The following is a 230686-nucleotide window of genomic DNA, read 5'->3' as shown; positions in this document are numbered from 1 at the left end:
TTAGTACGTGTCCATTATTATCCCCAGTTCCACAGCAAATAGCCCGCAGTTGCTTCCCCCGAAGCAGCTGCGGGCTATTTGTTTGTCTGCCTTCCCCCTACCTATGCTGCTCCATCCAAACCGTTGCCCAATCCACCAATGACCTGAGTTCCATTAATCTTACCTCTGCATTCCCGGCCCGGTGAATCTGCAGATTCACCGCCTGCTCATACTCCTGCCCCAATGGGACAAAATCACTATCATCTACTGCCTGTGTCGGGTAAGTTACCCGCTTGCGGACACCCTCCACCAGAACTGCACTGCTCTCATTAACCATCTGCTTCCCCGGATAGTCAGCACGGGTCTCGGCCAGATGCAGCGATGTATTCTTGTCATAGCCTACGCCAATCAGAAGAATATGCCCGTTCAGCTGATACAATTTGTCCAGGGGTGAACCGGCGCCAAAGATATTGCTCAGATCATGGTCTTTCACCAGATACTCCGCATGTTTGCCGAGCGCGGCAAAAGAACGGGCCGGATGATCCGATCTGACGGCTCCCGGCCATTTCCAGAACATTTCTGCCGCTACTCCCATCCCGATCGCCGGAGTAACTTCCTTGTCGTACGCAGGCCAGTGCTTACGAATGAGCGGCCACCACTCCGCAGGCTCTTCCCAGTGCACCCCGGTCTCAGGATCGAGATTCTTCCAGGTCTGCGAAGGCATCATCAGGGTGCCGTTCACACCGACAAGCTCCAGCAGCGCACGAATTAACGTCTCCGCCCCGCCAATCACGAAACCCAGACGGCTAAGGGATACATGTACTATCAAGCTCTGTCCTTCCTTGATCCCGCAAGCCCTTAATTGTTCCACCAGCTCTTCCTTCGTAAGAATCTGCCTGGGTTCTTTACGTTCGGTCATACGCTCCACTCCCTTTTCTGAACTCAATAAACATACAAAAAAGACAACCCCGCAGTAAGCTGCGGGGTTGTCTCCGGTATACCCTGGAAAGCAGTGCCCTTGAATTCAATTCATTCTATGACAGGCATGGTGACGTTATGATTTCATCTTCCGCCGCTGCGGAACTTCTGGGAATAGGCTTTGACATCCTGGGCATTCTTCACCCGGTTGCGGGCCCATTCCAGCAGAATGCGGTCAATATAGCGGAAATGAACTTTCCCGGCGAAGACTGATTCCTTCAGTGCAAGCAGAATCAGCTCCTCAGGATACCGGTCCTCATCCACCCAGCCGGAAATGGACTCACATTCCATCGGAGACAGCGGACGGCCGAATTCCTTCTCGAAAATACTGAACAGGTTACGACTCTCCTCTGCTTCGGTGCCAACCGGTACGGCCGGCCGGTCATAACCGCCCTCCGGTGCAGGTGACCCGGAATAATGGGCGGCAGCCCGGGAACCCGGCTCACTCTCAGTACGGCTGCGCTTCTCCTGCGAATTCTCCTGCGAGACTTCGGCCAGATAAGCACCGAGCTTGCCGTACAGTCCGGAGAAGTTGTAGCGCTCATAATGGATATCGCGCAGCTCATCGTTGTCTCCGTCGATGCTGATGAATCCTTCCTTCATGAGCTTCTGCAGCTCTCCGGCAATAACCGAGATACTGCGTCCGGTTACGGCCTGCAGCTCCTCAAGCGAAGGGAAATCAATCCCCTCCACTTGCCGGAACGAGAGCAGATGAATCAGCAGCATTGCCTCACTGCCGGTCAGATTCAGCTTCCGGTAATATTTCAAGAGTGCATAAGGAATGACGGCCATTCCGTTCTCCAGGCCGAAGGCTACGCCTTCGCCCCAGGTATTCCATCCTTTTCCGTCCATACTTAAGCCCCCTTTGCCCATCCTTACGGGTAAAGACGGTACAGCGTACGAGGGAAGGCAATCGTTTCACGTACATGGTCCAGACCGCAAATCCAGGCCACTGTACGTTCCAGCCCCAGACCGAAGCCGGAGTGAGGAACGGAACCGTAAGTGCGGAGATCCATGTACCATTTGTAGGTATCCATCGAAAGATTATGTTCCTTGAAACGGGCTTCCAGCAGCGCCGGATCGTCGATACGCTGTGATCCGCCGATAATCTCACCGTAGCCTTCAGGAGCGATCATATCCGCGCACAGCACCACTTCCGGACGCTCTGGATGCGGCTTCATGTAGAAGGCTTTGAACGAAGCCGGATAGTGGGTAATGAAGACCGGCTTGTCGCTCATTTCGGCAATAGCCGTTTCATGAGGTGCACCGAAATCATCGCCCCAGGCGATTTCATAGCCTTTTTCATTCAGGAACTTGATTGCATCGTCGTAGGAAATACGCGGGAACGGCGCTTTGATGTTCTCCAGCTTCGAGACATCGCGGCCAACCGCCTCCAGCTCAGCACGGCAGTTCGTAAGTACGGACTGCACCACAAAGCTGATGAAATCTTCCTGCACACGCAAGCTTTCTTCATGGTCCGTGAACGCCATTTCCGGTTCAATCATCCAGAACTCGATTAAGTGGCGGCGGGTTTTGGATTTTTCCGCACGGAAGGTAGGTCCGAAGGAATATACGCGTCCGAGAGCCATTGCTGCGGCTTCCATGTACAGCTGTCCGCTCTGGGTCAGGTACGCATCCTCTTCGAAATACTTCGTATGGAACAGGTTGGTCGTACCTTCAGCTGACGTTGGAGTCAGAATTGGCGGGTCAACCTTCGTGAATCCACTCTCATTGAAGAACTGCTGAACCGCACGGATAATCTCCGCACGGATCACCATTACTGCCCGCTGCTTGGAAGAACGCAGCCAGAGATGACGGTGATCCATCAGGAAGTCAACACCATGCTCCTTGGGCGTAATCGGATAATTCTCAGTAAGATGCAATACCTCTATACCTGTAACCGTCATTTCATAACCTGACTGGCTGCGGGGCTCTTCACGGATAATTCCGGTAACATACAGTGAGCTTTCCTGGGTAAGGCTCTTGGCATCATCCCAGACCTGCTCAGGCACTTCCGATTTCACCACAACGCCCTGGATATAGCCTGTACCATCCCGAAGCTGCAGGAACTGAATTTTGCCGCTGGAGCGCTTGTTGTTAACCCAACATCCGATAACAACACTCTCTCCAACATGCTCATTCACCTTCTTGATTACACTCTTGTTAGCCATGCCTAAGATCTCTCCTCTAATTTAGCCGTTAATTCCTTGCACAATACTGTAAGTATCACGTGCAATGACAAGCTCTTCGTTTGTCGGAACCACAAGCACCTGAACCTTGGAACCAGCCGTAGAGATGCGGCGCGGATCGCCGGAGCGGACCTTGTTAGCTTCTGCATCCAGTTCGATTCCGAGGAACGTAAGATTGTTCAGTACTTTTTCACGCAGCAGGGAAGCATTCTCGCCCACACCGGCAGTAAACACAATTACATCTACGCCGTTCATGGCAGCTGCGTAAGAACCGATGTATTTACGCAAACGGTACTCGTACATTTCAAAAGCAAGCGTAGAATTAGCCTCGCCTTTCTCCGCACCGTCAATAATATCACGCATGTCACTGCTAACGCCAGAAATAGCCAGCAGTCCGCTGTGCTTGTTCAGCATGGAGTTCACTTCACCGACAGACAGCTCTTCCTTGTTCATCACATAAGGAACAATTGCCGGGTCAAGATCACCGCTGCGTGTACCCATCATCAGGCCTTCCAGCGGAGTCATACCCATGGAAGTATCCACCGATACGCCGCCAGCAACTGCAGTCACGCTGGCACCGTTACCGATGTGGCAAGTGATAATCTTCAGTTCGCCCAGCGGACGGTCCAGATAATCTGCAGCAGCTTTGCTGACGAAATCATGGGAAGTACCATGCGCGCCGTAGCGGCGGACTTTGTATTTGTTGTACAGCACTCTCGGAATGGCATACATATAAGCCTTCTCAGGCATCGTCTGGTGGAAGGCAGTATCGAATACAACTACCTGAGGCACACCAGGCATATTAATTTCAGTCGCTGTAATCCCCATCATAGCAGCCGGGTTATGCAGCGGCGCAAGGTCAAACAACTGGCGGATCTTCGTCTTCGCATCTGCATCTACAAGTGCGGAAGCCTTGAAGAATTCCCCCCCGTGTACTACGCGGTGCCCTACGGCATTGATCTCGTCGGTGGAAGCAATTACGCCATGTTCCTTGTCAGTCAGACAAGCAAGCACTTTGCGGATTGCTGTGTTGTGTTCCAGAATTTCGCTTACTTCTGTTACTTCCTGTTTGCCGGTTGGCTTGTGATTAAGAATGGAGGAATCCATTCCGATACGTTCTACCAGACCTTTGGCCAGTACAGATTCATCTGTCATATTGTACAGCTGGTATTTCAATGAAGAACTGCCGGAGTTAATAACTAAGATATTCATACACGGTCACCATCCTTGTCATACTTGAAGAAGCCTTCGCCCGATTTCGCACCCAGTTGACCTGCACGTACCATCTTCTTAAGAATCGTGGAAGGACGGTACTTGAGTTCGCCGTATTCACGGAACATGTTCTCAAGTGCAGCAAGAACGGAATCCAGACCGAAACGGTCTGCCATTTCAAGCGGTCCGTTCTGGAACTGGTAGCCAATGCGCATAGCATCATCAATATCTTCAGGAGAAGCGACACCTTCCTGCAGCACATGCATAGCCTCGTTAATGAACAGGCAAATGAGGCGTGAGGTTACAAATCCCGGGGATTCATAGATCATTACGCCTTTTTTCTCAACGATCTCATCAACAAAGGTTTTGGTATCTTCAAAAGTGCTTTCGGAAGTTTTCAGTCCGCGCACGATTTCAACCAGATCAACCTTCGCTACAGGATGTATGAAGTGCATGCCGATTACGCGTTCCGGATACATTGTCGAGCTTGCAAGCTCTGTCAAACTTAAAGTTGACGTGTTGCTGGCAAGGATAATGTGGCTCGGACACACCTGATCGAGCTGATTGAATACCTTCTGCTTCGCTTCCAGATCTTCAACGATGGTCTCGATGACCATATCGCAGGAGCTCAGTTCAGCAAAATGTGTCACTTTTTGGATACGGCTAAGAATCAGTTTCTTCTCCGCCTGGGTAATGGCCCATTTCTCCAGCTGTTTGTCGAGACTGGTCTCGATCATTTCGTAGGAGTAGTTCAGTCTGTCTGCAGTTTTCTCCACCAGCATTACATCCAGGCCCTTGGCTGCCAGCATTTCAGCAATCCCTTGTCCCATTGTGCCACCGCCGATGACACCGATCTTTTTAAAATTCATTTAAAAGTCTCCATCCTTTCAGGTATCTATACTTTTGTATTGTACCTTGTCTGTCGAAAAAAATATGTAGCCCGACATATAATGATATCTTAGCATGTCTGAAAAGTAAAAAAAAATAACCGGCATAAAGAATTATGCCGGTAAAAGGACACTGTCACGAAATTGACAACGAAATTGCTCCCCGGAGAGAACTTCTTCCTTCATTAAAATGTCAAGAGAGTAATCAAATACATTTCTTTGCTTATTCAGCAGGTCATTCGTGCGGACCATCAGCTCATCCAGTATTTTACTATTCTCTTTCATCAGCTCTTCAGTCGTTACCATTTGCAGATTCGCAATCCCGAGGGAGGTAAGTCCCGATTTCATCATTGTTTCGACAATATTCAGCGCCTGGTCAAAGTCTCCGCGTGAACCGGTACTGCGTCCGCCGTAATACATCTCTTCGGCAGCTGCTCCGCCCAGGGCAATCATAATCTGATTCTCCAGATAATCCTTCGTGTACAGATACTGCTCGGTCTGCGGATTATGTCTTACATACCCTAGAGCTTGTCCGCGCGGAGTCAGGGTAACCTGGCTAACGCTTCCCGGACGCAGCAGCTCAGCCATAATAGCATGTCCCAGCTCATGAATCGCTACCCGCTGTTTCTCCTCATGATTCGTTTCCCGGTCCGTCTTCTCACCCATCATGACTTTATCAATCGCCATCGAGAGATGACGCTGCTCTACCTGGGTCAGATTCTCACGCATCATGTAAATCGCCGCTTCATTCATCACGCTTTCCAGCTGTGCACCTGAGAAGCCATAAGCTTCCTCGGCGATTTTATCCAAGCTTACCGTTTCATGCAGCGGTTTGTTCTTGGCATGCAGATCGAGAATCGACCTGCGGCCTTTCTTGTCCGGCATGTCCACCTGAATGTGGCGGTCGAAACGTCCCGGACGCAGCAGTGCGGAGTCCAGCATTTCCTTGCGGTTCGTTGCTGCTACCAGCAGAATGCGCGGGGCTTCATTGTTATAGATCCCGTCCATCTCGGTCAGCAGCTGATTAAGCGTCTGGTCGTATTCACGCTGCTGCCCGCCTTCACGCTTGCCGCCGATGACATCAATCTCATCAATAAATATAATGGCGCTTTGCTTATTTTCCTTAAGCGCACGGGTACGGGCATCCTTGAACAAATCACGGACGCGACCGGCACCGACTCCCACATACATTTCCACGAACTCACTGCCTGATGCCGCTACAAAAACAGAGTTGGTATAATGTGCCGCAGCCTTGGCCATCAGCGTCTTACCGGTTCCCGGAGGCCCTGTCAGCAGAATCCCCTTCAGCGGGCGAATCCCGAATTTGCTGATTTCTTCATGCCGGATCAGAAAGTCCAGTGCTTCCCGCAGCTCCTGCTTAGCGTTGTCCTGGCCGCCGATTTCTTCAAAAGTCAGCTTGGACGGCCCATTCTTCTTGCGTTTCTTATCTGCGCCTGCATTTACCGTCAGACCGCCGCGTGCGTGGGCAATAAACAGGAGGGCAGCGACCATGCCGAATGCAATAATGACAGGGAAAATGTTAATCCCGACAAAAACCATAAAAATCAGCATGACCGGAACAAATCCGGCCAGGACCTCTTTCCAATACTTAGGCATTGTTCCACACTCCCATCGTAGCCGCCGCACGCGGCAGAATGATGAACTTACTCTCTGTACCGTTGCTCAGACTCACATACACATTGTTGTCATCAATTTCCGTTGTTGCTATAACCCCGCTGTACTTGCTGTCTTGCGTCTTCAGACCATCCAGCTTGGCAGGGATTAATGTATACTTCCGGCTCTCCATCGCCTCTGCAACCGAGAACATGGCTTTATCCCAATACTCATCCAGCAAAGCGCTGGAGTTCTGTTCGACATCCAATTTGAGCGTCCGGCCGTTGATAGCTGAGCTGCCCTCTTTGGATACATACTGCACGAGCTCACGTAATTTCGTGCCCGGCTGCAAATCAAGTTTCAAAGTAACCTCATTGCGTTTAATACTAATATGGGAATCCTTCACTCCCTCATAGGATGACACAAGTTTTTGCAGCGGCTCCTGCACAGCGAACTCGCGGTACGAATACCAGCCACCGAATAACAATGCAGCGGACAGCAGAGACGTTAGCAGTACAGGCATAAGACGCAGTTTCAAGAAACGTCCTCCTCTCAAAGATGACCGAACATAAATCTATAATAATGACCAATCTAGCGTGTCTAGCGCCCTTCCGAGACTGACATGCTCTTAAGCATGTCCTGATACAAGTAGTAGTATATCACAGGTGTATATACGATTTTACATAAAAGTGTGAATATATTTAAAATTTTTGATACTAATTTCTGGATGTTTCAGTAGATTATCTTTCTTATCGGCAATAAATGTGTACAGAATTAGCTTTGCCTGCAAGGATAACGAAAAAGAGCGCCCTGTAGGCATATAAATGTCTACGGCGCTCTCTTTTATATGAACATGGACATAGGAAGTCGCATTAATTCCTCCAGGTCCAAAGCTGAAGCTGGTTTGCCTCTTTATTAAGGTCGATGCTTCAAAAAAATCCGTCTGCCGCTGGTCTGCCGCTGTCGCGGACTCAGATTCCGTTATTTGTGCAGATTAGGCGGATTTACGGGCCAAGCGGACTCCGGTTCCGTTAATTGACCGATTACATCCCAATTTGGGCTCAAATGAACAAGATAACGGAATCTCAGTCCGCTTCACTGCCAAAATAGGCTTTTTAGAAGAAATAAGGGCTTCTCAGTCCGCTTCAATCATTGTTAGTTTGAATTTACACTTTAGCTTGGTGCTGTCTGATTTCGCCGGCCATGTACTCTGCATAATCAATTAATAACGCCTGATCATATCCGCCGCCGCTTACCCCTCCGCTATATTCATCCAGGCATTGCTTAAGCAATCCGTGATATTTAGCCGGCAAATGCTGCAGCCCCCATATCCCGCCTTCCTTTTTGGAGGATATATATCCTTCCTGCAAATAATACAGCACCCGGCACAGATTCAGTGTGTAGTAGACTGGCAGATTTATAATGTTCTGCGGTGCATCTCCAATATCACCAAGAATGGAATCCAGGTAATACTGCCGGTCTACCGGCAGAAACGCTTCCCGTATAGGCTCACCATACAGGATAATCCCCCGCTGATACACGACCGCGAAATGTGCCGCCAGATCGGCATCCTCAAACCCGCCGCACAGATAATGCTCATCATTTCTATACCGGTCCAGATGAAAGTCCGAGAAATGAAACTCAAAAGGCGTCGGATGTACAAAATTTTTCAAATATTTCTTCAGTACTATAGTTAGCTCAACCCCGCGCCGGTTCGGCAGACTGTCGTGATAAGCAACCACTTTTCCGGCCAATTTCCTGCTGACCTCTACAGGCAGCTTGTCATGTACGACAATCAGCAGATCAATATCACTTCGATCCTGATGAAAGCAGCCCATAGCCAGCGAACCATGCAAATAGATCCCTGACAGATTGGTTCCAAGCTCACCCTTGAACAGTTCCACCGCTTGATCTAAATAAGCAAGAACTTCCATTTTATTCATCCCCCTGTATACAAAATCACGAACGATTCTGCTGCTGATTGTGTGTATTTAAGTATTGCAAATCATATGTATTTCCGTATATACGGAATGATACTGTCAGATCATCAGCCGGCTCTACAGCCGTCAGCTTTACAGTTATAATTAAGCCATAGTTAACCCGGAGCCACAAGCGCAAGAATAATTCTAGCTGTTCTCCACCTGAAACTAACTGTACATTACAACAAAAAAGCAGGAGAACAGTGACTCTGTTTCCCCCGCTTAAATTGTAATATACTGCCTGCTGCCGCTTACCGGTTGGGCAGGCTATACCCTTCACCGATGGCACTGCCGTCTGTGAAGCGATAGAAGTTGTAATAGAACCTGCCGTCCTTTTTGTAGAACAGCTGCCAGGCATATTCTCCGTTGTACACTCCCGGCAGCAGCCGCTTAATCGTAATACCCGGAAGCTGGGCAGCTATAATATCACGGATCTGCGCCTCTGAGGTCCCCTTGCTGAGCTCCTCTGCGTATAAATCGTTGTCGCCTCCGGCTGGCTGGCCGTCCTTGGTAAAGCGGACCCAAACCATCAGCTCGGTTCCTGCATCATTTTTTCCGGTAAGCACCCAGTAAATCGCATTTTCATCCCAGACGGATTTCTGTGCTTTGGATACCTCAGTTAAGCCGGCGCGCGCTCTGGCAATCTCTTTGGCTTCACTCCGCTCGTTCCACTGATCCTTCATAATGTAGGCATAAAACTGGCTTAGTCCGAACAGAAGGAGCAGAACCAGGGAAATCCCCAGCGGAAGCCATTTTCTCCTCTTCTTCAACATGCAGCTTCCTTTCCATATAACCTGTATTACCGTTTAAGCAGCCCCTCGAACGTTTCCTGCGCTTTGCGGCGGATGGCTTCTTCATCTAGTGTCAGACATTGTCTGTGCTTCACAACCAGTTTGCCGTTCACCCAGACATGCTCCACATCCTTGGCACTGGCTGAATATACCGCATGGGACAAAAGATCGGTATGCGGCAGCAAATGCGGCTGATCAATATCAATCGCAATGAAGTCGGCCTTCATCCCTGCTGCAAGCCGGCCTACCTGGTTCAGAAAAATCGACTGTGCACCATATTCGGTCGCCATCAGCAGTGCCTCTGGAGCCGGTACTGCTGTAGGATCACCGCTTACGCCTTTGTGGATCAGCGCGGCCAGCCGCATCTCTTCGAACATATCCAGGTTGTTGTTGCTTGCCGCTCCGTCCGTACCCAGGGAGACCTTAACGCCTGCTCTGAGCAGCTCAGGAACACGGGCTACTCCGCTGGCCAGCTTCAGATTGCTGCCGGGATTGTGGGATACGCCGACATTGTGGCGGGCCAGAATCTCAATCTCTTCATCATTCAGATGAACACCGTGGGCGATCAGAGACGGCCGGGAAAACATTCCCAGCTTCTCCAGATGAGCGACCGGGCGCAGGCCGTAATCGGCCACATTCTGCTCCACCTCATGACGTGTTTCGGACATATGCGTGTGCATCGGCAGATCAAGATCATGAGCCGCCTGGACAAACTTCATGAAGAACTCCGGAGGACAGGTGTAAGGCGCATGCGGCGAGAGCATTGCAGTAATTCTGCCGTCAGCCTTGCCATGCCAGTTCCGGGCAAAAGCAATGGCTTCCGCCAGCTTATGATTCTGCACCTCTTCCGGACACAGGCCAATAACACCGCGCATAAGTACTGCACGGATGCCTGACTGCTCGGTAACCTCAGCAACCCGGTCCATATGATCATACATGTCGAGGAAGGTCGTAGTTCCGCCCTTCAGCATCTCAAGAACGGATAGCGAAGTGCCCCAGTACACATCCTCACCAGTGAATTTCTCTTCCATCGGCCACATTTTTTCCTGGAGCCAAGCCTGCAGTACCATATCATCACCGTACCCGCGCAGCAGGGACATTGCCGCATGGCCGTGGGTGTTGACGAGACCCGGCATGAACAGCAGCCGGCTGCCGTCAATAACCTCGGCATCCTCTTCAATTACAGGCTTCGCTTCACCTATGTAAGTAATCAGATCATTTTCGATGGTCATATAACCGCTCAGCACCGGCTTATCGCTGCCAGGCACCAGAAAACGTCCATCTTTAATAATGGTTTTATTGCTGCTCATCTTCAGCTTCGTCCTTTCCGTCATGCAAATAATAAGCCAGACTCTGCAAATCCGTAGTGAAATCGGCGGCATGAATCCGGATATTGGATGGAGTCTTAAGAATGACAGGGGCAAAATTCAGGATCGCCTCAATGCCGGAATCCACCAGAATGTCAGCAACGTTCTGTGCTTCACTGTCCGGAACGGTAATAATCCCGATGCGGATGCCCTGTGCACGAATGGTATCCCCCAGCTCACTCATCGGCTGAACAGTCAACGAGTTGATCTGCTGGCCTACCTTGGGCTCATAAGCATCAAATATAGCTGTAATCTTCATCGTATCCTTCAAGTAGGCATTGTAATTCGATAAGGCGTGGCCGAGATTACCTGCACCTACCAGAGCTACATTAATCTGCTGGTCCAGCTTGAGAATATGCCGGATCTTCTCAATCAGATAAGAGACATCATAACCAATGCCTTTTCTGCCGAAATCACCAAAATAAGCCAGGTCCTTACGGATCTGGGCGGGGTTGAGATCAAGCTTCTGTCCCAGCTCCTGAGAAGAAACTGTTGAGATTTCACGTTTTTGGAGATCGTTCAGGAAACGCAGGTACACTGGGAGTCTGCGAACGACGGCCTCCGATATTTTATCCGATTTCATGTTTTCTCCTCCTAAAAGTTTTGATAGCATATGCTGCTTGATTCAACTTCGCAAAACTCGCTTCGTAAGCATTCACTTAGGTTTGATAGCATATACTTCTTGATTCAACTTCGCAAAACTCGCTTCGTAAGCATTCACTTAGGTTTGATAGCATATGCTGCTTGATAAGCCGGTTATAGGAACCGTGCTCCGGGACTGCCCGTTTGGGCAGCACCCCTTGAGCGCGGGACTTCAGAACAATAATTACTTATACATAATATCAACCGGAGACGGATTATTAAACCCCGCCATCTTCAAGCCATTCTGCAATCCGCGGAACGATCTGATCCGTCAGCATATGCTCCATCTTGGGACCGGGCAGCGAATACAGGAAATACTTCCCATAATAAGATTCGATTACCCTGGTATCATATACAATAACGATTCCGCGGTCCTGCGCGGTGCGGACCAGCCGCCCGAAGCCTTGCTTGAAGCGGATTACGGCCTGCGGGACGGACAGCTTCATGAACGGATTCTTCTTCTGTGCCTGGAGCAGCTCCGACTTTGCCTCAGCCAGCGGATGATTGGGCGGCTGGAACGGCAGTCTGACAATGGCCAGACAGGTCAAAGCTTCGCCGGGAATGTCTACACCTTCCCAGAAGCTGCTCGTACCCAGCAAGACTGACGCCGAACTGTCCTGGAACCGCCGGATCAGCTTGCTCCGGCTGCCGCCTTCTACACCTTGTCCAAGCACCGCGATATCCTGCGAAGCCAGGGCCTCCTTCAGCGGATCATAGACCTGGCGCAGCATCTTGTAGGAGGTGAAGAGCACCAGCATCCGCCCGCGGGTAGCCACGGCAGTTTCTGCCAGTGAATGGACGAGTGTATCCACAAAGCGGGCATCCCCAATGCTTCCCTTGACACTCGGGAAGTCACGTGGAATGACAAGCAGTGCCTGCTCACGGTATTTGAACGGCGACGGAAGCAGGGCTGTCATCAGACGGCCCTGCTCTGCAGCCTCACCAAGACCGAGATTATCTATCATGAACTGGAATGACTTATCCACAGACAAGGTGGCCGAGGTCAGGATGATACTCTTCTTCTTGTCGAAGAACAGCTCTCTGAGTTGGGTGCTCACATCCACCGGAACGGCATACATCTGCAGCGATTTGCCGCGGTAATTGCCGCTCCCCTCCAGCCAGTACACGATATTCTCGTCATTCAGCCCCATAAAGAAACGGATCTGCTCCCGGATGGAGGCCAAGTCCTTGAACAACCCGCCGATATCCGTCACAAGACTGTCCGAAGAGGACTGGCTGTCCGTATCACGCATCTCACTAAGCATTTTATCACCCTTGCGGATGATATCGCTCAAGCTGAGGTTAAGTGTATTCTCCAGAGCGGCCAGCTCCTCCCACTCTTTGGGCTTCTTGCCCGGCTGCAGGCGTGCGACCAGCTGGCCGGCTTCACCGGCTCCGGCATCGCTGCGTTCAGGCAGCAGGCCGAAGAGCTTGTCGCTAAGTGTATCCCATGACTCCTTGACGGTAAGCAGATCCGGATAGATCCGGTCGATAACGCCGCTCCATTCCGAAGCCTGCTCACTGCCGGACGATTGCAGGGTCTGGCGCAGGGCAGGCAGCTGTCCGCTACGGCTGTCCTTGTACAGACGGGTGAGCGTATGCGCCACGGTGAAATATTTCATCTGCATTCCGAGATGTTTGCCGGCAATGTCCTCCAGATGATGCGCCTCATCAATGATGAGATGCTCGTAAGCCGGAAGCAGCTGATGCCCGGCCTTAACATCTGCGAATAACTTGGAGTGGTTAGTCACCACCACATCAGAAATCCCGGCTTCATGCTTGGCCCGGTGATAATAACATTTCCGGAACCACGGGCATGAGCGTCCCAGACAAGAGTCGGTATCACTGGCTACGGTCTCCCAGAAATCACCGCCGCGCCCGCTTAAGTTCAGCTCTTCATCATCGCCGGTCTCCGTCTGGGTCAGCCAGACCATCATCTGCGCAGCCGTAAGCGCTTCTTCCCTGGGACTTGTGAAGTCCCTTTTATTAATTCTATGTTCAAACTTGCGGAGACACAAATAGTGTCCTCTTCCCTTAAAGATCGCTGCCTTGAACGGAAAGGGCACAACACTCGTCAAAAGAGGGATGTCGCGCTCACGCAGCTGATCCTGGAGGTTGATCGTATGCGTGCTGACCATGACCTTCTGATTACTGCGGACACTGTGATAAATGGCCGGAAGCAGATAGCCCAGCGATTTGCCGGTGCCGGTTCCTGCTTCAATCAGCAGATGCTTATCCTGATCAAGCGCCGTCATGACCTCATGGATCATCAGCTCCTGGGCTTCACGGCTCTCATATTGCGGAAGGGTGTCCTTCAGACGTTTGGTTACCTCTTCCATATACTCCCCGAAGGTAATATTCTGCAGCGGGTTGTCAGATCCTTCCTCCCGAGGCGGAGCCAGCTCTGCCCAGTCGCCTACAGCAAGGGCCAGCTGACGGTAGAAGGTCAGGTCTCCTTCCGGCTGGAAGGTCTCCATTTCGCGCTCACGCTGCAGACCGTCGAAATACCAGGCGAGGTCACTGTCTTCATCGGCGAACAGCTCATTGAGCCGCTGGATGGTCAGGAGAGGCAGGCTGTCCAGCTCCTCCAGACATTTCAGCAGCACAAGCGCCGTCGCGAGGGCATCACTGTCCGCTTGATGGGGACGCTCATGCGTAAGGCCAAAATGGCTGCTCACGGACCCAAGCTGATAGGTAGTCAGCGAGGGAAAGCATATTTTGAGAAAATCGATAGTATCCAGAATCCGGCCCTGAAACGGCAAATAGCCGCAGCGGTCCAGCGCATTCTGCAAGAAATGAAAATCAAACGCCACATTATGTCCAACCAGCACAACATCATCGAGCAGCGGCACCAGTTCCATCATCATCTCATCAAGTTCCGGCGCGTCCTGCACATCACTGTCTGTAATTCCGGTCAAGCCCGTAATAAAAGGAGGAATGGGTGCTCCGGGCTTGACATAGGAACCATACACCCGGGAGATGGACCTGTCTTCTTCTATAATGGCAAGGCCAACCTGGATGATCTCTCCCACAGATTGGGTTCCCGTAGTTTCAAAATCAAGCACGGCAAATTTCATTATAAGTTCTATTCCCTTTCACTTGAGACTCTTTATCAGCATAACAGAAGTTACGAAAAAAGGCGATGCACACCCCTGGTGAAGCAGGGCCACATCGCTTGAACGGATGAAAATTAATTATAAAAGCGAGACCAGCTGTTGTCCGAACTGAAGCTTCCCGCCCCGCTTGCGGCAAACCTCCAGATTAACATTCGGCTCAGGAAGAGCGGGATCATGCAGCAGAGAAAGACTGAACAGCTCACTTGCTTCATTAAAGCGTTCCTGAGAAGCTCTGATGCAGCCAAGCGCATTATAAATCATCGCCTTCAGCTTCGTTTCACGGATGAGGCCGAGCATATGATTCAGATGCCCCCATGCCGTTTCCCCTTCACCCTCCTGCAGATAAGCCATAGCCAGATACAGCCGGGCAGCCAGACTGTCCGGGTGCCGGGCAGTGACTTCCTTGAACTGTTCGATACATTTGCGGTACATAAGCAGCTTATAATAACCCTGTCCCCTGACAAAAGCATCCATAGCAAGCTCTGGCGCTTCCTCCTCAGGGATTTCCTGCTCCGGCTGCGGCTGAAAATCTGCCTGATCGCGGAACTGGCTAAGCTTCTCGGCAAAGGCCAGCCATTCATCCATTACATCATCGCTGATCCTGTGGAGCATATTATATTTGGATAAAAGGTCGTTGCGGCGGGCACCCTCCGCAGTAGGATAGTCAGCACTGATCTCCTGCAGCATCTTGTTCATCTCAGCAAATAAATGTTGAAACACCGGACATCCCACCCTTACTGATAATGAAGTCAGCTTAAGCTTGCCTGACTTCATTTTTCACAAGTCGGGGTGTCTTCATCCCTGCCATTGATTACATGGCTCAAATAACGGGATTTAGGCAATCGTCGCGTGAATCTCATGATCCGCCAGCTTCACCGGCTGATTGCCGGCATCTACAAATACAACGGTCGGCTTATGGGCCGCCAGCTCTTCGGATGACAGCATCGCGTAAGAAATGATGATAACGGTATCCCCCGGCTGCACGAGACGAGCAGCTGCACCGTTCAGACAAATAACGCCGCTGCCGCGCGGGCCAGGGATGACATAGGTTTCCAGCCGGGAACCATTGTTGTTATCCACGATCTGCACTTTCTCGTTCTCCAGCAAATCCGCGGCTTCCATCAGATTCTCATCTATGGTAATGCTGCCGACATAATTCAAATTGGCTTCGGTGACGGTAGCACGGTGAATCTTGGATTTCATCATATGTCTAAACAAGAGCGTGAGCCTCCTTGGGAATAAATACATTATTGTCGATCAGGCGGGTTCTGCCGAATTTCACGGCAAGTGCCATAATGACCTCTCCGCCGGCTGCACTCAGCTTACTGCCGCCTTCCAGGCTCTCCAGATCCGGAAAAGTCAGTATTTCTGCGTAATCGATGACCGCAAGCGGGGATTCAGCAATAACTGTAACCAGCAGCGCCCGGGCCTCATCCACCGTTCTCACCTTGCCGTCCTCCAGTGCCTGGCGGACTTCGCGCAGGGAACGGGACAACACCAGTGCCTGTCTGCGCTCTTCAGCGCTTAGATAGACATTGCGTGAGCTGAGGGCCAGTCCGTCTTCTTCCCGCACGATCGGGCAGGCGATAATTTCAACATTCATGTTCAGGTCCGCTACCATCCGGCGGAGAACAGCTACCTGCTGGGCATCCTTCAGCCCGAAGAAGGCATAATCCGGCTGTACAATATTGAACAGCTTGCTGACCACCGTAGTCACTCCATCGAAGTGACCCGGACGCGAAGCTCCGCAGAGCTGTGTTGTAAGGGAAGACACCGAAACTCCCGTGCGGATCGGCTGGGGATACATTTCCTCAACACTAGGGATAAACACAATATCCGCACCCTCGCGTTCAGCAAGCGCCAGATCACGCTGCTCATCGCGGGGATAGGAAGCATAATCCTCATTAGGGCCAAACTGCAGCGGATTGACAAATATACTCATCACCACTGTGCCGCTCTTCTCACCTGCTGCGCGCAGCAGGCTGGCATGGCCTTCATGCAGATAACCCATAGTAGGTACAAAACCGACCGGCCCATGGCCGCCTTGACGCATATATTCCAGCGCTTCACGCATCTGTGCAATTGTTCTGATTACTCTCATCTTATTTCGCTCCTTTGCCGGCACCGCCGTATAGGGATTCCAGTACCGTTTCATCCGCGTTAAACACATGTTCCTCCGCCGGGAAGGAGCGGTCTTTCACTTCCCGCACATAGCTGCTGATGCCTTCACGGATCAGACTGCCGACATCGGCGTAGGTTTTGACAAACCGTTTCTCCCGGTAAGGGGAGGCATAGCGCAGCACATCATGGAAGACCAGGACCTGACCGTCACAATAGCGGCCCGCGCCAATGCCGATGGTCGGAATACTGATTGCCTTGGAGATGGCTGCAGCCACTTCTTCCGTCACCAGTTCAAGCACGATGCCGAAGGCTCCGGCAGCTTCAAGCCCCTTCGCTTCATCGATCAGCCGCTGTGCATCCTTGGCATCCTTGCCCTGGATCCGGTAGCCGCCGATCATATTCACCGATTGCGGAGTCAAGCCGATATGTCCGAGAACAGGCACTCCGGCGGCAACTACAGCGGATACCGCATTGCAGATTTCAAGGCCGCCTTCCATTTTGACGGCATGGGCCTGACCTTCCTGCATCAGCCTGCGCACTCCGCGCAAGGTCTCATCCACACTTCCGTGATAGGTCATGAAAGGCATATCCGCGATGATAAATGTGTTCTGCGCCCCGCGCTTCACCGAACGGGTGTGGTAGACCATATCGTCTATGGTAACCGGCAGGGTGGTATCGTAACCAAGCACGACATTCCCGAGCGAGTCGCCTACCAGAATCAGGTCGACGCCTGCCTCCTCGGCGAGCAGGGCTGAGGGATAGTCATATGCGGTCAGCATGCTCAGCGGCACACCTTCCGTTTTCATTTTTTTCATTTTGATAATATTCAGCGGATGTTTCTCTGCCATTAGCTCTCATTCCCCTTTTCCATAAAATACGCGTTACCGCGCAAACAAAAAAACCTTTTAGCATGGTCCGCTAAAAAGGTCCGAAGGGCAAAAAAGAGTCACTCGCGATCGTCCCTTCTGTCTCGGTCCTTACGGCTCAGAGCAGAATCCAACGTAACCGTTACATACAGTTATGAAGGTAAATCCGGTAAAACAACTCTATAAAAGTTCAGTTGCTTAAGTACAGCTCGCCATAGCGATGCCGCCTCTGAAGCTATTATAACAAAATCTGCAGACAATTACACCTAAAAATATGACATAAGGCGGCATGTCTTGACGCTCAGATCATTTCGATTTCCCCTGACAGCACGCTGGTAATCTCACCAGCCCTATTGCGCAGCCGCAGTCCTCCGTTGTCATCCAGACCTACTGCCATGGCTTCGGTGCGGCCTTGCGGCGTATTCACACACACCTGGCGGCCCAGTGTTACCGACATCGATTCCCAGAGCTCCCGAATAGGCCGGAAGCCCTGCTCTATGTATTGAAGGTACAGATATTCGAGCTCAGCCAGCACCGCTTCCGCAAGCCTGGTACGGTCAACGGGAATGCCGCCCCCTTCAATCAGCAGGGAGGTTCCCACCTCCTGCAGTTCAGCCGGGTAATCTTCACGGGTCAGATTAACGGCAATGCCGATTCCGGCGATACAGTAATGAAGGCCGCCTTCCCTAAGGGAGGATTCAAGCAGAATGCCGCAAATTTTGCGTCCGCCGGCCAGCAGATCATTGGGCCACTTGATGCCGGCAGGAACACCGGTAACCTCACGGATCGCCGTGCAGACAGCTACACCTGCCAGCAGAGTCAGCTGCGGGGTCAGGGACAGCGGGAGATTCGGACGCAGCACCAGGCTCATCCAGATTCCCTTGCCGCGCGGGGAATGCCACTTGCGGCCCATTCTGCCCCGGCCGCCGGTCTGCTCCTCGGCCATAATCGCGGTGCCCTCAGGGGCACCGTTCTCGGCCAGCTTCTTGGCTTCCTCTTGTGTAGACGCCACCGAATCCATCCGTACGATTTCGCCAGGCCAGCTTGAAACGAAGTCCTCCCGCTTCATACGGCCGGACGGCAGCGTGTCATCACTCTTCATCTCTATCCATCCTTTGTGCTTCCTGCAGCAATAATTGTTTATCATTTGCAATGCCGCCGGCTGCGGCAGCCAGCAGCAGCTTGTTCAGCAGCACGCCAAGCCATGGCCCGGGCCGCTTCTGCAGCAATTCCGCCAGTTCGTTGCCCGTCACCGCCAGCTCCGCAAGACTGCGGAGCGGCATAGCTGCGGTCCAGGAGCGCAGGAGCCGGGCTTGGACCGTGGCGGAAACGGGCTGCTGCCCTGCGGCGGAGCTGAGGGCAGGCGGCACGGTGGCGGCAGGACCGAGGGCAGGCGACGCTGTAGCCGCGCCCGCAGAACCCTGCGCCAGATCCGGCGCAGGGACAGGCCCCGCGGCGGCATCCTCCGCCGCCGCAAGCAGCGTCAGCCACCCTTCGGCGGCTGACTGGCCGTGGGCCAGCACGGCGGCGATCCACCGCCGCCGCAGGCCCTCCGTGGCGCCTGGAGCATCCGGCGCCACCGAAGACAGCGCCGCGTCCCAGGCTTCGCGGACGCGCAGTACGGCGACGACGCTGCTGCGCGTCGCCCCCGGGAACGTCCATGCCCGCAGGAGCTCATCCGCCGCAGCGGCGGACGATCCCAGGGCATGCAGCAGGAGCGCCCACCGCAGGCGGGCGTCCTGCAGGTTCCCCAGACCGGCTGTACGGGCGGCTGCTGCCGCCAGGTCATAGCCGGTCCAGGGGAACGGCGCCTTGCCGCGCGGCAGCAGGCCGCTGCGCAGCAGGAGGGCCAGCCCGCGCTGCGGATGCGGGCCCTCTACGATGCGCTCGACCTCCGCGCGCACCCGCTCCACAGCAATATGCGCCAGCTTATCCCGCTGGCGCATCAGGCCGCGCCACGTATTCTTGGCGATGGCGAAATCCAGCACGGAGGCGAAGCGCACACAGCGCAGCATCCGCAGCGCATCCTCGCCGAAGCGTTCCTCCGCCTGGCCCACACAGCGGATACGGCGGAGCTGAAGATCCCGCTCACCGCCAAAGGGATCAATCAGCGCACCATTAAGCCCGGAGCACATGGCGTTGATCGTGAAATCGCGGCGGCGGAGGTCCTCCTTCACATCGCTCACAAAAAAGACGTGCTCCGGACGGCGGTGATCGGCATAGCCGCTCTCCGTCCGGTACGTCGTAACTTCAAAGCTATAACCATTCTGCAGCACAGTAACCGTGCCATGAGCCAGCCCGGTAGGAACACAGCGCGGAAACAGGGCCATAACCTCCTCCGGCAGTGCAGAGGTGGTAATGTCCATGTCATGCACCGGTCTGCCCAGCAGTTCATCGCGCAGGCAGCCGCCCACGAAATAAGCTTCATGCCCTCCCGCCAGCAGACCGGTAATAACGGTGCCGGCGGCTTCCGCCATGCCGGATGATGCCATTGTCCATTCCATGCCTTACTCCTTACCCCCGGATAGGATCCAGTCCGAGTACCTTGCGTCCAAGCACGCGGTAATATATATCTTCGTATTGATTCGTAATCATATCTCTGCTGAAATCATGACAGGCCCGTTCCAGACAGGCGCGTCTGAAGCTCTCTGCCATCGCGTCGTCCGAGAGCAGCTGAACCGCATAATCAGCCATAGTCTGAGTATCGCCTACCGGCGCGAGGAATCCGGTTTTGCCATGCTGAATCAGCTCTGGAATCCCGCCGGTCTGGGACCCGATGGTCGGAACGCCGCAAGCCATCGCCTCCAGGGCAACGAGCCCGAAGCTCTCCTTCTCCGAAGGGAGCAGCAGCAGATCAGCCAGTGAAATCACCTGGGCAATTTCATCCTGCTTACCCAGAAACCGCACTTTGTCCTCCAGGCCCATCTCGCTGATTTTGGCCTGAATCTTCGGCAGATCAGGCCCTTCCCCCACCAGAAGCAGACGTGAAGGCAGATGTTCATTCACCTTCGCGAATACATCCACCACATCACTTACCCTTTTAACCGGACGGAAGTTGCTGATATGCATCAGGATTTTTTCATCCGGAGCAGCGTAGTCACCGCGCAGGTCCGTTACATCGCGTGGATAATACACCCGTTTGTCCACGAAATTATAGGTCAGATCAATTTCCCGTGTAATATCAAGCGCCTTACGTGTTTCCTTGATGAGATCCTGGGAAACGGCAGTCACCGCATCACTCTCATTAATGCCCAGTCGGATCAGATCCTTCAGGGATTCATCCTGGCCCAGTACAGTAATATCTGTGCCATGCAGGGTCGTAACCACTTTAATGTCGTTGCCAAGGATCTGCTTGGCCAGAAAAGCACAGACCGCATGCGGCACCGCATAATGGACGTGGAACAAGTCCAGCTTCTGCATCTTGGCTACCTGGGCCATCTTGGTCGCCAGTGCCAGATCATAAGGCGGATAACGGAACACATAATAATCGTTAACCTCTACCTCATGATAAAATATATTTTTTTGAAACGTTCCCAGCCGGAACGGGATGCTGTGTGTAATAAAGTGGACCTCGTGGCCCTTCTCGGCCAAAAGCTTGCCCAGTTCAGTCGCCACTACGCCCGAGCCGCCAAGAGACGGATAACAAGTGATGCCTATCTTCAGCCGGTCCATAGCTCCGCCCCTTCATTTTACATAAATCTATTACTTCAAGTAATGACATGAATTTATTATAGTTGTTTTTCGGGCTTTTTCAAATCTGCGCCTTATTTACCGGCAGCACCGAAGTAATCCACCGTATGCGGCACCTTGCCGGCGAACCCTTCTGCATAAGGAATGAGCCTCCGCTGTCCGAGCAGCATATCTCTCGAACGGACGCGCTCGATATACCCTTCTGTTAAAGGAGTCTTCACAGCATCCTCACCAGGGAGTATGCCAAATTGCGACCGGTAGCAGGATAACGCCTGCTCTTTGAGCGGATATTGTTCCGTTACATCGACAATCAGATCGGTACGGCCCAGATCGTTAATGAAATAGAAATATAATTGCGGTTCAGGGATAGAAGGCATGTCCGGCATATACTTACGCAGCTTGGCGTTAAATACGGCCTCTTCCACCAGCTTGCTGCACGCGATATGATCCGGGTGCCTGTCCTCCCAATAAGGGGCGAACACGATGGAAGGGGCATAGCGGCGGATTTCCGCAGTTACTGCCGCCAGATGGTGCTCTGTCATATAGAGCCCCCGGTCAGGAAGTCCCAGATTCGTACGTACCGCAGCCCCCAACATGTCTGCAGCCTGCTGAGCCTCAAGTTTGCGAAGCTCCACCGTTCCGTTCGAAGACATTTCCGCCTGTGTCAGATCACACATCCCCACTTTGAAGCCGGCAGCAGTGTGCTTGGCGATGGTTCCCGCCATGCCGATCTCCGCATCATCGGCATGAGCGCCGAATACCAGAATGTCGAGTTTCATTATTCATCCACACCCGGTTTGTATTTATGTACCAGCTCGCGCCAGCCGAAATCTCCGCGGTCGATTGCCTTTACCAGAATTTCAGCTGTGGCAATATTGGTAGCCACCGGGATTCCATATACATCACACAGACGGAGCAGTGCCGTGATATCCGGTTCATGCGGCTGTGCCATAAGCGGATCGCGCAGGAAAATAATCAAATCAAGCTCATCCGTTGCCACCATGGAGCCAATCTGCTGATCTCCGCCCAGCGGGCCGGACATATAGCGGTGAATGACGAGTTTGGTTGCTTCCATGATCCGTTGTCCTGTCGTTCCGGTGGAATATAATTGATGCCCTTCAAAAACATGCTCATAGGCGGTTACGAAATTCACCATCTCATCTTTTTTGCGGTCATGTGCGATAAATGCGATTTTTAACATGTTGCTCTCCCCCGTCTATTCTATAAAATGCTCAAATCCGTAAATCAAACCGGTATACCCCATCACCTTCTGGATTCCCATCTTGACTCCCGGCATATACCCGGCACGCTCGTATGAATCATGGCGGATCTTAAGCGACTGTCCAAACCCGCCGAACACCACTTCCTCCTGGGCAAAAACGCCGGGAAGACGTACGCTATGAATCCGGAACCCGTTGTAGTAACCGCCGCGCGATCCCTCAATAATCTCTTCTTCCCCCGGATGTCCCTGGCGAAGCTCCTGCCGTGCCTCAGAGATCATCTCTGCCGTCTTAATGGCTGTTCCTGATGGCGCATCCAGCTTCTGGTCCCCATGATACTCGATTATCTCCAGGTGCGGGAAATATTTAGCAGCCTGGGCCGCGAATTTCATTAGAAGAATGGCTCCGATGGAGAAGTTCGGTGCAATGAGTCCGCCGATCTCCTGATCCTGGCATTGCTTGTCCAGCTCGGCGATCTGTTCAGGCGTAAATCCGGTAGTCCCGATCACCGGACGAACGCCATATTTGATGGCCAGGGCAGTATTGCTGTAGGCTGATTGCGGAATGGTAAAGTCCACCAGCACATCTGCAGCAGCTCCTGCAAGAGCTGCCTCCAGGTCCGAAGTAACCCGAACACCACTATCCTCAAGGCCAACCATCCGGCCGGCATCGGTGTCGCCCGCAGAGCGGTCGACAGCGGCTGCCAGCTCCAGTTCATCATCCTGCAGCACCAGCTTCACAACTTCTTTGCCCATTCTTCCTCCGGCTCCGGAGACAATAACCCTGATCTTGTCGCTCAAATTAATTCCTCCCCGCTTCCCTGGCTCTGATATTATTGTATATATTTTTGCAGCGATTTCTGCAGATCCTTCATCAGCTGACGCAGACCGGTATCATCCGGGTGCAGCGACATCACTTCTTTCAGTACAGCTATCGCCTGCAGATGCTCGTTCATCCGGCTGTGTGCAATAGCCAGCCATACATAAGCATCCCCATATAAGGGGTCCAGCGATACCGCTTCTTTCAGCAAAGTAACCGGATGGTATGGATTCACCGGCACCGCCGCCTCATCCTCCAGCAGCCGTTTTGCTTCCTGCACGAGCTGCAGCGCCTGCAAATGCTGGAGATGCAGCTCATACTCTGGTTTGGAACCATCCAGTTTACGTGCGGCTACAGCGTGTTCAAGCGCCTTCTCCAGCATTCCGCTGCGGGCATAAGTGATGGAGCAGCGGTACCTTACCTCAGCATCATCCGGACTTGCCGCAATGGCCGCTTCGAACAGAGTGATGGCCTCAGCGAAGTCACTGCGCAGAATAGAGCGGTATGCCGCTTTTACATAATCGTTATGATTCATATCCTCACCATCCTCACGGCTAAATCCCGTTCGTTTGGTACAGCATATGTAGTAAAGGCCTAATCGGTGTTTTTGAGCGTCCAGCGCCCGGCATCGCGGGTATTGAACTTGTGCATAACCTTGTTATGGGCTTCAGTAAGATCTATGCCCAGTGAATTGGCGAAACAAACGGTAATGAAGAGAATATCGCCCAGCTCCAGCTCGATCGAATTATCGGCTTCTTCCGCTTTTTTCGGTTTCTCGCCAAACTGATGGTTTACCTCCCGGGCCAGCTCTCCGACTTCCTCGGACATCCGGGCCAGCATGGACAGCGGGCTGAAATAGCCTTCTTTAAACTGTGAGATATACTGATCAACCTCACGCTGAATGTCACTAAGACTTTTATCCATAAATTGTTGTTTCACCCCCCGTATGTTCTTGCCTTCTGTTTGCCCCTATGTTATCGTAAAGACGTTTTGAAGACAAATCTTTTTTGAAAGTCTTTGTGGATTTGCGGCTGTATCCGTGAGAATAACTACCTATAAACTGCCCATTAGAGGCATACGCGAGGGATTATATGAAATCGTCAATTAAATTCAGCACCATCAGCAAAACCATTGCCCCCATCATGCTGGGAGCTGCAATCTATGCCTTCGGACTTCTGTACTTCATTGTACCCAATCAGCTGATGGAAGGCGGAGTCACCGGGATTACCATCCTGCTCAACTACGCCTTTAGCATACCGATCTTTTTGACCACACTGCTGCTGAATCTCCCGCTCTTCCTGCTTGGCTGGAAGGTGCTGGGGGCGAATCAGATCGTCTACACAGGCGTTGGTATCGGCGCCCTGTCGTTTTTCCTCTGGCTGTTCGAACGAATGATTAATGCAGGCTGGATTGTAACGTTCAGTACGGAGCATGATTTTATTCTTGCTTCATTATATGCCGGGGTAACACTGGGGCTGGGACTGGGGATTGTCTTCCGTTTCGGCGGCACCACCGGCGGGGTAGATATTGTAGCGCGGATTCTCGGACGCAAGTTCGGCTGGAGTATGGGACAGATTATCCTGGCAGTCGATGTGATCATTATTGGCGCTTCCCTGCTCTATATCCCCCGTGAAAAAATATTGTACACCCTTGTCGCCGTCTTTATTGCTTCACGTGTCATTGATTTCATTCAAGAGGGGGCTTATGCCGCCAAAGCGTTCACCATCATCAGTGATGATGCTCCGCAGATTGCCGAGCTGATTACCGCAGAGATGGAACGCGGCGTCACATTGATCCCGGCGATTGGAGCCTATTCCAAACAAGCCAAACACATGGTGTACTGCGTTGTTTCCAGACAGGAAATCCGCCGGCTCAGCCTGCTGGTCAAGTCTGTTGACCCTAAGGCCTTCGTCATTATCAGCGACGTTCATGATGTGCACGGTGAGGGCTTCCGGGAGACCTGATTAGCTGAGGGGAAGCTGTTAACATGAAATCCTGTACATAGTACAACATTCCCCTTATAATCTTGGTCATAATCCGAAATTGTTGTATAAAAGGCAACAACCCGCCTTCTCCAGGCGGATTAGCAGTGGAATTCTTGTATTCCATACAACAATCTTCCCGAATACACTGGTATATTGATATTCAAGTTGTAATATGTACAACATTTTTGTTTACACTGTGCAAACCTGAGGAATTCAGGTTCCGTCAGCAACATTGTACTTACTTCGTTAGTTACAGTTTCAAATGTACTCAAAAAGCTCCCTTCATCCGCCTCAGCGGGAAGGGAGCTTTTGTGAGTATTGAGGATTCATACACCTGAGGGGAAGAACACCAGCTTCAGCGAATGCTTCCCTCCCGGCTATACAGCCTTCCAATCCCCGTTCTGGCCCCGGTACTTGCGGTAAGCGGCATAGGCCAGGACCGTAAGGATGAACGCGCCTGCCAGCAGCCCCCAGGCCCCGTACTGCTGCGGGGCGAGCGGCAGTGACAATGCCGGCTCATCGCGCTCTTTGCCGAACATCACCCGGACCGCATCCTGCCCGTAAGATACAATCTCAAGCAGCCGGGCCCGTTCCACCGGCTGCGCGGAGGTGGCGATCCCCTGGGCATACGAGATCCAGGAATCGAACGTATTGACAGCCTCGGGCGGCCGGGAGATGATCACCGCAGGCCGGATATTATCGTACCGGCTCTGCAGTCTGGCCAGAGCGGCCTTCCAGCTCTTCAGATCATTAGCGGCAGCGCCTTGCTCCATATTATTCAGATCCTCGCGGACCAGCTTGTAATACTGCAGCCACATGGGCTGTCGGGGGTGATTCAGACTGTTCGCGGCGAGCCGGAGCCTGGCTGCGGCAGCTTCCCGCCGCTGGGGAGAAGCCTCTACAGCAGCCACGGCAGACTTCATGTCCATAATCACTGTAGAGAGCGCATGGATTCCCTCTACCGATGTCAACCCTTCGAAGGAAGAAGAGATAAAAATCTGAGAGATCTCCTCACTCTCCTGCCTCGCCTTGACCACATCGCCTTCAAGCACATAAGCATATAGGGCTTCGGCTGCCTGCTCCAGCCGCTGCGCCCCGCTTCTGCCGGTGAGGGCAGCGGGATCACTGACGGTGAATCCAGTTGCCTCTATGTATGCTTCAGTTCCAGAATTGGCACCAGCCGCCGCTGCTTCCGCTCCGGCCAGAACCCTACCTCCATTGATGCCAGCCAGCAGCCAGCACAACACAATCCCTGACAGTATGAACCTTCTCCTGCGCGGCATGAGACATCCCTCCCACCTTAATGTATGGCGGAAGGACAAGAGTTAGAACAGCCTGTCAGTGCCTCTCAGCAGGTTTGCCCGGAAGTGCAGGACGCCTTGTCCTGCCGCCGAATAACCACGCGGCAGCTGTGCTGAACAAGGTAAGACCCATGGTGAAATACTGTACGGCACTGATATCATCATCCAGCACTGATGGCAGCCACGGAAATACGCCTTCAGAATAATCCACCATATCATTCGCGAAAGTCCATAACAGCGCAACGGGCAGCATTCTGCGGAAGGAGAAGTAGCGGGCATAGATCAGTGCTTCAACCGCCATTCCGGTATGAGAAATCATCAGCATCCAGTCTTTCCAGTTGACCGTATCGCCCTGATAACCGCCGGCCACAATCATGCTGACCGCCCAGATGCCGTATTTCACCGATGTGACTACGGCCAGCGCCTCGATCAGCTGACGAACCAAGGTTCCCGTAAGTCCCTTCGGCGGGTAGAGCAGCAGCAATAATGCAATTGTAAAGAACAGGCTGGCCGTAGGACTGTCCGGAACAAAGGGCAAGAGCCAGACAGGATAATTCTCAGCCGTGAACGCCAGCTGATTGCCATACCACATGTATCCGTAAACCGTACCCAGAAGATTCACGATGAACAACAGCCAGATGATCCTTCTGTCCCTGAATAATCTGTCAAACCAATGAACCGGCATATAGACAACTTCCTCCCGACTGTTGCAGCTTCAATTCAAAAAAAGCAAAAACCTGACCGCATGCACGATCAGGTTTGCGTTAATTTTATTTTACTGTTCGCTTTTTTGTTTGGCAAGCCAGCCGGCCAGATCATCAATATCCTGCTCGGACAGCCCTGCTCCCATAGCGGTCTCGTACATCGGAGGCATTTGTCCTTTGCCTTCTTTAATAATAGTAAGAATCGCTGCCTTATCATGCTTATCCCCGACCCCGCGCAGTGAAGGCGGCCCTCCGGTGCCCTTCATATCTACCGCATGGCAGGATACACAGCTGGCTTGCTTATAGAGTGCCATCGCCGGATCATCCTTGTCCACAATGGCAATGTCCTTCGTTTGGACGACAGTTGTGGTAGGCAAGCCAGCCGCCCTGTTCTCGGCCGCTTTCTCCTCACGCTGCACATCCTCCGGAATCTGTCCCGTCTCCGCCATTTCATGCTTGTATTCCGTCCAGGCGGTATTGGTCAGGTACACAATGGCCGCCAGGGACAGGAACATAAGTGAGGAAGCAATCGGTCTTCGGTAGAACCGGCGCTCACGGCCCGTATCCAGAAAAGGGGCCAGAAGCAGTGATCCAAACGCCACACCGGTCACGCCAAGCGTTCCCAGCACGATATAATCTCCCGATGCATAGGGCAGCTTGAGATACTGATAGAGAAACAGAAAGTACCAGTCCGGGATAGGAATTACCGTCGCTGTGGCATTCGCGGGAAATCCGAGCGGAGCCGGCTCCGATATCGTCAGAACCAGAATACCCACCAGCACCACTACGCCAACCATCCATTCCTTAAGCAGAAAGTTAGGTATAAAAGCTTCAGACTTGCCCGGATAGGCCGAATAGTCAGGCGGAGTAATGAACCCGTTGCCCCTGCGGACTCGGGAATCCCCTACAAATACCACCTTCTCTTTGGAGTCGTCTTTATGCGCCATGACCGTTCCTCCTAAAAGTTTTGTGAGCCTCTGCTTCTCGAACCGCTTCGTACAAAACTCGCTTCGGAAGCATACTCTTAAGTTTTGGTGAGCCTCAATTACAATGGGCCGGAAATTCCTTGTCTGCGGATCATAATAAAGTGTCCGACCAGCAGTATAAGCAGGACCGCCGGGAGGAAGAATACATGGAGGGCGAAGAAGCGGGTCAGCGTCTCGGCGCCAACAATCGTACCGCCCTGCATCAGTTCCTTCAGCACCGGCCCCATAACCGGAACAGAGTTCGCGATCTCCAGGGTAACCTTGGTTGCGAAGTACGCCTTGTTATCCCAAGGGAGCAGGTAGCCGGTTAATCCCAGCCCCAGCATAACGAAGAAGATCAGCATCCCGACGACCCAGTTCATCTCGCGCGGAGCTTTATAGGAGCCGGTGAAGAACACGCGCATCGTATGAAGAAACATCATGACAATGACCAGACTCGCTCCCCAGTGATGCATCCCCCGGACAATTTGGCCGAAGGCAACTTTGGTCTGAAGGTACTCCACACTGGCATAGGCATTTATGATATCGGGTACATAATACATCGTCAGGAACATGCCTGACAGAATCTGAATGACGGTTATGAAAAAAGTAAGTCCGCCGAAGCAATAGACAAAGGCTGAGAAGTGATGGGCCGGATTGACATGCTCGGGAACCTCGTGGTCGGCAACATCTCTCCAGATCGGCGTAATATCCAGACGTTCGTCAATCCAGTTATAGACATTTTTAAACATTGGATTCACGCCTCCTTCTTAGCTTCAGTATTTGGAACGATGTCGCCCAGATACACCCAGCCGCCGTCAATCTTGGTGGTGTACTGGTCAAGCGGCTTCGGGGCTACCGCCAGATTCTTGCCCAGTTTCGTATAACGCGCTCCGTGGCAAGGACAGTGGTATTCATCCGGAAAAGCCTTATCATTGTTCCAGCCTACCGTACAGCCAAGGTGCTTGCAGACCGGTGAAAGCGCATAAATTTCTCCGCTCTCATCTTTACGGATCCACGCCGTCAGCATTGCTGTACTGGCATACCATCCGTCCTGCTGCGGCAGTTCAAAGGTGAACTCCTGGGGCACATCGGTAATCTTGGACGTTTCCGCTACCTTAATAAAGTCTCCTTCGCCTTTTTTATGTAATATCGGGTCTACGGCAAAACGAATCATCGGCAGAATGGCTCCGGCTCCCATAAAAGCGGTGGCACCGCCTAGTGTATAGGCCAAAAACTGTCTACGCGATATATCCTTCCGTTGGGGCTGTTCTTGCGGAAGCGGTTCCTGTTCTTCATTAAGGCTGCTCATACTGTGTGTAACCCCCTTTTCAAAATTTGAGAAGGCACCTGCAGAGTCCGTTCAAAGACAATTCTGGTAATTAATTCGTTTTCAATGAAAAAAATCACATGACATATAAGTTCACCCTAATCATAGCTTAGGCTCCAAAACCCGTCAAGAATATTGTCTAAATTGTGACAGGCATTTGTGGCTGATTTCAGAATAATTGTTGATTTTTCGTCACATTTAACTCATTTTACATTTAACCATAATCTCTGGATTTCATCCCGTATACGGGAGCTCATGGGAGTCTCAGAATCCCTCTTCATTTCAGGCTGGCAAAGGAGTAAATCGCTTTCATAAACCTCTTCTGTTAAAAGCACTTCATTTGCGGATGACACGATGACATACTGGAAACCAATGGATTTGACTTTTTGACAAAGGACATTAAGTAAAGCTATACTTTCTGCTCCTGCATACTGTACCGCCGGATACGTCACTACCCGCCCTTGAAAAGGCTTCTCGACTAAATCGAGGAAATCACGCTGACGCTCCAGCGCTGCAACAGTCTCGGGAGGTGTCTCCGTCCCTTGAAGTCCTGTATACGGAATAACACAGGTATCATAGAACTGTCCGTTGGCTTCCCAAGTCTCACGGTCAAAATCACTGAATTTCATCGGCTGGCCCCCTTCTTGCCGCTCATGCAGCATTTAGAACATCATAATTGTAAAAAAAGAAATGCGCCAGGCGCATTTCCTTATGCCAAACTTTTCAGTTCTTCAGTCAGATTCCGGAAAGCCGCCTCATCTCCGGCAGCCAGCGCCGTGTCAATCTTCCGGTACAAGATGTCGGTACGACGCTTTCTTAACGCTTCATCCCAAACCATTTCTGCAGCAAGCCCCAGCATCACTTCATAAGTAGCCTTCATTTTGTCCATTCGATACACCTCCGCTGTTTAAGAGTTTCCGTATTCCAATGCCTTCTTCACATAGCTTTCACTGGTGCGTGCCATCCTCAGCAGATCCTGTTCGGTCAACTCACGGATCACTTTGGCCGGGGTGCCTAAGGAGAGCGTGTACGGCGGAATGATTTTGTTTTCGGTTACAATGGAGCCGGCTCCTATTAAAGCATATTCACCAATCTCTGCTCCGTTCAATACAATTGCTCCCATTCCGATTAATGTGCCTTTGCCTATCCGGCAGCCGTGGATAATCGCGGAATGGCCAACCGATATATCATCACCCAGAATTAGCGGTACACCCTCAGCCACATGACCCACCGTACCATCTTGGATATTGCAGCGCTCTCCGATTATTACCGGAGCCAAATCTCCTCTAAGCACGGCATTGAACCAGATACTGGATTGTTTCCCCATCCTTACATCGCCAACGAGCTTAGCGCCTTCCGCCACATAGACTGATTCATCAAGCTGCGGTATGTAACTCCCATAAGCAATCCGCATCTCTCCCCCCCTTACTTGAGCAGCAGCTTCGGTACGGCCGCTTCACTTCCCCAGGGCGTCATCATGACCACCGGTCCTTCGGCACCTTCTCCGAGTCTGATCATACCCAGATGCAGCATCATCCGCAGAATACGCTGTTCGAGTATGGCACCGGCATCATCATAATAGAACGGCTTAATCAGCCAGCCCAGCCCTTCGGATAACGAAGCCACTGTAACCCATCTGCCTGCACTAAGACTGATCCAATAGACTAGCGACGGCAGGTTTGGAATTGCGCCTTTATACAGTCTTAACCAAAAGGAGAATAACTGCATCAGCTTTTCCGATTTCCCTTCCTCCAGGAATTGCTCCCCTAAGGCTGTGAGCTTCAGACGGTAGCCCTCCTCCGAGATCCAGCGGCGGTGGCGGGCATAATCATACAGCAGGGCAAATCTCGGCGGATAATGCTCACAGGCCCTGCCGTAGCCGAATCTCCACCCGCCTTTGCCCAGCAGGGGCTCAGCAATTTGCAAAGCATTCATCACTCCCTGCTGATTGCGTTTATACAGCGCCCCCTCCTGGCCAAGTTCAGGCTCGTTCTCCTTCACATAGCGCAGGAAGAGCAGCAGATCGCCCGCCAGCAGATCACCCTCGCCCCGGTACATTGCCGGTTCAGGACTTGGAGTAATCCCTTCCTTCAGGTGCTCCCCCATCCTGTCGCGGAAGCGGTTCTTCAGATCCAGCGGGACCTGAAACAGATACCTGCTCTGCTGCGATGCACCGGTAAAGAGCCAGCCGCCGTTTTTGAACCTGCTGACCATATCGCGGTAGCTGCCGCTTTTACCGGAGGGTGTGTCAAAACATGCCTGCCTTGCGGCGGCAAGAAGATCTTCCAGACTGAAATGGCTGCGCTCATCAAATAGCAAAGTGTTCAGGAACCGCAGTTCCTCCGGGGTACAGCCCCGGATATGAGACTCCATAAACTCACGGCTGCCCAAGGTAATGAGAATACTCTGAATCAAATCATGTTTGGAATTCCGTTTGCACTCACATTCATAGCGTCCCGCAATGGCGGTAAGCTGACCAATGTCTGCGTAAGTGAGCATATCCGCCAGATTCATCTTTTATCGCCTCACCGTTTTACTACCATTATGGGAAATACAGCCCTTTTTATTCCTTATTACGCAAAAAAAATAACCCGAAGGGTCGGGTTAACGCTGATTCTGCAAGATATGACGGGTACAGTTGTACAATAACGGATTCCATTCCTGCTCATTTTTCTCCAAAATCGTCAGGGAGAGGTTGCCGAGCCGTTCCGAATACTTGTCTTTGTATAGCGCGGTATACAGCTGTGCAAGAAACCCTCCATGGGAGATGACCAGTACATTCTGATCCGGATAACGGGCTGAGAGATCCTCAAGAAAAGCAAGCCCGCGGACCTGAAGCGCCTCATCACTCTCCTGCCCCAGTGTTAACTGATTCCAGTCCTTGCCCCATTTAGCTTCGCGGGCTGCAGCTGTCATGCCTTCTACCTGGCCATAAGCACGCTCGCGGATTCGATGATCCGGTTCCAGTAAAGGAATTCCCAGCTTGGCGGCAACGATCTTTCCTGTCTCAGCTGCGCGGGAAAGACTGCTCGTAATGCAATAGTCCCAGTGGTAGGGCTCCTGCAGAAGCCGGTCACCCAGCATCTCAGCCTGCCTGCGGCCTTCGTCGTTAAGCGGAATGTCACTTTGTCCCTGAATCTTACCTTCCGCGTTCCAATCCGTCAGCCCGTGGCGTATTAAGCCGATCAGCATTGCCTATCACCTTTCCCTTCCATTTATGTTTGCTTAATAATGTAACACGAATGAAAACAAATGTCTTCTTTTTTAACAAAATTACAGGTCTATTCCTCACTTGAAGCTCATATCCGGATACGAAAAAGCCCTCTTCACTATATAAGTAAAGGGGCTTTCATTGTCTGCGGTAACGGTTCAGGCGTACCAGCAGGAATATAGACAACCCGACGCCAAGCGTCGACAACACCATCCAGTATTGCGGGTGGGAAGGGCCCATATTGGCTACAAGCGGTTCAATAATACCGCCCTCTGACTCGACCGGATAAGAAGATGACCAATCCAGTGTCAGTCCTGCCACACCTGTTTCTACAATCCCGCTCTGGGCCGCAGTAGTATTCGAGGGTGTTTTGAACATGGTGAAATATAAAAAGCTGGAGATGAACACAGCCAGAAAACAGGCGATCCACAGGCTCAGCCTGCGGCGGAAAACAGCGGAGCTGCCCGCAGATTTACCGTCCCCGGGCATAAGCCAGGGGCTTTCCAGATAGATCCGCTCCATAACCTTGAGGTTAATCGCTTCTGCGCGTTCATCACTGACTTCAAACCTTGAGTCCTGCATAAGCTCACTTGTCTCCTGCCACAACGCCCATTCGGCACTGCAATAGGAACAAGTCGCGATATGCTTCTCCAGTCTAATCCGTCTGGGATCCGTGGGGGGAGCGTCCCACAAGAGCGGAATGGAATCCTGCGCTTCCCTGCAATTCATTGGCCTTACACCCTCTCAGCCTGCTCATCGAATTCAGGCTCATAGAAATAGGATTCGAGCTGGAGCTTCACACTGCTCCTGGCGCGGAACAATAGTGATTTCACGGAGCTGACACTCTGATCCAGAATCACTGCAATTTCCTGATAATCCATCTGATCATATTCACGCAGAATGAGCGCAGAACGCTGCTTCTCCGGGAGATTGTTAATTGCTTCACGGACCAGATTCATCCGTTCCTTACGTAATGCCGCCTGTTCGGGGGCAACGTCAAGCGGTGCCACAGGAGTATAACCGCTCTCTTCAAGCGATACATTTCCGGCACGGTTCTTGCGCAGCTCACTAAGCACCGTATTACGGGCAATAGTGTACAGCCATGTAGAAAAAGAAGCATCCACTTCACGGAACGAATGAAGACTCCGGAAAGCCTTGTAGAAAGTCTCAGAACAGAGGTCTTCGGCAATCAGCTCCATATGGGAATTCTTAAGCATGTGATACACGAACGCCAGTATCTTGCGTTGATAACGTCGCATCAATTCCGAGTATAATTCTGTATCTCCTTGCTTAATAAGCTGGATCAACTGGGAATCCGTCATGGTGAGTTCGGCCCTCCTCGCCCTTGCACGTTTAATCCCGTCCGGTCCGTATCTATTTATACCGGTCAGGTTAGAAAAAGTTGCGGCATTGCTACAAATTTGCACGATTAAATGAAATACTTCCTATGTATATTCAACCAGCCGTTAATTAAGGCATACTGTATGTAAATACAGAAAGAAATTCGCATCTTTACAAATTTCTATTACTGTTCAGATAGGCATATGGCTCCCTATACTTGGAAGAAATCTATAAACATACTTAACCCAGTATAGCATACATTCTAACAGGATGACATTAATAGACTTTTAGATTCAGCGGGAAGTCGAATATTGAAAGCGGTATTATTTAAGTTTGATAAAGGGGTTGACAGAATGTAACCGTATACATATAATAAAAGTACAGTATGGTTTCTCTCCACTCCTATCCAAACACTGCACGGTTCCAATACATTGTGAACTGTAACCGCTTATTATGTAAGCGGTCTTTTTTTTGTCCATTTTTACGAACAATTGGGTATTTTACAGGCTGATGGCTGCCCCTGTATTATTCTCCCTTAACCTAATCATCCGAAGCGCAGTCCGTGACGACACAGATAGGCTCCGCGAAATCTTCCGCTCTGCATCGTTGAACGTTGAGAGTTACCGCAACCTTCATAACCTGCCTGCAGTGAGGAGGACTGAGAATCCGTTATTTGGTAAATTCGGCGAAATTGCCGGTTAATCAGACTCAGAATCGCTTAATTGACCTGGAATGCCCTCTTTCAGGTTCCATAGAACAAGATAACGGAATCTCAGTCGTTTCAGGATAATTGGATCTGGGGAGAGGCGGCTGGCCTGACAGTTTGATAGCAAGTGGAAGCGGCTACGCCGTCCTTTAAAGGACGGTGTGTTTCAGCGAGAAATAGATGGACTAGTAAGCATGCGCAGCAAATAAATTCTTACATTAAGAAAATAGCCGGGGCATCATGCCCCGGCTCTTCGCTATACATATACCGTATAATCATTCTGCTGCAATACAACCTTGGCCCGCTCCATATCATGCTCCTGGCGGAACGACAGGCGCATGATCCCGGGAACATCCTCCCGGCTCTCAATAATCTGCACGTTGCTAAGGTTGATGCCCTGGTCGCCAAGCTCTGTAGTGATGCGTCCGATAATCCCGGGATGATCGGGAACATCAATATGAAGGTCGAACAACGGGACAATCATTCCCTTCCGGCGCTCTGGCAGCTGGCTGCGGAATTCATTCGCCTCATGGAAGGCCGACTCGATCCCTGCACCATCCCCCTGCTCCAGCAGATGAATGAATGAAGAAACCTCGTCATTCCAGTCTTTGAGCAGACGCAGCATAACCGAGCGGTTATTCAGCAGGATATCGCGCCAGATGATCGGATCACTTGAGGCAATCCGCGTAATATCCCGGAAGCCGCCGGCCGCAAGTGTGCTGTACAAAGAGTCTGAATCATGGTAAGCATGAATCTGATTGACCAGCGCCACCGCAATTATATGCGGCAGGTGGCTGATCGCTCCGACAATCTCATCATGGCGCTCCGGGTCAAGCCGGACAATATGCGCTCTGGTATGTAGAAGCAAGGATTCCAGTGCATGATAAGCTTCCTCCGGAACTCCGGGCGGAGGCGTCAGCACGTAATAGGCATTCTCGAACAGCAAGGAGGAGGCTGCCTCTACACCCGAGCGTTCCGAGCCGGCCATCGGATGGCCGCCGATGAAATGCACACCGGGAAGGTCAAGGGAAACTGCGCAGGCGGCTATGCTGGCCTTGGTGCTGCCGACGTCGGTGATAATACAGCCCGGCTTCAGCGGCAGGCGGCTTAGCTGCTGAAGATAATCCTCTATCATGCCAACAGGCACACACAGAAAAATATAATCGGCGCCAAGCGCCGCTTCTTCAAGCGATAGGGTAGCCTCGTCGACTACACCTCTGCTGACATATTTGATTGCTGATTCAGGACGGTGGGCATGCCCTACTACGGTCAGGCCCTCCTTGCCTTTGAAGCAAAGGGCCAGTGAGCCGCCGATCAGACCGACACCGAAAATTGCTATTTTTGTCGTCATGTTCTTAGAACTACCTGCCTTCTGTGATATCGTCAATCCTGCTTCTTCTGATATAGGTTATGCGCGTACTCCCTGTTCTTCAAGCGCCTTCTCCAAAGCAGCGATGAAGGCCGTATTCTGCTCGGCAGAGCCGACAGTAACCCGGATGTAGGTCGGGTAGCGGTGGTGGCCTGCTCTCACGATAATACCTTGCCGCAGCAGGGCATCGAAGACCTCAAAGGCCGGCTTGCGCACATCCACCATGATGAAATTGCCGTGTGCCGGGAAGGACTCAAGGCCTAGGCGCTGGAATTCAGCCTGCAGCTGGACAATACCCGCACTGTTAAGCGACCGGCACTGCTGGACATATTGCTGATCAGCCAATGCAGCCAGCGCCCCTACCTGGGCTAAGCGGGTGGTATTGAACGGTTCCCGCACTTTATTGATCAAGGAGATAATCTGCGGGCTGGCCACGCCGTAACCGATGCGGAGTGCTGCAAGACCGTAGATCTTGGAGAACGTGCGGAGTACAACGAGATTGGGGTAAGTATCCAGCAGCTTAATCCCGTCAGAGTAACTCAGATCGGTCACGTATTCGAAATATGCCTCATCCAGTATAACCATAACTCCGGCCGGTACTGCATCCAGGAAAGTAATCAGGGCATCCTCCGGCACAATGGTTCCGGTCGGATTGTTCGGATTGCAGATCCAGATTGCCTTGGTACGGTCCGTAATCTTCGCCAGCATGGCATCCAGATCATGGGTACCATTCTTCAAGGGCACTTCAATAGATACAGCACCCTCTATATCTGCGTTACTCTTATAGACGGAGAAGGTCTGGTCCGCCATTATGGTCTCGTCGCCGGGCAGGAAAAAAGCACGTGCGATCAGAGCAATAATCTCGTCAGACCCGCAGCCAAAAATAATGTTGTCACTTGCTACTCCCAGATGCTCTGCCAATGCTGCAGTCAGCTCGGCAGCGGAACCGTCCGGGTATAAATACAGATTATCCAGTTCCGCTACAATAGCGGCTTTTGCGCTTGGTGCTGCCCCGTAAGGGTTCTCGTTGGATGCCAGCTTAATAACATCACTTAAGCCCAGCTCCTTCTTGACTTCTTCGATCGGTTTCCCCGGCTTGTAGACAGGGAGGTCGACGATATTAGGTTTCGGGTTCATGGCCCATCCTCGCTCTCTAGAAGTAATTGGCTAGTATCAGGTCAGTATGCAGACCGTTATGGTCTTAATTGTGCCACAAATTCACGAATTTGCAACAGTCCTGCACTTCTTGTCTCCGGCTGGGCCAGCAGAGGAATGACATCCTCTACCTTGCGGACAATGGCACTGCCGACGACTACACCATCGCAAATCTTCGCAAACCGGGACACCTGTTCTCCAGTGGAAATCCCGAATCCTACAGCGATCGGCAGGTCTGTAGAGCGGCGGACGGACTGAATGAAGTCATCCACCCCGGTATGAAAGGTAGAACGTTCTCCGGTTACACCAAGCGAAGATACGCAGTAAACGAACCCGCTGGCGCCGGAAACAATCCGTGCAATCCGCTCACTGGAAGTCGGGGCTACCAGCGGAATCAGATTCACTCCGGCTGCACGGCTGCGCTCACGCATGTCCTCCGACTCTTCAACAGGCAGATCGGGAATAATCAGCCCGCTGATTTCATGGGCATCCAGCTCAGCGAAGAAGGTATCCAGTCCCATCTGCATCACCGGATTATAGTAGGTGAACAAGATGAAGGGCAACTGGCTGCCGGCCTGACGTGCCTTAAGGGCTGTCTCCATGCAGGTGCGGAGATGAATGTTGCTGCGCAGGGCTCTGGAGGAAGCCCGCTGAATGACCGGACCGTCGGCTAACGGGTCGGAATAGGGAACTCCGAGCTCCAGAATGTCCGCACCGGCCGCCTCCAGCTCAGCGATAATATCCAGCGTAGTCTCAAGATCGGGATCGCCTACGGTAAGAAAAGGAATCAGGGCTGCCCGGCCCTCTGCCCGCAGCTTTTTGAAGGTCAAATCCATCCGGTTTGTAGTTTCGGTAGTCATTATTTCCCCGCCCCTTCCGTATAGGCCATGATCGATTCCACGTCTTTGTCGCCGCGTCCGGACAGGCAGATGACTACAATATCATCCTTGGTCAGTGTCTTGCCGAGCTTCACCACATGGGCAATCGCATGGGCAGATTCGAGGGCAGGGATGATGCCTTCTGTCTGACAGAGCAGCTTCAGCGCATCCAGCGCCTCGTCATCCGTAACCGGCACATACTGTGCGCGGTGGATATCCTTGAGATAGGAGTGCTCGGGGCCGACACCTGGATAATCCAGTCCGGCCGATATGGAATGGGCTTCGGTCACCTGTCCGTGCTCATCCTGCAGCAGGTAGCTGAGCGATCCCTGGAAGACGCCATGACTCCCCTTACTCATGGTTGCTGCATGGAACGGAGTATCAATTCCCTTGCCGGCAGCTTCAACACCAATCATACCAACCTGCTCATCCTCCATAAAAGGATAGAACATGCCGATGGCATTACTGCCTCCGCCTACCGCGGCAACCAGCAGATCCGGCAAGCGTCCTTCCGCCTCCAGAATCTGGCGGCGGGTCTCATCCCCGATAATCCGCTGGAAATTACGGACCATCATCGGATAGGGATGCGGGCCTACGGCAGAGCCAAGGATATAGAAGGTATCCTCAACGTTGCTCACCCAGTAGCGCAATGCCTCATTACCGGCATCCTTCAGGGTTCTTGACCCGGAGGTTACGGGAATCACTTCTGCACCAAGCAGCTTCATGCGGAAGACGTTCAGTGCCTGGCGGCGGGTATCCTCTTCGCCCATGAATACCTTGCATTCCATACCGAGCAGGGCTGCAACTGTAGCGGTAGCCACGCCGTGCTGGCCGGCTCCTGTTTCGGCAATCACCTTGGTTTTACCCATCATTTTGGCCAGAATGCCTTGTCCGATAGCGTTGTTGATCTTGTGCGCACCTGTATGGTTCAGGTCTTCACGCTTCAGATAGATCTTCGCCTCACCCAGGTGTTTGCTAAGCCGCTCTGCATAATACAGCGGGGTCTCGCGTCCGGAATACTGCTTAAGCAGGTAATCTATTTCCTCCTGAAATGCCGGGTCTGCCGAGAATTTACGGTAGGCCTCCTCCAGCTCAATCAGTGCATTCATCAAGGTTTCAGGAACGAAGCGGCCTCCAAAAGAACCAAAACGACCGTTCTTGTCCGGTACTTGTATCATGATTGCTTCACCCTTTCCACGAAAGCTGTCATTTTTGCGATATCCTTAAGGCCGTTACTCTCCACTCCGCTGGATACATCCACGCCATATGGCGCGTAGCCGTCCAGCAGCTCATTCACGTTGTCCGGGTGCAGTCCTCCGGCTATAAATAAAGGCAGCGCTACTTCCGCCGCCGCCTGCTGATATAGCGGAATCTGTTCCCAGTCAAACGTACGTCCGGAGCCTCCGCTGCCCTGCGGATCATAGGTATCCAGGAGCAGCGCATCGATTGTACCTGCGTAGCTCTCCAGGAGAGCATGAATGCCGGTTCCGGCATCAGGGGCATGGCCCGCCACAGAAAGTGCCTTCCATACTTGAACCTGCGGAAAAGCCTGCTTGACCCCGCTGCAGAACAGCGGGCTCTCTTGCCCATGCAGTTGCACGACGTCCAGCGGTACTGTTCTGAGCAGCTCAGTCAGCTCCTTAAGCTGCGGATTGACGAAAACTCCCGCAGTGCGGGGTGCCGTCCCAGTCTTCCACTCCTTCAGCTCTGCAACAAGCTCGGCAGCAGCTTCAGCAGTCACTCTGCGGCGGCTCGGGGCAAATACGAATCCGATATAATCCAGTGGCAAACTCTTCATAGATTTTAGCACTTCAACGTCCTGAAGTCCACAGATTTTTACGAGTGTGTCAGCCATGCACAGCACGGTCCTTCCCTGCGGGAAGCGGTCCGAGCAGCTGATTCACTGCCTGCTCTACATCCGGCTGGCGCATCAGATATTCTCCTACCAGCACGCCGGTAGCCCGGGTCTTGCTTAAGAACGCGATGTCCTCCGGACCGGTAATGCCGCTCTCACTGATGACCGGCAGTCCCTCCGGAAGCCGTGCCGCAAGCTCGGCTGTGGCAGAAAGCGCGGTCTCAAAGGTCTTCAGATTCCGGTTATTGATGCCAAGCAGCACGCCGGGATGGACAGCCTTGCCGGTGGCCAGCACCATTTCCAGTTCGGCGCGGTCATGTACTTCAATCAGGATATCCAGGCCAAGCGCTGCAGCGGTATCGGTGAATGCGCTCAGCTGCTCAGATGTCAGAATAGCGGCAATGAGCAGAATAGCATCTGCTCCCAGCAGGCGCGCTTCGTAGATCTGCTTCTCATCAATGATGAAGTCTTTGCGCAGCAGAGGAAGCTCCACCGCTTCCCTTACCTGCTGCAGATACGATCCGCTGCCCTGAAAATATTCCCGGTCCGTAAGCACCGACAGGCAGTCCGCGCCTCCTGCCGCATAGCCTTTAGCAATCGCAACCGGATCAAAATTGGCACGGATCAGGCCTTTGGATGGCGAAGCCTTCTTCACCTCGGCGATCAGCCCCATGTCCCGGTTCCGCCGCCCGGTCAGCGCAGCGCGGAACCCTCTCGTTGCAGGCAGAGCAGCGATAGCCCGTTCAGCCTCTTCCAATGAAAATGTCTCATTTAACGCCTCTACCTCTTTCACTTTGGTGGCAACAATCCGGTCAAGATACATAATCAAGCTCCTTCGTCATGGCTTTTAACTGTTCCAGCTTGCGCAGTGCTGCTCCTGAATCCACTACCTCTCTTGCCCGGTCTACGCCTTCCCGCAGTGTATCTGCAAGACCGGCAACATAGATGCATGCCCCTGCATTCGCTAATACGATATCACGATATGGATTGATTTGTCCTTCCAGCACTGTAGTGATAATTGCCGCATTCTCGGCCGCATCACCTCCGAGCACATCCTCCAGCGGATGCTGGCTCAGCCCGAGCTCCTGCGGTGTAACCTCGTAGGTTGTGACCACACCATTTCTCAGCTCGGAGACCTGGGTCGGCGCCGAGATGCTGATTTCATCCAGACCGTCCAGACTGCTGACAATCATTGCCCGCTTGGAGCCCAGCTCGCCCAGTACTTTGGCCACAGTCTCCGTTTTGTTGCGGTCATAGATGCCCATGAGCTGCCGGTCAGCTCCTGCCGGATTCGTCAGCGGTCCAAGCATATTGAATACAGTACGCACACCCAGCTCACGGCGGGGAGCAGCAGCATGCTTCATTGACGGATGGTAGATTTGTGCGAACAGGAAGCAGATCCCTATGCTGTCCAGACATTGCCGGGCCTGCTCCGCATTCAGATGAATATTGACGCCGAGCGCCTCCAGTACATCGGCGCTGCCCGCTCTGCCGGAAGCCGAACGGTTGCCGTGCTTCGCAACTCTTACAGAGGCGGCTGAGGAGATGATTGCCGAGGCGGTGGAGATATTAAATTTATGGATACCGGAGCCTCCGGTGCCGCAGGTATCGAGCAGCTGGCTACGTTCGGTAAGTACCGGAGTCCCGAAACCGCGCATCGCTTCCGCGAACCCGGTGATTTCCTCTACCGTTTCACCCTTGATACGCAGCGCCGTGAGCAGTGCACCGATCTGCGCGTGTGTTGCCGCCCCCTCCATAATGGTCCCCATTACCTCCCGTGCCTGTGTGCGGGTAAGATCCTTTCCTTCGATTAATCCGGCAATTCCTGATTGTATTAACTGGCTTGCTTCCATATTGATTCCCTCCTAAGAGTTTTGTAGGCGGACTTCCTGAATCAGCTTCTTACAAACCGGCTCCGGAAGCATACGCCAAAAATAGTATGGAGCATTCTCTGCTCGTCTTAGCTCATCTCTGCTTATCCCCGGCTCACGGGGTGTATTCGTACATATAATCCTGGTTGATAACCTGCTTCTCCTTAACCTCGGCGGGGAACATGGCTTCGGCCATCCGGATCGCCTTCAGCATGCCCTTGGCCTTGTTGAGAGTCTCTTCATATTCCTTCTCCGGAACCGAGTCCCAGACAATTCCCGCTCCAGCCTGCACATAAGCCCGGCCTTTGCGGAAAATAATTGTGCGAATGGTTATACAGGAATCCATATTCCCGGAGAAGCCGAGATAACCGATGGCGCCGGCATAAGCGCCGCGTGCTTCCTTTTCCAGTTCGGCAATGACCTCCATCGCCCGCAGCTTCGGTGCCCCCGATACAGTCCCTGCCGGGAGGCAGGAGAGGAAGGCATCGAAGAAATCTTTATCGTCTGCCAGCGTCCCGGACACGTTCGAAACGATATGCATCACATGCGAGTATTTCTCGATCTCCATGAACGAGTCGCATTTCACCGTGCCGAACTTCGACACACGGCCCAGGTCATTACGGCCCAGATCCACGAGCATCAGATGCTCTGCGCGTTCCTTCTCATCCTCCAGCAGTTCAGCGGCGAGCTGGCGGTCCTGCGCCTCGGTCTCTCCGCGCGGCCGGGTTCCGGCAATCGGGCGGGTCTCAACCCGTCCGCTGCTATCCACCTTAACCAGCGCCTCCGGTGAAGTGCCTACGATGATCTCTTCGTCCATTTTCAGATAATACATATAAGGTGAAGGGTTCAGCGTCCGCAGCATCCGGTACACATGCAGTGGAGATACCTCGGTTTCTATGTGCAGCCGCTGGGACAGCACCACCTGGAAGATATCACCGGCGCGGATGTACTCTTTGGCCTGCTCCACGTTGCTGATGTATTGTTCCTTGGTCAGGTTGGAGTGAATCTCACCCAGCTCAATGTCCTGCGGGATGCTGCGGCGGTTGACATTCTCCTTCGGTCCTTCCTTTTGCAGCTCTTCAGCCATGTTCTCCAGGCGGCGGCTTAGTTCCTCGTAACCTGCGCGAATCTCGGAATCGGTATCGCCATCCTTGATGTGCAGATTGCCTACCAGCAGAATCTGCTGCTTCACATGATCGAAGACGATGATGCGGTCACAGAACATGAAGCGGATATCATCCATATTCAGATCATCTACGGCATGCGCGGACAGCTTCTCGTAATACTGCAGCAGATCATAACCGAAGAATCCGATAGCACCGCCCGTAAACGGCGGCATCCCGTCCAGCTTGGGACTGCGGTAGGAGCGGAGCAGCGCCTTAAGCTCCTCGACAGGTTTGCCAGGCAGCTGTTTTTTTTCACCGCCCACTTCAACGTGGATCAGGCCTTTTTTGCCTGAAATCATCAGGAACGGATCACTGCCGATAAATGAATAACGTGCCCATTGACTGCCGCCCTCTACACTCTCCAGCAGGAATGCACGATCCTGCTCGGCAAAACGCTGGAACAAGCGGATGGGTGTTTCCATATCAGCCAGCAGCCTCTTCACTACCGGGATCAGATTATACTTCCGCGACAGCGACACTACTTCTTCAATGCTCGGATTCGTCACTTGGCTAACCTCCTGGGATTCTATAGGTAATGTCCGAAATACAGAAAAACCTCTACCGGAGTAGAGGTTTGTGTTAGCAAGTATGTGAATAAGCGCCTGGGACCGGCAAAAACCAAATCGAGTACAGATCATCCCCTCAGAGGATACACTTATAGCGTATGGGCAGCTGCTGCACAAACTCTATACGGGTATACCAAAAAAAGAATGCTGATAATCAATGGTCTGCTCTTCAAAAAAAGTCCTGCACTCTGCTCAACTATACTCATCTAAACTAAACTATACTCTGCTTCACTCGGCTAACTACACTATACATGATGACGGCAGTTCATGACAACCCCGCATATGTAATTTATTACTTGCCCTGTGAGAGATCCGGACGAAGCCGCTGGGCTTCATTCAGATACACATGGCGGATGTCCCGCTGTGATTTATCCGTATTAACCTGAACCATCAGGCGGATGCACTGCGGCAGGCTGCCTTTGACCGGAATCTCTACCGAACACATCAGCGGCACCATTTCCCAGCCTTCAATCTCACGGATGGCGCGCGCCGGAAAAGTAGCATCCAGATCAGCAGTCATCGTGATCCACACACTGCAGATATCCTCGGCGATCACTTCGTTGCGCTCAACAATTTCCCTCAGCAGCACAACAGTCTCGCGTAAAATTTCGGTTTCCTCATTCTTCGTTACGGTTGTAGCACCGCGTATCCCCCGGTTCACCATGGGCTTTCCTCCTTCTTGAGCTGGGCGATAACCCCGCGCACATCACTTGCCTGCACATCGCCCACAATACTGACAGCACCGATGTCGTCCGGCACGATAAAGGTCATTCTGCCTTCCTTGAACTTCTTGTCATGCATCATGGCTTCCATCAGCTCATCCTCACCGTAGTCCGCCGGCAGTCTGACCGGCAGAGACAACGCGGTGAGCATAGATACCGTATCTTCATAGATCGCTCTGTCCCGGCCCAGTTTCGCGGCCAGCAGGGCTGAGCCGGCCATTCCAATAGCAATAGCCTCACCATGAAGAAATACGCCGTAGCCGCCTACTGCTTCAATAGCATGTCCAATGGTATGTCCCAGGTTCAGAATTGCACGCTGCCCCTGCTCCGTCTCATCATTGCAGACAACGTCAGCCTTGATCGCACAGCCGCGTTCCAGCGCGTAACCCAGAGCCTCCGGGTCCAGGGCAAGCAGCTCTCCGGCATGCTCACGGCACCAGTACGCGAACTCTTTGTCAAGGATCAGACCATGCTTCACAACCTCAGCCAGTCCCGAAGCAACCTGGCGTGGAGGAAGTGTAGCAAGGGTGTCCAGATCGTACAGCACCATGGACGGCTGGTAGAAGGCACCAAGCATATTCTTGGCCAGCGGATGGTTGACCGCAACCTTTCCGCCTACACTGCTGTCGTGGGCGAGAATCGTAGTAGGAATCTGCATGAATCCGATTCCCCGCATATAAGAGGCGGCAACGAATCCGGCCAGATCCCCAACTACTCCCCCGCCAAGCGCCAGCACTGCAGAGCTGCGGTCCAGCCCGCCCTGAATGGCTGTCGTAATGACCTCTTCATAGACGGCCAGAGATTTGGAAGCTTCACCAGCCTGAATTACATGGCTGACCACCGTATATCCGCTGCCGCGCAGGGAAGTCTCTACCTGATTCAGATAACGCGGAGCCACTTCACTGTCCGTGACAACCAGCAGCGGACTGCGCTGCGGGAAACCGGCTTCTATGCAGCGTTCACCAATATTCTGCAGCAGTCCGCTGCCGATATAAATAGGATAAGAGCGTTCGCCCAGAGCTACCGTAATGCTGCGCATCTTAATAGCTCTCCAGCTGCGCCAGGTAATTATTATAGTTGGCTTGGATCTCTTCCATTGAATCGCCGCCGAATTTATCCAGGAAAGCCTTGGCAATCTCCCAAGCCACCACATTCTCCAGGACAACACAGGCTGCCGGAACCGCACAGGCATCCGAACGCTCCACCTGGGCAGTGAATGGTTCTTTCGTATCGATATCCACACTTTGCAGCGGCTTGTACAGGGTCGGAATCGGCTTCATCACTCCACGGACCACCACCGGCATCCCGTTGGTCATACCGCCTTCAAATCCGCCCAGCCGGTTGCTCGCCCGGTAGTATCCCTGTGAGGCTTCATACATAATCTCGTCATGAACCTGAGAACCGCGCAGCTTGCCGGCCTCGAAGCCGATGCCGATCTCCACGCCTTTGAAGGCATTAATAGACATAACCGCTCCGGCAATGGCTCCGTCCAGCTTGCGGTCAGACTGCACATGACTGCCAAGGCCGACCGGCAGACCCTCGACAATACATTCCACAATCCCGCCGATGGAGTCGCCTTCCTCCTTGATCTTGTCTATGTAAGCCTCCATCTTCTGTTCCGTCTCTTTGTCTACGACTCTCACAGAGGACGCTTCTGTCTGCGCAATCAGTTCATCTACCGGGAGCTGGTTGGCAGGTGCTTCGATTTCACCGATGCGGATCACTTGTCCGGCAATCTTCACCCCGAATGCCGCCAGCAGCTGGCGGGCTACTGCGCCTACCGCAACCCGGGCAGCCGTTTCACGGGCGCTGGAGCGCTCCAGTACATTGCGCAGATCCGTAAGGTTATACTTCAAGCCGCCGTTCAGGTCGGCATGTCCGGGACGCGGACGGTTGACCCGGCGCTTCTCCTCATCACTGCCTGGAATCGGCTCGATATTCATGATGTTCTTCCAATGCGTCCAGTCCTTGTTCTCCACCACCAGGGCAACAGGAGCACCCGTTGTGGAACCATGGCGCACGCCGCCTACAATCTCGGCGGTATCCTTCTCAATCTGCATCCGGCGTCCGCGGCCGTAGCCCTTCTGTCTCCGGTGCAGCTGGAAATTAAGCTCTTCGAAATCAAGTGTCAAATTGCTGGGCAATCCCTCAATAATGGCTGTAAGCTGGGGGCCGTGCGTTTCCCCCGCTGTTAAATAGCGTAAACTCATGCTGCGTTCCCCCTTCACACTTTTAGACTGTAAACCGCTAAAATGTTAAATGTCTTTGCTTATTATAGTATAGGCCATCGGCTTTGACAAGAAAGCGATCACCTTCAAGAGCCACTCTATTCCTGAACAAGAACAGCGCCGCTCCTGCTCTTTCGAGCAGAAACGGCGCTGCTGTGCATCCCCGCCCTAAGAGCCTGTCTCCAGCTGCCGGTCACCCGGTGCGGGAGGCAGGCTGCCGGTTCTGCCCTCCTCCGCTGCAAGCAGGCTCTGCAGCTGCAGCTCCTCAATTCCGAGAACCTGTCCGCATTCGCGGACTGTGAGGAAGCCGCGTCGATACGCGGCTATAACCTTGCTTTTGTCCATCTAATATAACGACCTTTCACTTGGCATAAGGTTTCTACTCTTCAGTATCACTGAAAAGAAGTTAAAGTATACCTGTAGTGACAGGCCCTGCGGATAAGCAGCAGCTGCCTACTTCTTGCGGTAGAAGAAGGTTTCTGTAGATTCGAAGCCATACTGCGCAGGCGTGAAAATCTGTTCCGTGCTGCCCACGAACAGATAGCCGCCGGGACGCAGGCTGGCCGAGAATTTGTGATACAGCTTATTCTTGGCTTCTTCTGTGAAATAGATCATTACATTCCGGCAGATGATCAGGTCGAAGCCTTCATCAAACTTATCGAGCAGCAGATTCTGCTTGCGGAAATCGATACTCTTCTTCAGTCCTTCACTGACCTTGAACACGGGTCCCTCCGGAGTAAAATACCGGTCAGCCACATCTTTAGGGACATCTTTCAAGGAGCGCTCCAGATATAACCCCTGCTTCGCTTTGGCCAACGCCCCGTCATCAATATCTGTTGCCAGAATACCGGTCTGGGCCAGAATATTCTTGTCTGACAGGATCATCGCCAGTGTATATGGTTCTTCTCCGGTAGAGCAGGCGGCACTCCACAGCTTCAGTCTGCGGCCGGAACGCTGAAGATCAGGCAGAATAACATCCCTTAATACTTCCCAGCGGTTCGGATTACGCCAGAATTCGGAGACATTAATGGTCATCCGGTCGAGAAATTCATAGAATAAAGCCTTGTCCTTCATCATTGCGGCATAAAAATCACTAAAAGAATTGTAACCGTTCTTCATGCGGAGCGTCGTAAGACGCCGCTTCATCTGCGCTTCCTTATACTGGGCGAGATCAATTCCGGTGCTCTGTTTGACATTATGAATAAATCCGGTGTAATCCGGGTCTGGGGTTAATGCGGGTTCTTCACGTTCTGCCATAAATATTCTCCTGTCTTCCGCCGGACCTTACATCCAGACTGAGATGTCTTTGTTATACTGGGCCAGTTCAGACGGAGCAAAGAAATTGGCAATTTCACGTGCTGCGCTTTCCGGCGAGTCTGATCCGTGGATCAAATTAAGCGGGGTGTGGCTGGCATAGTCACCGCGGATCGTTCCCGGCAATGCCTCGCCCACTTTGGTTTTGCCGATCAGCAGACGCGACAACGTTACCACATCATCGCCTTCCCATACCATGGCAAACACAGGACCGGAGGTGATAAAGCCTACCAGTTCCGGGAAGAAATCTTTACCTTCATGCTCTGCGTAGTGCTTCTTGGCTTGTGCTTCTGTAATGGTAATCAGCTTCGCCGCAACCAGCTTGAATCCCTTATCCTCCAGGCGGGCGACAATACGCCCGATCAATCCGCGTTGTACACCGTCCGGTTTGATCATCAGATACGTTTGTTCCATAGAGTCACTCTCCATTTCCCTAATTCTTAATGAATGCTAGGTTTGTCTATACGGGATTGCATAATCAGGTTGTTCATTTTCTGATATTATCAGAAACCTCGGCATCTGTGAACGCTTAATCTGCGGAAGCTGCCAGATTAATAAGCGCGTCCTGTGACAAAAAAGGCGATGTCCCGAAGATTACGTTTGGTCCGGTTGCCCGGGAGCTGCTCCAGCGCCTCCAGCGCCTTGGCGATGTAACGGGAAGCCAGCTCCTCCGCACGGGCAATTCCGTCCCCGGAAAGGATCAGGTCAATGGCACGGCCAACCCCGCCATTCCCCGCGCGGATCAGTTCCAGCTCTTCCATCAGTCCTTCGCGCAGCCTTGAGTCCTGCAGGCTGTAAATCACCGGCAATGTAATGTTGCCCTGGCGCATATCGCTGCCCGGCGGCTTGCCGATTTGCTTCTCCGTTCCGGAAAGATCGAGCAGATCATCACGGATCTGAAACGCCATCCCCACGTTGTATCCGTAATTATAGAGCAGCCTTGCTGTCTCCGGCTCTGCTTCTGCAGCCAGGGCGCCGAGCTGACAGCTGACGGCTATCAGCAGTGCTGTCTTGCGGCGGATTCTCCGCAGGTAATGACGCACGCTCTGCCCGCTGTTGAAGAAATCACGGATCTGCTCCATCTCTCCGATCGACATCTCCACCATAGCTTTGGAGAGAATCTGATGAATCCGGGGATTCTTCAGCTCCGAAGTCATGACCAGTGCCTTGGCATAGATATAGTCACCGGTATACATGGCGATCTTATCGCCCCACTTCGCCTTGACGGTGGGCTCCCCCCGCCGGAGTTCAGCATCGTCGATGACATCATCGTGGACAAGGGAGGCGCTATGTATCAGCTCCAGCGGAATCGCTACACGCTTCAGCTTGTCGAGGTCATACTGTCCGAATTTGCCGCCCATGAGGACAAATACCGGACGAAGGCGCTTGCCACCCGCCTTAAGCAGATGCAGCGAGGTTTCTGTCAGCAGGTCATCATCACCCTGGACACTGCGGTACAGTTCCTTTTCAATCTGATCCATATCTTTGTTCAGCAAGCCGAATATTTGCATTCGCTTCATTCTTTCACCCGTGTCAGCAGATTGTGGCTCCAAAGCTCCATCTTCACTTCCTGCGGCAGCAGGCCCATTTCATAGGCATAGCGGAAATAGAGGTTCAGACCTTCCTGCTGCCTTTCCCCAAAGTCGTAACATAAATTACGGAAGTAATCGTTCCAATAGGATGCCGTACCTCCGATGGTGCAGCGGGCTTCATGTGTAATTGGCGCCAGCTCGCGCAGGCCGCGCCTTTTGCTGACCGCAAAGGCTTCCGCTATCTCGGCAATCGCTTCCGGATTACGCAAAGCAGCCCTGCGGTTAACTGCCCAGACGGCAAAAGTCATGCTGAGTCCGGTCCATTCCTTCCAGAGCTCGCCCAGATCCGTTACGTAATATCCCTGATCCTGCCAGGATGCCCGGATGGCATGATCCCCGATCAGCAGACAGGCATCTGCCTGATCCATCATTTCGTTCAGATCAGGAGGGACACTGATATATTCAGGGGTGGCACCTATAGCTTTGTCCATCAGAATTTTCAGCAGATTGACAGAAGTGGCCGATGTATTCGTTACGGCGATCCTGCCGCTGCCGATAGACTGCACCGGCATTCTTGAGAAGAGCAGGATCGATTTGACCGGCCCGTCAGCACTGACGGACAGATCCGGAAGCAGCAGAAGCCGGTCGCTGGCCGCTGCGTACGCGAAGGAGGATAATGCGCCTACATGTATGCTCCCGTCGGCCATGCCTTGATTGAGAATGGCGGGTACTTCACTCACCATCTCTGCCGGGAAGCTTAGAGAAGAAGGATGGAAATTATGAAATACCGGCCATGAATTGGTGTAACTGATTTTACCGATAACGGTGTGCTCTGGATGTGTCATCCTTCATTCCCCCCATCTGCGAAATAAAGTATGTTCAATATTAAAGCTGTCCAGCACTTTGCCTACCATGAAATTAATCAGATCATCGATTGTTGCGGGTCCAAAATAAAACGCCGGCATCGCCGGGATAAGCTTGACTCCCATCCGGGACAGCTTCAGCATATTCTCCAGGTGAATCGCGTGCAGCGGTGTCTCCCGGGGAACAAGCACCAAGGGGCGCCCTTCCTTCAGCATGACATCCGCAGCCCGCGTCATCAGATTATCAGAACTGCCCTGCGCTACAGCAGACAGTGTTCCCATCGAGCAAGGCATAATGATCATCCCTTCCGTCCGGAAGGAGCCGCTGGCAATTGAAGCACCAATATCTGCGATAGGGTGATACAGAAGAGAACCGGGATAGCTGCTGAACCGCCCGTCCAGAAACCCTTCCCGGTCTGAGGCCGTGAAGCCTAATTCTTCTTTGAAGACGCGCCAGCCAGCATTGCTAACCACCAGATGTACCGTGTAACCGAGCGAGAGCAGGGTTTCTGTAAGCCGGATGCCGTAGATCCCGCCGCTCGCGCCGGTAATGCCAACCACGAAATTTTTAGGCTTAAGCTCGGTCATTTGTAGAACTGCACCACCAGGTCAATCAGAGTAAAGGAAAAGACTACAATACTAAGCACCCCGTTCATTGTGAAAAACGCCGTCTGCAGTTTACTGAGGTCGCTCGGGGATACGATATAATGCTCATAAAATAAAATAATGTAGGCAATCAGCATACCTGCCACATACCACCAGCTCAAATCGGTAATAAAGAGCAGCGATACAAATCCGATTCCCGTAAGCAGATGAAACACCTTGGCAATAAGAAGCGCACGGGCAACTCCGAAGCGGACAGGAATAGAGTACAGTCCTTCCTTAATATCGAATTCCACATCCTGGCAGGAATAAATAATATCAAAACCCGCTGTCCAGAAGACGATAGTGAAATAGAATACCATGGAGGTCCAGTCTACAGTGCCCGTAACCGCAACCCAGCCTCCGAGCGGCGCAAGCGCGATCGTAAGACCGAGAATCAGGTGGCAAGCCCAGGTGAAGCGTTTCGTGAACGAATAGAACACCAGCAGGAAAACAGCAATCGGCAGCAGCTTCGCTGACAGCGGATTCAGTTTAAAAGCAGCCCAGAACAGCAAAAAGAACGAGAAGGCGATAAATAGCGATACTTCTCCAACCTTCAGCAGTCCTGCAGGAATCGCTCTCCCGGCTGTCCGGGGATTCTTCGCATCGCTGATCCGGTCGATCAGCCGGTTAAGTCCCATAGCCGCGCTGCGTGCACCGAACATGGCAATCACAACCCAGCCGATCTGGCTCCAGGAAGGCAGTTCACCAAACATTACAACCGATCCGAGCAAAGCGCCCATAAAAGCAAAGGGTAGAGCAAAAACCGTATGTTCAAATTTAATCATTTGTAGAAAGATGCCGATTTTCTTAAACATTGCTGTTCTCCTTGAGCCCAATATGTAATGCCGCGATGCCGCCGGTCAAGGGGAAGGATTCCACTTTTTGCAAGCCGGTTTCACGGAAGATCACTGCCAGCTGCTCTCTGTCCGGGAACAGGGCGAGTGACTCGGGAAGCCACTTATATTGCTCATACCGCTTGGCAAAAAGCTTGCCGAGCAACGGAAGCACACGCTGGAAATAGAAAAAATAAATTCCTTTGAACGGCTGCTTCATCGGCTTCGAAAGCTCCAGGCACACCACCATACCGCCCGGCTTCACCACACGCTTCATTTCGTTCAGCACTTGAACGGGATCAGGCACATTGCGGAGTCCGAAGCCAATCGTCGCATAATCGAAGGAATTATCACCGAAGGGCAAATCCATCGCATTGCCCTGAATCAGGGATATCCGGTCCTGGAGTCCGCGCCCCTCTACCTTGCGCTTGCCGACCTCCAGCATGCCTGCACTGAAATCCAGCCCCATGACACAGCCGGTCTCACTGGCCTCAGCCAGGGCGATGCTCCAGTCGCAGGTCCCGCAGCACAGATCCACTGCCGAATCCCCGCGCTTCATGTTCATCTTGCGCATTGTAAACTTGCGCCACGCTTTGTGGCGGCGGAAGCTTAAGATATCATTCATCAAATCGTATTTGCCGGCAATGCTCTCAAATACGGAATGTACGAATTGTTCTTTCGGCTTGATGCCTTGGTCACCCATAACGGAAGTTTTATCTACAGTCATCCTCTAACCCTCCACGGCAGCTTGTCCGGAAATTTTCATTTGCAGAAGAAGGCGGTCCAGCGCAGCACTCAGCTCACTGATCAGTTCCTCGTCCTTGATACCCTGCAGCAAGCCCTGAATGGACTCAAGCGATGCATGCAGCTTGTCTGTCAGCAGGGCATCACATTTGCTTCTTAGCTTAAGCTTCTTCCAGTCCCTGCTATCCAGCTCCTGCTGTCCCAGCAGCTGGCGCTCTTCTTCCGTCGCCGACTCCAGCACCTTCCAGTAGCAGTAGCCTTCCAGAGCACTTACTGGGTCTGCGCCGCGGCGCAGCTCCTGCGTTACGGTTTCGCACTGGCTGAACTCCACCAGCAGCTTCTCCCAGCTATCCCGGAGCGGCTCCTCAATCATCGGTGTAAAAGAAAGAAACAGCCTCATATTGAGCTGTACCGTGTGCTTCAAATATTGTTCGGCTGTGAAAAGCAGCCCTTTCATCTTGCCGTAAAGATTAGCCTTCATCACATTAAAATCAGCGATAGCCGTACTTAGAATACCCACCATCTCAATTTGTTCGTGTTTGGCGAGCAGGTGATAGAACCAGCTGCTGAAGTAATCGCCGGCCAGCACCTTAAGCTGGCGGGAACGCATCATATCACCGCCGGGCTCATCATGATAACGGTCGATGCTCTCATGTGTGTCCAGCCCGAGCTGCACAAGCCCGGTCACCAGAGTGAACAGCTCTCCACTCTGGAATCCGGCACTCCGGCCGTGACCCAGAAAAATATATAACAAATGACCCCGCCCGTCTGAGAACGGCGGCAATTCCGTATGCCGCTGAATCATGTCGTAGTCGGTGTAGGGTTTAGCCAGTTGCGGTATGCGGTACGGTTTCATTTCAGCCTCCGAAGCCATTGACGTTTGACTATATCTTTGTTCACAATCTTGTCTATTATATCACATGTTTTTTGGTCACGCACGGTCGTGCATTCTAGTTTCTTTTACCCACTTCAGGGATAAATGAACTGTTTTTTCCACAGCTCGCTTTCACTAATGCGGAAGCCGTTCTTCAGCGAATCGGGCAGCGGGGAATTGCCGGCATTCTGCAGCTCATCCTGCAGCCGGGGAGACCATTCCGTCCGGCGGATGTCACCAGCCAGCAGCAGGCGGCGGGTATCCAGCCATTTATCCTCGGCCACCACACGGAGCAGCAGCTGATCGGTATTGCCGGTCTCCTGAAAGGCAAACGCAATCGCCAGCGCCATGTTCTGATACAGCTCCTGCGGTTCATGGTCATTGCCGGTCACCTTAAGATCCAGAGTTAACACCTGGTCCTTCCAGCCCGCCTTGTCTATAACCAGGCTAAAGGGAATCTCCCCGAGCCTATCTACCAGATTGTCATCACCCAGAACGGTGCTGTCCCGGCTTATTGTCTCCACTGTACCATAGGCGCCCTGGGGGACTGCCCCGAGACTGGCGAGCTGAGGCAGCAGCATGGTAGATGCCGCGGTCAGCAGCAAGACAGTTCCAATCAGCCAGCTACGGTTCATGACAAGCCCCCTTACTCAGAATTTCCGCTGCGCAGCAGGATTATACTGAACCGCAGACAGCCCTATATCTAGTTATATTTTGAAAAAAAGCAGGCTATGCCTGCTTCTCAGCTTTCACTCTCTAATTGTCCGTGTTTGCTCCAGATTTCAGCTTTGCCACGGATTTTCATTGCTGAGGTATGATCTGTGAATTGGGCAATGAGGACTTCGCCTTTATCAAGCTTCTCCGTATGGTGAAAGCGGGTATCCAGGCCCCTTGTCAGTCCGATGACCTGAACTCCGTTCTCTTTGGCTTTGATTACGATATAATCGCTGCCTGATGGTGCAGGATTCACTTCATTGTGCTTCTCAGTCATTTGTGATCCTCCTTAAAGTATGGTAAGCCTAAGCTTCTAAAAAACAAATGCCGCCTTGGAGGGCGGCATAGTTGTTATTCAAAGACTATGGGATAGATATGTAGAAATCTCTATTTGATTCCGTCTTTCAGCGCTTTACCGGGTTTGAATGCCGGTACCTTGCTCGAAGGAATTTCGATTTCTTCACCAGTCTGCGGGTTACGGCCTTTACGTGCGGAACGTTCGCGCACTTCAAAGTTTCCGAATCCAACCAGCTGTACTTTATCTCCGCTTTGCAGTGCACCTGTGATAGCTTCGAAAACGGCATCTACCGCTTTAGTAGCATCTTTCTTGGGAAGTTCAGTTGCTTCTGTAACTACGTTGATCAAATCTGATTTGTTCATGTTTTCTCACCTCCCTGGGCAAATTTCCGGTATCATACACTGTTTCCGTTTCAACGCAAAATATACGTGATAATCCCGTTTATTACTGGATACTGGCGCCTCTCTTCAAGAAGCGCAACAAACTTATAGTAATACAGCCCACCCATAATTTCAAGGCGTTACTCAAAAAAGGAGCAGAAAGTAGCATGTTTCCACATGTTTTCGGGGTTTCGCGCAGTCTATTACTACCAATTATTCCGTAAAATCGGAGTCTTTCCTGGGAGATTCCCCCTTTTGCCCGCCGCTAAGCTAACCTCAAAATCTTAAATTCAGCAGCAAAAAAGAGCGGAAATTCTTCCGCTCTTATCGCTAGGCCTGCTTACATTTAGAGAATTATAGCAATCAGTCCGCCTGAACCTTCGTTAATAATCCGGCCCAGCGTTTCCTGCAGCTTATAGCGGGCATTATCCGGCATCATGGCAATCTTGCCCTGGATGCCCTCACGGACGATGGAATGCAGGGAACGGCCGAAGATATCCGATTCCCAGATCTTGATCGGGTCATTCTCAAAGTCCTGCATCAGGTAACGCACCAGCTCTTCACTCTGCTTCTCTGTGCCGATAATCGGCGAGAATTCAGATTCGACATCGACCCGGATCATATGGATCGAAGGTGCTGTAGCCTTCAGCCGGACCCCGAAGCGGGAGCCCTGGCGGATCAGCTCAGGCTCATCCAGAGCCATCTCGGCCAGGGATGGGGCTGCGATACCATAACCTGTAGTTTTAACCATCTCCAGTGCTTCCGAGAAGCGGTCATACTCACGTTTGGCATGGGAGAAGTCCTGCATCAGCTGGAGCAGATGGTCTTTGCCGCGGATTTCCACGCCGACCACCTCCATGAGAACCTGATCATACAGCTCTTCAGGAGCATATAGATCGATCTCCGCTACCCCCTGGCCCATGTTCATGCCGCTGAGGCCAGCCCTGTCAATGAAATCATATTCTGTAAACTGGGAGACGAGCCGGTCCACATCCCGCAGGCGGCGGATATCCTTCACTGTATCGCGGACAGAATTCTCATAGCTGCTGCGCAGCCAGTGATTCTCGCCCAGCACCATAACCCAGCTCGGCAGATTGACATTAACTTCATGTACCGGGAATTCATACAGCACTTCACGGAGTACCCCGGTCACATCATCTTCCGTCATATTGGCGGCGCTGAGTGTCATTACCGGAATATCATATTTGAGTGCAAGCTCGTTGCGCAGCTGCTGTGCTTCCTCACTGCGCGGCCGGGTGGAGTTGATTACAAGCACAAACGGCTTGCCAACCTCCTTTAGCTCAGCAATGACGCGCTCTTCGGAATCCACATACGAGTTCCGGGGAATTTCAGCAATCGTACCGTCGGTTGTCACTACCACACCGAGTGTGGAATGCTCCTGAATCACTTTGCGTGTGCCGATCTCAGCCGCTTCCTGGAACGGAATCGGTTCCTCAAACCACGGTGTTGAGATCATACGCGGACCATTCTCATCCTCGTAGCCTTTGGCACCTTCTACCGCATAACCTACACAATCGACCAGCCGGACATTGACTTCCAGACCTTCCGCCACCTTGATCTGCACCGCGTTATTCGGTACAAATTTGGGCTCAGTGGTCATAATTGTTTTGCCCGCCGCACTTTGCGGCAGTTCATCCACCGCTCTTACCCGGTCCGCTTCACTTGTGATGTTCGGAAGAACAATCGTTTCCATGAACCGTTTGATGAATGTCGATTTCCCCGTGCGAACCGCGCCGACGACGCCGAGATAAATGTCTCCGCCGGTACGCTCGGCAATGTCCTTGAAAATATCCACTTTTTCCAAAAGAGATCCCCTCCTCATATTACTCCGAAGAAAAAATGCCTGAAGAGCATCGACTTCGCGTTCCGCCGGCAAACTGACCCTTGCAGGACAACCACCGGACTAAGCTTTGCCCGCCCGAAGCCTAGCTACTGCCTGAGGCGGAACATGTTGCCCCGCGCTAAACTCCGAATGCTCGGACATGCATTTGGACTAGTATCATCATATGTATCCAGAACGGATTTATGACCCTCGTCCGTGCATTTTGCAGCTGAAATTTTGTATGCCCGCTCTAGCACGCCAATGCGTCACGACGCCCGGAAGTCTTCTCATCAATCCTATGAAGCCGGGTTTTCGCCTAGAACCACTATATGGTTTGACTCAGGTATTTTGTTTTGAGTGCACGCTCTAACTGTATTTTGTGCAACTAAAGCGGTCGATTAGCATGCTGCTAGAGCTTTTATTGTATTTTCTACATCTAAAAATCCCCATAACACGAAAAGAGGGCTTTCCGCTAATTTTTAGTTGTACAGAATACAGTTAATCTGAAAAATCCGTTTTTTCACCGTCTTTTAACTGCACGAAATACAACTAAACGCCGTGCACTCCAAACTATTTACGCCTTGATCCACCAGGTTGCCGCTGCGGACTGCCAAAATAATCAGTAAATCCGTGGACAGCTGCCGGGGGAGCGAATCTAACAGCGGTGCTTACACTGAATAAATTCTGTAAAAATATAAAAAAGCACCGGAATTATTATCCGGTGCTGATCTAAAGCTTCTATTCCAGCGGAGCCTGCGGAACCGGCTGGCCGTCAACCCACAAATAAGGCAATGACTTAACGGGTACGTAATACGACGCCTGTTCCAGCTCCAGACGCAAGTCACGGTCCGCCTCAGGCGCCCCGCCATTCTTATCTATAGCTGAGCTGATATCCGCACCGTAATCGGCAAATACCGTACCGTCCTTGTCCATAAGGAACTGCAGAGGCTGGCCGGAATATACGCTGTTCAGCCCGATTGACCCAGTACCTGCCTTCTTCGCATCAATCGTGGAGATACCCGGATACACTTCTTCTTCCGCCGGCAGTTCTCCACCATGTGCGGACTTGTAGAGGTTAACCTTGCGCTGGACATCGTTAACCTTCTGCACGGTCACCAGGTCCATCAGCTTCACTTGAGGATCACTTTCTTCGTCCAGAATCAGAAAATACGCGCTGCCGCCCTTCTCAAAAGCCGCTGCCGGTATTTCATCCAGGTACCCTGCCTGCTGCAGCTTATTCAGATCGACCACGAATTTCTCATATCTTGGCGTTGCTTCATCGCTGGTCTTGATCGGAAGCAGGCCTTCCTGCTCCTGATAGTCATCTACCGCTGCCTGCACCCGCTTCACACTCTCGCGGTACCCGTTGCCGGGCTGCCGCTGCTCAGAATCCCCGGGATACATGCAGCCGCCAAGCGACCATAGCAGCAGGGCAACCCAAGGCAGCAGGGCTGCTCTTCTCAGCGATCGCCGGCGTTTCACCTGATAAATGGAGTTGATAAATACGCCCCCTTTCTCTGGTTATCTGCTAAGCCTTCCCAGTCACCATAAGTCCTCTGCTTCTCCACGGCGCGCAGCTTCCAGTCTGCGGCGTACGGCCGCCTTAAGCGGGTCCTCGGGAATGTGCACGCTCACATCCTCCCAGACAGCGGCCTGGCAGGCCAGACGGACGCCTTGATCCAGCAGGCTGCCCAGCTTGCGTCTCTCGGCCTCTGAAGGAGGTCTCAGCGCTGCTGACTCTCCGGGATCTACTGACACTTTGCACATCAGGCATCCGGCTTTACCGCCGCAGCGGGTGGGCAGAACGATTCCGGCTCTGTGTACAGCCTCAAGCAGCGATACTCCATGCGGCACGGAGACACGCCGGGTGTCGGGCAGGAAAGTGACATTTATTTTTTTATGAGGTGCCATGAAGTTGTTTCCTTCCTTGGTTCATCTTAAATCTCTATGGATGTGGATATCTCCAGCAATGCCTCCAGCTTCGCCTGCAGGTGATCTTCCAGATGGTTCTCTTGAATTAACTGATACAGCAGCGGCAGATGGGCGGCCATATCCTGTTTGATCAGCCCCGCAATTGCCTGGCAGCGCCCGTCCCTGCCCCGCAGCAGATTAAATATCAGCTCATGAACCACCGGCATCAGACGCACAGGGCCAATCCCTTCGTAATTGCGTACCGGGGCATACTGCTGCAGCATGCCGGCATCCACTGAATATTGCCATTCGCCGCTGCCCATTCTGAACCCGCCCACCAGTTCAACCTTGGCCTCCCCCATGAAATAGAGAGCGCGCAGTGAATAACAGCTTCCGCTGAAATCCTCTTCCGGCGGACTGACTGCATACCGGAGAAGGGATTGATGAAGCTGCCAGGTATCCTTCAGGTCGCAATAGACATCAATATCACGCGGCGGGACAGCCAGTTGGGCCCCGTGCAGCAGCAGCCCGCAGCTCCCTCCCAGAAGCCATACAGGGGGTTTGCCCAGCCCGTAGAATTCTAAATCTTCTACTATGCTGCCCAGCGCTGTCTCAAGTGCATAGGGGATTCCTGAACCGGTCATAGATCAACACACGCTCCATTCCTGTAAAATCATCAATCGATTCTGTCAGAAATACGTCTGTCTGAGTGTATTGTAAATGCTTACATAATTGAAGCGGCTCCGCCTAATATCCCGATCAGCATAATCACAAATGCAAGCACGGATAGTACGCCTCTAAGCCAGCCTTTGGTCCTGCTGCGTGCAAATGTAATCAAAAAAACGGATAAACCCATAATCAGTACCGCAATCAGAGACAGCCACATTTTCGTCATCGGATCCATAGTCCATGCGCCCCCATTTCACTATACCCGGATTGCGACTATTATAGCGTGAAACCTTAGATATTATAAGTCTTTATATTAAAAAAAGAGCAAAAACCTCGGAATCTGGCTAGATTCCCGGGTTTTTGCCCTACACAAGCAGACAAGCAATTTGCCAGCCCTGGAGGGGTGGCTCCTTTATGCATGATATGCTATTTTTTCAGCAGCATTTTCATTAAAGACTCCATCGAACCGGAACCCGCGCCGCCTTTTTTAACGGCATTGATGATTTCCTGCACGGTAGCTTCACTGACTGGCACTTTGGCCATTGCTGACACCTGCTTAATTAACTGGCGGAGCTGGGCTTCATTCTGCGTGGTGCCCGGCTTGACCGTCCCGGCCAGCTTCTTGATGGCACCTTCCGTAATGTTCTTGCCCGCCTTCTTGTTAATGGCGTTCAAAGCATCCTTGGAAAAATCTCTGCTCACTATTCATCCCTCCTCCGTCAATCCCCAATACAACATATGAGGCTCTCCGGCAAAAGGTGAACGCGATCAGGAATGCCATTGCTCCCAGGTTTCCTGTGAAATGGCTTCCATCTCTGTCTTGCGGTCACGGCCCATCAAGGCTTCCACCGCATTACGCGGTGTTCTTCCCTTGAACAGCACATGATAAATCTGGTCCGTAATCGGCATCTGCACGCCTAATTTAAGCGATATCGCATAAGCAGCTTCCGTTGTCCGGATACCCTCCACTACCATGCCCATGGACTCAAGTACCTCTGCCAGCGGCTTGCCCTGGCCCAGCATGGAACCTGCACGCCAGTTGCGGCTGTGCTGGCTGGTCGCCGTCACGACAAGGTCACCGAGTCCGGCAAGACCGGAGAAGGTCAGAGGGTTCGCCCCAAGCTCTACGCCGACACGGGAAATCTCGGCCAAGCCGCGGGTAAGAAGCGCTGCTTTGGCATTGTCCCCGAAGCCCAGACCGTCGGATAGCCCTGCCCCCAGCGCGATGATATTCTTCAGTGCGCCAGCCAGCTCTACGCCGACCTGATCGCGGTTGGTATATACCCGGAAGTCATTGTTAATGAACAGCCCCTGCGCTGCAGCGGCACGGCTATCGTCAGGTGAAGCCACCACAACGGTAGTCGGACAGAGCCGTACTACTTCCTCCGCGTGACTCGGACCGGAGAGGACAACGACCTGACTTTCATTGCAGCCGAGCTCTTCTGAGATCACTGTCGACATACGCTTCATACTCTCCGTCTCAAAGCCCTTCGTTGCATGAATACAGAGCATATCTTCCTTCCAGAAGGGCTTCAGGCTGTGCGCAACCTGGCGCATTCCGGAAGAAGGCGCAACAATAACTACTGCCTTCGAACCGGAAACAGCCGTCTCCATGTCCGTAGTGGCAATAATGTTCGCAGGAAGAGTGATTCCCGGCAGAAAATGATGATTCGTATGGGCTTCATTAATCTCGGCAGCTTGTTCCGGCTTTCGCGTCCACAGATAAACCTCCGAGTGGTTAGCCGCCAGCACAGTGGCCAGCGCAGTTCCCCAACTGCCCGCGACCAGCACGGTTACTTTATCAGACAACGCGATTCGCCTCCTTAACTTTAGAGCCGATTTTGTTCTCCCGGCCCTGTGAAATCTTAAGTATATTGCTGCGGTGACGCCAGAACGCAAACAGTGCGATAATCAGGCTGCCCCACAGCTCAGGCGTTGTGAACCCGGTAAACAGCAGGAATACCGGTGTCAATGCCACGAAGATCAGAGAACCCAGCGACACATACCGGGTCAGAACGATTGCCAGAATAGCAATCAATCCCGCAATCAGTGCAGGCCAGAATACAAGCGTAGCCATTACGCCAATTGTCGTTGCAATGCCTTTCCCTCCGCGAAAGTGAAAATAGAGCGGCCAATTATGCCCGATGATGGCAGCGATACCACAGCCCACTGCAATCCAGGTTCCCCAGCCGCCGGCCCATGTTCCAAGCCAGACTGCGGCAATTCCCTTCAGTACGTCCAGAAACAGCACCAGTATGGCCGGTCCCTTCCCCATCACACGCAGTGTATTGGTTGCCCCCGCATTGCCGCTTCCATATTGGCGGATATCGATGCCTTTAAGCAGCCGGGCGAGCAATACACTGAAGCTGATAGAGCCAAGCAAATAGCTTACAACGATAACCAGAAGTTCAAACGCCACTACTCTTCTCCCCTAACCTTCGTTTTCGGATTTGCGCCGTGTAAAGAGACGGATCGGTGTGCCTTCGAAATTGAATGCCGCGCGCAGCTTATTCTCCAGATAACGCTCATAGGAGAAGTGCATCAGCGAAGGATCGTTGACGAATACCACGATTGTCGGCGGCTTCGTAGCAACCTGGGTTACATAATTGATGCGCAGACGGCGTCCTTTGTCTGTCGGCGGAGGATTGATCGCTACTGCATCGGATACCACATCGTTCACCAGATGCGTGGTAATCCGGAGTGCATGCTGCTGTGCAACATGCTGCACGACCGGCAGCAGCTTCTGCAGGCGCTGTTTGGTAAGCGCAGACAGGAACACGACTGGCGCATAACTCATGAACAGGAAGTGATCACGGATATTGCGTTCGAAATTCTGCATCGTCTTGTCGTCTTTCTCAATGGCATCCCATTTGTTGACGACAAAGATAGAGGCTTTGCCCGCATCATGGGCATAACCGGCAATATGCTTGTCCTGATCAATAATGCCTTCTTCACCGTTGATTACGACCAGTACAACATCAGCACGTTCAATAGCCTTCATGGCTCTCATCACGCTGTATTTTTCCGTATTTTCATAGACCTTGCCGCGTTTGCGCATGCCCGCAGTATCAATGAGCACATAACGCTGGCCATCCCGTTCAAACGGTGTATCGATCGCATCGCGTGTAGTACCCGCAACATCGCTGACAATTACGCGTTCTTCGCCAAGAATAGCATTCACCAGCGAGGATTTACCTACATTTGGACGGCCGATCAAAGCTACACGAATGACATCATCGTCATATTCCTCATCGGTTTTATCAGGCAGACGTTCAACAACCGCATCCAGCAGATCTCCGATTCCGGTTCCGTGGCTTCCTGAAATTCCGATCGGGTCGCCAATTCCAAGGCTGTAAAATTCATAAATATCCTCAGTGCGCTTCATGTTATCCACTTTATTAATAGCCAGAACGATCGGCTTGCCGGAACGGAAAAGAATCTGTGCTACTTCTTCATCCGAGCTCGTAAGTCCGCTCTTCGCCTCGCACATAAAGACGATGACATCCGCTTCTTCGATCGCCAGCTCCGCCTGAACGCGGATCGACTTCAGAATGGCGTCTTCACCGTCAATTTCAATCCCCCCGGTATCAATCACACTGAAGGATTTGCCGTTCCAATCCGAAACTCCATATATCCGGTCACGTGTAATCCCCGGTTTATCTTCTACGATGGCCAGTCTATCGCCAATCAGCCTGTTAAAAATCGTCGATTTACCGACGTTAGGCCTGCCAACGATGGCCACAACGGGTCTTGCCATATTCATTCCTCCTGTCTTCCTTACATTACTCATCATAGCAAAAAACAATACAATTGGCTAACAGTCTTACAACTGTTCCGCCGCTCCATACTTGCCTGTAAAACACAATCGGCGAACCCTCTTATCGAGGGCTCGCCGATTACTTTACCCGTTATGATGAAATAACAAAGGGATTAGTTGTTACCCTTGAATTTGTCCAGCTTGTCGCCGAAACGTTCAGCCAGTGTGAAGCTGAGGCCTTCATTGCTGAGCGATACGTTAGGATTGTTCAGCACTTCTTTTGGCGCTCTGTCTCTGCTGTTGCTGCGTTCAGGTCTAGCCGTAGGAGCCGGAGCTTCTTCGGTTTCCTTGATGCTGAGGCTTACGCGCTTCTCGGATGGATTGAAGTCAAGCACTTTCACTTGTACTTCCTGTCCTTCTTTGAGCACTTCATGCGGAGTGCCAATGTGCTTGTGGGAGATCTGGGAAATGTGCACAAGGCCTTCAACGCCTGGAAGCAGTTCAACGAATGCGCCGAAGTTTACAAGGCGTTTAACTTCGCCTGTAACTACATCGCCGATGTTGATCTGACCAGCTGCGGAATCCCAAGGACCCGGAGCAGCGGCTTTGATGCTGAGGCTGATTTTGCCTTTTTCAGGATCAACCTTAAGTACTTTTACGCGAACCTTATCACCTTCGGATACTACATCGGATGGCTTCTCCACGTGGTTCCAAGCGATCTCGGATACGTGAACCAGACCGTCAACGCCGCCAACATCCACAAATGCGCCGAATTGAGTCAGACGTTGTACAGTACCTTCGATGATTTGTCCTTCGGACAGCTCGGACATGATCTTCTGCTTGTTAGCTTCGAATTCTTCTTCCAGAACTTCTTTGGCGGAAAGAATAACCTTGCTGTTCTCACGGTCAAGTTCTTTCACTTTCACACGCAATGTGCGGCCTTTGTAGTCGCTGAAATCTTCAACGAAGTGACGTTCAACCATGGAAGCCGGAATGAATCCGCGCGCGCCAACGTCAGCCACGAGGCCGCCTTTGACAACGTCAGCCACAGTAACTTCGAACGATTCCTGGGAAGCGAAGTATTTCTCAAGATCTTCCCATGATTTTTCGCTGTCGATTGCACGTTTGGAAAGAACCAGGCTTTCCTTGTTGTCGTTGATGCTGACAACCTTGCATTCCACTTCTTGTCCGACTTCTACCGCTGCTGCGGCATTGTCCAGTTGTACGGAAGACAATTCGCGAATAGGAATGACGCCGTCGTATTTATATCCAATGCTTACATAAGCTTGGTTATCTTCGATTTTGACGATCGTTCCTTTCACGGTATCGCCTTTTTTCAAAGAAATGATTTCCAGGCCTTCTTGGCTTGTCACTTCTTCTTCGGTACCCGTAACAGCTTCTGCGGATTCCACAGCTTCTGTTGCTTCCACGGTTTCGTTGTTCTCAACGTTATCCGCAGCTTCTTGATTTTTGATTTCTTCAGACATGTGATTACCCTCCTCGATTCAAAACCCCATTTATTTAAACCCGCGTATAGCAGAGTTCAAAACAATCATCAATTGCACTTTGTACGTTAGTATGTTCCAAAAAATAGCGGTTATGCTATTAATCATCTGCGATTCGCAGATGCAGGGCGCCCCGGCTTAACGCGTACTGGGCTTGCCTGTTTGGATCATCTCTTGGATACGCCCCATAATAACATCGGTTACCGCTTCCAGAGATTCACTTCCTGCTCCTTCAAACGAACTGAGATCTATGGGAGCCCCGTAAACAACAGTCATCCGCCGAAAGGGCTTGTAAGATCCGATAATAGCTGCAGGTACAACGGCTGCGCCGCTGCGAAGGGCAAAACTTGCTGCGCCTTTCTTAGCTACACCGGAGTCAGAATTGCGCGTGCCTTCCGGAAAGATGCCCATAACATTTCCGCCGCGAAGCGTATTAAGGGCCGTTTTTATGGATTCTTTGCTTACGCCGCCACGTTTGACAGGAAAAGCGCCCAGTTGCTTAATGAGCCAGCCTAATACAGGAACATTAAAGAGCTCCGCCTTGGCCATGTATTTCACCTGTCGTTTCAGCTTAATCCCAATCGTCATCGGATCGAGCAGGCTGATGTGATTTGCGCAGAGCAGTACTCCGCCCTCCTTTGGCACATTTTCTCTCCCCACAATCTTAAGCGGGAACAGTATGGCATAAATAAAGCGAAGCAATCCACAGCAAATTGCATAAATCATAGATGATTTCTCTCCCCGTCAACATAAGTTCTGCAGTGGGAGACGATGGCTTCCACGGCCTGACCGATATCCATATGGGTCGTATCCAGAAGAACAGCGTCTTCGGCACGGCGCAGCGGTGAAATCTCACGGCCCTCGTCAAGACGGTCCCGCGCTGCAATATCATGTTCAAGCTGCTGGAGAGTCACTGTTTCCGTATCCTTCAGTTCCTTGTAACGACGGAGAGCACGCTCCTCCACACTTGCCGTCATGAAAATCTTCACTTCGGCATCCGGCAGTACGGTTGTACCGATATCCCGGCCATCCATTACGACTCCCTTGCGGAGTGCCATCTGGCGCTGCAGCTGGCTGAGTCTGGATCTTACACCCTCGATCTTCGAATACTGTGACACTTGGCCGCTGACCTGAAGACTCCGGATATGCGGGGTCATGTCTTCCCCATTAATCAACACTTTCTGCACGTCTTTCTCCGGAAGAAGATCAATATTCATGTCCTGGATCCTCTGATCCACCAGTTCATGCTCCTCCGCAGATATGCCTTCACGAATCATATACCAGGTGATTGCCCGGTACATCGCACCCGTGTCTACATAAATGTAAGACAGCTCCCGTGCTACCAATCGGGCTACAGTACTCTTGCCTGCCCCGGCAGGTCCGTCGATGGCGACGTTAATTCTGTCGTAAGTATGTGTCCCCTGCCTGTCCAACGGGGCATTCCTCCTCAAACACTCTTCCGCAGGAAATATGCCTATCGACATATCTCTCTAGGGACTTGCTGATATTATCAAGAAAAAAGCAGGCATTGCCTGCGACTTATAAAATTATACCACAGTTTATACCTCAGTGCAAAATGACTCGGAGGTTTTTGAGGAGAAAAAAGCTTATATTGATGCCTTTTGGGGAATCCCCGCACAGTCCTGTCACCGGTTACGGAAATCAAATTGGCGTTCAAAACAGTAACGGATTATTTTTTGGCGTTCCGAATCGGAAATGGACGAAAACTTCAGCATGACCAGATTACGTCCGGTTTCGAGCTTTTTGATCCGTACAATTTCGCCTTCGAAATTAACATGCTCCGTGCTGCCGTTTCGGTACGCTACCAGCAGCCAGCAGCCTAGCTTATCTCCAACTTTCAAAGTAATTTTGGCATCGCTTAAGAATGAGGTCCCCCCGCCGCCGATATCCTCAGTCCGCACCAGAAAGCGGCTGCCCAAGGAATCTTTAACAGCAAGCTCCAGCTCGGCATTCACGCGGAAAAAGCTGCGGCGCTGGATTTTGAAGATGGATTCCACAGCAGGCTTGCGCAGGCGCACCATCCGGATGACCTCTTCCTTGAAGCCAATTACATGGGTGTTGAAATAATTTTTAATGCCGCCTTCTGTAAGAAAATAAACAGACAGCTCATCTCCGACAAACAGTTTTTTCAGCCGCCCGTTACTCTCCTGCATGGGAATTTCTATCAGAAAAGTATCTTCCTCCATGTCAGCAATTCTTGCCCGGTATTCGACCTCTGACTCCGCTGCATCGCTGGAAGCAACCTGCAGGTATAAATATTCGTTGATTTTGGGATACACACCTGTCACCGCCGCTTGAGTTAGTAATTAATGCTAACCCGATTATAGCATGGCCTTTCATGCCCGGTCAGAAATATTATTTGGGCCAAGTGGTTAAATACCGTTATCCGGCCAGCAAAAAAGGCGCTTTCCACTTTTGGAAATGCGCCTTTTATTAAAGTTAACCTTACTCAGCCTGTATCTCCGGTTATTTGTCCTGTGCTCCGGAAGAGGTACGGATCTGCTCTACCGCTTCCTCATTACCGTCAGCAGCATTCAGATAGATCCGGAACTGTGAGCCGTTGATTTTGCCTCCGAATTCATAGGTCAGCAGCTCTTCAGCATCTTCATTCTCAATCCAGGCCAGCCTGTTATACAGCTCCTTGAACTCCGGGTTCAGCATGGCTCTGACTTCGGCCAGGGACAGCTCCGGCTTAGGAATCACGCGCTTCTCCTTATGCTCATGCACATAATCGCTGGCCTGGAATCCGGTGGCTTCTCCCGTGTCCAGTCCAACCCGTACCGTCATCTTCTCCGGATAGATCAGGACACCGTCCTGGCTGGTAACAAAGGTTAAGTTGCCCAGGTTATCATATCTGTCTGCACTGACTGCGGTCATGCCGGGATAACCCTTCTTCTCCAGAAACTTGCCGGCCTTCTCCACGGCCTGCTTCATGGACACCTTGGCCGGACCTACCTCACGGTTGTCGTTGTAGGAGATCAGCAGCCCGCCTTCTGCGGTGAAATCCATGGTGACCGGCTCTTTATGCTCCTTAGATGAGATTGTAGCCGTATAGGATGCCCACTCGGTTCCTTTACCGTTCTCCTGCATCTTCACATTGGCATTCCCGCCCAAATCAGCGAATTTCAATGCCTTGGCTTTGATCTGCTCTGCTGTGACGGGCTTGCCGCCCAGCTTCTTGACTGAACGCTTATCATAGATGCTGGCTACTGAAGGTCCATAGTCCAGCTCAGGATAGGCAGCAACCCGTTTGTCGACTGTTTTGAACCCGTCAATGATCGTGTTGTCTTCCGCTTTCTCCTCTGTAGCAAGTGCCGTTTCTACGTCCATCCAGCGCAGCCTGTTGCTGATGACTTTGTTCTGAACATCCTGCAGATCCTTGGAGATCTCCGCCGAATTCGCATAAAGTGTCTTCAAGTTAGCCATTTCACCTTCGGTCAGCGGCTTCTTGGTGAAATCCCGTACCGCTGCCTTATAGGAGAAATTGGAGATCTTCGAGAGGAATTCCTCCGTCTCACTGAACGGCAGCAGCGTAAGCGGCAGCTGGTTGATCTCGTTCTGCGCCTCGCTTGTAATCCGCCATACATTCACCAGACCCTTGCGGTGCATTCCATTGGAGGTGGTGTTGACCGCCAGCGTGTTACCCAGCTCTCCATGAAGCCGCTCCACATGATAGGACAGATCATGGAACGCACGCTGATATTGGTTCTCCGCTTTGATCAGAATCGAATTCTTCTCCTGGTTCTCCTGATACCCCCAGACCAGTGCTCCAAGCAGCAAGAGTGCGGTCAGCGGGAACATTATGGCGCTTAATCTTTTGTACATAGGTCCGTCAAACTCCTTTCAGTAGCTTATTGCCGTTAGTTTGACAATAACTGAGAAGTCTTATGCACCCATGCGGAAACAGTTGCGCCGTTCTTTAAAGGACGGGGCGTTTCAGGGAGAAATAGAAATTCTTCTATTCGGTTAACAGCTGTCAGGCCCGCTCTTCAATATCGAAACCGCTGACACTGCTGCACAAGCATTGCTTGAAGCCGGTCTGAATGACTCCCTGCTCCTTGTTTCCTCTTAATATGTAGGTTTCGCCGCACTGTTTGCAGACAATCCGAACTTTTACACGCAAAAAAAGACACCCCTCTCCTCTCTGGAATTCCTAGCCTTACGGAACTGCCCTGTAGGATTAAGTGTGTCCATCTCTATTATAGGTTAACCTCTTCCTCCCGCTTCAAAAAACGAAACGGGGAGCGGCTGTTGGCCCGCGCCACCTTGCCCATCCCTCCGTACCATAAAACAGCCATCAGGGGCACGATGAACCAGATCCAATAATTAGCCGTAGTTGTCAGTATAAAATCATAAATCCCGTGCCAGAGCCATGGCAGCAGCAGGGAAATAAGCAGAATCCCTCTGGTCTTGACTCCTTTTGAAAACTTGGCCCTCCCCATATGATATCCCATAATCACGCCAAACATGGCATGGCCGGATACCGGGAGCAGCGCCCTCATGACCATTGAACCGATTGAAGCATTGCTGTACCAGGCATACATTACATTCTCTATCGTTGCGAAGCCGAGCGAAATCGCCACGGCGTATAGTATTCCATCATAGGGCTCGTCAAATTCGGTATGATTGTAAATCATATGGTACAGCACAAACCACTTCAGACCTTCCTCCACGCCGGAGGAGATCAGAAACGAATCTACATAAGGGCCGCCGTCCAGACCAAGCACAAGACCTCTCTGGATAATCATCACCGGCAGTACTATAATCAGGCCGAGCAGGAACACCTTCAGCACCATGTGGAGCGGCTCCTGATCATACTTGTCTTTCAGATAGAAAAAAGTCAGCAGCGCAAGTCCCGGTGCCACTGCTGACGAAATGACCGATAACAAAAGCACCGAATAGCCTCCCCCGCGCCTAAAAACTAGTATCTTTCTGAATTTCAATCCAGGGCTGAACTACTGCCCGTCCTTAAATACGATCGTCTCCCGTCAGCAAAACCTCAGGGAAGGGCAGTTAAGCCGATGCTTCCTTGCCCTTCTCCGTCTTTATTCCTGGCGTTTAAAATGAGTGCATAAGGTCTCGATTGCATTCTCCGCCATCACTGTCTTGCCGTATTCAGCCAGAACAGCCTGAGTAACCGGAGATGAATCTCCAAACTCTGCAAGCACGCCTACAAGACCCGATAATGCCGCTTCTTCGAATTCCTTCGGATCGAAGTAGAGATACCATTTATCATTATAAGAATACAGCTGTCCTTGAGAAGTAATATTGCCGATGAGCACATGGGCCGCTTCAACCAGAACCTCAAAATCGCGGAATGCATACACAATGGAGTCGCTTTGTTCAAGAGTAACTTCCATCTCGTAAATCTCTTCAGGCAATTCATCTTCCCCGGGACCACCGTACGAATGGTGATCATATTTCCCCCGGGTCACAATAACGACCATGCCTTGCGCGGGCAATGCGAAAACTTCCACGGCAAGCGGACCGGTAGCGTCAAAACCAAGTTCACTGTACGCCTGATCCATCATTTCCGTAAAGAGGTCGTGCACCTTGGGAACTTCCTGCCACATGTCTTCCTTCTGGATGCCCCGCTCGCTCAGGTCGTCAAAAGTGAGGAAAATCCGTATCTTATCTTGACTTAATCGCTCTATTCTCATGACAGGATCCTCCTTTTGCAAGCTCATTTAGTATTAATGTATGATGAGTCCCGAGTAATGAGCCAAAAATGGTTACTATGTATGTATGTTATCATTTTGACGCTACAAATGCACGTAAATAAATATAGAAAAGGCCCAATTTACTGCCCAATATCTGCAAAGCCCGGCTTCACCGCCTTTTCGTTGTATGCACATGCATGTATTCGAAACCTCTTCGCGGGCAGAAAAAAGAATCATTCTGGCGACTTTGGTGTCTCCAAAATGATTCTGCAGCGGCCTATTCCGGTTACAATCCCGGTATGGCTGTATGTGTATCCTTGAGAATCTGTTCTACTTCATGTTTCACATCGGGATTGCTGCGGATGAAGTCTTTGAGCATATTCAGGTTGGATTCTTTGGACTTCACCGGTGAATCCTCCTGCTTGTGTTCGCTGCTGCCGGAAGCATGAGAGCCGTTATCATGGCTGCTGCCCTCAGCGGTACTTCCGAAGCCGGTCATTGCCATTCCCATAATTTTGTCCTTGGCTTTCTCACCGGCACTTTCTGAAGAACCGCCCGTGTGAAGCAGTGAAGACATCATGGCGCTGCGTTTTTTGGACATAATCATACTGGCGGCCGCACCCATCAGCACTCCGCACAGAAATGACGAAGTATTCATATCTCTAACCTCCTTGTATGGTAAAATCATGCTTAGTGTTCGCGGAAAGATTCCGGCTCATACAGCCAAACAACAAGAAAGCGAGATGAAAAAAGTGGGTAAAGCAACAACACTGCTGCTCCTGGCTGCTTTTCTGCTGTCAGCTTGCAGCAACAACGACGGGAATACAGGCAACACCGCTGCGGGGAACGCATCACAGCCTCCGGCTACAGTACAGCCTGCCACTGACCAGCCTGCCTCTGCTCCGGCTCAGACGGACTCTCCTGCCGGGGAATCCCCCGCTGCGCAGGCAACTCCTGCCGCAACAGCAGATGCGGCAGTTACAGCAACCGCTCAGCCAACCGGGGCGGCAGCTTCAGAGGAAGTACCGCTGCTGTACCATATGAACAAAAACTACGACATCATCCCGAACGATGCCGCAACCAACAAAAAGGTCGTCCTGCTGACCTTCGATGACGGGCCCAAGGATGCGGAATTAATCAATCCGCTGATGGATACGCTGGACAAGCACAAGGCCAAAGCCATTTTCTTCGTCAACGGATACCGGGTGAAGGAGCATCCTGAGCTGCTTGAGCTGATTCATAACCGCGGCGGCATTATCGGGAATCACAGCTGGGATCACATTGTGCTGAAGGATAAATCCGAAGCTGAAGTTAAGAAACAGATTGAAGATGTGCAGAATATTGTCAAGGAGGTCACCGGTCAGACTCCCGTGTTCTTCCGCCCGCCGCACGGTGCAGGCGGTGACGTCGGCAAAAAAATCGCCGCTGACAACGGACTGCTCTATATGACCTGGTCTGTCGGCTCGCTGGACTGGGAGATGAAGGAAAAGGACACGAATAAAACGGAAAAGCTGATCACAAATGTTACCAGCCAGCTGCATTCCGGCAGCAATATTCTGATGCATGAGCTCCCGTGGACCGTGGAAGCGCTGGATACACTGCTGACTACGCTTGAGGGCAAAGGCTACAGCTTTGTCGATCCGCGCAGCATTGAACTGAAAATGCGTTAAGTCTATCTGAAAACCGCAAAACAGCAAGGCCGTGATTCTCCTGTTATTGGGGAATCACGGCCTTGCGTTTTTGATCCACCGTGGCTTGCTTTAGCATAGGATCGGCAAGCGAAAGCCACCCGACCCCAAGCGTCACTTTTTCCATGTGCGAAGCAGAACGCACCGGAAGCCCCAATTATACTTCAGTTGTCCAAATACACTACTACTCCCCCATTTCCTGCATACTTGGTGCAGCGTTGCCCCAAACAAAGGTGTAGCAATTGGCATTCGCCTCGCCAGAAACCGAAGCACGGCATTATATACCGCTTTGAGGACATTCCTCATCCATCCGCTCAGAGCGGAAGCAATTAATTAAGCGTTCGAAAGTCGGGTCGCTGCCGAGCGGTTTCTTTTAATGTGTGTTTTTTAAGATTGAAGATTCGTTTTTCGCTTAGACAGTGGAGAGGACGGACTGACCCGCGGAAAAGCGGTAGCGGTCGCCTTGGTCTCCGGATTTTCACCGCCAAGGGGAATGAAAAAAATCTGGAGAGCACAGCGATTGGAACAACGGTCCGTTCGCGGAGCATCCAATCAAGTGCAAACGTTGATCTTACTCAAAAAAAGGAGACTTCTCAGAAGCCATTACATGGCTTTTGAGGCAGTCTCTTGATTGTTTATAAGTGTTAATTCTGCCTGCAGCGGAGTGTAAGTACATGCATCTCGGCCGGGCTGCCCCAGCGCAGCGGTAAGTGCGCAGTCCCGAAGCCACGGCTGATCAGCAGCTTCAGCGGGTGAGCGGCAGTCCCGTACCCGGGAATTTCGTACATGCCGGCATTATAGTGACGGTAGAATTCATCCCCATGCCTGCTTCCGATAAAGGGAAGCACCACTTGTCCGCCATGTGTGTGTCCAGCCAATATCAGATCAGCGGGCACCTCCTGCTGCTGGGACAGCCACAGCGGATCATGCACCAGGATGATCCGCAGGAGCTCTGTGTCTGCGGCAGCCACGGGCGGCAGTGCTGAATAGGCCTTCTTGCCGCCTTTTCTCGGGAAATCCATGCCGGTGAGTATTACCCTTGACCCGGACCGTTCAATAGTCACATTCTCATCCAGCAGCAGTCTGGCTCCGCTGCCGCGGATGATATTATCGACAAGCGAGATATTCGCCCGGTAATCATGATTGCCATGAACTGCGTAGACAGGCGCCAGAGAAGCTGTAAGCGTCATATTATCCAGCAGGCGTTCCGCCGGACTGCCCTTTTCCGTCAGATCGCCGCCCAGGAAGACTGCATCCACCTTCCCGCGGAGCGGTGCCAGCATAGCAGCCGGAAGACGGCGGCGGTGAATATAGGTAATGAACAGAATACGGAAGCCGTCAAAAGCAGCCGGCAGTCTGTCCAGCACTATTTCCTCGGCAATAATGCGTTTTTTGAAGGCTGCGGCAACCATGACTATACCCGCAGTCCCCGCCACTCCAGCACAAGCGCTCAAGAGAATCAGCAGCCACATCATTGCCATAGCTCATGCAGCGGAGGTGCTCCTTTTATTCCCCAGAACAATAGAAAAGCGAGCAGCATTACAAATATGACGATCAGCGAGTTAATAAACATTTTGCTGAAACGGATTCGTTCGGACGGATAACTCTGCGCCCGGGAGGGGGTTGCCTCTCCTTCCTGCTGCTCCACTTCACGCTTCGGTTTCCTGGAGGTTGGCTTCTCAGCATGTCGGACCTTTCTCGATAAAGTTCCTGAAGCAAGGACTGGAGCTTCCAGCTGTCCGGCAGCTGATTCGGAAGAACCATTTCCATTATTTTCTTTGACAGGAGACTGTCCTCCGCCCTTATACTGTTTCTGGCGGGATCTTACCCGGCTTAGTTCTTCGCTCATGATGCCCTCCTGTAACGAATCACCATTCCTGAGAACAAATCTATGAGGAAGTGGCACAGGATCGGTGCCCATAGACTGCCGGAATGGATATAGATGTAGCCGAGACCGTAGCTGCTGAGAAATACCCAGCCGGTTGGAATCCAGTGGCGCAGATAACGCACATGAATAACAGCAAAGAGAATGCTCGTCCAGTACGGCCCCAGTGAATGCTGTATGGCGCCACGGAACAATAGCTCTTCGCATACTGCGACAATCGCTGCAATGACAATAATATGCCACAAAGGACGGTTGCCGAACAGCAGCTCATTAATCCCCCCGTCATCCATGCTGTCCTCAGGTACAATATGGGTCAGCAGGAAATCAACAACCAGCATAACAGCAGCAAGTCCAAGGCCCCAAAACACAAAATGTGCATTCTCCGGAAAATTTAATATGTGAATAGGATTTCTTTTCTGTAATAATATCCATATCAAACCGATAAATAGAGTAAGGCCCTGAGTAATATACAGATTTATTAACAGCAGCTTGTCCGTTAACTGCTGAGGATCGGCCTTTTTGATTTTGATTTCACCCAATTTGAATTTTTTCATCGTAACCTGCCTGTTCTTTAATATTTTTACATAAGATAATTTCCCTATACGAAGGAGCACTAATTATGAACAGCCGTACCTCCCGCACTCAAATGTTGTACACACTAGGTTTTATATTGTTTCTAATATCCGCATTCGCCTCATTTTTTACGGGAGTAAAGGTTGGAGCAGACAAAACGGAGGCCAAATATGCACAGCTGGCCGGGCATGAAGTTACGGAGGAATTCTCCGGCTCCTACCAGCAGCAGGATCTTGTTACGTTCTATCATAACGTATTTTTGCCCTATCGGGAATTCAAGCGCAACTGGAACGATCAGGTGGACAGCCTTGCACGCAGCACAGATGCACGGCAGAACGCGGCAACGTTGAAGAACCTCAGCATTCTGGCGGACAAGCAGTATGACAAGGTCACGCAGGATTCCCTCTTCACCAATTCGCCGCTGCTGTATGAGTCACAGCTTAACGTCCTTAAGAGCCTGACCCTCTTCTCACAGGCTTCAGGGAAGGTCACTGCCGGATCTTCAGGAGCCGAAGCCGCCAAGCTGCTGAGAAGTGATAATTTTACCGCCAGCGCTGTGAAATTCGGACTGACGGCCCAGAAGAACTTCTATGATTCTATGCTGAAGTGGGGAGCCAAGGCCAACTCTGCTATACCCGATGCCTCCGGGGAACTGAAGACACTGACTTTCATTCAGTGGAAAAAGATGCCTTTGCTCCTCAAGAATGCTTCTATCGCAAACATAATGCTGAACCGCGGAATTTATGCCGGCTATGACCCGCAGGATATTACAGCCAAGATCGACGATATGATCTATTCCGGAACCGCCAGTTCCCTGAAGCTTGGGGATATCCAGTCGTCGGTCACCCTGCTCATTTCTACCGGTGCCGTGCAGGAGCAGGACTTCATTAAATGGCGGGAGCAATATTACGGCAAGGAAACGATGCCTCAACTCCCTTTCTTCTATGAGTAGGACCAGTTATTGCATCATAACGAAAAACAGGGCTCACTTCAAGGCGGCCCGCCGCAGAAGAAGCCTATTGACACACTTGGCATCACCATGTTACATTATGAAAAATTAATCAAGCAAAACCGATGATGGAACAAAGATTACTGATGTCTTCAGAGAGCCGGTGGATGGTGCAAACCGGTGGCAGACGGAAATCTTTAGCGCTCCTGAGATATTGTATTGAACCTTGAGTAGATACAATCGGATCACCTCCGTTACCAGTGTGGCCTATTCAGGCCAATGAGGCTGCTTCTTAACCGTTGCAGTGAATTAGGGTGGTACCACGAGAACTCTCGTCCCTTACTACGGCAGTAGTATGGGGTAGGGAGTTTTTTTTGTACCCGGATTCTCTAAATCTGCCTACCCTGCCCATACACTGCCTGAATCAGCATTTCTGCACGCCTTTTCTTTTATGCGACAACGCGTTGCCCCGTTGTTCCAACAAATTTCAATCCTTTTTTATGAATCTGGTACTGCGGATTACCCCACCAGGGAATCCTTGGCATATATAATAGGCTTTCCAATTTGAAGGAGGACAAGAGACCATGTTTAAAGTATTAGTATCGGATCCGATCAGTGATTTGGGCATTCAGCAATTGATGGACGCAAGCGATGTGACTGTGGACAAAAAAACAGGACTTAGTGAAGACGAGCTTATTGCAATCATCGGCGAATACGACGGCTTACTCGTTCGCAGCCAGACAACCGTGACTGAGAAAATTATCGCAGCCGGTACTAATCTTAAAGTGATTGGCCGTGCCGGGGTCGGTGTGGACAATATTAAGCTGGAGGCAGCTACACAACGCGGTGTGGTGGTCATTAATGCTCCGGACGGAAATACGATCACCACCTGTGAGCATGCCTTTGCCATGATGATGGCACTGGCCCGTCACATTCCTCAAGCCTATGCCAAGACCATCTCCGGCGTATGGGACAAGAAGACTTTCCTCGGCGTAGAGCTGCGCGGCAAAACGCTGGGTGTGCTCGGCATGGGACGGATCGGCAGCGAAGTGGCCAAACGGGCCAAGGCTTTTGGAATGGATATTCTGGCCTACGACCCCTTCCTGACTGCTGACCGTGCGGAGAAACTGGAAGTAAAGCTGGCTTCGGTAGATGACATCATCCGGGGAGCAGACTTCATTACTGTTCACACACCGCTGACACCGGAAACCCGCCACATGATCTCCCGTCCGCAATTTGAAGTCATGAAAAAAGGAATGCGCATCATCAACTGTGCCCGCGGCGGTGTAATTGATGAGATGGCGCTGGTTGAAGCAATCGACAGCGGTATTGTTGCCGGAGCAGCCTTTGACGTCTTTGAAAAAGAGCCGCCGGAAGCGGATCACCCGTTCCTTTCGCATCCGAAGATTATCGTGACTCCGCATCTGGGTGCTTCGACCGTTGAAGCCCAGGAGAATGTTGCGATCGATGTATCGGAGCAAGTGCTGCATATTCTGCGCAACGAACCGTTCATTAACGCCGTGAACATCCCTCCGGTTGCTCCTAGTGTAATGAACAAGCTGCAGCCTTACTTCACCCTCGGCGAGAAGCTCGGCAGCTTTGTGACTCAGATTACAGATGGAGCGATCCGCGAGATTCATGTGGAATATGCCGGTGACCTCTCCGACGTGGATACACAGCCGCTGACCCGCTATATTGTCAAAGGCGTGCTCTCCCGCCATTTTGCCGGGGATGTTAACATCGTCAACTCCATGCACCTGGCAAAGACGCGTGATGTTAACGTAGTAGTGACCAAGGCTTCCAAGACCAAGGGCTTCACTAACCTTATTACCGTTACACTCAAGGCTGAGCATGACGAAGAACGCCTGGTTGCCGGAACCCTGCTGCAAGGCTATGGCGAACGGATTGTGCAGGTTAACAAGTTCCCGGTAGATATCGCTCCGGAAGGTCATCAGATCGTCATTTCCCATAACGATAAGCCGGGTATCATCGGACTCGTCGGTACACTGCTCGGCCAGAACGACGTCAACATCGCCTCCATGCAGGTTGGCCGTAAAATTGTCGGTGGAGCTGCGATTATGCTGCTGACCGCTGACAAGGCTGTTCCGCAGGATGTACTGGTCAAGCTCGCCGGATTGCCGGAGATCAATACTGCGGAAGAGATCACTCTGCTGTAGCTGAAGAACGCGGGCTTATATTCTTGGAATACCTGAGTTCAATATAAGCGCACCAAAAAACACTCTTGAGGAATGCCGGCCCGTGCTGGCATTTCAAAAGAGTGTTTTTGCATCCTCCGGCTTACGGGTTATTCCGGAATGTTAAATACGGGGACCCGCCGCCCGTCTGTGTCTGTATACCCGTATTTCTCCGCCAGACTCCCCACCTGCTGGGGTCTGCCTGTCAGCTGCATCACCCCAGGATCAGCAGCGAGCGCCACGGCAGCCCGGCCGATGTACGCTGTAGACTCACTGTCCTGCAGCTCCTCTACCTCCTGCCAGTGCTCTTCATCCGTCTTCATGCTCTCCAGCACCAGTTCTGTACGCATCCAGCCAGGTGATAAGGGAATCACAGCGATCCCATCCGCAGCCAGCTCAAGGGACAATCCGTAGGCCATGCGCACAAGCGCATTTTTGGACAGATCATAATAGAAGTTCCCTACATATTTATACTGGTCCCAGAAGGTGGTATGAATGATCAGCTTCCCGGTGCCAGCACCTGCACCTTCACTGCGCATCAGCGGAATAGCATAATAGTTAGTCATGAGCTGCGCCCTGACTCCGGCATTGAACATATGGTCCCAGTGAGCAGCCGGGAGCTCCCAGAAGGGCTTGTTCTCAATCGGAAGATTATTGCCTCCCCAGACATTATTGACCAGAATATCAAGCTTGCCCTGCTCCGCGGCAATCTGCCGGATCACTGCTTCCGTCTCCGCGTCATTGGTGTGGTCACAGCGGATATACGATCCTTCTCCGCCGAAGCTGTGAATCTCACCGAGTACACCGGCAAGTGTCCGTTCGCCCCCTTCCTGCATTGAACCGGCGTTTCTACCCGTAAAATACACATACGCACCTGCGCGGGCCAGCTCCAGGGCGATGCCTCTGCCCGCTCCCCTGCTCCCGCCTGTAACTAATGCAACTTTCCCCTGCAACTCTGTCATTATATCCGCTCCTCTCAGCTTTCATCAGATGATCATGAAGTTATCTTTTATTAATATTAACTTTTATATATGACATCAACTGACATATATATATGATAAACTTAAAATATGTTCTGCTTAAGCATTTCATTATAACCAGGAGGCCATCATCCATGAGAGCAGACCGACTATTATCCATTCTGCTGCTGCTGCAAAGCCGCGGTAAAATAAGCTCCCGCGAGCTGGCACAAACGCTGGAGGTTTCCGAACGGACCATCTTCCGGGATATGGAGTCACTGAGCATCTCCGGCATTCCCGTGCTGGCAGAACGCGGCCGTGAGGGAGGCTGGAGGCTGGCCGAGGGTTACCGGACCTCCCTGACAGGTATGAACCCCAAAGAGATTGGTGCGCTGCTGCTGCCCGCAGACCCGGCAATTCTGCAGGCGCTGGGGATTCAGGAGGAGTTCTCTTCCGCTGTCCGTAAGCTGCAGGCCGCTGGTGCAAGACAGCCCGCTACCGCCTTCAGCCTTCTTAATGAGCGTATTCATATTGATGGTGCGGGCTGGCATCCGTCGGGCGAAACCTATCCCAGTCTCACTGCATTACAGGAGGCTATATGGGAGGACCGTAAAGTGAAAATCAGTTACATGCGCGGGGAGGAGAGATCAGAGCGGCTGATTTCACCCTTTGGACTCGTAGCCAAACGTGGTGTCTGGTACACCGTGGCCGAAACAGGCGGTGAAATGCGGACCTACCGGGTATCCAGAATAAGTAGTGCTGAAGTCACGGATGAATATTTTAGCAGACCTCAGGATTTCAATCTGGCACATTACTGGGAAGCTTCTACCATGGCATTCAAATCTGCATTGCCCCGCTATCCTGCCCAGCTGCTCGTGAAGGACACTATAATGAAGGATCTTAAACAAGAACGTTATGTTTCCGTACTATACCAGGAGCATTCACCTTCACCCGGCTGGCACTCCGTCGAAGCCGAATTCAATACGCCGGAGTCTGCCTGCCGGATCATTTTATCCCTAAGCCCGGGCATTAGAGTTACCGCTCCGGCAGAGCTTGCAGACAATGTTGCGGCCACTCTGCGGGAAGCGGCTGCATTATATGAAGACAATGTGTAAACATACTCTTTTGGAGCAGCCCGGAAAGAAGTTTTATGTCAGTTCTTACAATAGACCGATTACGCATTAACCCCCTATAATATTACAATACACAATATTTAATTCTAGGGGGAACTATAGTCTATGGACTGGATGAACAAGCTGCCGTTAAAACAAAGAATCGTTGCCGGATGTTACCTGGTTGCCGCTTTATTCGCTGTCCCTGTGTTAATTACGCTCATTGCAATGGGAAAGGTGATTATCGGTATTATTCTGATTGCGGTATTGGCCGCACTGACCTACCCGCTTGCGCGCTTCATTGAGAGAACGCTTACATCTTCATTTGAGGATATCTCCAATGTGACGCATACTATCGCCAAAGGCGACTTCACCAGCCGTGCAGACGAGAACGGATCAATGGGCGACATCAGCCGCTCCTTCAACACTATGATCGATAAATTGAAGAAGATCCTGACCGACGTTTCACAGCTTACCCGCCAGGTTATGGATGCCAGCCGGGGGATTGAGGACAAGAACCAGAACCTGAAGATCGTAATGGCACAGGTAGCCTCCTCCTCCAACGAACTTGCCTTGGGTGCGAATGAAATCTCGGTGGATATTGCTGACATGACGGAATCGATCAAAGATATCGAAACCAAAGTCTCCAATTATACGAACTCTACCAAGGAAATGAACAAACGCTCCACCCATACACTGGAGCTGGTTGAAAAGGGACGCCAGTCCGTAGACACTCAAGCCGAAGGCATGCGGAAGAATATCCAGGCTACACAAAAAGTAGCAGATACGATCGAAGCGCTCTCACAGAATGCCCGCGGCATTACCATGATCACCAAGACCATCACGGAAATTGCCGAACAAACCAATCTTTTGTCGCTTAACGCCTCCATTGAAGCTGCACGCGCAGGTGAGCACGGACGCGGTTTCGCAGTTGTAGCGCAGGAGGTCCGCAAGCTTGCCGAAGAATCAACCGCCTCCACCAAGGAAGTATTCGGGCTGGTACGCAGCATCGAAGCCGATATCAAGCAGGCTATCGATAACATCGCTATTAATGAAGAGGTTGTTCAGGTGCAGAACGAGATGATAACGGAGACCGCACATATTTTCGCGCAGATCGTACATAGTGTGCAATACATAACCGAGCAGATCTCCTCCTTCTCCGCTGAGAGTGATCTGATGCTGGAGAGTGCGCTCAAGATCTCCGGGGCAATCGAGAATATCTCGGCCATTACCCAGGAGACGGCAGCAGGTACCGAGGAGGTGTCCGCGGCAATGAACGAACAAATTCATGCCCTGCAGTCCGTAGCGGAAGAGACCGAGAAAATGACACAATCTGTCTTCCAGCTGCAAAAAACAATCCATATTTTCAAATTCTAGCAGCAGCCCAAAGAGACCCTTTCCGCAGAGCAGTCTGCGGGAACGGTCTCTTTTTGGCATGAAAAAAGCAGATTGTAATGTAATATTCACAAAGTGTTAAAATAGTGCATAACCCTAAAATAACGCCTTTGCACTTCTTTACTGCTAATTCTTTATTACTAATAAACTAACATTATTTTAAATTTTAATCACCTATTTCTTAAGACCTATTTAAGGGTTCTTCCAGCCTATAATTCTAATACATCTGCATAGTTTTATGAGGTTCCCATGATGTTATGAGGCTTATGGCTTATGCAGATTAAATTCCGCTCTTTTTCTGCATTTGCATTATAAGACTTTGGTCTTCCAGACGCATCCATTTTCAAAAGTTTGAATATCTAATATTTCATCTCCTATTACATCTGAATATTCGCCAAATTTCGCGTTTTGCTGCAAAAGGCTTATTGACAAAAGGCGAGCGAGGAATATATTGTAAAGGAAAATTATCCTTCGCTGTATTGATAACAACATATGAGGCAAAATTCACCGAAAGGGAATGACGCAAAGCCATGGATCTACAGTCTCACTTATCCGGTGAGATCATGACAGCCAGGTTGCTGAAAAACTATGAACGTCCGGGAATCCGCGTTCAGTAATGGTGATTCGTGCAACAGGCCTGTGCTCCTATTTCGAGTACAGGTTTTCTATTGCTAGCATACAATCAAAAAACAACTTGTGGGGTGGATGTTCTGAAGACAGTTGCAGATTATATGGCGGAAGCATTACGCGATCTTGGGGTAACACATTCTTTTGGTATTATTGGCAAGTCCATTTGTCCTATAGCTCTCAAACTTGTTGACTATGGCATTGAGTTTATTCCCGGCCGGCATGAGTCCAGCTCTGGCTTCGCAGCAGGCGGCTATGCACTGAAAACAGGCAGTCTCGGGGTTGCCTTCGGCACTTCCGGTCCCGGCGGAACGAATCTGTTAACCGCAGCAGCACACGCCAAAGCCAACAATCTCCCGGTGCTCTTCATTACCGGTCATCAGTCCATTAAAGAGCTGGGGATTCCCCAGTGTCAGGATTCCACATCCTACCTTGCCGATTTGGCAGACATGTTCAGACCGGCCACTCTTTTCAGCAAGCTGGTTGAACGCGGCGACCATTTCAGTACGATTTTCAATCATGCCCTGTCTATCGCCCTTGGTGACAAGAAAGGACCTGTTCATTTATGTATTCCGTTTGATGTTCAGACCGAGCGCCTTGAAGAATGCCGGATTGTCCTTCCGCAGCGGGAAAGGCTCGTCAGCTACGCCAACTACGAACGGGTCATTTCAGCGATCAATGCTTCCAGCAGACCTCTGATCATTGCCGGTAAAGGAGTCAACCGCTCCGGTGCGCACAAGGAACTGGTTCAATTGGCCGAGACCTTCAACATACCTGTAGTAACCTCCCCCGGCGGTAAAGGAGCCATTGCTGCGGATCACCCGCTCTATCACGGTCCTGTGGGCGTTGGCGGATGTACGCATGGGGATGAGATGTTGAACAACAGTGATCTGTTTATCGTGCTTGGTTCGCGTCTGAGCGATATGACCATATGCAATCTTAAGAAGGAGAATCATCCGGATCAGCTGATCCAGTTTGATGTTGATCCAACCTTTGTCGGTAAAATACTGACTTCCGATACCATTTCCGTCGGCGGCGATTTGCGTGACAACCTGGAGCTGTATCTCGGCAAGATTGATCCGTCCACCATAACCAGACGTGAAATAGAAATCTCCAATCACTATACTGAAGAGCTGCCTGTGCTGTCCAAGCTCTCGCTGGCTTCGGTAATGAGCACGATGAGCGATTTGATTCCATACAACAGCAGCGTGTTTGTTGATGACGGCAGCCACGGCTTCAATGCGGTCAAATGGTTCAACGTGAAGAAACCGGGGAGCTTTATATTTGATGCCTATTTCGCCTGCATGGGGAATTCAATCGGCATGGCCATCGGTGCCAAGGCTGCTGCGCCGGAAGAGACGGTCTTCTGCATTACCGGTGACGGCTGTTTCATGATGCTCGGAACTGAAATTAACACAGCAGTTTGCAAGAATATCCCGGTTATTTTCATCGTTGTGAACAATATGCAGCTGGATATGGCGCTTAAGGGTATGGAAAAAACAACCGGACGTATTGATGGAACCATCTTTGAAGTCCCCATGGATGCAGTGAAGTTTGCTGAGTCCCTGGGAGCCACCGGCTTCCGCGCAGAGACGCAAGAGGAGTTTGCCTCTGCAATCAGCCAAGCAGTTGAACTTAACCGCGTAGCTGTTATTGAGCTGTTGACTGACCGTGACGAAATGCCTCCTACGGCCCACCGTACACTGGATCTCAACTAGGCTGTATGTTACAGATTTCCTAACTTACTATCAGGAGGCAAACAAGTGAATATGAACGTAGACAGCGGACTGGACCATTTCACCAATCTTTCCGGGGACTATGGGGCCAAAGCCCTAGCTCCTATTAAAGAGCATTTTCCCGAATTAGCCGAGTATATCATGGGCAATGCATACGGTGATATTTTTCAACGGACCACCATCGGTTCAGACTGGAAAGAAATTGCCGTCATCTCTTCTTTGATCACCATGGGACAATTTGAGCAGCTGGGTGTTCACTATGTAATGGCGCTCCGCGTGGGGATGACCGTTGATCAAATCAAAGGTATCCTGCTTCATTTGACACCTTGTATCGGCGCACCCAGAGTGATCTCGGCGTTCAATGTTCTGCTGGAGACGCTGGAAGAAATTCGATAATTAATAACACAATATTACATCATTCGACTTTTGTATTGCGTATTCAAGAAAGTTCTGGTTATAATGAAGGCAAAATATCCCAAAACCAAGTTCACTTTGTCGAATATCGTCGCAGGAACGTAGTTTTTTGGGATATCAACATGATGAATCATCAGGTCACTCTGAATAGTCATGCAATTAAAATTACGGGAGAGATGAACATGGGACAATTTATTTTGAAGACAGACAATGCGAAGAAAGTAATTAACATCGAGCTGGAAGGAACCTTCTCGAACGAGGACGGTCTTAAATCGATACAAGCCTATCAGCAGACCATCAATCCGATCAACCCATCCGAATATGCACTGGATATCGATTGCCGCAAGCTGAATGTAACCGCTCCTGATGTTGTGCCGTTGCTCGAAGGCTGCTTCATCATGTTCAAGGCAGACGGCTTCCAAAAAGTGAGCCTTACCCTTGAGAATAACCCTATTCTCAAAATGCAGCTGGCACGTCTGGGCCGCAAAGCAGGACTCGAAAACCTGGAAATCACGTCCACGGTACAAGCTTAGGTTAACTTATTTTTAAACCATTATTAGCGGTTTGAAACGCAGGATTCGCTCACGAAACTAAGTGTATGCTTACGGGCTACCCAAACTTTTAGGAGGTTTACTATGGCAGGGATTCGCATTAAGGACATTGTTATCTATCATCCAAGCAAAAGCATCGGCAATGACTTCTTCATTCAGCACTTCGATGAGAAGGGAATTGATATCCGTGGCCTGCTGGCTGCTCTTGGCCGTGAAAACCGCTACAGTATCGACAGCAAGGATGAGAACTCCCTGACGATGGCTTTTGAAGCCGCAAGCAATGTACTGGACAAGACCGGCCTGACCGGCGCAGACATTGACCTGATCGCTTATGCAAGCCAGACTCCTGAATATATTTTCCCAACGAACTCATTGATGATTCACCGCCTGATTAATGGTGCATCGCATACGATCTGTATCGACAGTAATGCCAACTGCGCAGGAATGACCGCTTCGGTTGAACAGGTCAGCCGTCAAATGATGGCGAACCCAAGAATCCGCCGTGCACTTGTCATTGGTTCTGACTACGTTGCCCCGCATGCGGACAAGAATGACCCGGTATATTACGCCAACTTCGGTGATGCAGCTGCCGCGCTCATTCTGGAGCGTGACGAGAATTCGGTAGGCTTCATTGATTCGATCTATCAGACCGATACCTGCGTCTACGGCAACTCGCTGTTCCCGGCGGAAGGTTTAGCCAATCTCGGACGTACGGGTGTGGCTGCCGGAGAATTCAATGTGAAGTTCATCCCGTTCGATGATTCCATCTGTGTGGATGCTGCTTCAGAATCAATTAACACCCTGCTCAGCAATAACGGAATCGCACCTGAATCCATCAAGGCCGCCTGCTTCTCGCAGTTGTCACTTCCGAATATCAAGGCCGTTGCCGGCAAAACCGGAATTGACGCTGATGCAGCCGTCTACATCGGGGATGAATTCGGCTACACCTCCACCAGCAGCCCGTTTATCGCCCTGCACAAAGCAGTGACTACCGGACAGCTGGAACGCGGAGACAAGGTCCTGTTCTGGACAGTAGGCGCCGGCTGGCAGAATGTCGCTTTTGTAATGGAGTATTAATCTTAGCCGTTGAACTTATAGTTTCTTGTTGATATCCAAACAGCCCGCAGCAGAATTCCTGCCAGCGGGCTGTTTCTTTATGTACACGTCAGGGCCCGACTCTCCCCAGGCAGAACCTGCAGCGTTCATCCTGCCTGAGGTGAATCTATCCGATTCATCCGGTAAGCGCAGTCTGCCATATCAGCAGCTGTTCTTGTTACCTCTGTCCTTCATGCTTCTCCCAGCCCATAGTCCGGGACACCGCGTCCTGCCAGGCATTGTAACGGCGTTCACGCTCTTCCGTCTCCATCTGCGGTGAGAATACCTTCTCGGCCTTATTGAAGCTCTCCAGCTGCTCCCGGGTCCATATGCCGGAGGTGAGTCCTGCCAGCAGCGCAGCGCCGAGCGCTGTGGTCTCCGCATACGTAGTACGGGTTACGTCGCTCCCAAGAATGTCCGCCTGGAACTGCATCAGCAGATTATTGCGCACGGCGCCTCCATCCACTCTCAGGCCGCTGAGCGGCATGCCTGCGTCTTTTTCCATCGCCCCGATGACATCGCGGGATTGAAAGGCCAGCGACTCCAGCGTTGCGCGGACCAGATGTGCGGCGGTCGTTCCCCGGGTCAGTCCAAACACGGCGCCCCTGGCATACATATCCCAGTAGGGTGCACCAAGGCCGGTAAAGGCCGGCACGACCACAACCCCCTCACTGTCCTCCACCTCACTCGCCTTCTCTTCCGAGTCCGCCGGAGCTACAATCAGCCCAAGGCCCTCCTGCAGCCATTGTACCGCTGCTCCAGCCACAAACACACTGCCCTCAAGGGCATAATAGAGTTCGTCTCCCATACCCCAGGCTACCGTGGTCAACAGGCCATGACTCGAAGTCACTGCCTCAGTGCCTGTGTTCATCAGAATGAAACAGCCGGTGCCGTAGGTGTTCTTGGCGCTGCCTGCTTCCAGGCAGGTATGACCGAACAATGCCGCCTGCTGGTCCCCAAGCACAGAACGGATGGGAATATCTGCACCGAACCACTGCTTGTCTGCAGCCCCGAAGTCCCCGCCTGACATCCTTACTTCAGGCAGAATAGAGGGCGGAATGCGCAGCGCCTCAATCAGGCCGTCATCCCATTTGCGCTCATGCAGATTGTAGAGCATGGTCCGTGAAGCATTGGTAACATCCGTAGCATGCACAGCGCCTCCTGTAAGCTTCCAGATCAGCCAGCTGTCAATGGTTCCGGCCAGCAGCTCTCCCCGGTCCGCCCGCTCTCTGGCCCCCGGCACATGGTCCAGAATCCAGGCCAGCTTCGTTGCCGAGAAATACGCATCGATGACAAGACCCGTCTTCTCAGCGATCTCTCCGGCCATTCCCTGCGCCTTAAGCGCCTCACACTGCTCTGCAGTCCGGCGGTCCTGCCAGACGATCGCCGGATAGACCGGCGTTCCGGTAGCCTTGTCCCAGATCAGTGCAGTCTCACGCTGATTGGTAATGCCGATGGCCGTAATACTATCAGCAGGGGCGGAGCTTGCCGCGATAGCGTCTCTGGCCGCAGCAAGCTGACTCTCCCAGATTTGCTCCGGATCATGCTCTACCCAGCCCGGCCGGGGAAAGGATTGTCTAATCTCATATTGCCCTTGCGCGATCATTCCCGCCTCCTCATCAAAGAGGATCGCGCGTGAACTGGTGGTACCTTGGTCCAAGGATAAGATCATTATGCACAGCCTCCTGCAAGCCTCAGCTTCTATGATATGTTCCACGTTGAACAAGATTAATGTGGTGGTTTCAACAAAAAGCACCTCTGCTGTCAGAGGCGCTGTCATGCATTGTCCGGATTTACTGTTTTTCGACAGGAAGCCGCAGGGTAAAAGCGGTGCCTTCTCCAAGCTTGCTGGAGGCGTGGATACTCCCATGATGCGACTCGACGATGTTCTTCACAATCGCTAGTCCCAGACCGGTTCCTCCAGATTCTCCCCTTACGCGCGCTTTGTCGGCTTTGTAAAAGCGCTCGAAGATATACGGCAGATCCTCAGGCGTAATGCCTACCCCTTGGTCCCGGATCTCTATCTCCAGAACCCTCCGGCCTTCCAGCACGGTGGAATCCGCCCGAATGGATATCCGTTTATCGGCCGGAGTGTGGCGGAAGGCATTGTCGAGCAGATTGGTGAGCACCTGCTCCAGCTTGTCTTCATCGGCAGCCTTAAGGAGCAATTCGGTATCCGGTTTCTTCAGCTCAAGAATGATATCCCGCTCCTTGGCTCTGACCGAAAACTTGCGGTACACCCGTTCCAGCAGTTCCCCTGCATCCACTTGCGCCTTCAGCATATCCGTATGCCCCGCTTCCATGCGGGCCAGATCGAGCAAATCCTTCACCAGCCGGCCCATACGGAGCGATTCATCGTGGATTACCTGGACCAGCTCGCTGCTCTCCTCCGGGGAGGAGGCCATTCCATCCAGCAGCGCCTCGCTGTAGCCTTGCATCATCGAGAGTGGTGTACGGATCTCATGCGAGACATTGGCGACGAAATCGCGGCGCATTTTCTCCAGCCGCACTTCCTCCGTCACATCGCGCAGCACCGCCACCGCACCGCGGAGATTATCTTCGGAGTATAAGGGTGCCATATGCACAGACCATACACCCTGCCGGACATGGATATTGGAGCGTTGATCGCCTCCTACGCTGAGTGTACTGAAGAACAGCGGCCGCAGCGGCGGAGGCACATCACGGGCAGGTCCAGCCTGCGGATACAGCCCGCCATCCTCTTCCTGCTCCCAGGTAAGGTCACTCCAGGTTTCCAGCAGCGTCTGGCCATGCGGATTGGTGAGGATAATCTGCCCCTCAATATCGAAGGTGATCACGGCATCGCTCATACTGCGCAGGACGCTGGACAAATGCCCTTTTTCATTATTCAGACTGCGTATATTCTCTTCCAGCTCTTCTGCCATGTGATTGAAGGATGTCGCCAATTGTCCGATCTCATCGCTGGTAACCAGCGTCAGTCTCGTCCCGTATTCGCCGCGGCGGATATCATTGGCCGCCTCAATCACCTGCTGCATCGGCTGGGTAATCTTCGTAAACAGGAATAAGGCAAAGAATGTCGTTAAGGAAAACCCGATCATACAGGTATACATAAATAAACGCTTGATCGCCCCGGAATTGGCGAAATTACTGTCGATGTAGGGTAACAGAAACAGCCCCAGCGTAATGAGCACGACAGCAACCAGACAGATGATCGTGATCCACAGCTTACCGACAAGACTTCTCCAGAAGTTCACTTATTTAGGCACCTCAAGCTTATAGCCGACTCCCCATACGGTAGTGATCATAGCCGCCGATTCCGGGGACACCTTATTCAGTTTCTCGCGAAGACGCTTGACATGGGTATCCACGGTACGCAGATCTCCGAAGAACTCGTAATTCCATACATCCTTGAGCAGTTCCTCACGAGAGAACACCTTATCCGGTGAGATCGCCAAATAATGCAGCAGCTCATATTCCTTAGGGGTCAGACTTACCTCCTGGCCGCCGGCGGTTACGCGGTGTGCATCATGCTCAATAATAAGAAACGGAAACACGATATTGTTGCTTGAATTGCTCTCTTTGGACAAAAAAGCAGTTGCGGAAGAACGGCGCATTATCGCCTTAACCCGGTAAATCACTTCACGCGGGCTAAACGGCTTAACGACATAGTCATCTGCGCCCATTTCAAACCCTTGAACCCGGTTAATCTCTTCACCCTTGGCAGTAAGCATCAGGACCGGTGTAGATTTGACTCCTCTGAGTCTGGTCAGCACTTCAATCCCGTCGATGCCCGGCAGCATAACATCCAGCAATATCAGACCGTAGTCATTGGCTGTTGCTTTGCGCAGAGCAATTTCCCCATCTTCCGCCTCGTCAATTTCATAACCTTCTTTTTCAAGATACATTTTGAGCAGGCGGCGGATGCGTTCTTCGTCATCCACCACCAGAATTCTATTCAAGTGCTCTGCCATTTACACAACAACCCCTTCATCAAATACAGTAGAACGTTACCCTAAATCTTGTGCGTGCCAGAGAATATAGTCTACTCAGTCTGTCCCCGCATAAGAGTGAAGTCCGGCGATCACAAGATTAACGCCAACCAGGGTAAACATTACGATCAGAAAGCCGAGTACAGCGAGCCAAGCGGACTTGCGTCCCTGCCATCCGCGGGCCAACCGCAAATGGAGATAAGCACTGTAGAACAACCAGGTGACGAGTGCCCACACTTCCTTAGGGTCCCATCCCCAGAACCTGCCCCAGGCCACTTGAGCCCATATCATTGCAAAAATCAAAGCCCCCAGTGTAAAGATCGGGAAACCGATGGCGATCGCCCTGTACGTTATTTCATCAAGGTCATTCTCATCAATTCCGTCGAGTACCGGATGAATCGCCTTACCCAGCGGTTTGCGGACAGCCAGGCGGAGAATTCCATATAGAATCAGCCCGGACAGCAGTGACCAGATAACGGTATTGAACTTGCGCCCGGCATTGACACCATTCATCCAGGATGGAGCTTCGAAGAGCGGTTCTTTTATGCCAAGAAACGACTGGAAGCTCTCAATTTCGCTATGGTAAGGTGCCACAATCGGCGGCATTTTATAACTCACTTTCTCTATTGTACTATCTCCCTGCCCGGGGCTGTCAATCGTAACGTTAGTGCGGACAAAAACAGATTCATAGCCGGCACCGCGGAAGGCAAATACAGATCCAAGAAAACCAATTATAACAATGATTGAGAACAGAGTAAATTCGACAAGTCTCTGCTGCTTGCGGTCACTGCGTTCCTTGCTGCTGAAATCGACCGTCCGCAGGAGATACATCAGCCCGGCGGCAAAGCCTACAGCGAAGAACGATTCCCCCAGTGCTGCCAGCGTAACATGAATGTTCAGGTAGATGGATTTCAGCGAGGGGATCAGCGGCTGTACTTCCTGCGGAAATACCGCTGCATACGCCATCACAATAATCGAGATCGGAACCGCGAAGACACCGAGAATAATTTTGCGGTAAATCGCGAAGATCACCGTAAATGCAACCATTACCATCATCGATAAAAAAGTCATGAACTCATACATGTTACTTACCGGAATATGACCCGATCCCATCCAGCGTGTAATGAAGTATGCCAGATGGCACAGCAGCCCGAGCGAGGAGGCGATAAAAGAAATCTTCCCCCAGCGTGCGGTATGCTCCTCCGGCTTCCTGCCGGACCATCTGCGCCCCATAATGGCGATGGTGAACAACATGAATGCTCCGCTGTATAAAAAGAATGCGGCAATAAAGACGTCACTGCTGAAATCGAGCAAGCTCATGCCAGGCCTCCTCCGTTGTCCAATGATTTTTCATCGACTGTCATGTCTATCTTCTGGAGAATAGAAACGATCTCGCGGCGGAAGCCGAACCAGTTCTTGTTCGTATGGCCTCCCAGCACCAGTTCCCCGCCGTCGACGGTCAACCAGATGCGTCTATGCTGCCAGTAGAAGCCGAGGATCAGCCCCAGCATGATAATACCCGCGCCAACCCAGACAAATGGCATTGCCCGGTCGACCCGCACATTGAGATAAGTGGTGGATTCCGAGAAGTCAACGTCACTCATGCTGCCGACCTCAAGCTCCAGAAACCGCCCGCTGCCGCCAAGCTTGTCGTTGATGGCTGACTGCTGGAATTGCTCCTTGTCAATCTGCTTCGGAAAATAGAAATACTGCTGTCCCCCCGCCGGAAGCTCCGGCCCTTTAATAAGGAAGAGGAATGCAGGGGCATTCGGATAAGGCGATTTGGACACCGGCTGGCCTTCATCGCTCAGTCCGAAATCCATATATTTCTCTTTCAGCTCCAGCGTATATGGACCTGCCTGGAAGCTGCGCTGCGGATTCTTCATATCCAGTTCAAACTTGCCGTAAATCTCGCCAGTGGACGAATTCGTCAGCCCGGGCTGCACAGAACGCAGCACAGGAGTCAGGTCATAATCAAACTGATACGCTTTCAATCCTTGGTAGCTGAGCGGTGAATTCACCTGAATGTCATGCCGGGCCACTTCCGTAAGCTGAGGCTCCTTAGACGGGTCCGTGCAATCGGCAGTACATTCATAGAGAACCGCCCGGGTCTCGTAGAGCTTGGGAAGCACCTTGATTCCGCGGAACTCCTCAGGCATCTCTTCTTCCGTATAGAATTCTACGGTGAACTTCTCATTCTTAAGATAGAGGCTGGTGTCCGGTATTTTGACGGTCTCCCCTTGCGGAAAAGCAAGATGCTGGTCCATATTCAGCCCCGGAAGTCCTCTCGCCAGCACGGCGAGCAAAAAAATAATCAGGCCGATATGTATTACATAAGGTCCCCAGCGGCTGAAACGGTGTTTCTCGGCCAATAAAGCGCCGCCCTCCGTCCGGACGCGGTAACCTTTCTTCCTGAGCGGCTGGACGATGCGCGCCACCCACACCTCCGGCTCCTCTTCCACTTGCGTGACGAGCGTCAGCTTCTGACGGGTCAGAAACTGGCGGTGCTTGCGGATCTTTTGCCGGGTTAATGCCTTGTACAGCGGAAGCACACGGTCCAGGCTGCAGATGACCAGAGAAGCTCCGATCATTACGAGCAGCGTCACAAACCACCAGGATTCATAGGTATGCGAAAGGCCGAGTCTATAATATATATTCCCGGCTGTTCCGTACGTTTCTTGATAATATGTTGAAGCGTCAATATTCAGAAAAGTGCTCTCTTGCGGAAAAATCGTACCCAGCATAGCGCCCAGCAGTGTCAGCACAATCAGATAGATGGCGATTTTGACCGAGGAAAAAAAGTTCCAGACCCTGTCGATCACTCCGGGACCTACACGCTGTGAACGGCGGGCTACCCCATCGTAACGCATCTCCAGATTCTCGGAAGAGTTCCATTCCTTCTCATCCAGCGGCTTGCCGCAGGCTTCGCAGAGAACAGTGCCCACAGGATTCTGGTGACCGCATTCGCATTTGGTATTGCTGATCAGCGGCATGTGCTCCTTCATTCTCCCACCAGCTTCCCGATTTGCTCGTCAAGCGAGCTCAAATCCAGCTGGCCGATATGAATGCTGTCTACCTTGCCCTTCGTATTAATGAAGAAGGTGGTAGGCAGCGGGGAAACCCCGTAACTGCGGACGGCATCACGCCCCGTATCCATCACAACCGGGAAATCAATATCCACGAGCTTCACGAAATTGTCCACTGTCATCTGATCCTCGCCTACATTAACGCCTACGACCACTACGCCCTGGTCTTTCCACTTCTCCCACTGTGCCTGCAGGGCAGGCATCTCCTTCACACATGGAGCGCACCAGGAGCCCCAGAAGTTAAGCACAACCGACTTCCCTTTGTACTCCTCCAGCGTATGGGTCACGCCGTCCAGCCCAAGCAGTTCAAAGTCCGGCGCTCTCCCGCCTTCCGTGGGTTTGCCATCCCCTCCGAACACGGAGGAACCGATTGCATAACCCCCGAGCAGAAGGATTAGAAATAGTATCACGATTTGTATTGGCTTTCTGGCTTTGCCCATACGAGGGTGCCCCCTTCTGTGACGCAACTCATTACTTTAGTTGTTAGGTGTGAACATCCTATGAACATTATAACGAATATTGTCACAGTTTTAGGAGGGGGAATTGTGAACTTTATGTGTCTTTGCGTGTCGTATTCTCTCTTAGCGCCCCAGCCTTGGCTATTTGCTGCAGATGATTGATTTCATCCTTGGTCAAATGACGGTAGGAACCGCGTTTGAGATTCTGGAGCAGGATATCTCCGAACGAAATCCGTTTTAGGCGGATCACCGGATGGGCAATTGCCTCAAACATCCGCCGTACCTGACGGTTGCGGCCTTCATGAATGGTAATGCTGATGACCGTTTCTTTATTCGCTTCATCAACGTCCTTGTATTCAACTTCCGCCGGAGCCGTCATGCCGTCTTCCAGCTTAATTCCAGCCTTCAGCTTGTCCAGCGCCGTGCCGTGCGGCACACCCTTGACCGTCGCCAGATACGTCTTCGGCACATGATGCTTCGGATGCGTGAGCAGATTGGCAAACTCACCGTCATTCGTCAGCAGCAGCAGCCCTTCCGTATCATAATCCAGACGGCCTACAGGGTATACGCGCTCTGTAATGCCTTTCAGGTAATCGGTTACCACCTTGCGGCCCTTGTCATCGGATGCGCTTGTAATTACGCCCTTGGGCTTATTGAACATGATGTAGATTTTGTTCTCGCCCCGGATCAGTCTACCGGAGACCTTAATAATATCTGTTGCGGGGTCCACCTTCGTGCCAAGCGTAGTTACGAGTTCCCCGTTGACTTCCACTTTACCGGCCAAAATCATTTCTTCACATTTGCGTCTGGACGCAACACCTGCTTGCGCCAAAATTTTCTGTAATCTTTCCATTTTCGACTACTCACCTCAGGTTAATGATAACCATCAGAGGGATAAATCACAAGATCATTCCATGGAAAAAATGCTCCCGGACAAGTTTTGCTATGCGGTTCAACGAGTAATGGCGCAATTTGATAGCGCCCTGCCAGCTCCAAAATGAGTTTACCTGCCGCAAATAGCTGCTGCTGGCGTTCCGGCAAGCCGGGAAGCTCATCCGCTTCACCGTAGTTGCCTTCCAGGCAGATATGAATATGTTCGGGATCTGTCAGCAGCGGCGCAGCGTAGATCCCCCCTTCCAGCCCGACCCAGAAGTCAAACCCCTTGCCGTTAATGGACGGACAGCGGGAATGATGAAGAATAAAGCCTTTGTATTCCATCCCTTGTCGGCCTCCCTCCGTATTGCTGAAATAGCATATGAAGTGGGGAGGTGCGGGGTGATGGCCGGTTGTTAAAATCTTTGGGGCTCGTGGCGTGGTGTGAAGGCACAGATCGGGCGCGGGCTAATCGTAACTCCGGGGAATGTTTGGACTTCCGGCCGCTGTTAAAGTTGGATTTCCTTGATTCTACTGCCATACAGCAGTTGAAATCCAACTTTAAAGGGGGTCGCTGACGCTCCTCCAGTTCCAAACTTCCTCTCGGTTACTCCGCCAGCGCCAAGCCACCCCTGAACAGATTAAGACAAACAGTCCTCACCCCTTGGTGGTAGGTGAGGACTGTAGTGGCAAGCGGTGGCTGCGGTACCCGTACCATTATCTCGCAGTCTAAATCCTGCACGAAATACAACATTTCCTTCGAGATATCGGCATTAATCGAAGATTGTTGTATAAAAGGCATCATTTCCCCTCCTTTTAGGAGAAAAACGAAAAAATTCTTGTACTACATACAACAATCCTCCCGCACAGCGGCTTTTTAACGGATGCGAGTTGTAATCCATACAACATTTTACATGTATCCGGTGGTCAGCGGGGGTTCGGGTGCTAATTGGAATAGTCTTACGTTGCAGGCAAGGATCAGGACGCAGCGGTCCAAATTCCACGCTGTCTCAAAAACACTTGTCCCGAAATGGAGCAGATACAGTAAAAGGGGTATGTACTGGCCATCAATGTACAGCAGTGCCCATTCACTAAAATATCCTATCGTCCGGCTCTTCCAGCGGAACAGCTCGGTCTAATAAAAGTGCCGCACCGACAACAATCAGATTCCTGAATGAAATGAACATGCTGTTTAAGCCCAGTCCGAAATCATCCAGACCATTACCGGTAATGTCAGCTGCGTAATTAAACATAATCAGATCATATATGTATAAGCATCCCATGAATGCAGCCAGAATCTTCCTTTGGGCAAAATGCGCTAAGAATCCAGAGAACACGATGACCCCAAGCACTGCATTGTATTGCAGGACGCCACTTCCTGCGTGTTCCCGGCCTACATTCAGCACCAGGAAATCAATCAGGAGAAGCAGGATAACCCCCCACATAAAATCAGCAGTTTGCGAGCCAGATCTTTCCGGTCCTGCTCCCGCTTCCACTCCTCCCGTATAACGTCAGCCGCATGCCGGATCAAATGAAGAAAAACAAATTCATCCCCCCTCTCTTACCCGAATACCAGCAGACAAACCGCAATAGCAGCGATAAAGCCGACGACATCCGAGAACAAGCCCACCTTAAGGGCATAACGGCCGTTGCGGATCCCTACAGCGCCGAAATAAACAGTCAGCACATATAAGGTTGTATCCGTGCTGCCCTGTATAGTAGAAGCAATCATGCCTATCAATGAGTCCGGGCCGTGGACCCGGATCAGATCTGTAGTATAGGCAAGTGATCCAGTGCCCGTCAGAGGGCGCAGGAGACCGAGCGGGAGCACTTCAGCAGGAATCCCAAGGCTTTGCACAAGAGGGCTTACAAAGCCCATCAGGAAGTCCAGCGCACCCGAAGCGCGGAAGACACTGATCGCCACCAGCATGCCGACCAGATGGGGGATAATCGCAATAGCTGTGCCGAATCCGTCTTTCGCACCCTCCACGAAAGATTCGTAGACCGGAACCTTGCGGGAGAAAGCATACAGCGGAATAAAGGTGACCATTACCGGAATTGCCCAGGCGGATATTAGACTGATTAACTGGAACACGGAAGGCTCACCCTTTCACTGAAGAATGCGGGAGCGTAGCGCTCCCTTTCGCTGCAGCGGTGCCGGACCTTATCGCAGGCGGCGGTCCGGGCGGCCTGCGCAGCAGTGTCAGGCGGCGGCACAGCCTGTCCGCAGCAATGGCGGCAAGAGTAGCCACCGCCGTCGCCGCCAGCGTGGTGCCGACGATTGCCGCCGGGTCAGCCGATCCGTAATTCAGCCGGATCGCAATCAGGGTTGCCGGAATCAGCGTGATACTGGCAGTGTTCAGTGCAAGCAGGGTACACATGGCTGGCGTTGCGGTTTCCTTATCCGGGTTGAGTGTCTGCAGCTCCTGCATTGCCTTAATGCCCATGGGTGTAGCGGCATTTCCGAGTCCCAGCAGGTTAGCGCTCATATTGGAGAGGATGTAACCGATCGCTGGATGGCCTTTGGGCACATCAGGAAACAGAAACGATACTACCGGTCCCAATACTCTGGAGATCTTTTTCAGCAGGTCTGCATCCTCCGCAATCCGCATAATCCCCAGCCAGAACACCAGCACACTGATCAGCCCGAAGCTTACGGTGACCCCGCTTTTGGCACCGTCAAACACGGCAGCTGTGAATTCGTTCATCCGTCCGTTTACCGCCGCAAATACAAACCCGATCAGGATCATCCCCAGCCAGATACCATTTAACATGCTTATCCCCTCCTCCGCTCTATTTCTTCTTACCTGCCCTAGTCCTCTGCATAGCCCACTTTGAAATGCTGCTTAAAGTATACCTGTACAGATGCTACTGTCTGAGTATGACTTCTTACTAAACGATATATTTCGCGGATGGAATATTGGGATTTATGTTACTTATTCTCCGGATTTCAGCAGTTTTATGGATTTTGGATGGTTATTCGCTGCTTAATTCTGCCCATACCCTAGTGTTCCGCCATTTAAAAGAAACTAGATGTTGTTTATCCAACTACGTCTTCGAATATTCAGCTTTCCGCATTAACAGATGCCTTTTCTCCACCTAATGCCCCTCACGGCATGAGCAAGATACGATAAGAAGTTCTGACTACGGAGCTTGTTGAATGCTAAGTGAGTGCTACTTGAGTACTAGTTGAGCGCTAGTTGAGTGCTAGGTGAGCGCTATTTAGGTGTTAGGTGAATGCTAGTCGAGCGCTATGTAGGGCCAGGTGAATGCTTGTTGACTGCAAGTCGAATGCTAGTTGACCGCCAATTGAGCATTAGTTTAGCGTCAGCTTTAAAGTAGTGAAACTTATTGATAAAATCGCTTGCGGAGGGCTTGCAGTGACCATACTACGGTATATGCTGGAGGCTTAATTGCACTTTGTACAACTAAAACGTCTGATTCTCAACCTATTATCCGTTTAGTTGTATTTCGTGCAATTAAACTGCCAGTTGTAGATGATTTCCAGCGATTCGGGCAAATTTAGTTGTACAGAATACAGTTAAAAGTTGTAAGCCTACCTTTTCGCTGTTTTTAATTGCACATTGTACAACTATCTCTGATCTTCGCCGCTCTGGAACATGGCACGCAGCGCGCTGCTGAATGCCTGCAGCCAGTTGTCCGCCGGATAAGCCGTACCTCCTGCAGGACTGTATTTCTTCTGATAGGGTGATGTTTCCGGCGGAAGCTGGCTTGGCGTATACACCGGAACCCGGCCGATTTCCTTGCCGCCGAGCTGCATTATAATTACACCCTTCAGCCCGAAGCTGCTGGTGTTGGCGCTGGTCTTAGTGCCGGCACTGGCACGCGCCTCTGTTCCTGCGGTACTCTTCTCTTCGCTTAGTACCAGCTTGGTAACAAGCCTTGACTCTTCCCCTTGTCCGAGCGGATAGGCGAAATCCTTGCCGGTCACCAGGGTGTAGCCGCTGACGGTTTCTCCGCGTTCCACTAATGTCTTGAGCGGATAGTGGTTGAAGCCAAAATCCAGCAGCGCCGAATGGTCATTCCAGTCATTGCCGTCATTCAGCGTAACAGCGACAAGCTGCTGGCCGTTTCGGGTAGCGGAGCTGACCAGGCAGCGGAGCGCTTTTTTGGTATAACCCGTCTTCACACCGTCGGCCCCTTCGTAGAGGCGCAGCATTTTATTTTTATTGCTCCACTTGTAATCCCATTTCTCATACGGATTGTCTGCCGTCTTCTCTTTGGTAGCTACAATCTCCTTGAACACAGGGTTATGCATCGCGTAAGCAGTCAATACAGCCAGATCATTTGCGCTGGAGTAGTGTCCTTCGGCATCGAGCCCGTGCGGATTGGCAAAATGCGTATGGGTTAAGTTAAGCGCCTCCGCCTTGGCATTCATCAGATAGACGAAGCCCTGCTCGGAGCCTCCGACATGCTCGGCAATTGCGGTGGCCGCATCATTGCCCGAGCGCAGCATTAATCCATACAGCATATCCTCGAGCGTCATTTCTTCGCCCTGCTTCAGATACAGTGAAGAACCTTCCTTGGCAAAAGCATTTTTGCCGACCTTGACCTTTGAGGTCAAATCACCGCTCTCTATCGCTACTAGTGCTGTCATTATTTTGGTCAAGCTGGCAATCAGCATCGGCTCATCCCCGCGGCTGCTGTATAGAAGTCTTCCCGACTCCACATCAATCAGCGCCGCCGCTCTGGCATGAGTGGATATGGAGCTGTTCTCAGCCCGGATAGAAGACAACGGCACCAGTGCAAGCAGCAGTAAACACAATATTAAGGAAATCAACGATTTTCGGGTTAATGTCTTCATGTTCATCCTCCGGCTTCTTATCAGGTCTAGGGCAGCGGTTCTTCCGTCTTGCCTGGTTGTACAAGTGTATGCGGTACGGGGGACTGGTATGTCCCATCCGCTTCTGTCCGTCAAAAAAGGGATATCACCTTTGAAAGGCGATACCCCCGCTTATTCTTATCCCGCCACTTTCAGCCGGTGTGTTAATGTGCTGATGTATGCGTAGCCGGCTCCGTTTTCACTACAGTTTTGGTCACCGTAGCACCCGCTGCGTCTGCTCCCACCGGCATGCCGTTCGGCTGGAACATATTCTGGATTTTATCGATCAGGTTTGGTGTGGCATCAATAATTTTCTCGAACAGATGGGTTTGATTGTCAAGCGGCACAATATGTACCCCATCCCTGCCCACTACCAGAAAAGCGATTGGCCGTATGGATACACCGCCCCCGCTACCGCCCCCGAAGGGAAGCATTTTGACTCCGGTCCCGCTGCCGTTTACGCCCGGAGCATCGTCTTCCACCCGGAAGTCACTGCCGCCTGCGGCAAAACCGAACGCGACCTTACTGATCGGCAGAATGATACTGCCATCTGGTGTTTCTACTGGATCTCCGACAATGGTATTTACATCCACCATGCCTTTGATATTTTCCATAGCCGTCTGCATGAGACCTTGAATAGGATGATCTGACATTGTTTTTCTCCTCCTCGTGTGTATATAAGTGTACCTGCAGTCTTATCTTGCCCACTATGGAAGGGAGTATGTAGTCTTTTTATCACTGGGCCCGGCTAAGCAGTTTCTTCCATCTACCAAGGCCGCCTTCCACCTTCGATACACGCCGCAATAATAACAGTCCCGCATAAAAAGCATAGCCTGCAGAAAGCTTGCCTGTGCAGACCGCTTCCGTTGAGAAACAGGGGTCGTCCCGGAACACCGGGGCAACGAACATCCGCGGATTCCGCTGCAGTCTGACGAAACGCGACATCCAGCCGATCATGGTCCACTTCATGCCCCATAAAGCGCCAGCCGCGGTTGCCGTATCTGCAGCATCGCCCAGCGAGAAATCCGTGGACCAGTCCAGCTTGGTAATCCGGACATGCGATAACGTGCCAACCAGCCATTTTTTGAGACCGCGGGTTGCCTTGAGTGCAGTACGGATGTTCTTTAACCATTCCGTCACGGATTCCCGGTCGATTTTTTCTTCTTTGTCGCTGTCCATTTTCACCGGGGCGATCCCGCTTTTTTCGAGCTTAACCTTAATGCCTTGTTCAAGGCTGTCAAAAACCAGCGCAGGCAGCTCATAATGGAATTTGACCAGCCCGTATACAGCTTTGATATCAAATTCAATACGGTCATCCTTTCCCAGCCTGCATAGACGGAAATGAAAATGAATCGATGAAGCCAGAACCAGCAGGCACAGCAGAATAACCAACAGCAGCAGGGATAAGGGTATTACAAGCCATAACGTCACAATCGTAACCTCCAAGCAGCCTCAGGTAATGTGAATAGTGGAGCCTCTGGTTTAGTATGGCAAATCCTGCTGGATAAAATTCGGCATTTCAGCAAACATCTCCAAAAGATTCTGCCGCCAAAAAAAAATGCCGCTGTCCCGGCGGGGACAACGGCATTGCTGGAACAGCGTGTATCCGCTGCGTTTATTCTGTCTCTACCTCTTCAAAGGTCATTTGGCTGTCCAGCTTGCTGAACAGCAGCTGCGTCTCTTCTTCCAGGCCCTCTGAGGTGTCGAAGCTCGACGGCTCCGGAAGCTCCTTCAGGCTGGCCAGGCCAAAGCTGTCCAGGAAGGACTTGGTCGTTCCGTATAGGATCGGACGGCCGACTGCCTCTGCCCGGCCCACCTCATGAATCAGATCCTTATTCCCCAGCGTATGAATGGCCCGCTCGGACTTCACCCCGCGGATTTCTTCGATCTCCACTCTTGTAATAGGCTGGCGGTAAGCCACAATAGCAAGTGTCTCCAGCGCTGCCTGGGACAGGGATGATCTGGAAGGGGAATACGCCAGACGCTCGAAATATTGCGCATGCTCCGGCAGTGTCGCCAGACGGTAATTCCCGGCGATCTGCACTACCTGCAGGCCCCGGCCCTGCGAGCTGTAATCGTCTTTCAAATCCTCCAGCGCCCGTGTAGCCAGATCGGGCCGCTGTTCGGTAATCTCGGCAATCTGGCGTACAGATAAACCTTCATCCCCTGAGAGAAACAGCAAACCTTCAATAATTGATTTCAGCGTGTTGTAGTCCACTGACTTCCTCTCCTCCTCTCCACTCCATCACAATATCGTCAAATAATTTCTCCTGGTAGCAGAAAATCGCCTTCATCTTCATCAGCTCCAGAATGGCCAGGAAGGTTACTACAATCTCATGCCGGGCCATCTCATCATGCAAAAGCGACGAAAAGCGCAGTCTGCCGCCCATCCCTTTACGCTGCAGTGCTTCCGACACATCACGAATCCGGTCTTTCACCGAAATCTCATCACGGGTAATCCGCTGATAAGAGGATCTCCGGGCCGCCTTGCTCAGCGCCTTACGGAACGCGGCAATCAAATCAGCGGTGTGCAGTCCCTTCAGCGTATTATCGGTCTGCGTAGGAACAAAGGGGCCCAGATCCTCGGGCTCCTTCGTGAAAATCAGGCTGCGCTCGCTCTCCATATCCAGCAGCTGCACAGCAATGCTCTTGAATTTGCGGTATTCAATCAGCCGCTGTACCAGCTCCGCCCGCGGATCATAACCGTCGTCCTCGTAATAATCGAAATCCTCGATTTCGATCACCGGCGGCTTCGGCAGCAGCAGCTTGCTCTTGATCGACAGGAGGGTAGCAGCCATAACCAGAAATTCGCTGGTGATATCCAGCTCAAGCTCCTGCATCCCCTGCAGGTATTCCATGTACTGCTCGGTGATCTCGCTGACCGGAATGTCCTGGATGTCGATTTCCGCTTTGTCTATCAAATGCAAGAGCAGATCGAGCGGACCTTCGAACGTCTCCAGCTTGTACAATACAGTCACGCGGTTTCCTCCAGCCCAAAAAAAGTAAAGTGCAGCGCCGCACGGACGCTACACAAGTAGAAAGATCTATAATCATGCTTTCTTCTCATACATATAAATAAGCACGACTTACGCTGATTCGTCAAGAGGGGTGTTATTTAAACAGCTTGTTCAGGTTCGCCATTTCGATCGCAGCAGTTGCCGCATCCCAGCCTTTATTGCCCGCTTTGGTTCCGGAACGCTCAATGGCCTGTTCGATATTCTCGGTCGTCACCACGCCGAAGATCGTCGGAACGCCTGTCTTGAGATTAATGGCCGCAACGCCCTTGGCAACTTCATTGCATACATAATCATAGTGTGTTGTAGATCCGCGAATAACCGTACCTAGAGTGATTACTGCATCATACTTGCCGCTTTCGGCCATTTTTTGCGCGATCAGAGGAATTTCGAATACTCCCGGTACCCAGGCAACATCCACTTCATCGTCAGCTACGCCATGGCGTTTGAAGGCATCGAGCGCTCCGGAGAGCAGCTTGCTTGTAATAAATTCGTTGAAACGTCCTACGACAACCCCGTATTTCAATCCTTCAGATACTAAATGTCCTTCAAAATAATTCGGCATTATGCTCATCAACCCTTCATGTATAAGTTAGTGATTCTATAATTAAATTTTGGAATCCTCGTTTTGTTCGATCTTGTCAAAAGTCAGCAGATGGCCAAGCTTGGCCTGCTTCGTATGAAGATACTTAGTGTTGTCCTTGTTCTCCGGCATCTGGATGGCTACGCGCTCCACCACTTCAAGGCCGTAGCCTTCCAGCCCTTTGATCTTGCGCGGATTGTTGGTCAGCAGTCTGATCTGGCGGACGCCCAGGTCCTTGAGAATCTGTGCACCGATGCCGTAATCACGCAGATCCGCCGCGAAGCCCAGCTTCAGGTTGGCATCTACCGTATCCAGTCCTTCTTCCTGCAGCTTGTAAGCACGCAGCTTGTTGATCAGTCCAATCCCCCGGCCTTCCTGGCGCATATAGAGCAGCACCCCTCTGCCTGCTTCTTCAATCTGGCGCAGCGCCGCTTCAAACTGCGGGCCGCAGTCGCAGCGGTGGGAATGGAATACATCGCCGGTCAGACATTCGGAATGCACACGTACCAGCACCGGCTCATCACCGGAGATATCCCCTTTTACCAGAGCAACATGCTCTTTGTCATCCACTTCATTCGTGTAGGCAATCGTCTGGAAATCACCGAAATCAGTCGGCAGATTCACCGCAACCTCGCGCGTAACCAGATGCTCCTTCTCATTACGGTAGTGAATGAGGTCTTTAATGCTGATCAGCTTGAGATCATGTTTCTTCGCGATCTCAATCAGGTCAGGCAGGCGGGCCATCGTGCCGTCAACCTTCACCACTTCGCAGATGACGCTCGCCGGATAGGCGCCGCACATGCGGGCCAGATCTACAGCGGCTTCCGTATGGCCTGAACGCCGCAATACCCCGCCCTTCTTCGCGATCAGCGGGAACATGTGGCCCGGTCTGCGGAAGTCAGAAGGCTTCGCATTCGGGTCCAGCATCGCCTTGATGGTCATGGATCTTTCCCCGGCGGAAATACCGGTGGTGGTATCCTTGTGGTCAATCGATACGGTAAAAGCGGTGCCGTGGTTATCGGTATTCTGGGCCACCATCGGCTGCAGATCCAGTTCCTCTGCACGTTCCGCGGTAATCGGCACGCAGACCAGTCCGCGTCCCTCGGTAATCATGAAGTTAATAACTTCAGGGGTTGCCCGTTCGGCAAGGGCTATGAAGTCCCCTTCATTCTCGCGGTCCTCATCATCGACAACGATGATCACCTTCCCGCGCATCAAATCATAAATCGCATCCTCAATCGGGTCCAGGACGCTGTCCTTCTTGTCTTGCTGGCTCATGTTACTGTCCTCCTGATGGCTGTACGCTGCCTTGCCGGCTGCCGTATGCCTAATCTTTAATTATACAAACCCGTTGGCCGCCAGAAAATCGTGGCTGATCTTCGAGCTCTTCTTATCTTCTTCATCGCCGGAACGTGAACCATAATGCAGCAGATGATCCACATACTTGCCCAGCACATCACATTCGATATTGATACTGTCACCCGGCCGTTTATGGGCCAGCACCGTTTCTCCAAGGGTGTGGGGAATGATAGAGACAGTGAACGTGGACGACTCTGTATCCACTACGGTGAGGCTGATGCCGTCAATCGTAATGGAGCCTTTGGGGATGATGTACTTAAACAGCGATTTGCGGTCCGGCGCAATTTCGAACACAACCGCATTCTGATCGCGCTTCACGCTGCGGATCTCGCCGGTTCCATCCACATGACCCTGGACAATATGCCCGCCGAACCGTCCGCCGGCTGCCATCGCGCGCTCCAGGTTCATTTTGCCCCCGGTCCGTAGGTTTTTGAGATTGCTGTTGCGGTAGGTCTGAGGCATCACATCAACCGTGAAATATTGGTCGCCTATGGATGTGGCTGTAAGGCAGACCCCATTGACGGAGACGCTGTCGCCAATCTTCAGATCCCCCATAATGAGGGAGGCGCCGATATTCAGCACCATCATCTCCCCTCCGCTGGTGACGCTGCGGAGGATACCCACCTCTTCAATCAGGCCGGTGAACATACTATCCCTCCTTCATAACTATATAAGACGCATTTAAGATTTGAGCTTGAAGCATAGTCGTCACGGCGGTGAGCATTTGGACTTCCGCCGCTGCCCGCCACCCGATTTCTTGTTCTTATCCGTTGTTAGCGCGCCGGGGTACCGCTGATACAGACATTATCCCCGAGCACTTCCACTTCCAATCCTTCGAGCGTAATGGCATCCCGCATCAGTTCCACACCCGGAAAGTCGAAGGTACCTGCAGCAGCGGCGCCGCCTCCGACAATCTTCGGAGCGAAGAAGAGAACCACGCGGTCAACCAGTCCCTGCTCCAGCATCGCACCGTTCAGCGTACCGCCGCCTTCGAGCAGGATCGAACCAATCTCCATTCCGCCCAATGCTGTCATCGCGGCCTGCAGATCGACACGCGGTCCGCTGCCTGCGGCCACAACCTGAACACCCGCAGCGAGCAGTGCTGCCTTCCGCGCCGGATCACCCGCTTCAGTAGTAACGACCACCGTAGGTGCCAGTCCGTCAGTGACAACGGCGCTCTCCAGAGGCAGCCTCAGTGTAGAGTCGATGATAATCCTGATTGGATTGAGCCCGGGCACATTCAGCCTGGTCGTCAGCGAAGGGTTATCGGCAATCACCGTATTCACCCCGACCATGATTCCCTGATGGCGATGGCGCAGGGTATGTACTAGCTCCCGGGATTCAGCATTTGATATCCATTTGCTGTCCCCTGTACGGGTGGCAATTTTGCCGTCCAAGGTGCTGGCGCTCTTCAGCGTAATGAAAGGCTGCTTCGTCAGAATGTACTTGATAAACTTCTCATTCAGCCGGATAGCGCGGCTCCGAAGCAGGCCTACCTCAACCTCAATGCCCTGCTCGCGCAGCATTTCAACCCCGCGCCCTGCAACCTGCGGATTAGGATCTTCACAGGCAACGACAACCCTTGCGACCCCTTCATCAATTAGGCGCTGGCTGCAGGGAGGCGTGATGCCATAATGGCTGCAGGGCTCCAGCGTAACATACGCTGTGCTTCCCTGTGCCTTGCCAGCAGCCATATTAAGCGCATGAACCTCGGCATGCCCGGTGCCGCGCTGCAGATGCGTGCCGATCCCGATCATGGCACCATCCTTCACAACAACACATCCGACCACGGGATTGATTCCGGTCTGTCCTTGAGCCCTTTCCGCCATGTCCAGCGCCAGAGACATATAAAACTCATCATTCATCTTATCCATATGACTTCCCTCCAATCAGCCGGCTATATTCATAATGTGCACAGTTTAAACAGAAAAACCCGTCTCAATCTCCAGGAGGAGTTCAAGACGGGATATACGAGAGGTATCAGCAGCTCAAAAAATAGGTGCGTAAATAAACGCCGGACTTATGGCATTGTGAAAATTCGCACGTAATGTTCGAAAATACTGCAGCACGGCCGCCTATATAAGCACAGCACGTCAATCTCTCCTTCTTCCATCCAGACTATACTGTCGGTCCCGGAATTGCACCAGGTCCACCGTCCGTATCACCAGCATACGGATCGGGTAGCGGACTGAGCAGCAGAACTGGCCAGAAACAGCCAATCTAACAGCATCACCGCCGGTAGGGAATTACACCCTGCCCTGAAGGATTGATACGATATTTGATTAAAATCACCTAGTACTATTCAATGACCTTTTGTTCCCTTTAGTGCATAAAACCAATACTATCAAGGCTTTTCAGCTTTCAGGTTAATTCAAGTGTTGGACTTCACTTTCCTTAGATTACCCTGTGTTATTATTAGTTTCCTACTGTTTTCCCTACCAAAAGCTATAAAAGGAAGGACTTCCCTAAAGGCAGAAAATGGTCACTTAATAAATTAAAGTTAGCACCATATATAAAAAAAATCAAGTGCAGTAATTCTACACTTGATTTTCATCTTCATTTCCCTCTAACCAATTAATAAATACTTCTTTGCTTACCTTAATAAGTTTTCCTACTCTTTTTACATGAAATGGTGGATTATTGAGAAATTCATATGTTTTTCTTCTACCCATGCGTAAAATTTGCTGGATATCTTCTGGATTAAGTATTGATGGATAATCATCATAACTATGTATTACAGTCGTTTTTAATTTATCTTCGCTACTGCCATATGTATTTGTACTTTCTGTACTATATGTATTTACTTCACTCATTAAACAGCCTCACCATTTTCCTCATCCATCAACGGCTTAATGTCCATTTCTTCTAATATCCCATGAATAAACAATCGACCTTTTTGAGTCCACTTTGTACTTAACTTAGTCATCTCATTATCTTCAGGATCCTTATACACAAATGATTCAGATTGGGTGTAGCCTTTACCAAGATGATCCTTGTATAGTAGCCATTGCTTACTCTGTTTATATTGAACTTTCCTTTGATATAAGATTTTATTTAACTTTTGAGCGGTAAGACCATAATCAACAGCAATCTGTTTAATAGTTATTGTGTTCTTTGTTCTGAGGATAGTGTCATAATAGGTGATTTTAGGTTTATTCTCTGCTACAACTTGTTCAAGCATTAGTTTCTCAGTATGTAACCGTTCATTCTGTTCAACCTGTTCAACAAGGGCCAGGAGAGCTTCCTTATAGTTTGAGGGAAGGAGTTTGGTATTGCGGTTTTGAAGTTCTTGCTTCATGCGATTAAATTCCTGAATAATCCTCACTTTCCCCTTCATCGCTTTCGGTGTATTGTAGGACATTGCCACAAGCACAAATCCGTCTTCAGTCATGTCAATCTTCTTATACTTTCTCCCTCGTTCATTAATATAATCTGACTCCGCAAAGTTAAGGAGTGAGAATTCTTCCTCTCCGGCCTCGATTAATTTAGAGATTTGTTTGCGAAGATCTCTTAAAACATCATCGTGTTCTTTCTCAAATTCTTCTCCTAAAATTAAGCTATTAGTATTAAGTTCTCCGTTTTTTTCAAACACCAACTGCAATTTTTTATCCAATATTCATTTCTCCCCTTGATTTTATTTTACTAGGCATCTAATCCCAGCCGTTACCCCTCTGTAAAGTTATATCATTATATTTAACTCGATTCCTTTTCTCTGTCCTTCGCTCGTTTGTGATTCTTCAGTTTCTCTCTAAGAATTTTAAATTGCGAGCTATCCGTATTATCAGTGCTTATAGCATATTTGAGAAAGCAATTTCTTTCTCCTCGGTAGCAAATTCTATAATCATAATTTCTCCTTCTGATATAATTAGTCTTTTATCATGAATTTCGATTATGTATTAATTCATGTATTCACAGACAACTGAAGTGTCCTTATTCATGATCGTTCACCTTGACTTAGTAATACCAGTTCCTCAACAATCACTACATTTAGTGTATAATAAAAATATAAACACAACATATACGATTTCAACTTGTACATATTGGATTAAAGTGGTATTATATGTGTATTAGCACTCAGTGAGTCAGTTTGCTAACAAAACATATATTGAGGGGGCAATACCATGAAAATTCTCCAGATTTGTTACGACCTGAAGAATGCTTCGGAAGAACGGTATCAAAATATTATCGAAGCAATTAATAGGTTAGGTAATGCTGAACACGCTCAGCTATCTGTTTGGATTCTAAGAACTAACTTATCTGCTAATCGCGTCAGAGATATCTTGTCTCCTCATATGAGACAAACAGATAGCTTGTTGGTAACTGAGATTACTGCAATGGCTTCTCACAATGTTCCTGACGCTGCCTTCAGATTAGTAAAAAGAACCTGGAATCAACCGATCCCAACGATTAACATCAATCAACCATTCCCATTAATTCCAAAACTGAATCAGCCCTATAACCCTTTAAATAAGACCCTATAATCCATGACTGAGGCTGTGGTTTAACTGCGGCCTTACTTTTTTTATTCTTAATAAAACTTACCTTTCATCCCCTTTACATGCTTAATAATACAACGTACTTCCCTTATTTCATCAATGATTCACTAAGCTGTTCTGGTATCATCACCTCATGAAACAGAATTTAAATATTAGTATGTCTTATATTATTCTCCACCTCCTTTGTTGTTACATAATATATATTTATATTTCGTTTGTTTGCGTTTATTAATATCCATAAGCTGCAACATAAGCATTGAACAATTCACCATTATACTTATCAGGTAGATCAAACAACTTATATTTCAAGTCCTCTTCCTTATCTAAGGGAAACAATTGTTCAAACATAATAGTACTATCTTTAAGAAATCCCTTATATTCTGCAGTTACATGCACATGCGTAGGCATCTTTCGTTTTGTTGTACTGCTTGTAATTGGAGCAACTTGAATTATTGACGATTTTGAGCAACCTACATTATTAGTTGTAATTAGCACTGGTCGCACTCCACTCTGCTTTGAACCTTTTTTCGGGCCAAGATCAGCTAACCAGACTTCATTTTTGCGAACTTTTTTTTCACCAACCGCCTCATTTCTATTTAATATCAGTATCATAATCTCACGCTCCTTAGTTTTTCTCTTTATTTACTCTTATGAGTCTAATTATACACTGTTTTTTTAATTAATCAATATTTATAGTTATTTTTATTTTATTAAAATAATATTTTAAAAGAAAAAAATGCCTATAAGTACATTCAATATTACATTGATGTATTTATAGGCATTATTATTATCAGATCTTCTCAGAAAACTCAATTCCTTGTTCAATAATAATCCCGATTAATTCGACCTCTTGAATACTCAGGTTTACTCCAAATTCCTCGCAAATGCTCTCAATAACTTCTAATGAAATTGTCATTTTATCAGCTTTTGTAAGTGTACCAATGGCATATGTATTCACGTAGTCAATGACTTCATCGGCAACGTTCAAAACAAAGTTGGCCTTATCTTTGTATTTGTTTGCAATAGGGAGTATTTCCATCACAAGCCGTTCAATATTGCTCAAACTCATGATCTGTTCAATCTGTTTACTTGTGAGCAAACCTTTACGTTGAAGCCAGGGAATAATAAAAAAGCCTGCTACAATGAGCAGGGTAGTGCCAGTGATTATGTATAAGTCGTTCAAGGTAATTCCTCCTGTATATATTCAGTTTACTTGCTGATATACAATTTTTTAAGTATCAGGTGTTACCTTATGTCCTAGCGATATGATAGACTGTGCAGAAATGTAATTAATGTTATCTTTCATAATAGCCGATACTTGTTTACCATTAACCATGAGTACTTTAGTGTTGTTGCTCCAATCTAAAGTGTCTCCCAGCTTATCCCTTAGAGCGGAGGCAGGAACATAATTAGAGCCGTCTCTCATAAAACCATCAACATTTTTGTTATCTGCTGTGAAGATGATCTTTGTGGATATATCGGATGCATCTGTTTTATAGGTGGCGGGCTGATTAAGTTTATCCAACTCAGCTTTAATTGCAGGAATAAACCCTTTATTAGCTGCAGCAATTGTATTACCATCTTCGAACCATGCATTTCCTGGACATGTCTTCTTCGATTTACCCGGAGTGTAATCAGACAGTCGTTTGCCATTAACATCATACCAAGCATGGTAAACAATATGATCCGTATTGACTGGAATGTTAAACTTCTTAGCAAGACAAGCATAAAGATGAATGATTGTTTGTTTCTGTTCATCAGTCATCTTGTCGCCATTCTTATCAAAGTTACCCACGTTCTCAATGCAAATATTGTTGGTGTTGAACCCACCAATTCCTGCAGGGGTCTTATTCAAATCTCGATCAAGGCTAATAGCAATCTTACCGTTCTCGAATGTTGTAATATTTTGACCTGTAGCACTCCAACCATTTGTAATCATGATAATCCCGTATGCCCTCAAGGCACTTGAACTCATCTTGATTTTTGCGTGTTGTGTAATTTGGAGAAGCAGTGTGATGTACCTGTAGATACTTGATTGTACGAGTCACATTCTGTTTATCCAGCCAATCTTTAAATTCATCTCTTTCCAATAAAAGAAAATTGCCCAACCTTTTCATTTTTAAATATTCTCCTTTCAAATCCTTCATGCTATAATCCAAGTGAGTCGAGATTTTTGGGGATACTCTAGCCGGGTAGAACATTAATTCTCGTCTTTTTGCTGTTCTGTTTTGTCTTCTTGATTTGCTGTAGCCCGTTCCTGAAATATAGTGAACACCTTAGTGAATACTGGAGGGATTTTCAAATCCAATCTTCCGTAATTCTCAATAATTGAAACCCCTTCATTAGCCAACCAAAAGAAGATTGTTCCATTCATAACAATGGTCATCCCTAGTGCTAGGTCGATTCTATGACCCAGGAATACCATAAGGAGCATCATGCCTTTTTTTATGAGTCCCCAGAACCCCACACTACTCTTTAACCCTTTGCCTGTTTTCACACTAGCAGCACAACCCGAAAAGTAATCAATCACAAATGCCCACAATAATATTTCTAACAAGCCACTCCAACCTCCAAATGCATAAGATACTATGGTTCCAATGATGCCAGATGCTGCATAGAGGAAGGTATAATCCCTATTGGCTATCAGTTTTAAATTAAAATCATTCACTATAACACTCTCCGAAATCAAAATAAAAAAGAGGAGACAAATCCCCCTCTTCTTTTGATCAGCCAATATTAACTTTTCTAAAAACTTCTATTATGTTGATCAACCTTATTAACAACTGACAATTGAGAACCAGATACTTCTTCCTAGATAAAGAGAAAGGAGAAGGTTTTCACCCTCTCCTAGCATCTTTTCTTAAAATCCATAGTTAGCTTATATCAGAAGAGTAGGATTGATACAACAGACTTACAAGTACCCAAAACCTGCGCTGAAATAAATTGTACCCGCTCCTACCAAACTAATAGTACCAGAGCTGCACAGAACACGATATTCCATACTTACCGCGCCCGTAGAGCTATCGAAGCTGCTATTAGATATTGATGTAGTTATAGAGCCTATATTATATTCTGAACCACTAGTCACTCCGTTTCTGTTGTAATTTGAAGCTGCCCCAAAGCAGCGTGTCAGTACACCCGAAGTACTCGTATGCTGAATATAGTTAACAGATGATACAGTTGGTTCCATCCTCATGTACGCCATAATCTTTCCCGTTGGCACCGTAAGCGTTACAGTAAATCTGACTTGGTTTGACGCACTTGAAGATGGGGACAGGGTATAGTATCCCGAAACTTCTTTGGGAGCGGCAACGGCTGGCATACTCCCAGTTACTCCATAGATCGCTACCCCCGCTCTTATGTTACTTGGGGTGAGATCTGGCTCTGCTGACTGTAGCTGTGCTGTGGTCACTTTAATCTCCCCAGCTCCTGCCCCACCCTTGCGATATCCTTCTGATGGGTACACCGCTAATGCTCCATCTCCCCATTGCCCTACGCCTTGTGCAGGGTCATCTCCTGCAGTTATAACAGGAACACTCCCATTGACTCCTAGTATAGAGCTGCCAGCTAATATTTTGTCTGGGCTTACTCCCGATAGTGTATCAGGTACATAGTATGCTGTTCCTTCATCAGAAACGATCCATTCCTTACCCTGATAAGCTTCTAAGAAGTACGTCTGTCCAGTGGTTCTGTACATGTTTGCCATATCTTTATTAAATACCCTTTCCAGAGTACCCGTTACTAGGCCATTATCTGTTCCTATAGTAGATCCTAGGCGAACGTCCGAGGCCGTCGCTGTTCCATACTCACCCCCTTCACCCTGTAAGATAAAAGCCGTTCCATCGTACACAACAGTGTACACTCCATTAATTGCAAGCTTAGCAGCAGTTCCGTTAGACTTCATAATCGGCTTAGAAATGTTACCACTAACAGTCAGAGTAGGATTTGCTCCACTTGCTATATGAGCTTTAAAGGTTACCCTCAGCCCATTTACTAACATGTAAGGAGCTAGCGGATGGGTAGCGTTATAGGCTGTGGCAGTACCTGTAGTGAGTCCTGCATAAGATAAACCACCCTGTATTACTTCTAGAAGGTTCTTCCCCTCATGCAATTCAACATTCATCCCTGGCGTTACCGTTGTACTGGTCACCTTAAATGGCGCTGTACCTTGGGGAACCTGAGAAGATATGACTCCACTGGAAGCAATACCATTAACGAATGCTAATTCCTTGGAAGTATATCCAGACGGCATGCTTCCAGCTACAGGTGTTATCAAAGTCCAGCCCATGGCGTTAATCATCTCTATCCGCAAGTTAAGAGCTGCAGGTGTTCCGTTATATACTTCAAGGTAAGCATAGTTACCTGCATAGGAAGTGTGGTACACAATTCTTGCCTTTGTTAACCCATTTGCTGCATACAACGAGTACAGAGACTGATTCAATGTCACCCCCGTAGTAACACCAAACATCGTAGCTGCTTCAAAATTAACATAGCCATGATTGCCTGTTATACTCCAGTCAATAGCGAAGGCCGCAGCATTCCGGGTAATTTCAACAGCACTGGCGGCTATTCTATACCATCCTGTTGTAGCTGGAAGAGTAGCTGATATGGAAGACATGGAAGGCGCATTGGCTTGCACAAACGCAGTATTTGCAATTTTAGTACTATTATCACCCGAAGTTTGTGTAGGAACGTTCACGACTCCAGGAAAAGATATTGTTGGTGCTTGATAAACTGCTGAGTCCGTGGAGTAAGGCGCGCCTATTCCCATACTCTGGGTTACTACGGCAGCGGAGGCTACATTCATCCCCTCTACCTGAACCACAAATGTTTCGGTATATGCAGTAGGGGCTAAGAAGCACAGTTGTATTCTATATCTGTTATTAGTAGCATCCCAAGATACGTCTGAAATAAATAACGTGTTCCCCACCGCACCAAATACCTCATCAAACCTTGAACCTTGACGATTAATCGTTCCAGTACCAGTTGCATGGAATTCTATTCTTTTTCTTAAAAGTCCACTATGTGGAGCTCCGAACCAGCTCCCTGTTACTAATACATCAAGATACCCTTGAAAGGCTCCTGTAAAATACACATCTGCTTTCTGATTAGCTGTTGTAGCTGCAAACACTACCTGTCCTAGATTCTTGGAGAAGTGCGTGTCACCATTGACCACAGTAGGTGAAGCAATAATCCCATCAGTTGCTATCCCATCAACAAACTTCAGTTCAGAAGTTACATAACCAGAAGGAATGCTCCCTGCTACCGGGGTTATTAGTTGCCATCCCATAGAAGACATGAGCTGAGTGTTTACATTGAGAGCTGCGGCGCTTGCGTTATACACTTCCAAATAGGCGTAATTTCCTGTGTATGTCGTGTGATACACAATCCTTGCTGCCGTGAGACCTGTGCCAGAATTGCCTCCAAAGTTTGTGTACATCACCTGGTTTAGTGTGGGGTCGATACCGTACATAATCCCCGCGTTGATTGTTACCTGTCCATGGTATCCAGCAAGCGTCCAATCAATTTCAAAACGCGCTGCAAGCCTTCCATAGCTTACGGACGATGTGGCTATTCTGTACCATCCAACAGTCGCTGGCAACACTCCACCCACTTGGACCATAGATGGTGCGTTAGCTACTACGAATGCAGTTGTGGCTAACTGATTGGAAGCCGTCCCAACTGCTGCTGTTGGAGCCGTGGGTATCCCTGTCAAGGCTGGGCTAGCCTTTAATGCGTATTGAGTATGAGGGTCTCCGGTGGAGTTATGGTTTGCTGAGGTGTATATAGGGTAAAGTGCACCATCCATTCTGGCAGAGAACACATTTGCAGTGTCATCAAACTCTATTCCATCATCGTTTGAAAACCCTATCTTGGTATTAACGTTAATGTTACCTGAGTTATCACGTAGCACAGCGGTACTAGGTGTTGCTGCTGTGTTCACAGTATAACCTACAATTGCTCCAAGGACAGGGTTGTTATGAACACCTACACCAATATCTCCAGCTGTAACTACTGGCATAGCAATCTGGACTATATCACCTGGTGTTGCATGAATACCTGGAGCTGCGTTTGAATATCCGTTAGATGCTGCATGTACTGCCTCAATGTGTACCCATCCATCAGCTGGAGTCAGCTGTATATGGGTGGTCTGTATTACGCCATTCTTCTTGAACCGCCCACTTTTATTAATAACTGCCCTTGTGCCTGACTTGACACGAATCCAAAATGATACAGTGTAGCTTTTATTAACACCAGCAGCAGGAAAGCTGCTATTTACTGTCATCAAATAGGTAGTAGGCACTGTTGTGTTCTGATTACCTGTACCACTCCCCATCGTGTAAGATGCAATATGAAACTCAGTTCCATATCTTCCATTAGCTGCGCCAGTAGCTGCTGAAATTCCTGCAAGTAAGCTGACTACATCACTGTTTATCGCACCTGCAGCGCCTCCGTTAGTTGAGTTATCGTGATAGAATTTTCCGCCACTTGTTACTGTTGTTCCATTCCATAGTGAGAAGAAGCGGTTATTAGCAAAGGTTTCCGAGCATGCAATATCACGAGGATCGTTTTCAGGACCAACAAATCTTCCTGAATCAGACAGCAAGTTAGTAACGCTGCCAAATGGAAGGTTGTCTGGCAAAACCGATGCACCAGAATCCAGCTGAGGGAGACCACCAGCAACATTGTATAGACTACTGTTTGGAATACTCACCCATGTACCTTGCCACGTGCTGTTTACTCGCCGTCTAATCCACTCAACTGGAGTTCCAGTGTCATTCAAGCTTATTGCTCTTTGCACAACGTAATTAGTGCCATCAGATGTTCCAGAATGAGTCTGTACAAGGATGTGAAACCATCCACTAGAGCCTGCTGGTGCATTAAGTAGAGCATTCCCTGTGTAGAACCCTGTAGTAAGTACAGTATTTAAATCAGTTCCAGCAGTGATTGATAAAGCTTTCCCGTCATCCTTAGTAAGGCTATACTTCTGAACAGCATCCGGAATAACACTTAATAGCACATCTCCATTTACATCCAATCCCGCATATCCTAAAGCAACATCCTTGGTACGAGTTGTCTCAATTTCGTACCAAGGTCCAAATACACTATTATAAATATTGCGAACAAATATTCTCGGAGTACCAGCTACATAAATTGATAATGTTTGTGTGACTCCGTCACCTACATTCCTTGCAACTTTAAGATAGTAAGCTAATCCCGCTACTGCTGGTGGCATATTTGTATGTGTTGCTGCAGATGCATTACTTACAGCAAAGTATTCACCTTCTGGTATCGTGTTGAGGTCAACGTTGTTGGCTAAAGAAATGGCCTTCATACTTGTTTCTATCCACACAGACCAAGTAGATCCTGCATTACGACTTTCTCGAAGGAACTTCCTTATAGTTGTAGACCCATTCACTGTTGCATAAACGTTTGCTTCCTGTGAGATGTAAGAAGCATCGAATTTTTGAACATTCAGGGCAGTTGTGCCTACAGCTAAAGGGATATTAGTACTTGCTGGAGCCAGACTATAGTACCCAGTCTCCGTTAAAGTATTAGCATTTACTGTTATTACTCCACCTTTGCCCAATCCAGTATTTCCAGTAAGAGAATGTTTTTGAATTTCATAACCAGATTTTGTAACTGTATTATCTGGTATTGCTTGCACTGCTACTGGCAATGTTGTCGCAGCTCCTGTATACACTGAAGATATATTGAAATTGATATCTCTAACAGAAGTCCAAGCTTCTACTGTTATCGCATAAGGATTTATATACGCAGACCTTGCTTCAATAGGTATTCTAAATCTGGAATTTGTCGAATCGAAAGACAATTCTCCTATAGATAGATGGTTTTGAATAAGTCCAGTTACTAAACTATAATACGATGGCGCTGAATTAATTGTACTCGGAGGAGAAGATACAATAGCATGTTCTTTCACCAACATACCACTTGAATCAATGCCAGAATATACACCACCTATAGTTATTCTTATCGCACCATGAATGGCAGTAGTCCAAAACAAATCAATTTTCTGATTTGCTACACCTGTAAAATTGAGTGTGAATGATCTTTTTGTATATGCCGTACCCATCTTTTCGCCCAACGCTACCACATTTGAATTTAGATCTAGTGTTGCTACTCCACCAGGATAGTTTTTTTCAGAGGCGGGGATATAATTAGCAATAGAGTTTGCAAGCCCTCCTCTTACTGTTTCAACAAATTTTGTCGTAGCAAGCTGATCTGTGTTTGTTCCCGCTGCAGCAGTTGGTGCAGTTGGTATTCCTGTTAGTAGTGGTGATGCTAAAGGAGCCTTCGCATTCCAAGTTGTTTTTTCAGTGTCAGTTACAAACCTATTAGACGCATCCTGAGTTACATCACTTGCGGTGATATTTGCCCATTGGTACGTTCCTGCTGTAGCAGTAGCTTCAAGGAATTTACCATTACTTGTTGTACCATTCGCTGGAACATGGAGATTTCCATCACCAGTTGGATGAGAATAGTTATTTGCACCTGAAGTAATAGAATCTAGTTTGGTCTTATCTGTAGAAACCATTAACCCGTTAGTAGACGTTGTCGCAACTGGTATTGCAGAATTGACCCACTTAGTTCCGTTGTGAGTTAAATACTGCCCACTTGTAGGTGAGGTAATTGTTGAATCAGAAAGCCCTGCCAGATCAGGTGTAGCCCATGTAGCAGTACCACTTGCACCATACTTCAAATAGTTTCCTGCAGCCCCACCAGTAGGAACATGATTATTGCCTGCGCCAGTAGGATGAGTATATACAACCGTTTCTGTTCCATTAATCGTTACATTTCCGTTAGTAGCGGAGTTAACAACTTTAGTAGCTTGAGTTGTAATCCCCTGTAGTTTATTGTAATCTGCGATACTCATTTTGCCGTCAGCTGATGCAGATGCGTTAGGAATTGAATTTGCAGAAATTGCAATCCACTGAGAACCTGTATATCTATATGTATAATCAGTGTCGTTAACGTTGACTGTCCATCCATCTTGTGGTGAAGGATACGCTGTGGCAATATTAGCGTAGGATGCGACTGAAGGTTTCCATTGGATATTTGCGGTTGCCTGACTAATTTTCGAGTCCACTTCTGTTTTAGTGTACTTATCATTCCATGAACTTTTTAAACTTGTACTTATAGTTAAGTCGGGATTTTGAATCGTTCCTGCAACAACCAGGTCATTATTTAATGAAGTGACACCAATTACCGAACCTTCCCCATCCACACCTTTACTTGCGAATATATCCCAGTATCCTGTATTGGTAGGAAGATTCCCCGTGCTAGCCAGTTTGTTGATATATGCAGTACCGTTGTAATGAACAACGTCACGAGCAACATAAGCCGTGCTTGCAGAATACACACCTTTCCATACCACACTATCCCCCTTTACACCCTGGATACCCTGGATACCTTGGTCTCCTTTAAATGCTACTGGCTTCCATTTAGTAGTATCTGTAGGAATAACACCTGTACTCACCAAAATATTCATATAGGATGAACCATTGTAATCTACAATGTTGTTCGGAATATACGCAGTTGAAGCATTGTATGAACCTTTATGCCCAGTAGCAGTTGCAACCGTATTCGCATTACTAGCTGCAGTATTCGCTGCATCTCTCGCAGTATTTGCTGCTGTGGTTGCATTTACTGCACTAGTTGCAGCGGTGTTTGCACCATCTCTTGCGGTATTTGCTGCCGTTGTTGCATTGTTTGCATTGGTAGTTGCAGTATCAGCATTAGTTTTAGCTGTATTTGCCGCTAATGTCGCATTATTTGCATTTGTCGTAGCTGTAATAGCATCAGTCTTCGCAGAGTTTGCTACTGTTGCAGCTGCATTAGCAGAATCTTTTGCTGTATTTGCGTTTGTAGCCGCTATGTTCGCAGCTGTTGTTGCGGTATTTGCTGCCGTTGTTGCTGTTTCTGCATCAGTTTTAGCTTTATTTGCAGCACTTGTTGCTGTATCTGCATTAGTTTTTGCCGTATTCGCAGCAGTTGCAGCACTGGTAGCAGCAGTTGTCGCGGTGGTAGCCGCTGTTGTTGCTGTTTCCGCATTAGCCTTAGCTGTATTTGCTGCTGTAGTAGCGTTATTAGCATTCGTGGTCGCAGTAACTGCCAGTGCTGCTTTAGCATCAGCATTGGAAGCAGCGGTATTTGCAACAGATGTTGCAGAATCTGCGTTTGCCTTAGCAGTATTCGCTGCAATGGTCGCCATATTTGCCGCGTCTCTTGCTGTGTTTGCATTTGCAGTAGCTGCATCAGCATTTGCTTTAGATGTATTTGCTGCTGCTGTGGCCGTATCCGCATTCGATTTCGCTGTGTTAGCAGCTGTTGTTGCAGTGTTTGCATTTGTTGTAGCTGTTATTGCTAGAGCAGTTTTATTATCAGCATTTGTAGCTGCTGTATTAGCTGTAATAGCTGCATTATTTGCAGCATTAGTTGCAGTATTAGCACTTGTAATTGCCGATGTGACACTCATTAAAAGCGTCCAATTAGCTGTAGTCGTTAGCGCTTTGTTTAAAGTTCCATCCAATACACACGTATATACATTCTGATTAATGTCATCTGATACAACATCACCAAAGTTATATGTTATGGTGGAGGAGTAAACTCCTTTCCAAAGCATATTAGTTACTTTTTGCCAATAGGATGTATTGGTTGGAATATTCCCTGTGGTATTTGCAATACACATAAACGTGGCACCACTATAATAAACAATATTCTTAGGAATATAAGCAACTGTAGGACTAAAGGTTCCTTTATGAACTAATGCTTCTCCTGAAGCTTTAGCATAGTCTCCTTGTGTTTGGGCATATGTTGCTTTAGTGTTCGCATTTGTGGCCGCTGTATCAGCATTAGTTTTTGCTGTGTTCGCTGCAGCTGTTGCAGTGTCTGCGTTAGTTTTTGCAGTATTTGCCAAAGTTGTAGCTGTATTTGCTGCCGCAGTTGCAGCATCTGCATTAGCCTTTGCTGTATTTGCAGCAGAAGCTGCATTATTAGCAGCTGTGGTAGCTGCCACTGCACCGTCTTTTGCTGAGTTAACACTTGCTGCCGCCGTATCCGCATTTGTTTTAGCAGTATTTGCCGCTGTAGCTGCATTATTAGCATTCGTAGTCGCTGTATTTGCTGCTGTTGTAGCATTAGTTGCCGCTGTGGTTGCTGTGTTCATAGCTGTTATTTTTGTATCGGCAACTGCGAGTTTAGCATCAACTTTACTAGTTGTGCTACTCACAACCTGATCGAGAGTTTCAATCACATTGCCGTTTTCATCAATAGTAGTGGCAATCATCTTCTCGTGAATGAATACCTTGCCTGTACCTTTATAAGTAGCAGTACATTGTTTATTATTATATTGAGCATCAAAGTAAGCCCAATTCGAATTGAAATCTACAACTACATTATTCGCATCAGGAATAGGTGACTTCTTTATATTCTTAATAAAGAAACTCTTTGCACCATACGTAATTGACATCGAAGAATATTCATCTGGAATCTCTCTTAATACAGCTTTACCATTAATAACTGTGATTTGTTCGGTGATGGATACGAACGGATCAGTTGAATCTCCTCTTCTTCGTTGGGTGATCCATCCATAATCATTGTCCATTATTGACAAGTTTTGTTCCTCCATTTCATAAAAAAGAAGCCTCTTTATAGAAGCTTCTCAATTGTTTGCATTATTGTATTTTCTTAAGAATTTCTTCGATCAACTGCTGCTGCTTTCGAATTGTTTCCTCTAAATCTTCAATCTTTTTATTCTGGTTTACATTTGGAGGTGGTTCCAAGGGATCAGCAACACTTTTTTCAATAAAATCCAATCCTTGAACAATTCCATCTTGAACAATGACCTTGATCTTTGAGTATATGATTATTTTTTCTCTAAGGCTCATTCCAACTTCATCCTTAGTATTCTCGTCAACACAATACTCACCAAAATCCTCAAATGAAAGATCTGGACAATTGTATTTTAGACAAGCATGATACAACCCAAACAAAGAGGGATCTATATTAATGCCATCACAATCAACATAATGAACAACTTCATTCGTGTCTTTTCTATAAGCTATTAAAATCATCACCAACACATCCAATTTAATCTAATGTTTCGGCTCTCACTATAATTTGTCTGATATAACTCCACTTTTAGATACACTTCGCCATCAGAAACAATCTCAAGCCACGCATCACGTATATTCATATAGTTCCACCCCAGTGATCCAGGAGATACCAGATAAGTCCCGCTTCCGTCTGCATATCGATTATCAATAAATTGACTTCCGTAATTAATTGCCCATTTAGGTTGAGAAGTATTGTTGCAAGGATCCTTTAGGCCAAGAAATAGAGTTGCTCCATAATTCGGATGATCATCAGTAGTAGTAAGACTTGTTGCAGAAGAAATAGATACATTTGCAATGCGCTTACCTTGACCAATGGGTAGAGCGATAATATAATTTTGACCAGCAGATAACCCAATTGTACTTGCCCATGATCCGTAGCTTCCCGATGACGTTGCCAAGAGTGATTTTTGAATTGTGGTAGAATATTTGCCTCCTGTAGAAACTTTATCGATTACTTTCAATGCACGTTCGTCCCGGAAATCTGGATGCATAATAACATAATTTCCGTAAGGCTTCTTCGCCCGTGCATTTCCTCCACACAATACTACTCCAAGTATTACAGCGTTAGCATCAATACTATTTCGTGGATTTGCTGGATATGCGCTGATATTCCACTCATCTACAATTCCTGCCGTAGTACCTGCAACCATATAGGTAATATTTCCGGCACTATTAACATAGATTACTCGATATTGCCATCCATCATAATCATTTACCACATCTACAGATACAGGCATACTTAAATAAGTATCATTTGGAAGATTAACATAAGTACCATTTTTAAGAATTGCACTTCCTGCTTTTATATACAAGACTAGGGTTCCACTTGGACTACTATCCCACAAGTACGCGCCATTATCTAAGGCAATAAATGAGGAGCCTGTGGTTCTGATAGTGTTGTTTGAACTATTAAGAGAATCATATGTAATAGTATTAAAAAAGCCGTTTCCAGGCATATATAATGTCCCAGACCAAGGCAGACCAGCGACCGTATTTAATTGTAAGTATGTGTTAGGTTCTCCCCTATCTATATATGGCCCTATATACTGTACTTCAACAAAATTATTCCTTGCAAAGCTGCTAATGCCCATTGTTAGCCCCGTTGTAATCCCCCATCCAGAAGTCTCAAGTGGATTAACTCCGCGACCATCCATTACAAGCCTACCAGCAGAGTCATACATTTTAACGTTACCACCACGGATTTCCAAACCACTTCCGTTTAACTTTGAAGTACTACCATCACTATTGGTTACTTTTATACCATCTACGGAGTTAGTTTCGACATTCTGATATTTTTGTCCAAGTTGAACTCCATTGTTAATAGCATCAGCATTTCCTGACTCAACATAAGCAGTAGCTTTATCGCCTACTTCAAGTTTTATGTTATCAGCAAACAAATAGCTGTTTACTTGACCAGCAGTAGTTACGTCCTTGTTAATATGTACTCTTATTTTCGTTGTACCTGCTGGGGCAACACTAGATATTTTCAATACAGCAGCGGTAGATGGATCGTTTGTTTTTGAAACCTCGTTATTTAGCAACCATTTCCCGCTAGCATCCATGAAAACCATTTGTATAAATCCAGTACATCGATGTGTACCTAATTTTCCCGAAAGAGTATATGTCTTATTGGGAGTAGCGCCTAAATAGTCCTGATAATAAACACCATTTGTATTAGTTGTTGAACTACCCGAATTTATTTCAAAACTCGAATTTCCGGCAATCGTCCAAGATGAATCACTCACTCTTCTAGTGAAAGTGCAAAGGTTACTTGGTTGCCATGTAATCCAACCATCGGGAACATTAGTACCTGATTTTCCTGTATATATCTCGGCTCCACCATTTTGAAGCAGACTTACATTTGGAGAAACGGCATAGTCGTAAGCATTGTCCGCTAAAGATTTGGCAGCATCAGAGATTACTTTGAGCAACTTTGTTTTTGCATCATAATAGTTCTTAAAATTTGTTCTAAAAGTTGAACCAACAATGTCACTTGTTACAGCAAGATTCGTTAACAGAGGAGTGATATACGTGTTTAACGTGTTATAAGCTGCTGTATAAGTCGTCTTCTCAGTCGCAATTCCATAAGTAGTGGCTTGACTTTCAATAGTTGTCTTCTCTGAAACAATAACATCCCATTCAAGCTTTGTTGATGACTTTTCAATCGGGGTTAGCTTATCATCTGCGGCAATTTCTGCAAGCTTGGCATTAGCTGTAGTGTCCGTATACGTTTTAGCATTCGACTCACGGACAGAGGCAACCTTATTAATTAGAATAGATTTTGTGCTTTGAACTGATTCAAACTTACCCTGAATAGATGTTCTGTTTGCAGATGTTATAGTTATTGGATACACTGATTTATTAATCCAATTGTTCATTTCCGTCTGTAAATTGGTAATCGCCGTGGAATAATTCGTCCTTTCTGTCGCAATTGATAAAGTACTAGCAATTGCAACGATATCCTCGGATTCCTTAACGACTTGATTTAACGAAATCTCTAGAGCATTAGCCTCTGATAATGTTAGTTTATTATCACTTGAAAAATCACTAATTTGAGTTGAAAGTGTAGATAGCGAATTTTCCAATTCTGTAATTTGTTGATCGGCATAAGTCTTTGAGTTTGCTTCTCTTACTGCTGATATCTTATTAATTAATATGGATTTTGTATTCTGCACATTTTCAAATTTAGACTGTACATTAGTTCGATCTGTAATAGTGATAGCCAACGGGTATGACTTATTAATCCATTTATTTATTTCTGTAGTCAATGCCGTCAAAGCAGATGAATAATTTGTTCTTTCTGTTGTAATGGATAAGCTTGAAGCTATACTTATAATATTTTCAGATTCCTTAACCACTTGACTATACGAAAGCTCTAAAGCATTTGCTTCAGCCAACGTGATAGATAAATCACTTGAGAATGTGACGATCTGAGAGTTAAGGCTAGTTAAAACTGTATTGACATCAGATATTTTGTTATCAATATAACCACTAACATTCATTTGTCTAACCAAAGAAATTTTGTTTATTAATAATGACTTAGTATTCTGGACAGTCTCAAATTTTGTTTGTATGTCCGTTCTCTGAGCTGCTGTAATAGCTATAGGATATGTAGTTTTATTAATAAAAGCAGAAATCGAAGTACCTAAGTTTGTTAAAGCAGTACTGTATGCTGTTTTTTCTGTCGTGATTGCAAGTCCAGCAGCAACAGTGATTACATCCAAAGACTCTTTTAACACCTGACTATATGAAAGTTCCAAAGCGTTAGCTTCAGCAAGCGTAATGTTTAAATCACTAGAGAATGAATTAATTTGAGCATTCAAAGTAGTTAGAGTACTGTTTACTTCAGATATTTCTGTATCTATGTAGGAAGTAGTATTTGATTGTCTAATCGCAGCTATTTTATTAATTAACTTTGATTTTAAGTCCTGAACAGTAGCAAATTTGCTCTTTATAGCATCCCTTTGTGCAGTCGTAATGTTTTTGGGATATGTGGTTTGATGAAGCCAATTTGCAGATAGCTCATTATCTAAGTTCACCAATGCTGTGGAGTATGCAGTCTTCTCTGTTGTGATACCCAGACTTGTTGCAACCATAACTAAATCTTCTGACTCTTTTTTAACCTGTGTTAGAGCATTATCTAACGAATTTGCCTCAATAGAAGTAATTACTTTATCAGTAAACAGTGTATCAATGTTACTATCTAATTGGTTTAAACTATCATTCACTTCTTGTATTTGTAAATCTATATACGGTAAAGCATTATAAGCGCTATCCCATTCGACAATACGTGAGGAATCCACATTTTGTCCATCAATAGTACCAAGTACATTTCCGTAAAAGGGAACTGTAGATGATGGTTGATATGGGTTTTCATTTGCATATAGAGACTTTATCGTATTGGAGGTTAAAATACCCGTAGAAACGATATCTTCGTCCACTCTACGGTAAGCTTGAATACCAAAAGTATAGTATCGATTTGCTGGAACACCACTAATTAGGATTGCCCTTTTATCAGCAGCGACTTCGCGACGATCCTCTTTAGCAATGGTAGAACCAAATGTGTATTTTTCATTAGTGGTTAATGTGCGCAGATAAACAATAAACCCATCAATATTGTATTCATCTGCTTGAGAATTCGAGGGATTAAATTTCCATTCAAAGCTAATATCAACCGATCCATCTGTATTTTGCACATGGTCAACAGCTGTACCGTCATTAGCAATTATTGGATCTGCTGGAGGTACACTAATACGGTCATTTCGAGTATTGAAATTATAGGTTAAATTCTCTAAGGCTATTTTTGCAGCCTTTTGGGATTTTTCGGTTTCCGCAAATTTAAGTAGCTTCTTAAAGTAGCGTGTTTCAGATGTATCCCTCTTTTTGATGTCTTTAATTTCAATTTGGATGCTTCCGTTGTCAAAATCATATTCAATAGATGAAAGATTAGCTTTCGTATTCACTTTCAACTTATCACTATATATCGTAACTTGATCTCCGATTAATAATTTATCCCAATTCTTTTGTTCAGATAAACATTGAAGAAAGTTAACAATATCAACAGTGAGATCAATCACAGGGCTTCGTTTCAATGCTAATTGTTCCAAGCCATATTCGTATAGCTCAAGTTCATCACTAATATTACTCTCAGAGATTTCCCCCTCTTGAATATAGTTCAAGATTAGTTCTTGATACTGAGCGTTAGTGAAATTAGAAAGATACGATAGGTTTAACTTGAGTGCTTCAATATTGTTATTTACAGAAGTGATTTGACCATTTACTGTATTAATCTCAGTTTTCTTATTTACTATCTGGGCCTCTTTTGTCGTCTTCTGTGTCTGTAGTGCAGTAGTGCTTTCACCAGTTTCTTGTTTAACAGCAATGTTGTCTAGTATGATCTTCAATTCAGTATTAAGCACAGTCAATTCATTCGTTTTGGTCGTGAGCTGAGTTTGAAACCCATTCAGCTGCGTAAGGAAATTATTGAAATCATTTTTCCTTGAGTCTATCTTAATCATAAAGTCCATAACTGCATGAGCTAAGTCATCTTCCATATAATTCGACTGCTGAATAACTGTTCTGTTTGCATCTCGTTCAAACGGATAGAGATAATGTGAATAATCAATTAAGTATCCTAATCCTGTAGGATTATAGGCATGGATACCAATGTCATCAGCTCCCGTTACTCTGAGGTGTGTGTAAACCTCATCATAATTCTCTTCATACTGTAAATTTTCTAGATATTTCCCATATAAGAATCTTAGCCCTCTGTCCGTACCAACATTCCCTGGGTCATACATATTAACGGTGCGAAGAGTATTGTTGTAGATTAATATTGCTCCATACTTTTCAGCAACATCATTGATAAAATCCAACTTATTTGCAGAAGACACATCAAAGGAGCGATATTTAGCAAGCAGTTCACTATCAATTTCTCCAACTTTCCAGCCCGTCTGATCCAATGCATCGTTTAGAACAGATACAATTGAGGCAGCATCAACCGAATAATTTTGAAGTCGTTTATACTTAAGCTGATAGGCAAGTGAATAGCATTTCACATTGTAAGAATCGTCATCCATATTACGAGTTATTTTATCAATAATCATCCATTCTTCAAATTTACCAAGATTGAGTTTCATGGTGAATCGTTCTTTGATTTTCTTGATATTTGGATTTTCAACAGGTTCCATTTTTTTATCTACCATTAAGGGAAGAGAGAAATTGAGTTCATGAACACCCGACAAAACAATCTTTAATACCTTATCACTTGCTTCTCTCAGATTAGGAGATATGACATTTTTATTGGGTTTAGCTATCCACATTTTTAGGTCATACGGTTTTTGGGATAAGTTAATACTTTGAAACAAACTTTCTCACCTCTTTTACTTCAGGAATTTAAACCGTGATCTGAATTGAATTTTGCATCCACCATAAATTTTTAATTTATTTATACCTCGTGGATAAGAAATATAATCCGTAGTTACATTTTCATAACGGTACGTATTAGGAATACTAGTTTCAATTTCTTGATTCTCATTATCGATGGTGACAGTTTCACCATTCAGAATACTTTCAACTTTAAATTCGCGTCCTCCATCACTATAATTAACAATTTGAATATCTCCATTTCCAACTTTGATAATTTCGATATCTGGAGTGTCTTCAACATCGCCTTCATTTATATAGGTAATATCAGTCCCAGACGAAGGATTGCTAGAGAGATCATATTGTTGAGTTGTGTAGACTGGAGAATAAATATACTGACTAATATTTTCAAATTCGAGATTAATTACACCTTGCTTCAGAGAGTTATGCAATAAGGTAGGACTCCCCGTGTACATAACAAAATATATTTTATTAGGATCTTCAGAGAATGACATTTCGCAAAAATATGGTTGTCTTAGCCATCGCGCAACGGCTCGAATATTCTCGTCATCCCAAGGATTCTCGAACCCAAATGTAACTTTTAATTTTAAAGGTTCATCAACTACTTCTTGTAAATAAGGAATCTCATTCCCTTTTACCCTTTTACGTTCGAGAGACCTTTCAGAGTAAAATTGTTCTTCTTTTAATCCTGTCTCCATACTACAATTTATAATTCCATACTTTTTTGAAGTTTCATTATTAAAAATAAAATAAGTACTTTCTGCGATTGCCATAATAAAATCCACCTCTTCTCATAGTAAAAAGAGGTGGGAGTTCCACCTCTAAAAATCAAATCCTAATTTATTTAATTCATTAACCATGTACTTTACTGCTGCTTTGCCTTCACGTTTTGTTCCGCCAAAGCCAGGGAAACTAAATGTCACTCCACCTTCAATCATATTCCCTTTTTGCTCGATAACAGTTTTAGAGGAATTAGGGAGGCCAGATAAGTTGGGCACACTTGGAGCGAACCGTCTCAACAAATCATTTGTTACTGATGAATTAGTTAACATATCTCTTAGTTTAGTCATATGGATTGAGGTAAATACGGTTTCACCCTCTTTTAAAATCGCTGGAACTTCACCAGCTTTGAGAGGCTCATCACCAACTGTACCACCTGTATGATAAGTTACCCATTTTGATCCATCCCAGCGCTTACCTTTAATCGCTTCTTGCATTTGTTCCATAACGGGAGTAGAGATAACTGCATTCTTTTCAGCTTGCATCTTATCAATCTCTTTTTGTGATAAAACGTAGTAGTTTGGACTATTCGGATCTACAAGTGAATTACCTGAACTAGTGCTAGTGTTTGATGCACCCAAATTACTAAGATTAATCTTGCTAAGTTCAGACAACTTTGCAATAAGTTCGTTTAGTGTAGCTAGAAGGGTATTCTGAATATTATTGCTTATACTCAGGAAATTAGCGTTCATGGTTGATGCTGCTTCAGACATACGTGTCTGCATGAGACCGATTTTATCTATAAGGTTAGTACTGATACTTGTGCCAATGGAAGCAGTGTTAGCCTGATAAAACACTTTAAGTGCTTCCAACTGTGCTGTAGCATTGGTGTAATTACCAGACATAATCTCCTGTTTTAACTGATAAAAGTTACGCTCATCGTTGATTAAGTTATCATAATATGTCTCTTGAGTTTTCTTTAAATCTTCAAGGAGTTGTTTTTGTGTATCAACTGACTTCTTGTTCGCATCAATTTTCTCTTGTTCTACGGTTTTAGTTTTCTCAAGCTCAGTCTTTTGAGCATCAAGTTCACTTTGTAGGGAATCCTTACGTAGTTCAATTTCGTGTTCGTGCTGTGTCTCAGCAATGTCTTCGAGTTGTTCAGCAAGTTTTTCTTCCAATTGTTTACGTCTAGCTTTGTCAGCCAAATCATCCGAACGTGAGAGCATAGCAATTTGATCACGAGTCTTCTGAGCCTCTTCCTGGGCTTTTGTTAACTTTTTATTATAGGACTCTTCATCTTCTTGATCATCAATTAATTTAATACGAGCAGCATAAACCTCTTCGAGTTTTTTAATTTCCTCATCGAGAGCATTAATCTTAGCATCTTGTGCATCAGTGAAGGCTTCAGATTCTTTATCAATTGCATCTATCTGATTATCAATACTATCAAGGGCGATTTCCTTTTGCTTTTCGTATCCCTCTTTAATAATCGAAACAATATCATCTGCCATTTGCTGTTGTTGTTCAATAATCTTTTTACTGGTATCCCCTATAGATGTAGCGAGATCAATTTGATTTTGGACAGAGGCAATAAGTTGAGTGTTTAGATCCTCGTATTCTTCACTTGTCAGCCCCACAGCACTAATCTGTTTCCGTAATTCTGATTCGACCAGTTGTTCCTGCACTTGTTTTTGTTGTAGGAGATTAATATTGGAAGAAAGTTCACTATTATATGCAGAGAGTGAGCCTGGACTATAAGAATCGTTTAGTTTGTTGGTAAGATTATCCTCAAGTTTGGCAAGTTTACTATTGGATGCAGATATCATTGCATCAATTTTAGTAATGCGTTTCTTAACATCTTCGATACGCTTTTGGTTATAATCTTTATTTGCTTCGTAAACAGCCTTATCAGCTGCAATTTGTTCATCTACAGAGAGTTTGGCTATTTTGCGTTCAGTGGTCCATTTATCGGAGGCCATACGCTTACGTGATTCGAGAACAAATTGAGCAATTTGAAGCTCAGACTTACCTGCTTGCCGCATCTTTTCAGACTCTGTTTCTATGAAATACTCAGATTGATTGAAGTACTGTTCACGGAGATGCGTAGTGGAATTAGTCTGATTAGCTGTTGTATTCTTGATCGTTTCATTATTTTCTACAATAGCAGCAGTAAGTAATTTATATTTATCAAATAATGCTTGCAGATCCTTTTGGGCAGTACCAGTCTTCATCGAGTTGTAAAGTTTAGTAAATGACTGAGACGCTTCACCATCTGGACCAATCCATGAAGCCATTTGATTGTTAGTGTAACCAGATGATTTTTGCAATGCTTGACGATCAGATACGAGAGAAGCATTTGCATTGCTAAGTCGATTAATTGCAATAGTTTGACCATTGATCAGAGTTGTTTGCTGCTTTATTGCTTCTGCATATTGTTTGTTACCTTCAGCAGTTGACGATGCGTTTGAGTATGCCTCGTTAAGTTTTGCTTGAGCTACAGCAAGAGCATTAAGAGCAGCAATACGTGACTCAGTGGCATCCTTAAGTTCGGCCAGGTCTTTGGCAGCTGCATCTTTATCTTTATCCTTTTTAGGATCTTTAGTATCACTAGATGTTCCAGCAGTTTTTAATAGGTCACTACTTGCAACTGCTTTAAGTGCCTCAAGTTCTTTCTTAGCTGCATCAATTGCCTCAAGTGATTTTTGAATATTAATGATATTAGAGGTATCTTGCTGCAGTTTTTTCAGATAATCTGCTGCTCCGTCATCTTCACCAGGCATTTGCATATGCATCATTGTGTAAGTATCTTTTTGCACTTCTTCACGTTTTTGTGCTAGGGCTTGCATCGCTTGAGCAACACTTTTGATACCATCAATCTGGATGTCATATAACCTGAGTTCATTGTTTGTAGCAGTCTCTAACGCTTTAAGTTCAGTTTCTTTTGCTTTAATGACATCATTGATGCCTTGAATTTTGCCATCACGTAAGGCTATTACTTTATTTAAATTAACATCGAGGACACCATTCTCGTATGTAACTGCACTGGCAAAGTCCTTTTCTTTTTCAATTAAGTTTAGAATTTCAGAAGCAGTGAGCTTTTTGCCTTCTCTCAATGTCTCAATTGCAGCATTAAGGGGAGTTACGGCATCTGTAGTATCTTGCAGTGTTTTACTGAAATCAGATGTAACCTTCTCAACGGCTTCAGTGTGATTAGCTACTATTGTCAAGGTGTCTGCTTGTTTACTTAATGCACTATTTGAATCGATAGCAGAAGCAATCATTAAGTCCATTTCATTGCTTGTTTTGCCTAAATTAGATCCTAATACTCTGATATCATCACTTAATTGCTTAACAAGTGGTTGATAAGAGGTCTCTTGTAACTTAGCCAACTTAAAAGCAAAGTCTCCGATTGCAGTGGCTTTCCCGTTGATCTCTTCGGGTGTCAGTCCATCAAGTTTTAATCCCGCAGTAATATTGCTGATTTGCTTTGATATATTGTCATCAATTTTGACATTGTTAATTGATAAGAGACTTGTAACAACTGTATTAAGGCTCTCACGTATTTGCTGTGATGCAGAAGCTGTTTTTTGCTGAAGACTTACCAAATTCATTTCCATTTTATTTAAATCGGAATCACTGAATGGGACAAAAGCCATACCAACGAATTGACCACCTAAAGCCATCTGAGTCTGTAGGTCTAGTATCTTATTTTTAAGTTCTTCAATTTCTTCGATTTTAGTTTGGAAAGAGTCCTCAGCATCTATAACGATTTGATTATTATCTAAGTCAGCTAACTCTTGAGCATATTTCAGTTCTTCCTGAATCGCTGCAGCATTTTCAAGGTGCTTATCACCCTTTTCATCAATGCTGGCAACAAGATTAGGCATCAGTTCGGCAATTTGGTCAACTAGCTCTTTGTATTTGGTTTCTTGCTCGATATCTGTGAAGAGTTTACCACCGTTAGTAGCTTTATCAAGTTCTTCATATTCACCAATCAGTTTCTGGATGCTGGAAGATTGAGTGTTCCAGGAGTCTGCGATTTTCTTTTGCTGATCAGCCAAGGCTTTTTGTTCTTCTTTGGCTTTTTGATGAGCAGTAACTAGTTTTGAGATTGCTGTAGTTACAAGTGCTATTCCGGCTACTAAACCAACACTCATAACCAATTGAAGACCACCAACCGCAATTGCTGCAGCTCTTGTGGAGCCTGTAAATATCTGCATTGACAGTGCTACTGCTCTTAGATCAAAACCAATTACTTTTAATGCAGCTGCTGGCAATGAACGATTAAACAGTAAAAATGCAATCGTAGCAGTACCAACAATAGTCTGTAATCCACCTAATTTATCTGTCACCTTGGTAATCGCTGTAAACAGACTAGTCATCATATCAATAACGCTGCGGATACCTTCAGACTTAAACATGCTACTCCATAAACCCTCAAGTGCTGTCTTCATCGTATTAAGATGAGCCTCTGTCCCCTGTTGGTATAATCCAAACTTTTCTGTGCTTACTCCTGCACTATCCAGAGCACCTTTATACAGATCAACAGATTGTCCGTAATCGTCCATAAGACTGAGAAAACGAGCACTCTGGAACGAACCAGCAGTGGCAGTACTTATATAAGCTTTCTCTCTGCTACTGAGAGTATCCCATTTAGCACCAATCTCATCCATGACCGTACCAAAGTCTCTAAAGTTACCTTGTGCATCGACAAGTTGTACTCCAATTTCACCCAATGCCTTAGCTACATCATTAACTTGTGTTCCATCTTCTTCGTCAAAACCAGTCTCTTTGAGCGATTGCATACGTGCAAGTATGCTCTTGATACTATTCCCAATGGTATATGCACTTTCTCGAGTATTTGCACTGATAGTTGCAATCCATGATGCTGCTTTCTCAAACTCGACACCTACAGCTCCAACAGTACCTCCCGTACGCTGGAAAGCTTCACCAATCTCCGCAGCATCACTTGCCGTAGCGTCTCCCAGGAATGAAAAAACATCGCTCGCTCTATCTGCTGTAACATTCATCGAGTTAATCGCTGCAGTTAATACTTTAGCACTGGTTGCAAAATCTAGATTGCTTATCTTGGCATATTTAATTGCTGTTTCCATTCGGCTAAAGGTTTCTTCTTGAGATAACCCCTGTCTCGCAAACTCAACTGCACCTTTTGCAATCTCACTAGTGGTGATGCCCATCTCCATGCCTAACTCATGAAATTTTGCAGCATAACCTTCTACCTGCTCTTGTCCCTCCATGTAAACAATGGATAGTTCTGTAAATGACTTATTCAATTCATTTACGTAAGAGATTCCCTCACGGAAGAACTGAGTTACACCACTAAATACACTGCCTATCCCAGCATACATAACAATGTTACTAAATGCGCCCTTTAACGAGTCGCCAAAGCTCTTAGCATGACCAGTTCCTTCATTTAATTGACCAATTGTCCGCTTCAGTTCATTATTTAAATTTGTTAATGGAGATTTAAAGTCACCAATATTACTTATCGATCTTAATTTAGTCTCTAACTCATTCAGACTCGCAACAGCTGACGTATTACCACTATATTTAGACTTAGCATCATTAATCTTTTGTTGTGTATTGGCTACAGATTGAGCATAATCTTGATCTCTCTTTTTATTCTGTTGCAAAGCCGTAGCATGTGCTTTATCTAGTGCCTCAGATTTTGCTGCCTGATTTTTTTCAAACTCATATCGCTCTTTAAGTGTGGCTTCAAACTGTTTAGTTCTTTGCTCTTCCTCTTTTAGATTCTTATCAGCAATAGCTTTGCGAATATTATATTCTTCTTTTGCTGTCTGCTCTCGTGCCTTATTAATTGCCTGTTCCTGTGCTAGTGCAGATTGTTGTAGTTTTAAGTATTCTTCTAATTTCGCATAATTTTTAACATAACCATCTGCATCTGTGTTGACTGTTAATGTGCTTCCCGTTGTATCGTTTTTATATGTATTTGTGACATTACTAACCTGACCAGCTTTATTATGATTTACCTTCTCGCTAACCTTAGTATAATTCGCAAGACTAATGCTCAAATCATCTAATGTTTTACGTTCTGCCTCTATTGCTTTTTTACTGGCATCATGTTTTGCTTTTGTCTTTTCAATTATTTCACCATTAGCTAAAACTTGTTGAGTCGTCTTAGTAACTGTGCCATCTAGCTGCTTATATTCTGTAATTGTTTCTTTGACTACCTTTTTTTGAGCATCTAAGTTACTACTTAATTTTTTCGATGCCTCAACAAAACTGTTCATTCCCTTTACAAAACTTTGATCAATCTCAATATTCAACTTTAACTTCTGTAAACTTGGATGTTTTGCTAAACTCTTCAACTGATTATTGATCTCTTTTAGCGAAAGTCCTTCATTGAGCTTCGCTGCAATTAATATACCTAATTCATTTGCCATTATCCTCACTCCTTTTTTAGACGCAAAAAAAGAAGCGAGTCTATTTTCGCTTCCTGTTATTTTCAATATTATATATATTTAGTTTATATAATTTAGGATACTATTTTATTCTTTACATATATGTTAGCTAAATAATCGATTTCTTTCGGTGTCACAAACGTTGTAGGAATAACTCTTGTATTGAACTTGTTACTTTTAACAACATCTTTAACCTCAAAGTAACCATTATCCAAGTAACGTTGTGCTAGTAAGTTGCTGTCCTTCAATAGAATTTTTCGCTTACGCAAATCGGCCATCGTTTTATTACGACCCATTTCAATACCAAGCGTTTTGACCACTGCATTGAACGGAAGAACGTTATTTGCCTTAAATAGTTGATTATAAAGCGATTCTATTTGATTATAGTTCTCAAGGCGCCATTTAGTTTTGTTTAATAAAATTCTATAACTTTCAAAATCGCTGACACCTTATAGATGTCAACTGTTTTGCTAATTATACACTATATTGTTTATCCAGTTCTTCTAACTCTAAATCCCCATCTGTTTTGACTCTCGAAACGTGCCATTGCTTTTTCTACAAAATGAAATCCCTCATATCTTGAAAGCCGATATATATTAACTGATTGACTCCCCCAAGCCCATCCATCATTGATAAGCCCTGCTGGATATCCAGGCTCACCACCAAAAATAGAAGGATGAGTAGATTGAGCCCTATCAAAATAAATACTAATCTGCAGCTCATTCCCTACCATCGTAATAGGACTTACTCTAAGTGAATCACGCATACCATATGTTCGTTCATAGTTAACTGGTTTATAGGAATCATAATATGCCTGTACTTCTTCTTTCAGTATCTTCTCAAAAAGTGATGTAGCTTCCCTCAATGCTTTTCTGATATTTTCTTGACCAAACACCATCTGCTTTCCAGTTGGAGAACTAATTTGTTTAGCCAATTCATTCAAATTATTTACCCACTTCATTGTTTTCAACTGCTGATTCAGAGTCTTGCTTACTCTTATTTACTTCTTCTGCAATTGCCCATTCACCCATAACTGTACCAATGTTCTTACCGAAAGCGTTAATCTTATCATTAACTTTCCTAATCTGTTCTTCTGGGAAATGAGAATAAACCTCATCAATAATACCATTGTTGTATAAATTTTTACTAATGATAATCAGGCTCGCAATATCAGTATTTTGTTTAGGGATAGGAAGACTCGTGAACGATCTCAGAATCAGCGTGGGAAGTAAACTAAGTGTGTCTTTAATCTGAATCTCATCAACTTTATTTAAAGTTTTCAGCTCTTCAATCGCAGCTACATATACCATCACTAAATCGTCAATTTCACTGGGCATGAAGTTTGTATTAATATCAACCTCATATTCTCCGCCCAAAATGTAGATTTTCTTTCTCTCGTTAAACTTCTCACCTAATTTATTCAGTTCTGAAAGTGTAAGTTTCTTTGCCATTATTATATTCTCTCCCTTTGATTGTGTCGTTAAGACACGATGTACAGTTCTCTTTTAAGTAAACAAAACTCTATAAAATGTCCTAAATCCCATGAAAAAAAGGGAGAAACAGCCTGAACACTGAATCCCCCATTGTAGATAAAACTAAATAATTGGGAACTTTTGAACAGTCCCTACGATATTCGATGTTGCTGGTTTTGCAATTCTGAAACTAGTAGCATTCGAGGATGCATTTCGTTCCGAAGCTGTGCTTACTGTGAATGTACCATTAGGAATGGCAACTGGGAACATATATTGGATTCGATAAACAGGTTTCTCATTTTCGTCAATCTCAATCGTATCCAGAATCAAAGTGCAGCCACTTGCAAAAGAAGTAGTATCAATATCAATTCGTTGTGTTGTTGCTGGTGTATCAAATTTATAAGTTCTTACTTCGACGGAATCTCCCGCAAGTACGCCTGTTGGGAAGGTGACTGTTCCAGAACTTACTGTGAAGCCTGTTACTTCTGTTCCATCTTTCTTGTAAATCTTCATTCCATGACCTGTCGCTTTCGGCGCTGGTGCAACAGCAATTGTAATTGTCGAAGTACCTGATGCTGTATACCATATTGGCATCGCATAGCCTACACCAGCTCCAGTTACAATTGCCTTACCAAGTTTCCGAGCCATCCAATCATAACGGAATACAACATCATCTGTTTCAACTTTAATATCTCGTGCAGAGTGAAGTACACCTTGAAGTGTATTACCTTTACCTGCGCGGATATCATTTTCCTGAACTTCGACGTTAATACTAGAGCTTGTCAAAGTAGTTGATCCTGCCACTTCTCCAGTAGCGTTATCAATAATGACTGCGTCAAACACATCTGCTACAAACATTTATTAAATTCCTCCTTAAATATAAAAAGCAAAGGGCTAATTTCCCATTGCTTGGTTTAAACCTTTTAGTTTATCCTGACTGACGAATAAATCATCATTTGGATCTCTGAATAAATCTACATGTTCAGCATAATGGTTCAGTTTACTCTTTGCATCTCCAGCACACTTAAAAGCTATAGTAGCATCATAATCAATCAATTTACCTATTCGGTTGAAATCACTTTGTAGCTGATAGATTGTATACTTCTCTAAATCTGAATAGTGCTTACCTGCATAAACTGAGACAGTGGATAACATATCTTCAAAGGTCATTTTAATCCCTTTGCGATTCTTTGCTTCCAATGCTTTATTAGCCCATTCCTGTACTAGCTTATCCTTGTAAACTTTCTGTTCATTCATAAGATTTTGACGCATGATTAAACTTCTGATTTGATCATAGTTATTCTTATCAATTAAATTCACTTCATCAATTATGAATCCATAATCATCAATGCTATTTGCAAAGAAAGTGATATTATCACTGATTGTAAGCTTGAATAAATCAATTAGATCAGTAACTAATTCATTCTGATTCAGCCCCCACACTATTAAATCCAAAAGAAATTGCGTTTCATACTCATCACCGAAATGTGCTTTTGAGTAATAAAGTACAGAGGATTTTTCTTGGAAAAAGTCATATTTGTTTAGTGTAATAGGTTTTACTAAACCCACACCTTCAACAATCTGTCCCTTACCGAATATTAAGCTGGTAGACATATTAGTTCACACTCGTGATGGAATATGACACCTGATAACCACTGTAATTCTCATTAACATATAGAAACCTTGCTTTATCGAACTGGACTTTTTTGATGCCCATTACACGCTCATTATTAAAGATATTATCTATTTCAGAGAGAATAGCATAAGGTCTTAACATTCCAGTTCCAGTCATTCTCCACAGATCATTATGCACAATTACATTAAAGATAATCGTACCTTCCTTTGTCCCTCTGTTGTCAGAACCGAGTCGGAAATCATCAAAGAAGACACATAAAGTGCTACTTTTTTCAGTCTCTGTTTTTGGAACTTTAGGAAAAGGATAAATCTTGTTATAAAGGAGTGTGTCTGTTTCAGCAATATCCAACTCTTGGAACGGGTCATCAACAGAATATTCCAATAGTTTACATAGATTCTGATTATTAATAAGTAAGAGCATTGTATCATTAATATACGTATTTACTTGTTCGAATTTTGCCAAAGGACACCTCCTAAAAGATAGGTTTAATTTGAATCTTCAATTCTTTCCCAATTGTCTTATCCGCATTGGAGACATGAAGCAAAACATAACCTAATGCAATCCCTTTAACAATACAAGTATTATTACTCTGCGATTCAATATTGGCTAATGCAGTAGGATTTCTATTTAAATCTGTTAAGGTGAACTTACCTTCTTGATTTATTGGAATTCCATCTTGATAAAATGTACATAGATATGATTTGCTTCTGGATTGAATGATACTATTATCACCTGAGATGGTTACAGTCTTTGATAAAACTGGTTCAGTCTCAACAGGTGGGGTAACAGGAGCTACATAATTGGCAATTTCTAATTCCAAATTATCTTTAGCAGTATTAATCTGATCCTCTTCAAAGGTTACAATGCTAATATTTTTAATGGATATATTATCTATTGCTGTAATCTTCCATGCTCGTGAATCAAAGATAAATCTTTGGTCTCTTTCAAATAACCTTGTATCATCATCACAACTTACAAGTAGTGTTCGACGCTCATTTCCAATGGATAAGATTCTGCCCTCACTGACACCAAAGTTAGTCGATGGATCAGATTTAAATGTAAAGTAGCGTTTATTGATTTCACCTTGAGGATCTACCCATTTGAGTGAACCATTACATCTACGCAGCACACCTCTAGAATAGATATCTGCCATATTATCCGTCACAATGTTTATCCACTTCTCATTTTGCCAATCAATGATGTCACCATTTTTTAATTTGAAATCAATCACTGTTATTGCTTTTTGGTCTTTAGTATCACTGTCATCAACGATCTGAGCAGCGATCTCTGTGTCTTCATTAACAATAACTATAGAGTTCAAACTTACTCGGCTCAATGAATTAAATTCTTTGAAAGTGTTAATTCTCTTTTTGTATCCATCAAAGTAGTCCATTTAGTCACCCTTGCTTAGACCACTATAGTCAGGCTTATAATAACTTGAGCCAGTCTGTCTATACGAATATTTTGTCTTTAATGTAGTCACTTTCTTTTGAACTCTTTCTTGATTTTTATACAGAGCGTCGAGATGGTTTGCTTGCGATGTGTACTGAAAATCTTTATTCGAGAAGCGTTGTTTTACAAGTTCAACATTATTAATCTGTCTCTCAATCCAACGTTCAACCATAAGGAACGACAAAATCTCTATTTCGTCGATTCCAAGATCTCTATTAAATAATAGTGCATCATCGTCTTTATCTCTGATATCAACCTTTGGATAATCGAATTCGACAATAGATGAATTAAGAAGAGAAGTTAAGTCTCCTCCTAATTCCTCATCGGTATAAGATTCATATGTATAGTCAGTAATTTTACCCAAAAACGAATGGAATACTTTGGAATATGGAGTACTCATAACTTCTCACTTCCTCTTATTTGGCATCCTCTTTCAATTCCTTAATTGCCGAAAGTACATCTACACCACTGTATTTTTCGATAACATCCATCTTATCCAAATCACTAATCTTTTGTTTAATAGCTTCAGCAGCAACCTTTTCAAGAACAGCGTTATTGGAATCAGAAAGGATCGTTTCAATCTCCACGCTTGATTTACCAAGGAGTTCGGTAATGCCTTTTGCATCTAACATTTGCCCAGGACTCACTGGCAGACCCAGCTCTTCACGAATAGAGGACTCTTTAATAAGCAATTCCTCATTTAAAAGTGTATAGCCGCCCGTAATATTCACCAATTCCTTCAAAATATCTAGATCAACTGACTTCTTTGCGCCAACCTTGTCCCATAGATATTTCTTATCATCAAGAATAAAAGAAACCCGTCCCATGCTGTTATTCCAGACATCCACTTTAAATTCACCTGTATTTTTTCTAGCCAATTTAATTCTCTCCTTTTTTTGAATAGTACCCTAAGTTAAACTTAGGGCATCATGATTAAGACAGACCAGTAAGTCGGTACATCGCAAAGTAATTTGTAGACAATACGGCTGTACCTACCTTTTTATATGCACTGAATTCTTTCGATCCATCCGCATTCTTCACTTCATCAACGATGGTCTGCCCTTCAAGTACTACTTTAACAATCTTATCTTCCGGTGCAGAACCCACTGGAACGACAACAGCATATTGTGGATCGAAGATTTTGGTCGTATTTGCACTATCCGCAAAAGACTGAGGAAGAACGATTACATCCGCACCTAGGAATCGACCAATATACCCCTGGTTACGCATATCCTGACGATCAGCATCACCAATAAACTTAGCGTCAGGTACGATATTTGCAGCAAATTCTGGCGTACAAATGATGGCAGCTTTATCACCATAAGCAGTAACCGTAGTAATCAGCTTAGACATTTCAGCGCTGTCAAACGTTGCAGAAACAGCCTTATTGCTAGCTGGAAGCTTAGAATAACTTGCAATCAGTGCAGCCTGAATCTCTTTATAGATCTCCGACTCAATCCCATCAATAATGAGATTAATCAGATCCGTCCAATCCATCTGACCATCCAAGAACTGTTCAAACTCTACGTATCCTGCACCACCCAGAGCATGTGTAGCGACTTCAACAAAGTCTTGATCCAAGCGAACACGTTGCAGTACTCCGCCAAGACCAATACGCGTAATGAATCGTTTTACATTGTTCCGACCCTTTTTAAGACGGAAACGTGGGCGCTCTCCCTGTGTATAAGACTTAACCTGAGCAAAGTATCCAATCGCTGCTTCAATCTTTTTCGGAGCTACTTCATCGATTACTTCTTGTACCAGCTCAAAAATATCAAGTTGATTACGACGATACGTATTATAATCAGGAGCCAGCTCACGGAATTTATCCCGCAGAGCACCTTCCATATCAGACAACGAAAAATTAGTTACGGGTACTTCTTTTTTATATACGGCAACCGCCATTTGTTTAAGTGAAAAATCCATTATTTACATTCCTCCATGATTTTGTTTAGTGATTAGGCTTTTGTGACAACCCATTTGATACCATTTTCGCCATTTGGCAAAACTACGCCTTCAACCGCTTTCAACTCAACCGCTGCAGTAGGGGTTGTAGCTGCTTTAACATCAATAAAACCATTAGTTGCAGCCACACCAAATACAGCAGTGGGCGAAATTGCAGCTACAAGTGCAGTATAATTGGCATATACGGTGTCATCGTATTGGAACGTATTTGTTTCGAATACATCTCCAACATTGAGTTTATCTACGCGAGGGAGAAATTCTCCTGGCTTCACAGCAAAATGCTTACGGCCTTTATTCTCATAGTCCTTTTCGACAGAAGCATGTAGACCCACCAATGCTGTTACCGCAGTTGGTTTCTTAATCTTTTTACCTACATGGTCAACCACAAGCAACATACCATTCTCTGCAGGTGTCGCTGCGAAATCTGCTGCATCCAATTCATACTGAGTATAAATTTGACCCGTCTTTACAGCCGCTACTTTATTCAGTTCTACAACTCCGTAAACGGAGGTTCCTTTTACAATCGCCATTTATTAATAGCCTCCAATATATTTATTTTTGTTTTGATTTATATTGCTCTACGTAACTTGCCCATTCAGGTAGGTTAGAAGGTGCAGGTGCATCAATTGTACTCAACGAGTAAATCAGATTTGGTTGTTGATTGTTCGTTGAGAAGTTAAGACCCTTCTTGCCTACCAATGCAAACAACTGTAATTCAAGTTCATCTTTGGTGAATTGATCAAGTTTACCTTTAAATGTATCCAATTCTTCTTGGGTAAGCTGTGTAAAACTGTCGATCATTTTAGACTTATCTTCGTTTTCTCTGATAGCCCTGTAATTACGCAATTCTTCAAGTTCACCATTGTGATCTTCTGCTGGTGTTTTCGCTTGTTCAACATTAAAATCATTTCTTTCAATAGAAACAAAAGTTGTTGAAAGCTCAACTTCCTCTTCATTTTCCATATCTTGAGGAATAAATTTCACACGTTTTTTTGACGCAAAATCAATGGTAACAAAATCACCTAACAATGTGTAACTCATTCCCACTGGGGTATAACCATTTTGTACATCTTCTGCATACACTCTTGTATCGTCATGATCGATGTACCAGTATCCCTTAACGGAATCACCCCATCTATCCTTAAACATTTCAGTGCTTAGTGCTTTCTTAATTTCTTGCTGCATCTGAATAGCTGTAAGACTAAATGTTTCTGGCACAGTAGTTTGCTCATTTTGGGTTTTAAGTTCTGATAACTCATTCAGTTTAGATTTCAGTTCATCAAATGAGTAGGAATCAAGGTTCTCTTTGATCTCTGCAATATCTTCGCCCAAAAGATTGGTAAACTGGTTCATTAGTTCTAGCTTTTCGTCCACTTTTTCGCCTCCTTTTTGTTTAGTAAACTCACTATAATAGGTATTAAATTCTTGCAACATATCACTATAGTTAGCTGTATTCTTAATCTCGCTATACTTCTCCAGGATCGAGCCTTTCATTGCTGGTGTAACATCATCTCCTAACAAGCAAAGGCCATCAAACTGAAATTGGGTAAAATTAAATACCCCCTCTTTTGTGAAAGAGCCTTTTATGGATGCTGGAAATAATTCCATCGAGTGATTCTTAATTAAATCTCGCTCAATAATCTCTGTTGCTTCAGGAAATTTCCTCCAGAATAATACTTCTGAAGTTAGAAATTCACGTTCAACACCATCATCACACAGTTTCATTTCAAACTTAGCATGATTCGATTCAGGAACAATACCATATGCTCGTCCTATGTATTCTATCTGGACACCATCTTTATTGATGACTATTCTTTGTTCATGTCCGCGAAAATCAGACTCATTCATTGCATTCTTTTGAATGAAACCAAGCACAGGTGTATTAGCTAAAGATGGAATTGCTTCTTGGATAACCTGTCTATCAAAGTTAGTATTGTTAAGGTTTTTACCCGTATGACAAATCCAGATCTTCCCCTTAAGAAATCTTGCATCCTCAATATTTTCGATTTCCTCAAAGTAGATCGGGAGACTTGTATTTATCTTTAATTCCAAATATTCTTCACCCCCTCTCAAAGCCACAAGTATTATTTAGCTCGGTTTGCATTGGCATCCGTTTCCCTTGTTTTGCGTCCTTTATCAGACAGGTCTTTATCATCAGATTTAGGTCTTCCCTTCGTGCCTTCGCTACCTTGAGTATGTGTGGATTGGAGAGGGTTTAATTGCTCATCTAGTTTCAGATAATTATTTTCAAAATTAATCAAATTCATGAAGGTTGATTGCTTCACTCCCATTGCAGCCAAAAGCATTAACTTGGAGTAACCAAGGGTAGCGCCTTCCTTGTAGAGATCAAACATCTCCTTACGATTGAATATCGTTATTTTTGGGAATAAAATTTCGAACTGATAAGACCTACTTTTAAACAACGTCTTGAATTTATTGTCTCGCCATCTTTTAAATTGACTCAACAGGGGAAAGACAGAACTTTCGTCAATTTTAACGGAGTATGATAAACCAATACTTCCGCCATCAGTACCCGAACTAAAGAGAATTTTTGAAGTGTTGGCCGATTCATAAACATTGTTCGTTGCTCGATCAATATTATCCTTAACAGTCGATCCTCTTTCTTGGAGGTTGACTGCCTCAATATCCAATGGACTAGTTAATACATCAATTCCCTCTTGCGTAATCATCTTCTTTGCATTGGCATGGAGTGCCTTACCTTCTTCAAGTTGAAGCAGAGGAAGCCCAGAATCCTTATCTATAGGAAGCTTCTGCACAATTAACTTATACAAGTTCAATTTACTTTGAGACTTATCTAATTCCTTATACTCTTTCAAATCAACCAAATCTAAAAACACATCAGATAATAAAGGTTTTGGGGTGTCGGTAAACTTATGACATCTTGCAAAGGTTGGATCTAATGGAATCCATTCTTTTGTCTTTCCATTTTTATAGTCGAGGTAGTAATCGAGGAATTCACGGGGGAACATTTCAAACAATTTCAGTTTCAATTCAGTATCTCTATACATATCAAAAAATCTGAGGTCGAACTCAACACCGTAAGTTCCATTCACTTTATATTTTGATCTACAATATTGTGGTGGTAACTGCTGTATTGACACAATATTATCTACTTGTCTCTCGTATCCGTAAAATACACCATCAAGTAGTGTAATAAAAGTGATAAAGCGTTCTGCTTCTTCGATATAACTGTTGTCCGTATAATCCATTATGTATTGATAATCACGCTCGAACCTGTCCGAAGTTAACACATCGCTCTTTTTAACTTTGGGAACGATTAAATAATCAAATGTGAGAATGTTAGATAAGTATTGGACTAACCCCCGATATTGACCTGAGGCCAAGAAAAAGTAATTTGATACTTCCCTTAATTTATCTACATTATTACTCTCTATATAAGAGTTGATTTGTTCCTTGGTGTACTTAGCTCTATATGATTGATTCTTATATGATAAGGCATAAACACCTTCGGAGAGCTTATCATATTGGATCATTTCTCGTTCATAAGCAGGATTAGAAAATTTAGTATCTTCTGTTATTTCACTCACCTCCAATCATGATAATTAGTTATGGAACATGTATTTTGTGATATCTACTTTGGCCTTTGGTTTATTGGTTACAAGTTCACGACGGACCTTCTGTAAATACCATCCAAGCATTGCAAGGCAATACGCTCTGTCGTCATGCATCTTCCCCTCTTTTTCGGTGGAGAGGTCATAGCGATAGTTTCCATTGGTTCCTTTGTGACGATATATATTTACGAGTTCTTCCTTCGACAAGTCGATATTTCGAAGTGCAAGTTGCTGATCGAAATCCAATTTAGCTTTCACATATTGTATTTCTGTTTCAACTTTATTGTTTCCGTCCTCATCTTCAACCACGACTTCTTTTCCCGTTTCCTTGGGAACCATAATATAATCTTTGCCATCGTATTCAGCGGTAAACGAAATCAAGTCAAGATTCAACATCTCTAACAAAGCATCGTACATTTCGCGTTTATACTTTTGTGGACTCATCAATTTTAATTTATCAACCGCATTTGGAAATCTAGAAATGTACTCATGATTTTCTTGTTTATCAATCAAACCCTTATGCTTACTACCATCCACATCGTCCCAGTCATCCATAAAATAATCTGCATAGGTCGTCCCGTGTCCACCTGCACCCGCATCAATCAGGAGACATTCAATATTCTCGTAATCGGCTTGCTGTTTACCATTGTAATCAAGCAGCATTTTTTTCAATGCAGCCATCTGTTCAGGTGTACGCATCGGCGTTTTCTTTTTCTTTCCAAGATCTACAAAGCTTACACCGTTTACGATTTCCATTCTTGGGCCTATACCTTCATCATGGATAATTTCTGCGACCAAACATACAGAGTTATCATAATGATGTGCAGGGTCATATGCAAAAACAAATTGTCTCTTTTCAGAGGCACTATTATGAATGACTGGCAATCGACTCTGCGAGTTCCGTATGACTCCAGCTCTTTTAAAGACTTGATTATCTCCACCGTCTACCGAGAACTTGTTATAGAACTCTCTTAGTGCCTTCTCTTTGTTCTTTCTCATTTCTGCGTCAATGGTATCTCTTTCTATAAGAGGAACTGGATATAACTTGCCGTTAAACATAGGACGAATCATAACTTCGCAGTTAATATCGCAAACGAAATAATCCTTATTTCCGAGTAACATTTGTTTAGAGTAATCTCTATATAGTGAATAGAAGTAACTTTCTGTACTGGATGCAGAAGAAATAAACAGTCGTTGGTTCGGTACTTGTTTGGGTAAGGTGTCTACATTAATGTCCCCACCCATTCGGAAAGACGAGTTCTGCAATAGAAACGGTGTAGTGGCTACCACATAATCTTCCTCCGTCCAACCGCTCTCATCATACACGTTAAGCGCACTTCTTTTGCCTCGGTTGTTATTTATATCTCCGCTTAAGCTTGTTACAGCACTACCGTTGTAGAGTTTATAGTTAAAGCCGGATTGCGCATGAGTAAAACCATCTGTATTTGCAGCAGATTTAATTAACTCTCCCATAAAAAAATCAGTCAATCCTGTGAAACTATTGATTTCATTTTTAGCAATCTTCTCAATCTTCATAAATGTATCCTGGCTTTGAGCGGATACGTTACTGAGTATGTATGTATTGTGTCCGTGAAACAAAATACCTTTGGCCATAATCAAAGGAGCACTCAGCGTACTCTTGCCGCCGTTCCGGGTAATGACCCACACATTATAGGGTTTCAGCCAAGTGTTCATAAATGCATATTTTTGTGCGTCTAGAAACTCAATTCCGAAGAATCGCTCACAAAACTTCACTGGAGATTTACTAACGTCCCCATTGAATGATTTCAGCTAATTTAAGATACCCTTCTAGCTTTCGCTGTGAAATCTGATTCTGAGATTGCTTCATTATGATATTCATGAGGATGCATCACCTCCATCTGAGTAAACCTTGAGTGCAATTTTTAATTTTCTATTTTCTTCTTCCAGAGTTATGACTTTTCCATCCAGTTTCTGTATCATTTGTTTTTGCTCGCTAATCATCTCAGCATAATCATTCTCGTCTAACATTAATTGATCCAGAATGCTCCGATGGCTAATGTCCGCAATCTGTTTCATGGCTTCAGCGGTTTCAAGATTAAATACATTCACAGAGGCTTCATCCAAACCAATTTCATTCAGTTTCTTTACGATTCCGTTTAGAGTATTGCCACCTTTACTCTTATTATTGTTGTGATTAACAGATAGTCCATTGTCTTTGGCGAGTGCAGTTATTGCTGTAAGTAAGCCCTTCTTTGCATCCATTAAAGACTTAATGCTACCTGTATTCTGAGTAAGGCTGTTAATGTCCGCTGTCAATTTTGAAATGGCCCTATCGATTTTATCAATTTGTCCAAAGGTTTTAACAATCGAAATGACAACGGGAAGCTTGTAGCTGTCTTCAAGTGTGCCCTCATCGAGAAAATCTACTAATTTGTTGTATAATCCCTTTTTGTCGATATCAGATTCAGACTCAAATGGATCATATCCAATCATTCTTAATACATCCGCTTTGTTTTGTTCATCCTGATCTGAAAAAATGATTTCTTCACCAGGACTAACCTTCTCAACTTGAGGAGAGGAGAGGTTGTTGCCTACAGAGTTATCTCCATCATTCCAACCTGAATTTTTATGATTCAATTGTATATTTTTGAGATATTTTCCGAAATAGTCTGATATACCGTCTCTATTACATTCCTCAACATTTAACGTCCATACTTCAGATAAAAAGGGACGATCCATCGTGCGAAGCACATCTTTTACTGTCTGTAAGTCGCCATAATCTATCTGTTGTTTTATACAGAGTTTACAAGCACTGGTTCTGCCATCGGCATCAAGCTTATGATTGGATTTGTAGAAGCCTGAATTAGGTTCATTAACGTTCTTGCTCTTTCCACAACTTGTACATGGCTTCTTTGCACTAACGGGTTTAACCATTCCGCTTATAGTTTTGCTCTTGCTTCTTGTAACTCTAGCCATACGCTCTCCCTCCTTTACTCTTTATTTTATTTTTGTGATGTAGGCCGGAAAAGGAGAGAGAAACCTTCCTACACCACAAAAATAAAACAAAAGAGAGAACGAATCATCGTTCCCTGCTACTTAAATTTGATTTTATATGTACATTCAATTTCATTGCCATCCAATACAATGAACTTTTGCATCGGCGTTGCAAAGTATCTCTTACTAATGGCATAGTCATCACAGCCCATTAGTGTGCCATTCACCACTGCTTCAGTACGTCCAAATTCCTTCTCAAAATTATGATGAATATGTCCGCTGAAAATAGTCTTTGGAACGAATCCAAGGATTTGAGGTAGATTCTTTGCAGCAGTATTCACAGAATCCAAATCACCGTGGACGAATGCAAACTTCTCACCCTCAATATCTTCTACATAGATTCCATCTTCATCAGTAACAATTTCAATATTGGAAAAGTCTTTCAATCTGGATTCAAGGAACCAAGGAATGATGTACTCCATGTTCTCACGGAAGATTGATTCTGTCTTGTTGCTCAATAATCTTGAGTGATTACCAATTATATTGATAAATTTAATCTTCTCGAAATGACCTGACAATTCAGCCAAACCTTCAGCCATTGTTTCAGCAGCAATTTGTGTTTGTTTAATAACATCTTCGCTACTTTGCACACGAGTAGACACATGGATAAGCCCGCTAATGGCATCTCCCAGATTACTTACAATTAACTCAGTAATTCCATGGAATTTTGCGTGTTGTATAGTCTTCTGAATGAGCTTGGTAAAGCGTAGTTTGAATACTTCGATATTATATGTATTAATACTGTTCTTAACATCACTGCCAACATGAAAATCACTCCAAAGAGCTATACCCTTCGTTTTTTCAGAGAATTCAAATTTGAATTCTCTAAACACTAGAGGCTTCACCTCTGCCAACTCTTGAACAGAACGTGCAATTTCATCCTTCAAATGCTCAAATCTTGCTTGCTGCTTGACTACATTTGTATACTCACGTTTCTGATCCTGGAATCGAACCTTTTCCTTCTGCATCTCCACAGTAGCATCTCGAACTTCTTGAACAACTTCATTATTTGCATACTTAGCCAAAATAATCGGCTTCAACTCAACGTAACTGTTATATCGCTTACGCCATCTGGATTCTGAATATTCATCATCACACTCATCATTCAACAATTTAGCAGCCTGTGTCCAGGTTAGATCATAAGTAGAAAGGTTATCCCCGAGGCGCAGCAAAAAATCGTCAATAGTTTCTGACGATTCACGTTTAATATTATTCAATTCCATATATTATTGTAGAATATCTCCCTTTGAATTATAATGTGTTGCCCATTCCAGCTTGATAATGTTATGACAAGGTAAGACAAAGATCACAACTTGATGTAAGTGTCATCAATTTAATTACATATCACTTCTGTTGATTCCCTGTTACAGCATTTTACGCTTTTTATTCTTCACACTTTTTTCGTGTTTATTATCTCCTTGTGCAAGAACATCCAAAACTTCATCCCAGTATTCAGGTGAGCTATAGAATAGATATTTATTGATTGTCTCCTGTGAATTTTTCATATGTTTAATTTTTCACCTATTTAACTTGATTCTTAATAGTTTGTGAAGGCTTAAATGCAGGCGCTTTAGTCGCTTCAATTTGAATTGAGGCCTTTGCCTTTGCAGTTTCAGAATCGACACCTTGATCTAGAAGCTCCTTCAACAATTTAGGATTTACACCGACACGTGCGTTACGTACTCGAACTTCAAATGCTCCAAATCCAGTAATATTGACCTTATTTCCACTTACTAGTGCTTCTGTAATAGACTCAAATACTGTTTCTGTAATTTGAGCAACTACCTTTTTGTCAAATCCTGTTTTGCTAACTATATTCGAAACCAAATCATGTTTATTCATTTTATTATTCTCCCATTTATATCCGTTTATTTTTTATTTTTTGTATTTTTATTTTGGAAAACTCTTCTTTTGTATATTAGTCTTTAGGATATCTCCTTAAAACACCACCACCGTTATAATGTTTTAGTCCTCTACCTATTGCTGAATAAATGTATTTGACTGCGAAAGTACTACATTTCTAATAATTTTTTAGTAGCAGTCCCTAAAACACCAATCTAATTTTAGTTAGCATTTCATAAAAGCCCATATATAATAGTGTTTTTACCACTTTAAAGCTAAATTCATTTTCGTCGTTTTGATTACATTACTTCATCAACACATTAGCGCCTACCCTTATCACTTGTCTACCTCGACACCTTCCAAAAAACCCTTATTTATCAAGGCATTTTTGCATTTTCCCTGTTTAAAGTGTGGCGTTTTTGACGAAAAACGGGTAAAAAATTGATGTTTTGGGTTCGAATGAATGTTCTCCCACCTATAATATGCCAACAATTGACGACTCGAAGAACACGTTAAAGTGGTTTCGTGGTATATTAAACAAAAAAAGAGAGGCATGTTTTCCCTCCTAATATTTCTCAATTCATGTGAATATATTTCAAATCAGCTCAGTCTTAATACAATTCAATATACTATAGTTTTCTCTCCCATTGTCGTCATAGGCGAACTCCTCCTCGTTGCAAGTGTGTATCTCGTACACTCTACCGAGGGTGAACCCACAATTAGTATCAAAACAGAACCCAGTAACTTTAACAAATTTATTCATTTATGATTCCTCCGAAATATGTATTAGTTTTATATTTATTTTTCGTCCATTAAATACTATGGATTAGGACATTACCCTATGCCCTCCTCCAACTATACTCGTGAATAGGGAGAGGTTGAGATTATACATAAATTAATAAGACAAATGATGATTAGAATTTGATGTTAGAGATATATATATTATTAAACAATTCATACTTATACATTAACCTTGTTCCAGATGCTTTTGATCTTTTAGTTTTGATCTTGACCTTCATCCCTTAGCGAAGCGATTCAATTTTCAAACAAGGGGCGTGAGCCAGTTGTAAATACTGTATCTACTCTCTACTTATCTATACTATAGGACTTTAATTATTCTATACGCGGTTTTTTATTATAAAAAAACGGTAACTTTTGATAAAAAACCGTATAGGTTCTTATAAAAAATCGGATAGTTTTGATAAAAAAACGCGTTAGATTTGACGCCGCTATAATTCGTATATTTTCCCCAGTTCCACATCGTAGTGATTATTGTATTTTGTCCATACCTGCTTATCATCATCGGTGTATTGTCCCGTATAATCAGATTTGTGCTTCTCAATATGAAGAAGCTTTTCTTTGACTAGAATTTGATTGTATTTATCTATAGCATCTTTCCCTATCCCTGTGTGTTCAGTTATTTTTTCAAACCCAACAAACGTAAATTGACTGCTTGGCTTGTTCCGGTCGTTCCTATTAATGTAACTCTCATAATAATATAAAAGTCGAATACCCCTATGGCCGATTTTGTCCATTTTCGTAAGTAGACTCTTAGGTAATTGCGTAAACCATCTTCCTCGCTCCAATTTCTTAGAATTTATTTGAATCGACATCAAAGTTTTATTAACAACCTTTACGTTGTTTAGAATGTACTGTTGATCCTGCAAATTCTTAAAGGCAGTCTTCATGGTGATATCACTTGAAACATCCATCCTGATTTTGAGCGGTTGAAGACCAATTTCTATGATGTTAGACTTCTGGAGAAATGTATTGTAATGAAACCACAGCAGCATACAGAATTCTAATGGTTTTAGATTAGGATCTCTAACAATTGAATTAGGTACAATAATTAAAGGCACTTTAATTTGACTAATAACGTAGACTCCTTTCTCTCAGGGTAACTACAGCGTACACCCAATTTTATTATTTGTATATCATTATTTTTAGTTTTTTTAAAGAAAGGGCCATACTTTATTTTCTGACCCTTTGATTATTTCAATCATCTTGTTTTAGAAATGGTCTTAGTACTGGGGCAACATCTTTACTGTCTATTCCAATATTTATTATTGACTTTCCTATGATTCCGGAAAAAGGATTAGTACTATTATCAATAGTAGCGCCAAATATCCCCCTACCATACTGAAGAGTTGGAGTGAGTTCGATACTGGTAGATTCATTCAGTTTTTTCAACCCTGCAATGATAGTGTCCTTATCTGTTTTATCCATCTTCATTTCATCAATTTTGCTTTTCAATTCCTTTATTTCGTTCTCTTTGTTCTGTAATTGTCTTTCGATCTCATTTGAGTGCTCTTGCAAGCCAGACAAGTGTATTTTCAATGAATTTACAAAAGACGCAATTTCATCCGCACTTCCTGCAATCCGATTTAACGTTAGCAAGTTGTCAGCTATAACTTGAGGTACATTATTTTGAGGATATCTGAGAAGATGGTCAATTTCACCATAACCTTCTTCAAAGATTGTTCTAACCTGAATTTCAATTGTGATTGGAACTTTAGTGGGAGCAACACTTATTAAGTAATGGACTGATCTATAACCAGAAGTACGTACATCTATTGGAAGACCTGTCTCCTCATATAGTTTAGAGTCGTCCCCACTTCTTAAATTAGCATTCACTTCAGAAACTTCCCACTGACTGATAATGTAATCGTGTATCTCTCTCCAATCTTCTTTAAATATATGGATCGCTCTAACACCAATTAAATCAGTTATTTCAGACATGTAATTTTCAATTGTAAATGTAAATTCATTACCATACTTAGCTCTACGCTCTGGAAGTTTTCTTATAAGTTTTTCGAGTAGATGTTCAGGATCTTTCACTCTTGATCTAACCGTATGAATCATATTGTTTAGTCTAAGGATATTTGCAACCACTTCGGCCTGTTGCTCCAGAAATTTCATTTGATACTTATAATGTTGATAGATTTCACCCAGAGTCTCCCAAGACATTAAATCTAGTGATTCGGGAGAAATATTATACTTCTTCATAAATTTATCCTTATTCATGGTTGTCTACAATTCCTCCATTCCTTCCTCGTCTCGATCCAGTTGCAATGCTGCATACTTAGGGGTTTCATGAATCCCTTCTTCGATAAGCCAATTAAGAAAATACTGTACAATCTCAATATTCGTCATTCTACCAGGGTAGTCTCCATCCCATTTCATTTGACGACCCAGGAAATTGATAATTTGGATATAAGCCATCTGCGGATACTCATAGTCTTTGTGTTCTTGGGCGAATTTAAAATCCATATTCTCAATAATTGCTTGAGCTGCTTTAAGCTGCAGATCTACACCACCGAAAATTTCGGACTCTCCCTCAACTGTGATGGTAATACCATTTGAATGGATCTCGATTTGATTCTCTGAGCTAAATTGCATATGTAGGCCTCCTGGTATTTGAGTAAATAAGATAGTCATATTTTACCACAAAGAGAGTTCGCTCGTGTAGGTAGGTGTGAAATATAAACTCAATAAAATTGCCAATTTTGATTTCAATCTATTTATATAGACCCCCAATTATCTTATCTATTTTCTACAAAAGTCCACTCATTCGCTCCTGAGCCACCTCCTGTAAATTCAAAGATAAACATCCTGTTACCCTCAATCTTGATTTTCACTTTTGCAATGTAGAACTTACCATTAACATTTACTGTGATTGCTTCAAGAACTGATGGTGTGGAATAATAGCGCTGACCCCATAACACATTTGTACCACTCAAACTTGTGCCCATCCATCGAGTGAACATAGAACTTGCGCCCCAATTATATTGTCCATAATTAAGTTCAGAACTAAGGTAATAATTAGCTCCGTCATCTCCCTTCCACACGCTGTATCTAGAATGATCTAATCTCGGCATCGGTGAATCGGATATGCCATGAAGTCCCTGTGGGAATGTTAGAAGAAATCTCTTCCATTCACTTCCACCAAAACCACCAGTCTTCTTAATGGCCGTAAACTGTTTGTTGTTAGTACTTGTTTCCAAAGTTAACTCCCCACCACTTCTTGCTGTTCCCAGTGGTACATCAATCCATTCACCAATAATTTTTCGCGCTTCTAGATTGGTTGTACTTTTTTCAATTCGACCAAAAAACACATTACTAAAATCATTATTACCTCCACTAATACCAGCCCAAATGACCCGTTCAAATTTGTCTGACTCAGGATATTTAAAATGCTTTAAATAATACGTCCCTCCATCATTGCACGTCCATGTACCAGACAAATCAACTGTTGCATTAACTAAATTTCTGTTGATCACTAATGAACCACCTCTCACTGTTTTATTCCTTAATCAATTATATTCATAAATAAACATAAAAAGGTAAGTAAGTCAAATATTCTCAAACAAAACTGAATAGACTGAGATCTTGAAAACTTAAATTGGATTAGTTGATAATAATTAAAATCTAGATGTTATCGGAAAAGGCTATATGGAATACGAGTTTGTAGGGTGAATGTGGACCTTTTAGTGGATAATACTTGTTGTCTGCGTGAAACGGTGAATGAGAAAAGTGTAGATAATATAAGAAAAATTTAAGATGGATGTGATAATAAAAACGATAATATTGAGGTGAGAATGCTGTTTGGAGAGGTGAAATGAGTTTGGAATTAGGTGAATAATCTGTAATTTTGAGGTGAAATAAAACGTTGATATATAAGGATATGCAAGGATTATACAATGAATAAGTTGAGTGTGTAAGTAGATGTGCTAGGCGGCTAGTATGTAAAATATATCCATTTTACGATGTAAAATATCCCCCTATATAGGTATTTACGTTCACATTTCATTCACATAATACATCCATCAAACTAAACATAATAATATTCCGTTGACTATATGCCCGATATCGTGATATAATTATAAATGTAAGGAGGTGATAACAATGCTAGAGACAATCAAATCCATATCTGCAATCGTTCCAATTCTCACATTCACACTTTCACTAATTACCTACATTAGAAGTGAAAGAAGGATAATGAGAAAAGAAAGAGAAGAACGCTCAAAACAACTTAAGCAGACGCAAGAAAGCGGCTCCTTCCCGCCAAGAAAGAAAAGCCGCTAACCAAAAGTAAGCTAAAGGGAATCCAATCGGGTTCCCTGTTAGTCTTATGATACATTATACCACATTTAGCGTTGACTATATGCAATGATTACATTGCCCGATAACGGGCTTTATGATACAATGGATATATCAATATTAAACATATAATGTATTTATTACTATTATAAAATCTATTTGAGGGGAGTTGAATACTTGAAAATTACATCGAACCAAATTGTTTATTTGTTGTTAATTGTGACAGCGGTAATACTATTCTTTACTATTGAATTGAATACACTTAGCGTTACCTTACTCATACTGACCGTGCTTATTAGCGTTGTTGGATTAGTGCGGTTCTCACAGCACAGAAGAAGATAGGAGTGTGTAACAATGTATGATGCCGATACACTAAACCAGCGAATTGATGAACTCTTAGAACAGCTTATGACAACGGAAGAGGCTGCCGAATACTGGGGATTGTCTCAGGACCATGTGAAACGACTATGCGGTGATGGAGCTGTTATCTGTCGTAAACGTGGTAAGACATGGCTTATATTGAGAGAGCAGCCTAACCCTAAACAGAGGGAGCGTAACAGTAAATGAAGCCTAGAGATGGGCTTCTTTCTTTGTATGTGGGTGTACAGATAAGTAGGCATAGCTAAAGCCCATACAGTAGCGTACAGGCTTGTGTGAGTGGCTATGTGGTTTATAGTCTATCCATCTTAGCTAACATCTTCTCTCTGGTTGGGTTAGTGTATAGCAATGTAGTATGAATATTACTATGACCTGCTTGATTGGCTACCTCATGAACACTCATATCATTCTCTAAGGCATGGGAACAGAAGAAGTGTCTAAGGTCATGCGGTGTGATCTCTTTACCTATAACAGCCGAATACTGCTTAAACAGCTTATTAATTACTGTTCTGTCTATTCTGCTTCCTCGATTGCTTACAAACAGATACTCACTATCTATCCCCTTCTCTGTTCTTTCCTTAATCCAGCTTTGCATAGCAGTCTTTGCTTTGCTGCTTATAATTACAGTGCGTTGCTTCTTACCTTTACCCTCAGACACAATCAATTCCCATGATGTTAAATTAAAGTCATCTATACCAATGTTCAGGCACTCACTAATACGTAAGCCACAGTAAGCCAGTAATGACACAATAGCATAGTTACGCTTAGAATCTGATTCTAATACTAATTGTCTGAACTTCTCAACGTCTGCTAGTCCAACGGTAGCCAGTGAAGCATATTGAGTCTGTAGCTTAAGCATGTCCTTCTTACTTATCGCTTGTTCAGTCTGGACATTCGATTCAATGAGGAAATCATTAAACTTGATCAATGCTGAAATCTTAGCGTTAATGGATGAAGCACTGTTTTTCTTAATCGTCTTCAAGTATGAAATGTAGTCCTTGACACTCTCACGGTGCAACTTTTTGAACTCAGTACCTTTACTTTCTTCAAACCATCTCATATAACCACTTACATTAAGTATGTAACTCTTGATTGTGTTAACGCTCATATCGTTGTTATGTAGATGCTGTTCGAATAATTGAATCATGACTTCCACTCCTATCAATTATGTTGCATTAAGTATAGGCTGATTTCCGATAAATTATGTTGCATTTAATATACATATTGTACCTATAATCAGCCTGTTTCGCAACATAATTGTTGTTATGTGGCATTATATTTTTGGAGTGATTTTGCTTTGAAACAGGTATATAGAAGGATTGTTATGCAGGACAATAGTGAATGATTAGAAACGGAACTCAATTTCCTATATACGGAAAATGATCATCAACTCCTTATCGGTAATTGTAGGTTTTCAACTACATTCCCTTATAACTATTGGGTTTTATGCTAATTGAAGCTACTCCGTATCGCAAATGTATAGGCTGTATAAGGCTTTCTATAGCATTTACGTACAGTTTACGCCACTTATGGCGAATACTCATGTGAAGCGGGATCAGCATTCCCTTATGTGGCAAGGCTTCACCGATACGGGGTACGATGGGGAGTTGATGGAATAATAACGTGATCAATCAAAGAGTAATCAAATTGTATTATCGAAAAATGGTGTAAAACCTTGATGTATATACGTTTATACGTATTATTATATCGTTTTTAAGTCATTATTTATACTATCGAAATTATTATCGACATTCGGTTGGTTATTAATGCATGATATTCAGGTTTCATAAGGTATTTATGCATTATTTAAAATGAAATACGCATAAAATTTAAATTTAAAAAACCCTTAATATATAAGGGTTCATTGTTTTAAAAATTCGTATCGACAGGAATAACATTATGGGCGGAGAACAAGAGATATATTGTACAAAATTTAATTACTATCACTCGTTTTTACCTTTGGTTTAGCTTTTGTTCTTGGGCTCGGTTTTTTCACAGAAGTTACTGGTTCATTCGGCTCATATTGCAAATGTATGTACAAGGAAAAATTAAGCAGATTTTAGGTGAGCGAGGGTTAACACAGGCTAAGTTAGCAGAGTTGGCAAATGTGCCTCAGCCTTTTATAAGTCGATTTGATAACAAAGTGAATCAGAATTATAACATTGATAATTTAATTTCTTTGGCTCGTTCGCTTGATCTTTCAATAGAGGACTTATTCGACATTGAAGAACGTCCAGACAAAAGAATGAGAATGATTAATAAAAAAATAAAAGAGACCATCCAGTAAGGATAGCCTCTTTTACATCATTGCACTTCACCATTTGATTATTAAAATTACTAATGTGATGATACTTAGTGCCAGCGAAATGTACGTCATTATCATTGTGGCTGTTTGTTTTCGATTCATTCACTTAGCTCCTTATCTTATACTTATGTTATAATTGAAAAGGAAAGACGCACCTTTTATTTCTTCCCCTACGCCTAGCCCCTTTTCGGGGCTAAGGTTTCGGGGTTTCCTACTTGAGCAGCAGGATGATGAAGGTGAGGATTGAGTTTATCAAGGCGATGATTGCAGTCACCATCTTGATTGTTTCATCTCTTTCCTCTTTGCGTCTTTCTTTTCTTTTTTTGTTCAACTTATTCACCTCCTATTTTTATTATATACTTACGTGAGTATAAAATTAAATTTATATACTTGCGTAAGTATATAAATTTGTGGTATTATATGTAAATTAAAGGGAGGTAATTTTATGCCAGAACGCAAAGGTACATCTGCTACTCGTGCTAAAAACAAATACAATGCAGCAAATTATGACCGTTTGTATCCATATGTTCAAAAAGGCAGGAAAGAGATATATGAAGCTGCTGCGAAAGCTGCAGGCGTTAGTTTAAATGATTATATTATCAGTGCAATTGAGGAAAAATTAGCGCGCGACAAACAATAATTTATGGATATCCACTAAACAATATTCACATGAATGGTGGTGATAATCATGTCATTAGTTTTGTTTGCTTTACTCCTTATTAATTCAATTATTGTAGGTGTTACTATGGAACCTACAACTTTAAACGTTGTATTAATCTCCCTCTCTGCGCTTATAAGTGTTATTGGATTAGTTCTCCACATAATCCGCGCAAATAAACAAAAAAGGAGAGTATAAATGGATACCTTAACTTTAATCATTAGTCTTGTTGCTCTAGTCATATCATTGTTTGCACTCAGCAAAACACTCCAAAATAGGAGGAATTAACATGTCAAAGCCAGCACCTAAGCAGCCTCTATCCTTTAGATTTAGTGAAGAGTTTGTTACTCAGCTCAGAACATGGTCATTTGTGACTGAAACGGATCAACGTATATTGTTGGAAGAAGCTTTCCAAGAGTATGCAGATAATCATCCAGAGGTAAAGGATAAAGTGGATAAGATTATTGTGACATTAAGCAAGGACTCCTGAATATTTGGAGTCCTTTTATAATGTCTTTATGTATTGTTATTATACCGACATTTTCTCTCAACCACAGTCTATCTAGTCTATATAATTCGCTAACCATTTTCCACTTTCATCAATTGCATTTTAAAAATCATATTTCTGTTTAGGGTCTTTAACAACATTATTTCTGTGACTAGGTTAATTCATTATTTATAATATCTTATTTTTATTTTATAAATCTAAGCTATATTTCATTTAATGTTTTGTATATAATTCATATGTTTTAGCATTCACTTTAATTGCTTTACTATTGTTAAATTCCATAGTTGCAAAATTAAATAGCCCCTTCTTTTCGCCCTTTATAAAATATAGGGTGCTCTTGGAGTATTAAACCATTATTTTCTATATGGTTTTTCATCTTTTCAAATGCGAACTCGCTATATTTTACAGTCGCTATTGTCTCCCCTGCACGATCACTATAATGAACGCTAACAAACTCATCTTGGTATCCTGAGTTACCTTCTGGTTTAATATAAAACCCTAATTCTCTTGCAAGTGAGTCTGCAAATAATATATGCGGAATATTATTAATCGAATAAATATTAAATTTCTTAGAAATTGCTGAAGGACTCAACTCTCCTTCTCTAAGCACCGTTGATTTAATGACAGCATCCTTAAAGTCTTTTAATTCAGAAATTTCATTTCTCACTTTGACAATATCTCTCGTGTTGATGGAAGATTGCAATTCCCTTTCCGCATCTTTTAGCATTATCAAAGCCATTTTATCAGAAGGATCTATTTCATTTAAGTTATAAAGAGTATGTACCTTTTTACTTAAATCTCTCTCCTTTTCATCTGCAATAGATTCTATCTGGAAGTAAATCATATCAAAATTCCCGTTTTCTCTTATTGAAGGATTTACTTCTCTTCTCATAAATTTCTTAAATTCGTTTGCATGTCCAGAGTTTGAAGCATACATAACACCATAAATGCCTTCTTCATAAACTATGTCTAATTTAGGAACTGACTTATACTGTTCATACAAGGTCGTTACTTTCTTTTAAGATTGCTTTAAAGCTTTTAATGAATCTCCCTCCAACGTTCTATATTCCTTTTCAACTTCAAAATCTTCCCTGTTTCGTATATCTAACTAAGCTTTCTTCTCATCTTTATAATTTTCAAAAGCCATCAGTTCTGGAGCAATAACAGCGAATCTGCTGTCTAATTCAAAAATAAACAAACTCTTATATCCATCAAAAAATTTAACAATGTTTTTCAAATATAATTACTCTCCTCTTCTTAATAAAATTACAATTTGATTAGATTATGTCACCATCACCAAAGATCAAAGCAAACAAGAAAGCTCCACCGCCACCAAGCAAAAGAGTAGCAGCAACACCTACAAAGAAACTGTTCCAATCAATACTATTGATCAATTCTTGCATGTTTCTATTCCCTCCCTCTATGATCCAAAATGTTCTAATTGGTTATTCTCTAACATTTCAGTCTCACGCTTACTAAAACCAACGTTATTGAGTCTCAGAAGCATCTTACTGACCTCTTTATTACTCACTATCCTTACTCTCTCCACGAAGAATTCTTTTTGCAATTCTTCAGGTAATAGTTTAATGAGGTTATCTTTAACATACAGAAGTTCATTGTTGATCTTATTGATCTTTTCATTATGTATTTGCTCTGATGTTTTATATGTATTTTTTATAATTCCTATCTTTAACAGCAGTTGTTTAATTAGTTTCACGCTATTCTCCTCTCAAATTCCCGATCAAATTCCCCTTTGATTATTTTTATCTTATAACAAGTCTTATCCACTTCCTTATCTCGTCTTTGTTTTAGAAAACAATCAACTCCTTTCATGTAGCTAAACTTATATAAAATCATTATTATATAGTTATATAGTTATTTTTAGTTTATTTGATTCACCAATAAAAATAGCAAAGAGCCACTAAAACTGTGACTTCACCATTTCAATCCACACACTCCATACGGAGTGCGACGTAGGACCTCAACGATAATGCTCGTCACTCTATCGAATTTCAATCCACACACTCCATACGGAGTGCGACTGCTACTGCTTCAGATCGTCACGCCCATTAGAAATTTCAATCCACACACTCCATACGGAGTGCGACATCCACGCAGAATACCGAGCAACTCACTGAACTATTTCAATCCACACTCCATACGGAGTGCGACTGACACTACTTGTATTTTTTAGTTTTGGGTTTGCTATTTCAATCCACACACTCCATACGGAGTGCGACGCATTCCTGTGATGCTAATAGCAGTTGATTTAAAATTTCAATCCACACACTCCATACGGAGTGCGACTGACAAAGTCCGTGAAGCCGCCAGGGAAGCTAATATTTCAATCCACACACTCCATACGGAGTGCGACTTAGAGTTAATCCTGGTATTGGTAAATATAGAATCATTTCAATCCACACACTCCATACGGAGTGCGACATCATTCAAGGCCCAAAGATTACCCACACGGATAATTTCAATCCACACACTCCATACGGAGTGCGACAGCGGAAATCAGCATGATTAATACTTTAAAAGCATTAATTAGTCACTTTCCACTTTTCAATTATATCATACAAGCATTAATGGATAATTGACTCTTTTTACTCATAATCATTTTCATTAAGTTTCGACAAAATCCGAGGTGCGAAGGACCCGGGTATTTCATGGGAGCTTGACATTCGCACCAGTACAGAAGGTATGTATAACAATTAAACACTTGATTATTCTGCCCAAAACCACTATTCAAAATCAAGTACTCATTTAACGCTCTCAAGTTGCCTTTTTTAATATCTCCATTATCCCGTTTAACAAGCCAATCGGCAATAATCGATTTCTCTGTATGCACATTTGGCTTCCAGTTTGAAATATAATTAAGAGCCTCTTGTAACTCTGTTTTCGCCAAATCTTTATATGTAGCAATGTTAAATTTGTTCTTCATATCTTTCAAACATTGACCATAATATTTATTAGCAAATAAAATGTATTTAAAATTCTTCATTCCGCCCAACATAGACACAACTCGTCTGTTTCTCGCATTAGTAATTTCTTTTTGTTGATGTCGATCAATTGAAGTTACGCTGAGTACATCCTGGACTTCGCTCATTTCCTCTTGAATGACCTCGATTGTTTCCTTTAACTGAATCATACCTTTGTTCACCATTTAATTGTCTAGAGCAGCCTGTGCCTTTGTGACTTGATGTAGTGAAACTATATCATCTTGATCTAGACTGTAAAACTCTTGTGCTTTATACAGTTTCAATCTCAATTGTTTTTCCTGTTCATCTTCAAGTTGCTTTATTGAATACTCTGCTGCGTCAAATTTACCATTTTTTCTAACTGCAGGAGCGACATCTCTACGAATAAAAGTTTTAAATTTAATCGCATGTTCCGTTCCCGAATTCTGCATGACTCAATAAATTCCTGGTTCAAAATCTAGGCGTGGAACCGATTTGTACTGCTCATACAAGGTCCTCTGTTTGAAGATTTTTTTTGAATTCTTTGAGCCTTTCTCCTGTGAGAGTGACAAATTCACGATTTGCTTCAAACTTTTCACGAATTTTGGTAGTGTACCAAGCATCGCTTACATTACTGTATCCTTCAAAAATCATTAGTTATGATGCAATTGTTGCAATTTCCCCTTCCCAATCAAACATAAACAACTTCTTTTCCCCATCATTAAAAGCACTAATTACTTGAATCTCATTTGCCATATAAATACCATCACCATTTATTTTTATAATTATTTTCATTTTATTATCATTATCTACATTCTTTACTAGTCTTAGAAAGTACTCACCTCCCTTCAATTTTTCATGTTCATGATCCTTTCGTATAGAGAATTTCAACTTATTATTTGATAAGTTACCTCATCGAGCATTGCTGACCACTTGACGTTGTCTAATCAGTACTTCATCGATTCAGAGACACTGAATCGATGAAGAATATTTTTTTACATTTAAAATAAAAAATAAATTTAATTATAAAATAAACAAAAAAAAGTCAACAACTGCTTTTTTAGAATCAAAGATACCACTTAACAAATGTTCTCTTAGGTATTTTACATAACTTTCCTACTCGGATACTGTAAAATTGCTTTGCCTCAATTAAGTTGTAGGTTGATGATTTTTGTATTGATAATTTAAATTTTATTTCCCTTCTAACCAATTGATAAATACTTCTTTGCTCACTTTAATTAGTTTGCCTACTCTATTCACATGAAAAGGTGGGTCACTAAGTAATTCATAAGTCTTTCTTCTTCCCATACGTAAAATTTGTTGGATATCCTCTGGATTAAGTATTGATGGATAATCATCATACTCTTTAAATATCGCGCTCATTCCATCACCTCCATAATTATTTTTATTTTAAATGCATTAAATTTAACTCTAATTTTAATTTTTGTCATGGTCAGTCATTCATCATTAACTCTTAGCGGATATCCGCGATAGCCACGCCTCCCAGCGGAACTATTTCGGCCTACTCCACTAATAGGCCATCATCAGGCGGAGTTATTGTTTCAATGTATTTATTTATAGTTTATATATGAAGAACAGTGTTTTTGCGTTGTTATCAGATGCACAGAGTCAAGTTTAGGAATAAATGATTCGGATTAAGTGCTTTGAGTTCAAACAGTTGCTTCAGTGTTAATTTTGTTTCAGCAAATACTCTTAGCTTCGCTTTATTAAATGGCTCCTGAAACAGTGTTTCGAGTGCATACTTTGTATCCATTTGCTCTAGGTCGAGTAGGTCATTATATGTATGGTTGTGCGAACCCACTTGCTTAGCGAGTTCCAGTACCTTCAATGGCAGACAACGCTTAGTCATATAAAGTTTTTGTCGTTCAAACTCATTGATAAAGTTTTGACGATCCTCATTAGTCTTCAGGAAAAAATCCAGTTCCTCTTTAATAATTATAGCTTTGGCAATCTGCCCATCTTCAAATCCCACCCAACGCATAATATCTTCGGAACTCCACTCTAAGTTTATATATTTTGACTCCATCTCAGTTTTCACAATAATAAATTCTTCAACTTTGATACCTTCGATATTGATTTGGTTAATAGTTGCTGGTTGATTAATACTCATTTTAACTTCCCCTTTAATTGTTGTAGTAGTGCTTCTGGATCATACAGCTAAACATTACATGACTTATCTACTATAGGTAATAGTAACTACGTTGACAATTTAGCTTTTTCCAATTTGGGAATATATGTCATCTGTCACTAATTTGTTGCATTGTCGATTTATGGTAAATATAATGTCGAATTATGTTGTATTTTGAATAACGCAGCATTATTTATCTAATTATCGTTGTTATATGAAGAATTTATATGATTTAATTCAATGAAAATGAGTGAATTGTTATAGTGTTGCAAAGTGTGTTTGTGTTAAAATTTAGATAAAAATATATGTCGGGAGTCGTGGTGTGATTTGAAACAAATTAATGAAATGCCAACATATTATTTATGCCAGTGTGACAAGTGCGGTAAGTCAATTAAAGTACCGAAAAACATATGTCAAGATTCGAATATTGGAATAAAAACTACATCACCAGTATTTTGTTCCTGTGGAACCGCATCAAACATAATTAAACCTCCAGACTCAATGCCAGCGGAAAATTATTCTGAACCTGAGCAAGTAAGATGCCCTAAGTGTAGATCACAACAATTCTCTGCAAATACAAAGGGTTTTGGCTTAGGCAAAGCAGTAGCTGGTGGTGTACTTGCTGGCCCTGTTGGATTGCTTGGTGGTGTAATTGGTAGTAAGACTGTGGTAATCACTTGTTTATCTTGTGGACATAAATGGGAGCCAAGTAAATAATCTATTGAAGTATTAAAATCCTTTTCTAAAGAATGTATTGACTACCCAAATCTAAAAGCTGACATTAAAAATTGTTATAGACAGTATATCGCTACCAATTATTCACACACTTTTTATAAATGAACTATCATCTTTGCCAAAAGAGCACACTCCATCATAAGCGTAATAATAAATCACAAATGTAAAATTTCTAAGGAGGGTAACACACTCTTTCTATATATATTGTTTAAACATCACATTCGAATAACGAAATTATATAACGCAAAACGTAATTTGTAAATACACTAAATATAATTTAATTACTCTAAGTGTAATTCATTATTAACATTTAGCGTTTTTTTATGATTTACGTTATAATTTATATCACGTATCCTAATAATACGTATTAAAAAAAGCAAATGAGGAATGTTTAATGATAAAGATCAAAATTGCCGAGTTGCTTGGAAAGCATAAGATGTCTCGTAAAGATTTAGCTGAAGCCGTAGGAATTAGACAAGCAACAGTTGGACTCCTTTATAACGAAGAGATCAAACGTATTGATGTTGAATGGCTTGATAAAATTTGTGCGTATTTTGAATGCAATCTAACTGACATAATTGATTATTACCCTGACGACATGATCGTCGAGGAAAAAAGTTATAAAATTAAGGACAACACACTGGACGATAGTTACAGTAACCTACGCATAATTAGATCTGAAGATTAGTACCTCCTTTTTCTTTATATATTATTCATTACCATTGCGTTAATTTTATTACTTAATAAGTAATACGTCAAATGTATTTTACCATTAAAGTAACACTTATCAAGTAATACCTGTTTTCATTGCAATGTGTTATTCAAAATAAGTACATATCGGAGGTTGATAATTTAATGCCCATTGTATATAAACTGTCTGATACCCTCGAAGAACTTGATATTACAAAGAATAAATTAGCAACAGAAGGAAAATTTCGTGTTGCAACTCTTCACGAACTGGAAAAGGGAAAGTCAAAGTCGATATCCTTTGAAACTCTGGAACGTATTCTGGTTACTATAAACAAAATCACCTTAATTGAAGGCAAAAGAAAAGTTGTTTTAAATGATGTAATTGATTTTTATGAAGATGACACTATACCTAGTGTCCCATTAAGCACATACCTCAAGACTGATAATGAATCTTCAGCGAGCCCAGATATAGTGGTAGATGATAAAGACAACAGTACTAATAAAAACGCCCCGCAAGCGTAAAATATAATGAATCATTATATTAGGCGTGAAGTATAATGTCTGATCTTAAAACGTTTTGTACGTCACTTTCCTCCTATAAAAGTTGTTTTCAAGACTGTTTTTAAGGAGTCGCTGAATTTAAATTTTTCATTATAGCACCTTTGATATATTGATTACAAGAACAATCCTTAAGATAACTTCTGTTGATGTCGAATAACTCTTAAATAAATCTTTTTTAATATATATCTAACTCCTGCATACACAATGTAACTCCTAAATTAGAACAAGTCAACATGATTTGTTCTTTTTTGAGTTATTTTTTTATTCTTATTAGGAAATACTTATGTTATGATTGATTTACGAAGCTCTAATTCAATGGGGAGGATCTACAATGTTGATGTTTAATCTAGAAGATGCAATAAAATTACTTGATACAAATCAAGCTAAACTATCTGCTTTATCAGATGTTAGGCCCAATACGATAGCTGATTTAATTAAAGCCAATACTAAGAGAATCGAAGTTGATACATTAGAAAATTTACTTGATGCACTTAATGGCTTAGCAAAGTCAAAAGGTATAAAGAAGTATTTTCGGGTTCAAGATATAATTCAGTATTATAATGATGACTATGAAGATAACGAAGAAACATACGGTCAAATAATAATTAAAGAAGAATTTGAATTATTACGAAATGTATTAAGTAATGCGGTTGTCTTTACTCCTGTTAAAGGTTTAGAAGTAACAAACATTTGTAAAGTTTTACTTCTCTACCGAGAAAAATTTACTATTGGAATTGTTGAAACCATTGGCGTACCCAGTACTGATGTTATAAAAAAATTCCTTTTAAGTTGCGAGACGCAATTAAGGACATACTCTTTGGTTGAACGAAAAGCTGAAGGTCCTATTGATACAAGGCTTTTACTCACCTCTAAAGGAATCGAATTCGTTAACTTGCTAAGAAAATACGGAACATCATAAGGAGACTACTTTAGTCTCTTTTCTATTGTCAAAGAACAAATGTTTACAGGAATTAACGCATTGCATTTCCGTGTAAACAAGATTATATTGGTAATATATCTTTTCGAACCATACTTGTCAACAAATGAATACACTTTTGTTTACGAGAGAATACACTATAGAAATAACTAATGAGCAGAAGTTTGGCACATTTATTAAAAATTTACGCGAGTCTAAAAGATTATCTTTGCGTGATGTTGCTGATATATGCTTTTTTAGCCCTGCACATCTGTCCAATTTAGAGCGCGGACAAAGCACAAGTGGTCGAACAGTTAAAGCCACACCAGAAGTTATTAAAGAATTAAGTCATGTCTAAGATTCCCCCTACTCTTCATTAATGGAGAAAGCAGGATATGGTGAAGCTACTTATGTTTATAACTTACAAAATGCAAAATTCAAAGTTTCAATAGATGCAGATGATTTTCCCACAATTGAACAGATTGGCGACAGATTGCAAAAACTAATGGCATACAAAGGATTTACAATTAAGGATTTAGCGGCACATATTGTATACTATGAATTTGGCCCAAGTGAGTTTGGTGTTAAAAAATTTGATGTAATGTTCATTTCTGATGTAATAAACAATGCGGTTGATCCTCCTAGCAAATTTGTTGTAGCTGCCTCTAATTTTTTTAGAGTTAATTGTGACTGGTTATTAACGGGAAGAGAATATGTAACTAGTCCCATTTCCAAATCAACATTAGAACAGCAACAAAAAGAGCTTACAGACTACATCTTTCAACAATTAAAAAAATTAGACGAATAATTGCCCCTCTCCCCAGTATGTGATATGATTTTCATATCCTGATTGGGGATTTTTTTAGCATTTTATAACCTTTTTGTTTTCCTGATTCATATATTATATCCATTTTGGATATTAGTCAACATATGGAGGAGTCATTTTGGATATCTTTTCAGAAAGATTAAAATGGGCTAGAGAGAGAAAATATATTAGCAAGAAAGATATGGCTGAAAAAATTGGTATGTCTCCACAAGGCTATGGAAAAATTGAGAATGGACAAAGAGAACCTAATCTAGAAACTTTATCTAAACTGCCCAAGATACTTGGTGAATCCTTAGATTTTTTAATAGGAGTAACTGATTATGATAAACATGGTCACAATTTATTGATGCAATACAGAGAGGCTTTTTCAAATGTTGTTTTTGCTCAATATGATCTAGCAGAAGTTAGAATACACTCACACGACTTATCTAAGGAAAATGTTAAATTAGACTTAGAATTAAAAGAGAAAAGTTCAATAAATTATATAAAAGGTTGGAAATTACGACGAGATCAAATTAAAGAAAGACTTCTTGCTTATGTACTTGAAGAAATACCCATGACTGCTTCAAATGTATTTGAAGAATTATCGGCGATTGAAGAAATACAAAATTCCATCTTCCCTAACAAATAAATGGAAATAAAAAAGACACACAGCGATTAATTATCACCAGTGCGTCTTTTTTATTTATATCTACTCACCAACCAATATTACTAAAATCGGGCATGAGTGGTGTAATTAACTTCGTAAGTGCTTCTATGAGCGCTGTAGCAGCGTATGCGAAGCTGCTGAAGTCTCCCCACTGAACCCTTTGTAAACATAAAGGCAAATAGAGCTATTACAGCGATTATAGCGTAGTCTGATTTTTTGAACCTCATGTTATAAGAATATCCCCTTTAAATAAAGCTTGATAGGTAAATTATACCATGCAAAAATGTGTTAGCAAAATGATATAATAATACTTTTATATTGCAATAAACTAAATATAACTATATATTTAATTATATCAAAGAAAGGAGTTCCTCAACATGCCAATTTATGAGTATATCAAAAAAGGTAAAACACACTATAAGTATGCTTTTGAAGTTAAAAATCATGACGGAAGTAGGAAAACGATAAAAGAAAGTGGATTTGCGAGGAAAACTGATTGTAAGATTGCTGAAGCGATAGCTAGGGCAGATTGGGAAAAAGGGAATCATATTAATCCTTCAACTTTATCCTTTGGAGAGTACATAACAGAGTGGCTAAAAAATAAAAAAGATATAGGTGACAAAACTCGCCATACCAATAATGGGCATATTAAAAATCATATTGTTCCTGCAATTGGTGGAATCGCATTGCAAAAGTTAAGTTTTGAAGATATTGAATTTTTAGTTGCAGAAATGAAAAAAAAAATCCTTCCTAATGGTAAAAAGCTTGCTGACGGTACGATTAGAAAAGTATTTAATCTTGTTCAAACTGCACTAAGAGCTGCAGTCAAAAGAGAACTTATCCTAAAAAACCCTATTGATAAGCTGGATAAAGGATCAAAGCCAAAACCCAGCAAGCCAAAGTATGACTATTGGTCTGTACAAGAGGTAAATGACTTTTTTGGGAGATTAGAACATCGATTAAAAGTATTATTTATTTTGGCAATTTATACGGGAATGCGTCGAGGAGAAATCCTACGGCTTCGTTGGAAAGATATTAATTTCCAAACAAGACAAATCAGAATTTCCAAATCTAAAACTGATGCAGGAGAAAGATCTATTACAACATCTAACTTTGTAATAAAGACATTAACTGATCATTTCAATCAGGTATTAGAAGATAAAAATAAATATAATGATAATTACATCGATAATCAATTTGTTGTTTGTAACCATCTTGGAATACCTATAAGCAGCAGCAATTTCCATAAGTTTTGGACGAGAAAGCTTGAGGCAACAGGAGCAAGAAAAATCAGATTTCATGATTTAAGACATACTTGCGCTTCCCTAATGTTCAGTGCTGGGGTACATCCAAAGGTCGTTCAGGAAATGCTGGGACACTCATCAATTAAGGTAACATTGGATATGTATAGTCATATGATGCCCAACATGCAGGCAGATGCAGCTACTGTAATGGAGAACTTACTTAATAACACAGTTCAGGAGGACGAAAACCCGCCTGAAAAAGAATAATAAAAACCTACCGTTTTCCTACCATTATCAAGAATCTTAAATAAAAGGAGCCAAGAAACCTTGTAGAATAAAGGTTCTTGACTCTTAATTATTAAGTAGGTCCTTCCTGCCCTGAAGGATTGATATATTCAGTTGAATAACAAGTTTTGCCTACAACAAAATTATCACTTACGTGCGGGAAATGCAAGTGTGTTTCGGAAATTTACTTTATTTATGTAACTTAGTTCCCTTAATTCCCTGACTCCCGCTGCTTGTCCGCTCTCAGCAAATCACGAATTTCGATCAGCAGCGCAACCTCCGGTGCCGGAGCAGGGGGCTCGACAACTTCGACTTTAACAGTTTCCTTGCGTCTGAATCTGCTGGTGAGCTTCACTACCAGAAAGATAGAGAATGAAATGATGAAGAAGTCCAGTACGGACTGTAAGAACAGGCCGTAATTCACGGCGGCTTCACCGCTGCCCAGATGAAGCTCCTTCAGATTGGTATCTCCGCTTATTAAGCCGATAAGCGGCATGATGATGTCACTAACCAAAGAAGTAACAATTTTGCCGAAAGCCGCCCCGATTACAACCGCCACTGCCAGATCAAGCACATTTCCCTTCATGGCGAAGCTTTTGAATTCCTTCCACATGGACATTACTATATCCCTCCGAAACTTTGAATTTTAGTAATTATAGCATTTCCGCCGCAGATGACCAATCTATTCTAAGCCTTTCTTAAGTCACGGCAAAAAGAGCAGGCAGCTATTTTCTGCCGCCTGCTCTTGGTGAAGGCTGATCCTATGATCAGCTGTCCTGTCTAACTACCGGTTATTCCTGATTCCGGTTCCGTCTGTACACCCGGTGTAATACGAACCCGATCAGGATCAAACCGAGTCCTGCCATATAGATCGGCAGCGGGCTGTTCTCTCCAGTCTGCGGCAGTGTCCCGCCGGAGTCTGTTGCCGTGACCGTCCCTTGCGGGATGTCTTCATCTTCAATATCAACACCGCCGAGCGGAATGTCCTCATCAACCGGCACTTCCGGTGCCGGCGTGACTGGTGCAGGTGTAACCACGGCTACCGGCGCAGATGGCTGCGCTGTTGCAGGTAAGCCTGGACCTGCCGGGATTTCCAGATCATCGATAATGATCCCCGGTACCACCGTGCCCGCTGGTGTGGGTACCGGCGTAATATCAGGTGTGACTGGCGGTGCTGTAGGGTTAGGCGTCGCCTCCGGTCCATTCGTTGCCGTTGGAGCAGCCGTTGGCCCAGCTGTCTCTACAGGCGGTACCGTTGGAAGCGGTGTGGCTGTCGGCGCTTCTGTCGGCGCTATGGTGGCCGTCGGTATTGGCGTTGGTGTGGCTGTCGGCTGCTCCGCAGGAGTATTCGCTAAGGTCAGATTCACTGCTGCAGATGAACCGATAGTCACCGCATGCTCACTTGTATCCAACACATAACCTGCCGGTGCTGCAGTTTCAATCAGTACATAGCTGCCCAGCCAGATATTGTTGAATACTGCATTGCCCGCTGCATCCGTAGTCCGGGTATTCACAAGCACACGATCGCTGCCATTCAGGCGGTACAAGTCAAAGGTGGCACCGGCAAGTGCTTTGGTGCTGTCACCTGCATCAATTTTGTGGACATTCAGCGTTCCTCTGACCCCGCTGCCTGTTCCCGAGCCGCTGGATACGCCGACTATGATCTCTTTACTGGTATCCTTGTTGACCAGTACGACATTATTACCGCTTAAGTTAACGGTATTGACCAGCTTATCCCCCGTATTCGCTACGATCAGGGATTGATATTCAAGCACATATGCGGAATGGATATCCTGGAGGAAGCTAAGCACGAAGGTCTGCTTACCCTCTGCATCAGCACTGATATTCAAGGTATAATCCGTATCCTTTATAAGCTCAGGTCCGCTCTTCGTTACATCACCATTCACGGCAGTAACTGTCCGGTACAGATGGAACGTGTCCGGCAGCAGAATCTGATTGGTACTTGGCACATCTGTAATAACGGCATCCTTCACATGGGACTGTGTCCGGTTAATAGCGATCGTCCACTGCAGCTTATCACCGTTCTGAACGCCGTCTTTGAATACATATTCGTCGCCATGCGGAATATCCACCGAGGCCTTCAGATCTTTGGAGACCTTCTTGGTGCCATCCAGCAGATTAGCTGTGTTAGCAACTGTGGGACCAATCAACTGCCCTGCAAGGCTTGTTTTGAATACAACATAGTAAGGCGAATTGATCGCATTGTCAAAATCCACCTGAAGCTCATTCCCGCTTCCGACAGTGTAGCTGTAGGAGCTGCCGGCAAGTTCGGTGCCGAAGCTGTGGGCCCCTCCGGGAGCAATATTCATCCGGTACACTTTCAGTGAACCCGGCACCAGTGACTGTCCCGCGTTAAGTATGTCTGTTACCCGGGGATCAGCAATAGCATTACTGTTGTAATTAACGCCCACTGTCCAGGTGATCTCTTTGGCAGACGCATCATATACCCCGGATTTGAAGCCGTTGTTCTTCACCTCAGGACCCGGAATGAACTGCCCTCTGGCTTCTGTCCATTGAACGTTATTCGCGCTGTCCTTCCAGTCAATCCTCGCTACGTTAATGAAATTATCTGTAGTACCTGTAAGCCAGTCATTACTGAATTCAGTCTGATAACTGATTGTGTATGTGCCACTGATCGGTGAATTGAATTTCACCTTGAAGCCTGCGTTAGGCTGTGCCGGTGAACCGGCAATCAGTGTATACGCTGAAGCATTAAGCACGGTGCCGGCTTCATTGCGTACGACCAGTGAACCCTCGATAAACTTCTGGCCGCCGTACGGGAAACTATCCGTAACCACTACCTGGCTCATCGGATAATTATCGCCGTTCAGCGTAATCTTCCAATCCGTTACATGGGTGGCGTAGTTGACTCCTGACAAATTCTTATAAATGATAGCCGGCCGGATAAGCTGTGTAGCCTTATCGCTATAAGTACTGTCTGAGACAGTGTTGGTAATAGTGGTATCGCTGAATACGCGGTCTACTGCTTTGGTCTTATATTCGATCAGATATGCAGAGGTCACAGCATCTGCAAACTCCAGTTTGAATCCGGCGTTTGTGCCTTCAACAACCGGCGTTACTGTATAGTCTGCACCTGCGGTTAGAGCCGTCCCTTTCGCAGCTCCTCCTGCAGAATCCAGCGTCACCGGATAAATCCGCAGCGAGTCTGCAACCAGCTGCTGGGATTGATTGAATACATCTGTCAACACCGCATTCTCTGCAGAGATCGTGCGTTTATTGTAGTTGTATTCAATAGCCCAGCTGATAGTCTGCTTCCCCCACTCATAGCTGGCTGCCTTCTTCTTGATGCTTCCTCCGCGTTCAATAACGACTGTAGCCGAGCTGCTTACCGGATCACGTCCATCACCGGTGAAGGTAGCGGTATTCGTGAAGCTGGTCAGACTGTCGCTGACTACCTGGGTTGTATAGGCAATGCGGTACGCACCTGTGATTACAGGGTCCGTGAAGCGGAGAACAAGTTCACCGCCGGAAACGTCAGCGGTATATTTGCCGCTGTCTACAAGCTGGCCTTGAGTCACTGTACCGTCAAGCAGAACATTCAGCTGGTACACTGCAAGGGTTACTGTGCTGTCCAGCGACAACCCGGCAGGAACAGGGTCTGTCACCACCGCATTGCTGACCGGTTCCAGCTTCCTATTGACATCCACCGTCCAGAAGATATGATCAGCATTGAAGCCGCTGGACACGCCCTTCTTCTCAATCGTTGAACCCACGGTTGGCTTAAATGCCACGCTAATGGTTTGTATTCCGCCGTTTACGGGGAATAGAATCTGCTGAACCGTACTGCCGCTTATCACCTGTTTATCGAATTTGGTATTAATCCGCAGGGTGCCCTGTACGTTGTCATGACTCTGGATATAGTCGTTGAAAGTCATGACGACCTGATGGGTAGACTGGCTGACCGTAAACGTTCCGACATCCCCGTCATCGGATACGAGTCCGCCCTGGATATCATTGAACAGCTCAAACTGCTCAGGAAGCTGGAAGGTGAAGCTGTCGCCCTGGACATAACCGTGCCCGTTTGGAAGCGACCAGGTATAATCCAGCGTAACAGTAGAGTCCACATCATATACGCTTCCGGTTACGGTCTGTCCGTCCGGCCCATACACAGCCATCGATACACTGGTAATAATATCTCTGTCCTGCTCGATTCCCTCCGCTTTAACCTGCTGGGTGAACCCCAGTCCGTAGGCATACTGCACAAACAGCATGATTATTACAATTGCCAGACTTGTTCTTTTTTTCACCATTTCCCAGAAGCCCCCGTTCTTAAGTTTGATATGAAACGAGCATGCAGAAAAGATGGCTGCCGAACGCACCGGTAAAAACACTCCGCCTGATGGGTCGTTATGTATACGGGCATATGCGTCCATCTTATGTAAATAAACCGATACTCCTGTCTTTTCTGTCTAGCCCGAACGATATATACTTATATCACCTAAGAGTAGATCTTTAGAATCAGTTATATTCAAATTATGAACTTTTATTTTCTTTTATTTATTTCTGGATTCAAGGAGAGAGCACAGTGAACCTTAATCTTTTTTGGGACCGCCATCGTAATCATGATTTCTCAATGTTCTCAACCCCGCATCTCATTGCCCTGTCTATCGTCGTCCTATGCTGTCTGCTGCTCTACTTATCACGTTTCGCCCTGCGTACACATTCCGGTCTGAGGCGCAGTGTCCGCCTGCTGCTGGCACTGCTGCTGATCGCCTGCGAGGGCGGGCTGCATGTCTGGTATGTCTCCCAGGATATCTGGAGCCGCAGTTCCTCCCTGCCGCTTGAACTATGCGGTATTACCCTGCTCTTGTCGGTGATCATGCTTCTTACACGCAGCAGGCTGCTGTATTCTTTTCTCTATTTTGCCGGGATCGGCGGTGCATTCATCGCCCTGCTTACGCCTAATCTGGTCTACCCGTTTCCGCATTTCCGCTTCCTGCTGTTCTTCATTGCCCACGGGTCGATTATTCTGGCATCCCTGTACATGACCTGGATTGAAGGCTACAAGCCTGCCTGGCGCTCACTGTTCTTCACCATGCTCTGCCTGAATGTTATCGCCGCATGTATCTATGCCGCCGATATGCTGCTGGATTCCAACTATATGTTTCTGGCTCACAAGCCCAGCACGTTCTCCGTACTTGATTATTTCGGCCCTTATCCGTATTATCTGCTCGTCGAAGAGGCCTTTGCCTTTGTCATCTTCCTGCTGATGTTCCTGATCTTCTTCAAGCTGCCGGAGCTGTATGCCTCCCGGCGCGGCCGCAGAGGCTGGACCAGTATGAGGTAAAGGCTAATATGGGCAAAAAAAGAGGCTGTCCCAAAAGCCATGATATGGCTGCTTGGGACAGCTCTTTATTTTGGAGTAGGATTAACGTGAGCACTTGGGTGGACGTTCCGTCCTCTCCGCTGTTTAAGCGGGAATTGTATCAATCTTTTAAAAAATCAAAAAGAAACCTCTCTTTGACAAAATGGAAGTGCGACCATCCATTGTTAATCAAGGTGAGGTTTCTTTTGTACATTCAATAGACCAGGATGGACCCAGTCTGTGTACTTTCCGGGGTCTCTACAACATATAACTCTTTCATAAAAAAGAGGCTGCCCCTCAGAAGAAATTCTTCTTGTGAGACAGCCCCTTTTGACGATGCTTGTATTATACTTCTACTACTTCAACGGTAGCCATTTTGTCGCGGCCTTTGAAAGCATCGACTTGGTCCATACCTTCAACCACTTTACCGAATACAGTGTGTACTCCGTCAAGGTGAGGCTGTGGAGCATAAGCGATGTAGAACTGGCTTCCGCCTGTGTTCTTACCCGCATGGGCCATAGCCAGGGAGCCGCGCTCATGCTTGTTCGGGTTAATTTCGCAGTTGATGGTATAACCAGGGCCGCCGGAGCCTGTTCCGTTAGGACAGCCGCCTTGAGCTACGAAACCTGGAATTACACGGTGGAACAACAGTCCGTTGTAGAATCCGTCTTTAGCCAGTTTCTCAAAGTTTGCTACAGTATTAGGCGCATCCTGTTCGAACAAGTCGATCAGCACGACACCGCCGTTTTCGAGTGTGATTTTCGCTTGCTTAGCCATATGTAAATGACCCCTTTCGAAATGACAAATATAGAACACTTTTATTAGTTTACTATGAAACGGGGCACAAAGCAAAGCAAGCGGGAACGATTCCCGCCTGCCCTGTTGGACTGCCCCCGCTGCCTGCGCAGCGGTTCAGGTTTATTTCGTAACGGTCTGTTTGGCAATACGTGCCGGCACAATATCATTGGCGACGATATCCTGATGCGTCTCACGGCGGACCACCAGATCGCTCTGGCCGTTCTGTACGAAGACTACCGCCGGACGGCGGATACGGTTATAGTTGCTGGCCATGGAGTAATTGTAGGCACCGGTGCAGGCAACAGCGAGCAGATCGCCGCTCTCTACCTTCGGAAGCTCTACATCCCAGATCAGCATATCCCCGCTCTCGCAGCATTTGCCGGCGATGGATACTGTCTCCTCGTTAGGCTCAGTCGCACGGCTTGCGAGCACGGCTTCGTACTTCGATTCATACAGCGCCGGACGCGGATTGTCCGTCATCCCGCCGTCAACGGCAACATATTTGCGCACACCCGGAATTTCTTTGCTCGTTCCTACGGTGTACAAGGTCGTACCGGCATCGCCTACGATACTGCGGCCCGGCTCAACCCAGATCTGCGGCAGCCCATCGCCGATACCTGCGAAATGCGTCTTCACTGCATCCGTAATGGCTGCAACATACTCGGAAACCTGCAGCGGAGTATCTCCATCCACATAACGGATACCGAATCCGCCGCCAAGATTGACGACCGGGAAGCTGATGGCCAGCTCTTCCTTCACTTTGCGGGTGAACTCGGCGATCCGCTCAATTGCAAGCTGGAAGCCCTCTGTCTCAAAAATCTGCGAGCCGATATGGGAATGAACGCCAAGCAGGTTCAGATTGGCTTTGCCGTCTGCCTGTCTTACCGCTTCCTGCGCGGAGCCGTTGCCGATATCGAACCCGAATTTGGAATCCGTCTGTCCGGTCGATGCGTAGGCATGGTGGGCATGCGCTTCTACGCCCGGAGTGACCCGGAGCAGAATATTAACCGTTACTTCCTTACGGCCAGCAATCGCCTGCAGCAGGCTGAGTTCAACCAGGTTATCGACTACAAAGCAGCCAATGCCTGCATCGATCGCCATTTCAATCTCATCCGGAGTCTTGTTATTACCGTGGAAGTGAATGCGTTCTGCCGGGAAGCCGGCTTGCAGCGCGGTATACAGCTCACCATCGGAAACAACATCCAGCGACAGTCCTTCCTCATCCGCCAACCGGCACATGGCCATCGTTGAGAAAGCCTTGCTGGCGTAGGCAACCTGGAAACCGAGTCCGGAAGCTGTAAAAGCGTCCATGTACTCGCGGCAGCGGCGCCGGACCAATTGCTCGTCCACTATATATAGCGGGGTACCATACTCCGCTTTCAATTCTGTCACATCACATCCGCCGATTTCCAAATGCCCTGCATCGTTAATTCGGCTCGTCCCGTGTAAAAACATTGCGCAGTCCTCCAATTTCTGTGGAATATCTGTTCCACCCTGTCTAGTATATGTTACAGAACCCCGCAGCGTTACACAAAGTATGGCCTCAGGAGAGGAATTCCACTTTCTTGCGGGGCTGTTTAGTGTATTCAGTATAGCAGACAGAGGGAACTCCATAGAATGGACTAATTTGCAGTTGATTTGTATTTTCCTACGATTTGTGTTCCTTCTCCTGCTCAGGCGGCATCCGGGTATTATCCCGTGTTTTGTTGAAGGAAGGCCTTGTTTTGGAGCTGAGCACCGGCTGGCGCAGGAGGATCTCACCCATTGCTTTTGCATTAAACGGTATAAACGGCCACAAATACGAAGAATTGTAGGAACGGTGTGTAGTCAAGAGCACCACCAGCAGCGTTGTCCCGATCATGAAGCCGGGAATCTGGAACGCGGCCACCGCCAGCAGAAGCGCAAGCCTGACAATCCGGTTGGCCAGCCCCAGCTCATAGCTCGGCGTTGCGAACATCCCGATGGAGGCCACTGCCATGTAGAGCACCACCTCGTTGACAAAAAGACCGGTCTGCACGGCGATGTCACCTACCAGTATCGCAGCAATCAGACCCATCGCCGAGCCGAGCGGTGTCGGGGTATGGACGGCGGCCATCCGCAGAAGATCCACCCCTAATTCGACGATTAGGAATTGGGCGATAAGCGGGATTTTCGCCGTCTTTTGCGGACCGATAAATTCCAGCATGGCCGGCTTCAGCTCCGGATGAAGGACCAGCAGCATCCACAGCGGCAGCAGAAACATCGAGGCAAAGATCCCGATGAAGCGCACCCAGCGCAGGTAGCTTCCCATAAAAGGCGTCTGGCGGTTCTCTTCCGCATGCTGGCAGAGATCAAAGAATGTCGTCGGCAGAACCATGACACTCGGCGAGGTATCCACGAAGACTACCACTCTGCCCTCCAGCAGATGGGAGGCCACAATATCCGGCCGCTCCGAGTACCGCACCAGCGGATACGGGTTCCATCCGCCGCCGACAATGGCCTCCTCGAGCTGTTTGTCAGCAAGGGGAATCCCGTCGATATCGACGCTTTTCAGCTTATCGGTAACGGCCTGCACCTGAGTCTTGTCGACGATATCGTCAATATAGGCCACGCAGACATCGGTCCGGGTACGGCGTCCGATCTGATGCATCTCGTATTTCAGCCCCGGGTCGCGTATCCGTCTTCTGACCAGAGCCACGTTGCTCAGCAGCGTCTCTGTGAAGCCGTCGCGCGCTCCGCGGACGACCCGCTCAATCGAAGGCTCATCCGGGCTGCGCGAAGGATACGAACGGGTATCCATGATAATAACCTGGCTTTCGCCCTCGATGAAGAACACGCTCATGCCTGACAAGACTTTATTGATGCTCTCGCTGAGCAGCTCGCCCTTCTCTACCTGGACATGGGGAATATATTCGCTCATGAAGCTGGCGAATACATCGGTAGATATATTGTCCGGGGTCAGATAGGTCAGACGCTTCAGAATCTCGTCAATAATGGTATCCTTGGCGAACCCGCTGATGCAGAGCAGCGCGACACGCCGGCCCCCAAAGGACATTTCCCTGAAGACGATATCAAAGGATGAACCCAGGCCCATCACTTCGGTCAGCGTTTTTTTGGTATCCTCCAGGTTGGTCGATACCTTATCATTGCCTTGCCAGTACTTAATAGACTCCTCCAGAGAGTCAGAACGTTCATTGTCGCGTTTCTGCTGCTGCAGATCTTTGGGCTTGCCGGCGGAGTCCGCCCCTTGACTGGACTTGGCTTTCTTAGCCTTGCTGCCGGACTGATCCCCGGCCTTCTGAGAGGCTCCAGATTTGTCTGTGTCATTACTTGAGGAACCCCCGCTCTGTGCCTGCCTGGACGGTCCCTCTTCACCCTTATCCGCACCAGAAGCGTTCTGCTCATCTTCCTCAGGCTCTTCATCATCTCCGAATAATCTGGCAAAAAATCCTTTGTGGCTCTTCTCCGGTGTCCCCGCACCCAGTTCGTCTGATGTCTCCGTATCCTGTGACTGGCTGCCCGAAGCCGGGGCTGTCGGGTTGTCTCCGCCGGATGCTGAAGCTGTGCCTGCACCATCGTCTGCAGCGGGTCCCCTGGCTTCCTGCTTGTCCTCATCGCCGCCACTTGCTCCCTGGGCGGTAATCTTCTCTGTATCCGGGCTGCCTTGATCAGGTTTGGCCGGGCCCTCCTGATCCGGTGTACCAGCTCCATCGGAAGCCTGCAAATCGTGGTCCCCGTAACCGGTTGCTCCGGAATCCACTCCGATATCCGCACCGGACTCCGCTCCGCTATCCTCACCAGATTCTGCTCCGCTTGCAGCTTTATCTCCTTGTCCAGCTGAGGCGGAATCTCCCTGCGGCTGGCCAAGCTCGTCCGCAGCTTCAGCATCCTGATTCTGTCCGTCACCGGAGTCCGCTCCCGCTCCCTGTCCCGGTCCGGCATCATCTCCGAACAAGCTGCTCAAAAATCCTTTGACGCCGCCCCCGGACTCCTGGCTATCCGAATCGTCTCCGGCTGCGCTGCTGTCCTTCGGGGTGCTGCCGGAAGCTTCGTTATCTGCTGCACCTCCTGTTTCACGGCTGTCCGCCGCTGTGCTGTCTGCCGCCGCGCTATCCGCTGCGTCTCCAGCTTCACGGCCTTCCGCTGCCTTACTACCGGCAGGCTCGGCCTCAGAGGGCCTGCCTTCTGCGCCCGGACCCGCATCCATACCGGAACGGATTTCCGCACCGCCCTCTATCGGCCGGGTAACAGCTCCCAGCTCACCTGAAACCTCCGCCTCCTGCGGTTGTCCCCCGCCTGCATCAGCCTGATGTACTGCTTGTCCTTCTTGCTGCGGCTGGGCTCTATCAGCCCCATTCTGCTGTGCAGCCTGCGCTTCACCCTGCGGTTGACCTTTGTCAGCACCATCCCGCTGTGCAGCTAACCCTTCATCCTGCCGTTGGCCCCCGTCTGCAACACTTTGCTGTGCAGCCTGTCCTTCATGCTGCGGCGGCTTTTGCTGCTCCGGCTTGCCATGCTTTTTATCCGCTTCCACCTGATCACCGCTGTGAATATACCTAACCACCCCGTAGCCTCCTTTTACTGTCGGTATACAAACCAGTCGAACAATGAACCTGCCACTTTGCCGCATACCATAGCCATCAGCAGACCGAACAACATATGTGTCATATGCAGTCTTTTGGCCAGAATCGGCAGTACGTTCAGTACCTCCGTCAGCGCAGCGGCCAGCATACCGATGAATACTCCGTCGAACAGTCCGACCCCCAGCTCTATCAGCGGGCCTGCGGTTATTTTCCAGTTCCAGAAATCACTCATCGTGCCCAGCAGCGAACCCCCGACCATGGCCCCTTCATACCAGTGCACTTTATTGTAGGAGGAGGTCAGCTGCGCCAGCCGGGGCACCATATCAAGCACTATAAAAAGAGTGATTACCCCGCCGCCGACAGCGATTCCTCCGGCAATGCCGAGCAGCAGGTTAAGTCCGAGCGATATTTGTGCAGTCATGCTCACTCCCCCCTGCGTCCCGATGTATCATCTCTGCGGCGTTTCATTTTGCTGTATTCCTCGTTGACGACATAGTGGTCGATATTTTTCTGATACAGGAACATCTCCACTTCGAGCGGTGTCGGCTCCTCGTTCCATTTCTTTTTGAACAAATGGTTGAAAAAAATCACCATCCCCAGCCCGATGCCCAGCGAATAGGCGATCTGGAATACATACGGATGCTCGTCCCTGCGGCCGGTCAGCATCTCGACAATCCGGATCTGCACCTCCTGCATGCTGACATCGGCATGGAAATTCATGATCGTCAGCGCCGAGCCGAAGAACAACAGCAGCCATACCAGCACAAACAACGCTATGGAAGGTTTGTTTGCCGTTGCCGGGCCTTCAATCTGCACAATCGTCCGGCCTTCGCCAATCGGCTGGATATCCGCATGCGGAAGCAGCTCATGAATCCGGGGAATCACCGTCAGCAGATCAATCAGAATCAGATTGCCGTCACTTTGCTCCGGCTGCAGCAGCAGCAGTGAATACAGCGGCTCCCGCCACTCCGGCTCGGTGATCAGAAAAGCTACATCGCGCAGCATCACACCTTTGCCTTTGGGCACGGTTACCCGGTTTTTGAGCTGTATATAAATGGCGGGAGCCGGGTGAGGATTGTCCATTGGCGGTGCCTCCTAAGGTTGTAGTGTGAAGCAGCTGAAGATGCAAGAATAACGGTAGTATGGGAGAAAAGGTTTATTTTTACTCTTGAACCCTGTAATTCATATTTATTGAGCCGGGCATCCGAAACCTTTCGTTACTACGGCCGTCTATATTAACAGTTATTTACATAGAGGGGATGAAAGGTTATGAAAAGAGTGCTGCATCAATCATTACATCTGGCTATAAGCGCATCTATTTTACTGGCATTCGCTGCTCCGCTTACAGCACATGCCGCAGAAGAAATTAATTATTATGATTCGTATATCAGCAAAACCAGCGGCGTCCAGCTCTATTCGGCGGGCCAAGTGGACGGAAACCAGTTTGTCGATGCCGTCATTGCCAGACAACCGGACGGAACCTATGCCAAATGGCAGGAGCCTTTTCATTATTTCCGGAATTATGGCGGTGATGACCTGAAGTTAACAGGAACTGATGATCCGGAGCAAAGTTATGTGTACGATACCCGGAGTCAATCCATTCTGCGCAAAACCGCTTATACTCTGTCTCCGGACGGGCTTTGGGGATATCTGGAGCGCTCACGTTACCTCTTGATGCCAAATTCTCCGATGGGCAGCGGGTATGTCGGCAAATACCATGACTATTATCTTAAAAACATGAAGACAGGTGCCGTCTCGGTATATTATTCCACTCAGAGATACTACAGCGCCTATTGGCTGAACCAGCACACGCTGCTGGAGAGCGGGTACAATGAGGCTGCTAAACAGAATGTGATCAGTACTTACGATCCGTCCACCGGGGAACGGCACGAACTGCTGAAGGGCAGCATGTATAACCGGAACTTTAGCAAAGGAATCATCTATTATGTGAAAAATGAGCCGCAGCGCCTGCCCTGGGTCTATAACCTGAAGAGCGGGACGTCACGGCTGATCACTGACTATAGCGAACTCGAAGCACTGTTTCCCGCTTCCCCCTCCTCCAGACCGGAAGCAGCGCTGCCGCGGGATACCGTGCTGAAAGACCTGCCGGTCATCGAGATTCCTGTCTCCATGACATACGAATACAGTGTCAGCCTGGACGGACAGAACGCCGATGTATCTACCGTATTCTCCAGGGAGGGACAAGACTGGATTCCGGTGAAGCCGCTCGCTGCCGCGTTCGGGTGGAGCATTGAATCTGAGGACCGGGGCCACTTAAACGATCCCTCTGCCGGTTACAGCTTTGAGATCACAAGCGCCAGCAAGAGTGTAAAGCTTACCCCTGCGAACAGCTTCAATTCCGGAAACAGGCTGTACATCTCACAGGCGCAGCTGAAGCAGCTGGGTTATAACACCATCGTAATAACCCCATACCTGCAGCAGTAATAACGGCAGCAGGACGAGAACACCCCCCTCTGGACGCCGGACAGGGGAGCCGGTCCAAACGGATTCAGTCCGGTTCACTCGCAGATTCGGGTCATCAGCCCCACAAAAAACAAAGAGGATGTCCCGGGCCATTGCGGCTCGCGGGAACATCCTCTTTTGGTGATACCGAAACCCTGGGGTCGTCCCCTCAGGCTGCGGCTATCCGATGTTAATTCTGTTTGGTAAGCTCAGCTTGATGTCCCTGACGGCTCTGCTGGCTCGAAATAAAGAACAGCGCCGTCCAGATCAATGCGAAGCCGATAATTTGCGGCAGAGTCACTAGCTGATGATATACAATCCAGTTAATCAGAATCCCTGTCATCGGGAAGCTGAGTTCAGCCAGCGTGGCTACAGAAGCCTTGGTTGTGTTCAGGCCTTTGTAATAGAGCAGCATGCTGAGCAATCCGGGCAGCAGAGCCTGCAGCAGGAGATTAATGGCAACAGCGGCCGAACCGCTGATTCCGCCGGTAATCTGCCACGGGGCTCCCTCCATGCTGGTGATCACGAATAAAAGCGGCAAAGCCAGAATAAAGCGCAGGGAAGTTACCGTTTCATATTTCATGGAACCCAGCAGATAGCGGCCCATGACAGTCGACCCGCCCCATAATGCGGCGGCGCCCAGCGCCATAAGACTGCCTACACCCATGAAGCTGTTCACATGGCCGAATGGAATCGTCCAGCCAAAGGTAAGCAGGTAAGTGCCTAATAGTGCAACAATGATAAGCGGTGCGAAATTCTTAGGCAGGCGTTCTTTAAGGATAACAGCGGCCAGACCAATGGCGAAGAGCGGCTGCAGCTTTTGCAGCAGCAGTACAGCATTGAAATCTCCGCTGGACAATGCTTTGGTGAACAGGATTGTAGCTATGGCCGAACCTCCCCATGACACAACCAGCAGGGCCCCGGCTTGACGAAGGCGGATCCCCTTCAGTTCGGCGCGCTGGCGCCACATTACAGGTGCAGCAACCAGGAAGAGCACAACATGCTCCAGCAGGACGATCTGTGAAGAGGTCAGGGATTTCAGCAGGATAATACGGAACAGCGGGTCAACACCCCATAGGGCTGCCCCCAGAACTACCAGCCAGAATCCGCTGCGCAGCGGTGCGGTACGGACTCCTTGAGATGAAGCAGATACATTACTCATCATTCATTCTCCTTGTCGATACAAACCCTCGATAAGAGACCAAAAGCCCCCGCGTCACCTGTAAACAGGGCAAACAACGGGGGCCATTATCAATAAAGACATCAGGGAATACACCCGCTGCCTTTACCTTATGATCCTCTCCCATCCGGACTTTACCGTCGGCTCTGGATTGTCACCAGATCAGTCGCTTCCTCTTGTAAAAGAGTAACGAGTCGCGGGCTTAGCTCACTTGGAACATCACCGCCGGTCAGGAATTTCACCTTACCCCGAGAATCTTGTATTCTGTTATTTTTTTCACAATCTCAGGATAACTCCGTTTCATGAATTCGTCTAGCCTTTTTATGAAAATATACGCATTTTTTTCATCGTACGATCATTTTTCCGAGAAAATGCATCATTTCGTAATTACACGAACTGCATAGTTTGGCAGAAACGGAGCCTTATTATAGAATAAGATACGAATACACTTTTTATCCATATTATAGTAACCCTAACGGAGGACGCTGTGAAAAGATCATTTGAAACCAAGCTGTTATTCTCTATCCTTGCCTTAGCCGTCATCACAATCATAGGCTTCATTGCTTATATCATGGCTACATTTACCGGAGGCCTGCTGTTCTATGCACCGCTCGTCCTCGCCGCTTCGGCCGGACTTGCAGTATTCGCTGTAATCTCTATCTTTGAACTCTTCAGCAAACGGTTCCGCCTGACCGCGCTCGCGGCTTTTGCCGGAATCTGCCTGCTGAGCGTAGCAGGTCATGAGATCAGGCAGGCTTATGTGAACAGTCTTGCCGAAGTAAGGGAGCAGGAGGTCAATCTGTTCCAGTACGCACCTTTTGAAGTAAATACCAAAGCCGCCAGCCTGGATCATAAGGCAGCCTATCATATTCAGGAACAAATGCCCCGGCTGGATGGCGCAACTGCACTCTATCCGCTATATTCCGCTTTTGTTCAAGCGGTGTATCCGCCCGATACTTATAACCATAGTATTTACGAGGTCGGTAATGATCTCGTGTTATGTACCACCACCACCGAAGCCTACAAACGGCTGATTAAGGGAGATGCGGATATCATCTTTGCTGCGGCCCCCTCACTTGCCCAGACCAAACAAGCAAAGCTGGCAGGCCGTGAGCTGAAGCTTACCCCTATAGGACGTGAAGCATTCGTCTTCTTTGTCAACAAGCGCAATCCGGTTAATGGACTGACCACTGAGCAAGTGAAGGATATCTACTCCGGCACACTGACGAATTGGAAGCAGGTCGGCGGCAAGAAGGCGTCCATCCGGGCGTTTCAACGGGACGAGAACAGCGGCAGCCAGACCATGCTTGAGAAAATCATGAAGGACCGGACGCTGATGAGTCCCCCGAAGGAGAATGTTGCAGACGTCATGAGCGGGATTATCAGCCTGACCGCCAGCTACCGCAATTATAATAATGCGCTTGGCTTCAGCTTCCTGTTCTACGCCTCAGAGATGAACGCCAGCGATGAGATTAAGCTGCTGGAGATCGAGGGCGTGCCTCCCGCCAAGGAGAGCATCCGCAGCGGGGCATACCCCTTCGCAGCAGAATTCTACGCAGTAACTGCGGGAAGCACCAACCCCAATATTGAGCCATTTCTGGACTGGATTCTGTCCCCGGAAGGACAGGAGCTGGTCGAGAAGACGGGTTATACCCCGGTGAACTAATGATTTCGGACCGCATGTTCCTGATTCGGTGGCGTGCACCGAGTATAACTTAAAAAGCAGCAGCCCTCTTGCCGGAGAATTAGACTCTCCGGTAAGGGCTGCTGCTTTTTTCATGATCAATAAAGTTTGCCGTAGTTGGGCCAATTCTGCGGAACGAGGGGCACTTCTGCCCCTCATTTCCGCTTCCTGTACACTATCTGCGAATTCAGGGGCACTTCTGCCCCTCATTCCGGTTATCGCGCCTTCTTGAAATCAAAAGCCGCGTTCACCCTGCGTAATGCTCAAAAATCCGGCTGCGCTTCTCTCCGTCCGGATCGTTCACTACACGCGAGACTTGATCGAACAGCAGCGTAGCACGCTGCGCAGGTGTGTACTGCGGCCACGCAAGTTCCGGTGCAGACGGATCTCCACAGTGGGCAAAGGCGGTCCAGGCTCTTTGCATCGCTTCGGCCACCCCTGCCATCTCAGGGGTTACCGTCAGGCCGTATTGCTTCAGCAGCGGCAGGTTGTTGAACACGTAGAGAATTTCCGCTCCGTGAATGGCCTTCTCCAGCAGCGGATGGCCGGTGACGGTCCAGTCGAACCGGTACATCCAGACCGGAGCGTGATTCAGCTGCTTCTCCGCGAACGAAATGGAGCTGGCCCAGAAGAACAGATCGGTCAGCACCTCGGCCTGCCCTTCCCAGGTTTTGCTGTAATCGGAGGTCAGCTCTGAGAGGTCTTCGATGCCCATCAGCAGCTCCAGCGACTTGAGTGAACGGTCGAAGCTTTCGCCTGCCTGCCCTTCACGGAAGAACAGATTGCCTTCGTGGAGATTCGTCCCGATCAGCAGCGGGATGCCGCTTGCCTCTCCTTCGCGTACCGCCTGCGCCGGTTCCACCGGCAAGGTCAGCGGCTCAATAACCGGCTGGAAATACATGCTCAGCGAATTCCCGGATAGCTTGTACGCCATCCGTCCGGCCGCTTCCATGATCTGCTGGGCGGGCAGTGTATGCAGCAGCTGCGTGTCACCGCCGGGTTGAAGACCGAGCTCCGCCAGGAAGGCCGCTGCAATCTGTTTCCCCTGCTGACCGCTCAGGCTCTGCCCTGCACCGCTCTCCATAATCGCACGCGAGAACAGCCCCTTGGCCGCCGGCATCGCCAGCAGCGCGGCAATGCTCATGCTGCCCGCCGATTCCCCGAACACCGTAACATTCCCGGGATCACCGCCAAATGCGGCGATATTCTCCCGCACCCATTCCAGAGCGGCAATCTGGTCCAGCAGTCCGAGATTGGAGCCAAGCCCCGCGCCCAGCGGGGACAGATGCATGAATCCTAGCGGACCGAGCCGGTAATTCACCGTAACAAGCACAACCCGGCCGCTTGCCGCCATGTGGGCACCGTCAAACATCGGCTGGCTGCCCGCACCGGTTACAAAGGTGCCCCCATGAATCCAGACCATGACCGGCAGGGCATCCTCCTGCGTTGCTGCCGGTGACCAGACATTCAGGTACAGGCAATCTTCAGAGTACACCGGATTGCTGCCGCCAAAGCGCGTACCGCTGGTACTTACCGGCTGAAGGCTGACCGGGCCGAATTCCTTCGCCTCCCTTACAGCATTCCAGGGCTCCGGCGGCTGCGGTGCACGAAAGCGCAGCTCTCCGACAGGAGGGGCAGCAAACGGGATTCCGCGCCAGACATTCACTCCGCCGCTCTCTTCTCCCTGCAGTTGCCCATAGGCTGTAGTCACTAGTTGTCCTGTCATTACACTCATCCTTTTCGCTTTATTCCTCAGCTTTTTCTTCAATCACTTTATAGAGTCCGGAGCGGAAACGGAACCACTGGAAGATATGGGTAACCACTACTTTGAGTACGGCATAACCCGGTACCGCGAGAATGATGCCCAGTACCCCGAACATTTTGCCGGCAAAAATAATTACAAAAATAATCGTGATCGGATGAATCTTCAGCGTTTTACCCATGATCTGCGGAGAGATAAACTTCCCTTCGATCAGCTGGACGGCAGTCCAGACAATCACCATCTTGAGCAGCATAAACGGCGAGGTTACCATGGCTACCACCAATGCAGGCGTAATCGCGATCACCGGTCCCAGATAAGGGACTACCGCAGTACAAGCGGCAACGATAGCAAGTACCAGGGAATACTCCAGCCCGATGATCAGATAACCAATATAGAGCAATGCACCGATACAGCAGCTGACAATAATCTGCCCGCGGATGTAGGATGCCACCTGGCTGTTCATTTCCTGCATGACCATCCGGGACTGCGGCTGCAGTGCAGTTGGAATGAACCGCATCAGGTAGTCGGGCAGTCTTTTGCCATCGCGCAGCAGATAGAACAGAATGAACGGCGTAGTCACCACTGCCAGGACAATCTCTGTCAAAGTGCCTACGAAGCTGCCTACGCCACTGGCGGCATTATTGATGAACGAGGTGCCCCAGGTAGTCACCTTGCCGGTGATATCACTGAGATCCGTACCCACACTTTCCTGAATCTTTCCGAAAAATTCACTGCCCGTCAGATGTAGGAATTCCTCCTGAATCTGGGCGCTGTATATCGGGAAATTGTCGATCAGCCCCATCAGCTGGGTACGGATAATCGGAATAACCATCAGCAGGATCAGTGTAATAATTCCGGCTATTACGAGGTACATCGTAACAATTCCGTAAGCGCGCTTCACCTTGCTTCTCCGCTCCAGGCGGTCAACCAGCGGATTCAGCAGATAATAGGCAACTCCCGAGAGAAGCAGCGGCGCTGCCACTGTATGCAGAAGCACTGACAACGGTTTGAATATAAACGGAATCTTGGAGAATACGAGCACAGTAACACCAATCAGCAACGCAATTAAAAGCCCCACCACAAACTTGTTATTCAGAAAAAACTTTTTGAATTTATCCGGCCAGACCTGACGTCTATCCATATACTGCCGCCCCCCTGCTGCAACACTTACGATATAAGTGTGATTAATTGCACTTTGTATTAGCATAGTCAACACGGAGGCTGCAAGTCAAATTTTCTGCCCCGCCAAAAAAGCTCTAGTGCAGTGAAGACTGCAGGCCAACCAGCAGACCTTCCACCAAAGCCAGGGAGTTCAGCGAAAACGTCTCAACATTGCTCTCAAAAGCTTCTACGCTATCCTCACCCGCATGATCCGAAATGGAGCGGATTACTACAAAAGGGATCCGGTTCAAACTCTGTCAGGATCGCTGCAGGCAGGTCGTGATGCACCACCTGAGCCGACAGATAATATCCCCGCAATTCAGGCGGTCATCCAGCCCTCCCGCAGCTCCGGTAAGAAGGCCAGCGGTTCAGCGCAAGTAACAGCCATTGTTAATATCAAAAGTCGCCCCGGTGTAGGCCCGTGCTTTGCGGCTTAGCATGAAAACCACCGTATCGGCAATATCCTCCGCCTGCAGCGGCTCCGGAATTAGCTGATGCTCCTGATATTCCTGCTGTCTCCAGGCGGGGATATGATCCATCATCGGAGTGCTAGTCATCGTCGGGGCAACTGCATTCACCCGGATATGAGGGGCAAAGTTCATGGCGCAGCTTTTGGTCAAGCCGAGTATAGCTGCCTTGGTCAAGCCATAGATGGCATCCGAGCTTCCTTCCTGACCGGATACGGAGGACATGTTCACGATGGCCCCCTGACGCTTCCGGTTCAGCAGCAGGCGCCCGAAGCCCTGCGAGAAATAGACATATCCCTTGATATTGATATCCATTACCCTACTTATATCTTCGGGGGTATACTCCAGCAGACTGCGCCCCAGATATATGCCTGCATTATTGACCAGACCGTTAACCTCAGCATATTCTTGCTGTATGTATGCGAAGAATTGTTCCACCTCGCGATAATTGCCCACATCCAACCGGTAGGAACAGAGCTTATCCGACTCCGTTTCGGCCTTCAGCTCTTCAAGACGCAGGCCATCCAGATCACAGGCAATCACTTCAGCCCCTTCCTGCAGAATAAGCTTGACGATCGCCTTACCGATTCCCGAAGCGGCCCCGGTCACAATTATTTTCATTCCCTGCAGCATTCTTAGACACTCCCTCACCTGTATTCTCCACCGGACAAACCGGCTTACTGAAACCGCAAATCAACAATACTGCCGGTCCGCTCAAAACCGATCGACTGATAGACTTTGTTGGAATCCGGGTTTGCGGCATCGGCATAGAGCATAGGCGTGATTCCCTTGCCCAGCAGCTCAGCGCACAGCTCTGCTACAGCAGCACTGGCATAGCCCTGCTTACGGCAGTCCTGCGGAGTGAACACTTCATTAATCCGGGCATGCCTGGAGGACAGATGGGCCAGATTCGCCATGGACACAGGCCTATCCTGTACCATCCACAGGCGGAGCTTGCCGGATTCGGTAATATCCCTGGCATAGCCGAGGAAATTCTCCGGTGCATTCTCGGTGCCGAACGCATCCTTCACAAAGCCGGCCAAATAGTCTGCAATGACCGGGATATAGCCAGCATCTGCCTGCAGCAGCTTACCGCTGACATTAGCGGGCTTCTTCACCTGCGGGCAATGATAGGCTTCCATGATCATATGGTCATGATACAGCTTGCCTGTATTCTCACAATAAGCCTCTGCAAACAGCCTGCCTGTCTCCTTAGTCCCGTTAACCCCTGACAATCCGTGGCCCTTCAGCCGCTCCACAAGCTGGCGAACCAGGGCTCTGCGCTGATCTGCACCTACCTCCGGTGCAATCCATAACCAGGGGTTATGCCCTTCCGTGTGCGCAAAGATCAGATGATCCTCGGCTGTCTTGATCCGGAGCGATTCCGGGTTTCCGGTGATAAGGTGAAGGAGATTATATTCCACCTCTTCCTGTAAGAACGCTTCGCTGTGCAGCACACGGTCATCCGGCTCGAAATCCACAAACATCCCGCTTCCCCCTTACTCTATCTTTTCTATCCATCATAATCCTCCGTCTGACAAAAATAAACAATCCTCCACCGAAAATTTTCCAGTGGAGGACTGCATTGTTCTTTCATATTTTATTTCTTCTTTTTACCCTTTGCCCCTTTTTCAATTGCGGCTTTCAGTCCTTCATCATAAGTGTAGAGAACATTCTCTTCCAGCCGTTCACCCTTCAGCACCTTGCGTACCAGGCTTTTGGCTGATTTGGGGGTGATATCCCTGTACCATACGCCTTCCGGATATGAGATGACTACACACGCATCCGAACATCTTCCGTTGCAGCGGGTTACTGTAGTATGAATCAGGCTATCTGCCCCTTGCTTCCCGATTTCATCCTCTATCGCGTCAGCGACCTCTTCACCCTTATGCTTCTTGCAGTCGCTTCCGTTACAGATCAGCAGATGGCTGACCGTCCCTTGCAGATTCCAGGTCGTCATGGAATTCCCGCCCCCTCTAGTACAACAATACCCTGTTTGTCTGTCTCCCTAAACTCTACTTACCAATCAGAGGATCGTCAATAGGGGGAAAGACTGTTATACTGTATTGAGAATGATTATCACCCAAGAAAAGAGTGACTCTGAACATGCATAAACCACCAACCGGCAGTTCATTGCCTTATCCTCATAGTTTTTATGTCCCGGTGCGGATTGCTGCACTGGACAAGGCCGCTTCTAACCGGGAAATCTCCAGCCCGCCCTTCTCTTCCCTGCTGATTATAGTTACAGGAGGCAGCGGAACGATGGAGTGGGACGGTGCGCTTACCCGTGTATCCAGCGGCAGTACCTTATGCTGTGACAGCTCTGCACACCTCACCCTGCAGCACAGCCATAACCTGCAGGGGGTGTGGATCGAATATATCACTCTCTCAGGAAGCAGCAATCCTTCCAGCCCGCTGAACAACGGTGCACCGCTCCGCAGCTGTGCGCCCCGTGTTTGCGCGATGGCGTCGCGGCTGCTGGGCAGCTGGAGCCAGCCGGAAGAGCATCAGCCTTTTGCAGTGCAGCAGCTGTTCACAGAACTGCTCACTGAGCTGTATCACAGCGCTGCTGAGAACACGGAGCCGCTGCTTCATTGGCTGGACCGTGTATTGCAATATATAGAATCCCATTATAATGAGGATTTAACGAGAGGGCAGGCGGCAGAGCTTGCCGGAGTTACCCCGGAGCACTTCTCCCGTGCTTTCCGCAAATCCACCGGTCAGACCTTTAATGAATATGTAACACTGCTGCGCATCCGCAAAGCCCAGAAGCGCATTCTGACAGGAGCCCCGAATCTGAGCACGCTGGCGCTTGAAGTTGGTTATGGTGAAGGCACCTATTTAAGCCGCAAGTTCAAACAGGTCGTGGGTCTTTCTCCTGCAGCCTATCACCGCAAGAATAAATCCGTGGTATCGCTGAACTTCAATCACACGGCCAGCCTGCAGGCGCTTGAGGTTGTTCCCCGGCTTGGAGTATATTCGGCTTGGATGGAGAGGCTGCAGCCTGTTCCGTCCAAGCATAAGCTGCTAAATGAAGGAAGCAGCTCCACAGGTCTATATGAACGCTTGTCTTCTGCCCGGCCGGATGTGATTATCAGCTACTCCCTGCCTGACAAGAATAAGCAGCTGATGTCGTTAGCTCCGGTTATTGAAATCCCCTTTATGCAAATGGACTGGCGGGAACAATTCCGGCTGATTGCGGAGGTCACCGGCCGCAGACCACAGGCGGATGCCTGGCTGAATGTCTATGACGAACAATGCAACGCGGCCAATCAACAGCTCGACCGCCGGATCGGTCCCCGGGGAACCGCAGTCGTCTGGGAGATTGGCAGAGACGCTGCATACTGCTTCAGCAGCAGCTATGGCCACGGATCTCAGATTCTGTATAATGATCTGGGCTTCCGGCCCCCAAGCAGCCTTGTAAGCGAGGGACTCCTCCGCCAAGGTTATCTGGAGGTTGCCTTCAGTGACGTCGCCCGCTACCCCGCGGATCATATATTCATTACCTGCAGCGCCGGAACGGCCGAGATGCGGGAGCCGCTCCGTTCCTTTCTTCATCGTGCAGTACAGCAGAATCAGGCGTCCGCTTCCGGCAGCAGAATCTATTTCCTGAATCAGCCTGCCATGTTCTACGGATTTGATCCGCTCTCTTCCGAAGCCCAGCTCAGGGTGCTCCTGCAGGCGCTGACATCATAAATTTACATAGCCGGACATCACATTCAGCCATAGTGTAAACAGGACAAAATCTGTAAAGTGTTATTGAGAATGATAATCGTTCTACATAAGGAGGCATACATCTTGAAAAAACCGTATTCAAGCCCTATTTCCCGGAAACAATGGATCGTCTTCCCGTTGCTGCTGGCACTGACGCTTCTTGCCTCAGCTTGTGGAAATAACACATCCAATAATAGCACCGGTTCTGCTGCTGCTAATGCTACAGAAGCTCCTGCTTCGTCCCCGCAGCCGGAGACTCCAACCGCAACCGCAGCTCCCGCCTTCAAAACAGTAACAACTGTAAATGGAGATATTGAAGTGCCGACAGCACCGCAGCGGATTGTTGCCGAAGAGTATCTGGGCAGCCTGATTGCTCTGAATACAATCCCCGTGGGTGCTCCCGGACTGACGCTGGAGAATATGTATTTCAAAGAATCACTTACCGGAGTCACTGATACCGGTACTTACGGAAAGATGTCACCGGAGAATATTATCGCCCTGAACCCGGACCTCATCATCTCCGGCAATGCCGACAGCTATGAGACACTGAGCCAGATTGCCCCTACCGTCATTGTGCCGTACGGTGATCTGAAGGACGCCCACGCGGAGCTGACTTATTTCGGCAAGCTGCTGGGCAAAGAACAGGAAGCTGCGGACTGGCTGGCAGATTATGATAAGCGCATCGCCGCAGCCAAGGCCCGTGTGGATGCAGCGATTCCCGCTGATGCCACCTTCAGCATCCTGGAGCATGCCGACAAGTCCACCTGGGTATATGGGGACAACTTCGGACGAGGCGGACAGCCGGTCTATCAGGCACTGGGACGGAAGCCGCCAACCGAAGTGGCTGCTGAAATAATGGAGAAGCAGTGGGCAGAATTATCCGCCGAGACGCTGGGCAAATATGCGGGTGATTATCTCGTTGTGACCGATAATACACAGACTGTAGAAGACTTCCAGGCAGATCCGATCTGGGGCAGCCTGCCTGCTGTCAAGAACGGACACATCTATGTATGGAAAGAAGAACGTTCCTGGTATTATGATCCGATCGCCGTTCTGGCACAGACAGAAGAGCTGGCGGACTGGCTGACTTCGGGGCAATAAATGAATGATCATGAAGCTGTCTGGGCAGCCTTAACGGGCTCCCGGCAGCTTTTTTGTTGATTACTGATCCCATAAATGGAGATAATACCTGTAGCCCGCCTGCCCGGAACCGGCAAATCAGCTTGCGGAGCCTAAGGAGCATCGCCCATGAAAATTCTCGCTATTTATGTCCTGTTAGCCGTCCTCACCTTGCTAATGCTCACACTGGTTGATGTTTTATCAGGAATCAGCGCGAGTGCATCGTTGCATTCTCTTTCGGTAATCTTTGCCACAACCACACTGCAGGAAGCGATATGTGTGGTGATCTTCCTGGCACTCCCTTTGATTCAGGTTGTCGCCGGCGCCCTCAAACGCAGCCGCTAATCTCCAGCGAAACTTAACGGTACAGGCCGAATTTCCTCCGGACACGGTGAATAAGAAACAGCAGAACCGGTATTACCGCGCAGAAAATCGGCAGGATATTCTCCAGAAAAACCTTGCCTTCACTCATATGCACCGGATAATTCTCCGCACTGACGAAAGAGCTGAACAGCATGACCACCGCCGCCGGAATCACCAGTTTTTTGGAATCGCGGACCTTGAAGAGATCTGCAGTTATGGCCACAGCAGCATAGCAATAAACCGTCATCTTGAAGAACACCCCGATAATGAGTGTAAGCATAACCAGTGCATCCAGACGCTGGATGAAGTTGGCTACATTGACGAGTGTGATGGTGGTAAACATCGGAAAGGTTGTCCGGCTGTAAAGGTTCTCTCCGAGCACTCCCATCTCAATGGCATGGGTGAAGCTAAGCAGACAAGCGCTTAAGGTGATGGCCACGATGCCGGTTTTCTTAATCTTCCTTGATTTGCTGAAGTGCGGAAGTATAGTCGTGAAGCACACGACCTCCCCGAACGGAAAAATCCAAATGTTAGGGTAGGCAGAGCCCAGAGCCTCCCAGAGATCATTGCCATGAATCGGAAACAAATTCTTAAGCTCCACCAGTCCGGCAGCAATGACAATAAAAATACAGATCAATCCCATGACAATGATGATCCAGAAGAAAATCTCCGCCGTTCTGGCGAATACCTCGATCCCCAAGCTCAGGATATACATCACCGCAATAATCATAATGGAATCAATGATAAGAATCGGAGTTTTGTCGTATGAAGCTGAAATTAACAGATCTCCCGCTTCACGCAGATTTCTGGAGCCGTTATAGAGCAGCACCGGAAGAAACAGCAGGCCTACGGTCCAGCCTATCCAGGGACCGAGAATCTTACGGGCATAGCCGCTGATGATCAGATCCGGGAACTGCAGGTACAGATGTGTAAACACCAGATAAAGCAGAATGCCCCCGGGGAGCGCCATCAGGATGGAGAGCCAGACCGCATGCCCGCTCTCCAGGCCCACCGGTACAACCAGCGCTGTTCCAAGCTCGAACAGAACAATCATCGCAAAAAGCTGACTGGGGCCGATCGCTTCTTTTCTCATAAACCTATTCACCTTATTTCTGCATAAAAAGCTGATTATTCGGGCGCGGGGTGATACGGCTTCAGGCTCATTCCGGTACTGCGGATGTACGCTTCCACATGGAGATCCAGCTTCCCTTGAGCGAAGATATGGCCCCATTTCTTATCTAGGGAAGCCCAGCCTTGCGGATCGCTGCGTTTCAGTTCATTGCCGAAGTTAAAAATATCGCTCTCCATCTGCTGTGCCATTTGCAAGGCCTGCCTCACATCTTTACCGGTCTGCTCCTGCAGCTCCTGTTCAAGCTTCACAATTTCTTCCCTCTTGCTGAGGTCAACGAACCCATCGGTTTCATTCACAATTCCTTCTTCACTGATACTTACATGAAAGACCGGCAGCCCGCCCTGAATATCAATCTTCACCTTCGTTCTGGAATACACAATATTGACTGCAATTGACTCTTTCTTATCCACAGAATCAATATTGATTATAGTTTCTTCTATCCGGTTAAGCAGCCACTCCGTACCCCGTGCTTCCGAATCCTTCATCCAGTAGATCAGTTTGCCCTCTCTAAAAGCGCCAAGTCCATGCATAACAGTCCCAGCATGTGACACGGTTTGTTCCAGATTGGATTTCTTCATGCCTTCAGAAGCGTTCCCTTGAATAGACACTCCATTAATCGTCAGATCCCCTTCGCCCGTTATGCCGTTAATAATATCGAATACGTCGATCGTCCGGTTCTCTCCCCATACTCTCGAGGTATTCTGCGTCTTTTTGACCAGTCCCAAAGAAGGCAGACTTTCTATTGCAGTTAATATCTTCAGAACAGATGCTGCATCGTTGTTGCGGGCAACAAGCACTGCCGAATTGAGTCTGAGCTCATGCGACCGCTCAAAGATGTCAAATACATCGTTAATTCCGCTCCGGGCCAGGGACTCTCCCAGGACAACAAGCTGGGTGTGGGCAAAAAAAAGCTGCCGCGTTGCCCGCTTGGAGGCCTTGCGCAAAGCACCGAAAATTGTACGGTCGGTAGCAGAAACAATCACAATGGAAGGCTCTCCCGCGCTTGCTCCAAAACCTGTAGCCGTTGAGGATGGATTGACCAGCTGAAATGTCACCTTGAATTCATTGGTTTCCGGTACCAGATCTATACCGATGCCGCTGACGATAGCCAGGTCATTTAATTCTCTGCTGTTCCAGCAGCCGCTCAGCATCAGCACAATGACTCCCATAGAAATCACGCGCATAACGCCTTTAATGTTCATAGGAGTTCCTCTTTGCAGTTTTTTTGCCGGGGGCTGTGGAGCTGTTGCCTTTGTTCAGCAGCCGTTTGCGGATCTTCATAAAAGTCAGAGGAGAGCGGAGAAAGGTGTCCTTCTGATTCTCCGGCACAAACGGACCCAGAGGCGACATATACGGCACTCCGAGAGACCGCAGGCTGCACATGTGGGCAATCAGCATAATTGTAAAGATGGCGATACCGTACAGCCCCATAAAAGCGGCAATGACCATAATGATAAACCGCAGCATCCGGATAGAGAGTGCCATATTGAATGCCGGAGTGGCGAAGCTGGAGATACCTGTAAGCGATACAACAATAACCATAGCCGGAGAAACAATTCCCGCCTGAACCGCTGCAGTCCCTAACACCAGACCTCCGATAATAGAAACCGTCTGACCGATCGGAGACGGCATACGTACACCTGCTTCGCGGATGATCTCAAAGGTAACCTCCATCATGACGGCTTCCACGAAAGCAGGGAAAGGTACCCCTTCCCGCTGCGAGGCCAGATTAATCAGCAATGGTGTCGGAATCATCTCCTGGTGGAAGTTAAGCGCCGCCACGAAGATTGCAGGCCCATATAAAGAGATAAGCAGGCACAGGAACCGCAGCAGCCGGATCAGTGTTGAGATATCGTAACGCTGATAGTAATCCTCCACGGTATGAAAGAACATAAAGAAGGTAGTCGGGGCAATCAGTACAAACGGTGTGCCGTCCACAAAGATAGCAATCCGTCCGTCCAGCAGGTTTCCCGCCACACTATCCGGCCGTTCCGTATTATAGAGTGTCGGAAATGGAGAATACTTGTTATCTTCAATAATCTGCTCAATGTAGCCTGATTCCAGAATTGAATCCACCTTGATTTCCTGAAGCTTTTTTTTGAATACCTTGATCGTCTCTTCATCTGCAATCCCATGGATATACATGATGGTGATATCGGTGTGGGTCACATCGCCAAGCTTCATCGTTTCGGTCCAGAGATCGGGATTCTTGATGATTTTGCGGACCAGGGCGATATTGGTACTGATAGTCTCCGTGAAGCTTTCCTTCGAGCCGCGGATCGCCACTTGAGTCGATGCCTCGGATACCGGTCTGACCTCACCGCCGCAGGTGCTCCCGCTCACCGCTTCACCGAGTCCGTCAACCAGAATAATCGTGTCCCCCGACAGCAGCGCTTCCAGCAGTCCGTTGATATCTTGAACCAGCTTCTCCTTGCCGATGCTTAGCGCATTGTCTTTGATATAGGAATACACTTCAGCTGTTGTTGCTGCGAGCCGTATATCGTCATTCAAAGATTCGAAGGACATCACATGTGAAATGAAATGGTCAACCATTTCTCTGTCCGTAATGCCAATCATATATACCGCAGCTACCCGGGCCGTCCGATTGATGAGTTCATAAGTACGTATGATAAGATCCGGGCTGTTCCCCAGCCTGGCTTTGATTTGAGTAATATTCTCTTCCAGATTAGGGGAGATAGGCGGATTGTGGGGTTTCCCGCCAGCGCTGTCCACTGTTTGTGCGGCTTGGCCGGATTCTTTGGTTGTCTTATCCATAATCAGCACCTCCTGCACTTACTATTCGCCCGCTATCCTTTTTTTATGCAGCTTATGGAATGTGTGAGGAACGCGGTGCTAAGCTACGCCAGAGCTAAGCTTACTCAAAAAAAGGCTGCTCCCCGCACGGAATCTCCCGTGTAAGGAACAGCCTATATGTGTTTAGACTAGTGATCATCCACTACGCCAAGCGCCTTATTTTTCTCCTTAAACCGGTCGTTATGCGAGGAGACATAAGCCACCTTATCCGCTTCAGGGTCCATGTACAGCTTCGCGCTGTTGAGGGCAAGCACCGCATCCGTGAACGTTCCGGCAATCAGTCTTACCTTACTGTCATAATCTACGAAATCTCCCGCAGCAAAGATACCCGGCAGATTCGTTTCGAGCTTGCCGCTGACCTTGGCCCACCATTCCCCCATGTCCAGTCCCCAATCCTTCAACGGACCGAAATCACTCTTGAGGCCGTGGTTGACAATAACGGCATCCACTTCAAGCTGCTCACTTTCACCGGATTCGATATGGCTGATCGTAACCTGGTCAATCTGCTCGCCATTGCTGCTGTGCAGCTGGTTAACCGCATAGGGTACACGTACATTCACAGAGGATTCCTTCATGCGGACGATATTCTTCTCATGGCCGCCGAACCGCTCCCGGCGGTGCACGATGGTCACGCTGGCGGCAATCCCCTCCAGTTCATTCGCCCAATCTACGGCGGAGTCGCCGCCGCCCGAGATCAGAACCCGCTTGCCGCGGAAGGGCTCCAGCTCCTGCACCGTATAATGCAGGTTCGTCACTTCATAGCGGTCTGCGCCTTCAATCTCCAGCTTCGCCATCTGCAGAATACCGTAACCGATGGTGAGAATAACGGTCCGCGTCCAGTGCTGCTCACCGGTCGCCGAGGTCAGGATATAAGTCCCGTCCTCCTGGCGCGCCTGATGCACAATCTGCTGCCCGAACACAATGGTCGGATCGAAGGTCCGCGCCTGCTCTGCCAGCTGGTCTATTAACTTACGGCAAAGCGTCGGTGTAACACCTCCGACATCCCAGATCATTTTCTCGGGATAGATCAGCATCCGTCCGCCCAGCTCTTCCTTCGCTTCAATCAGCTTCGTCTTCAAATCTCTCATTCCGCTATAAAAAGCCGTATACATACCTGCGGGGCCACCGCCAATTATCGTTACATCATATAATTCCATGGATTCGTTCATTTGTTTCCCTCCAGCTTCTAGGTGTATTTAAGATTTGGTCCGGGCCAGCAAATACAGAAAGTAAGGAGCGCCGATAACGGCAACAACGATACCGGTAGGTATCTCAGACGGCTGCAGAATCCGGCGGCCGATCGTATCGGCAGTGATGACGAGCAGCGCGCCGAGCAGCGCTGAAGCGGGAAGCATCAGCTGATGCTTCGGTCCCACGAGCCTTCTGGCCAGATGCGGGCCGACCAGTCCGACGAAGCCAATCCCGCCGCTTACCGCTACGCTTGAAGCGGCAAGTCCGACCGCCGCTGCCAACAGGCGGAACTGCTCCCTGGTGACATGGGCACCCAGACCGGTAGCCGTCTGCTCGCCCAGATTAAGCACATTCATGACCCTTGCCTTATAGATGACGTAGGGCAGGAGAATCACAATCCAGGGAAGCAGGGACAATACAAATTTCCAGCTGGTGCCCCAGATGCTGCCCGCAAGCCATGTGGCGACGAATTGATATTTGTCCGGATCGAGGCGAAGCGTCAGCACAATCATCGCTGCACTCATCCCTGCCGCAACTGCGACACCGGTGAGCAGCAGACGGATCGGCGCAATTCCCTGATGCCGCTTATAAGCCAGGCTGTAGATCAGTGCGGCAGTGAAGGCCGCCCCGACAAACGCAACTACCGGCAGCAGATAGACAGGTGCGGCAGAGGTCGTCGGATAGAAGGACACCATCAGCATGACCATCAGTCCGGCTCCGGCATTAATGCCGAGGATCCCCGGGTCGGCCAGATCATTGCGGAAGACCCCCTGCATCACCGCTCCGGAAACTGCCAGTGCAGCTCCAATCAGGATGGAAATTACAATACGCGGCAAGCGGAATTGGAACAGAATCAATTCCTGCTTGTCCGTCCCCTTGCCGAACAGTGTATTCAGCAGCTCAAGCGGAGTTAAACGTATGTATCCTGTATTCACACTTATAATGAACATAATAATAATCAGTACAGCCAGCACACTAAGTACAGTCAGACCATGCTTACGCCTTGTTTCTTCGAAGGAAACCACTCTGGTTCTCTGCATCTTTACAGCTCCCTTCTTTCTTTGCGGGCCAGGTACAGGAAGAATGGAACCCCGATCAGCGCTATAATTGCTCCTACTGGCGTTTCATGCGGCGGGTTGATCATCCGGGCAGTCAGATCCGCCCCTACCACGAGCAATGCACCCAGCACGGCGGAGCAGGGAATAATCCATCTGTAATCCACACCTACAAGATAACGTGTCAGATGGGGAATAATCAGCCCGACAAACCCTACCGCTCCTACTACTGCCACCGAAGCGCCAGCCAGAATCAGGACGACTAAGGCCCCGGCCAATTTGACCAGACCGGTTCGCTGTCCCAGTCCTCTGGCGATATCTTCCCCCAGACTGAGCATCGTAATGGAACGGGACAGGATAATCGCCCCGATGAGGGCCGCAATCACCCAGGGAGACATGACCTGAAGCTGGAACCATTTCGTTCCGGCCAAGCCGCCTGCATACCAGAAGGCGAGGTCTTGTCCGATTTTGAAATACAGCGCCACGCCTTCACTGAGCGCCGAGAGCAGCGCACTGAAGGCGGCTCCGGCCAGTACCAGCCGGGCCGGGGTAAGTCCGCCTTTGGCCAGTGAACCGATGCCATAGACGATACCGGCGCCGGCGCCGGCCCCGATGAAGGAATATAGAATAAGATACATAAACGATAAATTCGGAAAAAAAGCAAAGCAGATGGCCAGCGCAAAACCCGCCCCCGAGTTAATGCCCATTAGTCCAGAATCCGCAAGCGGATTGCGGGTCATTCCCTGCATGATCGCTCCCGCCACTGCGAAGCTGGCTCCGACCATCACGCCGCCGAGAACCCGCGGAAGCCTGAGCTCGCGGATAATCTGATGCTCTGTAATATCCGGATTGAAGTGAAAAACTGCTGTCCACACGACAGAAAGCTTAATATCTGCTGCCCCAAACGATACTGAAACAGCGATGCCCAGCGCCAGCGCAATCAAACCGCCAATAAGGATCAGCGTTGCCGCCCAAGGGCGCGAACGTAGTTTGAGCGGTTCTGCTCTCTGATCAAGCCCATTCCTGGACACTGCCTGTTGATTCATGACTGTCACCCGTTTTCTATGAAATTGATTCTCATTATCATTGTAATATTGTAAATGAATTTGTCACTGTTTGGCAATGGACAAATATAAACCTGTACATAGAAAGTCTCTAATCATCCATTTCGCGCAGGATATCCGGTATGAAAAAAGACAACCTGTATCCCGATTACATCCCGCATGGGATGTATCTGAAGAGTCAGGTTGCCTTGTTCCATTGCAGCTGAATAGGCGGAAATGTCCGGGGCTTTCGCACTATACATTCTGAAGCGTACCGCCGAATAGTCTGCGGATATATCCCTGCAGCTTGCCGATATGCGGGACGAAGGTGCTTTTGTCATACACATAATTAGACTGGCTGACCAGCTGTGAATAGATCAGAAACAGAATAGCTGCGAGCTCCCGGTCAATCTGCTTCTCATGCTCGATCAGCAGATACGTTTCATCCAGCGCCTCGTATAGCTGAAGCAGGGCAGCTTCATTAATGATTTTGCGGCGCAGCGGTACAATGATATCCGTGGCAATAGCGTCAATCCGCAGAATTAAGGCTGCCAGTCTCTCGTTCACGCGGTTTCCCTCCTGCTGTGACTGTATGGTTAAAGCGCTTGCTTAATACCATCCTATGTCAGCCGGAGCTTGAGCATGCCTTGAGCGGCCGGAACACAATCTGCTTATGCTATGTAATTCTTCTTACCTTGTGTATTCCTCATACTCATCTTTCTGGTTATGCCTCGAATACATGTACTCATCATTCTTCAGCTTATACATCTGCCCCATCCCGCCAAATATGAACAGCAGCACTACAAGCAGTGTGTAGGCATAAGTGAATTGATTGAAGTAGAAGCAAAGCACAACTGCCGCAATAATCAGCAGCAGCAGTCCGAGACCTATACGGCTTAAGATTTTTCTCATAGGGGTTCCTCCGCAGAAATTTTAGTCTTACTGTACCATGTTCTGCGGGAGGAATATGTCGAAAGCTGGCGCTATACAAACAGGGAATGTCCCTGGGAGCCGCTCTCGGCTCCGGAACATCCCCTGATATATGTTATACTTCTTAACCTTTTATAGTAATTTGGAGATCACCGTTCCGGCCAGCAGCTGTCCGAGCGTCTTATCCAGCGGCAGCGGCTTGTTGCCGAGGCAGGTTCTGAGTGCGGTCAGCAGCACCCGGACATCATATTTACTCGGATGGACAGGAATCACTTCTTTTTCCAGCGCCAAAAGATTGTACACTGCCATCATCGCGGAGCGGACCGAATATTCCACGGTAAAGACACAGTCGTCCGGAACTTCGGCAAACTGGCCAAGGAAGGCCAGATTGGTGCTGCCCTGCGGAACCACCTGCGGGCGGTCTCCTGCGACACGCGGCATGAACTGTGAAGTAATATAAGGCATCATACAAGGAATAACATTGGTCGTATGCTCCAGAATCTCCGGAATGCGGTTCTTCAGACCGATATGGTACATCAGCTCCTCCAGAAGCTCGCGTCCGCTGCAGTCACTCATTTTCTTCTTGATATAGTCGCCTTCGGCATCCGGGAATAGTCCGTAGGCCCAGAGCACCTTCACATTCTCCGGCTGGTTAATGAAATGCGGCTGCTTCGGTGCGGTCCAGGACATCATCCAGCTGGAGTCTTTGATGGTCACAACGCCGCCCATACCGGGGGCATCCCCGGTCAGCTCCAGCAGATACGGGAATACAATATCGTCATCGGTAAAGGTCATCGTAAACGACAGCCACTTGGACTTGTCGATGTCCCCGCAGAACACTTCCGGGTGGCCGAAATCCGGAGATTTCGCGGCAAGCTTCTCCCAGAGGCTCCAGCAGCCGCGCTCCGTAACAGAGCGGTTCAAGATCGCCGGATGGTCCAGATCACCCAAGGTAGAATTCTCTGTCATCGAGCCATTGGTGACCATAACCAGATCTCCGCGTGCTGTTGAGAGGGTCTTAGGCTCTCCGTTCACGAGCAACTGAATAGCGGTTACGGTTTTCTCCCCGCCGGTGAAATCAAGCTCCAGATCCGTTACCTGATGGCCTTTGTCGAAATTGACCCCCTGGCTTTCCAGCCATTTCATCAGAGGAAGAATCAGTGAATCGAACTGGTTATATTCGGTGTGCAGGATCCCCTTCAGCTGGTTCATCCCGGAGATCAGGTGCATGAAGCGTTCCATGTAACGCTTCACCTCAACTACGCTATGCCAATTCTCGAAGGCGAACATCGAGCGCCAGAAATACCAGAAATTCGTCTCCAGGAAGGTCGGGTCAAAAAACTGCTCAATCGTCACCGCTCCGAGTCTTTCTTCGGTCGCGAGGGTCAGCTTGCCCAATTGCAGCGCATGCGCAGTGGAGAGTCCCAGCGTTGAGAAATCGGCGGGCTGCCCTTCCTTTTCTACCAGACGGCAGTGGGATTCGATCGGTTCTGCCAGGTTCAGCTCACGGAATTCATCCAGCACCGTCCGGTCCGGATTGGTTAATGAGGGAATGAAGCCGAACAGCTCCATAAAGCATTCAAAATGCTCTTCGATCTCGCGTCCGCCGCGGGCGCTGTAGCCGTCCTTCGCATTCCCCGCCCCGTCCATCGAGCCTCCATAGACCGCTGATTGCTCAAGGATATGAATATTCCGTCCCGGCATATGGCCGTCACGGATCAGGAAAGCGGCTGCCGACAACGAGCCGATCCCCCCTCCTACGAGATATGCCTTACGTGAAGCGATGCCTTCCTGTACCAGCGGATGAATTCTTTGATATGTACCCATTATGTCCTCTTCCTTCCATGATCAGGGGATAAGTGCCTGCTAACAGCCTTCACTATACCCACCGTGAACAATGAATTCTATGGACAGCTTGACGCAACTGTACAGGGATTACACATCTGCCGGAGATTGTGTCATTTCACTGGACCGGATGGGCGGCGGCAGCCTGGTAGTGCTCCAGGCCCCGGGCGATGCTTCCTTCCATAATCCGGGCTACCTTCTCCACCATTTCGGCCGGGTCGGTATTTGCCCCTGCTTTGAGCCAATGGATTACCTGTTCCAGGATAGCCAATGTGTAGAAATCGGCAATGTCCTGTCTAGCCTGGCTTCTCCCCTGTTCCGGAATCTGCTCTTGTCCTTCACGGGCCCGCTCCTGCCCGTCCAGTTCTTCCACCACCCTGATCATGACACCATAAATAACTCCGTACAGAAACTGTTCCAGATGCTCGCGTCCAAGCGAATGAAAGGTGTTCAGACAGATGGTTTTGTTGCTCACGGTGTACCGCAGGACGCTTAAGAATCCCTGCTTCCAGCCGGCGCAGCAGCGGTAGGGCTCCAGATCTTCAATCACTTCTGACCTGTAGACCCAGCCGAGCAGCTCGTAAATATCCTGAAAATGATTATAAAATGTATGCCGGGTCACGCCGCAATCCGCTGTAAGCTGCTGGATCGTAATCTTATTCAGCGGCCTTGCGAGCATGAGTTTTTTGAGTGACCGGGCTAAAGCGTTCTTGGTTAACAGTGAATTGGACATTACTTCCCCCTTATTGCAGTAGAAACTTAACCGGATTTCTGCATTTACTGCATTGCTTAATAGGCTTCAAGGTTCTACAATACGGTGTATATGTTCCAATTATAACCAATTAAGAGCAGGTTTTCATACTAACCTTACGGGAGTGGATACGCTTGAATAGAAGAAGATACGGCAATACGGGAAAGACTGTATCGGAGATTGGCTTCGGTGCCTGGCAGCTTGGGAATAAGCAGGATTGGGAAGCCATGGAGGATCGTGCAGCGGTCTCTCTGGTACATGAAGCGCTGGAGCGCGGGATGAATTTCTTCGATACGGCTCCCGGTTACGGGGGCGGTGCCAGTGAAACCCTGCTTGGGACCGCCTTATCCGGCAGACGCGCCAACGCTGTGATCAACACCAAATTCGGCCACGGGGCGGATGGCAGCACCAGCTTTGATGCGGGCCACATCCGTTCCTCTGTCGAAGGCAGCTTACAGCGTCTGCAGACGGATTATGTGGATTCCGTGCTGATTCATAATCCGCCTTTTGAGCTGTTGGACGGGAAATACGGCCAGTACGACGAACTGGACAAGCTAAAAGCCGAAGGAAAGATTCTCTCTTACGGGGTTTCGGTCGATTCCGTGCCGGAAATGCTGGAGGTCATCCGCCATACGGATATTGGCGTTATGGAGGTGATGTTCAATATCTTTTACCAGGAAACGGCGGAAGCTTTCGGGCTGGCCCATGAGAAAAACATAGCGATCATCGTCAAGGTCCCTCTGGACTCGGGCTGGCTCTCCGGCAAATATGACAGCAGCAGCACCTTCGAAGGGGTAAGAAGCCGCTGGTCGCCGGAGGTGATCGCGAAACGCGCCGCCCTGGTGGAGCGCATCCGGTTCATAACGGACGAAGAGACGACCATGACAACGGCTGCCCTGCGCTTCATCCTTGCTCACCCGGAGGTCACCACCGTGATTCCCGGGGTACGCAGCAGCGCACAGCTGGCCGAGAATATATCCGCAAGCCGCGAGGGGATGCCGGCGGAGCATGTGGTGAAGCTGAAGGAGCTGTGGGACAAGGAGATCCGGGATCAGCAGCTGGGCTGGTAATCGCGGCTGCAGTTATTCTTTTTCGCCAAGCCGGACTGAATAGGTCTTATACCCGTCTTCATTAATCTCCAGACAGTTCAGCTGCTCTCCATATACACAGCCGCCGTCAATGCCAATCTTGTCTCCATGCGGGCTGAACCAGATTCCTGCCCCGTCCTGCAAATCTACCGTGGAGGTATGTCCGAATACAACCGTCTTCGCGGTAGAGGTTACCGGATGATTATAGAACGGCCCGCGGATCCAGATGAAATCATACTCCCGCTGGCTTGTCCAGTCGGCAAGGGAAGGATCAATTCCTGCGTGAACGAACACATGAGTGTCCGTTTCATAATAGAAAGGCAGCGTACCCAGGAAATCCAGATGCTCCTGATACTCGCGGCGCATATAATCCTTCATCTCCGCATACTCCTTCCAGCCTGAATCCGGGCGCAGCAGGACCGAATCGCGGCCTCCGCAATAACTCAGCAGGGTATGAAATCCCCCATTGGTAATCCAGTGGGTATCGCGCTTGTCATCCTCACCCGCCAGCGCATCACACGCCATCTGATCATGATTGCCCCGCAGTACGACAACACCGTGCTCCTCCGCAAGACGTTTCACCTGCTCAACCACCGCCCTGCTGTCCGGCCCCCGGTCCACATAATCGCCGAGCAGAATTAACTGGTCTTCGGAGGGGATATAGTTGGCTCTGCGGAGCAGCAGGTTGAATTCCTCCACGCATCCATGAATGTCACTGATCACTAAAGTTCTGATACTCGTTCCCTCCTCTTCTTATCATAAGATACCTTACACTCAGAACATTAATTATACTTACAAAAATGGATTTCCGCACGGTCAGGCTGCTGAAAACCAGTTGTAAGCGGTTATGAGGACAGCGGCCTGCAGAAAAAAGAGGTTAGCCCGCTCTGCCGGGAAACCTCTTCATCCGATACTATTGCTCTGTATTACGTTCCGACCTGCACCGGTAATTCAGCAGCGCTGTCCCAGCGCCAAGGCACCTCATACCCCTGCAGATGCAGCCCGCCGTACCATTCATCTACACCTTGCACGCTCACTCTATCCGCTGTTCCGGCCAATACCCGCTCTCCCAGCTCTGATAGTATAACTGTACGCTTCAGGAATTCCGGTACTTCTCTGTAATCTGTCATTTCTGCCGTACCCTCAATAATAAGCAGAGGATGCTCTCCAGCCGTCAGTGTGCGAAGAACCTTCCAGTATTCCACATCTCCCATTCCCAGCCGGTGCAGTGCATCTGTAACTTGACAGAACAGCTTCAGAGGCGTATCCGCTCCGCCAGCCACAGCCTCAAGCGTTGTCTGTTCGACAATACCAAGACCGTTATATACTGAAGGCAGACGCGAGAGATGAAGCTTGAAGGCATCATAGGCAAAAGAAAACGCGGATTTGGACAGTTCGGGCTTACTCTCCTCCAGGGTCTGTGCCAGCTGCCGGGGATCTGGAGATGCATATGCCTGCCATAGCCTGCTCCCAAGCTGCAGCTCCTCCGTGCCGATATTCTGCCAGGTTCCGGACAAGGTCTGAAGCTGTTCTGCCGTAAGCTGGCCCAGACCATGGAACAGCTCAATTCCGGGAAATTCCCCGATGCAGAGCAGACTCAGCTTCGTGCTGCCCAGCTTCCGGTTGCTGAACCAGTGCAGCAGATAGGCCAGCATACTCTGGTCAAACAGATCATGCTCAAACCACAGCACCACTTCATCATACTTGTGGAATCCGCTGAGCATGCGTTCCTGCTCCTCACAGCCCTTCATATATTCTTCTGCCGGTATTCCCAGTGTGGCCTGCAGAACCTCTGCCCGCAGCTGCCGTTCCTGCTCTGACGACGGATCAATGAATATCGGCCCCGCCGTGTAGATTTCTCTCCATATGAGCACATCCCCTTGGACAATCCCCTGCTTCAGCTTATCTCCAACGAAATCACCGTTCACAATATGCAGCATACGCTGTCCTCCCTCTTGTAACAGATTCAATGCGGCCGCAAGATTTGCCACAGGAAAAGCCCCCTTCAGCTTGCGTCTGCCGTCATACAGCCTTTTCTTCAGCGTTCCGGCCGGAATGCCCAAATAAACGGAAATCTCCTGAAGCGAATAGCCATAGAAGTAGAACAGCTGCAGCGGTACCCGCAGGCTGGCGGACAATTGTGCCACCGAGCTATGCAGCACCTGTGCCCATTCTCTGCGTTCGGCAATTTCCTCAACGCCCGGAGAAGACACGGCGACATGCTCTGCAGCCTCTAGAGGCAGCAGTGTTTGGCGCCTGCGCCGCAGCAGCCGGTGGCACTGCCTGACCACAATGGTTCTGAACCAGCCCGGAAACGCCGCCGGCTCCTGCAGACTCCCAAGGTTCATATATGCCTCGATGAGGGCCTCCTGTACCGCGTCTTCCGCCAGCTGAACATCTCCCAGCATATTGTAAGACACTACGTAAGCCATCCCCCGGACATGCTCTGTCAGCTGCCTGAAAGCTCCGGCATCCCCTTTCTGTGCTTCTTCAATCCACTGCAGCATAGGCCTGCGAACCTCATTTCTGTATTTTCATCTGTTCTAAGGATAAGTGCCATACCGCGGGGAAAAGGTTACAAAATATTATTCAAGATCCGGGTTAGCCTATCTATGCTACACGCTTATAGTTTATTGACCAGTGTCAGGTTTATATTTTGATAAATTAAATTTATACAAATTAATTTTATTCTAATTAATTTTTAACAATGTGTGATACTATTATTTCATTTAGCAAATCTTGGAGGCCGGGAGGATATTCAAGCGATCACACTCGCCTATTCATCGGAGACAATACAAATTTCAGGAGGCATAACATTGAACCTTAAACCCGGCAGGCTTTTTCTCTCCACACTAATGATAGTTACCGCACTTTATTCTTCTTCGGCTGGAACCGCTTTTGGCGCGGCAGCACCTTCATTAACAGGCATCACAGGCCACTGGGCTCAGAACGAAGTGACGGAATGGGTTGAAAAAGGGTTCATTCAGGGATACGCCGACGGCAGCTTCAAGCCGGATAACAGTCTGAAAAGAACCGAATTCATGGCGCTGATTAATCGTGCGTTTGGATTCACTGAAACTGCGGCTGTCTCCTATACGGATCTATCTTCAAGCAACTGGGCCTATGCTGACGTAGCCAAAGCAGTCAAAGCCGGATATATCAACGGATATTCAGATGGCACCATCGGTGCAGGCAAGACCATCAGCAGACAGGAAGCCGCAGTGATTATCAACCGGTTATTGAAGCTGGATGCAGCCCGGACCAGCGCTCTTTTCAGCGATTCCAAGGATATTGCCGCCTGGGCTCTCGGCTCGGTTAATGCAGTAGCCTCTGCAGGAATCATGAAAGGGTATTCCGAAGATAACAGCTTCAAGCCCGGCAGGGATATTACACGCGCGGAAGCAGTAGTGTCCTTAACACGGACCAAGGCCATTGAGACTGCTCCGGCCAGTACACCAGATAATACCGGCACGGTCACCCCTTCGGCAACTGTCTCACCGGCAGCCAGTCCAACCGCTTCACCGACTGCTACACCTTCACCTGTCCGGAACCCCGATATTCCTTCTGTTCCAACAGCCACACCTGAACCTGTCTCCACACCTACAGCAGCGCCAGAACCGGAAGCTACACCAACACCAGAACCTACAGCGACTCCGGCTGCGACTTCCGATCCGGCAGATACGACAGGCCCGATCCTTACGGGTGTAACTCTTGGAGCGGTTACTGTAGGAGAGAATGTATACGGGACAAGTAACGAAGCGGGTTATTTGTATCTGGTTCCTTCCACTGTAGCAGTGACCCCGGCGGGTCTGGAAGCTTCCGTCCAAGCTGCGCACGGGACCAAGCTGGCGGTAAGCGCCTCTGTCTACTCCTCACTGAACACGCAGGGTCTGCCAGCGAATAATTATGTCGTGTATGCTGTAGATGGCGCCGGCAATATTTCGGTTCCTTCAGGCACTATTGAGGTTAAAGCCATTGAGCTGACTATAGGTCTCCCAGTCTCCCTTACGGAATCCAAAACCTATGATGGTACCTCCACCGCAGCGGTAACCGCAAGTCCTCTGCTCGGCGTGCTGAGCGGTGACATGGTAGAAGTGCATGCCTCCGCTTCTTACAGCAGCGCGGCGCTTGGGGTTAACAAGACTATAACTGTTGTCTATACCATAAGCGGAGCCCAGTCAGCCAGCTATATTGCACCCGCTCCATATACCGTCCATACGGGAATTATCTCGCTGAATCAATTAACCATCGAAGCTCCGGATTTGACCCTCGCCAAGTTCAAGGACGGAACAACCATAGCAGCTGTGACCCCTGGTCAGCTCATTGGAGTAATCCCCGGGGAAGATGTCAGTGTGATCGCTGTTGCCAATTATGATACCTCTGCAGTAGGTACGAACAAAACCATAACTGTAGTCTATACACTCAGCGGACCAGATGCCGGTAATTATATTGCACCTAAGAACTACGTCGTGAACACAGGTGAAATTGACCGGGATCAGATTACGCGGTCCAGAGTCTATGATGGAACTACTGCGGCAGCGGTGGTTGCCGGAGCTGTGACCGGAATCGAACCTGGTGATATCGTCACAGTAGAAGGTATTGGTGAATACAGCGATGTCAACGTGGGTACGAATAAAATCATAACTATTTCGTACATTTTGACAGGTCCAGACGCTGGCAATTATCTCCCGCCTGTTAGCTACACCATAAGCACGGGGATTATCACCGCCTTGCAGTTAGACATTACCCCACCAGCCATCACGGAGTCCAAGCTCTATGACGGAACGCTATCAGCGCAAGTCACTCCAGGCACTCTGATTGGAGTCCTTCCGGGAGATGATGTAACGTTCAGCGCAACGGCTGCCTATAGCGACGCTACTGTGGGCAGCGGCAAAATCATCACCGTAGTCTACACTCTATCTGGGGACGATGCCGCGAACTATTTTGCACCAGAGAATTATATGATTTCCACAGGTGTGATTGTAGCGCCTTAGGCAGAGATATTATGAACACTTGTTAAAAGATAAAAGCGTCCCGCGAGCCGTGAACAGGCTGGCTGGGGCGCTTTTTGTTGTTGGGAGTAGTAAATCGCTTGCCCGATGGTTTGCAGTGACCCAATTACGGTATATGCCTGGGAGTTGGGAGTATGGTATATGCTTACTTAATTGCACTCTGTACAACTAAATTGTCTGATTTACAACCGATTCTTCGTTTAGTTGTATTTCGTACAATTAAACTGCCTGTGTAGATTGCTTATCACCTATTCGGGCAGATTTAGTTGTACAGATTACAGTTATTTGATGCAGGTATCCCTTTTCGCTGTTTTTAATTGTACATTCTACAACTATCAATGAATTCAGGCGGAATGTAGTCCGCTAGCCAGATATTATGATTGCCGTGATAAAACTTAATCCCTTCGTCCGCTGCCTTCCCGGCGTCGATTGTTAAGATCACAGGATTAGAATCTTTCCGCCCTCCAACCAGCTTTGCTGTTTCGGTATCCACCGAGAAATGAACATACTGTCTCTTCATTGGTTTAAGCCCATCAGCCAGAATCGTCTCCACCCATTGCCTGGCTGTCCCATGGTACAGAACGGGGGGTGGGGTTTCATTCTGCTTAATTATCTTTTGAGGCACAGAGTGACCATATAGCGCCCTTATCTTGCCCTCCACAATCTCATGCCGCTGTTTAGCCGAACCCTCTATCATCTTAGCCAGATCATCTGCAGTTACTGAATTCCATTGTTGCTCAAGGTGCAATGCATTTAATAGCTGCTCCATCTCTACAAAGCCCTCATCATCTAATTCCAGTTCATACTCCCATGGCGCGTGACGCAGTGCATATGAAACCTCTTTGCTGAGCTTCGAATAATCCATATCAGACCTCCTCACTAAAATGCCGCTTTGGCGTCAAAAACATATATGATTACGAGTTTATCATATGTAACGCTGCCAACATAATAATGCGTAAGGCCATATGTGATCCTTCATCCGGCGAGGAGGACTGGCGGTGGCGGTGGGCAAAGGCGAACGTAGCGGTGGCGGTGCTACAATGGCAACATTAGCGGCGGCGGTTCCATTGTCTTGTTCAGTCCCGTCCGCAGCAAAAAGCCGCCCCTCCCGAGGCGGCCGTCCTGCACCCGTCACTGTACATCCTCATACCTGATTCATGCTCAACTGTACTGCCAGTCCGGCCATCCTGGCGGTTAACGCCAACGGCGGGGCTGTTTGACTGCTGCATCGCTGCTGAACCCTTGTTTCCAGCCTACTGCGCGATCTGCTCGCGGATGTTCGCGAGAATCTTCTTCTCCAGCCTCGACACCTGAACCTGCGAAATGCCGAGGCGGCTGGCGACTTCGGACTGGGTCTGGTCGCGGTAGTAACGCAGGTAGACAATCAGGCGCTCGCGCTCGGTTAAGGCGCCGATGGCCTCATTCAAGGCAAGCTTGTCGAACCAGCGCTCCTGCGACTCGTCGGCGATCTGGTCGATCAGGGTGATCGGATCGCCGTCGTTCTCGAAGACCGTCTCGTGGATCGAAGTCGGCGGCTTGTTGGCTTCCTGGGCGAAGACGATTTCTTCGGGCGTCACGCCCAGCGCCTCCGCCACTTCGCCGATGGTCGGCAGGCGGTCGAGCGTTTTGGACATTTCATCCTTCATCTTACGCACCTTATTGGCCATTTCCTTGAGTGAACGGCTGACCTTGAGTGTGCCGTCATCGCGGAGGAACCGCTGAATCTCGCCGATAATCATCGGCACCGCATAGGTGGAGAACTTGACCTCATAGCTGAGGTCGAATTTATCAACGGACTTCAGCAGTCCGATACAGCCGATCTGGAATAAATCATCCGGTTCATATCCACGGTTCATAAACCGCTGCACCACCGACCAGACGAGGCGGATATTGCAATTGACCAGCGTGTCGCGGGCCGTATTATCCCCGGCTTGACTGAGCGCGATTAGACGTTTGACCTCCGCATCGTCCAAATAGGTCGGCGGAGCTTTTTTTGACTCTGCATCCATGGCTCCAACCCCTAATTGTATAAAGCTTTTTTCGAGACGATGGTTTTCTTCATTGAAATGGATGTGCCGCGTCCCGGTTCACTGGTAACTTCGAATTCATCCATGAAATTCTCCATAATGGTAAAACCCATGCCCGACCGCTCCAGCTCCGGCTTGGAGGTATACAGCGGCTGCTGGGCCAGCTCCAAATCCTCAATGCCTCTACCCTGATCTTCAATCGTCAAATGCACCGTCTCAACATCAATGGAAGCGGAGATGCTGACAAGACCTGCAGGATCACTGTCGTACCCGTGGATAATGCAGTTGGTGACCGCCTCCGACACAACCGTCTTCAGGTCATTCAGCTCCTCCATGGTCGGATCGAGCCTGGAGACAAAAGCCGCCACTACCACACGTGCGAATGATTCATTCTCCGACAGTGCGGCAAACTGGACGCTCATGAAGTTACGGGCTTCACTATTTGTCATAACGCAACCTCCAAATCCGAGAGTGCAGCGCTCTCGTTGTCATATAGGGGCATGATCTTGAACAGGCCCGACATTTCCAGCAGGCGCTTCACGGGTGCAGTGGCATCGCAGACTGCCATCTTGCCGCCCTTGCTGCGGATCAGCTTGTACCTTCCCAGAATGACTCCAAGCCCTGAGCTATCCATGAACTGCAGCTCCTTCAGGCTGAGAATCAGATGCTCCACCTGTCCCCGCATAATCGCTTCATCCATATCCATACGTACATAATCGGCTGCGTGATGATCCAGTTCGCCAGACAAACGGACAATCAGTACACCCCGGTGATGCTCCATCTCCACATGAGAATTCATCCTTGCCACTCTCCTCTTCGTTGCTTGGACAACCGCCCTGTAACTACTTTCTTTCCCCTACAAGGACAAGGTTTTCTACACCGCAATTGAGGATTCCTGCCTCACGACAAAACTAGAAGAAAACCCCTAAGAACTTACATAAAGCATGGGACTAATCTACAAAATACAAGAAATTAATCGCTAGCTCTAATCAATCGTAAAAAGCGACCCCGTTGTACGCTTGAACAGCTTCCACCAGCCTGCCTTGGCTACAGCTTCGCCTGCTTTCAGCTCATATTCCTTCAGCACGTCAGTCCCCTGGTATACGACCAGCTTGCCGACAGTCTGATCTGCGGCCACAGGAGCCTTCAAGTGTTCTTCCAGCACCAGCTCATGCCGGATACCCTCCTGGGTAATTCCTTTTTTGAGTAATACACTGTAAGTTTCCTTCGCCGTCAGCGGCAGCTCCGTCTTCACGCCCTTCTCAATCTTCACTGTGCCGATGGGGTCCCCCGCCTTGTGAATCGTATGCAGCTTATATTGGGAAAAGAGGTAATCGAACATCGCCGACACTTCGCTGTTGCGTGTTTTGGTGTTCGGCTCACCCAGTACAACCGCGACAGCGCGCAGTCCGTCTCTGGCCGCGGTTGCGGACAGGCAAAACTTCGCTTCAGCCGTATACCCCGTCTTCAGGCCGTCAGCGCCTGTATAGAAACGCACCAGCTTGTTTGTATTGACCAGCCAGAACGGCTTGGCCGAATCCTTGCGCAGGTAATCCTGATAGGAGCCGGTGTACTTAATAATCCGCTCATGCTTCAGCAGCTCCTGGCTGATTACGGCGATGTCATGCGCGGATGAATAATGATTCGCAGCCGGCAGTCCATTGCAGTTGGCAAAGTGGGTATCCTTCAGGCCCAAGGCTTCGGCTTTCTGGTTCATCAGATCGACAAAAGCGCTCTCCGAGCCGGCGATTTTCTCCGCCATAGCTACAGAAGCGTCATTGCCGGAAGCCATCGCGATGCCCTTCAGCATTTCATCCACCGTCATTTCCTCACCCGGCTCCAGAAAAATCTGTGAACCGCCCATCGATGCAGCATACTCACTGGTCCGCACTTTGTCGGTCAGCTGCAGCCTGCCTTCATCCAGCGCCTCCACGGTCAGCAGCATGGTCATAATTTTGGTAATACTGGCCGGCGGCAGCTTGTCATGGCTGTTCTTCTCGTAGATGATCGTGCCTGTACTGGCATCCATGAGAATGGCAGAGCGTGCCCCCGGTGCGAGGTCAGCGGCCGCAGTACTTCCGGTATTGCCGGTATTGGCAGTACCTTTGGCTTTTTCTTCGGCAAAAGCGCCGGAAGCCCCTCCCAGAACCGAAACAGCGATGCACAGCGCAAGCGTTACATAACGAATTTTTCTCACAATGGTTCCCCTCCTGAACATTAACCTTCATTTCACAGGTACTGTGTTCCAGTTTCGTCAAAAAGGCAGGAAATTATTCCATTTTACGCACAAAAAAAGAAGCTTCCCCCGGTATCCTCGCAGATACTTGAGAGAAGCCCCTCTTAATTGCCTTATGAAAGTTAGCCTCCGATGGCCATTGCGCTGAAAATAACAGGTCCAACCACAACAGCCGTAGAATTGGCATCCTGATTCTCCACAATCAGCTGATAGTTCTGGACACCAGCCGGTGCATTGATATCTACCATATGCAGCGAGATAATGCCGTCGTCATTGAAGAAATCCTCGTACTCTGCCCGTGCATAAAAGATTTCGTGGCCTGCACGCCAGATGCGCACCAGGATATTCGGGGTATCCAGCGTAACATTTACGCCGATCGTTGCTTTGAGCTCTACTTTGTTCGGGAAATGGGTTGGAACTGCGGGATCAATATATACCGATGTTCCGGCAATCTGCACGCCAGCCGGGGAGATGGGGACCGGAATGGCGACCCCGTTAGTAATAGGTGTAACTACGGATGCATTATAGTCCAAAAGCGTTTTAACCATGCTGTATCACTCCTTTTCATGTTCTATTAAAGTATATGAACATTATGAAAAAGAGCTTGTGCACTTCTATTAGAACCATTGCCTATTTATCCGGCAGATTCACCCGTTACTAGAGACAGATGCTGCCTTGCCTGTCCGCTTAGCCGGAGGAACACCTGCTTTTCCCAGATAGAATCTCGATAATACCGGGTAACGCACAGCCCACTTGGCGGCAAGCAGCGGCACAATGACCCCAATCAAAGTGAAGGGTACCAGCCCGTAATCCGTACCAAGCAGATATTTAAGGCTGTAATTCAAAGGCAGATGCAAATACATAATGGTAATGGTATTCCGTCCAAGGCTGCCCATCCAGCCCAGCGGAAGCAGTCTTGCAAGCTGGTAGACCGCCGCGCAGATCGTCAAAGAAATCAGCAGCGGAACCGCCAGATCCAGCAGCAGCGACTCATACTCTTTGTATTTCATATTCAGACTGTAATGAATGACACCAGTCCGTTCCAGCAGCAGCACAAGTGCAGACAAAGGCAGCAGTACCAGCAAGGCCGAATAGCGGCTGATTAGCGCAGGTATGGCTTGTTTGCCATAGAACCCGATCGCATAATACGTAACAGCAAGCAGTGCAACATCGATGTTCCAGGGAAGATTGAAGTTCTTAAGCGCGGTCAAGGAGATCAAATGGGAGACCAGGTAGGCGGAGGTGATCAGAAGAAATTGGGTTCGGCGGGAATATCTGACGATGTATCCAAAGAGCAATTGCGTAAACAGCAGGCAGGTGATGAACCAGAACACCCCGTAAGGACCGGTGAGCGACAGTCCACCGTAGAGCAGCCTCGCTATATTTTCGGCAAACCCTCTAATATTGAAGCTGAACAACAGCAGTACCCCTGCAATCAGGAGGCCGTAGGCAAAATAGGGAGTCATCAGCCCTTTGGTCCGTCTTGCGGCCCAGCCCCGATAACGCCCGGGATCGACCGGTTTAAACACCAGCCCGCTAAGCAGGAAGAACAACGGCATCCGGAACCAGGACAGATAATGATTCGCTGCCGCATCGCCGGAATGGCCCATGACTACAAAAATAATACTGAAGCCCTTGGCCGCATCAATCCATAATTCACGTCGTTTTTCCACGTTTCACTTCCATCTCCTCCCATTTCAGTTGTTATTTAATTATAATTATAGGTTGGTTCATGATTTATTTCAATTTTAAATGAAATATTTCAGTGATTTTCCTGAAAAGAACGGCACTTAACAACGGACGAACAACGCATAAAATAAGGCGCTGCTCCTAGATGACACCCGAATCTGTTTCGGCTTGCAATACTAGGGCTAAAGTCTGACACACACCCGCGCACAGCAAGGGCCACCCGCTGCCGGATGGCCCTTGACTTTACTTTATATGCATTAATACAAATGGCAGGAAACCTGATGGCCCGAGTCCAGCTCGCGCAGGACCGGAGCCTCACTCTTGCAGCGGTCCATGGCGTAAGGACAACGCGGATGGAAGGCGCAGCCGCTCGGGGGTGTCTCCGGATTCGGAACGTCACCGGTCAGGACAATCCGCTGCTTTTTCACTCCCGGATTCGGCACCGGGACTGCCGACATCAGTGCCTGCGTATAGGGATGCAGCGGCTTCGCGAACAGTGACTTGGTCGGTGCCAGCTCAACGATCCGTCCGAGGTACATCACTGCCACACGGTCACTGATAAATTTCACAACGGACAGGTCATGGGAAATGAACATATAGGTAAGGCCGTATTGCTCCTGCAGATCCTGCATCAGATTCAGCACCTGGGCCTGGATGGAGACATCCAGTGCAGATACCGGCTCGTCACAGACAATGAACTTCGGATTCAGCGCAAGCGCCCGGGCAATCCCGATCCGCTGCCGCTGGCCGCCGGAGAATTCATGGGGAAAGCGGTGGGCTTGATAGGGGGACAAGCCCACCACCTCCATCAGCTGCTCTACCCGGCTTTTGAGCTCACTGGCCGGAGCGGACTCGTGTGTACGGAGCGGCTCCTCCAGTATACGCTGGACGGTCCAGCGCGGGTCGAGTGAAGCATAAGGGTCCTGGAACACCATTTGCATATCGGTACGGAACCTGCGCAGCTGTTCGGTATTCAGAGCGCGCACATCGGTACCGTTAAACATAATCTCGCCTTCCGTCGGCTCTATCAGCCGCAGGATGGCCCGGCCGGTGGTCGATTTGCCGCAGCCGGATTCACCGACCACCGCAAGCGTCTCCCCCTGCCGGACGGATAACGTAATGCCGTCTACTGCTTTTACAGCACCGACCTGCTTGGAGAAGAAGCCTTTGCGGATCGGATAATGCTTCTTCAGGTTGCGGACTTCAAGGATTGTGCTCATATGACTCCCTCCTGCTGCAGGATACAGCGGCATGTGTGGCCCGGCTGCACCTCAAGCAGCTCCGGAAGCTTCTCGCTACATCGCTCTACAGCCACCGGACAGCGCGGTGCGAACCGGCACCCGGACGGCAGATTAGCCGGATTCGGCACCTGGCCCGGGATGGAGCTGAGCCGGTCCTCATCACCAGCAAGCTGGGGCAGGGAAGCCAGCAGTCCCCGGGTATACGGATGCAGCGGATTGCTGTACAAGGTAGCGACATCCGTCTCCTCCACGATCTGCCCGGCATACATAATGACGACCCGGTCACACATCTCGGCGACTACGCCAAGATCATGCGTGATCATCAGAATGGACATGCCCTCCTTCTCCTGCAGCTCGCGCATCAGATCAAGAATCTGTGCCTGGATGGTTACGTCCAGTGCCGTTGTAGGCTCATCGGCGATCAGCAGCTGGGGATTGCAGACCATCGCCATCGCGATCATCACCCGCTGGCGCATCCCTCCGGAGAGCTGATGGGCATACTGCTGCGCGATCTTTTCCGGCCGGGGAATCCCAACCTTGCGCAGCATCTCTACTGCCCGCTCCGCCGCTTCCTTCTTGCTCAGCTTCAGATGGTAGCGTGCAGATTCGGAAATCTGGCGGCCGATCTTAAATACCGGATTCAGCGAGGTCATCGGCTCCTGAAAAATCATCGCAATCCGGTTGCCCCGGATGCCCCGCACCTCCTTCATCGACATCTCCAGCATATCCTTGCCTTCAAACCTGATGTGGCCGGAGGCAATCCGGCTAATCCGCTTAGGCAGAAGCTGCATAATTGACAGTGAAGTGATGCTTTTGCCGCAGCCGGATTCGCCGACAATGCCCAGCGTCTCCCCTTTGCGCACTGACAGACTGATGCCGTCCACCGCGCGGATCGTGCCGGCCGCTGTCTGAAATTCGGTGCATAGCCCTGATACTTCCAGCAGTTCTGTCATGATTGCCCCTCCTCTAACTTAAGATTTGAACTTGAAGCATAGTCGTCACTGCGGTGAACATTTGGACTTTCGGCCGCTGTTGTCCCCAGATTTCTTTATCCAATCCGCTGTTCGCGGTGGAAATCCGGTGACAAAGGCGGTCGCTATCGCTCCTACAGTTCCAAATTTCCCCTCCGTTTCTTTTCGCTTTTCGTTGATCTCTTTAGTTTGTAAATCAGTTCTCTGTATCTTCCACGCCCAGATATTTAAGTGCCGTCAGGGCATATACTTTCGCGCATTGAATAATCTGCCAGACCGGTGCCTTCTCGTTAAAGTTATGAATTGTTGACAGCTCGGCCGGGCCGTATTGCAGTACAGGAATGTTATGCGTGCGGAAATGGCGGGCATCACTGGATGCCCATTGCAGCACCCCGTAAGCTTCTTCCCCGCTGACTTCACAGATGCTCTCCACCAGGTCGCTGACGACCGGCTCCTCATTCGAGGTCCAGTTGGCATTGCCCTGGAAGCCGAAGCCCTTCACCTCAGACTCAATGCCTGCCTCCAGCAGCAGGGAACGGGCACGGTCAAGCACATCGCGGTAGTCTACGCCGAACGGTACACGGGAATCGACCTGGATCGTACAGCGGTCCGCCACCACATTCACCTTGGTTCCGCCCTGGATCGTTCCGATATTCACCGTCACATGATCGAATACCTGATAGGCGATCGAGCCGTCCTGTTCGCGCTCCTTCACATAATCCTGCGAGATGCGGATAATCTCCTTCACTTCATCGGGAATATCGACTTTGATATCCCAGAGACGCTGCAGGGCCTCGATGCCCTTGGCCGCTTTGACAATCGCGCTGTCTCCGACAACCGGCGACAGGCTGCCATGACCCGGCGTGCCTTCGACGGTGAATTCGAACCAGCAGCTGCCCTTTTGCCCGATCGTCGGGTTCAGCGGGCCTGACGGCTCGGCGATAACCGCTGCCGTTCCGCTGATCAAGCCGCGTTCCAGTACCCAAGGCACACCCAGATGGCCGCCGGTTTCTTCATCCGGCACGATCAGGAGCGACAAGTCGCCTTTGAGCGGAACACCGAGCTTGGACAGCAGCGCTGTCACATAGATCAGCCCGGCCAGGCCGGCTTTCATATCGGAGGCACCTCTGCCCAGCAGATAGCCGTCAACGATATCGCCGCAGAACGGATCGAAATCCCAGCGCGAGCGGTCTCCGGCAGGAACGACATCGGTATGTCCGCAGAAAATCAGATTTTTGCCGGACGGCTGTTCAGCCCCTGTACCCAGTGTAGACACCAGATTCAGCATCGTATCGGTTGCCGGATGGATACTTGTATCAATGCCGGCCTGCTTCAAATAATCAATGATAAAAGCGCTGATCTCGCGCGAATCTCCCGGCGGATTCTCCGAGGGGAAGCGGATGAGCTGTGAGCACAGCTCCAGCAGCTGATCCTGCTCAGCATCAATCGCCGCCAGCACTTTGCTTTTCCAGTCAGTCATGGTTGTAATTCTCCTTTGCGTTCCCTGCTGCCTGCCCTGCGGCTGGAGTAGGGGCCCGTGAATTTGTTAAAGAGAGGGACAAAGCCAATGGCCCGTCCGCTCTCTTTTAGCCAAACCTGCTTATTCTGTAATCGAAAGCGGATAGAAACGGATAACTTCATCCGGGTAGAACGCATAACCGCTAATCTTGTTGCTCATGCCGACAATACGGTTGTACTCGTACAGATAAGCCCAAGGCGCTTCGGTTGTAATGATTTCCTGTGCCTGCTCATAGAGTGCGGTCCGTTTCGCTGCGTCTGTCTCCAGGTTCGCCTCATCCCACAGCTTGTCTACTTCAGCATTTGAATAGTTGATGTAGTTGGAAGAGCCTTTGCCGTACAGCAGGAAGCCGAGGTGGTAGCCTGGATCATTGACGAATGATGTCCATTTGGAGATATAAGAGGTGAGATTATTGGTCTTTTGCTGCTCCAGGAACTGGGCGCGGGCCAGCTTGTTGATGTTCATGGTTACACCGATTTTGGACAGTTCCGCCTGAATCAGGACCGCATCATCCTCCCAGTCATCGAACCCGGAACCGAGCGTGAAGTCGAAGGTAAATCCGTCCGGGTAGCCGGCTTCTGTAAGCAGCTCTTTAGCTTTATCCAGGTTGTGCTCATATACGTAGCCTGCATCGGTGAAGCCCGGCGTGTTGCTCGCCACAGAGCTCTTCATCTGCTTGGCCTGGCCGTACATTACCCCGCTCAGCAGCTCATCATAAGGAATCGCATAGTTGATCGCCTGACGGACTTTTACATTGTCAAAAGGTTTCACCTTGTTGTTCATTGCGAAGAACAGAATCCGGTTGCTCGCATTGGAGGCGACGGTCAGATCCGTGTTGCTCTGCAGGGAGGCAACATCCTTCGGAGGAATCTCGATCGCCATATCTACATCGCCTTTATCCAGCAGCAGTACGCGGTTAGAGGCTTCTTTGGTGAATTTCAGGGTTACTTTGCTGAGGTTAGGCGCACCCTGCCAGTAGCTCTCATTAGCGGTGAAGACAGCTTCGGTCGCCGGGTCCCACTTCTCAAGCGTGAACGGGCCGGAGCCGGCAGCATTCGTCTTAAGGTAGTCTGCACCCTGTGCTTCTACCGTCTTTTGATCCACGATGGAGAAGGTGTACATAGCAAGAATCTGCAGGAAATTATGATTGGCATTAGTCAGTGTAACTTCAACGGTGGAAGCGTCTTTGACCGCAACGGACTTTATCGCCGCCATTCCATAGAGGAAGCTGCCGGAGCTTGATTTAGCCACACGGTCAAAAGAGTACGCAACCGCCTCGGCATCCACCGGATTGCCGCTCTGGAAGCTCACGCCGGATTTCAGCTTGAAGGTGTACACCGTGTTGTCGGCGTTCACTTCCCAACTCTCTGCCAGCATGGGCTGAATGTCTTCGGTGTTGGCGATACTTGCGCCATTTTCGGTTTTGATGCCGTAGGTGACCAGCTGATCATAAGCGGCAAGCACGAGTGTATCGGAGGTCAAATCGTTAGCTTCTGCAGGGTCGAGCGTAGTGCCGCCCTCGGAATAAGCAACCGTCAGATTTGACTTGGCAGCAGGAGCAGCCGTCCCTGTAGTTCCTGAAGCTGCTGTAGTAGCAGCAGGTGTCTGCGGATTGGCGCTGCTGGCGCATCCGGCAAGCATGACTGAAAAAGCGACGAGTGTGGACAATAGTTTAACTCTTTTCATCAGTAGTTCCTCCCTTTTCTATATCCTGCCTGCACTGGTAATACTGGTGCTGCTTGTGATCATCCTGCTGCAACTGCTCCGGCAGGCTCTGATCTATATTTACCGGGATACTGCGGAGCTTCGGGGGAGTGATCCCCTGCTCCGCCTTATTTACCCGAGCGCAACCGCGGATCAAGAACGTCCCGGAAACCGTCTCCGAGCAGGTTAAAGCCTAAGATGGAAGTGGCAATGGACAACCCTGGAAAAGTAACCAGCCACCATTGCCCGGAAATAATGTATTCCCGGCCTTCTGAAATCATCGCTCCCCATTCGGCAATCGGGGGTCTGACGCCAAGTCCGAGGAAGCTGAGACTGGATGCGGTCAGGATCGCGAAGCCCATCCCGAGCGTAGCCTGAACCATCAAGGGAGCCAGGGCGTTCGGCAGGATGTGGCGGTACAGGATGACTGTATTCTTCACGCCGATCGCCCGGCTTGCTTCTATATACTCCTTCTCGCGGAGCGATACGGTCTGCCCGAACATCAGCCGGGCAAATTCCGGGATGCCGACAATCCCGACGGCGATCATCGCACTGCTGAGACCTGCACCAATCGAAGCGGCAATAGCCATTGACAGGACCAGTGACGGGAAGGACAATAGTACATCCATCAGCCGCATGATGATGGTGCCGGTACGGCCGCCATAGTAAGCGGCAATTCCGCCGAGCGGCACACCGATGACAAAGGAAATCGAGACGGCGATCAGGCCGGTCCAGATACTGATCCGCGCACCGTACAGTACCCGGCTGAGAATATCACGCCCGAAGTTGTCGGTTCCGAACCAGTGGCTGCCCGAAGGCGCCTGGAGTTTGTTCGCCATATCCGTTACATAAGGATCATGCGGTGCAAGCCAGGGTGCAATAATGGCTACCACGGTCCAGATCAGAATAAAGGTTAGCCCCAGGGCAGCCAGACGGTTATGCAGCAGCAGGGACAACAACGTTTTGGGTTTTGCCGCCGCAGCGGGTTTGGCCGGACTGCCCTGTGCTGAATGTGCTGCAGTGCTCACAAGCAATCTCCTCCTCTCACACAAGCTGTTCTATTCATAGCGGATTCTCGGGTCAATGAAGCCATAGATCAGGTCTACCGCCAAGTTAATTCCGCAGTAGAGCACGGCGCTGACCAGAGTAAAGGCTTGAATCGGCGCATAATCCGCAGCCAGAATGGAGTCAGTGACATAGCCGCCGATTCCCGGCCAGGAGAAGATCGTTTCCGTAATGACCGCGCCGCCCATCAAAAAGCCGAACTGCAGACCGAGAACGGTCAAGGTTGGTATTAGTGCGTTGACGAGCGCATGCTTGTAGATGACGGCTGATTCCCGCAGCCCTTTGGCCCGGGCGGTGCGGACGAAGTCCTGATCCACGACCTCCAGCATGCTGGAACGGGTCATCCGGGCGATGATCGCCATCGTGCCGGTACTGAGGCAGATTGCCGGAAGCAGCAGATGCGAGAGGCTGCTTTTGAGTGCAGCGGTATCGCCTGAGAGGATGCTGTCCAGAACATACAGCCCGGTGATATGCACCGGCGGATTCAAGTCTCCGCTGATCCGTCCCATCGGTGCCGGAGCCCAGCCGAGGATGGAATAAAAGACGTAAATGAACATCAGGCCCAGCCAGAAGATCGGCACGCATGCACCTATCAGCGAGAACACCCGTGAAATGTGATCCAGAAACGATTCTTTGCGGGTAGCGGCGACAATCCCGACGGGAATGGCCACCAGGACCGCGATCAGAATGCTGGCCAGGGTCAGCTCAATGGTGGCCGGGAACCGCGAAGCCAAATCGCTGGCTACCGTATGTCCGGTGTGATACGCGTAGCCGATATTGCCTTGCAGCAATTGGCCGATGTAAGTGAAGAACTGGATATACAGCGGCTTGTCGAGCCCCATATCCTGACGGATCTTGTCCACAATCTCCTCCGGAGCCTGCTCTCCGGCCAGCATGATCGCCGGGTCACCCGGCAGCACTCTTGAGAGAATAAAGGTGATGACGATAATACCTAGCAAGGCTGGAATCATCTGCACAAGTCTTTTTAATGTGTAAGCAAACAATGAATCAACCCCCTTACGGCTTCTGTGCCATCCATGCTGTGACATTCTTGTTGACGGAAACGCGCTGCCCATGTCAGGTACTATGCGGTTTCTTTGTCCTCTTTAGTAGTTGTGCTAATTCTACATAGAATTTGACCACCACTCTACGTCCCGTTCAGCTAAAAAAAAGCACAACCGTTTGTCGATTGTGCACTATCAACACCTCTTTATGTAACCTTTCCTAACATACAATTCCATAAAAGTTCCAGTCCCGCCTATTTTTCCTGCAGGTAGTAGTAAATCAGGCACAAATGGCAGACGAATTGCTCGCGCGGATCGTTCAGATCGAAGCCGGTAATATCGCGGATCCGCTCCAGCCGGTATTTGACCGAGTTGCGGTGGATGTACAGGCTGTTCGCCGTCTCAATCAGGCTGCCCCGGCACTCCAGGTAATGATAGAACGTCAGCATCATATTACTGTCATGCTCCTGGTCGTATTGCAGCAGCTTGCCCAGCTTACGCTCGAACAGCCGCTCGAAGCCCGGACCGCCAAGGCCCTCCAGCAAGTGGTATACTTCCATCTCTTCATAGCGGGTGACACCGCCTGTACCTTGTCCGAGCCTTCTGGAGATAGACAAGGCTTTGCGCGCTTCGTTGTAGCTGGTGTGGATGTCCCACAGGTATTCCGAGGTGCCAATTCCGCTTCTGTAGCTGCTGAGGCCTTCGCTTTTGTCCTTCAGCCAGCCCTCCAGCGTCTTCTCCCAGGGCTCCTGTGCATCTCCGCCCGGCGTGAATTTACGGCCCTCCTGCGTGGGCAGGAACAGCACTGCCCGGCTGGAGCGGTATTCTACGTGGGGTGTAACTCCGCGTTTCTTCGCTTCCCGCTCCAGCAGCCGGTTCACCGTTTCCTCACTTGGCGCTGTCTCCCCTTCGATTACAGCAACCTCCCACTTATGCTCGGGATTCATACCGAGCTGGCGTGCCCGCCGCTCAACCTCATGCCGCGAAGGCAGCGGCGGAGTCAGCAGCTCATCAATGAAGTTGCCGCGCAGCCGGAACTCGGTATCCTCGGCAACCTTGCGGCGCATCAGCTCCAGGGCAAAGACAAGCCGGGCCTGCTCGATGCCCACTTCCTCCATATCGTCCAGCTGCTCCTTGTCCACCAGCAGTCTGGCGACGGTCCGCCGGTCCACATGAATATTCCAGTTCAGCGGCGCCTCTCTCTGTGACCAATCGAAATCAGCCGGCGAAGACACGATAGTCTTCCGCTCGGTGTCGACAAGGGCAACCGGCGCTTTCAGAAAATCAGCGACATTATCGGTGACCGCCTGAATGCCGCTGTTCTCCAGCACCATCGTCGTCAGCGTGCGGTAGACCTCCTCCGCACGGCGCAGCAGCATCGCCTGCCGTCCGAGCAGCAGCTCCATCACCGGCTGGGTGATATCCGTATACGGAATCTCCGGCGGGATCTCCACAATCGGCAGACCGCAGGCATTGCTGGCCTCGATCGCCCCTTGGGGGATTTCCTTCAGGAAGCGGGCCGGCTTAATCGCCAGCGCCGCTGCACCCAGATTGTCGAGCGTATAGATCAGCTCCGTCAGCAGCGAAGGATCATGGCGGATGGAATACGCCGTAGTCAGCAGCATGACGCCTTCACTAATCCAACCCTTCAGATCCGGAACCTCCATAATATCTACGAACCGGACCACCCGGTCCAGCCCCTGCTGGCCGCTAATAACCTTCGCTTTCCCAAGAACAGAGAGCTCCATCAGCTCCCGTAGCGTAATTCCTCGTGTATTCAACATTCTGCCTCCCTCTACTGTCTTCAGTATTTCATGATTTTTCCTGAAATATGCCACCCCGCATGAACGTGTATGCACCCTCAGCCACTCGTATGCCACCAGCTTACATTCGCATTCCACCAGCTTACATTCGCATTCCCGCTAGTTTATCAGACATTCCCGCCCAGCCACAGGAAAAATATATAAAATTGCAGATATTTTTTCGGATTTATACGAAGGTGTGGGAGGGAAAGCACCGGTTTACAAGGTGATCCGGTGACTGTGAAATAGGACGCAAGTAGTATGCAAGTAATATGCAAATAAGACGCAAGTAGGACGCAACATATCCTATTGAACAAAGTAACGTATCTGACGGCTACGCCCGCCTCTATGAGGGGTACGCGTGAAGCTGGTGAGAAATGGCCGCTAACCCAGGTGGGATCGGTGGTAATAGTGCCTCTCATTTCGTGCTGGGGCTACTTTTGGTGAAATCAGTGGGATGTGTGCTTATATTTGGTGCTGCGGGCGATATCAGAGGGATTCGTACCTTTGATTTGGTGCTAACGGGTTCCTTCGGACGGAATCAAGGGCACTTTCGCCCCTCATTTCCACTTCTAGCCTCCTCAGGCTGAAATCAAGGGCACTTTTGCCCCTCATTTCCACATCTAGCCTCCTCAGGCTGAAATCAAGGGCACTTTTGCCCCTCGTTTCCACTTCTAGCCTCCTTCGGCTGAAATCAAGGGCACTTTTACCCCTCGTTTCCACTTCTAGCCTCCTTCGGCTGAAATCAAGGGCACTTTTACCCCTCGTTACCACTTCTTTCCATCGGGGTGGAACAGAGGGATTTATACCTTTAATTTGGTGCTGTGAGCCACTTTCGGCGGAAACAGAGGGATTTATACCTTTAATTTGGTGATGTGAGCCACTTTCAGCGGATTTAGAGGGATTTATACCTTTAATTTGGACTCTGGTGCTGTGAGCCACTTAAAATGTTTGCTACTATACTTTCTGTCTGGTGCCCGTCCAACTGTTCATTTCAGTATGTACTTAAATCTGCGCACTCTCCTGCTTCTCATCTCTTCACCTTTCCACTCACCTCCACCTCCATCTCCATCTCCATACTCTTTATTTCCCACTATCCATACTCAATTTTCAATTTCCAATTCTCAATTTTCACTTCTCATTCCCTCCTTTCACATTTCCTACTTCCTCACTCCCTCACTTCCGTACTGCCTCACTCCTTACTCCCTCACTCCCTCATTCCCTCATTCCCTTATTCCCTCACTTCCTCATACCCTCACTCCCTTACTCCCCACTCCCTTACTCCACACCCCCCACTTCCCATCCCCCCATTTCCCACACCAATCCTCCTCTATCTCTCACTTCTCCCCTCCGACTCCCCAACTTCCCACTCCACACATGTCTGCTCCCGCAGCAGCTCACAAACAACCAACTATAGCAGCCAGCCAAATCAGTTACACAAAAAAACGTTCCCCGGACCTACATCCGGAAGAACGCTTAACTATATTTCCTGAATTACTATACTTCGTACTTCCAATAGCAGATTTGCACAGCGCAATCAGCACCGCACACCCCCAGGCAAGGAAGCCGCCGCAGCAACCGCAGCGCCAAGCGCAAGGATCGGATCAAACGCACGGATGCCGAGCTGTTGTTCCAGTTCCGCCGCCAGCCCGATGGTGGCAAACCCGGTGCAGGCGAGGACTATGGCCTCCGCACCGCGCTCCACCAGCCGGGCTGCTCCGGCAAGTGCGCCTGCCCGTCCGGCAGGCGTACCCAAGTCAAGTGTGGTCGTTACCCCATCTGGCCGATCCATGCCGAGGTAAGCATCGCCGAGAATGCTGCGGATCAGCGGCGGCACTTCGGTCAGAATCGTCAGCACGCCGATCTTATCACTGTATGCCAGCGACATATGGGCTGCACACGAGCCTGCGCCCAGCACCGGTACGTTCACTGCCATCCTAGCTTCCAGCAGCGCCGGATCTGCGGCACAGCTGATGCCGATGGCCGTACAGCCCTGCTGCTCCAGTTCCCGGGCCAGGCTGATAATCTTCGGCACTGACTCCGCTTCGGTCTCGGCATTGTATACGCCCTGAGGCTGATCCGGAATGCAGCGGCTGATTACCGGCAGGCCATACCGGTGTTCAATCAATTCTCCGTGCAAATGAATTGCAGACTCCTCTTGCAGTGTAATTACACGTATAATTCCAAGCATCCTTATCTCCCCCTGGTCAGCCATTGTTGGGCGTTCTGAATATCCTCACCATATACTTTTGCTTCATCCCGTACCGCGATAACCCTGACAACAACACAGCATCCGCGCAGCCTAGAGCAGTTCTCCTGCACGCATAATCAGCTTATCATCAATATATACATCCGGTTTCATAACTACAGCATCAATATGAACGCCAGCCGCTACAACCCCGCCGAACGTATTATTGCTGCCAAAAGCGACATGGATGGTCCCGTAGACCTTCTCATCCTCCAGCACCACACCTGTAATTCTGGCCTTGTTGTTTGTACCAATGCCGAACTCGCCCAGGAGCCTGCCGTCACCGGCACCAAGCATATCCAGCAGCCTGTCACCGCTCTCGCCTTCTGCACTAATTAATCGGCCCTGCTCCACTGTCAGCACCATCGGGCTGTTCAGCGCGCCAATACCTGCAATCGAACCGTCCACCTTAATCTGGCCGGTAGCTGTACCTTCCATCGGTGCAATATAAGCCTCGCCCGAAGGAAGGTTACCCGATTCTCCCGGATTCAGATATAATCCGGTGCTCAGCACGCCATCCCGGCCCTCAATCGAAAAGCTCAGACTCAGTCCATCTTTAACTACACGCACCAGGCTTACCTCAGACAGCAGCGCAGCTACCTGCTCCGTTAATGTCTTCACCTGCGCATAGTCCGCAGTGATCGCGCCATGGCTGAACATGTCATCTGTCATGCCCGGCATGGTCGCCACCCGCGTTCCCGCTGCGGCTGCCTGCTTGCGCGCCGCCGTATGTGTCATCGAATGTGTCGTAATGCATACTGCCACATCCGCTTTGGCCATAGCTTCGGCAATCGGAGCCGGCGGCTCCTCGCCGGATTTGCTCCGTGCCTGCATAATCAATAGCATCGATTCCGCCCCGAGCCGCTTCCCTGCTTCATAGACGGATTCGGCAAGCTCCCGCTTATCGTCATCGGCCACTACAGCCAGCAATTCACCGCTGCCAAGCCCCAGACAGTCCTTAAGGACATTCATGCTGATCAATATTCGTTGCTCACTCATTATACTTTCCTCCCGGTTACACCATTTCTGCTACCAGCTTGCCCATGAGGGCATTGGACAGCACGGCAGGCACTCCTGCGGAGGCCGCCCACTGTCTATGCTGCTCCACATATCCCATGCAGTCAAGCACAATCACATCCGCCAAGTTCCGCAGACGCTCAGCAGCTGCACGGAAATCCGCTTCCGTACCGGTATACGGAGAAGCAGCTGCAAACGGCAGCCGCGCTCCGGCTCCCACGAATTTCTCATTCATGCTCTCTTCCTGCTCGGACAGAGGACCTATAAGCCCCAGCCGGCGTCCGTCAAGCATCGCCATTACGACTGGAGGGATAATCCGGTCCGGTTCAATCAGATGGGCCTTAGCCGTATGAAGTCCCGGAAAAACACCGGTACAGGCCAGCAGAATCGTCTCAATTCCAGCAGCTTCCATAGCATCAACCTTCCCCTGCAGAACTGACTTTATCCGTTCACGGGAGATCACCGCAGCTGATCCGTCCGCCATACGGGTTGTAAGCACATACTCCCCAGGACCAGGACTATAGAATTCGCGTACCTGGTCAGCAGTGAACCCGTCAAGCACCCCGGACTGAACCAGTCCTGCCTTACCTTCCAGATACTTCTCAATAATCGGCGCAACATCGTTCCTGGGAGCTTGTCCGATCGTGATTAACCCTATATTTTTACTCATCTTACTCCCTCCCGCTTCTCCATACGGATTGAAATCATGGCAACTCATGCCTGTATACATTGAGCAGGCGCTGAACCTTGCTCAGCGCCTGCCATTATTCCGTTCTATTCCTAGTGAGAGGTTACAGCCGGTTTACCCAGTGTCTGCAGCACTTTCATCGAACCGTACAGCTCAGTAATCTGTGCAAATTCAGCTTCGTTGTAGAAGGAGCATATGCCTTGGGTGAATTCTTTGGCTGTCTCAATGGCAAACCGCACCGCCTGGGCGATATCAATCTCGTGGCTTGCCCCTGTACCGCAGCCGGGCACCATGGACTGGGCAGTAATCGCCAACCCTACAACGGGAGCCGAAGTCGCTACTGCGGGCTGCAGGATGGAATTGATATGATATAGTCCGTTACCGTAAGGAGTAATGTCCTGCGTAGTTACCGGAAAAGTTACCGGATACTGTCCTGTCGTCATTTCCTTAATGCGCAGCAGATCCTCACTGACCCGCAGAATGTACCCTTCTTTGACCGTAGGTGAGATTGCAATGCCTTTGTGATTCACCACACGGTTGCCCTTGGTCGTATCAATAGAAATAATCGCTTCCATCTCCGGCAGCACCTCATGCTCATTCATCTGCAGGATATCCACCGGGGAATCCATGAAATCAACGGGTTCATGCGGCAGTGTCGGAGCATCCGGGCAAATATGAGTCGTAACCAGGACGTCACCCTGCAGCACATCCCCTTTGGTCTGCATGTTTGCCAGCTTCAGTGCCGCAGCGATTGCCGCCACCGCTCCGTCTGCATCAGAGACAATGCCGATCCGGCTGGGGCGCGCCCCTATGCCGCCAAGTCTGCCGACAATTCCGAAGGTTGGCGCACTGCCGCCTCCAAGCTTGCCTTGACTGCCCGGAATGGTGATTTTGACGAATTCCGTACTGCCCTTTTCACCTTCCACTTTCTGAACCTCAACCTTAACCGCAGGATATGCTGCGAATAACTGCCTGACCTGCTCACCATTAACATAAGCGCTGTCCAGTGCGTTCAAAACTGTTATCGTCTGATGAAGTGCCATTATAATTCCTCCCCGGATGCATGCTCATGATTGTGATGTTTGAATTCATACTATCTTAAAATTCGAAACGTCCACAATGTACCGCCCTGCCAAAACTAAGTTGTTTTTCTTGTCCTTTGCACATAAACCTTACGCGCAAGGTACACTCTTCGGCCTTTCGGCAGCATCCGGCATCCATTAAACCCCTAAAATCCCCGCTCCATATTATACAGAAATATAAATAAAGGTTAATTATTCCATATTGGCGAATTACAAGAAGGTTACACATCATCAAGTTATGGAAGAGGGTACTACATGAAGCAGAAACAGACTGAGCATCAAAAAGAGCTCCAACATATCATCGATCAGGAGGTTCTGCTGTCCGGATTTTCGGGGACGGTACTGGTTACGCAACACGATCAGACCCTCGCAGCGGCTGCTTGCGGACAAGCCAACGTAGCGGAGGAACGGATCAATCAGCTTGACACCCGCTTCGGGATTGCTTCCGGCAGCAAACTGTTCACAGCAGTAGCCATCTGCCAGCTGGCCGAGCAGGGTAAGCTTTCTTTTGACGGCAA

At 47.9% G+C, this 230686-nt stretch carries 220 protein-coding genes, 1 pseudogene, 1 CRISPR repeat array, 3 riboswitches and 1 other annotated feature (1 of these 226 running past the window's edge); of the genes and pseudogenes, 33 read left to right on the top strand and 188 right to left on the bottom strand.

Translation table 11 applies throughout. The features are described from left to right. Positions 1-97: 97 nt before the first annotated feature. The 24 genes from MHI42_RS33495 to MHI42_RS33380 form a co-directional block, all read right to left on the bottom strand. Positions 98-898 (bottom strand): AAC(3) family N-acetyltransferase, encoded by an 801-nt coding sequence (locus MHI42_RS33495; protein ID WP_342421969.1) that lies wholly within the window; start codon positions 896-898, stop codon positions 98-100. A gap of 143 nt (positions 899-1041) precedes the next feature. After that, entirely contained in the window at positions 1042-1809 is a 768-nt protein-coding gene (locus tag MHI42_RS33490; RefSeq protein ID WP_342421968.1) for a DnaD domain-containing protein, read from the bottom strand. Positions 1810-1832: 23 nt separating this feature from the next. Continuing rightward, complete coding sequence (gene asnS / locus MHI42_RS33485; RefSeq protein WP_171716651.1) at positions 1833-3128, bottom strand: asparagine--tRNA ligase; 1296 nt, start codon at positions 3126-3128, stop codon at positions 1833-1835. A 21-nt stretch (positions 3129-3149) separates the two neighbouring features. Next, entirely contained in the window at positions 3150-4358 is a 1209-nt protein-coding gene (locus MHI42_RS33480) for an acetate kinase (RefSeq protein ID WP_042215445.1), read from the bottom strand. Beyond that, positions 4355-5227, bottom strand: coding sequence for a 3-hydroxyacyl-CoA dehydrogenase NAD-binding domain-containing protein (locus tag MHI42_RS33475; RefSeq protein WP_171716652.1), 873 nt, complete (start codon positions 5225-5227; stop codon positions 4355-4357). The genes MHI42_RS33480 and MHI42_RS33475 overlap by 4 nt, the downstream gene beginning before the upstream one ends. 132 nt (positions 5228-5359) lie before the next feature. Continuing rightward, the gene (locus tag MHI42_RS33470) at positions 5360-6862 is read right to left on the bottom strand and encodes an AAA family ATPase (RefSeq protein WP_342421967.1); all 1503 of its coding nucleotides are present in this window, start codon (positions 6860-6862) and stop codon (positions 5360-5362) included. After that, positions 6855-7397, bottom strand: coding sequence for a hypothetical protein (locus MHI42_RS33465; RefSeq protein WP_342421966.1), 543 nt, complete (start codon positions 7395-7397; stop codon positions 6855-6857). The genes MHI42_RS33470 and MHI42_RS33465 overlap by 8 nt, the downstream gene beginning before the upstream one ends. Before the next feature lie 628 nt (positions 7398-8025). Next, entirely contained in the window at positions 8026-8793 is a 768-nt protein-coding gene (locus tag MHI42_RS33460) for an aminoglycoside adenylyltransferase domain-containing protein (RefSeq protein ID WP_342421965.1), read from the bottom strand. Positions 8794-9089: 296 nt separating this feature from the next. Next, the gene (locus tag MHI42_RS33455; protein ID WP_342421964.1) at positions 9090-9611 is read right to left on the bottom strand and encodes a DUF5590 domain-containing protein; all 522 of its coding nucleotides are present in this window, start codon (positions 9609-9611) and stop codon (positions 9090-9092) included. A gap of 26 nt (positions 9612-9637) precedes the next feature. Beyond that, a complete protein-coding gene (locus MHI42_RS33450) occupies positions 9638-10939 on the bottom strand; it encodes an amidohydrolase (protein WP_342421963.1) in 1302 nt (433 codons plus the stop codon). Beyond that, positions 10926-11579, bottom strand: coding sequence for a redox-sensing transcriptional repressor Rex (locus MHI42_RS33445; RefSeq protein WP_342421962.1), 654 nt, complete (start codon positions 11577-11579; stop codon positions 10926-10928). The genes MHI42_RS33450 and MHI42_RS33445 overlap by 14 nt, the downstream gene beginning before the upstream one ends. 277 nt (positions 11580-11856) lie before the next feature. Further along, positions 11857-14715 carry an ATP-dependent DNA helicase DinG gene (dinG, locus tag MHI42_RS33440; RefSeq protein ID WP_342421961.1) on the bottom strand — a complete coding sequence of 953 codons (2859 nt, stop codon included), beginning with the start codon at positions 14713-14715 and terminating at the stop codon, positions 11857-11859. A 117-nt stretch (positions 14716-14832) separates the two neighbouring features. Then, positions 14833-15474, bottom strand: coding sequence for a hypothetical protein (locus MHI42_RS33435; protein ID WP_171716658.1), 642 nt, complete (start codon positions 15472-15474; stop codon positions 14833-14835). Between the two features lie 114 nt (positions 15475-15588). Continuing rightward, entirely contained in the window at positions 15589-15972 is a 384-nt protein-coding gene (panD, locus tag MHI42_RS33430; protein ID WP_171716659.1) for an aspartate 1-decarboxylase, read from the bottom strand. Then, a complete protein-coding gene (panC, locus tag MHI42_RS33425) occupies positions 15965-16855 on the bottom strand; it encodes a pantoate--beta-alanine ligase (RefSeq protein ID WP_342421960.1) in 891 nt (296 codons plus the stop codon). The genes panD and panC overlap by 8 nt, the downstream gene beginning before the upstream one ends. Position 16856: 1 nt before the next feature. Further along, entirely contained in the window at positions 16857-17723 is an 867-nt protein-coding gene (panB, locus tag MHI42_RS33420; protein WP_171716661.1) for a 3-methyl-2-oxobutanoate hydroxymethyltransferase, read from the bottom strand. Between the two features lie 319 nt (positions 17724-18042). Continuing rightward, entirely contained in the window at positions 18043-18843 is an 801-nt protein-coding gene (locus tag MHI42_RS33415) for a biotin--[acetyl-CoA-carboxylase] ligase (RefSeq protein WP_342421959.1), read from the bottom strand. Beyond that, complete coding sequence (locus MHI42_RS33410) at positions 18833-20245, bottom strand: CCA tRNA nucleotidyltransferase (protein ID WP_342421958.1); 1413 nt, start codon at positions 20243-20245, stop codon at positions 18833-18835. Before MHI42_RS33410 ends, MHI42_RS33415 begins: the two co-directional genes overlap by 11 nt. Positions 20246-20255: 10 nt before the next feature. Then, positions 20256-21413 (bottom strand): N-acetyl-alpha-D-glucosaminyl L-malate synthase BshA, encoded by a 1158-nt coding sequence (gene bshA / locus MHI42_RS33405; RefSeq protein WP_340986333.1) that lies wholly within the window; start codon positions 21411-21413, stop codon positions 20256-20258. A 92-nt stretch (positions 21414-21505) separates the two neighbouring features. Beyond that, positions 21506-22210: a bacillithiol biosynthesis deacetylase BshB1 gene (gene bshB1, locus MHI42_RS33400; RefSeq protein WP_042138603.1), complete on the bottom strand. Its 705-nt coding sequence runs from the start codon at positions 22208-22210 to the stop codon at positions 21506-21508. After that, a complete protein-coding gene (gene mgsA / locus MHI42_RS33395) occupies positions 22210-22632 on the bottom strand; it encodes a methylglyoxal synthase (protein ID WP_039309895.1) in 423 nt (140 codons plus the stop codon). Before mgsA ends, bshB1 begins: the two co-directional genes overlap by 1 nt. Positions 22633-22647: 15 nt before the next feature. Further along, positions 22648-23451, bottom strand: a complete 804-nt coding sequence (gene dapB / locus MHI42_RS33390) for a 4-hydroxy-tetrahydrodipicolinate reductase (RefSeq protein ID WP_342421957.1) — start codon at positions 23449-23451, stop codon at positions 22648-22650. Positions 23452-23483: 32 nt separating this feature from the next. Further along, the gene (locus MHI42_RS33385; RefSeq protein ID WP_342421956.1) at positions 23484-24005 is read right to left on the bottom strand and encodes a tetratricopeptide repeat protein; all 522 of its coding nucleotides are present in this window, start codon (positions 24003-24005) and stop codon (positions 23484-23486) included. A 59-nt stretch (positions 24006-24064) separates the two neighbouring features. Then, the gene (locus tag MHI42_RS33380) at positions 24065-24394 is read right to left on the bottom strand and encodes a nucleotide pyrophosphohydrolase (protein WP_342421955.1); all 330 of its coding nucleotides are present in this window, start codon (positions 24392-24394) and stop codon (positions 24065-24067) included. Positions 24395-24561: 167 nt separating this feature from the next. On the opposite strand from MHI42_RS33380, the gene MHI42_RS33375 reads away from it, so the two are divergent. Beyond that, the gene (locus tag MHI42_RS33375; RefSeq protein ID WP_042138607.1) at positions 24562-25434 is read left to right on the top strand and encodes a YitT family protein; all 873 of its coding nucleotides are present in this window, start codon (positions 24562-24564) and stop codon (positions 25432-25434) included. Between the two features lie 398 nt (positions 25435-25832). Here MHI42_RS33375 and MHI42_RS33370 read toward each other — a convergent pair whose 3' ends face one another. The 53 genes from MHI42_RS33370 to MHI42_RS33110 all read right to left on the bottom strand — a co-directional run bounded on the left by MHI42_RS33370 (position 25833) and on the right by MHI42_RS33110 (position 71044). Then, on the bottom strand, positions 25833-26738 hold the full coding sequence (locus tag MHI42_RS33370) for a sporulation protein YpjB (protein WP_342421954.1): 906 nt from the start codon (positions 26736-26738) through the stop codon (positions 25833-25835). 55 nt (positions 26739-26793) lie between these two features. After that, positions 26794-27441, bottom strand: coding sequence for a DUF1405 domain-containing protein (locus tag MHI42_RS33365; RefSeq protein WP_171716668.1), 648 nt, complete (start codon positions 27439-27441; stop codon positions 26794-26796). Positions 27442-27531: 90 nt separating this feature from the next. Continuing rightward, positions 27532-28407 carry a menaquinol-cytochrome c reductase cytochrome b/c subunit gene (locus MHI42_RS33360; RefSeq protein WP_042138609.1) on the bottom strand — a complete coding sequence of 292 codons (876 nt, stop codon included), beginning with the start codon at positions 28405-28407 and terminating at the stop codon, positions 27532-27534. Positions 28408-28505: 98 nt separating this feature from the next. Beyond that, positions 28506-29177 carry a cytochrome b6 gene (locus MHI42_RS33355; protein WP_020427667.1) on the bottom strand — a complete coding sequence of 224 codons (672 nt, stop codon included), beginning with the start codon at positions 29175-29177 and terminating at the stop codon, positions 28506-28508. Between the two features lie 5 nt (positions 29178-29182). After that, positions 29183-29737 (bottom strand): ubiquinol-cytochrome c reductase iron-sulfur subunit, encoded by a 555-nt coding sequence (locus MHI42_RS33350; RefSeq protein WP_042138610.1) that lies wholly within the window; start codon positions 29735-29737, stop codon positions 29183-29185. Positions 29738-29958: 221 nt separating this feature from the next. Beyond that, on the bottom strand, positions 29959-30384 hold the full coding sequence (locus tag MHI42_RS33345) for a DUF2487 family protein (protein WP_342421953.1): 426 nt from the start codon (positions 30382-30384) through the stop codon (positions 29959-29961). 80 nt (positions 30385-30464) lie between these two features. Beyond that, entirely contained in the window at positions 30465-30644 is a 180-nt protein-coding gene (locus MHI42_RS33340) for an IDEAL domain-containing protein (protein WP_039309877.1), read from the bottom strand. An 18-nt stretch (positions 30645-30662) separates the two neighbouring features. Then, positions 30663-31169, bottom strand: coding sequence for a gamma carbonic anhydrase family protein (locus MHI42_RS33335; protein ID WP_171716670.1), 507 nt, complete (start codon positions 31167-31169; stop codon positions 30663-30665). A gap of 11 nt (positions 31170-31180) precedes the next feature. Next, positions 31181-32269 carry a hypothetical protein gene (locus MHI42_RS33330; protein WP_042138613.1) on the bottom strand — a complete coding sequence of 363 codons (1089 nt, stop codon included), beginning with the start codon at positions 32267-32269 and terminating at the stop codon, positions 31181-31183. 90 nt (positions 32270-32359) lie between these two features. Beyond that, on the bottom strand, positions 32360-32947 hold the full coding sequence (locus tag MHI42_RS33325) for a histidine phosphatase family protein (protein WP_342421952.1): 588 nt from the start codon (positions 32945-32947) through the stop codon (positions 32360-32362). A 157-nt stretch (positions 32948-33104) separates the two neighbouring features. Next, positions 33105-33695, bottom strand: a complete 591-nt coding sequence (locus MHI42_RS33320) for a zf-HC2 domain-containing protein (protein WP_039309868.1) — start codon at positions 33693-33695, stop codon at positions 33105-33107. 5 nt (positions 33696-33700) lie between these two features. After that, on the bottom strand, positions 33701-34288 hold the full coding sequence (locus tag MHI42_RS33315; protein ID WP_039309865.1) for a sigma-70 family RNA polymerase sigma factor: 588 nt from the start codon (positions 34286-34288) through the stop codon (positions 33701-33703). Between the two features lie 981 nt (positions 34289-35269). Further along, positions 35270-36364 carry a prephenate dehydrogenase gene (locus tag MHI42_RS33310; protein WP_039301851.1) on the bottom strand — a complete coding sequence of 365 codons (1095 nt, stop codon included), beginning with the start codon at positions 36362-36364 and terminating at the stop codon, positions 35270-35272. Between the two features lie 57 nt (positions 36365-36421). Further along, a complete protein-coding gene (gene hisC / locus MHI42_RS33305) occupies positions 36422-37519 on the bottom strand; it encodes a histidinol-phosphate transaminase (RefSeq protein WP_341066810.1) in 1098 nt (365 codons plus the stop codon). Positions 37520-37575: 56 nt separating this feature from the next. Continuing rightward, positions 37576-38397 (bottom strand): tryptophan synthase subunit alpha, encoded by an 822-nt coding sequence (trpA, locus tag MHI42_RS33300; RefSeq protein WP_039301845.1) that lies wholly within the window; start codon positions 38395-38397, stop codon positions 37576-37578. After that, positions 38397-39593, bottom strand: a complete 1197-nt coding sequence (gene trpB / locus MHI42_RS33295; protein ID WP_039301842.1) for a tryptophan synthase subunit beta — start codon at positions 39591-39593, stop codon at positions 38397-38399. Before trpB ends, trpA begins: the two co-directional genes overlap by 1 nt. Continuing rightward, positions 39590-40270, bottom strand: a complete 681-nt coding sequence (locus MHI42_RS33290) for a phosphoribosylanthranilate isomerase (RefSeq protein ID WP_342421951.1) — start codon at positions 40268-40270, stop codon at positions 39590-39592. The genes trpB and MHI42_RS33290 overlap by 4 nt, the downstream gene beginning before the upstream one ends. After that, on the bottom strand, positions 40263-41093 hold the full coding sequence (gene trpC, locus MHI42_RS33285) for an indole-3-glycerol phosphate synthase TrpC (RefSeq protein WP_342421950.1): 831 nt from the start codon (positions 41091-41093) through the stop codon (positions 40263-40265). The genes MHI42_RS33290 and trpC overlap by 8 nt, the downstream gene beginning before the upstream one ends. After that, positions 41083-42123, bottom strand: a complete 1041-nt coding sequence (trpD, locus tag MHI42_RS33280) for an anthranilate phosphoribosyltransferase (protein ID WP_039301835.1) — start codon at positions 42121-42123, stop codon at positions 41083-41085. The genes trpC and trpD overlap by 11 nt, the downstream gene beginning before the upstream one ends. A gap of 133 nt (positions 42124-42256) precedes the next feature. Next, on the bottom strand, positions 42257-43813 hold the full coding sequence (gene trpE / locus MHI42_RS33275; RefSeq protein WP_342421949.1) for an anthranilate synthase component I: 1557 nt from the start codon (positions 43811-43813) through the stop codon (positions 42257-42259). 352 nt (positions 43814-44165) lie between these two features. Next, a complete protein-coding gene (gene aroH, locus MHI42_RS33270) occupies positions 44166-44537 on the bottom strand; it encodes a chorismate mutase (RefSeq protein WP_042215520.1) in 372 nt (123 codons plus the stop codon). Next, positions 44531-45634, bottom strand: a complete 1104-nt coding sequence (aroB, locus tag MHI42_RS33265) for a 3-dehydroquinate synthase (RefSeq protein ID WP_342421948.1) — start codon at positions 45632-45634, stop codon at positions 44531-44533. Before aroB ends, aroH begins: the two co-directional genes overlap by 7 nt. A 1-nt stretch (position 45635) precedes the next feature. Beyond that, a complete protein-coding gene (gene aroC, locus MHI42_RS33260; protein WP_342421947.1) occupies positions 45636-46805 on the bottom strand; it encodes a chorismate synthase in 1170 nt (389 codons plus the stop codon). A gap of 186 nt (positions 46806-46991) precedes the next feature. Further along, positions 46992-47168, bottom strand: a complete 177-nt coding sequence (locus MHI42_RS33255; RefSeq protein WP_171716680.1) for a hypothetical protein — start codon at positions 47166-47168, stop codon at positions 46992-46994. A gap of 108 nt (positions 47169-47276) precedes the next feature. Next, positions 47277-48080, bottom strand: a complete 804-nt coding sequence (locus tag MHI42_RS33250; protein ID WP_039301821.1) for a protein-glutamate O-methyltransferase CheR — start codon at positions 48078-48080, stop codon at positions 47277-47279. 27 nt (positions 48081-48107) lie between these two features. Next, the gene (ndk, locus tag MHI42_RS33245; RefSeq protein WP_039301819.1) at positions 48108-48551 is read right to left on the bottom strand and encodes a nucleoside-diphosphate kinase; all 444 of its coding nucleotides are present in this window, start codon (positions 48549-48551) and stop codon (positions 48108-48110) included. A gap of 137 nt (positions 48552-48688) precedes the next feature. After that, entirely contained in the window at positions 48689-49657 is a 969-nt protein-coding gene (locus MHI42_RS33240; protein WP_171716682.1) for a polyprenyl synthetase family protein, read from the bottom strand. Next, entirely contained in the window at positions 49654-50514 is an 861-nt protein-coding gene (locus MHI42_RS33235) for a menaquinone biosynthesis protein (protein WP_042138623.1), read from the bottom strand. Before MHI42_RS33235 ends, MHI42_RS33240 begins: the two co-directional genes overlap by 4 nt. Before the next feature lie 3 nt (positions 50515-50517). Further along, positions 50518-51120, bottom strand: coding sequence for a flavin prenyltransferase UbiX (locus MHI42_RS33230; protein ID WP_076243346.1), 603 nt, complete (start codon positions 51118-51120; stop codon positions 50518-50520). Continuing rightward, positions 51117-51992: a UbiA-like polyprenyltransferase gene (locus MHI42_RS33225; protein ID WP_342421946.1), complete on the bottom strand. Its 876-nt coding sequence runs from the start codon at positions 51990-51992 to the stop codon at positions 51117-51119. Before MHI42_RS33225 ends, MHI42_RS33230 begins: the two co-directional genes overlap by 4 nt. Continuing rightward, on the bottom strand, positions 51985-52737 hold the full coding sequence (locus tag MHI42_RS33220) for a demethylmenaquinone methyltransferase (protein ID WP_144026033.1): 753 nt from the start codon (positions 52735-52737) through the stop codon (positions 51985-51987). The genes MHI42_RS33225 and MHI42_RS33220 overlap by 8 nt, the downstream gene beginning before the upstream one ends. Positions 52738-52740: 3 nt before the next feature. Continuing rightward, positions 52741-53610, bottom strand: coding sequence for a heptaprenyl diphosphate synthase component 1 (locus MHI42_RS33215; RefSeq protein WP_171716684.1), 870 nt, complete (start codon positions 53608-53610; stop codon positions 52741-52743). A gap of 113 nt (positions 53611-53723) precedes the next feature. Beyond that, positions 53724-54263, bottom strand: coding sequence for a hypothetical protein (locus MHI42_RS33210; RefSeq protein ID WP_342421945.1), 540 nt, complete (start codon positions 54261-54263; stop codon positions 53724-53726). Between the two features lie 107 nt (positions 54264-54370). After that, positions 54371-54619 (bottom strand): trp RNA-binding attenuation protein MtrB, encoded by a 249-nt coding sequence (gene mtrB / locus MHI42_RS33205; protein WP_042138627.1) that lies wholly within the window; start codon positions 54617-54619, stop codon positions 54371-54373. Between the two features lie 110 nt (positions 54620-54729). Then, entirely contained in the window at positions 54730-55002 is a 273-nt protein-coding gene (locus MHI42_RS33200; protein ID WP_019909963.1) for an HU family DNA-binding protein, read from the bottom strand. 364 nt (positions 55003-55366) lie between these two features. Continuing rightward, positions 55367-56845: a stage IV sporulation protein A gene (spoIVA, locus tag MHI42_RS33195; protein ID WP_039301803.1), complete on the bottom strand. Its 1479-nt coding sequence runs from the start codon at positions 56843-56845 to the stop codon at positions 55367-55369. 756 nt (positions 56846-57601) lie between these two features. Continuing rightward, the gene (locus MHI42_RS33190) at positions 57602-58345 is read right to left on the bottom strand and encodes a hypothetical protein (RefSeq protein WP_342421944.1); all 744 of its coding nucleotides are present in this window, start codon (positions 58343-58345) and stop codon (positions 57602-57604) included. Between the two features lie 60 nt (positions 58346-58405). Then, the gene (locus tag MHI42_RS33185) at positions 58406-58774 is read right to left on the bottom strand and encodes a 2Fe-2S iron-sulfur cluster-binding protein (protein ID WP_342421943.1); all 369 of its coding nucleotides are present in this window, start codon (positions 58772-58774) and stop codon (positions 58406-58408) included. Between the two features lie 26 nt (positions 58775-58800). Then, positions 58801-59418, bottom strand: a complete 618-nt coding sequence (locus MHI42_RS33180) for a hypothetical protein (protein ID WP_342421942.1) — start codon at positions 59416-59418, stop codon at positions 58801-58803. An 80-nt stretch (positions 59419-59498) separates the two neighbouring features. Continuing rightward, positions 59499-59678: a DUF2768 family protein gene (locus MHI42_RS33175; RefSeq protein WP_039301791.1), complete on the bottom strand. Its 180-nt coding sequence runs from the start codon at positions 59676-59678 to the stop codon at positions 59499-59501. Between the two features lie 191 nt (positions 59679-59869). Continuing rightward, positions 59870-60145: a stage VI sporulation protein F gene (locus MHI42_RS33170; protein ID WP_039301788.1), complete on the bottom strand. Its 276-nt coding sequence runs from the start codon at positions 60143-60145 to the stop codon at positions 59870-59872. A gap of 66 nt (positions 60146-60211) precedes the next feature. Then, on the bottom strand, positions 60212-61252 hold the full coding sequence (locus MHI42_RS33165) for an NAD(P)H-dependent glycerol-3-phosphate dehydrogenase (protein WP_039301785.1): 1041 nt from the start codon (positions 61250-61252) through the stop codon (positions 60212-60214). Then, positions 61245-61862, bottom strand: coding sequence for a glycerol-3-phosphate 1-O-acyltransferase PlsY (plsY, locus tag MHI42_RS33160; protein ID WP_039301782.1), 618 nt, complete (start codon positions 61860-61862; stop codon positions 61245-61247). The genes MHI42_RS33165 and plsY overlap by 8 nt, the downstream gene beginning before the upstream one ends. A 12-nt stretch (positions 61863-61874) precedes the next feature. After that, complete coding sequence (gene der / locus MHI42_RS33155; RefSeq protein ID WP_042138631.1) at positions 61875-63200, bottom strand: ribosome biogenesis GTPase Der; 1326 nt, start codon at positions 63198-63200, stop codon at positions 61875-61877. Positions 63201-63373: 173 nt separating this feature from the next. Further along, positions 63374-64687, bottom strand: a complete 1314-nt coding sequence (rpsA, locus tag MHI42_RS33150; protein WP_081970066.1) for a 30S ribosomal protein S1 — start codon at positions 64685-64687, stop codon at positions 63374-63376. Positions 64688-64843: 156 nt separating this feature from the next. After that, a complete protein-coding gene (locus MHI42_RS33145) occupies positions 64844-65431 on the bottom strand; it encodes a lysophospholipid acyltransferase family protein (protein WP_171716689.1) in 588 nt (195 codons plus the stop codon). Next, the gene (gene cmk / locus MHI42_RS33140) at positions 65428-66138 is read right to left on the bottom strand and encodes a (d)CMP kinase (protein WP_171716690.1); all 711 of its coding nucleotides are present in this window, start codon (positions 66136-66138) and stop codon (positions 65428-65430) included. Before cmk ends, MHI42_RS33145 begins: the two co-directional genes overlap by 4 nt. 213 nt (positions 66139-66351) lie before the next feature. Beyond that, entirely contained in the window at positions 66352-67005 is a 654-nt protein-coding gene (locus tag MHI42_RS33135; protein ID WP_171716691.1) for a flagellar brake domain-containing protein, read from the bottom strand. Between the two features lie 187 nt (positions 67006-67192). Beyond that, positions 67193-68551 (bottom strand): germination protein YpeB, encoded by a 1359-nt coding sequence (ypeB, locus tag MHI42_RS33130; RefSeq protein WP_342421941.1) that lies wholly within the window; start codon positions 68549-68551, stop codon positions 67193-67195. 151 nt (positions 68552-68702) lie between these two features. Further along, positions 68703-68849, bottom strand: a complete 147-nt coding sequence (locus MHI42_RS33125) for a hypothetical protein (RefSeq protein WP_171716693.1) — start codon at positions 68847-68849, stop codon at positions 68703-68705. 76 nt (positions 68850-68925) lie between these two features. Continuing rightward, a complete protein-coding gene (prsW, locus tag MHI42_RS33120) occupies positions 68926-69621 on the bottom strand; it encodes a glutamic-type intramembrane protease PrsW (RefSeq protein ID WP_039301765.1) in 696 nt (231 codons plus the stop codon). Between the two features lie 150 nt (positions 69622-69771). Beyond that, a complete protein-coding gene (locus tag MHI42_RS33115; protein WP_039301763.1) occupies positions 69772-70386 on the bottom strand; it encodes a genetic competence negative regulator in 615 nt (204 codons plus the stop codon). A gap of 286 nt (positions 70387-70672) precedes the next feature. Then, positions 70673-71044 carry a hypothetical protein gene (locus tag MHI42_RS33110; protein ID WP_171716572.1) on the bottom strand — a complete coding sequence of 124 codons (372 nt, stop codon included), beginning with the start codon at positions 71042-71044 and terminating at the stop codon, positions 70673-70675. Between the two features lie 85 nt (positions 71045-71129). On the opposite strand from MHI42_RS33110, the gene MHI42_RS33105 reads away from it, so the two are divergent. Then, entirely contained in the window at positions 71130-72056 is a 927-nt protein-coding gene (locus tag MHI42_RS33105; protein WP_342421940.1) for a polysaccharide deacetylase family protein, read from the top strand. Positions 72057-72718: 662 nt separating this feature from the next. Here the strand turns inward: MHI42_RS33105 and MHI42_RS33100 are convergent. From MHI42_RS33100 to MHI42_RS33090, 3 genes are read right to left on the bottom strand one after another with little or no spacing between them, the layout of a single operon-like run. Beyond that, the gene (locus MHI42_RS33100; protein WP_342421939.1) at positions 72719-73555 is read right to left on the bottom strand and encodes a metallophosphoesterase; all 837 of its coding nucleotides are present in this window, start codon (positions 73553-73555) and stop codon (positions 72719-72721) included. Then, entirely contained in the window at positions 73546-73923 is a 378-nt protein-coding gene (locus MHI42_RS33095; protein WP_342421938.1) for a hypothetical protein, read from the bottom strand. The genes MHI42_RS33100 and MHI42_RS33095 overlap by 10 nt, the downstream gene beginning before the upstream one ends. Further along, a complete protein-coding gene (locus tag MHI42_RS33090; protein ID WP_039301751.1) occupies positions 73920-74513 on the bottom strand; it encodes a type II CAAX endopeptidase family protein in 594 nt (197 codons plus the stop codon). The genes MHI42_RS33095 and MHI42_RS33090 overlap by 4 nt, the downstream gene beginning before the upstream one ends. A 65-nt stretch (positions 74514-74578) precedes the next feature. Between MHI42_RS33090 and MHI42_RS33085 the strand changes: the two genes are divergently transcribed. Next, positions 74579-75484 (top strand): hypothetical protein, encoded by a 906-nt coding sequence (locus MHI42_RS33085; RefSeq protein WP_171716697.1) that lies wholly within the window; start codon positions 74579-74581, stop codon positions 75482-75484. Between the two features lie 113 nt (positions 75485-75597). After that, positions 75598-75824: a binding site (T-box leader), on the top strand. 241 nt (positions 75825-76065) lie between these two features. Next, on the top strand, positions 76066-77658 hold the full coding sequence (gene serA, locus MHI42_RS33080; protein ID WP_342421937.1) for a phosphoglycerate dehydrogenase: 1593 nt from the start codon (positions 76066-76068) through the stop codon (positions 77656-77658). 128 nt (positions 77659-77786) lie between these two features. On the opposite strand, the gene MHI42_RS33075 is transcribed toward serA, so the two are convergent. Continuing rightward, positions 77787-78638 (bottom strand): SDR family NAD(P)-dependent oxidoreductase, encoded by an 852-nt coding sequence (locus tag MHI42_RS33075; RefSeq protein WP_342421936.1) that lies wholly within the window; start codon positions 78636-78638, stop codon positions 77787-77789. A 152-nt stretch (positions 78639-78790) separates the two neighbouring features. Between MHI42_RS33075 and MHI42_RS33070 the strand changes: the two genes are divergently transcribed. The 6 genes from MHI42_RS33070 to MHI42_RS33045 all read left to right on the top strand — a co-directional run bounded on the left by MHI42_RS33070 (position 78791) and on the right by MHI42_RS33045 (position 85547). Further along, positions 78791-79750 carry a YafY family protein gene (locus MHI42_RS33070; RefSeq protein ID WP_342421935.1) on the top strand — a complete coding sequence of 320 codons (960 nt, stop codon included), beginning with the start codon at positions 78791-78793 and terminating at the stop codon, positions 79748-79750. A gap of 123 nt (positions 79751-79873) precedes the next feature. Beyond that, a complete protein-coding gene (locus tag MHI42_RS33065) occupies positions 79874-81124 on the top strand; it encodes a HAMP domain-containing methyl-accepting chemotaxis protein (RefSeq protein ID WP_039301736.1) in 1251 nt (416 codons plus the stop codon). A 504-nt stretch (positions 81125-81628) separates the two neighbouring features. Beyond that, a riboswitch (cyclic di-GMP riboswitch) is annotated at positions 81629-81725 on the top strand. Positions 81726-81843: 118 nt separating this feature from the next. After that, positions 81844-83487: a thiamine pyrophosphate-binding protein gene (locus MHI42_RS33060; protein ID WP_342421934.1), complete on the top strand. Its 1644-nt coding sequence runs from the start codon at positions 81844-81846 to the stop codon at positions 83485-83487. A gap of 51 nt (positions 83488-83538) precedes the next feature. Then, positions 83539-83901, top strand: a complete 363-nt coding sequence (locus tag MHI42_RS33055; RefSeq protein WP_039301873.1) for a carboxymuconolactone decarboxylase family protein — start codon at positions 83539-83541, stop codon at positions 83899-83901. A gap of 200 nt (positions 83902-84101) precedes the next feature. Continuing rightward, positions 84102-84452 carry a hypothetical protein gene (locus tag MHI42_RS33050; RefSeq protein WP_171716702.1) on the top strand — a complete coding sequence of 117 codons (351 nt, stop codon included), beginning with the start codon at positions 84102-84104 and terminating at the stop codon, positions 84450-84452. Between the two features lie 102 nt (positions 84453-84554). After that, positions 84555-85547, top strand: a complete 993-nt coding sequence (locus MHI42_RS33045; protein ID WP_342421933.1) for a 3-oxoacyl-[acyl-carrier-protein] synthase III C-terminal domain-containing protein — start codon at positions 84555-84557, stop codon at positions 85545-85547. A gap of 196 nt (positions 85548-85743) precedes the next feature. Here the strand turns inward: MHI42_RS33045 and glpK are convergent, their stop codons facing one another. The 22 genes from glpK to MHI42_RS32935 all read right to left on the bottom strand — a co-directional run bounded on the left by glpK (position 85744) and on the right by MHI42_RS32935 (position 107362). Beyond that, positions 85744-87237, bottom strand: coding sequence for a glycerol kinase GlpK (gene glpK / locus MHI42_RS33040; protein WP_042138644.1), 1494 nt, complete (start codon positions 87235-87237; stop codon positions 85744-85746). Positions 87238-87358: 121 nt separating this feature from the next. Next, a complete protein-coding gene (locus tag MHI42_RS33035; protein ID WP_342421932.1) occupies positions 87359-88798 on the bottom strand; it encodes an ATP-binding protein in 1440 nt (479 codons plus the stop codon). Further along, complete coding sequence (locus MHI42_RS33030) at positions 88799-89515, bottom strand: response regulator transcription factor (RefSeq protein ID WP_039301726.1); 717 nt, start codon at positions 89513-89515, stop codon at positions 88799-88801. 75 nt (positions 89516-89590) lie between these two features. Beyond that, positions 89591-90853, bottom strand: coding sequence for a cytochrome c biogenesis protein CcsA (ccsA, locus tag MHI42_RS33025; RefSeq protein WP_342421931.1), 1263 nt, complete (start codon positions 90851-90853; stop codon positions 89591-89593). Continuing rightward, a complete protein-coding gene (locus MHI42_RS33020) occupies positions 90850-92538 on the bottom strand; it encodes a cytochrome c biogenesis protein ResB (RefSeq protein ID WP_076243354.1) in 1689 nt (562 codons plus the stop codon). The genes ccsA and MHI42_RS33020 overlap by 4 nt, the downstream gene beginning before the upstream one ends. Beyond that, positions 92535-93059 carry a thiol-disulfide oxidoreductase ResA gene (gene resA, locus MHI42_RS33015; protein ID WP_042138648.1) on the bottom strand — a complete coding sequence of 175 codons (525 nt, stop codon included), beginning with the start codon at positions 93057-93059 and terminating at the stop codon, positions 92535-92537. Before resA ends, MHI42_RS33020 begins: the two co-directional genes overlap by 4 nt. A 112-nt stretch (positions 93060-93171) precedes the next feature. Then, entirely contained in the window at positions 93172-93930 is a 759-nt protein-coding gene (locus tag MHI42_RS33010; RefSeq protein WP_039301714.1) for a pseudouridine synthase, read from the bottom strand. A gap of 20 nt (positions 93931-93950) precedes the next feature. After that, positions 93951-94295, bottom strand: a complete 345-nt coding sequence (locus MHI42_RS33005) for an N-acetylmuramoyl-L-alanine amidase (RefSeq protein WP_039301711.1) — start codon at positions 94293-94295, stop codon at positions 93951-93953. A gap of 746 nt (positions 94296-95041) precedes the next feature. After that, positions 95042-95446: a hypothetical protein gene (locus MHI42_RS33000; RefSeq protein ID WP_342421930.1), complete on the bottom strand. Its 405-nt coding sequence runs from the start codon at positions 95444-95446 to the stop codon at positions 95042-95044. 65 nt (positions 95447-95511) lie between these two features. Next, positions 95512-96045, bottom strand: a complete 534-nt coding sequence (locus MHI42_RS32995; RefSeq protein ID WP_039301703.1) for a spore maturation protein — start codon at positions 96043-96045, stop codon at positions 95512-95514. 7 nt (positions 96046-96052) lie between these two features. Further along, positions 96053-96724 (bottom strand): nucleoside recognition domain-containing protein, encoded by a 672-nt coding sequence (locus MHI42_RS32990; protein ID WP_039301699.1) that lies wholly within the window; start codon positions 96722-96724, stop codon positions 96053-96055. 818 nt (positions 96725-97542) lie between these two features. Beyond that, positions 97543-98781 (bottom strand): D-alanyl-D-alanine carboxypeptidase family protein, encoded by a 1239-nt coding sequence (locus tag MHI42_RS32985; protein WP_342421929.1) that lies wholly within the window; start codon positions 98779-98781, stop codon positions 97543-97545. A gap of 176 nt (positions 98782-98957) precedes the next feature. Further along, entirely contained in the window at positions 98958-99446 is a 489-nt protein-coding gene (ytfJ, locus tag MHI42_RS32980; RefSeq protein WP_342421928.1) for a GerW family sporulation protein, read from the bottom strand. A gap of 82 nt (positions 99447-99528) precedes the next feature. Beyond that, entirely contained in the window at positions 99529-100224 is a 696-nt protein-coding gene (locus tag MHI42_RS32975; protein ID WP_342421927.1) for a DUF2953 domain-containing protein, read from the bottom strand. A gap of 184 nt (positions 100225-100408) precedes the next feature. After that, the gene (scpB, locus tag MHI42_RS32970) at positions 100409-101011 is read right to left on the bottom strand and encodes an SMC-Scp complex subunit ScpB (RefSeq protein WP_039301691.1); all 603 of its coding nucleotides are present in this window, start codon (positions 101009-101011) and stop codon (positions 100409-100411) included. Beyond that, positions 100980-101771: a segregation/condensation protein A gene (locus MHI42_RS32965; protein ID WP_042138653.1), complete on the bottom strand. Its 792-nt coding sequence runs from the start codon at positions 101769-101771 to the stop codon at positions 100980-100982. Before MHI42_RS32965 ends, scpB begins: the two co-directional genes overlap by 32 nt. Positions 101772-101904: 133 nt before the next feature. Then, positions 101905-102372 carry a 6,7-dimethyl-8-ribityllumazine synthase gene (gene ribE, locus MHI42_RS32960; protein WP_036727378.1) on the bottom strand — a complete coding sequence of 156 codons (468 nt, stop codon included), beginning with the start codon at positions 102370-102372 and terminating at the stop codon, positions 101905-101907. 42 nt (positions 102373-102414) lie between these two features. Then, positions 102415-103668: a bifunctional 3,4-dihydroxy-2-butanone-4-phosphate synthase/GTP cyclohydrolase II gene (locus MHI42_RS32955; RefSeq protein ID WP_042215621.1), complete on the bottom strand. Its 1254-nt coding sequence runs from the start codon at positions 103666-103668 to the stop codon at positions 102415-102417. 60 nt (positions 103669-103728) lie between these two features. Beyond that, positions 103729-104397, bottom strand: coding sequence for a riboflavin synthase (gene ribE, locus MHI42_RS32950; protein WP_171716710.1), 669 nt, complete (start codon positions 104395-104397; stop codon positions 103729-103731). A 125-nt stretch (positions 104398-104522) separates the two neighbouring features. Beyond that, complete coding sequence (gene ribD / locus MHI42_RS32945) at positions 104523-105623, bottom strand: bifunctional diaminohydroxyphosphoribosylaminopyrimidine deaminase/5-amino-6-(5-phosphoribosylamino)uracil reductase RibD (protein ID WP_171716711.1); 1101 nt, start codon at positions 105621-105623, stop codon at positions 104523-104525. Between the two features lie 223 nt (positions 105624-105846). Continuing rightward, positions 105847-106019, bottom strand: a riboswitch (FMN riboswitch). 267 nt (positions 106020-106286) lie between these two features. Further along, the gene (locus tag MHI42_RS32940) at positions 106287-106562 is read right to left on the bottom strand and encodes a hypothetical protein (RefSeq protein ID WP_342421926.1); all 276 of its coding nucleotides are present in this window, start codon (positions 106560-106562) and stop codon (positions 106287-106289) included. Further along, the gene (locus MHI42_RS32935) at positions 106562-107362 is read right to left on the bottom strand and encodes a phage regulatory protein/antirepressor Ant (protein WP_342421925.1); all 801 of its coding nucleotides are present in this window, start codon (positions 107360-107362) and stop codon (positions 106562-106564) included. The genes MHI42_RS32940 and MHI42_RS32935 overlap by 1 nt, the downstream gene beginning before the upstream one ends. Before the next feature lie 508 nt (positions 107363-107870). Here MHI42_RS32935 and MHI42_RS32930 point away from each other — a divergent pair. Further along, positions 107871-108230, top strand: a complete 360-nt coding sequence (locus tag MHI42_RS32930; protein WP_342421924.1) for a hypothetical protein — start codon at positions 107871-107873, stop codon at positions 108228-108230. 243 nt (positions 108231-108473) lie between these two features. On the opposite strand, the gene MHI42_RS32925 is transcribed toward MHI42_RS32930, so the two are convergent. The 30 genes from MHI42_RS32925 to MHI42_RS32780 form a co-directional block, all read right to left on the bottom strand. After that, complete coding sequence (locus tag MHI42_RS32925; RefSeq protein WP_342421923.1) at positions 108474-108857, bottom strand: type II toxin-antitoxin system PemK/MazF family toxin; 384 nt, start codon at positions 108855-108857, stop codon at positions 108474-108476. 178 nt (positions 108858-109035) lie between these two features. Next, positions 109036-109428: a hypothetical protein gene (locus MHI42_RS32920; RefSeq protein ID WP_342421922.1), complete on the bottom strand. Its 393-nt coding sequence runs from the start codon at positions 109426-109428 to the stop codon at positions 109036-109038. Positions 109429-109476: 48 nt separating this feature from the next. After that, positions 109477-110184 carry an N-acetylmuramoyl-L-alanine amidase gene (locus MHI42_RS32915; RefSeq protein ID WP_342421921.1) on the bottom strand — a complete coding sequence of 236 codons (708 nt, stop codon included), beginning with the start codon at positions 110182-110184 and terminating at the stop codon, positions 109477-109479. Between the two features lie 261 nt (positions 110185-110445). Then, positions 110446-110913, bottom strand: a complete 468-nt coding sequence (locus MHI42_RS32910) for a phage holin family protein (protein ID WP_342421919.1) — start codon at positions 110911-110913, stop codon at positions 110446-110448. Positions 110914-111156: 243 nt separating this feature from the next. Next, positions 111157-119880, bottom strand: a complete 8724-nt coding sequence (locus tag MHI42_RS32905; RefSeq protein WP_342421918.1) for a pyocin knob domain-containing protein — start codon at positions 119878-119880, stop codon at positions 111157-111159. 61 nt (positions 119881-119941) lie between these two features. Continuing rightward, positions 119942-120340 (bottom strand): hypothetical protein, encoded by a 399-nt coding sequence (locus MHI42_RS32900; RefSeq protein ID WP_342421917.1) that lies wholly within the window; start codon positions 120338-120340, stop codon positions 119942-119944. Beyond that, positions 120340-126249 (bottom strand): hypothetical protein, encoded by a 5910-nt coding sequence (locus tag MHI42_RS32895; RefSeq protein ID WP_342421916.1) that lies wholly within the window; start codon positions 126247-126249, stop codon positions 120340-120342. The genes MHI42_RS32900 and MHI42_RS32895 overlap by 1 nt, the downstream gene beginning before the upstream one ends. A 15-nt stretch (positions 126250-126264) precedes the next feature. After that, positions 126265-127041, bottom strand: coding sequence for a phage tail domain-containing protein (locus tag MHI42_RS32890; protein ID WP_342421915.1), 777 nt, complete (start codon positions 127039-127041; stop codon positions 126265-126267). Positions 127042-127089: 48 nt separating this feature from the next. Further along, positions 127090-133416 (bottom strand): phage tail tape measure protein, encoded by a 6327-nt coding sequence (locus MHI42_RS32885; protein ID WP_342421914.1) that lies wholly within the window; start codon positions 133414-133416, stop codon positions 127090-127092. 92 nt (positions 133417-133508) lie between these two features. Continuing rightward, a complete protein-coding gene (locus MHI42_RS32880; RefSeq protein WP_342424850.1) occupies positions 133509-133811 on the bottom strand; it encodes a phage antirepressor KilAC domain-containing protein in 303 nt (100 codons plus the stop codon). Positions 133812-133924: 113 nt separating this feature from the next. Next, entirely contained in the window at positions 133925-134395 is a 471-nt protein-coding gene (locus tag MHI42_RS32875) for a hypothetical protein (RefSeq protein ID WP_342421913.1), read from the bottom strand. Continuing rightward, positions 134379-134885 carry a hypothetical protein gene (locus MHI42_RS32870; protein ID WP_342421912.1) on the bottom strand — a complete coding sequence of 169 codons (507 nt, stop codon included), beginning with the start codon at positions 134883-134885 and terminating at the stop codon, positions 134379-134381. The genes MHI42_RS32875 and MHI42_RS32870 overlap by 17 nt, the downstream gene beginning before the upstream one ends. Positions 134886-135029: 144 nt before the next feature. Next, positions 135030-135764, bottom strand: a complete 735-nt coding sequence (locus MHI42_RS32865) for a hypothetical protein (RefSeq protein WP_342421911.1) — start codon at positions 135762-135764, stop codon at positions 135030-135032. A 36-nt stretch (positions 135765-135800) separates the two neighbouring features. Beyond that, complete coding sequence (locus MHI42_RS32860) at positions 135801-136520, bottom strand: hypothetical protein (RefSeq protein ID WP_342421910.1); 720 nt, start codon at positions 136518-136520, stop codon at positions 135801-135803. A gap of 1 nt (position 136521) precedes the next feature. Continuing rightward, positions 136522-137004 carry a hypothetical protein gene (locus MHI42_RS32855; RefSeq protein WP_342421909.1) on the bottom strand — a complete coding sequence of 161 codons (483 nt, stop codon included), beginning with the start codon at positions 137002-137004 and terminating at the stop codon, positions 136522-136524. Positions 137005-137014: 10 nt separating this feature from the next. Next, complete coding sequence (locus MHI42_RS32850) at positions 137015-137935, bottom strand: hypothetical protein (protein ID WP_342421908.1); 921 nt, start codon at positions 137933-137935, stop codon at positions 137015-137017. Further along, on the bottom strand, positions 137936-138394 hold the full coding sequence (locus MHI42_RS32845; RefSeq protein ID WP_342421907.1) for a hypothetical protein: 459 nt from the start codon (positions 138392-138394) through the stop codon (positions 137936-137938). A 16-nt stretch (positions 138395-138410) separates the two neighbouring features. Continuing rightward, positions 138411-138872 carry a hypothetical protein gene (locus MHI42_RS32840; RefSeq protein WP_342421906.1) on the bottom strand — a complete coding sequence of 154 codons (462 nt, stop codon included), beginning with the start codon at positions 138870-138872 and terminating at the stop codon, positions 138411-138413. 55 nt (positions 138873-138927) lie between these two features. After that, a complete protein-coding gene (locus tag MHI42_RS32835; RefSeq protein ID WP_342421905.1) occupies positions 138928-139920 on the bottom strand; it encodes a hypothetical protein in 993 nt (330 codons plus the stop codon). A 32-nt stretch (positions 139921-139952) separates the two neighbouring features. Beyond that, complete coding sequence (locus tag MHI42_RS32830; RefSeq protein WP_342421904.1) at positions 139953-140489, bottom strand: hypothetical protein; 537 nt, start codon at positions 140487-140489, stop codon at positions 139953-139955. Positions 140490-140511: 22 nt separating this feature from the next. Next, the gene (locus tag MHI42_RS32825; RefSeq protein WP_342421903.1) at positions 140512-142011 is read right to left on the bottom strand and encodes a hypothetical protein; all 1500 of its coding nucleotides are present in this window, start codon (positions 142009-142011) and stop codon (positions 140512-140514) included. Between the two features lie 32 nt (positions 142012-142043). After that, entirely contained in the window at positions 142044-143528 is a 1485-nt protein-coding gene (locus tag MHI42_RS32820) for a hypothetical protein (RefSeq protein ID WP_342421902.1), read from the bottom strand. 15 nt (positions 143529-143543) lie between these two features. Next, entirely contained in the window at positions 143544-145307 is a 1764-nt protein-coding gene (locus tag MHI42_RS32815) for a terminase (RefSeq protein WP_342421901.1), read from the bottom strand. A 102-nt stretch (positions 145308-145409) separates the two neighbouring features. Next, positions 145410-146510 carry a hypothetical protein gene (locus tag MHI42_RS32810; RefSeq protein WP_342421900.1) on the bottom strand — a complete coding sequence of 367 codons (1101 nt, stop codon included), beginning with the start codon at positions 146508-146510 and terminating at the stop codon, positions 145410-145412. Positions 146511-146626: 116 nt separating this feature from the next. Then, positions 146627-147811, bottom strand: coding sequence for a hypothetical protein (locus MHI42_RS32805; RefSeq protein WP_342421899.1), 1185 nt, complete (start codon positions 147809-147811; stop codon positions 146627-146629). Between the two features lie 298 nt (positions 147812-148109). After that, positions 148110-148430 carry an HU family DNA-binding protein gene (locus MHI42_RS32800; RefSeq protein ID WP_342421898.1) on the bottom strand — a complete coding sequence of 107 codons (321 nt, stop codon included), beginning with the start codon at positions 148428-148430 and terminating at the stop codon, positions 148110-148112. Between the two features lie 1229 nt (positions 148431-149659). After that, complete coding sequence (locus MHI42_RS32795) at positions 149660-150289, bottom strand: hypothetical protein (RefSeq protein ID WP_342421897.1); 630 nt, start codon at positions 150287-150289, stop codon at positions 149660-149662. 136 nt (positions 150290-150425) lie between these two features. Further along, positions 150426-151454 (bottom strand): GTP pyrophosphokinase, encoded by a 1029-nt coding sequence (locus MHI42_RS32790; protein WP_342421896.1) that lies wholly within the window; start codon positions 151452-151454, stop codon positions 150426-150428. A 6-nt stretch (positions 151455-151460) separates the two neighbouring features. Beyond that, a complete protein-coding gene (locus MHI42_RS32785; RefSeq protein ID WP_342421895.1) occupies positions 151461-151829 on the bottom strand; it encodes a hypothetical protein in 369 nt (122 codons plus the stop codon). A 143-nt stretch (positions 151830-151972) separates the two neighbouring features. Next, complete coding sequence (locus tag MHI42_RS32780; protein ID WP_342421894.1) at positions 151973-152710, bottom strand: hypothetical protein; 738 nt, start codon at positions 152708-152710, stop codon at positions 151973-151975. Positions 152711-153335: 625 nt separating this feature from the next. Here MHI42_RS32780 and MHI42_RS32775 point away from each other — a divergent pair. After that, entirely contained in the window at positions 153336-153515 is a 180-nt protein-coding gene (locus MHI42_RS32775; RefSeq protein ID WP_342421893.1) for a hypothetical protein, read from the top strand. Between the two features lie 369 nt (positions 153516-153884). Beyond that, positions 153885-154097 carry a helix-turn-helix domain-containing protein gene (locus tag MHI42_RS32770; RefSeq protein WP_342421892.1) on the top strand — a complete coding sequence of 71 codons (213 nt, stop codon included), beginning with the start codon at positions 153885-153887 and terminating at the stop codon, positions 154095-154097. 103 nt (positions 154098-154200) lie between these two features. Here MHI42_RS32770 and MHI42_RS32765 read toward each other — a convergent pair whose 3' ends face one another. After that, positions 154201-155055, bottom strand: coding sequence for a tyrosine-type recombinase/integrase (locus MHI42_RS32765; protein WP_342421891.1), 855 nt, complete (start codon positions 155053-155055; stop codon positions 154201-154203). Positions 155056-155937: 882 nt separating this feature from the next. On the opposite strand from MHI42_RS32765, the gene MHI42_RS32760 reads away from it, so the two are divergent. The 3 genes from MHI42_RS32760 (at position 155938) to MHI42_RS32750 (ending at position 157361) form a co-directional block, all read left to right on the top strand. Beyond that, a complete protein-coding gene (locus MHI42_RS32760) occupies positions 155938-156195 on the top strand; it encodes a helix-turn-helix transcriptional regulator (RefSeq protein WP_342421890.1) in 258 nt (85 codons plus the stop codon). 463 nt (positions 156196-156658) lie between these two features. Next, entirely contained in the window at positions 156659-156853 is a 195-nt protein-coding gene (locus MHI42_RS32755) for a transcriptional regulator (RefSeq protein ID WP_342421889.1), read from the top strand. Positions 156854-157160: 307 nt separating this feature from the next. After that, positions 157161-157361 carry a hypothetical protein gene (locus MHI42_RS32750; protein ID WP_342421888.1) on the top strand — a complete coding sequence of 67 codons (201 nt, stop codon included), beginning with the start codon at positions 157161-157163 and terminating at the stop codon, positions 157359-157361. Between the two features lie 310 nt (positions 157362-157671). On the opposite strand, the gene MHI42_RS32745 is transcribed toward MHI42_RS32750, so the two are convergent. The 9 genes from MHI42_RS32745 to MHI42_RS32705 all read right to left on the bottom strand — a co-directional run bounded on the left by MHI42_RS32745 (position 157672) and on the right by MHI42_RS32705 (position 162470). Beyond that, on the bottom strand, positions 157672-158382 hold the full coding sequence (locus MHI42_RS32745) for a hypothetical protein (protein ID WP_342421887.1): 711 nt from the start codon (positions 158380-158382) through the stop codon (positions 157672-157674). Between the two features lie 105 nt (positions 158383-158487). Beyond that, a complete protein-coding gene (locus MHI42_RS32740; protein WP_342421886.1) occupies positions 158488-158616 on the bottom strand; it encodes a hypothetical protein in 129 nt (42 codons plus the stop codon). A gap of 40 nt (positions 158617-158656) precedes the next feature. After that, entirely contained in the window at positions 158657-158782 is a 126-nt protein-coding gene (locus tag MHI42_RS32735) for a hypothetical protein (RefSeq protein ID WP_342421885.1), read from the bottom strand. A 17-nt stretch (positions 158783-158799) separates the two neighbouring features. Continuing rightward, positions 158800-159096 (bottom strand): hypothetical protein, encoded by a 297-nt coding sequence (locus MHI42_RS32730; protein WP_342421884.1) that lies wholly within the window; start codon positions 159094-159096, stop codon positions 158800-158802. Positions 159097-159319: 223 nt separating this feature from the next. Beyond that, positions 159320-159888: direct repeats of the CRISPR family, unit length 33 nt; unit sequence ATTTCAATCCACACACTCCATACGGAGTGCGAC. A 60-nt stretch (positions 159889-159948) separates the two neighbouring features. Then, on the bottom strand, positions 159949-160530 hold the full coding sequence (locus tag MHI42_RS32725) for an ORF6C domain-containing protein (RefSeq protein WP_342421883.1): 582 nt from the start codon (positions 160528-160530) through the stop codon (positions 159949-159951). 15 nt (positions 160531-160545) lie between these two features. After that, positions 160546-160791 carry a hypothetical protein gene (locus MHI42_RS32720; protein WP_342421882.1) on the bottom strand — a complete coding sequence of 82 codons (246 nt, stop codon included), beginning with the start codon at positions 160789-160791 and terminating at the stop codon, positions 160546-160548. Between the two features lie 205 nt (positions 160792-160996). Beyond that, positions 160997-161134, bottom strand: a complete 138-nt coding sequence (locus tag MHI42_RS32715; protein WP_342421881.1) for a hypothetical protein — start codon at positions 161132-161134, stop codon at positions 160997-160999. A 396-nt stretch (positions 161135-161530) separates the two neighbouring features. Further along, positions 161531-161722: a DNA-binding protein gene (locus tag MHI42_RS32710; RefSeq protein WP_342421880.1), complete on the bottom strand. Its 192-nt coding sequence runs from the start codon at positions 161720-161722 to the stop codon at positions 161531-161533. Between the two features lie 232 nt (positions 161723-161954). Beyond that, the gene (locus tag MHI42_RS32705; protein ID WP_342421879.1) at positions 161955-162470 is read right to left on the bottom strand and encodes a hypothetical protein; all 516 of its coding nucleotides are present in this window, start codon (positions 162468-162470) and stop codon (positions 161955-161957) included. Positions 162471-162815: 345 nt separating this feature from the next. Between MHI42_RS32705 and MHI42_RS32700 the strand changes: the two genes are divergently transcribed. The 8 genes from MHI42_RS32700 to MHI42_RS32665 all read left to right on the top strand — a co-directional run bounded on the left by MHI42_RS32700 (position 162816) and on the right by MHI42_RS32665 (position 168376). After that, positions 162816-163205 (top strand): hypothetical protein, encoded by a 390-nt coding sequence (locus MHI42_RS32700; RefSeq protein WP_342421878.1) that lies wholly within the window; start codon positions 162816-162818, stop codon positions 163203-163205. A 412-nt stretch (positions 163206-163617) separates the two neighbouring features. Further along, positions 163618-163911 carry a helix-turn-helix transcriptional regulator gene (locus MHI42_RS32695; protein WP_342421877.1) on the top strand — a complete coding sequence of 98 codons (294 nt, stop codon included), beginning with the start codon at positions 163618-163620 and terminating at the stop codon, positions 163909-163911. A 167-nt stretch (positions 163912-164078) separates the two neighbouring features. After that, positions 164079-164435: a helix-turn-helix domain-containing protein gene (locus MHI42_RS32690; RefSeq protein ID WP_342421876.1), complete on the top strand. Its 357-nt coding sequence runs from the start codon at positions 164079-164081 to the stop codon at positions 164433-164435. Between the two features lie 370 nt (positions 164436-164805). Then, entirely contained in the window at positions 164806-165393 is a 588-nt protein-coding gene (locus MHI42_RS32685; protein WP_342421875.1) for a hypothetical protein, read from the top strand. A gap of 124 nt (positions 165394-165517) precedes the next feature. Continuing rightward, entirely contained in the window at positions 165518-165748 is a 231-nt protein-coding gene (locus MHI42_RS32680; protein WP_342421874.1) for a helix-turn-helix transcriptional regulator, read from the top strand. A 21-nt stretch (positions 165749-165769) separates the two neighbouring features. Continuing rightward, on the top strand, positions 165770-166198 hold the full coding sequence (locus tag MHI42_RS32675; protein WP_342421873.1) for a hypothetical protein: 429 nt from the start codon (positions 165770-165772) through the stop codon (positions 166196-166198). A 136-nt stretch (positions 166199-166334) separates the two neighbouring features. Then, on the top strand, positions 166335-166847 hold the full coding sequence (locus MHI42_RS32670) for a helix-turn-helix transcriptional regulator (RefSeq protein ID WP_342421872.1): 513 nt from the start codon (positions 166335-166337) through the stop codon (positions 166845-166847). 395 nt (positions 166848-167242) lie between these two features. After that, on the top strand, positions 167243-168376 hold the full coding sequence (locus MHI42_RS32665; RefSeq protein WP_342421871.1) for a site-specific integrase: 1134 nt from the start codon (positions 167243-167245) through the stop codon (positions 168374-168376). Between the two features lie 229 nt (positions 168377-168605). On the opposite strand, the gene mscL is transcribed toward MHI42_RS32665, so the two are convergent. Continuing rightward, positions 168606-169007, bottom strand: coding sequence for a large conductance mechanosensitive channel protein MscL (gene mscL, locus MHI42_RS32660; RefSeq protein ID WP_042141359.1), 402 nt, complete (start codon positions 169005-169007; stop codon positions 168606-168608). Between the two features lie 178 nt (positions 169008-169185). Continuing rightward, positions 169186-172686: a collagen binding domain-containing protein gene (locus MHI42_RS32655; RefSeq protein WP_342421870.1), complete on the bottom strand. Its 3501-nt coding sequence runs from the start codon at positions 172684-172686 to the stop codon at positions 169186-169188. 275 nt (positions 172687-172961) lie between these two features. On the opposite strand from MHI42_RS32655, the gene MHI42_RS32650 reads away from it, so the two are divergent. Beyond that, on the top strand, positions 172962-173723 hold the full coding sequence (locus MHI42_RS32650) for a TIGR02206 family membrane protein (protein ID WP_342421869.1): 762 nt from the start codon (positions 172962-172964) through the stop codon (positions 173721-173723). Positions 173724-174086: 363 nt separating this feature from the next. Here MHI42_RS32650 and MHI42_RS32645 read toward each other — a convergent pair whose 3' ends face one another. From MHI42_RS32645 to MHI42_RS32625, 5 genes and pseudogenes are all read right to left on the bottom strand, one after another. Further along, positions 174087-174518 carry a peptidylprolyl isomerase gene (locus MHI42_RS32645; RefSeq protein ID WP_039301672.1) on the bottom strand — a complete coding sequence of 144 codons (432 nt, stop codon included), beginning with the start codon at positions 174516-174518 and terminating at the stop codon, positions 174087-174089. A 141-nt stretch (positions 174519-174659) separates the two neighbouring features. Next, complete coding sequence (lysA, locus tag MHI42_RS32640; RefSeq protein ID WP_171716713.1) at positions 174660-175994, bottom strand: diaminopimelate decarboxylase; 1335 nt, start codon at positions 175992-175994, stop codon at positions 174660-174662. A gap of 193 nt (positions 175995-176187) precedes the next feature. Beyond that, positions 176188-177726: pseudogene (locus MHI42_RS32635) on the bottom strand (spore germination protein); the annotation flags it as partial. A gap of 1370 nt (positions 177727-179096) precedes the next feature. Beyond that, positions 179097-179522: a stage V sporulation protein AB gene (locus MHI42_RS32630; RefSeq protein WP_342421868.1), complete on the bottom strand. Its 426-nt coding sequence runs from the start codon at positions 179520-179522 to the stop codon at positions 179097-179099. Positions 179523-179524: 2 nt separating this feature from the next. Next, positions 179525-180184 carry a stage V sporulation protein AA gene (locus MHI42_RS32625; RefSeq protein ID WP_342421867.1) on the bottom strand — a complete coding sequence of 220 codons (660 nt, stop codon included), beginning with the start codon at positions 180182-180184 and terminating at the stop codon, positions 179525-179527. Between the two features lie 186 nt (positions 180185-180370). Between MHI42_RS32625 and MHI42_RS32620 the strand changes: the two genes are divergently transcribed. Then, positions 180371-181546, top strand: a complete 1176-nt coding sequence (locus tag MHI42_RS32620; RefSeq protein ID WP_342421866.1) for a hypothetical protein — start codon at positions 180371-180373, stop codon at positions 181544-181546. Between the two features lie 208 nt (positions 181547-181754). Here MHI42_RS32620 and MHI42_RS32615 read toward each other — a convergent pair whose 3' ends face one another. After that, positions 181755-182726 carry a DMT family transporter gene (locus MHI42_RS32615; RefSeq protein WP_039301658.1) on the bottom strand — a complete coding sequence of 324 codons (972 nt, stop codon included), beginning with the start codon at positions 182724-182726 and terminating at the stop codon, positions 181755-181757. 129 nt (positions 182727-182855) lie between these two features. Further along, a riboswitch (FMN riboswitch) is annotated at positions 182856-183004 on the bottom strand. A gap of 227 nt (positions 183005-183231) precedes the next feature. Here MHI42_RS32615 and MHI42_RS32610 point away from each other — a divergent pair. Then, a complete protein-coding gene (locus MHI42_RS32610; RefSeq protein WP_342421865.1) occupies positions 183232-184410 on the top strand; it encodes a substrate-binding domain-containing protein in 1179 nt (392 codons plus the stop codon). A gap of 265 nt (positions 184411-184675) precedes the next feature. On the opposite strand, the gene MHI42_RS32605 is transcribed toward MHI42_RS32610, so the two are convergent. From MHI42_RS32605 to MHI42_RS32580, 6 genes are all read right to left on the bottom strand, one after another. Then, complete coding sequence (locus MHI42_RS32605; RefSeq protein ID WP_342421864.1) at positions 184676-186154, bottom strand: carboxylesterase/lipase family protein; 1479 nt, start codon at positions 186152-186154, stop codon at positions 184676-184678. 19 nt (positions 186155-186173) lie between these two features. After that, entirely contained in the window at positions 186174-187331 is a 1158-nt protein-coding gene (locus MHI42_RS32600) for an AI-2E family transporter (protein WP_342421863.1), read from the bottom strand. A 115-nt stretch (positions 187332-187446) separates the two neighbouring features. Beyond that, positions 187447-187602 carry a hypothetical protein gene (locus MHI42_RS32595; RefSeq protein WP_342421862.1) on the bottom strand — a complete coding sequence of 52 codons (156 nt, stop codon included), beginning with the start codon at positions 187600-187602 and terminating at the stop codon, positions 187447-187449. A gap of 117 nt (positions 187603-187719) precedes the next feature. Further along, positions 187720-188451: an SDR family oxidoreductase gene (locus tag MHI42_RS32590; protein ID WP_342421861.1), complete on the bottom strand. Its 732-nt coding sequence runs from the start codon at positions 188449-188451 to the stop codon at positions 187720-187722. A gap of 44 nt (positions 188452-188495) precedes the next feature. Continuing rightward, positions 188496-189305 carry a GNAT family N-acetyltransferase gene (locus tag MHI42_RS32585; RefSeq protein WP_342421860.1) on the bottom strand — a complete coding sequence of 270 codons (810 nt, stop codon included), beginning with the start codon at positions 189303-189305 and terminating at the stop codon, positions 188496-188498. 113 nt (positions 189306-189418) lie between these two features. Next, complete coding sequence (locus MHI42_RS32580; protein WP_039301636.1) at positions 189419-189778, bottom strand: (2Fe-2S) ferredoxin domain-containing protein; 360 nt, start codon at positions 189776-189778, stop codon at positions 189419-189421. Positions 189779-189924: 146 nt separating this feature from the next. Here MHI42_RS32580 and MHI42_RS32575 point away from each other — a divergent pair, with 146 nt between their 5' ends. From MHI42_RS32575 to MHI42_RS32565, 3 genes are all read left to right on the top strand, one after another. After that, the gene (locus MHI42_RS32575; protein WP_342421859.1) at positions 189925-191514 is read left to right on the top strand and encodes a helix-turn-helix domain-containing protein; all 1590 of its coding nucleotides are present in this window, start codon (positions 189925-189927) and stop codon (positions 191512-191514) included. A 102-nt stretch (positions 191515-191616) separates the two neighbouring features. Further along, entirely contained in the window at positions 191617-192633 is a 1017-nt protein-coding gene (locus MHI42_RS32570) for an ABC transporter substrate-binding protein (protein ID WP_342421858.1), read from the top strand. Between the two features lie 147 nt (positions 192634-192780). Next, complete coding sequence (locus tag MHI42_RS32565) at positions 192781-192996, top strand: hypothetical protein (protein WP_342421857.1); 216 nt, start codon at positions 192781-192783, stop codon at positions 192994-192996. Between the two features lie 13 nt (positions 192997-193009). On the opposite strand, the gene MHI42_RS32560 is transcribed toward MHI42_RS32565, so the two are convergent. The 10 genes from MHI42_RS32560 to MHI42_RS32515 all read right to left on the bottom strand — a co-directional run bounded on the left by MHI42_RS32560 (position 193010) and on the right by MHI42_RS32515 (position 203757). Next, entirely contained in the window at positions 193010-194107 is a 1098-nt protein-coding gene (locus tag MHI42_RS32560) for a GerAB/ArcD/ProY family transporter (protein WP_342421856.1), read from the bottom strand. A 35-nt stretch (positions 194108-194142) separates the two neighbouring features. Next, positions 194143-195348, bottom strand: coding sequence for a Ger(x)C family spore germination protein (locus MHI42_RS32555; protein WP_342421855.1), 1206 nt, complete (start codon positions 195346-195348; stop codon positions 194143-194145). After that, positions 195338-196921, bottom strand: coding sequence for a spore germination protein (locus tag MHI42_RS32550; protein ID WP_342421854.1), 1584 nt, complete (start codon positions 196919-196921; stop codon positions 195338-195340). The genes MHI42_RS32555 and MHI42_RS32550 overlap by 11 nt, the downstream gene beginning before the upstream one ends. 167 nt (positions 196922-197088) lie before the next feature. Then, positions 197089-198129 carry an NAD(P)/FAD-dependent oxidoreductase gene (locus tag MHI42_RS32545; RefSeq protein WP_342421853.1) on the bottom strand — a complete coding sequence of 347 codons (1041 nt, stop codon included), beginning with the start codon at positions 198127-198129 and terminating at the stop codon, positions 197089-197091. Positions 198130-198156: 27 nt separating this feature from the next. Continuing rightward, positions 198157-199191: an iron ABC transporter permease gene (locus tag MHI42_RS32540; RefSeq protein ID WP_042138674.1), complete on the bottom strand. Its 1035-nt coding sequence runs from the start codon at positions 199189-199191 to the stop codon at positions 198157-198159. Between the two features lie 2 nt (positions 199192-199193). Continuing rightward, a complete protein-coding gene (locus MHI42_RS32535; RefSeq protein ID WP_342421852.1) occupies positions 199194-200252 on the bottom strand; it encodes an iron ABC transporter permease in 1059 nt (352 codons plus the stop codon). Between the two features lie 252 nt (positions 200253-200504). Further along, complete coding sequence (locus MHI42_RS32530) at positions 200505-200816, bottom strand: hypothetical protein (protein ID WP_039300260.1); 312 nt, start codon at positions 200814-200816, stop codon at positions 200505-200507. A gap of 123 nt (positions 200817-200939) precedes the next feature. Continuing rightward, the gene (locus MHI42_RS32525; RefSeq protein WP_039300264.1) at positions 200940-201161 is read right to left on the bottom strand and encodes a hypothetical protein; all 222 of its coding nucleotides are present in this window, start codon (positions 201159-201161) and stop codon (positions 200940-200942) included. Between the two features lie 150 nt (positions 201162-201311). Beyond that, positions 201312-203006 carry an oleate hydratase gene (locus MHI42_RS32520; protein ID WP_342421851.1) on the bottom strand — a complete coding sequence of 565 codons (1695 nt, stop codon included), beginning with the start codon at positions 203004-203006 and terminating at the stop codon, positions 201312-201314. 136 nt (positions 203007-203142) lie between these two features. Next, a complete protein-coding gene (locus tag MHI42_RS32515) occupies positions 203143-203757 on the bottom strand; it encodes a TetR-like C-terminal domain-containing protein (RefSeq protein ID WP_342421850.1) in 615 nt (204 codons plus the stop codon). A 152-nt stretch (positions 203758-203909) separates the two neighbouring features. Here MHI42_RS32515 and MHI42_RS32510 point away from each other — a divergent pair, with 152 nt between their 5' ends. Beyond that, positions 203910-204845, top strand: coding sequence for an aldo/keto reductase (locus MHI42_RS32510; RefSeq protein ID WP_342421849.1), 936 nt, complete (start codon positions 203910-203912; stop codon positions 204843-204845). 12 nt (positions 204846-204857) lie between these two features. On the opposite strand, the gene MHI42_RS32505 is transcribed toward MHI42_RS32510, so the two are convergent. Next, entirely contained in the window at positions 204858-205586 is a 729-nt protein-coding gene (locus MHI42_RS32505; protein ID WP_342421848.1) for a metallophosphoesterase family protein, read from the bottom strand. A 203-nt stretch (positions 205587-205789) separates the two neighbouring features. Beyond that, positions 205790-207370 carry a sigma-70 family RNA polymerase sigma factor gene (locus MHI42_RS32500; protein WP_342421847.1) on the bottom strand — a complete coding sequence of 527 codons (1581 nt, stop codon included), beginning with the start codon at positions 207368-207370 and terminating at the stop codon, positions 205790-205792. 309 nt (positions 207371-207679) lie between these two features. Between MHI42_RS32500 and MHI42_RS32495 the strand changes: the two genes are divergently transcribed. Beyond that, the gene (locus tag MHI42_RS32495; protein ID WP_342421846.1) at positions 207680-209857 is read left to right on the top strand and encodes a YDG domain-containing protein; all 2178 of its coding nucleotides are present in this window, start codon (positions 207680-207682) and stop codon (positions 209855-209857) included. Positions 209858-210188: 331 nt separating this feature from the next. Here the strand turns inward: MHI42_RS32495 and MHI42_RS32490 are convergent, their stop codons facing one another. The 19 genes from MHI42_RS32490 to MHI42_RS32400 all read right to left on the bottom strand — a co-directional run bounded on the left by MHI42_RS32490 (position 210189) and on the right by MHI42_RS32400 (position 230129). Further along, positions 210189-210740 (bottom strand): RNA 2'-phosphotransferase, encoded by a 552-nt coding sequence (locus MHI42_RS32490; protein ID WP_342421845.1) that lies wholly within the window; start codon positions 210738-210740, stop codon positions 210189-210191. Between the two features lie 211 nt (positions 210741-210951). Continuing rightward, positions 210952-211104 (bottom strand): hypothetical protein, encoded by a 153-nt coding sequence (locus tag MHI42_RS32485; protein ID WP_342421844.1) that lies wholly within the window; start codon positions 211102-211104, stop codon positions 210952-210954. A 24-nt stretch (positions 211105-211128) separates the two neighbouring features. Continuing rightward, the gene (gene sigF / locus MHI42_RS32480; RefSeq protein ID WP_039300284.1) at positions 211129-211884 is read right to left on the bottom strand and encodes an RNA polymerase sporulation sigma factor SigF; all 756 of its coding nucleotides are present in this window, start codon (positions 211882-211884) and stop codon (positions 211129-211131) included. An 11-nt stretch (positions 211885-211895) separates the two neighbouring features. Next, complete coding sequence (gene spoIIAB / locus MHI42_RS32475) at positions 211896-212351, bottom strand: anti-sigma F factor (protein WP_171716731.1); 456 nt, start codon at positions 212349-212351, stop codon at positions 211896-211898. Then, positions 212348-212701 carry an anti-sigma F factor antagonist gene (gene spoIIAA, locus MHI42_RS32470; protein ID WP_042138682.1) on the bottom strand — a complete coding sequence of 118 codons (354 nt, stop codon included), beginning with the start codon at positions 212699-212701 and terminating at the stop codon, positions 212348-212350. The genes spoIIAB and spoIIAA overlap by 4 nt, the downstream gene beginning before the upstream one ends. Before the next feature lie 186 nt (positions 212702-212887). Then, positions 212888-214099, bottom strand: coding sequence for a serine hydrolase (locus tag MHI42_RS32465; protein ID WP_171716732.1), 1212 nt, complete (start codon positions 214097-214099; stop codon positions 212888-212890). A 161-nt stretch (positions 214100-214260) separates the two neighbouring features. After that, a complete protein-coding gene (locus MHI42_RS32460; RefSeq protein ID WP_342421843.1) occupies positions 214261-214686 on the bottom strand; it encodes a hypothetical protein in 426 nt (141 codons plus the stop codon). A 99-nt stretch (positions 214687-214785) separates the two neighbouring features. After that, positions 214786-215811 carry an acyltransferase family protein gene (locus MHI42_RS32455; RefSeq protein ID WP_342421842.1) on the bottom strand — a complete coding sequence of 342 codons (1026 nt, stop codon included), beginning with the start codon at positions 215809-215811 and terminating at the stop codon, positions 214786-214788. Between the two features lie 273 nt (positions 215812-216084). After that, entirely contained in the window at positions 216085-217047 is a 963-nt protein-coding gene (locus tag MHI42_RS32450; RefSeq protein WP_171716735.1) for a dipeptide ABC transporter ATP-binding protein, read from the bottom strand. After that, entirely contained in the window at positions 217044-218021 is a 978-nt protein-coding gene (locus MHI42_RS32445) for an ABC transporter ATP-binding protein (RefSeq protein ID WP_042215690.1), read from the bottom strand. Before MHI42_RS32445 ends, MHI42_RS32450 begins: the two co-directional genes overlap by 4 nt. 214 nt (positions 218022-218235) lie before the next feature. After that, entirely contained in the window at positions 218236-219519 is a 1284-nt protein-coding gene (locus MHI42_RS32440) for an ArgE/DapE family deacylase (protein ID WP_342421841.1), read from the bottom strand. 120 nt (positions 219520-219639) lie between these two features. Further along, entirely contained in the window at positions 219640-221244 is a 1605-nt protein-coding gene (locus MHI42_RS32435; protein WP_342421840.1) for an ABC transporter substrate-binding protein, read from the bottom strand. A 146-nt stretch (positions 221245-221390) separates the two neighbouring features. Further along, positions 221391-222290, bottom strand: a complete 900-nt coding sequence (locus tag MHI42_RS32430) for an ABC transporter permease (RefSeq protein WP_039300310.1) — start codon at positions 222288-222290, stop codon at positions 221391-221393. A gap of 30 nt (positions 222291-222320) precedes the next feature. Next, on the bottom strand, positions 222321-223331 hold the full coding sequence (locus tag MHI42_RS32425; RefSeq protein WP_171716738.1) for an ABC transporter permease: 1011 nt from the start codon (positions 223329-223331) through the stop codon (positions 222321-222323). Between the two features lie 254 nt (positions 223332-223585). Continuing rightward, positions 223586-225112 (bottom strand): PucR family transcriptional regulator ligand-binding domain-containing protein, encoded by a 1527-nt coding sequence (locus tag MHI42_RS32420; protein ID WP_342424849.1) that lies wholly within the window; start codon positions 225110-225112, stop codon positions 223586-223588. Positions 225113-226670: 1558 nt separating this feature from the next. Then, positions 226671-227324 (bottom strand): aspartate/glutamate racemase family protein, encoded by a 654-nt coding sequence (locus MHI42_RS32415; protein ID WP_342421839.1) that lies wholly within the window; start codon positions 227322-227324, stop codon positions 226671-226673. Between the two features lie 111 nt (positions 227325-227435). Next, on the bottom strand, positions 227436-228380 hold the full coding sequence (locus MHI42_RS32410; protein ID WP_342421838.1) for an aminopeptidase: 945 nt from the start codon (positions 228378-228380) through the stop codon (positions 227436-227438). 16 nt (positions 228381-228396) lie between these two features. Further along, a complete protein-coding gene (locus tag MHI42_RS32405) occupies positions 228397-229068 on the bottom strand; it encodes an AroM family protein (protein ID WP_342421837.1) in 672 nt (223 codons plus the stop codon). 110 nt (positions 229069-229178) lie between these two features. Beyond that, positions 229179-230129, bottom strand: a complete 951-nt coding sequence (locus MHI42_RS32400; protein WP_042138693.1) for a DUF1177 domain-containing protein — start codon at positions 230127-230129, stop codon at positions 229179-229181. Positions 230130-230423: 294 nt separating this feature from the next. On the opposite strand from MHI42_RS32400, the gene MHI42_RS32395 reads away from it, so the two are divergent. After that, positions 230424-230686 carry the 5' portion of a serine hydrolase gene (locus tag MHI42_RS32395; RefSeq protein WP_342421836.1) on the top strand. The gene runs 784 nt beyond the window's last position, so the window shows 263 of its 1047 coding nt (coding positions 1-263); it begins with the start codon at positions 230424-230426; its stop codon lies off the right edge, out of view.

Source organism: Paenibacillus sp. FSL E2-0178, assembly GCF_038593005.1.
GTDB lineage: Bacteria > Bacillota > Bacilli > Paenibacillales > Paenibacillaceae > Paenibacillus_AQ > Paenibacillus_AQ phytohabitans.
The sequence above is the reverse complement of the archived record's forward strand: the minus strand, read 5'-3'. Positions and strand labels throughout refer to the sequence as shown.

Excerpts from the sequence above, each read along its gene's own strand:
- MHI42_RS33050 (WP_171716702.1), top strand. The coding sequence starts at position 84,102 with ATGGGACAATTTATTTTGAAGACAGACAATGCGAAGAAAGTAATTAAC.
- MHI42_RS32675 (WP_342421873.1), top strand. The coding sequence starts at position 165,770 with ATGGAGAAAGCAGGATATGGTGAAGCTACTTATGTTTATAACTTACAA.
- MHI42_RS32720 (WP_342421882.1), bottom strand. The coding sequence starts at position 160,791 with ATGCAGAATTCGGGAACGGAACATGCGATTAAATTTAAAACTTTTATT.
- MHI42_RS33495 (WP_342421969.1), bottom strand. The coding sequence starts at position 898 with ATGACCGAACGTAAAGAACCCAGGCAGATTCTTACGAAGGAAGAGCTG.
- MHI42_RS32680 (WP_342421874.1), top strand. The coding sequence starts at position 165,518 with ATGAATACACTTTTGTTTACGAGAGAATACACTATAGAAATAACTAAT.
- bshA (WP_340986333.1), bottom strand. The coding sequence starts at position 21,413 with ATGGACCGGCTGAAGATAGGCATCACTTGTTATCCGTCTCTTGGCGGC.
- MHI42_RS33185 (WP_342421943.1), bottom strand. The coding sequence starts at position 58,774 with ATGGCACCTCATAAAAAAATAAATGTCACTTTCCTGCCCGACACCCGG.
- asnS (WP_171716651.1), bottom strand. The coding sequence starts at position 3,128 with ATGGCTAACAAGAGTGTAATCAAGAAGGTGAATGAGCATGTTGGAGAG.
- MHI42_RS32405 (WP_342421837.1), bottom strand. The coding sequence starts at position 229,068 with ATGAGTAAAAATATAGGGTTAATCACGATCGGACAAGCTCCCAGGAAC.
- MHI42_RS32560 (WP_342421856.1), bottom strand. The coding sequence starts at position 194,107 with ATGAGAAAAGAAGCGATCGGCCCCAGTCAGCTTTTTGCGATGATTGTT.
- MHI42_RS33365 (WP_171716668.1), bottom strand. The coding sequence starts at position 27,441 with ATGCCGGTTCATTGGTTTGACAGATTATTCAGGGACAGAAGGATCATC.
- MHI42_RS32860 (WP_342421910.1), bottom strand. The coding sequence starts at position 136,520 with ATGTCTACCAGCTTAATATTCGGTAAGGGACAGATTGTTGAAGGTGTG.
- MHI42_RS33335 (WP_171716670.1), bottom strand. The coding sequence starts at position 31,169 with ATGCGGATTGCTTATGGGAGTTACATACCGCAGCTTGATGAATCAGTC.
- MHI42_RS33415 (WP_342421959.1), bottom strand. The coding sequence starts at position 18,843 with ATGAAGAGTGATGACACGCTGCCGTCCGGCCGTATGAAGCGGGAGGAC.
- spoIIAA (WP_042138682.1), bottom strand. The coding sequence starts at position 212,701 with ATGAATTCTCATGTGGAGATGGAGCATCACCGGGGTGTACTGATTGTC.
- MHI42_RS32620 (WP_342421866.1), top strand. The coding sequence starts at position 180,371 with ATGAAAAGAGTGCTGCATCAATCATTACATCTGGCTATAAGCGCATCT.
- dinG (WP_342421961.1), bottom strand. The coding sequence starts at position 14,715 with ATGAAATTTGCCGTGCTTGATTTTGAAACTACGGGAACCCAATCTGTG.
- MHI42_RS33095 (WP_342421938.1), bottom strand. The coding sequence starts at position 73,923 with ATGAGCGAAGAACTAAGCCGGGTAAGATCCCGCCAGAAACAGTATAAG.
- mscL (WP_042141359.1), bottom strand. The coding sequence starts at position 169,007 with ATGTGGAAGGAATTCAAAAGCTTCGCCATGAAGGGAAATGTGCTTGAT.
- spoIIAB (WP_171716731.1), bottom strand. The coding sequence starts at position 212,351 with ATGACAAATAGTGAAGCCCGTAACTTCATGAGCGTCCAGTTTGCCGCA.
- MHI42_RS33055 (WP_039301873.1), top strand. The coding sequence starts at position 83,539 with ATGAACGTAGACAGCGGACTGGACCATTTCACCAATCTTTCCGGGGAC.
- MHI42_RS33450 (WP_342421963.1), bottom strand. The coding sequence starts at position 10,939 with ATGAGCAGCAATAAAACCATTATTAAAGATGGACGTTTTCTGGTGCCT.
- serA (WP_342421937.1), top strand. The coding sequence starts at position 76,066 with ATGTTTAAAGTATTAGTATCGGATCCGATCAGTGATTTGGGCATTCAG.
- MHI42_RS32805 (WP_342421899.1), bottom strand. The coding sequence starts at position 147,811 with ATGGAATTGAATAATATTAAACGTGAATCGTCAGAAACTATTGACGAT.
- MHI42_RS32890 (WP_342421915.1), bottom strand. The coding sequence starts at position 127,041 with ATGGCAATCGCAGAAAGTACTTATTTTATTTTTAATAATGAAACTTCA.
- MHI42_RS32630 (WP_342421868.1), bottom strand. The coding sequence starts at position 179,522 with ATGACTGCACAAATATCGCTCGGACTTAACCTGCTGCTCGGCATTGCC.
- MHI42_RS32865 (WP_342421911.1), bottom strand. The coding sequence starts at position 135,764 with ATGTTTGTAGCAGATGTGTTTGACGCAGTCATTATTGATAACGCTACT.
- bshB1 (WP_042138603.1), bottom strand. The coding sequence starts at position 22,210 with ATGAAACTCGACATTCTGGTATTCGGCGCTCATGCCGATGATGCGGAG.
- trpB (WP_039301842.1), bottom strand. The coding sequence starts at position 39,593 with ATGATACAAGTACCGGACAAGAACGGTCGTTTTGGTTCTTTTGGAGGC.
- MHI42_RS33005 (WP_039301711.1), bottom strand. The coding sequence starts at position 94,295 with ATGGAATACAAAGGCTTTATTCTTCATCATTCCCGCTGTCCGTCCATT.
- MHI42_RS33375 (WP_042138607.1), top strand. The coding sequence starts at position 24,562 with ATGAAATCGTCAATTAAATTCAGCACCATCAGCAAAACCATTGCCCCC.
- MHI42_RS32500 (WP_342421847.1), bottom strand. The coding sequence starts at position 207,370 with ATGCTGCAGTGGATTGAAGAAGCACAGAAAGGGGATGCCGGAGCTTTC.
- MHI42_RS33100 (WP_342421939.1), bottom strand. The coding sequence starts at position 73,555 with ATGGCAATGATGTGGCTGCTGATTCTCTTGAGCGCTTGTGCTGGAGTG.
- ccsA (WP_342421931.1), bottom strand. The coding sequence starts at position 90,853 with ATGAGCTTGCTCGATTTCAGCAGTGACGTCTTTATTGCCGCATTCTTT.
- MHI42_RS32555 (WP_342421855.1), bottom strand. The coding sequence starts at position 195,348 with ATGAACATTAAAGGCGTTATGCGCGTGATTTCTATGGGAGTCATTGTG.
- MHI42_RS32930 (WP_342421924.1), top strand. The coding sequence starts at position 107,871 with ATGAAAATTCTCCAGATTTGTTACGACCTGAAGAATGCTTCGGAAGAA.
- MHI42_RS33320 (WP_039309868.1), bottom strand. The coding sequence starts at position 33,695 with ATGAATTGCAGGGAAGCGCAGGATTCCATTCCGCTCTTGTGGGACGCT.
- MHI42_RS32645 (WP_039301672.1), bottom strand. The coding sequence starts at position 174,518 with ATGGCTAAGCAAGCGAAAATCACACTCGAAAACGGCGGTGTCGTGCTG.
- ribE (WP_036727378.1), bottom strand. The coding sequence starts at position 102,372 with ATGCCGAATTATTTTGAAGGACATTTAGTATCTGAAGGATTGAAATAC.
- MHI42_RS32545 (WP_342421853.1), bottom strand. The coding sequence starts at position 198,129 with ATGAACGAATCCATGGAATTATATGATGTAACGATAATTGGCGGTGGC.
- MHI42_RS33350 (WP_042138610.1), bottom strand. The coding sequence starts at position 29,737 with ATGAGCAGCCTTAATGAAGAACAGGAACCGCTTCCGCAAGAACAGCCC.
- trpD (WP_039301835.1), bottom strand. The coding sequence starts at position 42,123 with ATGGAAGCAAGCCAGTTAATACAATCAGGAATTGCCGGATTAATCGAA.
- ytfJ (WP_342421928.1), bottom strand. The coding sequence starts at position 99,446 with ATGTCAGATCATCCTATTCAAGGTCTCATGCAGACGGCTATGGAAAAT.
- MHI42_RS33250 (WP_039301821.1), bottom strand. The coding sequence starts at position 48,080 with ATGGCAGAACGTGAAGAACCCGCATTAACCCCAGACCCGGATTACACC.
- aroH (WP_042215520.1), bottom strand. The coding sequence starts at position 44,537 with ATGGTGAACCGGGGGATACGCGGTGCTACAACCGTAACGAAGAATGAG.
- mgsA (WP_039309895.1), bottom strand. The coding sequence starts at position 22,632 with ATGTTAAAAATCGCATTTATCGCACATGACCGCAAAAAAGATGAGATG.
- sigF (WP_039300284.1), bottom strand. The coding sequence starts at position 211,884 with ATGGATGCAGAGTCAAAAAAAGCTCCGCCGACCTATTTGGACGATGCG.
- MHI42_RS33490 (WP_342421968.1), bottom strand. The coding sequence starts at position 1,809 with ATGGACGGAAAAGGATGGAATACCTGGGGCGAAGGCGTAGCCTTCGGC.
- MHI42_RS33030 (WP_039301726.1), bottom strand. The coding sequence starts at position 89,515 with ATGGCAGAGCACTTGAATAGAATTCTGGTGGTGGATGACGAAGAACGC.
- MHI42_RS32625 (WP_342421867.1), bottom strand. The coding sequence starts at position 180,184 with ATGGACAATCCTCACCCGGCTCCCGCCATTTATATACAGCTCAAAAAC.
- MHI42_RS32540 (WP_042138674.1), bottom strand. The coding sequence starts at position 199,191 with ATGCAGAGAACCAGAGTGGTTTCCTTCGAAGAAACAAGGCGTAAGCAT.
- MHI42_RS33175 (WP_039301791.1), bottom strand. The coding sequence starts at position 59,678 with ATGGATCCGATGACGAAAATGTGGCTGTCTCTGATTGCGGTACTGATT.
- MHI42_RS32885 (WP_342421914.1), bottom strand. The coding sequence starts at position 133,416 with ATGGCAAATGAATTAGGTATATTAATTGCAGCGAAGCTCAATGAAGGA.
- MHI42_RS33410 (WP_342421958.1), bottom strand. The coding sequence starts at position 20,245 with ATGGAATGGACAATGGCATCATCCGGCATGGCGGAAGCCGCCGGCACC.
- ribD (WP_171716711.1), bottom strand. The coding sequence starts at position 105,623 with ATGGATAAGATGAATGATGAGTTTTATATGTCTCTGGCGCTGGACATG.
- panC (WP_342421960.1), bottom strand. The coding sequence starts at position 16,855 with ATGAGAGTAATCAGAACAATTGCACAGATGCGTGAAGCGCTGGAATAT.
- MHI42_RS32715 (WP_342421881.1), bottom strand. The coding sequence starts at position 161,134 with ATGAAAATAATTATAAAAATAAATGGTGATGGTATTTATATGGCAAAT.
- MHI42_RS33385 (WP_342421956.1), bottom strand. The coding sequence starts at position 24,005 with ATGAATCATAACGATTATGTAAAAGCGGCATACCGCTCTATTCTGCGC.
- MHI42_RS32655 (WP_342421870.1), bottom strand. The coding sequence starts at position 172,686 with ATGGTGAAAAAAAGAACAAGTCTGGCAATTGTAATAATCATGCTGTTT.
- MHI42_RS33315 (WP_039309865.1), bottom strand. The coding sequence starts at position 34,288 with ATGACGGATTCCCAGTTGATCCAGCTTATTAAGCAAGGAGATACAGAA.
- MHI42_RS32725 (WP_342421883.1), bottom strand. The coding sequence starts at position 160,530 with ATGATTCAGTTAAAGGAAACAATCGAGGTCATTCAAGAGGAAATGAGC.
- MHI42_RS33290 (WP_342421951.1), bottom strand. The coding sequence starts at position 40,270 with ATGGCTGACACACTCGTAAAAATCTGTGGACTTCAGGACGTTGAAGTG.
- MHI42_RS32685 (WP_342421875.1), top strand. The coding sequence starts at position 164,806 with ATGTTGATGTTTAATCTAGAAGATGCAATAAAATTACTTGATACAAAT.
- MHI42_RS33370 (WP_342421954.1), bottom strand. The coding sequence starts at position 26,738 with ATGCCGCGCAGGAGAAGGTTCATACTGTCAGGGATTGTGTTGTGCTGG.
- MHI42_RS33145 (WP_171716689.1), bottom strand. The coding sequence starts at position 65,431 with ATGATTTATGCAATTTGCTGTGGATTGCTTCGCTTTATTTATGCCATA.
- MHI42_RS33475 (WP_171716652.1), bottom strand. The coding sequence starts at position 5,227 with ATGAATTTTAAAAAGATCGGTGTCATCGGCGGTGGCACAATGGGACAA.
- MHI42_RS32440 (WP_342421841.1), bottom strand. The coding sequence starts at position 219,519 with ATGACTGACTGGAAAAGCAAAGTGCTGGCGGCGATTGATGCTGAGCAG.
- MHI42_RS32600 (WP_342421863.1), bottom strand. The coding sequence starts at position 187,331 with ATGGATAGACGTCAGGTCTGGCCGGATAAATTCAAAAAGTTTTTTCTG.
- MHI42_RS33075 (WP_342421936.1), bottom strand. The coding sequence starts at position 78,638 with ATGACAGAGTTGCAGGGGAAAGTTGCATTAGTTACAGGCGGGAGCAGG.
- MHI42_RS33230 (WP_076243346.1), bottom strand. The coding sequence starts at position 51,120 with ATGACCGAGCTTAAGCCTAAAAATTTCGTGGTTGGCATTACCGGCGCG.
- ndk (WP_039301819.1), bottom strand. The coding sequence starts at position 48,551 with ATGGAACAAACGTATCTGATGATCAAACCGGACGGTGTACAACGCGGA.
- MHI42_RS33480 (WP_042215445.1), bottom strand. The coding sequence starts at position 4,358 with ATGAATATCTTAGTTATTAACTCCGGCAGTTCTTCATTGAAATACCAG.
- MHI42_RS32410 (WP_342421838.1), bottom strand. The coding sequence starts at position 228,380 with ATGAGTGAGCAACGAATATTGATCAGCATGAATGTCCTTAAGGACTGT.
- MHI42_RS33445 (WP_342421962.1), bottom strand. The coding sequence starts at position 11,579 with ATGAAATCGGATAAAATATCGGAGGCCGTCGTTCGCAGACTCCCAGTG.
- MHI42_RS33240 (WP_171716682.1), bottom strand. The coding sequence starts at position 49,657 with ATGAAGCGAATGCAAATATTCGGCTTGCTGAACAAAGATATGGATCAG.
- MHI42_RS32445 (WP_042215690.1), bottom strand. The coding sequence starts at position 218,021 with ATGACAGAACTGCTGGAAGTATCAGGGCTATGCACCGAATTTCAGACA.
- MHI42_RS32870 (WP_342421912.1), bottom strand. The coding sequence starts at position 134,885 with ATGGCAAAGAAACTTACACTTTCAGAACTGAATAAATTAGGTGAGAAG.
- resA (WP_042138648.1), bottom strand. The coding sequence starts at position 93,059 with ATGGGCAAAGCCAGAAAGCCAATACAAATCGTGATACTATTTCTAATC.
- MHI42_RS32515 (WP_342421850.1), bottom strand. The coding sequence starts at position 203,757 with ATGTCCAATTCACTGTTAACCAAGAACGCTTTAGCCCGGTCACTCAAA.
- MHI42_RS33360 (WP_042138609.1), bottom strand. The coding sequence starts at position 28,407 with ATGGCGCATAAAGACGACTCCAAAGAGAAGGTGGTATTTGTAGGGGAT.
- MHI42_RS32565 (WP_342421857.1), top strand. The coding sequence starts at position 192,781 with ATGAAAATTCTCGCTATTTATGTCCTGTTAGCCGTCCTCACCTTGCTA.
- MHI42_RS32760 (WP_342421890.1), top strand. The coding sequence starts at position 155,938 with ATGTATGTACAAGGAAAAATTAAGCAGATTTTAGGTGAGCGAGGGTTA.
- ribE (WP_171716710.1), bottom strand. The coding sequence starts at position 104,397 with ATGTTCACCGGCCTGATTGAAGAGGTGGGTATCCTCCGCAGCGTCACC.
- MHI42_RS33460 (WP_342421965.1), bottom strand. The coding sequence starts at position 8,793 with ATGGAAGTTCTTGCTTATTTAGATCAAGCGGTGGAACTGTTCAAGGGT.
- MHI42_RS33355 (WP_020427667.1), bottom strand. The coding sequence starts at position 29,177 with ATGTTTAAAAATGTCTATAACTGGATTGACGAACGTCTGGATATTACG.
- MHI42_RS32830 (WP_342421904.1), bottom strand. The coding sequence starts at position 140,489 with ATGGCGATTGTAAAAGGAACCTCCGTTTACGGAGTTGTAGAACTGAAT.
- MHI42_RS32955 (WP_042215621.1), bottom strand. The coding sequence starts at position 103,668 with ATGAGCCAGCAAGACAAGAAGGACAGCGTCCTGGACCCGATTGAGGAT.
- MHI42_RS32790 (WP_342421896.1), bottom strand. The coding sequence starts at position 151,454 with ATGAATAAGGATAAATTTATGAAGAAGTATAATATTTCTCCCGAATCA.
- MHI42_RS33090 (WP_039301751.1), bottom strand. The coding sequence starts at position 74,513 with ATGAAAAAATTCAAATTGGGTGAAATCAAAATCAAAAAGGCCGATCCT.
- MHI42_RS32520 (WP_342421851.1), bottom strand. The coding sequence starts at position 203,006 with ATGGGTACATATCAAAGAATTCATCCGCTGGTACAGGAAGGCATCGCT.
- MHI42_RS32810 (WP_342421900.1), bottom strand. The coding sequence starts at position 146,510 with ATGGCTAGAGTTACAAGAAGCAAGAGCAAAACTATAAGCGGAATGGTT.
- MHI42_RS32605 (WP_342421864.1), bottom strand. The coding sequence starts at position 186,154 with ATGACAGGACAACTAGTGACTACAGCCTATGGGCAACTGCAGGGAGAA.
- MHI42_RS32875 (WP_342421913.1), bottom strand. The coding sequence starts at position 134,395 with ATGAAGTGGGTAAATAATTTGAATGAATTGGCTAAACAAATTAGTTCT.
- MHI42_RS32665 (WP_342421871.1), top strand. The coding sequence starts at position 167,243 with ATGCCAATTTATGAGTATATCAAAAAAGGTAAAACACACTATAAGTAT.
- MHI42_RS33010 (WP_039301714.1), bottom strand. The coding sequence starts at position 93,930 with ATGGAAAGATTACAGAAAATTTTGGCGCAAGCAGGTGTTGCGTCCAGA.
- ypeB (WP_342421941.1), bottom strand. The coding sequence starts at position 68,551 with ATGTACAAAAGATTAAGCGCCATAATGTTCCCGCTGACCGCACTCTTG.
- MHI42_RS32990 (WP_039301699.1), bottom strand. The coding sequence starts at position 96,724 with ATGTTAAATGGTATCTGGCTGGGGATGATCCTGATCGGGTTTGTATTT.
- MHI42_RS33085 (WP_171716697.1), top strand. The coding sequence starts at position 74,579 with ATGAACAGCCGTACCTCCCGCACTCAAATGTTGTACACACTAGGTTTT.
- MHI42_RS33455 (WP_342421964.1), bottom strand. The coding sequence starts at position 9,611 with ATGTTGAAGAAGAGGAGAAAATGGCTTCCGCTGGGGATTTCCCTGGTT.
- MHI42_RS33380 (WP_342421955.1), bottom strand. The coding sequence starts at position 24,394 with ATGGATAAAAGTCTTAGTGACATTCAGCGTGAGGTTGATCAGTATATC.
- MHI42_RS32845 (WP_342421907.1), bottom strand. The coding sequence starts at position 138,394 with ATGAGTACTCCATATTCCAAAGTATTCCATTCGTTTTTGGGTAAAATT.
- hisC (WP_341066810.1), bottom strand. The coding sequence starts at position 37,519 with ATGAACCCGAAACCTAATATCGTCGACCTCCCTGTCTACAAGCCGGGG.
- MHI42_RS32695 (WP_342421877.1), top strand. The coding sequence starts at position 163,618 with ATGATAAAGATCAAAATTGCCGAGTTGCTTGGAAAGCATAAGATGTCT.
- MHI42_RS32755 (WP_342421889.1), top strand. The coding sequence starts at position 156,659 with ATGCCAGAACGCAAAGGTACATCTGCTACTCGTGCTAAAAACAAATAC.
- MHI42_RS32590 (WP_342421861.1), bottom strand. The coding sequence starts at position 188,451 with ATGCTGCAGGGAATGAAAATAATTGTGACCGGGGCCGCTTCGGGAATC.
- MHI42_RS32940 (WP_342421926.1), bottom strand. The coding sequence starts at position 106,562 with ATGAGTGAAGTAAATACATATAGTACAGAAAGTACAAATACATATGGC.
- der (WP_042138631.1), bottom strand. The coding sequence starts at position 63,200 with ATGGCAAGACCCGTTGTGGCCATCGTTGGCAGGCCTAACGTCGGTAAA.
- MHI42_RS33110 (WP_171716572.1), bottom strand. The coding sequence starts at position 71,044 with ATGAATACTTCGTCATTTCTGTGCGGAGTGCTGATGGGTGCGGCCGCC.
- MHI42_RS33045 (WP_342421933.1), top strand. The coding sequence starts at position 84,555 with ATGGCAGGGATTCGCATTAAGGACATTGTTATCTATCATCCAAGCAAA.
- MHI42_RS32585 (WP_342421860.1), bottom strand. The coding sequence starts at position 189,305 with ATGTTTGTGGATTTCGAGCCGGATGACCGTGTGCTGCACAGCGAAGCG.
- MHI42_RS33210 (WP_342421945.1), bottom strand. The coding sequence starts at position 54,263 with ATGAACCGTAGCTGGCTGATTGGAACTGTCTTGCTGCTGACCGCGGCA.
- MHI42_RS32735 (WP_342421885.1), bottom strand. The coding sequence starts at position 158,782 with ATGCAAGAATTGATCAATAGTATTGATTGGAACAGTTTCTTTGTAGGT.
- MHI42_RS32535 (WP_342421852.1), bottom strand. The coding sequence starts at position 200,252 with ATGAATCAACAGGCAGTGTCCAGGAATGGGCTTGATCAGAGAGCAGAA.
- aroC (WP_342421947.1), bottom strand. The coding sequence starts at position 46,805 with ATGAGTTTACGCTATTTAACAGCGGGGGAAACGCACGGCCCCCAGCTT.
- MHI42_RS32400 (WP_042138693.1), bottom strand. The coding sequence starts at position 230,129 with ATGGCACTTCATCAGACGATAACAGTTTTGAACGCACTGGACAGCGCT.
- MHI42_RS32690 (WP_342421876.1), top strand. The coding sequence starts at position 164,079 with ATGCCCATTGTATATAAACTGTCTGATACCCTCGAAGAACTTGATATT.
- MHI42_RS33020 (WP_076243354.1), bottom strand. The coding sequence starts at position 92,538 with ATGAAGGAGCACATGCCGCTGATCAGCAATACCAAATGCGAATGCGGT.
- MHI42_RS32550 (WP_342421854.1), bottom strand. The coding sequence starts at position 196,921 with ATGGATAAGACAACCAAAGAATCCGGCCAAGCCGCACAAACAGTGGAC.
- panB (WP_171716661.1), bottom strand. The coding sequence starts at position 17,723 with ATGGCAGAGAAACATCCGCTGAATATTATCAAAATGAAAAAAATGAAA.
- MHI42_RS33345 (WP_342421953.1), bottom strand. The coding sequence starts at position 30,384 with ATGAAATTCAGTGATTTTGACCGTGAGACTTGGGAAGCCAACGGACAG.
- MHI42_RS33220 (WP_144026033.1), bottom strand. The coding sequence starts at position 52,737 with ATGACTGTAGATAAAACTTCCGTTATGGGTGACCAAGGCATCAAGCCG.
- MHI42_RS32835 (WP_342421905.1), bottom strand. The coding sequence starts at position 139,920 with ATGGATTTTTCACTTAAACAAATGGCGGTTGCCGTATATAAAAAAGAA.
- MHI42_RS33225 (WP_342421946.1), bottom strand. The coding sequence starts at position 51,992 with ATGTTTAAGAAAATCGGCATCTTTCTACAAATGATTAAATTTGAACAT.
- glpK (WP_042138644.1), bottom strand. The coding sequence starts at position 87,237 with ATGATCTTATCCTTGGACCAAGGTACCACCAGTTCACGCGCGATCCTC.
- MHI42_RS32900 (WP_342421917.1), bottom strand. The coding sequence starts at position 120,340 with ATGATTTTAATAGCTTATAGAAAAGACACGAATGAAGTTGTTCATTAT.
- MHI42_RS32710 (WP_342421880.1), bottom strand. The coding sequence starts at position 161,722 with ATGAGCGCGATATTTAAAGAGTATGATGATTATCCATCAATACTTAAT.
- aroB (WP_342421948.1), bottom strand. The coding sequence starts at position 45,634 with ATGCGCAGCATTACGGTAGCTCTGGGCGAACGCTCTTATCCTATTTAT.
- MHI42_RS33340 (WP_039309877.1), bottom strand. The coding sequence starts at position 30,644 with ATGGACAAAATGAAGGCTACTTATGAAGTGATGCTGGGGCTTGCTGCA.
- rpsA (WP_081970066.1), bottom strand. The coding sequence starts at position 64,687 with ATGTCTGAAGAAATCAAAAATCAAGAAGCTGCGGATAACGTTGAGAAC.
- MHI42_RS32580 (WP_039301636.1), bottom strand. The coding sequence starts at position 189,778 with ATGACGACCTGGAATCTGCAAGGGACGGTCAGCCATCTGCTGATCTGT.
- MHI42_RS32575 (WP_342421859.1), top strand. The coding sequence starts at position 189,925 with ATGCATAAACCACCAACCGGCAGTTCATTGCCTTATCCTCATAGTTTT.
- MHI42_RS33330 (WP_042138613.1), bottom strand. The coding sequence starts at position 32,269 with ATGAATCTGGCGGATATGCTCACTTACGCAGACATTGGTCAGCTTACC.
- MHI42_RS33065 (WP_039301736.1), top strand. The coding sequence starts at position 79,874 with ATGGACTGGATGAACAAGCTGCCGTTAAAACAAAGAATCGTTGCCGGA.
- MHI42_RS32800 (WP_342421898.1), bottom strand. The coding sequence starts at position 148,430 with ATGAATAAACATGATTTGGTTTCGAATATAGTTAGCAAAACAGGATTT.
- MHI42_RS33115 (WP_039301763.1), bottom strand. The coding sequence starts at position 70,386 with ATGAGAATAGAGCGATTAAGTCAAGATAAGATACGGATTTTCCTCACT.
- MHI42_RS33200 (WP_019909963.1), bottom strand. The coding sequence starts at position 55,002 with ATGAACAAATCAGATTTGATCAACGTAGTTACAGAAGCAACTGAACTT.
- MHI42_RS32750 (WP_342421888.1), top strand. The coding sequence starts at position 157,161 with ATGTCAAAGCCAGCACCTAAGCAGCCTCTATCCTTTAGATTTAGTGAA.
- MHI42_RS33180 (WP_342421942.1), bottom strand. The coding sequence starts at position 59,418 with ATGACCGGTTCAGGAATCCCCTATGCACTTGAGACAGCGCTGGGCAGC.
- MHI42_RS32925 (WP_342421923.1), bottom strand. The coding sequence starts at position 108,857 with ATGATACTGATATTAAATAGAAATGAGGCGGTTGGTGAAAAAAAAGTT.
- MHI42_RS32770 (WP_342421892.1), top strand. The coding sequence starts at position 153,885 with ATGTATGATGCCGATACACTAAACCAGCGAATTGATGAACTCTTAGAA.
- mtrB (WP_042138627.1), bottom strand. The coding sequence starts at position 54,619 with ATGACTGAGAAGCACAATGAAGTGAATCCTGCACCATCAGGCAGCGAT.
- MHI42_RS32485 (WP_342421844.1), bottom strand. The coding sequence starts at position 211,104 with ATGCAGCAGTCAAACAGCCCCGCCGTTGGCGTTAACCGCCAGGATGGC.
- MHI42_RS33215 (WP_171716684.1), bottom strand. The coding sequence starts at position 53,610 with ATGAAACCGTACCGCATACCGCAACTGGCTAAACCCTACACCGACTAC.
- MHI42_RS33325 (WP_342421952.1), bottom strand. The coding sequence starts at position 32,947 with ATGCTGATCGGCTTAATACGCCACGGGCTGACGGATTGGAACGCGGAA.
- MHI42_RS32705 (WP_342421879.1), bottom strand. The coding sequence starts at position 162,470 with ATGAGTATTAATCAACCAGCAACTATTAACCAAATCAATATCGAAGGT.
- MHI42_RS32785 (WP_342421895.1), bottom strand. The coding sequence starts at position 151,829 with ATGCAATTTAGCTCAGAGAATCAAATCGAGATCCATTCAAATGGTATT.
- MHI42_RS33105 (WP_342421940.1), top strand. The coding sequence starts at position 71,130 with ATGAAAAAAGTGGGTAAAGCAACAACACTGCTGCTCCTGGCTGCTTTT.
- MHI42_RS32525 (WP_039300264.1), bottom strand. The coding sequence starts at position 201,161 with ATGAGAAAAATCTTAAGCCGTATAGGTCTCGGACTGCTGCTGCTGATT.
- MHI42_RS33235 (WP_042138623.1), bottom strand. The coding sequence starts at position 50,514 with ATGACACATCCAGAGCACACCGTTATCGGTAAAATCAGTTACACCAAT.
- MHI42_RS32435 (WP_342421840.1), bottom strand. The coding sequence starts at position 221,244 with ATGAAAAGAGTTAAACTATTGTCCACACTCGTCGCTTTTTCAGTCATG.
- MHI42_RS32915 (WP_342421921.1), bottom strand. The coding sequence starts at position 110,184 with ATGATTACAAATGGTTGGAGTGCTACAGGTCAAAATATTACAACATTC.
- trpA (WP_039301845.1), bottom strand. The coding sequence starts at position 38,397 with ATGACTACCGAAACTACAAACCGGATGGATTTGACCTTCAAAAAGCTG.
- MHI42_RS32415 (WP_342421839.1), bottom strand. The coding sequence starts at position 227,324 with ATGCTTGGAATTATACGTGTAATTACACTGCAAGAGGAGTCTGCAATT.
- MHI42_RS32850 (WP_342421908.1), bottom strand. The coding sequence starts at position 137,935 with ATGGACTACTTTGATGGATACAAAAAGAGAATTAACACTTTCAAAGAA.
- MHI42_RS32775 (WP_342421893.1), top strand. The coding sequence starts at position 153,336 with ATGCTAGAGACAATCAAATCCATATCTGCAATCGTTCCAATTCTCACA.
- trpC (WP_342421950.1), bottom strand. The coding sequence starts at position 41,093 with ATGTATCTTGACCGGATTGTTGCCACCAAAGTGAAAGAGGTAGAGGCG.
- MHI42_RS33310 (WP_039301851.1), bottom strand. The coding sequence starts at position 36,364 with ATGACGACAAAAATAGCAATTTTCGGTGTCGGTCTGATCGGCGGCTCA.
- MHI42_RS32490 (WP_342421845.1), bottom strand. The coding sequence starts at position 210,740 with ATGGATTATTCGAAGCTCAGCAAAGAGGTTTCATATGCACTGCGTCAC.
- MHI42_RS32450 (WP_171716735.1), bottom strand. The coding sequence starts at position 217,047 with ATGAGCACAATCCTTGAAGTCCGCAACCTGAAGAAGCATTATCCGATC.
- MHI42_RS33255 (WP_171716680.1), bottom strand. The coding sequence starts at position 47,168 with ATGGACAAAAGCAAGGTTATAGCCGCGTATCGACGCGGCTTCCTCACA.
- MHI42_RS32985 (WP_342421929.1), bottom strand. The coding sequence starts at position 98,781 with ATGAACATGAAGACATTAACCCGAAAATCGTTGATTTCCTTAATATTG.
- MHI42_RS32460 (WP_342421843.1), bottom strand. The coding sequence starts at position 214,686 with ATGGTTAAAACGCTTTTGGACTATAATGCATCCGTAGTTACACCTATT.
- MHI42_RS33070 (WP_342421935.1), top strand. The coding sequence starts at position 78,791 with ATGAGAGCAGACCGACTATTATCCATTCTGCTGCTGCTGCAAAGCCGC.
- MHI42_RS32765 (WP_342421891.1), bottom strand. The coding sequence starts at position 155,055 with ATGATTCAATTATTCGAACAGCATCTACATAACAACGATATGAGCGTT.
- MHI42_RS32615 (WP_039301658.1), bottom strand. The coding sequence starts at position 182,726 with ATGAGTAATGTATCTGCTTCATCTCAAGGAGTCCGTACCGCACCGCTG.
- MHI42_RS33470 (WP_342421967.1), bottom strand. The coding sequence starts at position 6,862 with ATGCCTAAGTATTGGAAAGAGGTCCTGGCCGGATTTGTTCCGGTCATG.
- lysA (WP_171716713.1), bottom strand. The coding sequence starts at position 175,994 with ATGTTTTTACACGGGACGAGCCGAATTAACGATGCAGGGCATTTGGAA.